This window comes from Paenibacillus contaminans, from assembly GCF_003285015.1.
GTDB classification, from domain to species: domain Bacteria; phylum Bacillota; class Bacilli; order Paenibacillales; family NBRC-103111; genus Paenibacillus_V; species Paenibacillus_V contaminans.
The window spans coordinates 1-230,686 of sequence record NZ_QMFB01000001.1 but is presented as its reverse complement, the minus strand read 5'-3'; the positions used below and the strand labels follow the sequence as shown (position 1 = coordinate 230,686).

Sequence of the window (230,686 nt, the reverse complement as noted above, 5' to 3'; positions counted from 1 at the left end):
ACGGTTATGGCTGCGCAGAGCCCATTCGTCCTGCTCTTCCCTGCTGACGCCGTATTCCCGCGCGGAACGGCCTGCATGCACGATCATATGCACATTGGCAAAAGCGCACTGCAAGCCGTCGTGAATCATCAGATCGGTCAGCACCGCTTCGCCGAAGCGCAATCCCCATCTTGCGGCAGGAATGGCGTAAGGGACGCCGCTCATGCTTTCCATCCCGCCGGTCATTACCGCTTCCGCATCGCCGGAGCGAATCATTTGATCCGCAGTCGTAAGTGCCCGCATGCCGGAGGCGCATACTTTGTTGATCGTATCCGCAGGTATGCCCCAATCGATTCCGGCGACTCTTGCGGCTTGTCGCGTTGGATTTTGTCCGGCCCCTGCCTGCAGCACCATGCCCATCAAGACCCCGTCCAGCTTATCGGCCGGCATTCCGGCTCCGTTCAATGCTCCTTTAATTGCGGCAGCCCCGAGCTCGCAGGCTTTCACTTGCTTAAAGCCGCTTCCGAATTTGCCGAAGGCCGTTCTGGCTCCGCCGATTATGACCGTTTCGCCCACTCGGACACCCCCTTAGTTATCCGCCAGCAATTGCTCGATCGTCTCCCCGCGCATCCGTTCTTCCCCTGCATTCGCCTGCAAGCATTTGGCATCCCGCAAAAAACGTTCCACCCGATACTCGCGCATATACCCGTATCCGCCGAACACTTGAACCGCTTCGATCGCTGAAGCGACTGCCGCTTGAACGGAAAAAGCGCCGGCAGCGGCAGCCTCCTTGCCGCAGGACAACCCCTCGTCCAGCCGCCATGCGGCTTGATACGTCAGCAGACGCGAGGCGTCAAGCTTCGCGGCCATGTCGGCCAGCTTAAACGAAATGCCTTGCCTTCTGCCGATCCGTTCCCCGAATTGCTTCCTTTCCTTGGCGTAAGCGACCGCCGCTTCAAGCGCTCCCTGCATAATGCCTACAGCTTGCGCAGCATCGCTTATATGCCGGAAATCGTGCGACGACAATACGATTTCCCTGCTCAGCTCCGATTCGCCGATGATATGTTCTCTTGATAGCCGTTTGTTTTGAAACGTGATTTCGCCCGTCGGCCAGGCGCGCAGTCCAAGCTTTCGTTTCTTCGCTCCGGCGGTTATACCCCGCGTTTCTTTCCACGTCACGAAAGTCAAATCACGTGCCGATCGTTCGCGGTTATCGCGGCAGCCTGCCGCATGAAAAACAAACAAATCCGCCTCTTCCGCGCCGTTTACGTACGGAAACGTTCCGTTCAGCAAAAAATCGCCGTCATCCTCACAAAAGCTCACTTCTAACCCTGATGGGGCCTTCTTGATCGCTTCCTCTGCAGCTCCCTCTACAACTCCCTGCGCACGAACTGGCGCTTTATGACGCCGGTCGGCCGAACTCTTGCGGGCGATGTCATGCGGAAAGCCACATGACCCGAGCAGATTGCCGCTCGCTAACGGATGAAGGCAATCCCGCTTCAACGTTTCGCCGCCATATCGGCCGATGAGCCACCCGGCATGCGTATGTGCGCCGAGCGCTGCTCCGGTCGAAGCGCAAACCCGGGAAAGCTCCTCCACGACGACGGCAAAAGCCAGAACATCGCTCCCCGCTCCGCCATACCGCTCCGGCCACGGGATACCCGTTAAGCCCAAAGCGGCCATTTGCGTCCAAAGCCCGCGGTCGAACCGCTCCTCCTCATCACGCCTCCCGGCGGAGGGCGCCACTTCCTTCTCGGCAAACTCGCGTATGACCGAACGTGTCATCTCGTGCTCTTCCGATAATCGAAACCGCATTCCTCCTCCCTCCTTCAAAGGCGTTCAGCTTACGCTGAACGAAGCTTGCTTCTCCTTATATAGAAGTGGACAAAGTTCGACGGTATTTGCGCGTATCGTAGTATATGAGCGCAACGAAGGCTGCATGATAGCATTGTTGGAAGACGAGCAGGCGGTACGTCTAAGGCTAACGTTTTTTTGACCACTCCCTGTCACTGTGAGCCGATTCCATTTCTGCCGAACACAAGGATAAACGGTTTCGCCTTCCTTAAGGACTTAAGGGCTGGCGCGTTTACCGCGGTTTAGAGCTGCTTCTACGATATATTTTTTGTTAAACAAAAAAAGAGCGCCGAATCGGCGCCCCTCCAAACTATCTTTTTCTTTTGAATACGGAAATGATATCCCTCGATTCGCCCTGCGACTTGCTCGTGTCGAAGCATGAAACGAGCTCCCAACCTTCGCGTCCGTAAGCGTTCAATTGATCTTCGAACTCCTTCTCATCGATTTTGCCTCCGAGAAAACCGCCCGTTTTAACCTTCAACGTTTTATATTCCCAATGCTCCATTTTGTAAACTTCCTTTCTTTAGCAGGCTCAATCTGTTGCATACAGCTTGTCCGCCAAAACGTCGTAATGATAATTTTGTACGGCTCCGCACGCCTTCACATGGTATACGAAAAAGTCGTACATTTTTTTGCCGGTTGCAAAATGGGTTTGATGGCTGCTCGAAACGATGCTTACATCCTCGCAAGCCAGCTCTCGGTAATGCGCCTTGATCAGCCGAACGCCTTCCCGCTTGTTTAATGGGTCATGCAAAGGGCCGTAATAAAAAACAATGCCGATCACGATAGACAACGCGCCGGCAATCATGATAAACCGCGTTTTGCTTGCACGCTTCCCCGCCGCTATTGCGCTTTGATAAAACGCCAGACATGCAACCGCAACGATCAGGATCATCAAAATACCGACTGAGACGATGAAGATCATAGCCGCTTCGCCCGCTTTCCCGGATATTGCCATGCATTCCCACATTAATGATTCGATTCATGATCGAATATTCCTCTTGCCCGCCGGAAAAGTCCCCACTATTCAAACAGCTGCAGCCCGCTAGTCGGCTTTATGGCGATATCGTCTCCCCTGGTCAACGTTCTATAAAAAGACATATATCGGCTGCCATATCCCTTGAATAAAAAGGAAAGGCGCCTATAATAATGACTATAGTCATTTTATGACCGAGGTCATTATTTTGAAAAGGAGCGGTGCCTCAACATGCTCAGAGCAGCCAGAAAGCAAGAATTGAAAGAGCAAATTTTCATACAAGCCTTGAAGCTGTTCGGCGAACGAGGGTTCGAAAACGTTACGGTGGAGCAAATCACGTTAGCTTGCGGTATTGCAAAAGGAACGTTCTATAATTACTTTCCGAAGAAGGAATCCGTCCTTCTACATCTGGGCAAAACTCAGCTCGAAGCGGTGAACGACAGCATTCGGCGTAACGCAGGCGTACCCGATCTGAAAGACCAATTGATGCTTCTATTCGAAAGCCTGTTTCAGCGATATGACGAACGCCCCGAAATGATTCGTTTGATGATATCGGAAATAGTCCGCTCCGGTCTGTTTTTCCTAGACGAGATGAGCCTCATTCAATTGTTCAGAAACGCCCTGGTCACGCTGCTCGAGGAAGCGAAACGAAACGGTTTGCTTCCGGAGCAAGCGGCGAGCGAAGATATTGCGGCCGTTCTGACAGGCGTTTACTTCAACGCTTTGTTGATTTGGCTCTCGGCCGATCCCGCATCCGAACGGGTCGAATCGATATTCCGGCGCCACTTTGACATCGTATGGTCGGGGATACGGCCGGAAGGAGCCGGGGACCGATGACTGTTCTTTTCGGCATTTCCGTACTGATTCTGGCCGGAATCGGCGGCCTTCATATGTACTGGGCGTTTGGCGGAAGGTGGGGGTCTCGCGTCGTTATTCCGGAAACCGTTTTGCGGCAGCCCTCCTTTATTCCAGGCCAGACGGCGACGCTCGCCGTCGCTTTTTTGCTTTTTGCCGCAGCGGCGCTGCTTTTTCTTGAAGCTGACCTCGTAAAGGCATTCACAGGCTCCTTCGTCGTCCGGTGGGGGTCTTGGGTTTGCGCCGTCGTATTCGGACTGAGAGCAATCGGCGATTTCCGGTATTTCGGTCTTTTGAAGCGGATTCGAGGGTCACGGTTCGCAGCCTTCGACAGCTATTTGTTTACGCCTTTATGCTTGTGGCTTTGCTTTATATTTCTCATGGCAATTCGAACGGAGGGTTAGGCGGAAATGGCTAACGAAACGTTTCTGATCGTCGGCGGAGGCGTCGCCGGTTTAACGGCGGCTATTGCGCTGCAACAACTGGGTTAAGCGGCGCATGCCGTCACGCCGAATCTCGGTCAAGGCGCCTGGCAGGGGATTGAAGATGCTCTTTTCCTTGCGCAAAGCGTCAATAGGGGTCCGACTTTCGAATCGGCTTTCCGGGATTTTGAACGGGTGCGGAGCGGCAGGACTTCCATGATTGCGAATCGTTCATGGACGATAAGAAACCTCTCTCAAATGGAAAGCCGGCTGCTGTGCGGCATCCGCAACGGGCTGATGCGTATGATTCCCGCTTCCGTCCAAGCGAAGCAGATGAATGCATTGTACGCTACGAATTTCCTTGAATAAACGTCCCCAAAAAATAAACAAAGCTTCCAAAACCACTGCGAAAGGCGAAAGTGGGGTTGGAAGCTTATTTGTTCACTCATCTAGTTCTTTAACAATACCGCGTGATCTCTATTTCTTCGTATCGAACAACCGGCCGGCGCGTTCCTCCAGCCCGTCCCAAAATTCGGAAACGTTCGACTTCGGAGAACCGAGTATGCTTTCGCCTTTCACGCCGGGATTGTACACGACATCATTGTTCTGATTCAAAATATCCAGGTACGCTTTGACGACTTGCGCCGTTTTCGTCTCCGGGTGCTGCCCGATGAAATTCGTGTATTGCTGTTTCACGGCAGGCAGCAGCTTCATCGTTTTCTCGTCGATGGCGTCATAACGATAGCCGTGAATGTATGCAGCCAGATAAGAATCGTACAGCGATTTGATCTCGGCCCGCTTCAGCCCGTCAGGATAATCCGCGAGATAGCCCTCCGAGCCGACGAGCCGTTCCGCCAATTCATTCCGGTCGATACGCAAGCCGCCGTCCGACGCAAATTTCCGTTTGGATTCCTCTGCGCGTATGGCGAGATAATCGCGAAGATCCGCCGACAAATAAGCCGCATACGTCCGATTTAAAGCATCATAATCAATCGATCAGAAAGGATCTCCCTCATGTTCGTCCAGCATAAACTTTGCCGCAAACTGATTGGCGAACCACTCCTTGAGCGGATCGTCATTAGGGATTTTGCTCAAGTCCGGCGGATAACCGAGTCCGCGGAATGTTTCGGCGTTGCCGGGTTTTGCAAGCATAGCGGAGAAGCTCGCGTTCAGCCCTGGCAGAAAGCTTTCTACGAACGATTCCATCGCCATAAACATCCGGTCGGCCGTCGCTTTATCGGCCTCGCTTATATTCGAATCCAAATATGCGGTCACTTCTTTCGCGTTCTTCGCCTGCGAAGCGATGACTTGAAGCTTCTGCAGCAATTCTTCGTTATTGTCGGCTGCAGGCGTCTCCGAAGCCGGCTGAGAAGCCCCCGTGGCCGCCGGCTCTTTTACGGTAAGCCCCTCTCCGTTGCCGCACCCCGCAGAAATCGCGGCTGCCAGTAGCGAAACGGCCAAAGCGATGCTAGCTTTGCTTTTATTCATAACCAATCCCCTTCTCTCCCGTTTAGAACGGTTTGATGTCTCATTGCAGCCGGTATATGGTCGTAAACGGTTTCCCCTCCAAAGCTTCGTCAAGCGATTCTCCAACCATAAGTGCACTACCATTAGGATTCCAAACGATCAAACTGTTCACGTTGTGCCGCACCGAGACGGATACGGCTTCGCCGGTGCCGACATTCATTACGTAGATGCCGTTCATTCCACGTTCCATGCCGAATGCCGTAAAAGCCAGCTTATCGCCCTGAGGCGACCACGACAGTCTGCGCAGCAGCATGCCATTGGCCGCTTCTTTCCCTTCCGGAATGCCGGCGGAATCGGCTATGATCAGCGCCTCCTCATTCGGAGCCGTTTCGGCAACATACGCCATCCGCTTACCGTTCGGGGAAAGGACGAAATCGGCAATCCCCGTTCCGATTCGCTCAACATTTTGCATATCGGGCGATATGCGAAATAATTGTTTGTCCCCCGCGAGCACATATAAGCGTTCGTCTTTCATGTCCGCCTTGACGATGTGCCTCGGTACATTCCCGCTTCCGGGACCGACCGGGTCGATTCGGCCGTCCGTACCGACCAGCGCCAGCCCGATCCCGTCCGCTTCCACGATGGTCGTCAAATAATGGTTGTCATCCGTCCAAGCCCCGTCTCCTCCGCCATAGTCCAGCGAAAGCGGAACCGAGCGCTTGCCGTCGCCGCTAACCATAACGGCTTCGCCGCGCAAAGCGCCGAATACGATCATAAACCTGCGGTCGGGCGACATTTTTGCGATTGCGCCCGCTCCGGCATCCATACGTTTAAGATCTCCGTTCTGCAAATGACGAACGCTCAGCTTATCGTCCTGCTGCGCATTTACCGTCCGACCGATCATTTCAACGTCCGATAACCAGTCCAAGCCGAGAAAACCGTCAATCCGATCGACCTGCTTAAGCGATATCGAATCCGTCCTCCCGGCCGGCGGCTCGAGTATCGTCAGCTTCTCGCCCGTTTCCCCGCTGCAAGCGGACAACAGCATGCCGAACAGTACGATTATGGCGGTTCCTGCTTTCGCGGTCAGCCTTCTGTTCCGAACGAGCTTCAGATCGGCACCTCCTTTCAAGCTCCTAAACGCAGTATAAAACGCAATCATTTCGGCAAAACGTCCGAATGTTTCAAACTTGTAAATGTTTGCGCCGATCGTACAGCTCGAATGCGATGACGAACCGGGTGCCTTTCCCCTCTGCGCTATCGACTTGAATATGGCCGTTTTGTTTCTCCGTCAGCTGCTTTACGAGCGCCAATCCTAAGCCTGATCCGCCCGATTGCCTTGCCCGGTCGCGGTTTGCCGTATAAAACGGCTCGAAAATGCGCGCACGCAGCTCTTCCGGAATGCCGATCCCCGTATCGCGTACTTCCGTTTCCGCCAGACCGGAGTCGCCGGCTTTCAGCGTCAAAGTAACGGAGCCGCCCTGCACGTTATATTTGATCGCATTGTCCAGCATATTCATAAAAATATGCGTCAAGCTTTCCTTGTCCGCCCATACTTCGGCGCTGTGCAAGTGTTTGTTGATCGCGATACCGTAACGGTCCGCTTTCCCCTTCAGCCTCATACAAAGCTCCTCCAGCAGTTCCTTCAGCTCGACCTTCTCCGGCCGCTGCTCGAACTCGTACCTTTCCAGCGAGGACAGGCGGAGCGCATTCTCGACCAATTCGAATAAACGGCCCGACTCTTGGGCGATCGCCTCTCTGGCTTCTTCAAGAAGCTTGGGGTCGTCTTTATACATGTCAAGCAAATCCGCATACGCGCGTATCGAGGTAAGCGGCGTTTTCAGTTCATGGCTGATATTATTGAAAAACTGCTTCTGTGAGCGAATATTGGTTTGAATCGCTTCACTCATAGCCGCAATGCCGTCGCTTAAATCGCCAAGCTCATCACGCCTTGCCAGCTTGGGCGTCCGATCGTAAAACCCGTTTCGAATCCTTTCTGCAGCTTCGTTCAAACGGCGTATATCCTTCGCTTGACGATTCATATAAACGAAGCCGAAAAGGAGGCTTACGGCAAGCACGCCAACGCCGGCGGCAATAAACATCCGCTGAACGTTCCGATAAAAAACGTGCTGGGCGGCAAGCGAAGCTTGCAAGTGGAAGACACCTAACTGTCCTTCCGGTCCCGCAATCGGCGCCAAGTAATCGATGATATCGCCTTTGACGATATAAGCGATTTTATTTTGCTTCGCGTAAGCCAGCGCTTCTCCGACATCCCGCGAATCGGCCATCGGAAGCGAATCGCCTACCGTTTCGCCGGCTCCGTCGTACAGCAGCACGCGGTTCCCGCCGCTTGACGCCCCAAGCTCGACCGCCAGCTTCCTGCCCTGCAGCTTCATGAACGTAACCGCGTCCAAGCGCGCTCCGGTTACGTACTCCTGCCGAATCCGGGCTCCCGCCGCTTCCGACTGCTTCGCCATCGCGCTTTCGGTTTGTTCCCGCTGATACTGCGAAATCCCTTTGAGAACCGCGAAGCTCATCATTATAACGACAAAAAGCAGCAGTGCGGCGATAAAAGCCGAAAATTTCCACTTTAAGTTTATTCGCACGTTATTCTCCCGCCGCCCGGTAGCCGATGCCGTAGACGGTTTGCAGCAGATTTTGTCCGCTGTCGTCAAGCTTGGTCCGCAATCGCTGAATGTGAATGTCTACCGTGCGGGTTCCGCCAGCATATGACATTCCCCACACCTGCTCGAGCAGCTGCTCCCGGGTAAACACCCGTTTGCGGTTTGTCAGCAAAAGGGAGAGCAAATCGAATTCCTTCGGCGTCAGCCCTACCTGCTCTCCTCGCAGGAAAACGGCACGCTGCTCCATATGCACCGCGAGATCGCCGATGACGATTGCTGTCGTATCCGAAACGGAAGCATTTTTGTCCAGCCTTCTGCAAAGCGCTTTGACCCGGGCGATCAGCTCCCGCAAATCGAACGGCTTGGTCATATAATCGTCGGCGCCGAGCTCAAGCCCCAGCACTTTGTCGACGATGTCATCCTTCGCGGTCAGCAGCAAGATGCCCGGCGCTTTCCCGCCTTCCAGCTTTCGGCAAACATCGAAGCCGCTCAATTTGGGCATCATGACGTCGAGCACAACCACATGCGGCTCGAACGATTTCACCAAAACAAGCGCCGCTTCCCCATCCGAAGCCGTTTCAACCGCAAACCCTTCGCGCTTTAAGCCGTAGGCGATCGCTTTAACGATCGTTTGCTCATCGTCAGCTACCAATATTTTGTAATTCATCCTTATCCCCCTGATCGTTTCGTTCCCTCGGCAACATGGAAAAATGGCCGATAATGCTGCCGTTTCATCATAGCTCTTCATTCCCAACCCGTTCAACAGCCGGAGAGTCGGAAAATACGTTCGTTTTTTCATAGTATCCCGCTTTGTCCGCTGTCAATTATTCGACTATTATAAATTTAATATGTCATACTAAAATGGTTTCGTGTTATGATAATCATAATTGGGCAATTTGCTTTTTATTTATTTGTTGCAGCAAAGCGATAAAGACTAAAACGAACGATCATCGGAGGAACGAGTATCTTATGAGTAATGTAAGGAAGATCAGAACGTTCAAAAAAATTCTGGTAGCCAATCGCGGAGAAATTGCCATTCGGGTGTTCCGGGCATGTACCGAACTAAACATCCAAACGGTCGCGATCTACTCCGAGCAGGATAACCTTGCGCTTCACCGCTTTAAAGCAGACGAGGCATACTTGATCGGCAAAGGTAAAGGACCTATTGAAGCTTATCTCGACATTGAGGAAATTTTGGAAGTGGCCAAACGCCATGATGTCGATGCCATTCATCCGGGTTATGGCTTTCTGGCCGAGAACGAGCAGTTTGCCAAACGCTGCGAAGAAGAAAACATCGTGTTCATCGGACCGAAGTCGGAGCATATCCGCATGTTCGGCGACAAGGTCATCGCGCGTCAGATGGCGATTCAAGCCGAAATTCCAGTCATTCCGGGCACCAGCGAGCCGATCGCTTCTTTGCAAGAGGCGATGCTGTTTACCAAAGAGCACGGTTACCCGGTCATTATTAAAGCGGCTTCAGGCGGCGGCGGAAGAGGCATGCGGATCGTCCGCAATGCGGATGAACTGCAGCCGGCCCTTGAAAGAGCGCGCTCCGAAGCCAAATCCGCGTTCGGTAATGAAGCCGTTTACGTAGAAAAATATCTTGAAAATCCGAAACATATCGAAGTGCAGGTCCTCGCCGACAGCTACGGGCATGCCGTTCATTTATACGAGCGTGACTGCTCCATTCAACGCCGCTACCAGAAGGTCGTCGAAGTCGCTCCAAGCTTGACTTTATCGGACGAACAGCGGAACAGCATTTGCGAATCCGCCCTTCAGCTTGCGGTTAAGTCCGGTTATATCAACGCAGGAACCGTAGAATTTCTCGTAACGGGCGACGGCAGCTTTTATTTCATCGAAGTAAACCCGCGCATTCAGGTTGAGCATACGATTACCGAGCTCATTACGGATATCGACATCGTTCAATCGCAAATCCGAATTGCCCAAGGCTACGCTTTATCGGACGAGCAAATCGGCATTCCTTCGCAATCGGCTATCCGGATTAACGGCTTCGCCATTCAAAGCCGGGTTACGACGGAAGATCCGGATCGCGGCTTCGTGCCGGATACGGGACGTATTGTCGCTTACCGTTCGGGCGGCGGCTTCGGCGTCCGCCTGGACACCGGCAACAGCGGCGTGGGGGCGAACATTACGCCTCACTATGATTCCCTGCTCGTTAAAGTTTCGACGTATGCGAACACATTCGAGCAAGCCGCACGCAAAATGCTGCGTACGCTGAAAGAGTTCCGAATCCGCGGCGTTAAAACTAACATTCCATTCCTGGAAAATGTTGTTCAGCACCCCGATTTTCTTGTCGGAAACTACAATACTTCGTTCATCGATACGAAGCCGGAATTGTTCGAATTCGTCCAGAAGCAAGACCGCGGCACGAAGCTGCTGAAATATATCGGCCTTACGACCGTCAACGGTCATCCGGGCATTCCTAAGCTCAACAAAAAGCCTGCTTTTGATGAGGTCCGCATTCCAAAAGTTCCATTGAAGCAGGCTTACATTCCGGGTACGAAGCAAATTTTGGATGAGAAAGGCGCTGACGGTCTCGTTCAGTGGATCAGCGAGCAAAAACGCGTTCTTGTGACCGACACGACGTTCCGCGACGCTCACCAATCGCTCCTTGCGACCCGCGTCCGTACGTACGATCTGCTCAATATTGCGGAAGAAACGGGCAAACTTGCGAATGATTTGTTCTCTCTTGAAATGTGGGGCGGCGCTACGTTCGATACTTGCATGCGCTTCTCGAATGAGGATCCGTGGGAACGCCTGATCAAGCTGCGCAAAAAAATTCCTAACGTCTTGTTCCAAATGCTGTTCCGCGGAGCGAATGCGGTCGGTTATGCGAATTATCCGGACAATGTCATCAAAAAGTTTATTCATGCCTCCGCTACTGCAGGCATCGACGTTTTCCGTATTTTCGACAGCTTGAACAGCATCGACAACATGCGTTTGGCTATCGATACGGTGAACGAAACAGGGAAAGTCGCCGAAGCCGCGATGTGTTATACCGGCGATATTCTCGATCCGAACCGTTCGAAATACAATCTCAAATATTACATCAACATGGCGAAGGAGCTTGAGAAAGCGGGCGCTCATATTCTTGCGATCAAGGACATGGCCTCTCTCCTTAAGCCGTACGCAGGCTACCAGCTGATCAAAGCGCTGAAGGAAGAGGTTGGCATTCCGATCCACCTTCATACGCACGATACGAGCGGAAACGGCGGCGCGCTTCTGCTGAAAGCCGTAGAAGCAGGCGTCGATATCGTGGATACGGCGCTCGGATCCATGTCGGGCATGACGTCCCAGCCGAACTTGAATTCGCTCATTTTTGCCCTGGAGCACGAAGATCGCGCTACTGGTCTCGATGACCGCGCATTCCAGAAGCTGTCCGATTATTGGGAGGACGTTCGTAACTTCTACGTTCCTTTCGAATCGGGCATGAAGGCAAGCAGCGCGGAAATTTACCGTCACGAAATGCCGGGCGGCCAGTACAGCAACCTGCAGCAGCAAAGCAACTCCGTCGGACTTGGCGGACGCTGGGAAGAAGTGAAAGAAGCGTACAGCACCGTTAACCAAATGTTCGGCGACATCGTCAAGGTAACGCCTTCGTCCAAGGTCGTCGGCGATATGGCCCTGTTCATGGTGCAAAACAACTTAACGCCGAAAGATGTCGAGGAAAGAGGGGAAACGCTCGACTTCCCTGAATCCGTCGTACAAATGTTCCAAGGATATCTGGGTCAGCCGCAAGGCGGATTCCCGGAGGAGCTGCGCAAGATTATCGTGAAAGGCCGCGATTATTTCACCCGTCGTCCGGGCGAGCTGCTGCCTCCTGTCGATCTTGACGAGCTTCGCGTCAAGCTGGAGAAGGAGCATAACCGCGAAATTACCGATTACGACCTGATGTCCTACATCATGTATCCGAAAGTGTACCAGGACATGCTGAAGAAAGCGGAAGATTTCGGCGATCTATCCGTGCTCGATACCGCTACCTTCTTTTATGGCCTTGCCGTAGGAGAGGAAGTCGCCATCAGCATCGAGCAAGGGAAAACGCTGATCGTCAAGCTCGTTATGGTCGGAGACATTCAGCCTGACGGACACCGTATCATTTATTTCGAAATGAACGGCCAGCCGCGTGAAATTCCGGTCCGCGACGCCTCCGCCAAAGTAACCGTCCTTCACAAAGAGAAAGCCAATGCCGGCAATCCGGGACATATCGGGGCAAGCATGCCGGGCAAGGTTCTGAACGTAAAAGTCAAAGTCGGGGACGAAGTGAAAAAAGGCGATCCTCTTCTCGTCAGCGAAGCGATGAAAATGGAAATGGTTATTCAAGCGCCGCTGGCCGGAACGGTCAAGGAAGTGCTCGTGAAGGCCGACGAGTTTATCGAATCCGGCGATCTGTTGATCGTACTGGAACCGAAAAACTAAAGGCACCGGCTGTCGGCGTTTTGAACGCTGACCGTTTACAATCGCTTTTCATCCTTTTAAGAAATATCCTTTTGAAAAAACAAAACGTGCTACCGATGCGGATCGGCAGCACGTTTTTCATTTTATAAGAGCGTATATCGTAGAAGCAGCTCTAAATCCCAGTGAACGTCGTCATGATGACTTCCCGCTCTTACGGCAAGACGCTACGAAAGCCTCAAACAAGCTTCGCGAAACATCATCCGCTGCCGCCGTATCCTCCGGATGCCACTGTACTCCGAGCGTAAACGAATGGCTCTCCCCTTCAAGCGCTTCTACTATGCCGTCCGCGGACTTCGCCGTTATACGCAGGCCCGGAGCCGGCCGTTTAATGGACTGATGGTGAAAGCTGTTAACCTTGAATTCGCCCGTACCGGCGATTCGGTGCAGCAAGCTGCCTTCCTCCACCGCGACGGTATGGGATAGATGGCTTCTCGACGCCTTTTGGGTATGCTGATGCGAGCCGGGACATTGCGAAGCGATATCTTGATACAGGCTGCCGCCTAGCGCGGCGTTTAACACTTGTATACCGCGGCAAATCGCGAAAATCGGTTTGTCGCGCTTGACGAATTCCCGGGTCAGTCCGAATTCGACCCGGTCTCTCTCCGGCGTCACCCGCCCCAGCTCGCGGTGGGGCGACTCGCCGAAGCTGCTTGGATCGACGTCGGCACCGCCCGAAAGCAGAAGCCCGTCCGCAAGTCCGGCCAGCTGTGCTATATCGTTTTCGCTTATACCGAAAGGGATCATAACGGGAATTCCTCCGGCTTTTACGACGCAATCGGCATACGCGTGCTTAAGCGTCGCAAGCTCCTCATCTAAGTTAGGCGTAATCGCAATGATCGGCTTCATCGTTTATCCCCCGTTTCATTTTATGGCAGCGAACCGCCGCCTTTAAAGGCTCAACCGATCCCGAGCACATCCGCGGCAAGCGCGGCGGCAAGAAATACAGACATGGCTGCGATTGCGGCCAAACGCAGGGGCTTCCCTCTTACCGTGTTATCGGCCGAAAATGCGACCGAGCGTTTATACATGATGATTCCTGCCGTTATGAGCACTGCTTCCATAGCGATCGTCATATAAGGATATTTCCACATCCCTAATCCAAGAACCGGAAAATTCCCCGCGTTACCCGGCAATAGAGGCAAATCGGCGCGATGTACGACGAGGTCTAGCAGCCAGTGGCTGAAAACGATCGAGCCGAAAACAAGCCCGCCTTTTTTGCCCCAACGCTTTGCAGCCAGCAATCCGGCGATAATCGTTACTAGCAGCGCACAGAGCAAGGAATGCGTATAATCGGCATGAATCAAATGCGCTCCGTATCCTCCGCCCTCAACCGGTTCGATCGTTTCGATTCCGGCTATAAAAAGCGGGACAAATGCGACGTCAAGCAGCTGGGTGCCAAGCATAAGCGCCCAAAGCGGAACCTCGGGCGTTTTTGCTTTCACGGCAGCGGCTAAGCCGAAATGGCCGGCGAACATACTCCCCTCATCCCCTTCCAGCAGATTTGCGCAATTTAGCATCCAGCCAGCCGCAGCCTACTGTAAACAACAGCATGAATACAATAAAGCTCATAAGATCGCCTCCCACAATCCTTACGAATGCTTGCCGCCTTCTGCATTCAACGCCCGCATTCCTGCCAAAAACGTATCGATCAGCAGCTCAAGCGTTATATCCAAGCTCAGCGGCAATCCGAAACCGCCCTTCTGCTCAAGCGAGGCGAAGCCGTGCAGCACGCTGCGCAGCCCCCTTACGGCATGCAGAGCGGCTTCATCCTTCAGCCCGTATTCCCGAAGCACGCTCAACACGAGCTCGACGGATTGTTCGCCCACACGGACATACTCCGCGTCAGAGCTGTCCGGCGGCAGCAGCGTAGATTCATATAATCCCGGATGAGCACGCGCAAACGCGATATAGGCTTTGCCGAAGGCGCGAACCGCATCGTCTCCGGAGCGCCCTACGGCGGCTTTCGTCAGTTCCCCATTCAGCATCGTAAGGCCGTATATGGCCAGTTTATTGCGGAGCCCGGGAAGTCCGTTTATATGGTTATACAACGAAGGAGAACGGACATTCAGCTTTTGCGCGAGCGATGCCAGCGTTACTTCGGCAATTCCTTTCGTATCGGCGATTTCCGCAGCCGCCATAACGATGGTCGGCAGGTCAAGTCTTACTCTGTTCGACATAGCTTACTGCTCCTTTGCTATCATGGATTTGGCAAGATTCCGCTCCGCATCGGCTATTGCGCGGCCGATCGCTTCTTCAGGCCGATTCAGCATGCGCCCGTGACCGGCGGCAAGAAGAGTCGGACGGTTTTGCTGCAGCTTTCGCGCACTCTCCAATGCAAGCTCCTTGCTCCAAGTAGCCATGGCGGGAAACGGGAACAATGGGCGCAGCTGTCCGGAAACAGCCATACCGCCTCTTACTTGGAACGCGTCTCCCGCAATCAAAGCGCCGCAGCGGGTATCCAGAAAAGCCATCGAGCCCGGCGTATGCCCGGGTGCCGCCAATGCGAGCAGCGAGCCGATGCGGTCTCCGTCCTGAAGTAAGCGGTCTGCTCTTGTTTGCACGTTTTTGGGCACGTCGCCGCGAATCGGCCGATTGGGCTCGCCCGGATCGAGCGTCGCGTCACCGGTAAGCAGCCGTGCGTCGCGAGCCGAAATATGAACCGCGGCGTTCGGCAGCTCACGCTTGAGTGCATCCAGCGCCCCTACATGGTCGCCGTGCGCATGAGTGAGGACAATACGCGTAATCGGCTTTCCGATAGCGGCCGCCGCTCTTAAAATCCCCTTCACACTGTAAGGCAAGGCGGCATCGATCAAGGTCAGTCCGTCCTCCTCCTCGACAATATAACAATTTACAGGAAACAACCTGGGCATAAACGTCAATTGGGTAACCGTCATTTCTTTTATCACTCTCATATGAACATCCTCCGTTCGTTATCATCGTTAGCTGATTAAAGGAATTTGTCGTTTAACTCGACTTCACTTTTTATTATTGATATTAGTCATTAAACTAATATCGTTAGTTTTATTATAACTAATACCATTAGTTTTGCAACATTTTTTTCGGTTCGCGATGAATTCCTTTATCCAGCGCCTGATTTGCGGGCGTATACCATCATAAAAAAGACCGGGAAACAGCTCCCGGCCTTTATTGCGCTGCGTTTCGTTCGGCCCGAAGTCTTTTCCCCGCACCGCCGAACTGCATATAGTAGAAAGTCGTAACAAGCACAACCAAAATCGCGAGCGCGAGAAAAATGTTGCTGTAAACGAATGCCTCGTTATTGTGCGCAAGCGGATTCCAATGAGTCACGGCTCCGAAATCGAGCGTTTTGCCGATCAAGGCGGTCGCGGTAGCCCCGGAAATGAAATTCAGCATCGACAGCATGCCCATACCGACACCGACCTCCTCTTTGGAGAGCGTGCGCGAAACCGTGTTCGACATCGCGATTTGCATAAACGTTTGCCCGACATTGCCGAATATGAGACATATAGCGATAATAACCGGCGACATGCCGACGATGGATGATAAACTGATAAATCCGGCAAAAATAAGGGAAGCCGCAGAAAAAACAAGAAACGGGTTGCCTTTTTGATCAGCCAGCTTGCCGCCCTTGCGTCCCATTAAAGCGGACATGATCGCTCCCGGAAACATGACGAAGCCGATGAAAGCAGGCGACATGTGGTTAACGCTCGACAACAGCTGCGGCGTCATGAACGGAATTCCGAAGCTTAGCCCGGTCATCACGAATGCGACGATCAAGCCAAGTGTATACTGCTTATTTCGAAAAATAGAAGGCTTTACGAACGGCTCTTTGGCATAACGAATTCTCGCCAGGAACAACGCCAGTAGTGCCGCCCCCGAGAGGAAAAGCCAAAGGCTCATTTGCGTAATCGCCAGAAGCATGGCGGCTACCGTTCCGGCAAGCAAGATGCCGCCGATGAAATCGATTTTGCCGACCGCCCCGCGGGTATCGTCCAAATATTTGCGGTAATACGGAAGCGTCAGCAGCGAAAAGATCGAAATGGCGAATAAAAAACGCCAGCTTGCCACGCTTGTAACGAAGCCGGAAACGATCGGACCGATCGCCGTACCGAGAGCCAGACCGACTGCGACGGTCCCAAGCGCGCTTCCCCGCTTCTCGGGCGCAAAATAACGTACGGGCACGATCATCGCAGTCGCCGGAATCACCGAGGCGCCAGTCGCCTGCAAAATTCGTCCGGCAATGATCATCCAATATTCGGTGGCCGCCATCCCGACGACAGAACCTGCCGCGAAGAACAGAAGGCCGAACGTCAGCAAGTCCTTCAATCGGTATTTATCGGCCAGCTTCCCGAACGTGACGGAACCGATCGCATACACGATCATGTAGCTTGTAACGATCCAGCTCACCTGAGACGGCGTTAAATCAAACTGCTTGCTTATAACCGGCAGGACGACATTAAACATCGATGCATTCATGACGGAGATGACAAGTGTAAACATGAGAACGCGAAGCAATTTATCTCCGGCGTTCGAGTTGACTGTTTGCTGCATCGGCATTCCTCTTCTCATGGGCATGCTAACACGCCTGTTTTTGATACATTTTATACATATTTGTTTACCAATTATGATAAGGCGAAGCCGTTTTGTCAATGTATTCATCAAATAAAAATAAGAGGTAAGGATAAGTCTGATAGCATTAGCGTCCGAATAATACGTCCATAACAGTCCCCAGTTTCCCCGTTTTTTTGCCGTACCATATATCCGGATCATACACTTCCACATATCCACAATTCATGCAGGATACGAAAATATAGTGATTGTGCTCGATATCGAATATTTTGCTGATTCCGGTGCCGCTCATCGCAACTTCTTTTATTTTGCATTCGTTTTGCCTGCACTTGGAGCACGTAAACCGGTTCGTTATCATTTCTTCAAGGCTCATATCTTGATCCTGCTCTTCCCATTCCGCACTCTCTGGATCAGCCTCTTTCAAGGCTGCGTCCAAATGCTCGGGCAGCACCTCGTGCTTGCATGCGGGGCAAATATGCTCTTGAAGCCGGACTTGTTTACTGCACCACGGACATTCTATCATATCGTTACTCCCTTCCGGTCACAATAAATGTCGATAACGTTCCATTGTATTGTACGGGATAAAAATGCATGGTTGCGAATCTTTGAGTATACCCTGATTTTACCAGCCGGTACGGTCAAGAACAATCTTGACATTATTTTGCTTCGCGAATATTCATATAAAGCATTTCTTGCTCCGGATCTTTGAAAGTGGCGTCGATTATTTACGCAAACGATGTTATGATGGAATAATCAAATTGTTAATTGTGCCCTAGTAGGAGGAATTACGAATGGAGTTTATCAGTACAAGAGGAAATGTAAGCAATATTGGCTTTATCGACGCTTTTATGATGGGCCTCGGCGATGACGGCGGATTGCTGGTGCCTAATGAAATTCCGGCCGTTTCTCCGGAGACGCTGCAAAAATGGCAGGAGCTGAGCTATCAGGAGCTGGTGCTGGAAATATTCGCGCTTTTTACGAACGGGGAAATTCCGGAGCAGGATCTGAAGGCGCTTGTGAACGCAAGTTATGCAACTTTCCGTCATCCGGAAGTGACGCCGGTCCGCAAATTGAAAGATGATTTGTATTTGCTGGAGCTGTTCCACGGCCCTACATTCGCTTTTAAAGATATCGCCCTGCAATTTATGGGTCAACTATATACGTATGTCGCTGCGAAGCAAAATAAGAAGATTCACATTTTGGGCGCAACCTCGGGCGATACCGGAGCTTCCGCCATCGAGGGCGTCAAGGGCAAAAAAGGCATTAAGATTTGCATCCTTCATCCGCACGGCAAAGTAAGCAAAGTGCAGGAGCTGCAAATGACGACCGTTCAGGACGACAATGTGCTGAATTTATCGGTAGACGGCAATTTCGACGATTGCCAGCGGATGATCAAGGATTTGTTCGCCGATTTGGACTTCAAAGCAAGCAACCACCTTGCCGCCATCAACTCGATTAACTTCGTGCGCATTATGGCGCAAACCGTTTATTATTTCTACGCCTACTTCCAGGTGACGAAGGAAACCGAGGTGAAGCAGGTCAGCTTCAGCGTGCCGACAGGCAACTTCGGAGATATTTTCGCCGGTTATTTGGCCAAGCGGATGGGGCTGCCGGTCGACAAGCTGATTCTCGCCACGAACGAAAATAATATTTTGGAGCGTTTTGTTCTTGAGGGTGTTTATAAGCCTGGCGATTTCCGCACGACTTACAGCCCTTCGATGGACATCCAGGTAGCCAGCAACTTTGAGCGTTACCTCTACTATGTACTAGGCGAGGACGCAGCCCAAATTCGCTTCTTGATGGAGACATTCAAGAGCGAAGGCGAAATCGTCATTACCGGCGAAGCGCTTGCCAAAGTACAAGCGGAGTTCGGCGCACACGGCGTGTTAGGACAGGAATGTCTCGATACGATCAAAAAGTACGAGGCGGCTTCGGGCTATTTGCTTGACCCGCATTCCGCTTGCGGCGTAGCGGCAGCCGACAAGTATGAAACGGAAGGCGGCTTGACGATATCCCTCGCAACCGCACATCCTGCGAAATTTAACGAAGCGATCGAGCTTTGCGGTATCGAGCAGCAGTTTCCGGAGCAAATTTCCGCACTGTTCGAGAAACCGCAGCGCCAAACGCGGGTTGACGGCTCGCTTGAGTCGGTCGTTCGCGAGCTGAAGGCTTTTTATAACGGCAACTAATTAGGTTGACCGATTGGCTCCCGCCATTCATCGCTTCCACAAGGAGATTCCTTATATTTAAAATAAAAGGTCTGCGGCAGGAATACTATTCACCTGCTGCGGACCTTTTTTGCCTTAAGGGCTTATTTTCGCTTCATGCCGCGGATCATTTTCTTGGCTTCCGGATCGACGCGGTATGACTCCGTAATTTTTTGAAGCGCCTTGTTAAACGTGAAATCGTCCAAAGTATTGCTCTGCAAATAAGCCAAGGTTGGCTCGGGCAACTTCACATAACAGATGGACAGCGCCCAAGCGACCGCCATTTTGACATAATAGCCCTCATGCTTCGCCTCATCCAGCAATTGAAAAACCCGTTTCATATATTCGGCATCAATATAAAAGTCCAGCAGCATAACAACGCCGAAACGAATTTCATATTCTTGACTGGAGCGCAGATAAGGCTGCAAGAATGCCCATACCCGTTCCCGATGCGGGATCGTGAACTTCAGCCCCGCACAAAAACTGTCGCATACCGACCAATTATCGATTTTCGGAATAAAATCCGCCGTATAGCGCAAAATTTCTTCAATATCCGATTTTGCATAACCGATGACCATGCCTTGCAGCATGATTTCCTCGAAATAATCGCTATCGGCTTGCGCCAGATAGTTCCGCCAATCGCCGGCGGCTATTTTTCGCGCGATTTTACGCAGCTCCGGCAGCCGGACGCCCAACACATTGTTTATGTTCGGGATCAGCGACGCGGAAAATTTCCGATAGTTCTCGTCGGCCAGATCGAGCAGCTGCTCTTTCATCTTTGGATTCATCAAACCGCCCCTTGTCGATCCGTTATTCGAACGATAGTTCCCATAAGTAGATGGAAGCTACGGAACCGTACGGCGAGTACGAATGCCGATACTTTTCAAACTGCTCTTTCGTTATGGTTGGCAAACCGTACAGCTTCATCATGCCCCGGCGAATGGCGATATCGCCCCAGCTGACGACGTCGCGGCGCTCCAAGGCGTGGATGAGCAGCATTTCGGCCGTCCAACGTCCGACGCCGTCCAGCGCCGTCAGTTTTTTGATAACCTCCGCATCCGGCAGCTCCTTCAGCTCGTCCAGCAGAAAAACGCCTGACGCAACGGTTTGGGCGATACGCTGAATGCACAGCGCCTTTTTCATCGTGATTCCGCAGCTTTGGATCGAATCGGCCGTCTGGGCGGCCAAATGCAACGGTGAGATTTCCCCGAACCTGTTTAACATCCGATCCCAAATCGTGCGAACCGCTTTGGCCGAAATAAGCTGGGCTACGATCGCATGGACGAGCGCGGTGAACAAATCCGGAATCACGACTCGTTCGACCTTTCCCATTCGCTTGATCGCAGCGCCGAGCGCTTCGTCCGCGTTTGTTAAATAATCCGTTTCTTCACGCCCGTAGTCGAAAAATTTCGTCGTTAAACTTGCCATCCTTTTTCCCTTTCCCGCCCGCTCTATGATCTACCCGGTGCATGCGCGATCGTTTCCCGCTCCGTTAGCGGAGCGAGCTTACTTCTACTATACCTCATAAAACACCGTCTGTTCCGATTACCGAATATATTCGCAAGATATCGAATCCGCATCGCCGGATGCAAAAGGATTGGAATCCTGCCCGCTCTTTCCTATAATAGAGGAAATACATATACGAGGAGAAGCCGATGAACGTAATTAAAATCAAAGACCGGCAAGAGCTTGAGAAAAAACTGCCATCGATGCCCTGGTATATCGATAAATTTATTCACTATAAGCTGCCCGACCTGTCGCCTTCCTCCCTGCTCGAATATTTGCGGGATTATGAAACGTTTTTAGGCTGGCTGATAGCGGAAGGGCTAACGGAAGGACCCGCCATTCGCGATGTGCCGATCGAGGTTTTGGAGAAGCTGCATATGGAAACGATCGATCATTTCCGGATGTTTCTGCTTACCAAGCCCGAGCATGCCAATACGAAAACGACAATTTCGCGGAAGCTGTCCTCGCTTCGGTCCTTGTTCCACTACTTAAGCCAAATCGCCGAGGACGAAAATTTTTACCCGCTGCTCAAGCGGAACGTTATGGCCAAGGTGGAAATCAAGCGCACGCATAAGCCCAAGGACACCGCTGTGAAGCTGGAAGGCAAGCTGCTTCAGGAGCATGAGATCAGCGAATTTATCGGTTACGTGCATGAAGGCTACGGCGTTGACGCCGCGACGAACAAGCAGGCGATCTACTCCTATGAGCTTAACAAAACAAGGGACGCCTGCATCATCACGCTTATCCTCAATTCGGGACTGCGCGTTTCCGAAGTGGTCAACCTGAATGTCGACGACATCGATCTCAAAAAAAAGCTCGCTTACGTTTATCGAAAGGGTAAAAACGACGACACGTTCAAAACCCCCGTCTACTTCCGGCAGGAAGCTATCGACGATCTGACTGCGTATTTGGAGCAGCGCCAGTTCCGTTACAAGCCGGCCAAACGGGAAAAAGCGTTGTTCGTAGCGATCGCAAACGGCAAAACCGAAGGACAACGCATGACCAAGCGGGCGATTCAGGAGATGGTGATCAAATACGCCAAAAGGTTCGGCAAGCCTTATTTGAGCGTGCATAAGCTCCGCCATTCGTTTGCGACCGATTATTACCTCAGCAACGACTTGTACAAAACGCAGGAGCAGCTCGGACACGCCTCGCCCGAAACGACGCAAATTTACGCTCATCTGACGGATAAAACGATGGCCGAGGCGATCGATAACAGGAAAGATTAGCGGCATCTCAGGTTTTGTTCTCCATTTTGCCGGCTGTAAAGCACCTGCTTCATAGCCGACAATTGCGCTCGGACGCAAAGCAACGCACAATGAAGAAGCCTACTCGCCGTTTGGCGAATAGGCTTCTTTCGTACGTTCAGCAGCGCTACTCAAATATATTCCGGCATCGTATCGGCCTCTTCCGGCACGACCGGTAGGCGAACGCACGGTTCCCCTTATCGAACGTTTACTTCCGCACCGCCGTTACGTCGAGACTTTAGCAGTGCTTCCGCTACAACCATCGGATAGATGCCATCCTCGATGGAGCTGATCGGAGCGGCGCCGTCTCGAAGTACTTCGACAATATGCGCCGCCGCATTCTGAATATTGCTGGACTTGCTGAGCAAGCCGGTCTCCGCCTTTTCCATAACCAGATTCCGGAATCCGTTAAGCATGGCATGCCGTTCAGTCGTATAAAATCTTATCTCGTCTCCGGTATTCAACATTTCGATTTTGCCGTGCTCCAAATACAGATCCATCTCGAAAATAAGAAAATCCCGGTCGTCGAAAGCTTCCGCATAACCGGTTGCCCCGCCTTGCATACGAAAAGTAAACGAGTACGTCCAATCCTCCCGGTCGTCCAAATTCGTCGGTACCTGCTCGAGCACCCGCACTTGCTCCATCGCCCCTGCCGTAAAACGGACCAGATCGAACAAGTGCGAGCCGTAATTGTAGATGCCGCGCGTATAGCGCAAATGAACTTTTTTCAGCTTGCCGTAACGCCCGGATCGTACAGCCTCCCGAATTTGAGCGGCGCCTTCGCTCCACCTCCTCGACAAATTGACGAGTACGGTTCGATTGCGATGCCTATCAAGCATAGCCGCGATTTGCTCCGCCTCCCGCAGGCTGACGGCGACCGGCTTCTCCAGAAAAATCACTTTGGCCTCCGAGTTCTCCAGCACGGCCTTCAGCACCTCCGATCGGACATGCGACGGCGTACAGATGCTCACGATATCGAGCTTATGATTTTGCAGCATGGCTGGCAAAGCCGTATAAAACTTCGCATTCGGCGCGATTTGCGCCAATTTGTCTCCTTGCTCCTGTCGGACGCCTACACCGGCAGCCAATTCGATGTCAGGATTAAGCATATAGGCTAATGCGTGACTTTGCGGCATCGCTTTCCGTGGAATGTCGAATTGTAAGCCGATATTTCCGAGGCCGATTATCGCTGCTTGATACATAACTTCCCCCTCGTTCTCTTGACAAAATGGCCGGAATACCCGCCATTTTCTTGGATCGATCGTATTCATCAATATCATACATGGAAGTGATGCCCATTGTATAGGCTCCAAACGGCGTCATTAACATCCTCAATCGCCTATCCGCAGCGCATAAACGTCGGCATCCTTAAGCTCGAACTTGAGCCTTACGGTTTTCCCGGCAAATCTCGACAGATCGGAGCTTCCGCGCCATGTTACTCTCCCTTCCAGCTCGTCGCCGAACATAACGTCGCAATCCTCCGGGCTGAAATAAGAAGCGGGCCAGCCCGTTTCGTCGATAACGCCTACGCGGATAGAGCCCGGCGCCGAGGTTGCATAGTTAAGGTACAGCGAGTTTCCTTCAAGCAGAATCGGCTTCGTGGTGAACACGCCGCCGCGATAGCCGCCGTGAACGGACGCGAAACGATGGCGAGGCACGGTAACCCTGCGAATATAACAATCGTCCCATTGCTGATGCTCGTTAACGTACATCGAAAATTCCTCCGGCGAAGTTTCGAGAATGCCCCATGCCGGCATCAAGCTTCGCTGCGTCCAATTTCGGCGGTCAAGCCCCGGCCTCATCCATGCTTCAAGAAACGGGCGCTTCCATCTCACGCCGTCCCGGCTCGACATGATGACGTTATCCGATACTCCCACCTTTACATGCTCGGGTACCTTATGCCGCTCGGGCATAAACCGCATAGGGAAGGAAAGATAAATATGCTCGGTTCCCGGGCAAGGAATGGATGCGTTCGTATAGAAATGCTCCAGCGGTACGTCCCTGTCGTAAACGTTCGGCTGCGGCTCCGTCCAATTTTCGAAGTCGGGGGAGGTGCAATTTTGAACGGCTCTGACTCCCAAAAATATCGCCGAATCCTCGGGCGCGTCGATGTTTGCCGATTGCGTCGAGGCGAAATATCTCGAGTAGCACACATAACAATCCTTGTTCGGGTCCCAGAACACGAGATTATGCGAGTCGAAGGCCCCTTTCTTAATGATCGGCTCTTCCCGGTACGGTTTGAAATGCAAGCCGTCCTCCGAAACGAAAGCGAACAGCCCCTCTGGCGCATATCCCGCCACAGCCTTGTACTTTTCCTCGGGCGGACAGCCCGGGCGCTCGTCGATAAACGGGCTGAAGTTATGAGCGATCGAGCCTAGCATGACGATATTGTTTCGCGTCGAGCCGTGCAGCTCGTAAATGCCGAGATCCGGGCGTTCCCAATGAATGCCGTCCGTGCTTTCCGCATAACAGCAAGATTGCCCCTGCGATTTATCGGAGCTGATATCGAACGTGCCGCGATAGTACATTTTAAACTTGTCTCCGTCTTTAAACACGCAGGAATAAACGCCGCTTCCCAGTCCCTCCCAAGGACGTTCCATGCTCAGCACGATTTCCTTCCGTTCCGGCGGATTCAGCTTTAAATACGTTTTCTCCATGCGGTCGATCAAATAATCGTCAACGAACATTTCGACGCGATTGCCGATTTTCAGCGGTTCCTTGCTTCGGCTGCTCATTTTCATTCCTCCTCAATTTCAGATTTAATCGCAAATCAAATGTCTTCCGTATCGGCCAGATGACAGGCGACAAAGTGATCCTCCTTTCCCTTCGCCTTCCGAAACGGCGGGGCTTCGACACGGCAAATATCTATGCACTTGGCGCATCGCGGATGAAAGCGGCAGCCCTTCGGCGGGTCGACCGGGCTTGGAACGTCGCCCTTCAGCACGATCCGCTCCTTTTTACGGTCAAGCTCGGGTGTCGGGACGGCCGAGAGCAGCGCTTCGGTATACGGATGCTTAGGCGCAGCGTAAAGCTCCTCCGAGCTCGCCAGCTCGACCACTTGTCCGAGATACATGACCGCGATCCGATCGCTCATATATTCGACGACGCTGAGATCATGCGCGATGAAAATGTAGGTCAGCCGCATCTGCTGCTGCAAATCCTTCATGAGATTCAAAACCTGCGCCTGAATCGAAACGTCGAGCGCCGACACCGGCTCGTCGCAAACGATCAGCTCCGGCTTGATGCAAAGCGCTCTGGCGATACAGATGCGCTGCCGCTGGCCGCCCGAAAATTCATGCGGATACCGGAACATATAATCCGCACGCAAGTTGACCGACTCGAGCAGTCTCGCGATCATTTCCTTCCGCTCCGCTTTCGTTCCCATCCGGTGCAAGCGAAGCGGCTCGTCGAACGATTCATAAATCGTCTTGACCGGATTCAAGGACGAATACGGATCCTGAAACACGATTTGAATTTTCCTCCGGGCCTCGAAGCTCTCCCTGCCGTCAAGCTTGAGAATATCCCGCATTTCGCCTTCGCCAAGCCGATATCGCATTTCCCCCGACGTAGGCTTCTGCAAGCGGACGATGCATTTGCCGAGCGTCGTTTTGCCGCAGCCGCTTTCTCCGACGAGACCTAACGTTTCGCCTTTACGCACATACAAGCTCACGTCGTCCACCGCTTTGACTTGACCGACGACCTTCTTGAACAGCCCTTTGTAGACCGGATAATACTTCTTCATATTCCGTATATCGAGAATAATCTCTTCCCGCTTGTTCATGTCACGTGCCTCCCATGCAGTTCCAGCATCTTACGCGGTGTCCGCCGCCCAGGTCCGTTTCGTCAGGTACGGACTTGCATCGCTCGGTCGCCATATCGCAGCGCGGTGCGAATTCGCAGCCCTCGGGCATATCGGACGGATCGGGCGTACTGCCGCGGATGGTTTGCAGCCGCTCCCCTTTGCCGATTCCGAGAACGGGAACGGAGTTCAGCAGCGCTTTCGTATACGGATGTCTCGGGGATCCGAGCACCTGCCGAACCGTCCCGAATTCCACGATACGGCCCATGTACATAACGGCGATCTCGTCCGCCATCTCGGCGACAATTCCCATGTTGTGGGTGATCAAAATAATGGAGGTCCCGTACTTTACCTGCACCTCCTTCATCAGCTCGAGAATTTGCGCTTGAATCGTAACGTCAAGCGCCGTCGTCGGCTCGTCGGCGATAAGCAGCTTTGGACGGCATACCATCGCCATCGCGATCATCACCCTCTGCTTCATGCCCCCGCTGAACTGGTGGGGGTAATCCTTGAGGCGGGCCGCCGCCTTCGGAATGCCGAGAAGCGTCAGCATTTCTACCGCGCGGGCCGCCGCTTCTTTTTTGGACACGTTTTCGTGCTGGAGTATATTTTCGCAAATTTGATTGCCGATCGAATAAACCGGGTTTAGAGAAGCCATGGGGTCCTGAAAAATCATGCCGATCTCCTTGCCGCGTATGGCGCGTATGGCGCCGCCGTTCTTCCGCAGCTTGTTCAGCACGATCGGTCCGTTATCCGAATGGTACGTGATATTGCCATCCGTAATGCTGCCGAGCTTGGGCAAAAGCTGCAGAATCGAATGCGCCGTAACGCTTTTCCCGCAGCCGCTCTCGCCGACGACGCCAAGCGTCCTGCCCCTTTCGACGCGAAACGAAACGCCGTTCACCGCTTTGACGATGCGCCTTCCTACCTGAAATTGAGTCTGCAGCTTCTCCACCTGCAAGATGACATCGCGATCCGCGCTCAAATGAATGTCTCCCCTTCCGTTCGAAGTTATTGGTTGGGATCCAGAACATCCCTCAGACCGTCGCCCAAGAAATTGACGCCCATGACGAAAAGTGAAATGGCAAGCCCCGGCGGCAGCCATAACCAAGGATTGTTGCGGATGACGTCGACCGCTTTGGCGGCATTGATAATGTTGCCCCAGGTAGGAATGCCGGATGGAACGCCAAGACCCAGAAAGCTGAGTCCCGATTCCGCCAAAATGTATCCCGCCGTAGTCAGCGTAACCGTTACGATGACAGGACTGAGCGTATTGGGGAGAATATGCCGGAACATGATGGAAAGCTCGCCGATCCCGAACGCGCGGCATGCGTCCACATAATTTTCTTCTCGCAGCGAAAGGAATCTGCCCCGAACGAGCCGGTACGTGCCGGTCCACCCCGTAATGGAAAAAATCAGGATCAGATTAAACAAGCCTTGCCCTATGTACACAACCAGAATGAGAACGAGAATAAGCTGCGGGAAGGTCATGAATATTTCCGAAATACGCAGCGTAATTTTATCGAACCAGCCTCCGAGATAACCGCTGAAGCAGCCGATCACCGTACCGATCAACGCCCCGCCGAGCGCGCCGCTTAAGCCGATCAAAATGGATACCCGCGCCCCGTACAATAATCTTGCGAACACGTCTCGTCCGAGCTTATCCGTTCCGAGCAAATGCTCGCCGGACGGCGGCATGAGCCGGTTGCTTAAATCGATCTCGTCCGGTTTGTAGGAGGACAGGACAGGCGCCAGTATCGCGCACAGGATCATGACCGAGATGATTGCAAAACCGACCATCGCCAGTTTGTTTATGCTGAGCTTCTCCCAGTTGCGAAGCGCCAGGCTGGATTTTGCGGCCGTCGTCCCCATGCTTTTCCCCTCCTTGCCAAATGGATTGATTGCGGAATATAGCTACAAAGCGTTTGCTCGGGTAAAAGCTCCTGCCTGCTACTCGAACCTAACCCTCGGGTCAAGCAGTGCGGTCAGCAAGTCGACGAGAAAGCTGGCCAGCAGCACCATGCAAGCCGTCATCATCGTTGTGATCATGACGACCGGATAATCTTTAGCCGATACGGCGTTCAGAATCATCCCGCCCATCCCCGGCCAACCGAAGACGCTTTCGATAATGACCGTGCCGCCGATCAGCAGAGGAAGACGAAAGCATAGGAGCAGCACGACGGGCATAAGCGCGTTCCGGAAAGCATGCTTCACATTCACCTTCCACTCGGGCAATCCTTTGCTGCGCGCGGTTTTGACATAGTCCTTCCCTAGCACGTCGAGCATCGTTCCGCGCGTATAACGCATAAGCGCAGCCGTTAACGAAAATCCGAGAACGAGCGAAGGCATAATCAAATGACTAAGCCGGTCGACAAAGCCGGAATCCGCATATTCGAATCGCCCGCCGACAGGTAGCCAGCCTAACTTGATCGCAAAAATTTGAATCGCAATGATGCCGATGAAAAATTCCGGTATCGATATGCCGATAATGCCGATGACCGTATTGCCGTAGTCGGCCGCGGAATTTTGTCTGATCGATGAGATCAGGCCGAGCAAAATCCCGAGTATCGACGATACGATCAGCGCTGCAGCCGCTAATTCAAGCGTAGCCGGAAGCCGGTTCGAAATCATTTTGGCAATGCTACTTCCGTCCACTAGACTATAGCCGAGCTTGCCCTGCAGCAAATCGGTCAGCCAGCGGAAAAACTGGATATATACGGGGGCGTCAAGCCCCATCGCTTTCTTGTACCCCTCCAAATCGAAATTGGCCGAGGCTAATAGTTCCGGAGGAATCAAATAAGTAAGCGGATCGCCCGGCGTCAGCTGCAGGCCGATGAATATGATGACGGTTACGAGAAAGAGCATCGGAATGATGGATAAAAACCGGAACGTAAAATAATTGAGCATGTGACCATCTCCTCAGGAATGCCGTCAAGCAAGGATAAACGTTCATGACCCTTCGGGTTGTTACAGGCTAAGAGGAAAACGCGGCGCAGAATCGCCCATATCATAATAAACTGCTTAGCCTTCTACATACGGCGCGTTTACGGGATATCGAACATACGTTCGATTTGTCTAGATAGACAAGGATAAACGCCTCCGTCGTCCTTTAAGGACAGGCGCGTTTACCGAGGTTTAGAGCCACTCCCACGATTTACTTTCCGATAAACCAAAGAAAACGGCAAGGCGCCTGGCTCGGTTGGCGCCTTACCGTGCGAACATGTTTACTTGACCTTCAGCTCCCAATCCTGCTGCTTTCTGTCGTAGTTGGTCCACTCGTTGCCGAAGATGCCTGCTGTTTTCAGCCTGGCCTCATTGACGAGAACATACTGCTTGATGGAGAAGAGCGGCATATGCCAGAGGAACTGGCTTTCCATTTCCTGCAGCTTGCCTACGGCTTCCTTGCGCTTCTGCGGGTCGGACGCCCTCCGCAATTCATCGATAAGCGGATCCCATTTATCTTTGGCGCCGCCCAATACCTGCATGCCGAGCGGGCTGTCGGTGTGGAACAAGCCGTAGGCTTCCTCAAGCGCCATCGCGGAAAGACCCGCATAGAGGAAATCGTATTCCCGCTTCGTATAGATCAGCTCCAGCAGATTGCCTTTCATCAGCGAGGTTTCCACCTTCACCCCGACCTGCTCCCAATAAAATTTTATCGTATCGATCAGATCGACGGATTGCTGGTCGGTATAGTAATACTGCAGCTTGATCGTCTGATTGAAGTCGAAGTTCGCTTCCTTCAGAAGCTTCTTCGCTTTTTCGGCATCGAATTCGTACTTGACGACCTTGTCGTTGAATTCAGGCATTCTCGTCGGAATTTTCGTTTCGAGCAGCTCGGCTTGACCCTTGAATAGCTTTTCGGCCAGCGCCTTGCGGTCGATCGCATAAAGCAATGCCTGCCTGATGCGCAAATCGGCGATTTTCTTATTGCCTTTGCCGTCCGCACCCGTCATATTGGCCTGCAAATAGCGGTCGAAGAAAATATCGACGGGATATGCGTTGTACGCCGGATTTTTGAGCGCTTCATTCACAAGATCCAAGCTCATCACCTGCATATAGTCCAATTGATTCGCTTGCGACTTCGTGACGATTTTGTCTTCGGTCATCGTTTGCAGCTTGATCTTCTCGATCTTCGGTTTCGCGCCGTAATAATCTTTGAAAACCTCCAGCATAGCGTAGTTGTTAGGCTGTACCTCCGTAATACGATAAGGTCCGTTGCCGATCGGCTTCTCCCAGAAAGCGGATAAATGCAGTTTTGCCGGATCCTCTTTTTCGAGCAGATGCTTCGGATAAGGCGGCCACTGCGCCATGACGAGCTGGAATACGCCGACCGGCTCGCTCAGTTTAATCGTGATTTTGCTGCCGTCGACCGTTACGCCCTTCAAATCGGCTGCTTTGCCCGTTTTCCAATCGTCGGCACCCTCGATCTTGCTGAAAGCTCCGGAAAATACGGCATTAATGGATGCCGACTTGAGCGCCATCCCAAGGCTCCATTTGACGTCCTCCGCCGAAAACTTCACGCCGTCATGCCATTTGACATCGTCCCTGAGCGTAAAGGTGTAAGTCAATCCGTCTGAAGAAACCGTAAATTCCTTTGCAAGATCCTTTCCTACCGGCTCTACCTTTTCATTGAGCATCAGCAATCTTCGAAAAAGATTCGTTTTGAGAAAGCCGCCGTAGTCGGCCCATGAAGCGCCGAATTTATCGTCGGGCCCGCCTGCTACCAGCAAAACCTTCTCGCCCATCGGATCCGGAACGGCTGCCGTCGATTTTACGATCCCTCCGCCGGTCTCGCCTTTCGAATCCGATTTCGTGCACGAAATCAGGATGCTTGCAAATAACATGATGGATAACATCGCGACAAACGCTTTTTTCATAGCTAACCTCCCTGTATATGTTTTGGCTAAGTTTTTGGTACTGACCCGATCTCCTATGGTACCGCTTACGATTGAACCGGGCGGGAGCTTCGCACACCGTTTTTGGTACCCGCCTACACTGTATCTATACGTGAGACCATGTCACATTATGCTTGCGGGATTTACTCTTCGAAACTATCGTTTTATAAGGAAAATCGGATTCTCCGTCCTAAACGCTTTCGAAGAAAGCGACTTCGTAAGCATAAGTAAAGGACTAGTGCGTTTAACGGAAATCGAACGACGAGCGGAGATAAATTTTTACTGGTACCCGACGGCTGTACGCCTTTTGTACAAAACAAATGAACGGCTTTTACTTTGTCCATTGAGAAGCCATTGGCGATTCGTTATGATAATTACGACGATAATGAGAATCATTATCTATAATATTGTGATCAATTGGGGGAAACAAATCATGAACAAGTCAGCAAGAATACCTGCTTTATTAGGCATGACCGCTTTAATGGGAGCTCTATTATTGGCTTGCAGCGGCAATAACGACAAGAACGAAGGGACTTCCAGTCCGGCCGTCTCGCCTTCTGCATCCGCAAGCGCTTCGCCGAAGGTATCGACGGCTCCCGCCGAACGCAAATATAAAGATTACAAAGGGCATGAGGTGACGATTCCTTCCTCCCCGCAGCGGCTTATCTTTTTTGGCGAGACGGTGGGCGATCTGGTAGCGCTGGATTACAAGCCGATCGGCGGCGGACACACGTTTATGAAAGGCGCGATATTCGAGAAACAGCTGCAAATTGAGGATGTCGGTTTCCCTCTCAACTTGGAGAAAGCGCTAGAGCTGAAACCGGATCTTATCATAACGGGGAGTACGGATGATAAAGCGTACGAGTCTCTCGTCAAAATAGCGCCGACCATCATGTTCGATACGTTCGCTCCGCTTGAGGAACGTATGCTTCAGCTCGGAGAGCTTATCGGAAAAAAAGCGAAGGCTGAGGAATGGCTTGCCGCCTACAAGAAGAAGACGGAAGCGATGTGGGCCAAGCTGCAAGCCGAAGGGATGAAACCCGGTGAAACGGCAACCGTCCTGACTTATTATCCCGGAAACAAGCTGTTTGTAATGGCTCGCGCGGGACTTCCGCAATTTATTTACGACAAGAACGGGTTTAAGACGACGCCTAAGGTTCAAGCCGTACTCGATGCCGACAAAGGCTTCGAACAAATCTCGCAGGAGCTGCTGCCGGAGTTTGCCGGAGACAGAATCTTTATTCTGAATCCGGTTGCCGACGAAGCAAAGAAGTCGACCGATGAATTGCTGAAAAGCAAAATCTGGCTTGAGCTCCCTGCCGTGAAGAACGGCAAGGTGTACTTTATGGATATCGAAAAATCGTCCAGCGACGCAGCTACCCGGGATTGGCTCACCGAAGAGCTTCCCCGTATGATGTCGGCTAAATAAGAACTTGTCTTCCTTTGACTCGGCATTCGACCGGATGACGAACCATACCGCCCAAAAGAAGCTTTTCAGCTCCCTGTTGAAAAGCTTCTTCATTTTATATACAATGAATGTGAACGATAATCATTCTCACTTTAAGGAGGGATAAGCAAATGCCTCACAGGCAACCTGCCCCCCTGCGCTCGCTCTTGTTTCATTTATCCGAGATGGAGCTGATCATTCGACCTGTCGGCTGGAAATCTCCGGAGCTTACGGCGGCTCTCCATCAGCTGTTGATTGTCACGGACGGCAAAGGCCGCTTGCATATAGGCAGCCGTACCTTCGATTTATCGCCCGACAAATGTTATTTGCTCGCTCCAGGCGATGTTCTGCAATTCGATAACGGATACGACTGCGCCCTTCGTTTTTATCAAATCACGTTTACGGCCGTTCGTTCCGATCGCGACGGACAATCCTTATATAACGCTCATCTTTTGCAAGAACGTCATGAATTGACGGCTTATCCGTTCTCCCGGCTGGAACGGCTGGCCGAAACGCTTTATGTCGGAAGGCATGACCGCTGCGATATCGAATGGTTTAAACAGCATATGCGCTTCCAGGAGCTGCTCGGGTTTCTGTTCGAGCATAATTATCAGTCCGAGCATTCGACTAATTCCACGCAATCCGTCGAAGGCACGATCCGTTATTTGCAGGATAATTATATGCACAATATAACGGTCAAACAGCTCGCTCATATCGCCAATGTGTCTTATTGGAAGTACACCCCTATCTTTCAAGAGCTGACCGGCAAAAAACCGCTCGACTTTCTCACGGAGCTGCGCATTAATCGTTCCAAGGAGCTGCTGCTGAATGCCAACCTGCCTCTGCGGGAAATTGCGCGCCAGGTCGGCTTTTCCGACGAATACTACTATAACCGCCGCTTCCGCCAAACGACCGGAACGACGCCCAAGCAATACGCCAAGCTCATGCGGCGCAAAAATACCGTTAAGGACTGGACAGGACATGAAATCGAAATACCCGCTCAGCCCAAACGCGTCATTTATCACGGCGAAACGTTCGGCGATTTGCTTGCACTCGGAGTGAAGCCGGTCGGCTGCGCTTTTTCATGGGTTCAAGGAGCCGTTTTTAAAGATCAAATCGAGCTGGTGCATGACGTCGGCTTTCCGATCAGCGCCGAGAGATCGAGCTCGCTCTCGCCGGATTTAATCATCCTTGCGAGTCCCGACGAGACGCAGTATAGACGAATATCGCGTATAGCGCCTACGGTGACGTTTAACTCCTTTGCGCCGTTGGATCAGCGGCTGCAAACGCTCGGTTCTCTGCTCGACAAAAAAGCGGAGGCCGAAACCTGGCTTAAAGGTTACAATGCGAAGGCGGACGCCATGTGGCAGCAGCTGCAATCCACCATCGAACCCGGCGAAACGGCATCCGTCTTTATTTTCGATCACGGAGACCGCTTATTCGTAATGGGCAGCGTCGGACTCTCCAGCGCGCTTTATCACCCGAACGGCTTCCGGCCGGTGGAAAAAATTCAAGAGGTGCTTGACGCAGGCCACGGCTTTACGGAAATATCGCCCGCATCGCTGCCCGCTTATGCGGGAGACCGCGTGTTCATGCTTCTGCACGAAAATCAGGATTCCAGACAAGCTGCGAACGATTTGATGAACAGCCCGCTTTGGCAAGCTCTCCCTGCCGTTCGGCGAGGACATGTTTACTTGATCGAAGCGGCGATGTGGAACCTGAACGATGCGCTTACGAAGGAGAAGCTGCTTGACGTGCTGCCTATGCTGCTGCGGAAAAGCTCATAGTAGCATAACAATAAGGTTTTCTCCACTAATCGCACGGTTCGTGCATAACCACTACGAGTTAAAAAAGGTCCGACTCCTATAGGAATCGGACCTTCATGCCTGTCGATTTTTCGTCACTCCGCTAAGCGCCGAATTGCGCCTGATGCAAGCGGCTGTATGCTCCGCCCGTCGCCAGCAGCTGATCGTGATCGCCTTGTTCGGCAATGCCCTGATCCGCCACGACGACGATCCGGTCGGCATTTTTGATCGTGGCCAGACGGTGCGCGATCACAAGGGTCGTGCGGCCGCGCGACAAATCCGCGAGCGCTTGCTGAATCGCCGCCTCCGTTTCCGTGTCAAGCGCCGAAGTCGCTTCGTCGAGAATAAGAATCGGAGGGTTCTTGAGAAACATACGCGCGATGGAAAGCCGCTGCTTCTGTCCGCCGGACAGCTTCACGCCGCGTTCGCCGATCACCGTATCGAGACCTTCCGGCTGCGATAAAATGAGCTCCTCCAGCTGAGCCTGCCTCGCGGCAGCCCATATTTCCTTCTCGGAAGCCCCAAGCTTGCCGTATGCGATATTTTCGCGGATCGTACCGTCAAAAAGGAATACGTCCTGCTGTACGATGCCGATATGACCTCGCAGCGATTCCAGCTTCATTTGACGAATATCGATGCCGTCTATCGTAATGCTGCCTGCTTCGATCTCGTAAAACCTCGGAAGCAAGCTGCAAATCGTCGTTTTTCCTGCCCCCGAAGGACCGACAAGCGCCACAGTTTCGCCTGCTCGGATGGAAAGCTCGACGTTTTTGAGCACGCTGTCCCTGTTCTCGTAACCGAACTTCACGCCTTTGAAACGAATATCTCCCTTAAGATGATCGACCTTTATTGCGTCTGGCGCATCGGCTACGTCCGGAGCCGTTTCCAGCAGTTCGAGATACCGGCGGAAGCCTGCGATTCCTTTGGGATACGTCTCGATAACCGAGTTGATCTGTTTGATCGGCCCGAGGAAGACGTTCGAGAGCATAACGAAGGCGATAAATTCGCCGTACGTCATATTTTTCTGAATAACGAACCATGTGCCGCAAACGAGCACGAACAGCGAGACGAATTTCATCAATATGTAACTCAGCGACGAGTTCCAAGCCATGATCCGGTAAGCGATAAGCTTCGTCAAGCGGAATCTTTCATTGTTCTCCGTAAAACGGGCGATCTCATGTTTTTCGTTGGAGAAGGCTTGGACGACGCGGATGCCGCTTACGTTATTCTCGACGCGCGCGTTATAATCGGCGATATCGGAAAACATCCGTTTGAATGCGACCGACATTTTGCGGCTGAAATACAGAGACAAATAGATCATGAGCGGAATGATGACAAACGTCAGAACGGCGAGCTGCCAGTTGATACTGAGCATGATGCCGAATGCGCCTGTCAGCGTCATGAGCGCAATGAACAAATCCTCCGGGCCATGGTGGGCGATTTCGCCGATATCCATCAAATCGTTGGTCATGCGGGAAACGAGATGCCCGGTTTTGTTATTGTCGAAGAAACCGAACGAAAGCTTCTGGACATGGACGAACAGCTTTCTGCGCATGTCGCTTTCAATATTGATGCCAAGCATATGTCCCCAGTAGGACACTACATAGTGCAAAGCAGCGCTGACCACATAAATGCCGAGCAAGCCGAGACAGCCCCATAAAATCAAGTTCCAATTCCCTCCGGGCAGCAAATCGTCAACGACCTGGTTCACGGCCAACGGGAAGGCGAGTTCAAGCAATGCCGCTAGAATCGCGCAGGAAAAATCCAATATAAACAGCTTTTTATAAGGACGATAGTAAGCAAAAAAACGGCGCAGCATCGATATACCCTCACTTTCATACGGAACGATAAGTTCATGATGATCTACGATTTGGTTTTTGCGAGCAAGTAAAGGAAATACGGCGCTCCGATAACCGCCACTACGATTCCGGTCGGGATTTCCGACGGCTGCAAAACCCAGCGGCCAAGCGTATCCGCCGTTATGACCAGAAGCGCTCCGGCCAGCGCGGCGGCAGGCAGCAGAAGCTCATGCTTCGGTCCGACCAGACGGCGTGCCAAATGCGGTCCGATCAAGCCGACGAAGCCGATACCGCCGCTCACGGCGACGCAAGAGCCCGCCAAGCCGACCGCTGCTGCAAGCAGCAGGAGCCTTTCTTTATTGACCCTGGCGCCGACGCCCGTTGCAATCTGTTCGCCGAGGTTCAGTACATTCATAACTCTGGCTTTTATAAACACGAATGGCAGAAGGATCACGATCCAAGGCAATATGGCGATAACGAACTTCCAATTTGTGCCCCAAATGCTTCCGGCCAGCCAAGTCGCAACGAACTGGTACTTGTCGGGGCTTAGCTTAAGCGTCAGGACGATCATTGCCGCGCTGATTCCCGCCGCCACCGCGATACCGGTCAGCAGCAGCCTTGTCGGCGATAAGCCTTGATGCCTTTTATAGGATAGCGTAAAAATCAATGTAGCGGTAAGCCCCGCGCCGACTAACGCAAGAACGGGCAAGAGAAACACGGGCGCCGCTGCGGTCGTCGGGTAAAACGAGATGAACAGAGTGACGGCCAAACCCGCCCCCGCATTGATGCCGAGTATGCCGGGATCCGCCAAAGCGTTGCGGGAAATTCCCTGCATAACGCAGCCGGAAACGGCCAGCCCCGCGCCGATCAGCACGGAAATAACGATACGCGGCAAGCGGAAATCGAACAAGATCAAATTTTGCTTCTCAGTCCCCATGCCGAATAACGTGCGTAGAAGTACCGAAGGTGAAAGCCGTATATACCCCGTGTTCATGCTGATCATAAAAGCAAAAACGATCAGTGCGGCAAAAACAATAAGAACGGTAATGCCTCTTTTTCTTTTACGTAGCTCCGCTTGCGTGTAGAAGCCGGTTTCCATCTCTACAGCTCCCTCCTTTCTTTACGCGCCAAATAAAGGAAGAACGGAACGCCCAATAATGCGATAATTGCGCCGATCGGCGTCTCATACGGCGGATTGACCATTCTTGCTCCCAGATCCGCGAATACGACAAGCAAACTCCCGAGTACGGCTGAGCAAGGAATAATCCAGCGATAATCGACGCCGACCAAGTATCTGGTCAAATGCGGGATGATCAATCCGACGAAGCCGACTACGCCGACTACCGATACCGCGGTTCCGGCAAGCACGAGCACGATAATCGTACCCGCCAGCTTGACGAGATTCGTCCGTTGGCCGAGCCCCTTCGCCATATCTTCGCCGAGACTGAGCATCGTAATCGAACGGGACAGCATGATCGCCCCGATAATTGCAGCTGCAACCCAAGGAGCCATGATTTTCAGCTGGAACCATTTGACCCCCGCTACGCCTCCCGCATACCAGAACGCGAGATCCTGTCCGATACGGAAGTACAGAGCGATGCCTTCGCTTAAGGCAGACAGCAATGCGCTGAGCGCTGCGCCTGCCAATACAAGGCGAACCGGCGTCATACCGCCTTTGGCAATCGAGCCGATCCCGTAAACCAAACCCGCCCCGATTCCCGCTCCCAGGAAGGAATATAATATTAAATAATTGAACGAAAGACCCGGAAAAAAGGCGAAGCATACGGCCAACATAAAGCCTGAGCCCGCATTTAGCCCGAGCAGGCCGGAATCCGCGAGCGGATTTCGCGTCATCCCCTGCATGATTGCGCCGGCGACGGCGAAGCAAGCGCCTACCATCGCGCCGGCGAGGACGCGCGGCAATCGAAGCTCCTGAATAATTTGATGCTGCGTCAAATCGGGATTAAAGCGAAAGATCGCTTCCCATACGACGGAAAACTTAATGTCAGCCGCTCCGAACGAAACGGATAACGCAATACCGAACAGCAAAGCGGTTAGCCCGCCTGCCAAGATTAGCGTCGCAGCCCAAGGACGCGACCGGAAGGTGACGGTTGACGATGCCGGCACCTGTTTAACGGAATGTGCGGTCTGATTCACGAGTACCATCCTTTTTATGAACTAGGAAATCGGTGATAACCCACTATATGATATTGATTCTCATTACCACTCAGTAAATTGTAGGCCACTCCTTCCATAGTGACAATGGACAAAAACAACGGTTTTTTTGTACAAATTCGAGAACTGTAGTTTGCGTCGTCTTTTAACGGCTGATGCTTTATCGGGATCGAACAATCAAGAAAGCCTTTCGGCCAAAAACCGAAGGCTTCCATTAATAATCAAGCGGAACGAAGCCGTTCCGCTCCGACGCTCTTCCCGCCACGCACGTATAACACGGAAATGCAGATGAGCAGCAAACAGAAACAATAAGGCAGCACCGAATTCGCCGTATACAATGCCGCTCCGGTTACAGGCCAGGCGAATCCTCCGCCCTGGAATAGATCTGCCTTTGGTCCCCTCTCTTTATTTTCCACCCTCCCAGTCTTTGCTGCTCCTGCCATAGCCTGCTGTACAGCCCGCCGGAAGCAAGCAATTCCTCATGACTGCCCGACTCGGCTATCCGCCCGTGGTCGACGACGAGAATCCGGTCCGCCGTCTTGATCGTTTTCAGCCTGTGGGCAATGACAAGAACCGTTTTTTCTTGAGACAGCTTGGCGATCGCCCTTTGCAGCAGCACTTCATTTTCCGGATCCAGCGAAGCCGTGGCCTCATCCAAAATGACGATCGGCGCGTCCTTAAGAATCGCCCTGGCCAAGCAAATGCGCTGCTTCTCGCCGCCGGAAAGCGCGGCTCCCCCTTCGCCCGCCAGCGTATCGTAACCTTTGGGCAGCTTGGCAATAAATTCATGGCAGTGCGCCGCTTGGGCCGCATCTACGATCTCCTGGATCGATGCGCCCGGTTTCCCCATCCGGATATTGTCTGCGATCGATTCATTGAACAAATACGGCTGCTGCTGCACCGTTCCAACCATTGCGAAAAGATCGTCGCTTCTCATATTTCGGACATCCGTCCCGCCGATTCGAACGCTTCCCGCAGTGACGTCCCAATAACGGGAAACGAGTCCTGCGATCGTCGACTTTCCTGCGCCGGAAGATCCGACCAGAGCGATCATGCTGCGTTCGGGAACGACAAAGCAGACATTGTCCAGCACCTTTTTATCCCCATAGCCGAAATGCACGCCGTCAAAAGCAATATTATTGGAAGCGGGCCGTTCCGGACGTTCAGGCTCGGACAAAGGCGCTTCGGCAAACAATTCGCGTATGCGGTCCCCGGCGCTTGCCATATACCGCATCTGCACGAGCGAGGCTCCGGCGGAACGAAGCGGCTGATAAAACTTCGTGCTGACAATCATAAAAACGAGGAACACGCTCGCCTCCAGCTTGCCTCCCTCTAGCAAATAACAGCCGACAAGCAGCAAAAACACAAAACCGAGCTCAAGCGCAACCGAGAACAACATGACGAGCGGCGACGTCGACGCTTCAATCCGGATACTGTCGTCCCGCAAGCGTGCCATCGCCTCGTCCAGCCGCGTAAACCGTTTGCCCGTTTGATTATGGGCTTTGATCAGCCTGATCGTCTGCACGTATTCCAGCAGTCCGGCATTTACCGATGCGGCAGCTTCCTGACGGATGAGGCTCCTGCGTTTCATCAGCCGCTCCGAAGCGTACAGCAGGGGCAGCGCGAGCGGTACGGACGCCAGCACGGCGAGCGCGAGCCGCCAATCGACGATCAGTAGAAAAACGCTGCTGACTACCGGCAGCACGATCGAGCCGGCGATCTGGTTGAATAGATGCGTCACTATCATCTCGACCTCGTCGACATTGGCAAGCAGCGTTTGGCTTATATCGCCTTGATCGCGGCGGGCGAAAAATCCCATCGGCAGCTTTCGCAAATGCTCGCCCAAGCGAAGCCTCACTTCTTTCATTGCGGAAGAGCCTGTGCTTTGAGCCTCGAGCTGTCCGAGACTTGAGAAAATCGCCTGGAACGCGAACATGACGATTTGCAGCAGCGTCCACCACAGTAGTTGCCGTACCGATACGTTTCCATCGAAAGACGCGGTGATCACGACCGCCAAAAGGCCGATCGGCGCAGCGTTCGCAATCATTTCCAGCACCGTGTATAAGACTGCGCGGTTGAGCAGCATACCGGAATGTCCCGTGACCAGCCGGATCGTCTTAAACATACGGCTCCTCCTTTCTTTTCCTCAGCGACCATTGTTCCGCTTCGCGATACGCACTCCACATTCCGGCGTAAAGCGAATTTCGCTGAAGCAGCTCCTCATGCGTGCCGATTCCGCTCACTTCCCCGTCTTCAAAGACGACGATGCGGTCTGCATCCATAATCGTCGATAGCCGATGCGCGATAACAACGACCGTTTTCCCTTCAAGGAGCCTGCTTAACGCCTCTTGAATATTCGCTTCATTCTCCGCATCCGCGTAAGCGAACGCTTCGTCCAATATAAGCACCGGCGCATTTTTGAGAATGGCTCGCGCGATCGCAAGCCGCTGCCTCTCGCCTCCGCTTAAGCTTACGCCACCGTCGCCGATACGCGTTTCGTACCCGTCCGGCAGTGCCGTAATGAACGAATGCGCCTGAGCGGCTTGGGCGGCCAGCACGAGCTCGCTCTCGTCCGCATCCTCCTTGCCCATCCGCAAATTGGCGCTTATCATATCGCTGACGATCGGCACTTCCTGAAAAACGAACGAGACCATGTCCGTCAGCCGTTCCGGCGGTATGGCGCTGACGTCGATGCCGCCGAGACTTATATGTCCGTACATCGGATCGTAGAATCGGGCGATCAGCTGCGCCGCCGTCGACTTGCCGGCGCCGGAAGGGCCGACGAAAGCCGTCACTTTGCCATGCTCGGCCGTTAACGTAACGCCCTTCAGCACCTCTCGCTCGCCATAGCCGAAACGAACTTCCCGGAACGTGATCTCGAACGTCTGCGGAGTTTGACTGCTGCTGCCGTCATGCGCTGAAGCCGTCTGTTCTTTTTCGTCGAGCACCGCTTGAATGCGAAGGACGCCTTCGATATTGTTTTGCATCATGTGGGCAAGCGTCGATATTTGCCTAAGCGGCGCCGTCAAACCGACGCCAAGCAGCAGGAACAGCAAAAGGACGGGCAGCGTGATTTCATTTTGCGCATGCAGCCATACTCCGAACGGCAGAACAAACAGCATACCGGACTCGAGCAGCAGCATAAACAGCGTATAAAGCGGAACTTTATTCCGGGCGATTCGCGTCCATAATTCCGCATACCTTTCCGCCGAAAAACGGAAACGGGTAAACGTATGAACGGTTTGATTAAACGATTTGATAACCGGCATCGCATGAACGAATTCGACGATCGCGCCGTTCATCGATTCCGATATCGCATGCATCCGTTTCATATCGTCACGGCGCCTGCCTCGCGCTGCCATCCACCCTTGAACGGCAAAAGCCGCCGGAATCGGGAGCAGCGCCGCTATCGCCAGCCGCCAATCGACCGTAAACAGGTAGATGGCGGTAACCAGAGGTGCGACCACCGATGCGGTCAAATCGGGGAGATGGTGCGCGATGAACGACTCGATGCGTTCGACATCGTCGGCGACGACTTTCTTCAACCGTCCGGAATGCTGAGTACCGAAATATCCGAGCGGCAGCTTGCCCAGCTTTTCGATCAAGCGGACTCGCATATCGTAAAGCAAATGAAACGCTGCGCCATGCGCCAGTGCTGTGGAAATCCCCATGAACGCGAATCTGGCTGCAATGGCGATCAGCGCGATCACTATGAGACGCCTGACAGCCGCCATATCGGCTGGCGCCCGAAGCAGTTCGTCCGCGATCCGGTATACGACAATATAAGGAATCATGGCGAACAGGGCGCCGGCAGCGGAACATAAGCAGGACAATGCCAGCCTCACGCGCCGCTTGTCCGCCATTCGCAGCATAAATCGCAGCGCTTGCGTTTGTTGCTGTTGCACGGCAATTTCGCTCCCAACTTCGTAGTGTAAGAATGCGACCTTATTTCCCCATCGCTTTCATGATTTCTTCGATGCCGTCAATTTTGGCAAGCGCCATCGGACCGGGAAGCGAGGGATCTTCCAGGTAGTAGACGCGATCGTTTTTGACAGCGTTCATGCTGTTCCACACCTTACTGTCCTTCAGCGCTTCCTTGACTCCGCCTTGAACCGGGTTTTGCCAGTTGTTGATAACAAACAGATGGTCCGGATTCAGCGCAGCCAAACTTTCCAGCGTCAACTGGCCGCCTTTCTCCGCTCCCTGCACCGTCTTGAGGCCAAGCCCTATATAGAAGGGCTCGAAACGTTCCGTTTCCCAAGTAACGAACTGATCCTTGCCGCTGTACATCGCGAACAAAACAGGTTCCTCGCTGTGCGGCACCAGCTTCGTTTTGTATGCTGCGGATTTCGCGTCAAAGTCGGCCAACACGCTTTTCGCCTTCTCCTCCTTGCCGATCACTGCCGCGATTTGCAGCAATGTTTCCCGCCAATTGCCCGCTTGCGGAAAGATGACGGTCGGCGCAATCGCGCTCAGCTTCTCATATTGCTCGGCCATATCATTCGCCGCAATGATAAGATCGGGTTGTGCCGCCAGCAGCTTCTCCATATCCGACTCCGTACCGAGGTCGACGATTTTCTTGCCTTCCAGCCGTTTGCTCAAATTCGGAAAATTTCTTATGATCGTCGTTACGCCTTGCGCGGCAATCGGGTATTCGTCCAATACCGCCAAATAATCGACGAAGCCGATATACGGCGTAGCAATTTTAACCGGTTTGGCTTTCACAACAGTTTCGCCGTTCATATGCTTGACCGTTCTGGGAAACATAGTCGAATCGGTGCTCCCGTTAGCGACTGCTGCCGGGCTTTCCCCGTTCTTCTTCGCCCCTCCGGCCGAATCCGCTCCTGTACAGCCTGCCGTCATCCCCATTATCACTGCAAGTAGCAGCAACACCCATGTTTTTTTACCCTTCATGCCGTTGTCTCCCCTTATTACGTATAGTGTTTTTCTGATGATCATTCGTTTCATTGATAACGAAACTCATTTTCAATAACTGCATCGTACTATGCGCAGCAAACCGCCTTCCACCGCTGGACGGATTTTGAAGGCGGTTTGCGGGAGCCGGTTTTCCGCAGAAATAGTAAACAAAAAGAACTGCCCGGCGGGCAGTTCAGGTTTTTGCTCCAGGCCGTTAACGGGAAGCGGAAGGACGCCGGACGAGCTCGCCGGGGTTCACACCATACTTCTCTCGGAATACCTCGGCAAAATAACTCGGGTTGTTGTAGCCGACCGCACATGACGCTTCGATGACAGTTATGCTGCCGGCCTGAAGCAAGCGAAGCGCCTGCTCCAGCCGTTTATCGCGCAAGTAGCCGAATACGGTCGTCCCGTACATTTCCTTGAATCCGATCTTCAGCTTATAGTCGTTCATTCCGATCATTCGCGACAGCTCGATCAACGTCGGAGGCTCGGCCATCCGCTCGAGCATGATTCTCCGCGCTATGCGGATTTTATCCATATCATCCTTGCTCAGCCTGGGCGATTCCGGATTTCCGTCAAACAGAAACGAGCGGAAGGCCGAGGACAATAGCTCCATAACGGCGCATTCCATTTCGAAATTTTTGGTTCCGCGCACCCTCGACGCTTGGACGATACGGTTCAGCATGACGGTAGCCGCAGGATCGATCGTATCTTGAAATGCGCGAAACCCCCGACCGTCCAAAATCCGATCGAAATCGACCGCCCGTTCTCCGCTGTCATCCTCCATAAAATGATGAAACGTTGAAATCGGAATGCCGATGCCAAGCAAAAGAAACGGCTTATTAGCGGTAAAGTCGAAACGAATCTCATCCTGCCGGTTCAAAAATTGCAGCGTGCAGGTGCCCTCCGTAAATTCATAACGGCTGCCCGCAAAGCTCACTTCCCTCTCCCCTTGAAAGCAATAACTAAGCTCTACCATGGACGCTTTCGGGGAAAGGGTAAGCGTACGATTCTCATAAAATGTATATTCCGATACGACCACTTCCATATCGAACCGCGGAACTATGCGGCGGATCGATCCCTCTCCGAAGAGTGTGTCGAGCGGCATATGCTCCGTTCGATCCGTACTCTTCCTCGGCAGCTGAAGCCCGTCGAAAAAAAGATTGAAATTTTGGTGAAAGCTCGCTTCGCTCATTGATCCGCACTCCGATATCCGACTTGTCGAAACATCGTCTTGATAATGTTTCTCAATTACATTATAGCGAGGCCTTCATCATTTGACTATCCCCTGCCATCGTTTCATTTTTTGGTCATATCGCCAATCAGCTGTTCCATGAGCGCTTTCTTACCGAGCGCGAAGAAAGCTTCATTGTAATTTTGCCTGCTCGTCATCCGGTACACGTTTCCGTTCTTAACGGCTTTGAGGCCGCTCCATATATTGCTTTGCTCCAGCACGTTTTTGTCATTGTCGGCCAGCAAAACCAAATGATCGGGATCAAGCGTGGAAAGCCCCTCCAAGCTTGTAACCTTCCCGCCCCATGCATCGGGCTCGGGCGTACCCGGCGCCTTAGCCAGCTTTAGATCGTTGAAAATCATATCGGCAACGCCGGTGCGGGAATAAATCCGAATTTCTTTCTGCGTGGCTTCGATAACCGCGAACGTTTCTTCTTTGGTTTTGGCCGTAATTTGCGCATGCCCTTTTTGGGCTCGCTCGTCGTAGGCTTTCAGCCAAGCCTCCATTTCCGCTTTTTTCCCGAGCGCTTCCGCCACGAAGGCGAATCGTTCCCGGAATGCGTTAAACCCGTAAGGCACTCTGACGGTCGGTGCGATTTTCGAAAGCTGCTCGTATATTTTCTCCTGTGTCGGGCCGGCGATAATCAAATCCGGATTGGCCGCCATGATCGCCTCCACGTTTACTTCCGTTTGAAACCAGCCGCCGACGCTTACATCCCCCTTCAGCTCTTTCTTCAAAATCGGCGTTACCTCGGACGGATTCGCTTGATCCGTATTGCCCGTCAGCACCGGATGCAGCCCCAACACGAGCAATTCCTCGGTCGAGCCGGAAATATCGGCGATTCGCTGCGGATTTGCGGGAATGGTCACCTCGCCTTTGGCATCCTTGATCGTACGTGTCGACACAGGCGAAGACGAACCGCTAGGATCTTTCGTTGCGGACGTCCCCTTCTCTTTTGTGCCCGATGCTTCATGCTGAGTGCTGCAGCCAAGCATCGTCACGAATAGTAAAATACTGACGCAAATAAAAGACAACTTCCTAAAACTGGGCATGTTGCAAAGAACCCCTCTCCGATAATTGATAATCGTTCTCATATGAACAAGTCCGATCATACAACGGAAAGAAACGTCTTACTACCCTCCGGCGGATGCGAGTACGGTTCGGCGGATTTTTTATTCTATATGGCGTGCCGCTTCGCAGATTTGACTTGATAGCGTCTGCCGGTCAGCAAACGCCGCGATTGCTGCCGCTTGCAACTTCCCGCAACAAAAAAACGCCGAAGCTTAAGCTTCCGGCGTTACAAATACCTGCGGCTACGGCTCAACTCGGAAGGCTTGATCCCGTACCGCTTGTGGAATTCCTCGGCAAAATGGCTGAAATTTGCGTATCCGACCGCACTTGCCGCCTGGCTGACGCTTATATCCCCGGCTTCCAGCAGCTCCCACGCCCGCTCCATTCTTTTGCCCCGCAAATAGGCAAAAACGCTTTTGCCGTATTCCGCTTTAAAGCCTATCTTCAGCTTATAGTCGTTCAAACCGATCATTCGAGACAGCTCGAGCAAGGACGGCGGATCGTCCATATGCCGAAGCAGCAGCCTCTCCGCTTCTCTTATTTTCATCCGATCGGTTTTCGACAAGCCCGACGCCCCGACGCTCCGGGAATCGTTATCGAACAGAAAACTCCCCAAATAGACGGCCAAAAGCTCCATCGCTTTGCTTTCCGCGTACATTTCCCGCATAGCCGACGTATAAGGGCAAGTTTGCAGCTCATGAAGCAGTCTGGTCGTCTCGGGGCTGATCGGCTGCCGGAACATTCGGAACGAGCCTGAGCCGAGCAAACCGTCGATCGACAGCTTGCTTCCGCCCGGCGTCATTTCTAAATAACGCTCGAATAAAGCGACAGGAACCCCGATAGCGACCGCACGCAGCCATGCATCGCCGTCGTAGTGAAAAGCTGCCGAGAAATCGCGCATAACGTGAAGCGTACAGCTTCCCGGCACGAGCTCGTGAGCCGAGCCGGACACCGACACCTCTCCTTTGCCTTGCAGGCAAAAGCTGAGCTCGATCATCGCCGCGTCCGACTGAACTTGAATCGGTTGTTCCTGCTTGATGCGCAGCACCGAATGGACGATTTCCATGCCGGTGCTCGTTATTCGCCTATCGATATACCCCTCACCCGCCGATTCGTGCACGTTCATCCGCTCCGAAAGGTTCCTGATGCCGGATTGAACCGGCCGGAACGGCATCGCGTCGAAATAGCGGTTATAAATTTGGTGACAGGAAGCCGATGTCATGGATCATCCCCAGCCTTTCGTTGGCACCGGACCTATCGATCGCATGAAGGCGCTGAAGCATGCTATTTTTTGCCGCCCGAAAGCAGCATCTCCGTCTGAAGCTCCAATTGCTTCTCCATGGAGATCAGATCGCCTGCAGCAAATTGATCGATATCCAGTCTATACACCCGGTTATTTTTGACCGCCGGCAGCGTTTGCCACAAGGCGCTCTTCATGATTTCTTCCGCACGCTTGTCGCCGCCATCTGCCGCATAGACGGAAACGAACATGTGGTCGGCAGCGTGTTCCGGCAGTGCTTCTAATGACATGTCGAGACCCGAGCTGCCCCGTTTCATAACGATCTCCTTTAATGAAGCCGAGACTCGTATACAAATTGCGCGTACCGCGGCCGAAGCTTTCGCTGACCGCCCAGAAGCTTTTCGCCCATATTTCGTAAACGCCGACGGTCTCTCCTGGAGCAACAGCGTCTTTGAGCTTTTCCTTCGCTTCGGCAACCTTGCTCTCAAATTTTGCGATCGCCGCTTCCGCTTCCTGCTTCTTGTTCAAAAAATCGCCAAAGTCTCTGAGCTCCTCGTACACATCCTTAGCGCCCCAAGGTATAACGATGGTCGGCGCTATTTTCGAAAATTGCTCGTAATTTTTATCCGACGGCCGAATAATCAGATCGGGATTGAGCGAAGCGATTTTTTCAAGGGCAACGGAGTCGTCGCCGATATCGGTAATCCCCTCTGTCATATCTTTAAGAAAATATTGCTTCATGCTTGCAGAGCCGGCGCCGACAGGTTTTACGCCCAATGTCAGCAGGTGACCGAGATACTGCGTGGCGACTACCCGCTTCGGCATCGTCGGGATTTCGATTTCACCCATGACAGACTTGTATGTTCTAGTGGCCGGTGCCTCTGGGCTTTGGCTTGCCGCTGCGCTCCCCTTTTCCTCGTTCGTACCTTGCTTAGCTCCGCAGCCGCTCGCTACGATCAGCAGGGTGACAAGAAGTACGTTTACCGCCCATTTTTGCCATTTCAATGAAATCCCCTCCAAATGTGATTGATAATCATTATCATCAAAAATGATAACAATACTCGGAAGGGTCGTCTATTTCCTATTGTGCGACGTTCCATGGACTTTTGTAAGAAGCTTTACTTGAATGTCCAGCTGCTGCTCCAATGCGATCGGGTCATTGTACTTAAACAATTCCAAATCGATCGGATAAACGTTCCCGTTCTTTACGGCCGGCAGCGCAGCCCACTCCTCGCTTGTCATTAAGCTTCGCGCCCGCTTGTCTCCTCCCCGCTCGTTCCAGACCGTAATAAACATATGATCGGCCGCATACCCGGCAAGCGAATCGATAGACAGCTCCAGACCGATACCGGGATTCATAACGTGAGGAGCTAACGGCTCCGGCGGGATAAAGCCGAATGTCCGATACAAATTGCGGGTTCCTCTTCCGTAGCCGGCGTTTACCGCCCAAATCCGATCCGCCCACACCTCGTAAACAGCCGCGGTTTCCGCCGAACCGACTGCTCCAGATACCTGACGCGCGGCAAGCTCCTCCTTCCTGACGAAAGAGTCGATCCATGCCTCCGCCTCTTTTTCCCTGTCCAGCAATCCACCCAAGTAGCGAAGCTGCTCCAAAATATCCTCTTGTCCCCACGGAATGGAGATAGTGGTTGCGATTTCGGACAACTGCTCGTAGTTGGGCCGCGACGTTACGATCAAATCCGGCTCGAGTGCGGCAATTTGGCTTAGCGATTTGGAAGTGCCTACATCCTTTACGCCTGCGAGCCTGTCCTTATAAGGGAGCGCATGCAGCAGCTTGGTTGTCGTTCCGGCCGGCTTTAAGCCCAGTGCAAGCAGATGCCCCAGGTAATTTAGAGCTATAATTCTTTTGGGACGGCTTGTATAAATACGCGGCGAAACGCCGACAACTTGCTTGAATTTACGGCTTAAGTACATCCCGTCCTTATAACCGACCTCATGCGCGATTTGATCGAGACTTCGTCCGGGCAGTAGGAGCTTCTCCTTGGCCTTATCGATCCTCACTTTGGTGAGGTAGTCGGAGAAGCTCGTTCCGGTCACCTTCTTGAAGGCGGCCGAAAAATATTCCGGCGTAAACCCGATTTTGCCGGCAAGCTCCGGCCTCGTCACTTGATTCCAATAGTGCTGCTCCACATACTCGATCGAGTATTGAATCCGGCTTGCAAGCTCATGGTCGGGCAATTCCGCAATCGGCTTTTTCGCGATGTAATGAAGCAGCTGCTTAAACTTGGCATCGATTAGAAACCATTCCTTGGAGTCGCTGCAATCCCATAGCCGTTCTAGCTCCTTGGCTTGCGTCATAACGACATCGGGTGCGGCCAGCGGCACAATGCCGCATGGCAACGCCCTTTCCCGGTTTATGACGTAAACGGCTTTGTCGGCAGCTTTCATTTCCCGATCCCAGATGTCGAAGCTTACTTCGAGAACTTGAAGCTTGTCGCCCGATTCGGCGCGAACATCAATAATGGAGCCCGGCTGGCCGTAAACCATCGTTTTGGCCTTCAATTTGCTTTTTATGCCATCGCAATAAAACAAGCCGCTTCCTTCCGGAACGAAAAAGCATGTATGGGTCTCCAAATATTCGCCATGGGTATGCCGTTCGTCATCCAGTTCAACCCATGTTACGTTTTGGAGCGTGTAAAGTTTACAATCCGATAGCTGCATAGGCCCCCCCTTCTTCATAGCTGTCCGAAAACAAACGAGAATCATTCTCATTGATTTTCTTATTCTAAAGGAAGAGGAATTTCCCCGTCAAGCCGCTCCGGTCAATAAAGCCCGTTAAGGGCTAAAGATCCTGCTGCAGTCGAATCATATCCCTGCATTGTATACCGTTCTCGTATATAGGCTCCTTGTAGTGCCGCACGAAAAAATCCATATCCACGCCCGTTATGCGAAACCCGCATTTCTGGTACAGATGCAGCTGCATCACGCTGGAGTTTCCCGTTCCGACCTCAATCGTTTTGTATCCCATGGATTTGGCCGTTTCGATGGCATGCCTCGTCAATTTGCCGCCCAATCCTTTGCCTTGATTGGATTCCGCAATCGCGATATTCACAAGCTCGACCGTATGCGGCCGGGTCGGCAAGAGCAGGTAAGCTCCAATACATTGTTCGTCCTGTTCCATAATGAAGCATTGGCATCTCGATACATAACTTTGAACGACTTGCTCGTCTGGATCGGCCAGAAGAAAAAGCTCCATAGGCAAACGTTCGCCCTGATTCAACGGTCTAATATTCATAAAGGTTATCCTTTCATATGCAGCATTATGCCGAAAATTTGGTATTCCCATTCGACGGCAGGATGAATGAATCTTACATTATACTTGCATTCCCGTTCGCACGCAAAAAAACAAGCCGGAGGCATATAACGCCTCCAGCCGTTTCGACTATCGAAAAATCGCTTCATCCATCAAACGCAGCTCGGAGCTGATGAGCGGGCGGAAGCTCATATGCGCAAGCACATCCGTTTCCAAATCGATGCCCGGAGCGATTTCGATCAGCTCCAGCCCGTCCAGCACGATCCGGAAAACAGCCCTTTCCGTAACATAGAGGATCGTAATGCCTTTGCTACCCGCATAAGCAGCGTTAAACGTCAAGTGTCCGATCCGGTCCACAAATTTGCGGTGACGGCCTTCATTCACGACGCGCAGCTTGCCGTCTTCTGCTTGTACGCGAAGTCCTCCTGCAGTAAAGGTAGAACAAAACACGACCTTTTTCGCCGTATGGCTGATGTTGATAAAGCCGCCGCAGCCTGTAATCGATCCGCCGTATTTGCTTACATTCACATTGCCTTGCGGATCCGCCTCGGCCATGCCGAGGAATGCGACGTCGATTCCGCCCCCGTCGATAAAATCGAATACGGACGGCATATCCAGCACGGCATAAGGATTCGTGGACGCCCCGAAGCTGAAGCCTTTGGCCGGTATGCCGCCGATCGGACCCGAATCGAGGAGGAGCGTAAAATCAGTTCTTCCTTCCTCGCTGGCTACATACCCGATTCCTTCGGGGATTCCGATTCCGAGGTTGACGACATCCCCTGAAGCAAGCTCACGTATTGCGCGTCTTGCGATCATTTTGCGTTCGTCTAGCGGCAGCGGCCCCATCCGGTCCCTAACCTCGCGGATTTGCCCGGTGTAGGAAGGGTTGAACCTTTCGGTGAAAGACTGCGGGTGATGCTCGGACTCCGCGACGACAACCGCATCGACCATCACGTTCGGCAATACGACTTGTTTCGGATCGAGCGAGCCTCCGGCGGCAAGCCTTTCCACTTGAACGACTACGATTCCGCCGCTGTTGCGGGCCGCTTGCGCCGCGGCGAACGTCTCCAGCGTGATCGCTTCCTTCTCCATCGAAATATTTCCATATTCATCCGCCGTCGTTCCGCGCAGGAACGCCACATGGACCGGAAACGACTTGTAAAGCAAATACTCGTCGCCGGCCAGCTCGACGCGCTCGACCAAATGCTCGGTCGTAACGTCGTTCAGCTTCCCGCCACCCTGTCGTGGATCGACGAACGTATGCAGGCCGACCTGTGTCAGCGTGCCCGGCTTGCCGGCGGCTATGTCGCGGAACAAGTGGGCGATGACGCCCTGCGGAAAATTGTATGCTTCGATCTTTCCTTCGACCGCCAGTTTGGTAACGGCTGGCATCGTGACGAAATGACCGCTGACGACTCTTTTCAGCAGCGATTCGTGTGCCAAATGATCGAGCCCGCGTCCGGCTCCGTCTCCTTGTCCCGTTGCGCAAAACAAGGATAAGCCGCGAGGCTCTTTTTCGCGCAAGAAACGCTTTTCCAGTGCGGAAGTTAGCGCTTCGGGATGACCGGTACCGACAAAGCCGGCTACCGCTATCGTGTCGTCGGATCGTACTAGTGCTGCTGCTTCATCTGCTGTTATGATGCGGACCTTTTTCCCGTACATGATGTATGGATGACCTCCGTAATTTCGAGAACGCTCCGTTCGCTTTATTTGACCCATGGTCGGAATGTTTGCTTCCTAGACAAGTATACCTCTTGCCGCCGCCCTGTGTAAAATAAATATTGACTCCCCCGGATTGACGATCCTCCATGCAAAACGGAAGCGGCCTCCCCTATCGGGAAAGCCGCTTTTCTCGAATATTCAGTAATAAGGCCCCTGACCGTGGCCGTGACTATGTCCGCCGCTTTGCTGACATGGCGGAAACGGATGAATGTCCTGAATGCCCGATACGGGGTAATGAAACGTTGCGAACTGTTTTTGATATAAGTATTGCAGAACGTATATCTCGTTATGCCGGACTCCGCAAATTACCCCCGAAACGCCTTGCCCGTTCGTGAACGAAATGCCGACATTTCGGCCGATCAAGCTTTGCGCCTTATGAACGATTCCGGGATTTCCCGGATGATGTGCCGGATTTTGCCCGTACATGCGCCGTCACCCTTTACGATTTGCTGGACGTTCATCACAGCATATGCGAATGGCTGCTTTTTGCCCCGGTATTTCCCAAAAAACAGTCCGAGCGAGCGCCGATGAACGGACGCAAAGGACTTCCCTTGCATGCTGCCTTATCCTCCAAGAACGCCGCCGCGGACAGGAACGATAATCGGACATATAAACGCCGCCTCCGGCATATGTATGGTACTACCAGGCCGGCGACGCTGGCGATGCCGGGAGGGATGCTTATGTCAAATCCGAACGAACAGGACGTATATCAAGCTAATCCCGAAACGCTGCAGGTGCTGCAGCAGGCAAGGGATCAAGCATACGTCACTTGCAAAGGGCAATTGAACCGGACGGTTCGCGTGCAGTTGTTAAACGGCATGTCGTACGAGGGCGTCATCGTTAACGTCGATCCGTACAACCTGTATTTGCGCGTCAATCCGTATACGCCTAACGCCCGATTTTTTTATGGCCCGAACGACCTCATTCTGACGCTGTCCTTATATGTGCTTCTTGTTATTACGCTTATGGTTGTTTGATGCATCAAACAAACGAAAGGGATACCCTGCTGCAGCGGGGTATCCCTTTCGTTAATTTATCAGAAAGTAAATCGTGGAAGCGGCTCTAAATCTCGGTAAACGCGCTTTTCCTTCGGAAAGGACGGCGTAGCCGTTTATCCTTGTTCCGGCTTGGATGCAGTATGCTCCTGCCGGTAGCTTTCCATGAATCGCATGGCCAGCCGGTTGTGATACCCGATATTCGTGTGCCCCATGAACGGGTACGGATGGATTTCTTTCCTGCTGTTGATCCGGTTATATGCGGCGTAGACGGTTTCCGGCATGCACACCGTGTCCTTCAGCCCAACCGAAATCAAAACCGGTATACGAATTTTCTCAGCCAAATTCATGACGTCGAAGTAACTGACCGTATCCATAATCGCCTCCAGCTTGTCGGGAAAAACGGTCGATAATTTGGAAAGCTCCGTAAGCGAGCCCGTCGAATTCAGCATTCCGAAATCGATATGGCACATGTTCGGAACGTTGGCAACCGCCAGCGCCGGCTTGTCGCTTAATGCGGCCGTCAAGAGCACAAGACCTCCGCCTTGGCTGGAGCCTTCGAGATAAATATGCGCAGGATCGATTTCATCCCGCCCGCCGATCCAGTCAACCGCCTTCAGGCAATCGATCACAATGGCCAAATAGTAGCTGCTGCGTTTATCCAAAACCCCCTGGCTGATCCAGCCGCTTGCCATGCCGAACTCGCTAACAAGCCTGTTGCCCGTTTCCCCGCCTTGCCCTCTTATATCGATGGCGAATACGCCGTAACCCATTAACAGCCATTGCGAATACTGCTCCGGAAAACCTTTGCCTCCGTGATAGCCGTGAAAGGTAATGACGCAAGGCACTCTCGTGCCGGCAGCCGGTTTAGGGAGCATATACCAGCCGTGAATCGGCGTATCGTCATATCCCTCGTACGTGACCTTATATACGTCTGCAAGCGCCAGCGGCGTATGCTCGCGAACCGTCGTCGCATGCAGCGGCTTATCGGCAAATTCGCGAAGCGTTTCTTCCCAGAAAAGCTCCAGATCGCCCTTTGCCGTGAGCGGCGGATAATAGGTTTCCAATGCGGCGATTCTTTGTTTGATTGCGTCCATTCCATTCTCCTCCTGCCGGTTTTTGGCCAACACTAATTCTACCATGCGTCAATACCCTCTCGAAAGTTAAACTTTACCCCCGGCTTACGCCGTGCCGAAGTCATTTGGCAGGGGCATATAGTAAACTTATCGGAGAGTAATGGGGGAAGCCATCATGAAGGCCAGCGGAAAATCGTCGCTATTTCCGGTACAAGAATGCTGCAGCACTTTGAAGAAACTATGCAGGCCGAAACGGCCGGGCAAGAAAAATTCCTGCAAAAAAAAAGACAAAAAAAATCGCCGGCAAACCGGCTCGTGCGGGCGTTTCGTGGAGCAGATTTTCCCTTCCGTCATTGCGGACGGGAATTGGCACTGCTTGCCCATGCAGAACACTTCCAACATGTCCGTTTACACTTATGCGGTTATCAACAAAAGCGGAGCTCCCGTCGAAGCGAAGGTAGAAGTGAGTCCGAACGCCGTCGATTTTGCCAAGGATGTGCAGGATGTCGTGGCGGGCGGCGGCAAAAACGTAATCGTTCCGCTCCGTTTTTTGAAATATACGCGTTTATGCGTGAAAGCCAAAAACCCTTCAGATACCGCGAAGGTTCAGGTCTATTATCAGGGGCAACTCCGGTAAAGCGAGCGCCCCGGGCCGTCCCGCTCACAAGCGGGACGCCGGCACACGGCATATACCTTCTGCGACAAACCGGATATTCCCCGATCAGAACGTCGCGGTTACTCGTTTAAAACCAGCCTGAACAACGCCGCATTCGATTGGCATAACACAGCATGCATGCCGATCCTAGGCTCCAAGCGATCCGGATTTCGGGAGGACAATATGGTGAACAAACGCAGCGCTTCCACCTTCTGACCGGACAAGCCGTAAAGCGCGGCAACGGCGATTTGCTCGCTGAAGGCGAGAGCGTCATACCGGCATGCCGCGGATTGGCATACAAGCTTTTGAATCGAGTGCGGCGCGCGCATCAAAGCCGGAATCCATTCTTTGGGAATCAGCCGAGCGAACCGCCCGCTTATCTTTTCAAACACATAACCGAATGCGCTCCATGCTCCGGTAAGCAATAAGGCGAACGCCGTTCGCTCATATAATCGTTCGTCAACCGCACGATGCTCTTGACCCAGCAGCGATCGGACAAGCGGCTCAAGCTCGGGATATCGGCTTCCGTGCTCGTTAAGCCGGTCGAGAACGACAGTCCCCCCCGCTCCGTTTCTCTCATAATCGGCATGAAGCGCCGCCCAGCCGGTAATCACGACCTGGAGCCCGCCCCATTTCCCGGAAAGCTCGTTCAGCATCCGGACAGCTGCTTTCGTTTCGCCTTGTTGGGCATGACAAACGGCTTTAAGATAAAGGAGCTCGGGCTGCGCCTCCGTATCTCTCATAGCCGACATGACTTGAAGGGAGTAACCGCCGAGTCCCCATTTCAGCGCGTGCAAAAAAAACGATCGCCACTTGTCCTCACCGTTCATCGCATGATGAAGCTCGACAAGGTCGCGAACGATGTTCAGCATGGCCTTATTCACGCTATCGTGCACGATTTCCTCCCGTATTTGCGATGTCGTACAATCAAACTCGTCACTGGCCGCGTCGTTAATCAAGCACAAAGCAAGCCGGATATCCAGCAAACGGGAATAAGCGTGCTTCAGACGTGGATCCGCCAGTAAGGCGCGGGTATAAAAGTCCGCCGCTTCCGCAAAATTGAACAGCTTCTCGGCAATGATTCCATGAACGTAATCGATTCTCGAAGCTTCCGCTTCCGTCTCCCGCTTTATCCCCGACACGCAAAGGTAAGCCGCTTCCAGTCGACCGCATTCAATCAAGAGTACAGCTTTCAGCTCAAGCAGATCCGCATATTCGCCGCTTCGTTCCAAGCCGAGTTCAACAAGCGTCAGAGCGCGTTCACGATTTCCCGATCGATAATGAGCAAAAGCATGCTTATACATGCAGTCGGCTGCGTAACCCGCATTTTCCGGCAGCCGTCCGTCGATTCCATCGAATGCTGCCGCCGCATCCGCATACTGCGCCCGTATAAAATATTCGGTTCCAAGCGCATAAACATAATACGGCTCTTCCGGCTCCTCTTCGATTGCCAGCCGCAAAAGCCGCAGGTTTCGCTCGTGCTTCAGTCCGGCGGCTTCAGCATCCCAAGCATACCCATAGTGGGCAATCCCGACTGAAGCGCTGCCCAGCTTCGCTTGCGGATACAGCTCGGTTAACGGCTTGCTTATATCCTCGTGGATGCGCCCCCGGTAAGCGGCTCCCGGGAGCGGGCGAAACAAACGAACCGCCGCGTCTTGTTCGTAACGTCCCCCAGGCGGCGGCTCCGAGTAGTTTCGGATACTCACATAAAGACCGGCTGTTTCCGGATCGGCAAGCGCCGACGACATCTGCCTCTCGTCCCATGAAACGATCTCCTCATCGGCATCGAGCATAAGAATCCACGGAGTTCGTACATGAGGAAAAGCGGCGTTCCGCGCCTCCCCGAAATGACCGCTCCACGGAAACGTGACGACGAGCGCTCCGAATTCGCGGGCAATCTCGGCCGTTCGATCGTCCGAGCCCGTATCGACAACGACGATCGCCGAAACGAAAGGCTTGGCGGAGAGCAGACAGCGGCCGATTGTTTCTTCCTCGTTCTTCACGATCATGCAGAGCGTTATGCCGATTTCGGCAGCTTCGTCCTTCCTACCGTTCATACCGTTTCCCCCAAAAACAGATCATCAATTAACGGCATTAAATAATCACTCGTTTCATTCCACATTTCCGCACTCACACTTGATTGGGGTGCCGAGAGAATCAGTTGATGAATGCGCACATGAAGCGTCCGGACCCACGCAAACTGTCCTTCGATTTTCTTCGCCGGATCCGGCGCGAAAGCGATCGCAGCTTGCCAGAACGTTTGAATGCGTGCGGCAAGCATCGGAAGCCCGTGCTTCCTGGACATATGATGCAAAAAAGCCAGCTCGCTCCACAGCTGCTGCGAAATATGCGTCATCAAGACAGGATCGACGGCGAGCTGATTGTCATCTGCCAACAGATGCCGATACAATGCCCTCGTAAGCGGGTCCTCCCCTGCGTTTTCCAGCAGCGGCAAGGAAGCCCGCGCCGCCGAAGCATCGTTTGACAGCAGCGAGGCATAAAAAACGCATTTAACCGGCGATCCTTTGGCCGCCGTCCATTGAGCGGCAAATTCGCTTTTTTCCCCCTCATCGACGAGCAGAAACAGGCAGCGTATCGTCAGCCAGTCGCTTTCCGCCTTTTTCTCCTCCGGCATGGCGCGTTCCCCAAGCACCTTCAGCGTTTCTTCGTAAAGCCCGAGCTGATAAAAAGCAAGCGCGACGCTCCACCAAGTTCGGGCGGAATCGATTGTAAAAAGCTCCTCTACTTTGGCTAGCCATTGCGATCGTTCGGCTAATCTCACCAGTAAACGGATAATCCGTAAAAAAGGCGGAAGCGAATCCGGCTTCATCCGCAAAGTGAACAAGTACCAGCGGATCGCGTCGTCGTATCTTTTGGTCCGCTCACACAGCTTTCCCATATAAAAAGTGGCCTGATAGGAGCCGGTTCCCCGATTGGAGCTATATTGCGGAGGCGCTTCGCCGATTTCAAGCGCTCTTGTCAAAGCCGTCTCCGCTTCTTCCCAGCGGCCTAGACGGTAGCTGCATATTCCCTTGCTTAGAAAGATGTCCGGAAAATCCGCGAAAGCACGCGCCGCCTCATCGCAAACGACGAGCGCTTCCTCGTACCGCCCCATGTAATCAAGCGTATCGATTTCCCGCTTCATTACGATATGCGCATAGCTTCTTAGCAAAAACCGGTCAGCCAGCTTGCACAGCCGGAGCTGCTTTAGCGCCCGCTCGTACTCTCCGGCCCGAATGTATTCAACCGCGATATTGTATCGTTGAAAGGGATCCCCGTGCTCCTCCACTTCCCTTTCGAGAAGCTCGATATTGCGCCGCGATTTGCCTTTGTCCCGTACGACTTCCGTCAAATAGCCGTCGTGCTCGATTTCAAGGTCCGTAAACAATAACGCCGCCTTAGGATTCGCCTGGAGGATCGGTTCGACGATCTGCTCGTGAATTTTCCCTTTGTAGCGATATTGCGGGTTATTGCGAAATAGACGCATCGACGAACTGACGGAGGCGCCCAGTACTTTATGTCCGTAACCATAATAATTAATGACCTTAACAAAATACCCTTCCGCTTGCGTTTCCGCATTCAACAAATTGCGGAGCTTGGCTCCCTGCGGCTCCAGTATCGACTCATCCGCGTCCAGAACGAGCACCCATTGCCCCGTCGCCAAATCGATAGCCGTGTTTCGCGCCTTGGCGAAATCATGCTCCCATTCCGCGTGATGCACAATGGCGCCATTCTCAAGGCAAATTTGAACGGTAGCGTCTGTCGAGCCCGTGTCGACGACAATAACCTCGTCAGCGACTCCCTTCAGGCTGCTCAAGCAGCGTTTCATTACCCGCTGCTCGTTCTTGACGATTAAACACGCGGATAGCAGCGGCCGTTCATGCATGAAATCGCATCCTTTCGAAGCCGAACCAGCGTGGAAACGGCTCAGACGCTTCGAGCCGGCCGATCGCTTCCTCGACCTTCCGCCGTTCTTCGCGCAAGAAGGACGAACTCGGAAACAAAACCATCGAGTCATCGAGCAGCTTCCCGCTCCGGCGCAGGTTCGCGAGCATCAGCTGCGTCCGCAGCTTGTCGTCATCCGGTTTCAAGCTCCATACGTACTCGAAGAAAGAAGCAGCCTCCCCATAAACGCCCCGCCAGTACAAAATTTCACCTAACGATCGGTAACCTTCCGGATCGATCTTCCCGTTCTCGACCAAGGCGATCCATATCGGTGCGCTTCGCATGACAAATCCGTTTCTGTACAGCGATTTGGCGTACGGAAGCAAATCGGTCGAGCGGGCGAGCAGCGGTTCGGCTATCGGGAATATATCAAGCTGAACGGCTCGTTCGAACAGCTTTACCGCGAACGAGGAGGAAAGCCGGCCGATCAGCGATTGCGCTTTTTCCGGAGCCAACAACAGTCGGCAGAGCCATTCATCCGTCTCCAGCCGGCCGACTTCGGATTTCCCGGCATCTTCCTCCGTCGCATCGGCTTTACGGCTCCACAACCACTCATTCGCTTCGGCAATACGCCCGAGGCGGATCAAGCAATCGAACTTCCTGTCTGCAATACCGGTCGATTCGATTCGATCGAATGCGGCAAGGAACAAGCCGGCACGGTACAACAGCTCGATGAGTGCTACGGCTCGTGCGTGCTCCGGCGCTTCCTCCGTAAGCTTTTCCATCTCGGCCTCCGCTTTCGCCTCGCTTTCGCCGGCTTGCAGCATTTCATCCGCACGCCGCAGCCATGACGCGAAGGGAACCGCAGCTTGATCATCGAGCCACTCCATGCCGATTGCTCCTCCCTATCCGTTTATTCCGTTACTAACCGCTATACCTGTGCATCCAGATAAACGTTGATCGTGGCCGCCGTAGCCGGCAGCGTCGTGGCATAAGCCAAACGCGTATACTTCAAAAATCTTTTTGGCACCAGCACGGCCGTACCGGCCGTTAAAGTTGTCGACGTCTGGTCGATAAACCAGTTCGTTCCGTCCGAGCTGATTTCCACGCGCAAATTGACGGCATCGCTGCCCGTCGCATTAACGATAAAATACGAATACGTACGATATGGAAACGTGCTCTGCGTTATCGATGCGGATGCTATTCCCGTATAGGTCGTCGAGTTGACGACGATACCGGATGTGCTGAATTGCGTAAAGTTCGCCTGCGAAATAGTCGTAATCGTACCGGCTGTTATCGTCGCGCCTAGTACCGCATCGACCGTCTGCACCGTTTGCACCGCATTCAGCGTTCCGCCGGTGATTGTCGCCGACACCGTACCGGCCGTGATCGTCGCGCCGAGTATCGCATCGACCGTCTGCACCGTCTGCACTGCGTTCAGTGTCCCGCCGGTGATCGTCGCCGACACCGTTCCGGCCGTGATCGTCGCGCCGAGTACCGCATCGACCGTCTGCACCGTCTGCACCGCGTTCAGCGTCCCGCCGGTGATTGTCGCCGACACCGTTCCGGCCGTGATTGTCGCGCCGAGTATCGCATCGACTGTCTGCACCGTCTGCACCGTCTGCACCGCGTTCAGCGTCCCGCCGGTGATTGTCGCCGACACCGTTCCGGCCGTGATTGTCGCGCCGAGTATCGCATCGACTGTCTGCACCGTCTGCACCGTCTGCACCGCGTTCAGCGTCCCGCCGGTGATTGTCGCCGACACCGTTCCGGCCGTGATTGTCGCGCCGAGTATCGCATCGACTGTCTGCACCGTCTGCACCGTCTGCACCGCGTTCAGCGTCCCGCCGGTGATTGTCGCCGACACCGTTCCGGCCGTGATTGTCGCGCCGAGTATCGCATCGACTGTCTGCACCGTCTGCACCGTCTGCACCGCGTTCAGCGTCCCGCCGGTGATTGTCGCCGACACCGTTCCGGCCGTGATTGTCGCGCCGAGTATCGCATCGACTGTCTGCACCGTCTGCACCGTCTGCACCGCGTTCAGCGTCCCGCCGGTGATTGTCGCCGACACCGTTCCGGCCGTGATTGTCGCGCCGAGTATCGCATCGACCGTCTGCACCGTCTGCACTGCGTTCAGTGTCCCGCCGGTGATCGTCGCCGACACCGTACCGGCCGTGATCGTCGCGCCGAGTATCGCATCGACCGTCTGTACCGTCTGCACCGTCTGCACTGCGTTCAGCGTCCCGCCGGTGATTGTCGCCGACACCGTACCGGCCGTGATCGTCGCGCCGAGTATGGCGTCGACCGTCTGTACCGTCTGCACCGCGTTCAGCGTTCCGCCGGTGATTGTCGCGCCGAGAACCGCGGTAATCGTTTCGATCGAATTAATCGTTCCGACGTTGACGGTACCACCGGTAATTGTAGCGCCCAAGACGGCCGTTATCGTTTGAACGGCATTTAACGTGCCCCCGGTTATCGTCGCCGACACCGTACCGTTCGTAATCGTGGCTCCCATTACGGCGGTAATCGTCTCTACCCCGGCGACATTCAACCTGCCGCTCGTATCGGTGCTTATCGCTTGCGAATCCGTGCCGTCGAAGCCGAAAATGAGCGATCTCAACTGGTCCGGATCCGGGTTGAATACAGAAAAGTTAGGCACCCTTTCCCCCTCCCCCCTATAAACAATTACTATACGTTATGGGAACGCCATAGATTGCGTATGGGTCAGGTGAAAAATGTGTCAATCGACATAATGACGGGGCTTCGCCGGAACGCCGGTCACCAGTTCCGCCGTTTCCGTATTCCTCGTCACAACCGAGCCTGCCCCGACAATCGCCCCCTGCCCGATTACGACGCCGGGCAGCAGCGTGGCGTTGCTGCCGATTTTCGCTCCGCGCAGCAAACGCGGACCGATCAGCTCAAACGGCTTTGCTCCCATATATTTATCATTGGACATCGAGGCGCACGGCCCGATAAAAACGCCGTCCTCCAATACCGTATCCCCCGTCACATAGGCCAAAGTCTGAATCGTACAGCGATCGCCGATCGACGTATTCAGCTCGATCATGGCACCGCGGCCGACCACCGTTCCGTTTCCGATCGAAACCGCCTCTCGTATGCTCGCATGATCGCCGACAAACGCATCGTCCCCGATGCGGCTTCCCGAATAAATCGTCGCATGGCTTCCGATGCGGGTACGGTCGCCGACGCGCAAGCCGTCGGCGGCTTGCCCGGTTTGCCGCATAAACGCGCTGCCGCGCGGTTGAATGCCAAGCACGGTATGCGAACCGACCTTCACATCGTCTCCTAATACCGTTCCCTTCAAAAGCACGCAAAAATGCCCGAGCTCCACTCGTTCGCCCAGCACGACATCATCTTCGATGACGACGTGCCGGCCGATATGAGCGGATTCGGGCACATGATTGTTCGGCATTGCTGAGCATCCCCTTTATCTCGAAAAGTTCCGATACCGCTGCTCCCGGCAGCCATGCCGCCGGAATCGATTCCGATTCGAACCGATGATGAACAATATATGGATCTTAGCGCGGCAAGGTGAGTGATTCCAACCGGAAGCGATATGCTTCGCATTCATTTGGCTAGCGGCAGCAATATGGTCACGACGGTACCTTCGTTTAAGCGGCTCTCCAAGTGAAGACGTCCTCCATGCTGCTCGACCAGCTCCTTGCTGATCGACAGGCCGAGTCCGTTCCCAGGCCGGCTCGTTCCTCCCTTATAAAACTTGTCGGTAACGAAGGGCAAATCCTCGGGCGAAATCCCGTCTCCGTTGTCGCGAACGCGAATGACAGCAAACTTGTTGTCGCTGCTCGTTTCCAGTCGTACTTCGCCGCTCACGGGCGTAAATTTTAAAGCATTGTCGATTACATTGACAAGCACTTGCTTCAGCCGATTGTAATCGCCGCTTATGATCAAAGCATCCTTGCTCAGCTCGATGCTTAGCACAAGACCTTTACGAGAACCGCTCGCTTGAAACTGATTGCCGAGATCCGCAGCAAGCTTGTTCAAATCGACGCTTTTCCGCTTTATTTTGACGGCCCCGGCCTGCAGCTTCGAGAAATCGAGCAGTTCCTCGACCAATCCGATTAACCGTTCGGTTTCTTTCGTAATGACCTTCAGCCCCAGCTTCGTTTCCTCCCGGTCTTCGAGATCGCCCGACAGCAGCGTCTCGCTCCAGCCTTTTATCGATGTGAGGGGCGTACGCAATTCATGGGATACGGATGAGATGAACTCGTTCTTCAGCCGGGTATTTTTCGTAATTTCATCGGACAAATAGTTGAGCGTATCCGCCAAATGGCCGATTTCATCGTTATGCCGGATGATCGCTTTCTTGCTGAAATTGCCTCCCGCCATCACCTTGGCGACAGAGGTAAGCTCGCGAATCGGCTTCACGATTCTTCTGGCGAGCAGCAAGCTCATCGCAAGCGACAGCAAAATAACGATCGAGCCGGCGGCGAGCGCCAGTCGGGTCACGCCGGCAATCGCATCATCAACAAGCGTTAGCGAAGTCGTAAACCGGATGATGCCGATCGGCCTGTCGTTCTCCCACAGCACATTCGACAGCGCCAATATTTTCTCATGCGAAACCGGATCGCTCCCGACCCACTGACCGGATTCCCCCTGCATGGCCTGCTTGACATCATCGGTCATAATCGTAACGGATGAGGCAAAGCCGTTCGAATCGAGCACCAGCCGGCCGCTCATGTCGATGACTTCGATTTTGGCCAGTTCGTCGGGAGACACATTCTCGAAAATATAGCGGGCTCTTTCCCGAATAAAGCCGGCCGTTACATATTGATTGTAAAAAGCGGTCGTGACGGATGCCCGCTCGCGCATCGCTTCGATCGCGCTGCCGTAATAATACTTTTTAACCGTCCCGATAAACAAACCACCAAGCACGGTAATAATAAACACGATTACGGCGACAAAACTCCAAACGACCCTGCTTCGGACGCTTTTTATCCTGGATCTTTTCTCCATAAGTACCCATATCCCCAAACCGTTTCGATAAAAGCCGGACAAGAAGAATCGTCTTCGATTTTTTTGCGGATTCGCCTGATGTTGACGTCGACGATTTTCAAATCGCCCATATAGTGGCGCCCCCACACATTATTAAGAATGTCGTCCCGGCTGACGCTTTTGCCGGCATGCTCAAGGAGAAGCTTGATCAAGGCGAACTCGGTCGGCGTCAAGTCGAGCTCCCGGTCGTTCTTGAACAGCTTCCGTTCGTCCAGCTTGAGGACAAAAGGACCCGAGACCAGCCCGCTTGCGTCCTGCTCGGCTTGCTCGGGCTGCAAACGGCGATACAGCGCTTTGACGCGCGCGACGAGCTCGATCGGACTAAAGGGCTTGGTCACATAATCGTCCGCGCCCAGCTCCAGCCCTTCCACTTTGTCCGTATCCTGCGCTTTGGCCGTCAGCATAATGATGCCCATTCGCGGATATGTTCGCCGAAGCTCCCGGCACACGTCAAATCCGCTTATCGTCGGCAGCATGACATCCAGCAGCGCAATATCGATATCCGTTTCCCGTTCCGCAAGCTGCAGCGCCTCTTCGCCCGTTTCCGCCTCGACGACTTCCATGCCGCTCCTTTTCAGATTGATGCGAACGAACCCGCGTATCGATTCTTCATCTTCAAGCAGCAAGACCTTCAATGGAATACCTCCTTTCGCATTCACTGGGCATATTCCATATAATACAATTGCAGCAGCTTCGCCAGTTCATCCTTCTCCAACCTGAGGTCAGCGAACGTCTTCTTCTCGGCGGCCGTTCCCGAAGGCTCGCCATCGGGCAGCACCGAATAAATCACAAAACCGTTATTGGCTCCGAGCATCTCATACTTCGCAGAGGCTTGCTCCAATTGCTTGCGCCGCTCATTCCATGCATTCGCTTTGATTCCGACGATGGAGAGCAGCTCGAACTGCTTGCTTCCGGAATCGTTTACCGTGTAAAACACGCTTGTCGCTTCGGTGTCGCTCGTCTGCTTGGCAACCGTGTAACGCCCACGCCATCTGTCCGGAATGTCGAAACGGAAGCCTACGCCATTATTATAATAATTTTCGTAGACGGGCACGAGTCCGTTCCGGCCGTCCCACTGGTTCCACTCGTGAATCCAAGGCATATTTGCCATCGCGTACTCTTCCGAGCCGGACGGCTCCCGCAAAATATCGATTTCCGTGATGCCGTCCCCGTTAATATCCTCGCTTAAGGTAGTATATGCCTTAAATGTAATCATTTCGCCGTCCGTGCCGGATGCGAAAACATCCCGCAGCAAGCCCTTCTCCTTCACGATCAGAGAGGTTATGCTGGAATGCGCGCCTACGCCCATTTCCACGAAAATACCTTTTTGCGTTGCGCTGGCCATACCCGTTTTCGCTTGGGCGAAGCCGTTGATTGCCGGCTCCAGCGGCAAAGTCTGCAAGAGCGAAAGCTCCCCGTTCTGGATCGCATAGAGCTGGGCGGAAGATAACAGCTTGACCCGATCGACCTGAAAAAGCACGAGATCCGTCTTTCCGTCTCCGTCAAGATCGTCTCCGGCCAATTCGTCGTATTTCAACGACTGCATCTTCTTCATCGCACCCTGCTGCATCATATAGACGGAAAGCTCTTTCGTCAATCCGTTACCGCCCGACCAGCCGATGACCATCTCCGGAATGCCGTCGCCGTTCAAATCGGGAAAGTCCACGTAATGCAGTTCTCTTCCGACCCCTTTCAAATCGCCAAGCTTCACCCAGCCGTCATCTTTCTTTTGCAAAATGAGAATGCCGAGCTCATATTCGTTTTTTTCATTTTTATAAAATGCGACTGTTTCCGGCGTCCCGTCACCGTCCAAATCGGCCTCGACGATCGCGCTCGCCTGCTTGGAACGAATGGGAACGGTAAGCTTCGCCGTCGCCGGCATGAATTGCATGACAGCTTGCTTGCGCTCCTGCTGACTGCTGGATATTTGCGGCGACCGCAGCAGATCGACGGGAGACGAAACGAGCTGGCATCCCGATAATGCAAGCGACAGCGCCGTCAGCGCGCACCAACCTTTCCATCTGCTTAACATGTAAAACTCCTTTGCCATTCAAGTTCAAATAACAACGCCTGCCTGCTCTGGCGGAACAGTCAGGCGCTGCTTCAACGCTTCGTTCTGGCAGGCTCAAGCTCGGGCACCGTTACGATCGAATACCCGTCATCCTGCAGCTCGCGGATCAGCTTCGGCAGCAGCTCCACGGTATTGTCCAGCTTCCCGTTCTTGCCGCCGAAGCTGTGCATCAATACGATCCCGCCCGGCCCCATCTGCCTGCGTACCGTCTTCATCATGTCTTCCGGCGACTCTCCCGCCCAATCGCGCGTATCGACGGACCAGCCGATCATCTCGCGGCCGGAGGACTTCACTTCATCCTTCAGCGTATCCGAAACCGCGCCATATGGAGCACGAAACAGCTTGGGCGCCGTTCCGAGTATTTTTTGAAGCAATTGGTCCGTTTTGTCCAAATCATGTTTGATGTCTTCCGCCTTGAGCTTGTTCAACTGCTGATGTCCCCACGAATGATTGCCGATGACATGACCCTCGTCGACAATTCTTTTCACAATATCCGGATACAGATCGATTTGCCTTCCGACGAGAAAAAATGTCGCCTTAACTTTATGCTGTTTTAGAATATCCAAAATTTTCGGCGTATATTTCGTATCGGGTCCGTCATCGAAGGTTAGCGCGATTTGCTTGGATGGTTTGCCGGACTCCGAGCCGGGTTTAGCGGACTCCTTCTCCGTCTGTTTGCCCGTTGCTTGAGGCGTCGGGGTCGCCTCTATCGCTTTGTCTTTATTTTCCCCCGGCTTGACCGCCTCGGAATCGCTATGCACGACCGCCGGCGCATCATCCTTCTTGATGACGGCCGCTTCGGCCGGAATCGGTTCGATCTCCTTATGTTCAGGCTTGCCGGAAGCCTGCGGCAGTAGACTTTCCTCCTGATCGGCCGCGTTAATCGTCATGAAGAGAGAGGAATAAATCACTTTTCCTCCCGCGCAGCCGCCGATAATAAATAATGCCAACATCCATACGGCCCATAGCTTGCGCCGTTTCTTCGCTCGTTTCTCTCTCATCCGGATTCGCTGCCTATCTATCTGTATTTTTTATTAAACGGTAAACGCGCCTGTCCTTTAAAGGACGGAAAAGCCGTTTATCCTTGTGGTATTAAGCCTTCTATCATCCTGAGCTTGTCGATATTTCGGATTCGCAGTCGAATGGTTTCACTTTACTAGTTTACTAGCTTACCGCCGTTTCGACCAATGCTGCATCTCGATGAATGGCGGCGCTATGTTCCAAATAAGAGCTGATGCAAGGCGGCAAGTTTATGTCTATTACTCTTATGCCGGTAGGATGAATATGCCACTCCCCTTCGAGCGTTATTGCAGATTGCAATGACTGAATCCTTTACTGTCATTTTACGCTGAACCTATGTCAAAGTAGTTACGAATCTATGACAAAATAATCGCTTTTTCGCTACAATCGGCATCCGGCAAGACGGCGCGATTTTTGATCGGGAAAACCTTTCCCGAAACGTAAAAAAACCGTCCGAAAATCACAGACGGTCCTTTGGTGCATGGCTGCTATACGTTTGTGTGTGTGCGAGCCTCGATTTCTTGCTCCTAGTGGGTTATTTCGGACTACAGAATATCGAGGAGCCTTAATAGTAGCGTAGAGATGAACGGCTTTGACATCCTTTAATGGACTGGCGCGTTTACCGGGAAATTGAACTATCAGCGGAGATACACTTCTGAGATTGCAAAAAAGAAGAGCGGCTTCCGTCGAAGCGGCTCTTCTTTTGGCCTTGCGTATAAGCGGCTGCCGAACGGAAACGGCATTCCTTTGTCTGAGGCCTGGCACCTAAACGCTTTCCTCCGAAGCTTCTCCGTTTTCCTCGTAGATATAACCGACGCCTCGCACCGTCTTGATCGCGCAATACGGCGAATCTATCTTCTTGCGGACCCGGTATACGAGCGCATTCAACTCTTCGATTCCGACATCCGGAACGTCGTCATCAGGAGACACCCTCTCCGGCCAAACATTCTTCTTTAATGCCGGTATCGGGACAAGCTCACCGGCGTGCTCATACAGGAGCTCGAACAGCAGCCACTCTTTCTCCGACATCGCGATTCGCTTCCCGCTCATATAGCATTCCCGCTTCTCCTTTTCAAGCATAACCGGGGTTTGCGCCAGCTGCAGCCGCGTCAGCAAGCTCCGCGTCTCCAGCTCCAGCGTATAATCCGTAAAGGCATAGGCAAAATGCATGACGACCGTTCCTTTGGCGAGGCTGATCAAGTCCGATTCTTGGAGACGGTACGGTTTATACGGTTCAAGCGGTTTTCCGGCGATTTCGGTTCCGTGCTTGCTGCCGAGGTCGTAGAGAACCGCCGTCCCTTCTTCTTGGCGCACCATAAAATGACGGCGCGAAATAAAAGCGTTGGCAATCGGAATATCCGGTATGTAATCGTTGCTTGGCCTGCCGACTACGGTTTCTTCGGATGCGAGGTCGAGACGTACGCCGGCCTGATCCGGATCGCCTCTCATAACATACAGGCTTGCAAATGGTTCCATGGCGAAGCACCTTCTTTTTTGCGCGAACGAATCGGGAAATAACCCCGTACTGAAAATATTGAACGATTTCTTGGCAAAAATCAACACACAAACATATACAGCCTCGTTCTCAGCGCAAATATTGCTTGAAAACGGTCCGGACTTTAGGAGATAAATAATGGCTCCCTCCGCGTCCCTCCACATTCTCGACCATCAGCGCCAGCAACAAGCGAGGGTCATTCGTATTATAAGCCACAAACCAACCGACTTCCTTGCCTGCCGCTCCTTTGCTCTGCTTGAGCTCCGCCGTTCCCGTTTTTGCAGCCAGCGTCACGCCTTCAATTTTGGCATCGCGGCCGGTACCGGCGGGGCTCTCGACGACCTGGATCAAATCGCGTGTGATCAAGTCGGCCGTCTCCGGTCGAATGACCTCGGATTTCCAAACCTTGCGTTCGGCAGCTTGCCCTTCCTCCCGCACCAGAACAGGCGAAACGATATTTCCGGCATTCACAAAAGCGGTATACGCCGTCGATATATGCAGCGGATTCATGAGCACCTCTCCTTGTCCGTAGCCGGAATCGGCGAGCTGGATTTCATTTTTCATCGATTCGTTCATTAACGTCGAAACGTCCAGAGGATAAGGAACCGGCAGCTTCTCGCCAAAGCCGAACTTACCCGCTTCCGCGACAAAACGCTGCTCGCCCATTTCAAGCGCGGTCTGCGCAAAATAAATATTGTCGGAATACATAAGTCCCTTCAGCAGGTTTACCTTAGCAGCCGCGTCGGATACCCGGGTTACGTAGTAATTCCCCCACGAACCGTCCTTCCTCCACTGCTTGCCGGTTATATTCCGCTCCTGCTCCGGATCGATCGTATGCGTATCGAGCGCAATGGCTGCAGTAATCGGTTTGAACGCGGAACCCGGTGAGAAGGTTCGGGCAAATCGGTTCAGCAAAGGCTTATCGGGATCTTCATTCCATTTCTTCCACAACGATTCGGGTACGCCTGTAACGAACGCGTTCGGATTGTAGGCAGGCGAGCTGACCAGAGCCAGCACTTCACCCGTCAACGGATGAATGGCCGCTGCGGCTCCTGCGTCGTTTTCCAGCTGTTTATAAATGCTCGTTTGCAAATTTGCGTCGACGGTAAGCGTGATATCCCGTCCGTTGACGGCGTCGCGGCTGGCGATCGTTCCTTTCTCTTTTCCGTTCGCATCTACGATATAAATTCGGCCGCCGTCCGTACCTCGAAGCTGCTCCTCGAACACCTGCTCCAAGCCGGCTTTGCCCACATAATCGTCCTCCATGTAGCCTTTATCCTTGAGTCTTGCCCACTCATCCGCGTTCTGCTTGCCGATATAACCGACAAGATGCGCGGCAGCCTCCTTCAAAGGATACGAACGCACTTTTTTGTTTCGTATCGCCGTTCCCTTCAAAGCTTGCACGGCTTTCACCTTCGGATCGTCTTTGGACAATACGGCGATCGGAACGAAATAGTCCGGCTTTACCCAGGAAGCGGTTCTTTTTTGCTCGATTTCCTCCTCGCTCGACTGCAATATCCCGGCTAGCCGCTTAAGCGTATCGCCGGCGGGCTCCGGCAAATCCTTCGGGACGATTCCGATTTCCAGCTTCTCTTCATTGAAGGCAAGGCTCTGTCCGCTGCGGTCGACAATGGCGCCCCGCTCCGCTTTAAGCGACTGAACCCGCACTTTGTCGCTCTCCTGCAGCTGCGGAAAAATAAAACCGGGCGTCCACTCTACACGCCACGCTTTATTTTCGAGCACCATCGTAACGGTTTGGTCAAATTCGACATCGCCGGCAATCGTCGTCATTTTCACATGGATCCCGAATGTATCCCGCGATTTATCCCCGTTCTCGTCATGCGATGCGAAAACGAGCTGTATATCAAGCTCCGATGCAGAAATCCCCTCGTATATGGAGCTATGTCTAGTAACAAAAACATCCTTGGATACGGCCGCCTTCGCTTCCCCGGATAACTGCTCGTACATGTCTTCGTATTCGCCCTTCGACCAAGCCGTCAAATAAGCCTTCATCCCGTCCTCGGAAGAAGGAAGCTTTTCCTTGCAGCCATATACGATGATCATCAATACGAATACCGACAGCCACACCAAGAGCCTTTTATCTACGCGCATTTTTTATCGCCCCTTCTATCTTTCCGTACAGTTTACGGGAAAAATAAGGCTCGCAACATGGCTGTTTAATAATAAGTGGCTAATAAGTATCTAATAATCGCCAAAACAATGACCGAAGATTGTCGGCTAGTTGAGAATAATAATTTTTCTCATTTACTATTGTGCACGAAATTGTTTCGTGTTAATGTAATGCATTAGGTGATATTGATTATCAGTATCAAATATAATGACGGGGTGTTTTGAAAAATGAATGCTACATATCGTAAATTGGCGCTTTGCGTAAGCGTCTCTCTGTTAGCGGCTTCCGTAGCTGCCTGCAGCGACAATCAACCTGAGGCAAAAACGTCTCCGTCCGCAAGCGCTTCGCCAGGAACTGCGGCATCCGTCAAGCCTTCCGCTTCACCGTCCGCAGCCCCTTCCTTTACCGTGGACGAATCGAAAGCGACCGAGCTCATCGCTCAATTCGGCCAGCAAGCGCCGGCGAAAGTCGTTAGCGCATCCGTAGCGATAGCGGAAATTCTCAATACGCTCGGCGTCAAGCCGGTCGGCGTGCCTACCTCGACGATCGCGCTGGCTGATGAGCTTCAGGGCGTGCAAAAAATCGGCTCCGCGCTCAAGCCCGACGTCGAGCAGGTGACGAAGCTGCAGCCTGACGTCGTGCTTGGCCCCACTTCCATTAAAGACAGCCTGGAGAAGCAGTTTAAGCCGGCAAACTTAAAAACCGCCTATATCCCGACTGACTCGCTGGAGGAATTAAAGCTTTCCATGGTTGTGCTCAGCCGCGTATTCAAGCAGGAACAAAAAGCCGCCGATTTTTTCGCCAAGCTGGATAAGCAGGAGCAGGAAGCGCTGTCCGTCGCAAAAGGTAAAACGGCGCCGAAGGTAATGTTCCTGTTCGGCTCCGCGGAATCGTTCATGCTGATGAATGAGAATACGTTCCCGGGAAGCCTTGCCAAAAAGCTCGGCGCCTCCAATATCGTATCGGATGTATTGAAATCCAAGGAAACCTACGTCGCGCTCAACATCGAGAATGTCGTTGCCGCAAATCCCGACGTCATTTTGCTCGTCGCACACGGCGATCCGGATGCCGCAATCAAGAAGTTCGAGGAAGACGTCAAGAAAAACGGCGCTTGGGAGAAGCTGAACGCGTTCAAGAACGGCAAAGTCAAAGCGCTCGACTATAATACATTCGGCGTAGCTTCACTCGTGAAAGCGCCGAACGCCTATAAAGAACTAGCCGAGAAATTATTTTAGTTATTTCATCTCGCCGTTCGCCGAATTGGAGGAAATCAAGTGCTGGTGCCCCATAAAACGAAAGGAGTCGCGATCGGCTTCACGTTCATCCTGCTTGGGATTGCAATTATTTTATCGATCGGATTGGGAAGCGTAAGAATCTCTCCTGCCGAAATCGTGACGGCGATAGCCGGCAAAGGCGGAGAGGTGTCGGACACGATATTGTGGGATATCCGCGTTCCGAGAGTCGCACTTGCCGTTATCATCGGGATCAACCTGGCGATTTCGGGCGCCCTGCTGCAGGCCGTCATGCATAACCCTCTGGCTGATCCTGGCTTGACCGGGGTATCCAGCGGAGCGGCTGTTTCCGTATTGTTCATCCTGCTCGTCGTCCCCTCCTACTCTTCCTGGATTCCTCTCTTCGCGATAGTTGGAGGTTCGGCGGCAGCCATTATGGTTTATGCGCTTGCCTGGAAAAAGCGGGGGATTACACCGATTCGAGTCATACTTTCGGGGGTAGCCGTCAATTCCATATTCGGCGGCATCATCGCTTTGCTTTCCATTCTGTACAGCGACAAGCTGCCCGCAGCCCTGCAATGGCTAAACGGAAGCATGTCCGGCAAAGGCATCGGCGACGTCACCGTCATGCTGCCCTATTCCGTTGCCGGCTGGATCGCGGCGCTTTTCTGCATCAGGCAAGCGAACATTTTGCGGTTGGGCGAGCAAGCGGCTCTCAATCTGGGCGAGAATATTAACCGGATCCGGCTCATACTCTCGTTTATCGCCGTATATTTGGCTGCGGTTTCGGTGTCCACCGTCGGTATGGTCGGGTTTGTCGGTCTCGTGGTCCCGCATATGGCGCGCATGCTGGTCGGCTCGGATTATCGGAATATGATTCCAATGAGCATCGGCCTGGGAGCGCTCGTGCTGCTGGTCGCGGATACGGCGGGCAGAACGCTGTTCGCTCCTCTCGACATTCCGGCAGGCATCGTCATGGCTGTCGCCGGAGGCCCATACTTCCTATACTTAATGAGAAAAGGTGATGTTTGACATGCTCGAAGCTCAAGCCTTGACAATAAGCTATGACGGCAACAAAATTGTGAACGAGTTCACGCTTCAAGTTAATGAAGGGGAAATCGTTTCGATTATCGGACCGAACGGCTCCGGCAAGTCAACCTTATTGAAGGGCATGTCCAGGCTCATTCCCTGCGAGAGCGGCCGCGTATGCATTGCCGGGCAGGAGCTTCGCACCTTGAACAGCAAAAAAATCTCGCAGATGATGTGCATTCTGTGTCAATCCAATCAAACGCCGGCCGACATGACGGTCGAAGAGCTTGTTTCCTACGGGCGGATGCCTCACAAGAAATGGTATGAGCGGCTAACCGGGGAAGATTATGAAATCGTCGACTGGGCGATCGAGAAAACCGGCATGTCCCCTTTGCGCAAGCGGCTTGTCGTCTCGCTGTCAGGAGGCGAAGCCCAGCGCGCCTGGATCGCCATGGCTTTGGCGCAGAGACCCAAGGTGCTGCTGCTCGATGAGCCAACCACCTATTTGGATATCGCGCATCAGCTGGAAGTGCTGGAATTGGTGAAGACCGTCAACCGCGAGCTCGGAATCACGATCGTTATGGTGCTGCACGACCTGAATCAGGCTAGCGCCTACAGCGATAACATTTATGTCATTCAAAAAGGATTGTTAGCCTTCAAAGGCAAACCATCGGATGTTTTGACGACCGATATGATCCGCGACGTCTATGGCGTGGAGGCCGAAGTACAGTTCCCCGCCGGCTCCTTATACCCGCGCATACATCCGCTTAGGAGAGCGCAGGCCGCAGCATTATAAATTTTAGGAGGAATCGACAATGAAGCAAATCGATATGGAAGCGACCAAGCAGCGCTACCTGGATTTCGTAGAAAGCCGCAAAACGCTCGTCATCAGCAGCTTGGACGAAAACGCCATTCCGTTCATCAGCTACGCGCCTTATGTCAAAAAAGACGGGAAATTTTACATATACATCAGTAAAATTTCCGACCATTACCGCTACGTCGAAGCGAACGACCGCATTCATGTCATGCTGATCGCCGACGAATCGGAGTCGCAAAACGTATTTGCCCGCGAACGCGCGCGGTGGTCCTGCTCGACGAAAAACCTCGGCAATGAGGGTCACGAGGACATATTTGCCTTGTTTAACGAAACGTTCAACGCCAAGCTGATGGATATGCTTCGCGGGCTTGATTTCTCCCTGTTCGAGCTGACGCCGCTGAGCGGCCGTTATGTCGTAGGCTTCGGCCAAGCTTTTGACGTAGATTTGCCCGGCGATGTGTTCAATCATGTCGTAGTGGACCGCAAAGATAAATAACGGTGGAGAGGAGCGTTTGCGCATGTCGTTTGAAGCAGTTTATCCGGTGTGGAGAACGGTCAGGGATCGTTTTCAAAAATCGATGCAAAACATAAAGACGGAAGAATTAAACCTGAAGCTGTCGGCCGACACTTCCTCGATCGGACATATGCTGCGGCACAATGCCGAAGTGGAATATATGTTCGCGGATTGGTTTTTCAAGTGTGCCGTACCGGAGGGGATAACGTTCGTGACCAGCGGTCCCGGAAGCGGAGACGTCGTCTTCTCCGATCTTCAAAAGCTGCTCGAATTCTCGGAAGCTTCGGACCGCCATTTGTCGGCTGCAATGAGAGCGCTGCCCGAGGAGGCATGGGATCAGCCCGTCGCTTCCCCTCTCGGCACTTCCACCCCGCGCGAAGCATTGGGGAGAGCGCTATACCATACAGGACTCCATGCCGGACAAATATCGCTGATCCGCAAATGCGCGCAGTCTCCGACCACGACATAACTTCCCGCCCCCAAACCTTTCCAGGTTTCGGGGGTTTTCGTTCTTTTGTTTGGGATTCCGAATATCCGGATTGACTTTCATTTTTAATGTGAGTATGGTAAAAATGAAAAGCGGCATGCAATACGTCAAATTTAATCTGCCGCACCGGAAGGGAGAACCATGAACAACGAAACGTTAGAAATGTTCCGTACCTTAACGGAGCTTCCGGGAGCTCCGGGCTTTGAACACGAAGTACGGCGCTTCGTCCGTGCGGAATTGAGCAAAGTGACTGAGGAAATCGTTCAGGACCGTCTCGGCAGCATATTCGGCGTGCTCCGGGGCGATGCGCAAGGCCCTAAGGTGCTCGTAAACGGGCATATGGATGAAGTCGGATTTATGGTTACCGCGATAAACGAGCAAGGCATGATCCGGTTCAAAACGCTCGGCGGCTGGTGGAGCCAAGTGCTGCCTGCGCAGCGTATGCAAGTCATTACCAAGAACGGCCCCGTGATCGGGGTTATCGGCTCGACGCCGCCGCATTTGCTCGACGAATCCCAGCGCAGCAAGCCGATCGACATCAACACGATGTTTCTGGATATCGGTGCGGACAATAAAGAAGACGCCTTGGCGATCGGCATTACGCCTGGACAGCAAATCGTACCGATCTGCCCGTTCACGCCGCTTGCGAATCCCAAAAAGATAATGGCCAAAGCTTGGGACAATCGCTTCGGCGTCGGCCTCGCGCTCGAGCTTTTGAAGGAAATGAAAGGGAAAGCACACCCGAATATTTTGTACAGCGGCGCAACCGTTCAGGAGGAAGTCGGCCTTCGCGGAGCGCAAACCGCTGCAACGCTCGTCAACCCGGATATTTGCTTTACCGTAGACTGCGGTCCGGCCAACGATGCGACTGGCGATAAAAATGCGTTCGGCCATCTAGGCAAAGGTACGGTCATGCGTCTGATGGACGCCTCCATCGTACCAAACCGAACGCTTATCGAATTTATGCTCGATACGGCGGAGAGCAACAAAATCCCGTACCAGTTTTTCGTCTCAAACGGCGGTACCGATGCCGGACGGATCCATCAACACGGCATAGGCGTCCCGACAGCGGCGCTTGGTCTCTGCGGACGTTATATTCACACGTCGGCTTCGATCATTCACGTCGACGATTACGCCGCTTCCAAGGAGCTGCTTGTCAAGCTTGTGGAAAAGATGGACTGGACGACGCTCCATACGATTACCGAAAACGTTTAATGAATACTTGATAAGTGAAACATATAAATGCTTATCATTTCAAAAAGGCTGCAGTCGCCCCTCGAGGGATCGGCTGCAGCCTTTTCGTTTATTTAACACTCGAAAGTTCAAAAATCGGCGCCTTACATTTCCTGTGCGATTTCCGTTACTTCCATCGCTTTGTGGCGCAAGCGCGATTGCTCTGCCGCTTCAGCCAGCAGATCGGCTACTTTAATCGAACCTCGAATATTGCGGATGACGAACTGCGGATTGTTTGCATCCGTAGAAAACAGCGTAATATCGCCGATCCCCAGCATTCGTTCCCATAGGTTACGTTTCGTCGAAACGTCGCGTATACGGTAAAGCCTGATTTCATCCCGCTTTTTCGTCAATACGCCTCTCTCGATAATGATTCTCGAAGCGGTCAGCGTATATTTTGTAAAGCTCGGCAGCCCGAATTGAAACGGCTTGCCTTCCCACAGTACATCCTCCATGCTCCGCCCCCCTCTCCCTAACGCAATATGCTATAATTCATCCTTAAAAGCCTTCATTCAATAACTCCCAGGTTGCCGCAGCCAGGACGATGATAGCAAAAACGGCCGTGACGATTCTCGGGTTTCGCAATGCGGAACGCAGCCTGACCGAGAAACGGCGGCTCGTATTCGTTCCCCAGCCGTCGTAGTTCCCTCCATGCGCTTGCGCAAGCTCGAACAGCTCGCGTACCGTTCCGTTTAATACGCTCATATCCAGCAAAACGCGCTTGCTGACCACAAGCTTATGCTTCTCGTTTCCCGCTTCAGTCCGCTCGATCTTAAAACCGTGCGCTATTGCTTTTTGCTTGCAAACGTCCAAACTTTCCCGCCCTTCAAAATAAAGCACATGATGTACGGGGCGCACTACGTCCAGCTTATAGCCGTTTTGCCGCAAGCCGTAGAACAGCCTGGCATTTCGCATGTACAGCTGCTCCAGCGGAGTAGGAAACAAGTAATCCATGTAAAAGCTCCAATTGGTATCCGGCCGCTCTGCATAAGTGAAATTGAATTGATCGAACGATTGTATAACGGAATCCAGTCCGCGCTTATACTCGATTCCTTCTTTCACGTAAAAGAAGAGCTCTACCTTCGTGCCGGTCATGATGCGGCCTGCATATATGCCTTTTCTATCGTCGTTTTGATCGGATTGACGGCTCATCAATGACTCCAGCCGGTCTTCCAGCCGGTATACCTGTTCATACACCGCCGGGATCGCCTGATTCCCCATCGCCCGATATAAATTGACGGTAATCGAAAGCAATCTCCCGAAGTCCTTAGCGGGGCCGTCCTGCTTTAGACCCGTATTGAGAAAAAGGGACATCCGCTCACGTTCCGTTATGCGCTCAAACACATTCCAATTCTCCGTCATAAAGCACCTCGCTATCGTAAAGAAGCATACGTATCCGCATCGGCTTAACGCATTAGATTATACCAAGCGTTCGCATCTCCCTGCTGCTTAGTATAAATGTCTTTCCTTATTGTTGTAAATAACGAAGCTGCGTCCAAAAAAGTTGCATGTCTCTTATTTCCTGCCCTTGCAAAAGAAAAATAGCGCCCAAATAGGGCGCAATCCGAATACCCGACCGGTTACGGAGGAAGAAATTCGCAGAGCAGTGCGGTTCGATTACCGGTTTTCCGCCAGCCATTCCGATGCCAAAATGCCGTACATGATATGATCGACATATCGGTCCTGCAGCCATTCCCTTTGACGGCGCCTGCCTTCGTTCATAAAGCCCAGCCGCTCCGGGATGGCGCGGCTTTTGACGTTCTCGACCGCGCATTCGATTTCAACGCGATTCATGCCGAGGGTGGCAAAAGCGAAATGCACGAGTGTCCGGCAAGCATTCGTCATGATGCCTAATCCTTGATAAGGCTCCCCGAGCCAATAACCGATACTCGTCGTCCGGTTCATCCAGTCGAATCTGTGAAAGCCGATGACCCCCGCAATTTGATTATCGTACCAGATCCCCGCCTGAAAGCCGTCGTTAGCCGCAAATTGAGCGAGCGAGGCACGTATGAATGCTTGCGTCGAGTCCACGCTGTGCTGGCTGTACGCCCATGGCAGCCATTGCTGCAAATAAGGCTTGCAGCCGGAAATGAGCATATGCAGAGACTCCGCATCGCGAATTTCCAGCAGCCGCAGCGATACATGATCGTTTATCGTATACGAGAACATAACCGATCCCTCCAATCGCGATTTGATTCGAGCAACGATGCCGGAAACGTAATAAACCGGGAACAGAAGCTCCATCAACAATCATCGTACGAATCGCTTCGCGGATCAATTGTTACTTACACTATCATATTCTTATGCGGAAGTGAACCCTCGAACGAAGCGACCTCACTTGCCTCTCCTAAAAAAATGGTTTACCTGCCGCAGATGCTATGGTAAATTGTTCGATAACCATTCGAGGAGGGACCACTTTGAAAGCTAGCAAGCTAATCTTGTTCGATCTGGACGATACGCTCGTATTTTTTGACGATTATTGGGCGGAGTGCTCAAAAGCGGCGCTAATGGTTCATCCCCTTTCACGGGAATTGGACACGGAATTGCTTTTTGCCGAATTCAAGAAGCTGGACGGCAAGCTAGAGCCGCTTTATCTGGCTGAGCGGATCACGCTGAACGAATTCAGGCAGCAGCGCTTCATCGGCGCGCTTGCGGCTTTTCAGGTCGCCGCGACGATCGAAGACGCAAGCCGTTACGATGATTTGTTTCGTCCGACTATCAAACGGTTTCTGAAGCCGGATATTGAACAGGTGACGTTCCTTGATAATCTGAGCCGAACATACCGGCTGGGCATCGTGTCCAACGGCACCCTCCGGCTGCAAATGGATAAAGTCGAAGGGGCCGGACTCGCGCATTTGTTTCCGGTGGATTCGTTGTTTTGCTCGGATACGGTCGGACATTCGAAGCCGTATGCGCAAATTTATGAAGCTGCGCTGCGGCATTTTGACGCTGTCCCCGAAGAAACATTATTCGTCGGCGACTCTTGGGAGAACGATGTCGTCGGACCTTCCCGTCTCGGCATGCAGACGGTATGGCTCAACCGGGGCGGGCCGGCGCCGGCGTCGTCTTCCGTTCAGCCGGCTCTTATCATCCGCCAAGTTACGGAGCTTCAGCCTTATTTGTTATAACTATTTATTCGTCCTAATTCGGCGATATACCGTATCCAATACGGCTTCTTTATTCACGTAAGCTTCATTCCTCAGCCGGGTCGTTTCCGCCCGGATATCCGTTTCAAGCTGTCCGCCGCCTAAAGCCGGGATGTTGATTTCTATCGTCAGCAATGCGGATTCGAGAGCGGCTTCCAGCAAAAGTACGCCGATGCCGAGATCCGAAATCGCCGTTTTATTGCCGGTTTGCGCAATGGCGCCGCTGGTTCGGATCGCATCCGTACACAGCCTAGCGAGCCGAAGCGGCACGTCTGCCGCATGGCTTGCCGCCTGACGCAGCGAATCGCTGCGGAATTGTCCCTTCGGCAGCTTCCAAGCGGCCATGTATGCATCGAAAGCTTGCATATCTTCGACAAGCAGCGCTTCAGAGCGGGCGATCGCCGCTGCCATCTCCGCAGCGACGGAAACCGCCGTGGCCTCCGTCTGCTCGAATCTCGGACCGGTAGACAGCTTCGCCACCATCGAAGACATGGAGGCGCCAAGCGCTGCAGCCGCCGCCGCAACGCTGCCTCCCCCGGGTGTTGAGGACGACGAGGCTGCGGCTGCCAAAAACGAACGGATTGAAGCGTCGTAGGGCAATTCCTCTATTTCCTGCAATTCCATCGCTTCCGGCGCTGCCGGGCGATCGCTTTCTTCCTTTTGCCACTCCATGGCACGCAGCACGTTTTCGAACAGGATCATAGTCGTTACCGTGCCGATTCCTCCAGGCACCGGCGTCATAGCTGCCACGGCGGACAACACGCCCGGGTCGACATCGCCCGCTATCGTGCCGTCCTCCGTCTCGTTAATGCCGGCATCCACAACAACCAGCTCCGCATGAGCCGCTTCGATGCCGACCAGACCGCGCCGTCCCGCAGCGGCGAATACGATATCGGCGCTGCGTACGTGCTTCTCCAAATCGGCTGTTCGGGAATGACAAACCGTTACGGTCGCTTGCTCCCTCTGCAGCATATGGTAAAGCGGCTGTCCTACCGTCTCTCCCCTGCCGATCACGACAGCGTGTTTGCCGGCTAACGTTATTCCATAATGGTTCAATAGCCGAATACAAGCTTGAGGTGTCGCCGGTTTCAGGCAGGCGCCGCCTGCCAGCAACGCATAGCGGTTCGCAGGGGTCACTCCGTCAACATCCTTCTTTGGGCTAATCGCTGCCATAATCCTTTTGGCATCCATCGTTTTCGGCAGGGGGAGCTCCAGCATAATCCCATGCGTCCTTATGTCCCGGTTGAGCGACATGATCAACCCGATAATTTCCCCTTCATCCGCCTCGGCACCGAAAGGATGAACGTCCAAAACGATACCGAGTTTTTCCGCCGCCTTCCTCTTGGCATTGACATACCATTCCGTCGCCGGGTCGCCTTCCACCCAAACGACGGATACGCGTACTTCGACGCCTTGCTTCCGGCAGCTTCCAACTTTGTCCTTAATTGCCGCAGCAATTTCCTCGGCCACTGGCTTTCCTAACAGCTTTCTACCCTTCAATCCTTCATTCACCGTCATCGCCTCCAGCTTGTTCTTAAATGAAAACAAAAAAAGCATTCGACATTATCGTCGAATACTTTCGCCCAGGCGTACGGCTATTATGTCCAGCGCGCTCCCCCGTGGTCGTCCACGTTCCGCCAGTTACGCGCAGTTTACCTACTTCCAATAGCTTACCAGAAGATTTTGAAAGGCACAACCATTAATCGTTACTGATTAGTCGCTGCAGTTTGCGGGCTCCGTTTCAGCCGACGCTTCTTCCACTTGAATTTTTTCCGAAACCTTATCGCGAACGACCGACATGACGAGCTGGAGCAAATAATTGATATCGCTCTGCGACTGCTGGAATTCCGTAACGATCGGAATGGAATCGAGCTCGTCTTGCAAAGCCGTAATTTCCCCTTCGATTTTCTCGACCATTTGCGGGTTTTTAAACGTGTTTTGAAAAGCGACGACTTCTTTTTGCTTTTTCTTAATTTTTTTGATCAAGCTCTGTACGTGTTCATTGTCGGCAATTTGCTTCTCTGCGCGTTTGTAAAAATCAACCTCTGTCGAAGTCGAAATCAAAGCGGCCAGTTCCTTTGCCTTATTCAAAATATCTTCGCGGACAATTAGCTCCGTGGAGTTGTAATGCGGGATATCGCATGATTCAACCTCATGATTGTGATGATGTTCGGACATATCGACGCCTGCCTTTTATCAAATTAGTTTCCTCTTCCCATACCTTCCGGTCTAAATCGCTTGCTGAACGGAGGCAGGGATCAACTCCCCATAAAGGACCCATGTTTGCGGTTCCGTAATTTTCACCTTTGCAATCGTTCCGATCAAATGCTTCGGCGCTACGACATGGACGAGCTTATTCGTACGCGTACGGGCGGACAAAACTTCAGGATTGTTCTTGCTTTCGCCCTCGATCAGCACTTCAACGACCTCGCCGCGCAAGCTTTCATTGCTTTGTCTGCCAAGCTCGCCCATAAGATCGTTCAGACGCTTCAGGCGCTCCCTCTTGACTTGCTCCGGAACGTTATCCTCCATCGCGGCTGCCGGAGTCCCTTCGCGAGGCGAATAAATGAACGTATAGGCGGAGTCATATTTCACTTCGCGCACGAGCGACAGCGTATCCTCGAACTGCTCCTCCGTTTCCCCCGGAAAACCGACGATAATATCGGTCGTCAGCACGGCATCGGGAATAGCTTTGCGGATTTTGCCCACAAGGTCCAAATAATGCTCGCGGGAATACTTCCGGCTCATTCGCTTCAAGATTTCCGTATTGCCCGACTGAACAGGTAAATGAATATGCTCCATCAAATTGCCTTTATGACTGAGCACCTCGATCAGACGGTCGTCGAAATCGCGAGGATGCGAGGTTGTAAATCGCACGCGCGGAATATCGATTTTCGAAATGTCGTCCATCAAATCGCCGAACGTATAGTCGATATCTTCAAAATCTTTGCCGTACGCATTTACGTTCTGACCAAGCAGCATGATCTCCTTAAAGCCGCGGCGCGCCAAGTCCCGCACTTCGGCAATGACGTCATCCGGCCTTCTGCTGCGTTCTTTGCCCCGGGTATAAGGAACGATGCAATACGTGCAGAACTTGTCGCAGCCGTACATGATATTGACCCATGCCTTGATCCCTTCGCGCTTCTTCGGCAAGTTTTCGATGATGTCGCCTTCCTTGGACCATACCTCGACGACCATTTCCTTGCTCATATAAGCTTCTTTAAGCAGACCAGGCAGACGATGGATGTTATGCGTACCGAAAATCATATCGACGAACGCATGCTTCTGCATGATCCGTTTGACGACCGCTTCCTCTTGAGACATGCAGCCGCAAACGCCCAGAACGAGGGAAGGCCGCTCGGCTTTCAGCGCTTTCAAATGTCCGAGCTCGCCGAACACTTTGTCCTCCGCATTCTCCCGAATAGCGCATGTATTCAGCAGGATGACGTCAGCCGCCGTCTTATCGTCCGTTGGCTGATAGCCCATCTGCTCGAGCAATCCCATCATCGTCTCGGTGTCGTGCTCGTTCATTTGGCAGCCGTACGTATTGATCAAATAAAACTTATCCTTGCCGAACTCTTTCATCTCTTCAGGGATCGTGAAGTCGTAATGCACCTGAATATCCTCTTTGCCCCTGCTTTTCTCGTCCTTATGGCTAGGTGCGGCATTCACCGTAATATTCCGGCCGCTAATGCGGTACGTCGTTTTTCCGTCCTCTTGCTTGACGACCTTCGCGCTGGAAAAGTCGAAATATTTGGAGTAGTCTTTGTCGCCCTTGACGGATTTTAAGTCCGCTGAGTGATTGCTCTCCTTAGACATGCCAGATTCCCTTCCCTCTATGTTGAATTGTATGGTTTGCACAAGAATAAACGCCTGCCGGCGTTTTTGACGCTGGCGTTTACCGTAGGTTTAGAGCCGCTTCCACGATTATACGTCCTGATAAACTATAAAATAGCAGCTCAATTAAGTATTATAACATTTTACCATTCGTATATCCATGTAGGGTTTCTGACAAATTTGAAAGAGCAATCAGCTTCGCTTTTGTCGCATCCTCCCCAAGCCGTTCAAGCCCTTATAATAACCGCCGTGTCTCCCGTTCTGACGCCTGCCGCGTTTGCTTCATCCGTATCGATATGCATGGCGAGCGCATACGTATCGGATACTCTTGCGATGACCTGCTCCATGACCAGAGGGCGTTCGCCGTTAAGTCTGACTGTGAGCATTTGCTTGTCCGTCACACCGAAAGCGATCGCATCGCTTGTATGAAAATGAATGTGACGGGCGGCTACGATGACACCCTGCTCCAGCTTCACCTCGCCTTTCGGACCGACAATGGTGACGCCCGGCGTACCGTAAATATCTCCGGATTCGCGTACCGGAGGATTCACGCCGATCGAGAACGCATCGGTTCGCGATATTTCCACTTGCGTGCGGCCCCGTACAGGCCCCAGTATTCTAACTTTATCGAATCTCCCTTTCGGTCCTACGATCGCTACGGTTTCTTCCACGGCGTATTGCCCGGGCTGCGATAACGGCTTTATGACCGTGAACTGATACTTATCGCCGAATAACCGTTCGGCATGTATGGGAGATAAATGAATATGTCTTGCGGAAACGCCTACCGGTATATGAACCACTTCAACCCCTCCTTCTCACTTTTAGAGGTTGTTTAAAAAGCCACTTTTCATAACGAAGCGGAACTGGTGTTTATTCGAAATCGAATCTTGGATTCATCCGGCAAAGCGTATGCTCACGAAGCAGCTTTCCTCCGGAAAGCGCTTAGGTACTCGTAATCGGATTCATCCAACCTTCTCAATTCTGAATAAGGGGCCTTTTTAAACTCGAACGAATAGGGAAGCGACATGATGATCCAATTCTATAAATGGCATACTCATTTCTAGTATACTGCCAAAAAAGACAAAGACATACAGCTGACGCCGTATGTCTTTGATTTGTTCATACAATTATTTGAATTCTGCCACAAGCTTGTCAAATTCCTCTGAAGTAATCTTGATATCTTGAGTCGCCAGCGGTTGTTCTTTAAAGCCGTGTACGAGATTCTCATAGCTTCTTCTGGATTTATCTTGATAGATCAGACCGGTCAGCATGCTGTTTGTTTCCATAATTTTCGTCATCGCCGCTACGCGGTTCGACGGATCGTATTCCGGCGTTTCTTCCAGATCGATGATATTCTCTTTAAACCAGTCATACGTATTGATTTTGTTGAACGTTACGCAAGGGCTGAACACGTTGATCAGCGAGAAGCCTTCATGCTTCATGCCTTCCTCAATCAGCGTCGTCAGCTGCTTCAGGTTGCTCGAGAACGATTGAGCGACGAACGTTGCGCCGGCTGCAAGCGCCATCTCCAGCGGAGAAAGAGCCGATTCGATCGAGCCTTGAGGCGTACTTTTCGTTTTGAAGCCCTCTGCGCTGCGCGGGGACGTTTGCCCTTTCGTCAGACCGTAGATTTGGTTGTCCATTACGATGTATGTGATGTTGATGTTACGGCGAATCGCGTGAACCGTGTGGCCCATACCGATTGCAAAGCCGTCGCCGTCGCCGCCGGAAGCGATAACGGCCAGATCGCGGTTAGCCATTTTCAAGCCTTGCGCGATTGGAAGCGAACGGCCATGAATGCTGTGGAAGCCGTAAGCGTTGATGTATCCGGAAATACGTCCGGAACAGCCGATACCGGAAACGATAGCAAGCTGTTCAGGCTCCAGCCCAATGTTTGCAGACGCTCTTTGAATCGCCGCTTGAACGGAGAAGTCGCCGCAGCCCGGGCACCAGTTCGGTTTCACATTGTTGCGAAAATCTTTTAATGTTGCCATGCGATCAGCCCCTTACATTCTTTGTGAATTTCTGCCGGCAAGAACGGGTTCCCGTCATATTTCAACAGGTTGTGGATTTTGTCGCCGCATCCGAGGTGCAGCTTGATCAACTGAGCCAGTTGTCCGGTTGCATTATTCTCGACCACAACGATTTTCTTCGCTTTGTCCGTATGCGGCTTCAGCAAGTCAGTAGGGAACGGGTGCATCAGACGAACGGTTACGTGATTCGTTGTAATGCCTTCCGCTGCCAGACGAGCTCTTGCTTCGTCGATTGTGCCTCCGGTCGAGCCCATTCCGATAATCAGCATATCCGGTTCCGCATGAGGAGCATCGGCGTGGATCGCATTCGTCACTTTAACATGCTTCAGCTTCTCCATACGCTTATCCATCATTTTCTTACGGTTGATCGGGCTTTCGGACGGACGTCCTTCCTGGTCGTGCTCAACGCCCGTAACGTGGTGAATACCGTGCTTCACGCCAGGGATGATACGCGGCGATACGCCGTCTTCCGAGAACTCGTAACGTTTGAACAGCTTGTTCGGCTCTTGTTCCGGCGCTTCGGTAACGAGCTTCCCGCGGTCGATCGTGATTTTATTGTAATCGAGCATTTCTGCCGATTGTTTACCCAAGCTAAGCTGCAGGTCGGTTACGATAATAACCGGGCATTGGAACTGTTCCGCAAGGTTGAACGCTTCGATTGTATCGTAGAAGCACTCTTCAACCGAGCTTGGCGAGATGACGATCTTCGGAATTTCACCGTGCGTACCGTGAATCATTGCCAAAATATCCGATTGCTCTTGCTTCGTCGGCAGACCTGTCGACGGGCCGCCGCGCTGCGTATCAACAATAACGATTGGCGTTTCCGTCATACCTGCAAGACCGATCGCTTCCATTTTCAAGGAGAGACCTGGACCGGCGGATGCCGTAATCGCACGAGCGCCGCCATAGTTGGCTCCGATCGCCATTGTAACCGCAGCGATTTCATCCTCGGTTTGAATAACCGTGCCGCCGAATTTCGGAAGAACTTTAATCAAGTATTCCATAATTTCGGATGCAGGCGTAATCGGATAAGCAGCCATGAAGCGGCATCCTGCCGCTACAGCGCCGAGCGCGATCGCGTCGTTACCGATCATGAACAGCTTCTGCTTGCCGTCCGCCGGTTCAAGCTGTAGCTCGTGAATCGGGCCGCCCGCAAGATCCAGAACGAATTTCGCGCCGCGCGCAACCGCTTCGATGTTCTTCTCGACGACTGCCGGACCTTTACGTCCGAATTCTTCTTCTACCGCTTTATTAAATACTTCCATCGGCAAACCGAGCAATGCCCAAGATGCGCCGGAAGCAACCATGTTCTTCATCAGGGACGTTCCGAGTTCCTCGGCGATTGCCGTAATCGGCACCGGGAACAAGCGTCCTTTAACGCCTTCCGGAAGCGTTGGATTGAATTTCGCATCGGCTACGATTACGCCGTAGTCGCGAAGCTCATGTGCATTTAAATCGATCGTTTCTTGGTCGAAAGCTACTAAAATGTCCAGATCATCCGAGATTGACCGAATCGGCTTCGTGCTGATCCGGATTTTGTTATTCGTATGCCCACCTTTAATACGCGAGGAAAAGTGGCGGTAGCCGTACAAATAATAGCCGAGACGGTTTAATGCCGTAGAAAAGATCCGGTCGGTACTTTCAACGCCTTCCCCTTGTTGTCCCCCGATCTTCCAAGACAATTGACTAATCACAACGTCCACTCCTTTAGTTGTTCGCTGCTGTTATTTTTCGGCATGATATCCGATACGAAAGGCAGCATGTCAAGCGGAATTAAACAAAAACTTAACATCAATCAAATTCTATGTCTTTACATTATAAAAAGCAAGCCGTTTCGACATATTTGAAACATAGTAATTTTCGATCAAAACCATATCGCAAATAGATTGATAAACCGATTTCATATCTTACTTTGGAATGTTACAATTTGATGAACGAGTCTACGGGCAAATTTGCCTTCAGAAATTGGAGCCAATTTCCATGCATGAAGCCTTCGACCTCGGCAGCGCGGTAATGCTTTAACAGTTCCTCGGTCAGCGCGTTATAGCAGCCTGTATGCTCAAGCCCCTGCACCTTCGTGTCTATGCCGTCGAAATCCGAACCGAAGCCGACATGTCCGGCTCCGCCCAACGAGCAAATCCGCTCGAGGTGCTTCAGTACGTCCGATATCGCTGCATTTTTTTCCTTGCTTAAGAACGGAGGAACGAATGTAATGCCGATGCGGCCTCCTCGTTTGACGATCGCTTTGATTTGCTCGTCCGTCAAATTGCGCAAATGCGGACACAGGGTGTAAGAGTTGGAATGCGAAGCGATAAAAGGTTTGTCCGACAGCTCAAGAAGCTCCCAGAAGCCGGGCTCCGCCAGGTGGGATATATCCAGAATAACGCCCAGCTTTCCGCATTCTTTTACGAACTGCTTTCCTTTTACGGAAAATCCCGCCTTGCGCGATTCGCCTACGCCGTCAGCCGCCCAATTCGCCTCGTTCCACGTAATGCCCATAAGCCGCACGCCCAAATAAAATAACGTATGCAGGTAAGTCAAATTCCCTTCCAGCCCGTCCACGCCTTCAAGCGAAAGGAGAGCGCCTAGCTTTCGTTCCTTCAAGCTTCGCTCCAGCTCTTCCTTCGTTCGGATGAACATCACGTCCGGATGCGAAGCGATATGCTCCATAAACAAGCGCACCTGCTCCAGAACTTGATCGAACGTAAGCCTGTTTCGGTCAGGCAAAAATATCGCATATATTTGCGCAGCCATTTCCGCCTGCTTCAGCCGTTTCAGCGAAACGTCCGCATCACGGCCGTCGTGATCGAAGCCAAGCCTGCGGTTCTCCACCATTTTCATCAATAAATCGCAATGAGCGTCAACTACTCTCATCTACATCATCTCCAATCCGTGTCTTATTAAAACCGGTCGGCGGGCTTCCGGCCGCCGAAACCGGCGAAATATTTTCACTTCGAAACGGCAACCCTGTCCCAAACGCTCCCGACGAAAGAGGCATTGCAAGTATAAATATAGGGCAGGCGTGTTTACCGAAAAAAGAAAATCATGGAAAAACACTTTCCGACACTGCAAAAAAACCTGTCTACTCCGTAAACAGGCGTTCCTTGCGAGCAGGTCATGACTTACTATCCGAGTCATTCGCTAGGGTTCGATCGTAAACTCGACAATCGAACCGTTATCCTAAATCAAAAGCTGCGATAATCCCGGTTTGCGTTACGACGCTGCATGGCGGCCTGTTTGACCGCTTTCGTTCATCGCGGCTCTACGATAAGCTTGATTGCGGTTCGGTCTTCTCCATCAATCACAATATCCGTAAATGCGGGAATACAGATGAGATCAACACCGCTGGGCGCTACGAATCCTCTGGCGATCGCTACGGCTTTCACAGCCTGATTTAACGCACCGGCCCCTATAGCTTGGAGCTCGGCTGCTCCCCGCTCGCGGAGAACGCCGGCCAATGCGCCTGCAACGGAGTTAGGATTGGATTTTGCTGAAACTTTTAATACTTCCATGGAAAAGTACCTCCTCAGGAAAGATGGATTGGTTCCAGTACCCATCATATTCGTGAGAATCGGCAATCATTCCATCTACCTGCCGGCCGCTTCATTCCTCGCTCATGATTCGAGTTTATTTCAGCAAGGATAAACGGCACGCGGCCCTTAAGGGCTGACGCGATTACCGGGAAATCGAACAAACACCGGAGATATGCTTTCTGAGATTTTGAAAAAGGCTCGTAAATGAGCTCGGCACCGTACCGCATCAATCGAAAATAACGTCATCCTCGTAAATGCGGATTAACCGAATAGCCCCGGCAGTCCCGGTCTGTTCGTTCATTTCAATCAATACGGCATGGAAATGCCATTTCCCTTCGTCCACCACAAAACGTACCGGCAGCTGCGTTTTAAACTTTTGCAGCACGGCGTTCCGTTCCATGCCGAGCACGCCGTCGCGCGGTCCGACCATGCCGACGTCCGTTATGTATGCGGTGCCTCCCGGCAAAATCCGCTCATCGTGACTTTGCACATGGGTGTGTGTTCCGACAACAGCCGACACTCGTCCGTCCAAATGCCAGCCCATGGCGATTTTCTCGGAGGTAGCCTCCGCGTGAAAATCAACCAAAACACAAACGGGCTTTTTATCCGTACGCAGCAGCTCGTCAACCTTCGCGAACGGACAATCGATCGGCGGAAGGAAGGTTCGCCCTTGCAAATTGACGATCATCAGCTCTTTGCCGTTCGCTTTAATGATTGCGCTGCCTCTGCCCGGCGTCCCCTCCGGAAAATTTGCAGGACGAATCAGCTTCGGCTCATCATCGATAAAATCGAAAATATCTTTCTGATCCCAAGTGTGATTTCCCATCGTAATGCCGTGAACGCCAGCCTCGAACAGCTCTGTGGCGATCGCTCTGGTTATGCCCCTGCCTGCGGCCGCATTTTCGCCGTTTGCGATAATGATCGAAGGCCGGTATTTGGATTTCAGCTTCGGCAGGATCGATTTCACCGCTTTTCTCCCAACCGAACCGACAATGTCTCCGATAAATAAAACGTTAATGGTTGCTGCCTCCCTGCTGTAACATGCAATGATAGGTTTTCCCGCAATTGCCTTGAACATGCCGAAGGACCGGCGTTGGCCGATCCTTCTCGGTGTGTTTATTTCGCGTATTCGACGGCGCGCGTCTCCCGGATGACCGTCACTTTGATGTGACCCGGATAATCCAGCTCGTTCTCGATCTTTTTCGTAATGTCGCGAGCGAGGCGGAACGCTTCGGTATCGTCGATTTTATCCGGTTGAACCATCACGCGGATTTCCCGGCCCGCTTGAATTGCGTACGATTTCTCGACGCCTTCGAACGATTCCGAAATATCTTCGAGCTTCTCCAGACGCTTAATATACGTTTCGAGCGTTTCTCTTCTTGCGCCCGGTCTTGCAGCCGACAACGCATCCGCTGCCCCAACCAGCATCGCGATGACGGATGTCGCCTCGCAATCGCCGTGATGGGAAGCGATACTGTTGATGACGACAGGGTGTTCTTTGTATTTTTTACCAATTTCTACGCCAATTTCAACATGGGAGCCTTCGACTTCATGATCCAGCGCTTTACCGATATCGTGAAGCAGTCCGGCACGTTTCGCGAGCGTAACGTCTTCTCCCAACTCTCCTGCCATGAGACCGGACAAGTATGCCACTTCCATGGAATGCTTCAGCACGTTCTGTCCATAGCTGGTACGGAACTTCAGTCTTCCTAATATTTTGATCAAATCAGGATGCAAACCATGAACGCCGATTTCGAAAGTAGCTTGCTCGCCGTATTCGCGGATACGCTCGTCCACTTCTTTACGCGACTTTTCCACCATTTCTTCGATTCTTGCCGGGTGAATGCGCCCGTCCGCCACAAGCTTCTCAAGCGACGTCCTGGCAATTTCCCGGCGGATCGGATCGAAACCGGATAGAATGACCGCTTCCGGCGTATCGTCGATGATCAGGTCGATTCCTGTCAGCGTCTCAAGCGCACGGATATTGCGTCCTTCGCGGCCGATAATGCGGCCTTTCATTTCTTCGTTCGGCAGGCTGACTACGGAAACCGTCGTTTCTGCAACGTGGTCGGCTGCACAACGCTGAATCGCGAGGGTAATAATTTCGCGTGCCTTCTTGTCGCCTTCTTCCTTCGCCTGCTGCTCGATTTCTTTAATCAGCTGAGCGGTTTCATGACGCACTTCCTGTTCGACGCCGGTCAAAATAATGCTTTTGGCTTCTTCCGTCGTAAGTCCCGAAATACGTTCCAACTCGGCTAGCTGGCTTTTGTAAAGCTGATCGATTTGCGCTTGCGTTTCATCAATACGCTTCTCTTTGTTGGACATCTGCTCTTCTTTACGTTCCAGCGATTCCAATTTTTTATCCAGCGTTTCCTCTTTTTGCAACAATCGTCTTTCCAGTCGTTGAATTTCATTCCGACGTTCACGAATGTCTTTTTCAGCTTCGGACCGCAGCTTATGGACTTCGTCCTTCGCTTCAAGTACCGTTTCTTTCTTCAGTGCTTCTGCATTTTTCCTAGCGTCCTCAACAATCTGGGCGGCAGCGTGTTCAGCACTCGAAATTTTCGCTTCTGCAAGAGATTTCCGGATAAAATACCCAATCCCAGCGCCTAGAAGAGATCCAACAACGAGTGAGACCACGCTCCAGATGATCGTCTGAGCCATCGTGTACACCTCCTCGATGTTCCTCCAAGGGGTTAGCTTGGGATAAATTCGGTTTTTATTCGTTTCTTCGCGTGCTGTGTTACATTTCCATTGTCATGTGGTAAAGAAAGTAAAATTGGCGTTTTTACTTCTTCAGGATAAAAAATATACATGATCATTTTAGCTTTTGGTAAAGAAGCTTGTCAAGCGCAGACCGATCCCATATCCGCAAACCCCGGTGTTCGTTCGCTTTTCATTAATGCTATTAACTACCTACATTTCCCATTCTTCAAGCGATTCGTTCGTCACTTCCTTGACCGCTTGGCTTACCGTGGAGCTCGTATAACCTCTGCGAAGCAGAAAAGCCGCGAGCTTACGCTTTCTTTCGTAAGGCTCGCCTTTGAGGGACGGCAGCTTCTTGGCCGCCAATTTGCATGCATACGCCAGCTCGGTCTCCTCGTCCAAAGCGGCGATCGCTTCCTGGATGTTCTCGCTTGCCACACCCTTTTGTTGAAGCTCTTGCTTCACCCAGTTTCTCCCTTTGCTCTGATACATGATACGATGCTCCGTCCACTGCATGGCGAACATCCCGTCATCGATATATTTCTCGTTCTTAAGCCGCTCGATCGTTAGGTCGACAAGCGATTGCTCATACCCCTTCTGCTTCAGCTTTTGCCGCACTTCCTTTACGGAACGCGGACTCCTGCCGATATACCGAATGGCATGCGCGTAAACCTCCTGCCGTTCTTCAGCATGAATGACTTCCTGCAGCCGTTCGTTATCAATCGATTCGCCCTTGAACAATCTATATTTGACCAGAACATCCTCATGAACCGAAAATGCGAACGATTCGTTCACGTATATATTGTATCGGCGCTTATTCCGTTTTTGCTGCTCTACCGACGTGATGACGGACTCCGTTCCCTGCTCCATATGCGTGCCCCGCCCTCTCTATTTTGCTTTCTAAGGCCTCAATCCATTTATATCGATGTAAATCTTCTAATGTAATGTCCTTGCCGCTGTCGTTCGTTTAGCAGCCGCTTCTACGATACCCTTTGCTATAAAACTAAAAAGAAAGACGCCCTTTGTCAACCAAAGGCGCGTCTTCCGTTTCCTTATTCGAACAGCGCTGCTTCTTCCTCTTCGTCATCCTCGGAGACAGCTACATTAGTACCTGGTACCGTTACGCTGGCATCGCGAATTTTCCTCTCGATCGAATCGGCAATGTGCTTGTTGTCCTTCAAATATTGCTTCGCATTTTCGCGGCCTTGGCCGAGACGCTCGCCTTCGTACGAATACCACGCGCCGCTCTTATCGATAATATCGAGTTCCGTCCCCATATCGACGATGCTACCCTCTCTGGAAATGCCTTCTCCGTACATAATATCGACCTCGGCTTGCTTGAAGGGAGGAGCCACTTTGTTCTTCACGACTTTAATCCGCGTGCGATTACCGATCATGTCGTTGCCTTGCTTGATCGTCTCGATGCGGCGTACATCCAAACGAACCGAGGAATAAAACTTCAATGCGCGTCCGCCCGGCGTCGTCTCCGGATTGCCGAACATAACGCCTACTTTCTCGCGCAGCTGGTTGATGAAAATGGCGATAACCTTCGATTTATTGATTGCGCCGGACAGCTTGCGCAGCGCCTGAGACATAAGCCGCGCCTGCAAACCGACGTGAGAGTCGCCCATGTCGCCTTCGATTTCGGCTTTCGGCACGAGTGCGGCTACCGAGTCGATGACGATGATGTCCACCGCACCGCTGCGAACGAGCGCTTCCGCGATTTCGAGCGCTTGCTCGCCGGTATCCGGCTGCGAAAGCAGCAGCTCGTCGATATTGATGCCCAATTTGCTTGCATATAAAGGATCAAGCGCATGCTCCGCATCGATAAATGCAGCCTGACCGCCCGCCTTCTGCACTTCCGCGATCGCGTGCAACGCGACGGTCGTTTTACCGGATGATTCCGGTCCGTATACTTCTATAATTCTGCCGCGAGGAAATCCGCCTACGCCAAGCGCGATATCAAGCGCGAGCGAGCCGCTTGGGATCGTCTCCACCTGCATGTGAGTCGATTCCCCGAGCTTCATGATCGATCCTTTTCCGAACTGTTTCTCGATATTACGCAATGCCGCTTCCAATGCCGCACGACGATCCGCCAACTTGTCCACTTCCTCTACATAATTGATGTTATAACTCTATCATAACTTTTTTTTTGCCGGTTGCCAAGTATTTTTTCGAACATATATTCGCATTGTTCCCCTCAGTGCAACGAAAGCCCTTCGCATCCCGTGCCGAAGCTCATCGGCATCTTCTATTTGTCTTGCAGAGCGAATCGAACCCTTCGACGCGGATTCCTGCAGACATACCCGGAGCCTCGGCAAAAGCCGAAGGAACGCAGCATTCATATGCTCGAAAAACACAAAAACACCGCAACAAAGAAAAATCTTTGTTACGGTGCTTCCGTTAACATTTCATCAATTATAGTTGAAAACGCCAAAAATATCAAGAGCGCTCAGCCGCTTCATCATGCTTGTGAAGCTGTTTCCACAGCAAGTATAGAGCGGCTTTGGACGCTTTAAGCTTGATCAGCTCGCGGTTTCCGGTTTGCTTCGTCTCGATCGCGACCGTTTCGCCGCCGCGTCTTGCAAAGCCGATATACACAAGTCCGACCGGTTTCCCTTCAGAAGGAGACGGCCCCGCTACGCCGGTCACGGACAAGGCAAAATCCGTCCCTGTTCGCTCCAGCAGCCTTTCCGCCATTTCGCGCGCCGTACGCTCGCTGATCGCTCCGGGCGCCCCGTCGCCTTCGAGAAGCTCCATCGGTATGCCGAGCAAAGCATGCTTCAGCCTGTTCGTATAGGTGATCAGCCCGCCATGGTACGCCTCAGAGCTGCCGGGAACGGACGTTATCATGTCGCTGAGCATCCCCCCGGTGCAGCTTTCCGCCGCCGACAGCGACAGCCCCAGCTCGATCAGCCGATCGACGATGACTTGCTCGATCGGCACATCCCGATCCGCATACAAATATTCGCCTAATCGTTCGCGAATCTCGCGCTCCGTATCCGCCATTTTGGCATCAGCTTCAGACAGAGAACCCGCTCTAGTCGTAAGCCGCAGCGTCACCTCGCCTTCCTTCGCGTAAGGCGCTATGGTCGGATCGGTCTGTTTATCGATCAAGTCGATAAGCTTATGCTCCAAAAGCGACTCCCCGATACCGGCGAATTTGAGCATTTTCGAATAAAGCGGCTGCTCCCCGCCCATCAGACCGAGCAACCAGCCGGTTCCGTAGCGCTCGAACATCGGTTTCATTTCTTTAGGAGGCCCCGGAAGCAGAATATAGTGCGTGTCATCCTGCGTAAGGGCTACGCCCACCGCAAGACCGGTATCGTTAGGCAGCGGATCGCTTCCCTTCAGCATGAGAGCCTGTTTGGCGTTGCTTTCCACCATTGCGATCCCCCTGCCGCGGAAGAACTCCGTCATATAGTCCATCGAAGGCTGATGAACGATCAGACTGCGGTTTAAAAAAGCGGCGAGCACATCCTTCGTCAGATCGTCCTGCGTCGGCCCGAGCCCTCCCGTACAAATGATGACATCGGCCCTTTGACGGGCTGTCTCGAGCGCCTGACGAAGCCTCGATTCGTTATCGCCTACGACGGTTTGGTAATAGACGCCTACCCCTATCGCCGTGCACTGCTGAGACAAAAATTGCGCGTTCGTGTTGACGATTTGCCCCATCAGCAGCTCCGTGCCTACCGCAATGATTTCCGCTTTCATCGGAGACCTCCCTAAAATAGGTATATTTTCCTATCGAACGTCCAAGCAATGTCGAAACGCCTGCTTCTTACCTTTGGGATTTAGCACTTAAATTTAAATATTCAAAAAAGACGCCTGTCTTCACATCGGTATGCGAAGGCTAGCGGCGTCAAATTTGGGTACCCGGCCGTTACATCGGCGTTTTGTTAATCACATGCTTGTTCTGCATAAAATAGTCGAAGCCCGAATAAAGCGTAATGACAGCCGCAACCCAGCTTGCAAGTAAGTCAAAGCGGAAGTTGAGAAACGCAAACGGAAAATTGTTGATTAACAGCGCTATAATCGCGGTAATTTGTACGCCCGTTTTCCATTTGCCCCACTTGCTGGCGGCCATTACGATGCCTTCCAGGAGAGCGATTTGCCGCAATCCCGTAACGGCGAACTCCCGGCTTATGATGACGATCGCGATCCACGCGTCAAGCTTGTCCATCTCGACCAGCGATACGAGTACTGCAGACACGAGGAGCTTGTCGGCAAGAGGGTCGAGCAGCTTGCCGAGATTCGTGACGAGCTTGCGTTTTCGCGCTATGTAGCCGTCCAGACTATCGGTGCTGGCGGCGATAATAAAAATCAGAGCGGCAATAATCTGATTGTAGGTAATGCTGAACTGCTCGATAGATATTTGCGGCAAACTGACGTTTACAAGCAGAAAAAACATAATGATCGGCACTAGGAAAATTCTCGCTAGCGTAATCCGATTGGCCAGGTTCATGCAATTCCCTCCCCGGACAAATCGAACTCGAACGAATGGGTAACTCTAACTCTGGCCATTTCCCCAATATTCGTTTTGCAATTTGTGACGAATACTTCACCGTCAATTTCCGGGGCATCGTACTGCGAACGTCCGACATAAACGTCGTTGCGTCCGTCATACCGTTCGATCAAAACATCGATCTCTTTACCGATCCGCAGACCGTTGCGCTCGTTCGAAATTTGGCGCTGGATCTCCATCAAGGTGTTCGCGCGGAATTCCTTCACGTCGTTCGCCACCTGATCGGGCAAACGGGCGGCAGGCGTGTCAAGCTCTTTGGAATAAGCAAAAACGCCGAGTCTGTCAAACTGCATTTCTGTAATAAAATCCTTCAAATTATCGAAGTCCTGCTCCGTTTCGCCAGGGAAACCGACAATTATCGAGGTGCGCAGGGCAACCTCCGGCATCCGGGCGCGAATTTTGCGGATCAGCTCGCGCGTATCGCGCTGTCTGCCAGGTCTCCGCATACGCTTCAGAATCGAATCTTCGCTGTGCTGCAGCGGCATATCGATATATTTGCAAACCTTAGGATTCGTGGCGATCGTCTCAATCAGCTCGTCCGTAAAAAAGCCGGGATAAGCGTAATGAAGACGCACCCATTCGATCCCGGGCACTTCGCTTACTTTATTCATCAGTTCAGGAAGCATAAACTTGTCGTATAAATCCGAGCCGTAATTCGTCGAATCCTGCGCGATCAGGCTAATTTCTTTGACGCCTTGGTCGGCAAGCTGCTTCACTTCGCCCAGAATCGATTCGATGCTCCGGCTGCGGAACTTGCCGCGCATAATCGGAATGCTGCAGAACGTACAGGCGTTGTCGCAGCCCTCGGCAATCTTGACGTACGCGGTGTAACGCGGCGTTGTCAGACGTCTTGGCAGCACTCTATCGTAGTTGAACGCAGGATTCCCCACCAGCATCGGCTTCCGCCCGGCAAGTGCCTGATCGATAATATCGTTGATCTTATCAAAATCCCCTGTACCGACAATGCCGTCGATCTCCGGCATTTCGCGCATCAGCTCGGCCTTATACCGCTGAGTCAAACATCCGGAAACGATAAGAGCCTTCAAATTCGCGGTTTGCTTCAAATCCGCCATATCGAGAATCGTATTGACCGACTCTTCCTTCGCTGCATCGATGAAACCGCATGTGTTTACGATAATGACCGTCGCTTCTTCTTTATCGTCTACAATCGAAAATCCGCGTTGATGAACCAACCCGGACATGATCTCGGAATCGACTAAATTTTTCTCGCAGCCCAAGGTCACGACCTTGATTTTCTCTGACATCGTCGTACATCCCCCAACCTATTCCTTTCATTTCTTAACAAGTATAGTATAACGTCAATAACGTGTCAAAACAAACGAAAACCTGTGGAAACTCGCCCATTGGCGAGAAACCGCAGGTTTTCGCTTCATATTAAGTAGAACGGAAATTCGTGAACTGCAGATCGATGGCCAAATCGGCCGAGCGCAGAAGCTGCATGATCTTCTGCAAATCATCCCTGCTTTTGCCTGTAACGCGGATTTGATCGCCCTGAATTTGGCTCGTTACTTTCAGCTTCGAATCGCGGATCAGAACGTTGATTTTCTTCGCGATATCCTGTCCGATCCCCTGTTTGAGCGTAACCCGCTGACGGACGGTCGTGCTGGCCGCCGGCTCCACTTTGCCGTATTCGAGGTTTTTCAGCGCGATGCCTCGTTTGGCCATTTTGGAGTGAAGAATGTCGATGACGTTTTTCAGCTTCATATCGTCGTCCGAAATGATGACCAGCGTATCTTTTTCGAGCGTTATGCTGCTCTTGCTGTTCTTGAAGTCAAACCGGGTAGATATTTCTTTCTCGGCTTGGTTGATTGCGTTGGTCAATTCCTGCATATCTATTTTGGAGGTAATGTCGAATGCGTTATCCGATGCCATATCCAACTTCCTTTCCATGATTTGTTTGCAAACACAGTATAGCAATATTCACGGAGCAAGAAAACCCCTGCGGCGCCTAATAGCCCCCTAGAGGCAGGATTAACGCTTCATTACAAGCCCGAAAGTTAACCGGACGTAGAGCAGCCGGTTTGTTCCGGACGCCAACCCCCTGCATAGCAAAAAAGCATCCCAGTCCGGCGGATGCCTTCGTCACGGATACTTATCATGCTGCTTGTTTAAACGATTAATACCTTCTTCGGACCGGTTCGCGGAACATATCTAGAACGCCGACCACAATAAGCGCCAAGCCGAAGCCGAACATGCCGTAGCCCCATGCATTAGGCGTTAAATACCACCCGATCAGACTCGCAACAACGCCCAAGCCTGCCGTAATCCAGCTAGCAGTCATCCTACCTAACCTCGCTTTTGGATAAAAAGTGGAGTTACACGGTTAGGATCTGCTGCTGAACGTATCATTATTCATTTAAGACAGGTCGAACTGATAACGCTTGACGGATTCCTTCTCGCCGATCGGAATGACCGTCCCGTTTATTTTCAATTCGACGGCGCTTGCAGCGCCAAGCGTAAGCGCTATGGTAGGATCGAGTTCCCACTTCTGGGTTTGGCCCGAAGCCAAGCTCTCGGAAAATACGGTTTTCTTTTGCGCCTCTTCTCCCGTTTTGTCGATGCCGACCCAGCACTTGTCTCTTAGAACGGTCACTTCCACGATAATTTTGCTGGCCTTTGATACGAGATAATAATCCCTGCCGCCTTCGCTCTTGGTGAGCTTGACGTCGGGCTTGTCCGTTTCGACCGGCGCCTTGCTCGGCTCCGGCTCTTGTTTCTGCACGTCAGGCGAAGCGGAAGGCGTAGGCGCCGCGCTTACCTCGGACATTTTGCGATCCGTTAGATGCTCGTTGGATTGGCTCTGGGTAACGTTCTTATCGTCATCCGACTTCGCACTCGCACTGATGAAATAATACAGGATACCGACAATAAGCAGAACAAACGACCATAACATGATGCCGGTCAACCGTTTGCTCCACTTCTCCGAATTTTTCGAATCGCTCCGCTTACGTCTGACTGGCTCCGCTTTTTGCTCGGGCTCGGCAGCGGGAATAACATTGCGATACAGACGCAGCACTTCGTTCGGATCGAGGCCTACCGCCTCCGCGTAACTTTTGATAAAGGCGCGGATATAAAATGTGCCGGGTAATACTTTGAAGTTGCCTTCTTCAATCGCTTCCAAATAACGCTTGCGAATTTTTGTGACTTCCTGCAAATCTTCAAGAGAAATGCCTTTCTCCAAGCGTGCTTTGCGCAGAAGCTGACCCAGTTCGAACACGTGCTCACCCCCGTATTAGCAAAAATATAGTTCAATTTTACCACTTAGAAGCCGTCGTAATTGGCCGTAAAGCTCTCATACGAAATCTCTTCGTCCGGCGTGTTGCGAAGCTCTACGATGTAATTGAAATCGTTATAGTCATATTCCGAATCCCGTACGAAAATGTCCGGATGCTCCACCACCTTGGTCGAAGGCATCGCCATGATTTCCTGCAGGAGCGAGTAATGCTTCTCATTGGAGCGTATCGTCGAAACGATACCGTCAATAATAAAAACATTGTTCGGATTCATTTCGTCTTCCGACAGTTGACTGCGAACGGTTTGCCTCAGAAGCGTCGACGATACGAACGTCCACCGTTTGTTCGAGCACACGCTGCCGGCTATGATCGATTCGGTCTTTCCGACCCGCGGCATCCCGCGCAAACCGATCAGCTGATTGCCTTCCTTCTTGAAGATTTCGCCGAGGAAATCGACCAAAAGTCCAAGCTCGTCGCGGGTAAAACGAAACGTTTTACGGTCGTCGGAGTCTCTTTCAATGTAACGGCCGTGCCTTACGGCCAAAATGTCCACAAGCTTGGGCTCGCGAAATTTCGTTACTGTAATATTATCCACTTTTTTCAATAGTTTACCCAATATTTCAATTTTTTCTTCATCGCTTGTTTGCAAAAGCATGCCGCGGGTTTTATCTTCAACCCCGTTGATCGTCATAATGTTGATTTCCAGCATCCCCATAAGGGAGGCGATATCGCCAAGCAAACCGGGACGGTTTTTATGAATCCGGTATTCCATGTACCATTGCTTCATTTCCATTCTGAGCCACATCCTATTCTTCTTGCTCGCGTCTGTTGTTTCATTCAGAAGTAAATTCTACAATTTTCGCGCTTTTCCTTCATCGCCTTTAAAATTATTTCATTTGGGCGGTTGCCTCATTCTCGGAATAGGTATATAGTCCCTGCTTCCAAGAATCGGTTTTGACGTTTTCGCGAATCCCGTTTAAAATCGGATCCCAATTCAGACTATAGTTGACCGATGCGGTCATATCGAGAAAAGGAATGCGCAGCGAGCGGATTTTCGTAAGCTCGGCAGAAGCCTCCGGCGTGTACAGCACGATCCATTTGGCATTGATTTGCTTAGCCTGGAAAGTAAGCTGCTGAAACCATTGCTCCGGATTTTCCGGATCGTACATGACGATTTGCTCCGCTTCCTCCGACGGCGCCCACGTTGCCGGCACCTGATTGCCTGTTGTCGTGATCCAAATGATCGGAGCGCCCGCAAGCTTTTGCTGTTTGACCCAATCGTTCCATAATATAGTATAAGTTCCGGCATCGGCTTGCCACACCGCCGTATTGTCGAGCGGCTGAATAGGAGCAGGGCTCCTTTCCGGCGATTGCTGGTACAGCGACCACTTGACATTCGGGAATTCCGCGGCGGCTTTCATCGCATCGGCAAACAAAGCGCTCCCGATCACGATCACTTGATCGTATGCCGTTTCGCGAATCGAATTCAAAGCTTCATCATCCAGCGCGGTTTTCTGCGGCAGCCACTTCCAAGCGAGCTTATCCGCCGACCGCCATTCGTTAAGCGCCGCACCGAGCTTCTGGTCCAGACCCGCAGGCAAATCGGGGGACGTAACGACTAGCACCGATTTTTTTTGTTTGAGCAGCTCTTCCGAAGCGACAGGCAGCTGATGCCCGCAGCCCGACATAACCAATGCAACCATCATAACCGAAAACAAACGCAATATCCAAATCTTCATCCGACTATCCAATCTCCTTTATGTCAGAACGTGCAATCACTCCTACCAGTATAAGAAATTTTGAGAGCAAAAACAAAAGCCTCCTGCCAAAGGAGGCTTTGTCCGAAACACAGGAAGACCGTTATTCGCGGAGTGCCGGGTTCTCGACAGTCGCCGGACTCCTCGCATGGGTTCCTTCGTACGCGTGCAAAGGAGTTTATTTCCAGTTAGGCTTCCTTCGCGACCATTTTGACCATTAAGCGGGCGAGCACTTTTTGCTCTTGATCGTCTCCGGCATCCCACAAATCCTTCAAGATGCGTTCTTCTTTGTTTTCCGGGTCGATTTTATCGGCAAGAAATTCACCGATCTGATAAGCAAGCTTCGCAACCGTCTCTTCGCTCATGCCGGCATGCTCGGCCATATTGACGCGTTCGCCCAAAAATTGTTTCCATTTGTCAAACGATTTAAGAACGGTAACCACGTTAATTCCTCCCTTGAGATGGATTTCGGATGAACAGTTGTACTATGCGCAAAATGAGGGCGGTCTATGCATCCGTCCGAATCGCTCAAGGTGTAAGGGAACGCTGATTCCGTCTAAGTATGCCATCCCCCGTTGGGGCTTATAATTTGTCCGGTTATGTAGCTCGATTCCGGAAGCGCGAGAAAATAAACGAGCGATGCGATTTCCTCCGGAACGGCGAAGCGGCCGACAGGGATGCCTTCTTCGATCGCTTTTTTCTCCTCGGCGTTGAAGCCGCTCATCATTTCCGTATCGACGGCGCCGGGAGCTACCGCATTAACGGTAACGCCCGACGGCGCCAGCTCCTTGGCCAGCGCTTTGGTGAAGGCGTTGATTCCGCCCTTCGCGGTCGAATAAACAACCTCGCAGGAGGCGCCTGTCAATCCCCAGATGGACGAAACATTGATGATTCGTCCGAACTTGCGTTCGATCATCGCCGGCATGAACGTCTGCGTGCACAAGAACGTGCCCTTCACGTTTACGCTCATGATTTCGTCCCAATCCGTCTCCGAAACGTCCGAGAGCAAGCCGTAATGCGAAATGCCGGCATTGTTGACCAGGACGTCGGGCTGCAGCCCGTGAAGATCGAGCTTCTCTTTCATTCGCTCGATCTGCTCCTTCGATCGGAGGTCTGCGGATACCGTCAGCACCCTCGCGCCTTTTTCCAGGCAGCGGCGGGCAACCTCATTCACCGCTTCATGCGCTTGTCGGTAATGCAGGATGATGTTCATCCCTACGCCGACGGAGGCAAACCGTTCGGCAACTGCGGCTCCTATGCCGCGGCTCGCCCCGGTGACTAAAACGGTATATTCGTTGATCGCCCGATTCATGACGCTTCCTTCGGATCAGCGACGATCGAAACGGCGAGCTGCTCCCAGTTAAAGTGTTCATGAAGCCTCGTGTTCACTTCTTCCAGCGACATATTCCGGTATATGGTCAGCATGTCGAACGCATCGGCTCCTTTAAAGCGATAATCGGTATATAACCTTGCGATCGATTCCGGCGAGTTCAGCATGCGCAGAAACCCGCCTATTTTTTTATTGCGGCTCCGCTCGAAATCTTTCTCGCCGATGCCGCGTTCCAGCTCATCGTTTACAAGCTGCTTGATGCGCTCCAGCAACAGCTCGGGGTCGCGCGTATCGCCTCCGATTACCGAGAACGTATACCCCGGCGTACAATTGAAATCGGCGCCGAAATTGTCCGAAATAAGCTTCTCGTCATACAAAGTCTGGTAGATCGCCGACGTAGGGCTGAACAAAATATCCATCATCAGCTTCGAAGCGCATTCCTTCTCCAGAAGCGCCTGTCCTTCTATCGGGTCATGCGCTTCCTTGAAGCCGAACAAGCATTTGGGCTGGGATACCGGCAGCCTGGTAACTTTTTGGGGATTGTGGACGGAGTCCGGCTCGGGCTGAAAAATCCGTTTGATTTCGCCTTGCGGCTCGAACGTCTTGGCCGCCTGATTCCGGCGAACGCGGTCGATCACTTCCTCCGCATCCACCCCGCCGACTACGAAAACGCTCATATTGGTCGGATGATAGAACGTATGGTAGCACTCGTACAGCATTTCTTTCGTTATTTGGGAAATCGATTCGATCGTTCCCGCAATGTCGATCCGTACGGGATGCGCGCTGTACATCGCTTCGATCAGTCCGAAATAGGAACGCCAATCGGGATGATCCTTGTACATGTTGATTTCTTGCCCGATGATGCCTTTCTCCTTCTCGACGTTCTCGTCCGTAAAGTACGGATTCTGCACGAAATTCAGGAGCGTTTCCAAGCTTTCCATCACATGATCCGTAGCCGAGAACAAATATACGGTGCGGTCGAAGCTTGTAAACGCATTGGCGGAAGCGCCGTAAGAGGCGAATGTTGCGAAAATATCGCCGGTCGGCTCCTCAAACATTTTATGCTCCAGGAAGTGCGCGATGCCGTCAGGCACTTGCACTTCTTGCTTGCCTTCGACCTGAAAATGATTGTCGATCGAGCCGTATTTCGTAGAAAACGTCGCGAACGTTTTGTGGAAGCCTTTTTTTGGCAGCACGTAAACATCGAGTCCGTTGTCCAGCTTCTCGTGGTAAACCGTTTCGTTCACATGCTCATAGCGGATGACGTTCATCGGCTGCTACTCCCCTTTCAAGTCCCGCAGGAAATAGATCGTATCGAGCTTTACTTGATCCGCGATGCGGCGAATATCCGACGTGCCGATACGCTGCACATCGTCGATCAGCCCTTGTACGGAACGCTGCCGACCGGATAACACGCTGTTGAAATCGAAAGCGATCGTTTCGTAAGCGGAATCTTGAATTTGCCTTAGCTGGTTGGCGATCATCGCCTTCGTTTGCGTCATCTCCGTATCGGTAATTTCGCCTTCCTCCATCGCGGAAAGCTGTTTGCGAATGATGTCTACGGCCTTCTCGTAATTGGCGATCTCGATGCCGGATTGAATCGTCAGTATTCCCTTATGTCCGTCCAAACGGGATGAAGCATAATAAGCAAGGCTTTCTTTCTCCCGAACGTTAATGAAAAGCTTAGAATGCGGATATCCGCCCAAAACGCCGTTATACATAAGTGCGGCCGCATAATCGTCTCCGGCATAAGTGGCCTTGGTGCGCAACCCCATATTCAGCTTGCCTTGATTGACGTCGAGTTTTTCCACAACCGTTTTGACCTTCTCGACGGTCGGCTGTTTGGTTTCCATCAAATACCCCGACGCTTGACCGCCTGCGCCGCGGAATTGCGACCTGACGATGCCCTCGACTTCGGCCAGCGTCGTATTGCCGACTACATATAAGTCGATCGGCGAGGTTTGAAGCCAGTTCCGATAAGATTCGTAAAGCGATTTTGGCGTGATCGCTTCAAGCGATTCGATTTGTCCGAGCGGATGAAGCCGATAAGGCTCGCTTTTGCACATTTCCTGAATACAGCGTTCTGCCGCATAAGAAGCTTTGTCGTTCACGATCGCTTCCAGCTTCTTCTGAACCGTATTTTTCTCGGCTTCCACATATTTGGCGCTGAACGCGCCGTCCTCCAGCAGCGGATTCGTAATCGCTTCCCCGATAAATGACAATGCTTGGGCCAGCAGCGTACGCTCCTCTTGCACGTACCGGTCTTCGACGATATCCATGCGGAATTGGACGATTTGGTAATCGCCGCGTTTATAAATATCAAAGCCGAATCCCGCTCCGTACAAATCGTCCAGCCGTTCGCGGAACTGCTTCGTTTCCGGCAGCGACGCCGTTCCCCTCCGCAGCACGAACGGAGCAAGCGCTACGGGCGTTACCGTTTGTTCCGACAAAGGCGTTCCTATGTATACGGAGACGGCATACGTTTTAAACTGCTCCGACGGCAGCACATGCAGCCGGATGTTTCCAATCGTCGTACGTTCGAATGACGCATTCATCAATTGCATCGAACTCCCTTCCGCCTCGATTCATTTGGCAAAAACAGCTTTCGTGTCGACTATTGCAAGCTGTGAATGCCGCTTATCCCATTATATTCCTACGTCATGCGAAGAAGCAACCGGACGGACGGCCTGACGAAAATGATCGTAAAGCGTTTCGCCGGTCGTTCGAACGTTGCTTCTTCTGCCATTACTTTTATACTATTGTCCCCAAGGCTTTGCCGATGCTTCTATTTGCAAAATATATGTTTGCCGATCGTTTTTATTTGCGTTCTTGTCCAAATCCATTTGGACGTCGCGGTTTCCGGGTTAAAGTAATAAATACATCCGTTTGTCGGATCGTTTCCGTTTATCGCTTCGCGCACGGCTTTTTTGGCCGTCTCGTTCGGCGTCAGCCAAATTTGCCCGTCCGCTACCGCGGTAAAGGCTCCAGGCTGAAAAATGACGCCCGAAATTGTATGCGGGAAGCTGGGCGATTCCAGCCTGTTCAAAATAACGGCGGCTACGGCGACTTGACCGATATAAGGCTCGCCGCGCGATTCGCCGTAAACCGCATTCGCCATAAGATTCAAGTCATTCTCGGAGAGCCCTTGCAGGGATGGCGGCTTTATTACCGCACCACTGCTTGTACCGCCGCCTCCGCCTCCGCCACCGGTATTGCCAGCATTGCCTCCGCCGCCCGCCGGCGCCGAAGGCTTCCAACTGCGAGTCGCTTCCCACAGCTTAAGCTTTGTTTTCGGCCCGACGATCCCATCGACCTTCATGCCGAATTCCGACTGAAACCACTTGACTGATTTAAGCGTGTTGTACCCGAAATCGCCGTCGATATTTCCATAATAAAAACCGAGATGCTTAAGCCGGCCTTGCAGCTCGTAAACGTCCGAGCCTTCAGCCCCGTATTTGATTGTCGCTTCGCTGAACGTTTCTTGCGCCGGCTTGTGATTCTTGAACTGAATGCCGACAAGAAGGACCGCCACGAGACCGACTGTAATGACGAGAAGCCGTTTGTTCATCGCATACTCAACCTTTCCTCATCTTGGTGTACTTGGTGCAATGATTCATGGAAGTTATTATTTGATAGGCCGCCCGGTTCTATTCCAATCTTTTGCGAACATGTTAAACCGCCACAAAGTGGCGCAAATCTCGAATCCTGCAATGCCTCCGATTGCATAGCGGGGAGGCTGAAGTTCACTTAAAGATATTGAAGGTTTCCGTGAACGGACCGCCCCAATCAATACCCGCTCAAAATGAAGCGAAGTCATCGACGCAAATCTCGGCTGCTTTTCAGGCACCAAAATAAAAAGCGCATTAGATACAGGCCCGCTTGTCGGCAGACTTGTATCCAATGCGCTTATGCAGCAAATTTATTTCTCAGGCCTAAGAGCTTGCTTTCATGGCGTGAAATTGCTCGATCGTCATCAGCACCTCACGAGGCTTGCTGCCCTCGTAAGGCCCGACAACCCCCTTGGCTTCCATCGTATCGATTAAGCGGGCCGCACGCGTGTAACCGACGCGCATGCGCCGCTGCAGGAGCGATACGGATGCCTGCTTCCCTTCCAGTACGATTTGAACCGCCTGGTCGTAAAGCTCGTCCTCGAACAGGTTCTCCTGTTCCGTCTGCTCTTCGAGCTGCGGCACCATTTCCTCTTGATAATTAGCCTGCTCCTGGTTGCGGACAAAAGTGACGACTGATTCGACTTCCTGATCGGATAAAAACGCCCCTTGAACGCGAACCGGCTTCGAAGCGCCCACCGGAAGGTAGAGCATGTCTCCGCGTCCCAGCAGCTTTTCGGCTCCGACCATATCCAGAATCGTACGGGAGTCGACCTGTGAAGACACGCCGAACGCGATACGCGAAGGAATATTCGCCTTGATAACGCCAGTGATGACATCGACCGAAGGACGCTGCGTAGCAATGATCAAATGGATCCCCGCCGCCCTCGCCATTTGCGCCAGCCGGCATATCGCATCTTCGACGTCTCCTGCCGCTACCATCATCAGATCGGCAAGCTCGTCCACGATGACGACGATGAACGGCAGCGGATCGCCAGGATTCGGGTTGCCCGGATCCGTAAGCATGGCGTTATAGCCTTCAATGTTGCGCGTGCCGCTTTTGGAAAACAGCTCGTATCTTTTTTCCATCTCGACGACAACCTTCTTAAGCGCTAGCGAGGCTCTTCGCGGATCGGTAACGACAGGCGCCAATAAATGCGGAATCCCGTTATATACGTTAAGCTCGACCATCTTCGGATCGATCATCAAAAATTTCACTTCATCCGGCTTGGCTTTGTACAGAATGCTCGTTATGATGCCGTTGATGCACACCGATTTCCCCGAGCCGGTCGCGCCGGCGACAAGCATGTGAGGCATCCTCGCAAGGTTGCCGACAATCGGCTGCCCCGCAATGTCGCGGCCAAGCGTCACGGACAGCTTCGAAGCGGCGTCGTGAAAAGCGCTGGACTCCATAACCTCGCGTAAGGTAACGACGGAAACCTCCGAATTCGGCACCTCGATGCCGATTGCGGATTTACCGGGAATCGGCGCCTCCATCCGGATGTCTTTGGCAGCCAAAGCAAGTGCGATGTCATCGGTCAAACTGACGATTCTGCTGACCTTCACGCCGACATCGGGCTGCACTTCATAACGAGTAACGGAGGGTCCGTGTACGACCTCCAGCACCTTCGCGCGAACGCCGAAGCTTTCGAGGGTCGCCTCCAGCTTCCGCGCATTCGCCTTATGATCGAGATCTCCCGATCTTCCGGAGCCCGAAGGCTTCGATAAAAGCTGGTAGGAAGGCAATTGATACGGCTTTTTGCTGCTTGCAAGCGCAAGCGGCTTATCCGTATCCGCGACCTCATCGGCTTTGTCGTCCGAACTGCTTGCGCTGCCGGATGTTGCTTGAGCGGGGCCGGACAGCATAGGCGTATCTTCCCGCTGCTCCTGAAAATCGCGAATATACGGGCGCTGATCGTCATCCGTCTCTTCATCCCCGCCGTTCGGAAACTGCTGCTCGTTTACGGCAGCCGGAATAACGGTAATCGGCTTCGCGCCTTTTTGGACAGCCGGCTGATGAACCGTCTGCCCTTGAATCTCGTCAAGCTCCTCTTCCTCGTCGTCGCGCCGATCAAGTCCTACGAGATTCTCTCGCTGCTTGCGCAAGGAAGGCAGCAAATGAAAGATGGGCGACTTCTTATCCGCCTTCTTCTCGTTCTTTTTGACCGGTTTTGCCGAGGCATACGTCTCCTCTTCGAAATCGTCGTCGAGAGGCGGCACGTACGCTTTCCGCTTGGACGGCTTACCCGATTCTTCCTGCGGAGCGCTAATAGGCACCAAGCTGCGGGAACGATTCGAGAACAGCTCCGAATATTTGCTTCTCAATGCCGCAGCCATTTCGCCTATCGGCCGTCCTATTCTGCCGCCGATGTCGACAACGGATAGTCCGGTGATAAGAAGGAAGGAAACGACAAATAAAGCATAAACCAGGAAACGCGATCCCCAGCCTCCGAACAGGAAGTACAGGCAGGCGTACAGTATCGCGCCGATCATGCCCCCGCCGACATCCGTTTGCAAAATATTGCTTTTGCCGCCGGACGCCTGAAGCCCGTCCATCATACTCTGCCATGTCGAACTGACGATGTAGGAAGGAGCGGTAAAATCCGCGTTCGGGTCGAGCAAATGGATCATCGACATATGATTGTACAGCACGAGTCCGCCCAGCAGCAGGACCAAACCCGTTTTGCGTACGCTCCATCCGCCCGGCCATGCCCGTTTGATAAACACGTAAAGCCCTATGTAAATAAAAACGACCGGTATGACCCAGTCCATCGCACCGATAAGAAATCGGAACAAATATGTAAGGGACCTTGCCACCCTGCCTTCTCGCGACAATGCGATAACGGACAACACCAGAATGATGATCCCGTATAGCTCGTACTTAATGGAGAGCTTAAGTTTCCTTTTTTTCTTCCGGCCTTTTGCCAAAACGGTTCACCCCCGATAACTAATTATACCATATTGTCGGGGCGCTAGATACAATCCGTTGCACGCATAACCAATGGCCTATTGACTTTTCAGGAACATTTGTTCTCGTTCGTGTTTTACGGGTGAAATTCGATTACCGTTCCCGGCATATAAGCCGGATTCAAGTAGTCGTTCGGATTTGGGCTATACAGGCGCACGATTTTGGCTTGCTGCATATTGAGCATTTCCACCTGCATATTCATTCCGTTAATGTTCACATCGACATATTGCGGTTCCTTCCCCAAGCCTTCCCAAAGCGTTTCAGGCGCCACGGCCGAATAAATGACGGTCATTGCACGACACCCCCGTTCTGCAGTTGCTGCCTTCTTTGCTCGATGCGCTGGTTCAGCTCGCGGATCGCTTCGCCGACCCCTCCGATTTGATCGATCAGCCCGTATTTCACGGCATCCGCACCGATTACAGTCGTACCGATATCGCGCGTCAATTCGCCGGTCTTAAACATGAGCTCCTTAAATTTTTCTTCGCTTACGCGGGAATGGCGGGTCACAAAACGAATGACGCGCTCCTGCATTTTGTCCAAATATTCGAAGGTTTGAGGCACGCCGATTACAAGTCCGTTCAATCGAATCGGATGGATGGTCATCGTCGCGGTTTCGGCAATCATCGAAAGATGCGAAGAAACGGCAATCGGCACCCCGATGCTGTGACCTCCGCCGAGCACCAAAGTAACCGTCGGTTTCGAAACGGATGCGATCATTTCCGCAATCGCGAGTCCCGCCTCCACATCTCCGCCTACCGTATTCAAAATGATCAGAATCCCTTCGATCTTCTGATTTTGCTCGGCCGCCACAAGCTGCGGAATAAGGTGCTCGTACTTGGTCGTTTTATTTTGAGGAGGCAGTACGATGTGTCCCTCTATTTGTCCGATGATCGTCAGGCAAAAAATATTCGACTCATTGCTCGCCACATTTGTTTGCCCGAATTGCTGCAAGCTTTCGATCGAAGCCTGCTTTTTTTGTTCCTCTGCGGCCGGCTCCACCGGAGCCTCGTTTGATTTATCAGCCATATAAAATGCCTCCTTTTCCATTGCCCCCTTAGTATGGATATGGAAGGCGTTTTTATACGCCGCCGCCGCGAGAAACAGCCTCTTCAAAGCAAGCAAAAGCATCAAATAAAAAAGCTTCCTCGGCCGGGTTGCCGGGAAGCCTATTCATTAATTTCAAGTGACTTAGAAGGTGAGGATCAAACTTCCATTATGATTGGGAGGATCATCGGTCTTCTTCTTGTTTGCTCATATAAAAATCTTCCTAATACGTCTTTAACATGCGTCTTCAACGAGGCCCACTCATTTACGTTCTCGTTCATCAGCTTATTCAATGTACCGGTCACGATACGATTCGCTTCTTCGAGCAATCCTTCGGATTCGCGCACATAAACGAAACCGCGAGAGATGATGTCGGGACCGGACAAGATCGCCCCATCCTGCTTGCTAAGCGTTACGACAACAACCAGTATGCCGTCCTGTGACAGCAGCTTGCGGTCGCGAAGCACGATATTGCCTACATCGCCTACGCCAAGCCCGTCGATCAGGATGTTGCCGGTAGTCACTTTACCGCCCTTGCGTGCGGATCCGTTCTGAATCTCGACCGTTTCTCCATTGTCCACGATAAAAATATTTTCCCGATCGATACCTACAGTCTCCGCCAATTGTCCATGGAGACGCAGCATCCGATATTCGCCGTGAATCGGAATAAAATATTTCGGCCGCATCAAATTAAGCATCAGCTTCAGTTCTTCCTGACTGCCGTGCCCGGAAACGTGCACGCCGGAAACGGAGCCTGGACCGTAAATGACGTGCGCTCCCAAACGGAACAGCTCGTCGACAGTTCGTCCGACATATTTTTCATTGCCCGGAATCGGCGTTGCCGCAATGATTACGGTGTCGCCAGGCAAAATATCCACTTTGCGATGCGAAGAACGGGCCATCCGCGTGAGCGCCGACATCGGCTCGCCTTGACTGCCTGTCGATAAAATGACGACGCGGTCAGCCGCAAGCTTATTCACTTCTTCAGGCTCGATCAGCATGCCGTCCGGAATGCGCAAGTAGCCAAGCTCCGATGCGATTCCTACGACATTTACCATACTCCGTCCGATTACCGTCACTTTGCGTCTAGTCGCATAAGCCGCATCCATCACTTGCTGAATACGATGAATATTAGATGCGAATGTTGCTACGACGACGCGCTGCTTCGCTTTGCGGAACACTTCTTCCAGCTCGACCCCAACGCTCCGTTCGGAGCCCGTATAACCCGGGCGTTCGGCATTCGTACTGTCCGATAGAAGCGCTAACACGCCCTTCTGGCCGATTTCCGCCATCCGGTGCAAGTCGGCATATTGCTCGTTCACAGGCGTTTGATCGAACTTAAAGTCCCCCGTATGAACGACTACGCCTTCCGGTGTTTCGAGCGCCACGCCGACCGAGTCGGGTATACTGTGGTTCGTCTTGAAGAAGGAAGCCTTGATCGTGCCGAGCTGAAGCTCGGAATCCGCCGTGATCGTAATTCGTTTCGTTTCGCCGAGAAGACCGACTTCCTTCAATTTCGCTTCGATCAGGCCGAGCGTTAATCTCGTTGCATAGATCGGAACGTTTAATTGCTTCAATACGTATGGAAGCCCGCCGATATGATCCTCATGACCGTGAGTGATCAGAATGCCTCTCACCTTGTCGCGATTCTCAAGCAAATATGTGATGTCGGGAATGACGATATCGATCCCCAACATATCTTCATCAGGAAATTTCAATCCGGAATCTACAACCACAATATCATTCGCATACTGGATTACATACATGTTCTTTCCGATCTCGCCCACGCCGCCCAGAGCGAAGATCACCAATTTATCGTTATTTTTTTTTGACAAGAAAATAAACCTCCTTATTTAAATTGACGACGATCCGTATTTCCCTTACATAAGAACCCGCACCAGTCACTTGGAATCATTATACATGATTAAAAACCCTAAATACAAGTAAAGCCATTACGAAATAGATTGCCCAAAAAAAGAAAACCGATGCTGTGAGCACCGATTTAGACTTTCCTCAACCTAAGAGCGATTGAATGAACTGTCCTTCTTGTTCGGTAACATCGATCAGCGGAAGTCTTACGCTTCCTACTTGAAGACCGCGAAGACGAAGCGCATGCTTGACCGGAACCGGATTCGGCACGCGATGCGGGCAATTGAACAAGCCTTCAAAAATCGGCAGCAGCTCTTGATGCAGCTTGGCCGCCTCCCTGACTTGTCCGTTCGAATAGACCTCGATCATCCGCTTCATTTGTTTGCCTGCGACATGGCTGGCGACGCTGACGATTCCATGACCGCCGACGGCAAGAAGCGGCAGCGTCAAATTATCGTCCCCGCTATACACATAGAAATCGGATGGCGCGCCGGCGATGATACGCGTCATCTGATTCAAATCGCCGCTCGATTCCTTCATTGCGACGATGTTTGGAATTTGGGCAAGCCGCAGCGTCAGCTCGGCAGACATATTAACGTTCGTCCGGCTCGGAATATTGTAAAGCATAATCGGCAGATCGACCGCTTCGGCAATCGCCTTGAAATGCTGGTAGATGCCTTCCGTCGACGGCCTGTTGTAATAAGGCGTAACAAGAAGCAGACCGTCCACACCGGTCTGCTTTGCCAGCTTGGAAAGGTGGATGGAATGCGCCGTATCGTAGCTTCCCGTGCCGGCAATGATTTTGGCACGCCCTCCGGCATGGCGAACGGCTGTCTCGAACAAACGCAGCTTTTCTTCTTCCGTCAGCGTTGGCGATTCGCCGGTAGTTCCGCAAATGACCAAGCTGTCGGTTTGCTGCTCTTCGATCAAATAATCAATCAAGCGCTCCGCTTCGGACCAATTCACCTGCATCTGTTCGTCGAACGGGGTAACCATCGCTGTAACAATTTTTCCGAAATCCATTGCGAATCCTCCTAAATATGCAGTTGAAACTTATTGTGCAGGATGCGGACCGATTTCACGAGATCCTCACCGCGAACCAGAATCCATATCGTCGTATTTGAATCGGCCGATTGCAAAATACCGATATCCTCTTCAGTAAGCGCTTCAACAATATTTGCCATTATTCCCGGAACGCCGTTAATGCCGCCTCCGATTACTGAAACTTTGGCGCAGCCCGTCACGGCATGCGGTTCATAGCCCATTGCTCTTAACGTCTCTAACGCCCTTTGCGATTCGTGATCGAAAACCGTATAAACGACTCCCGACGGATTCACGTTGATGAAATCTACGCTGATCTGCTCCTGTGCCATCGCTTTAAATACGTTTAATTGCAAATCGTACTGTCTTTCGTAATTGACAACCTGGATCTGCGTAACATTGGCAACATGAGCGATGCCTGTCACGTATCGGTCGTTCAACGGCTTCGGATCGCCCTTATGCATTGGCGGTGCGGATACCCATGTGCCCGGATCGTCGGAGAAAGTCGACCTCACCCGAACCGGCATGTTCGCATGCATGGCGATTTCAATGGCGCGCGGATGAATGACTTTGGCACCGTTGTTCGCCATGTTGCAAATTTCGGCGTATGTTACGCGCTGCAGCGGTTTTGCATCGTCCACAATGCGCGGATCCGCAGTTAATATCCCGTTTACGTCGGTAAAAATATCGACAAGCTCCGCCTTCAGCGCGGCGCCTAACGCGGTTGCCGACGTATCGCTTCCGCCACGTCCGAGCGTTGTGAAATCATCCTCGGCCGTTTTGCCTTGAAAGCCGGTTACGATGACGACCCGATTCTGTTCCAGCAGCTCAAGGATTCTGCTCGGCCGAATGGACAATATTTGCGCGTTGCCGTATTGGCCGTTGGTCAAGATACCGGCCTGCGCACCGTTAAGAACCGTTGAGGGAATGCCGTCGGCGTTCAATAAACTGCAGAGCAGAGCGGCGGAAATGATTTCGCCGCAGCAAAGCAGCATATCTTTCTCCCTCGCCGGGAGTCGGTCGCCATTATCCTTAACCAGCTGAAGCAGCGTGTCTGTAGCGTAAGGCTCCCCTTTTCTTCCCATCGCGGATACGACGACTACTACGTTCAATTGCTCCTGCAGCGCATGGCGGATATGATTGATTACATGTTCTCTGGCTTGTGCGGTGGAAAGGGAAGTGCCTCCGAATTTTTGAACCAAAATTCGCATGAGGGTCCTCTCCTTTTTCCCCACAAAATGAAGTGAAGCTTCGAAGCTTATTCCGGGTACTTAACGGAGACCCCGAAAATCCGAAAGCATCCCCGTAAAGCCCGGCTACCAAGGAAACGCCGACTGGCATCAGCTACCATAGCAGGGCTGCGCATGCGACCCTTCGGCTTTCTGCTTCATCGGCGAGACGTTAAGTAGCATCTATTGTTCGATCGCGATATATTCGCCGATCTGAACCGCATTCCATGCGGCTCCTTTCAGCAAATTATCGGATACGATCCACATATTCAGTGCACGCGGGTTAGAAAGATCGCGGCGTACGCGCCCTACGAACGTATCGGTTTTGCCGGCGGCCTCGGTAGCAAGCGGATATTGCTGTTCCGCAGGATTGTCTACCAGCACGATCCCGGGTGCATCGGCGAGAAGCCGTTTTATCTCATCGATATCGAAATCTTGCTTCAATTCGACATAAACCGACTCCGAATGCCCGTAGACGACAGGTATGCGTACGCAAGTCGCCGTCACCTCAAGCGATTCGTCATCCATGATTTTTTTCGTTTCTTTAATCATTTTCATTTCCTCGTTCGTAAAACCGTTATCGAGGAATTTATCGATTTGCGGTATTGCGTTGAAAGCAATTTGATGCTTAACCGGCAGTGAAGAGACTGGCAAAACATCCGGCGCAACCTCATTGCCGTCCAAAACCTGCTTCGACTGACGGAGCATTTCGTCGATGGCGCGGGAGCCCGCGCCCGAAACGGCTTGATACGTCGAAACGATGATACGGGAAATGCCGTAACGGTCATACAGCGGTTTAAGCGCCGCGACCATTTGGATCGTCGAGCAGTTCGGATTAGCGATTACACCTTGGTGCCCGTTGATTTTATCGATGTTGACTTCAGGCACGACCAGCGGAGTTTCCGGATCCATGCGAAATGCGTTCGTATTGTCGATACATATGGCTCCGGCGGTTACCGCATGCGGAACAAGCGCTTTGCTCACATCGCCGCCCGCGCTGAAGAACGCAATTTCAACGCCTTGAAAGCTTTCCGGCGTCGCTTCTTGTACAGTAATGTCGCGGTCCTTGAAACGAATCGTTTTGCCTGCGGAACGCGCGGAGGCAAGCAGCTTCAGCTCTTGAACGGGGAAATTGCGCTCAGCCAGCAATCGGATGATTTGTTCGCCGACGGCTCCGGTTATTCCGACTACAGCTACGTTAAACAGCTTCTGATTCGACATGGGTAGCTCTCTCCCCTTTGAGATCGTGCTTGATACCAAAACGATCTAATAATTAAACCTTTCGATTACCATCGGCTGCAGCTGTTTGCCTTGAAGGGCCGCCTCGCAGGTTTCCATCACAAGATCCATCCTCGCCACCAGCGAATTAGGTTTTGCTTGCGGGGCATCCTGGCCGAAAGGCACGAAGTAGATGTTTTTAGTAATAAGCAGCTTGGCGATATTGGTGGCGTTAAGCCCCAAACCGTCATTCGTGGAGATGGCGAGCACAAGCGGGCGCTGATTGCGCATTTGCGCTTTGGCGGCCATAAGAACCGCGCTTTCCGTCATCGCGTTGGCAAGCTTGCTCGTCGTATTCCCTGTACAAGGAGCAATTACCATAACGTCCAACAGCTTCGAAGGGCCTAACGGCTCCGCATCTACAATTGTAGAAATAATATCATTCCCGGTTATATCTTTCAACTGTTTTTGCCAGTTTTCCGATGTTCCGAAGCGGGTATCGGTCGTCATGATCGTATTCGTCACGATCGGAACGACCTTCGCGCCGGCATCCACGAAACGTTTAATATGCGGCATCACTTCCGGCAAGGTGCAGTGCGACCCGGCCAAAGCGAAACCAACGGTCAATCCATGCCAATCCATCACGCATTCCTCCTGTTTCTTTCCTCTTCCATCAGTTGACTAAGCGTTTGGGCGATTATACGACCCGCCGTCTTCGGAGCAACGATTCCAGGAAGTCCAGGAGCAAGCATCGCTTTGATTCCGCGCTTCTCGGCAAAACGGAAATCCGTTCCGCCGGGCTTGGAAGCAAGGTCGATGATTAGCGCGCGATGCGGTATATTGGCAATGATTTGTGCTGTGATTATCATAGTCGGAATCGTATTAAAAAGCAAGTCGATGCCCGCGACCTTTTCGAACAAATCCTTGATATAGAAGGGCTCGAAGCCCATCTCCCAAGCCCTTGCATACTGCTCCGGCTTGCGTACGCCGACCTTCACTTGCGAGCCGAGTCCCTGGAGCGTTCTGGCCATCGTAAGCCCCGTCCGCCCCATTCCCAACACCATGCTTTTGGACCCGTGAATCGTAAAATCGGTATTCTGGATCGCCATCATGATGGCGCCCTCCGCCGTCGGAATCGAGTTGTAAATTGCGACATCGTCCCGGTCGAACAGCTCGACAAGGCCGATGCCGCTGTCGTCGCACAGCTTTTTCAAATAATCCTTGGCCATCCCCGTATAGATGACGGCATGCTTCGGCAGCGCACCTATATGCTCGATCGTAAGCTTCAATTCGTCCGAGCTGAATATCGTATGAACTATCCCCTGATCGTCAGTGCCGACAGCCGGCAGCACGACGGCATCAATATCCCGAAATAAAGCTGTGTCAAGCTGGGATTTGGTAATGCCGCTGAACGCGTGCTGCAAGTTATCAAAGCCGACCAGCTGGATCGTCGCATCAAGTTCGGACAATATTTGAATCACTTCGAGCTGCCTGGCATCGCCACCGATAAAAAGCACATTTATGCCGGTGAGCATATTGCTTGAGCACCCCTCTCTCGCCGTTTTCGATAACATATATTATGCCATCGCCCAATAATGGGTTCCTGACGAGAAATCCGAAAACCTGTGCGACCCGATATCCTTCGCTCCAAGCCTCGATTAATGCAATAAAGGCTCCGACCGTTTGTAACGATCGAAGCCTTTCCTGTTTTATGCTTTATTTGGTTCCCGTATGGCCGAAGCCGCCCGCACCCCTTGCGGTTTCCGTCAATTCTTCTACTTCCGTAAGCGAAATTTGCGGAACGAGCTGAAACACCATCTGCGCGATTCGTTCGTTGCGCGTAATCGTGAACGCTTCCTGACCGTGGTTGATCAACAATACTTTAACTTCCCCCCGGTAATCGGCATCAACCGTGCCAGGCGAGTTTAATGCCGTAATGCCATGCTTGAACGCAAGACCGCTGCGCGGCCGGATTTGCGCTTCCAGCTCGCCGGGCATGCTCAAGGCAAAGCCGGTAGGAACAAGCGTCCGCTCCCCAGGATTTAGCACAAGCGGTTCGCTGACGGCTGCATATAAATCGAAGCCGCTGGCAAGCTCGGACATTTTACGCGGAAGCGATATATCTTCATTGCCCGGAAGGCGTTTGATCTGTACCGTATGAAGCAAGCTGATCCCTCCTGAATTGTTGAATCGCACCGTCGTTCTGGCCGACCATAGCCAGCGAGAACGGTTGAGAGAACAGATTTTTGGTCAACGACCGAATATGCTCCATCTCGACCGCCTCGATGCGTGCGATCGTTTCGTCAAGCGTATAGTGTTTACCGATCATAAGCTCGTTTTTGCCCAGCCGGTTCATGCGGGCGCTCGTGCTCTCGAGGCTCAGGATCAAGCTGCCCTTCAGCTGTTCCTTTCCTTTGCGAAGCTCTGCATCGGTCATTCCGTGCACGATGATTTCCTCGATGACATCCATCGATACCTTAAGCACTTCTTCCGTTTGCTTCGGGGCCGTACCGGTATACAGCGTAAAGAGACCGCTGTCCAGATGTGCGGAATGGTAGGAATAAACCGAATAAGCGAGTCCGCGCTTCTCGCGGATTTCCTGGAACAACCGGGAGCTCATGCCTCCGCCGATCGTATTGTTCAGCAGGATCATCGCATATAATTGCTCGTCCTTGAGGGAGCAGCCCGGCAGCGATAAGCAAATATGATTTTGTTCCGTTTTTTTGGCGTGAAAAATCGAATCGCCGATGAATGACGGCTCGCTATATGCAAATGGCGCGCCTGTTGCGGCAAAATGACCGAAATGCTTTTCGAGCAGCTCGGTAATGCTGTCGTCAATATTGCCGGCAACTGCAATAACCGTATTTTCGATCGTATAATGATCAGCCATATAGGCTTTCAGACGCTCGGAGGTCATGCTTTGCAGATTGGCCTCCGTACCGAGTATCGTCATGCCGAGCGGATGATTCCCGTAAGCGGCTTTCGCCAGCAGGTCATGAACCAAATCGTCCGGCGTATCCTCGTACATCGCAATTTCTTCGAGAATGACGTTCCGCTCTTTATCGAGCTCTTGCTTATCCATCTGCGAGTTAAAAAACATATCGGACAAAACGTCGACAGCGATAGGCAGATGTTCATCCAATACTTTGGCATAATAGCAAGTATATTCCTTCGTCGTGAACGCATTGACGTTGCCGCCGATCCCGTCGAACACTTCCGCGATATCCTTTGCGCTGTAGCGGTCTGTCCCCTTGAACAGCATGTGCTCGATAAAATGCGTAATCCCGTTCTGATCGGGGGCTTCGTTGCGCGAGCCCGCTTTCACCCAAATGCCGAACGATACGGAGCGGCAGGTCGGAATTTTCTCCATCACTACGCGTAAACCATTAGTTAATTCATGCTTAATCAAAGAAGTACCCCCCAAGTGAACCCCACAAACATGCCACATAAGTAAGCGAGCTTCGTTTTCTTGTATGATCGTAAGTTTGGCTTTGAACCGTTATGCTATGCCGGAGAATGGTCGTTTATCAAGCTGCGGGGCGCCACAATAATTTTGGCCGATTCCATGCTTACTGAAGCAAAGTCGTCTGCACATCGGGAACGCGGTTCGGGGAAAGCAATTCGCTTACAGTCCCCAATACAAAGCCTTTTCGCTTGATTTCTTTGATCATAGCCTCCAGCGCCTCACTCGACGATTTCGTCGGATGCATCAAAATCATGGCGCCAGGCTCGATCCTTTTGGCTATTTTGCTTACAATGGCTTCCGGCTGAGGCCCTTTCCAATCCACCGTATCAATCGTCCAGAGCACCGTTCTCAGCTTCAGCTCGTGCGCAATCTGCACGGTTTGCATGTTGAAATCTCCCGAAGGCGGCGCAAACAGTTTGTTCTTGACTCCCAGCTCCTTCTCAAGCAAAGCTTCCGTCTTCGTTATTTCCTCGATTGCGGCTTGCCTGCCGAGACGGCTCATATTTTTGTGGGAGTAGGCATGATTGGACAGCTCGTGGCCGCTTGCTCCGATCTCTTTAGCAACAGGAATATTTTTCTTGAGCCATGATCCATCAAAGAAAAATGTAGCATGAACGTTCTCTTTATTCAATATGTCAATCATGGAAGGGATAAATTCGTTCCCCCAAGCGACATTGATCATCAGGGAAACCATCGGTTTTTTCGGATTACCTTTGTATACCGGCTGAGCGCCTAAATCGTCGAGATTAACCTTCGGCTCCAGCTCCCTATATACGAATGGAACCTCCTGGATCGGAGTCAAAGGCTTCGTAATTTGCAAGGTGCGCTCCAAGTCGACTTCCCGACCGTTGTATCCGGGAATCGCCTTCCAGACCGAATCGACTCTCGCATCGATCGGCTCGATTCTCCGTTTGGCCGCTTCTTCTTTCACCTGAAGCAGCCACTGTTCGCGCTGTCCTTCGTCGCTTGCTCTGCCGGCCTGTTTGCCGGCTGCAAATACGGGCATGGCCGCTTCACCGTATACCGTACTAGGCTTCTTTAGGTTACGGATATAATCGTCGGCACCCGTTAGGGCCCCAATTTGCGCAATTAAAATGGCGGCACCTAGCGCGCCGAGTGCACGCAGCAATCGATTCATGGCGTTGTCAGCTCTCCATTCCATTTCGAGGATACGATCGGCATGTATGATTCGCCCGAAGCCTGCAAGCTTCCAGCCGCAATGAAGCCGGCGATTCAACCGGCCGTCATTACATTAAGATGCTTCGTTGTCCCATACATATGCGCTTGTCTACTTGCATAGACCAGTTGTCCGTATCGATCCTTCAAAAATGGAAGCCATTCTACCCTGCCGGCCTCAAAACAAAAAAGAGACAGACTGCTCTGACTCTTTATGTGAAATATTGAAATTGTGCTTACTTATTGCTGTTTCTGCGGCTGCTGCTGGCTCTGCTGCGGAAGCGTGGCTTTACGGGACAAATTGACACGGCCTTGATTGTCTATTTCCGTTACTTTTACCGTAATTTGATCGCCGATGCTTAACACGTCTTCGACTTTGGCAACGCGCTCCGTAGAAATTTGCGAAATATGAACGAGCCCTTCTTTGCCGGGGAGCACTTCGACGAAAGCGCCGAATTTCTCAATGCGTTTAACCGTCCCCAAATAAGTCTCGCCGACGACAACCTCGCGTACGATGCCTTCGATAATTTGCTTCGCACGTTCGTTTGCATCCGCGTTCGAAGACGCGATATACACTTTCCCGTCCTGCTCGATATCGATTTTTACGCCGGTTTCTTCGATAATCTTGTTGATGATCTTACCGCCTGCGCCGATGACCTCGCGAATTTTATCCGGATGGATCTGCATGACCGTAATTTTCGGAGCATATGGAGACAGCGATTTTTTCGGCTCGGAAATATGCGCCAGCATTTTATCGAGAATGAACATGCGTCCTTCGCGGGCTTGCGTGAGCGCTTCGGATAAAATGCTTCTGTCGATGCCGTTGATTTTGATGTCCATCTGAATCGCCGTTACGCCCTTCGCGCTGCCGGCAACCTTGAAGTCCATATCGCCGAGATGGTCTTCCATGCCTTGGATGTCCGTCAGGATGGATACATGCTCGCCGTCCTTGATGAGGCCCATCGCCACGCCCGCTACAGGCGCTTTGATCGGTACGCCGGCATCCATCATCGCCATCGTGCTTGCGCAAATGCTCGCTTGCGAAGTCGAACCGTTCGATTCGAGCACTTCGGATACAAGGCGGATCGTATACGGGAATTCCGTTTCGGAAGGCAGAACCATCTGAAGCGCCCGCTCGCCCAATGCGCCGTGACCGATTTCCCGACGACCCGGAGCGCGCAGCGGTCTGGCTTCGCCTACGCTGAACGGCGGGAAGTTGTAATGGTGCATAAACCGTTTCGTTTCCTCGAGATCAAGGCCGTCCAGCATTTGAACGTCGCCAAGCGCACCGAGCGTACATACGCTGAGCGCTTGCGTTTGTCCGCGCGTGAACAAGCCTGTACCGTGCGTTCTTGCAAGAATACCGGTATCGCATTCGATAGGCCGAATTTCCGACAGCGTTCTTCCGTCCGGACGCACTTTATCATGCGTGATCAAACGGCGAACTTCTTCTTTGACGATATCGTAAAGCACTTCTTTGACGTCGTCGATTTTATCGAGGTCGTCCGCATATTGCTCCGTGAAATGAGCCACAGTTTCCGCATTGACCGCATCGATCGCGTCTTGACGAGCATGCTTCTCAGGAATGCGTACCGCTTCGACAAGGCGTGATGCCGCGTAGCCGCGAACTTCGGCGTTAACCGTTTCATCTACGCTATGTAGCTTCACTTCCATTTTCGGCTTGCCGTTCTCCGCCGTAAATTGGTCGATCGCGCCGACGATTTTCTTGATTTCCTCATGCCCGAACATAATCGCTTCAAGCATAACTTCCTCAGGCAGCTCGCGCGCTTCCGCTTCAACCATCATGATGGCATCCTTGGTTCCCGCTACGACGAGGTACAGATCACCCTTCTCGGACTGTTCGACGGTAGGATTGATGACGAATTGACCGTCAACTCTTCCTACGATAACGCCGCCGATCGGACCGTTGAACGGAACGTCCGACAATGCCAGCGCCGCCGATGTGCCGATCATAGCTACGATTTCAGGCGAGTTATCCTGCTCGACGCTCATAACGATGTTGACGATTTGAACGTCGTTGCGGAAACCTTCCGGAAACAGCGGACGAATCGGCCGGTCTGTCAGACGGCTGGCCAAAATCGCTTTTTGCGTGGGACGCCCTTCGCGTTTTACATAACCGCCTGGAATTTTGCCGACGGCGTAAAGTCTTTCCTCATAGTTAACCGTTAGAGGAAAAAAATCAAGGTCCTTCGGCTCTGTCGAAGCTGTTACCGTACATAGTACGGCCGTATCGCCATATCTTGCCATAACGGCTGCATTCGCTTGCTTGGCCAGCCTACCCGTCTCTAAGGTGAGCGTTCTACCGGCCAATTCGATTTGAATCTTTTTCTCCAAAGCTTTCCCTCCTCCACGTGTGCTTTAAATGTCTGTTGTCCGGCTGGCTGCCCGTCCATCCGCCGTGCGGAAGCCGGTCCGGCATTCTCCGGTGAAACGAGTCGGTTACAAACCTTATTTTACTTCTGCACACTGTTCATTATTTCCTTCTTTTTGAACAAATAAAAGATCGTAAATGTCCCCCTTACCAATAACTTTTGTCATTCGTGCCTATCATCCGCGAAAGTCGGTTCAGGCACGAAAAAGGGGGTATCGGACACTCGGCAGAGCACAAACTTCTGAGATATATGGAAAAACGCCTGCAGGCGTCTTGGACGCTGGCGTTTACCATGGTGTAAGCATACTTTCTTATAACGAAGAAAAAGCAACCTGTCGACCGCACAGGCGAGCCCATACGGCAGAACAAAGGTTGCTTCTCCGAACGTTTACTATCTGCGCAATCCGAGTTTTTCGATAAGTGCGCTGTAACGTTTAACGTCCTTGTTTTTCAAGTACGCGAGCAATTTGCGGCGCTGACCGACCATTTTAAGCAGACCGCGACGGGAATGATGATCCTTCTTGTGCGTCCGCAAGTGGTTGGTAAGGTTCACAATGTTTTCCGTAAGGATAGCGATTTGTACTTCCGGGGAGCCTGTATCGGTTTCATGAACCTTATGCTCCGAGATCAATTGCTGCTTACGACCTTCTGCTAATGCCATCCTGTTCACCTCCTTAAATCAATGGAATCGCCGTCAGCCCAGTAATCGTCGGTGATACGAGCAACCAAGCTGCGGTTCTCGGCGCGATACGACGTTCGTCGTCCGCGACCGTAAATCAGTATATCATATATGAATAGCGAAAGTAAAATTGAAATCTTATAAAATACGAAAATCCGAAAGTTCGCCAATTTCCGCCGCCGTTATTTCGGATGCGCAGCCAAACGTTCGCGTGCCGTTAGCGAATCGCGTTCGATTTGGCGCACGAGCTCGTCGACCGAGCCGAACTTGCGCTCCTCGCGCAAATAATCGAGCACTTCCACCGTCAGCTCTTGGCCGTATATCGTTTCGTCGAAATCGAACAGATGAACCTCGATCGATTGCTTCATTTCACCCGTGGCAAAAGTCGGCTTCAAACCGATGTTCATGACGCCATCAAGCTTCCGCGAGCCTAAACGGGCCCGTACGGCGTAAACGCCGCGTTTCGGAATGACGTAAGCGTCTCCCGTATCGATGTTGGCTGTCGGAAAGCCGATCGTACGTCCCCGCTTATCCCCTTCAACGACCGTCCCGCTGATCGTATACAGTCTGCCCATCAATTGCTCCGTTCGAAGACTGTCGCCTTCCTGCAAGCATTCCCGAATCAGCGTGCTGCTTACCTTATCGCCGTCCATATGAAACGGGCGCACGACTTCAACCGCAAAACTGCCTTTTCCGAACAGACCGAGCGTATCCGCAGTCCCTTCGCCCTGATAGCCGAAACGGAAATCGAAGCCGACGACAACCGTTTGCACCGCAAGGCGGCGAAGCACTTGGTCGACGAACGTTTCAGGGGACAGCCTCGAGAAGGCCGTGTCGAAACGGACGATATAAACGGAGGCGACGCCCAGCTTCTCGAGCAAGTCCAGCTTGTCCGCCGACGGCGTGAGCGTTTGCTCGTATTTGCTGTGACCGAGAATGACCCGCGGGTGCGGATCAAACGTCATGATCGAAGCGGGAATATTCAGCTTATGAGCCGTGCCGAGCGCGCGGCGGATGACTTCCTGATGACCGAGATGTACGCCGTCGAAATCGCCGATGGCCAGCACCTGCGACTCCGGCACCGCACCTTCCGGCAGATCAAACGGGTATGATAACGGATAAACATTCATGCGAATCTCACCTGTCCTATCCAAATCAGTTGCCGATTCATCGATGCCAGAGCAACCGATGAGGACGCTCCGAACGGGAGCGATGCGGCAGGGCGCCTCCCTAAGGGCAGCGTATGCCGCTACATCCGATTCATCAACGTCCTGTTCTGACATTTACCTAGCTTCGGAAAACACTTTCTCCGGACGCAATACCGCTGCATCGGGTTCAAAGCGAAAAATACCGAGGAACGTCCCGTCCGGCGCAAACAGACGGAATAACCGGTCGTCCGGCACTTCTGCAGGAGGCGCCGCCGGCCGAATCTTCTTGCCTTGAAGCGCGTCTGCGGCTTCCTTATCGGTTACGGATAACGCCGGAACATGCGGAATGGCGGCAGCGGTATCGATCAGCTTCGACTGAAGCTGTCCTTCCTTTACCAGTCGGCCGATATCCTCCAAGGTCAAGCAATTCTCTTTCGTCATCGAGCCGGTGGCCGTTCGCACCAAATCGGACATGACGGCCGGGTAACCGAGCGCTTGTCCGATATCCGCACACAAAGTGCGAATGTACGTTCCCTTCGAGCAATCGACGCGAAACCGTATTTCCGGATGCCTCCTGTCCAAGTCCATGGACAGCAAGTTTATGCCGTATATTTCGACATTACGCGCTTTGCGTTCTACTTCTTTGCCGAGTCTCGCAAGCTCGTAGAGCCGTTTGCCATCCACCTTGACGGCGGAATACATCGGCGGAACCTGGCTGATGACGCCGACAAAAGAGCGTATAACGCGCTCCGCCTGTTCAGCGGTAATTTCTACGCGTTCCGCTTCTGCGATCACTTGTCCGGTCGCATCCTCCGTATCCGTAGCATAGCCGACGGTCAATGTCGCTTCATACTGCTTCGGCAGATCTTGTATGTATTCGACGACGCGCGTCGCCCTGCCGATGCAGAGCGGCAGCACGCCGGTCACTTTCGGATCTAACGTACCCGTATGCCCGATGCGCTTTACGCCCAGTATGCCGCGAACCTTTGCCACTACATCATGCGATGTGAAATCAACCGGTTTCCAAACCGGCAAAACACCTTCAAAACTCATCCGAGTACCTGACCTACTTCCTTAACCACGCGTTCGACTACCTGTTCGATCGTACCCTCGACCGTGCATCCGGAAGCCCGAACATGCCCGCCTCCGCCGAAAACCTGAGCGATTGCCGAAACATCGACGCGGCTCGCCGACCGCAAACTGACTTTCACGGTATGCTCATTGGCCTCGCGGAACAATATGCCCACTTCAACACCTTCGATATTGCGGGGATAATTGACCAGCCCCTCGGAATCCTCTTTGGTTGCTCGGGCTTCCGTCATATCGTCCCGCGTCACCGAAATCCAAGCGATTTGGCGGTCGTTTGCGAATGCCAGGCTTTCAAGCGCCTTGCGAAGCAAGATTACTTGTGCAAGCGTAAGATTTTCCAAGAGTCTTTCGGCCAGTTCATGGCCTTTGACGCCGTGCTGGATCATTTCCGCTGCAATCCGCATGACGTTCGGAGTCGTATTCGAATAACGGAATCCTCCCGTATCGGTCAACATCCCCGTATATATGCATCTGCATAACGCCTCGTCCCACTTCATCCCGAGACTTACGGCCAAATCGTATAAGATCTCCGCCGTTGCCGCAGCGTCCGGCTTAATAAGCTGAACGGAACCGAAGCCGTCATTCGTAGGATGATGATCGATATTCAGCAAGACCGCGTCCTCCGCAAAAAGCTGGCTTACATCGCCGATTCTTGCGAAGTCCGCGCAGTCTACGCTGATAATATGACGAAACGTCCTTTCGGGCTTGGCTTCGGAATTATCGACGATTCGCCCGTGCCCCCACAAGCAATCGAATTTAGGCGGAACCGGTCCTTCATTAATCATGATGAATGTTTTGTTCAACCGTTCCAGCATCCACCCGACTGCGAGCGTCGAGCTGGCGGCATCTCCATCAGGGTTCAAATGGGATACCACCAAGAAATCGTCATGCTCGCGAATAAAATCGGCCGCCATCGACAATTGCCGCTGATAGGAGGTCGACGGTATCGTCATGCTTCCGGCTTCTCCTCGTTCAGCTTGCCGAGCAGCGATTCGATCCGGCTGCCATACTCGATCGACGTGTCGAATTTAAAAATCAATTCCGGTACGACGCGCAGACGAATTCTTTTGCCGAGCTCCTTGCGGATGAATCCCGTCCCGCTTGCAAGCGCCTTTAACGTGTTCTCCTTCTGCTCGTCGGTACCGAATACGCTCAGATATACTTTCGCTTGCGACAGATCATTCGTAGCTTCGACGCCCGTTATCGTCAGAAAACCGACGCGGGGATCCTTAAACTCCGTCTGAAGTATAGTCGTAAGTTCTTTCTTGATTTGTTCGCCGACTCTGCCAGTTCGAACCTTTGCCATCTAACATCACCTCTCGACGGTTTCCATTACGAACGCCTCAATAATATCCCCTTCTTTAAGGTCGTTGAAACGTTCGAGCGTTATCCCGCATTCGTACCCTTGCGCAACTTCTTTCGCATCGTCCTTGAAGCGTTTGAGGGAATCCAGCTTACCTTCGTATACGACGATTCCGCCGCGGATAAGACGCGCTTCGGCGTTGCGCTGCATTTTACCGTCTATAACCATACAACCGGCAATGACGCCGACTTTCGTCACTTTAAACGTGTTGCGGATTTCGGCATGGCCGATAACACTTTCTTTGTAGACCGGATCAAGCATGCCTTTCATAGCTGCTTCGATCTCTTCGATCACGCTGTAAATAACGCGATGCAGGCGAATGTCCACTTTCTCCTGTTCGGCAAGCTCCGTTACGCGAGGCTCTGGACGAACGTTGAAGCCGATGATGATCGCATTCGACGCCGATGCCAGAATGATATCGGATTCCGTAATCGCGCCTGCACCCATATGGATGATTTTGACGCGCGCGCCTTCGACTTCGATCTTGGCGAGGGAGCCCTTGAGCGCCTCTACGGAGCCTTGTACGTCGGCTTTGATGATCACGTTCAGGTCTTTGATTTCGCCTTCTTTGATGTTCTTGTACAGATCCTCAAGCGTTACGCGGGAATTCGCGCCCATCTCCGACTGACGGAGCGTCGTCGAACGCATCTGAGCGACTTCTCTTGCTTTGCGCTCATCCTCGTACACCATGAACGGATCGCCGGCTTGCGGCACTTCCGTGAGGCCTGTAATTTCGACAGGCGTTGAAGGCGGAGCCTCTTTGAGTCTTTTGCCTCTGTCATTGACCATCGCACGCACCCGGCCGAAGTTGACGCCCGCTACGAAGCTGTCGCCGACGCGCAGCGTTCCGTGTTGGATCAGGACGCGAGCGACTGGGCCTTTGCCTTTGTCAAGCTCCGCTTCGATAACCGTACCGCGGGCGCGTTTGTCCGGATTCGCTTTAAGCTCCTGCACTTCGGAAACGAGCAGGATCATCTCAAGCAGCTGCTCCAGATTGGTACGCTGCTTCGCAGACAGGTTGACGAAAATCGTATCGCCGCCCCACTCTTCCGGCACAAGCTCGTATTCGGTCAGCTCTTGCTTGATACGATCCGGGTTGGCGTCCGGTTTATCGATTTTGTTGACCGCAATAATGATCGGCACGTTCGCAGCTTTTGCATGGTTGATCGCTTCCACAGTCTGCGGCATGACACCGTCATCTGCAGCTACGACGATAATCGTAATGTCCGTAACTTGAGCGCCCCGCGCACGCATGGACGTAAACGCTTCGTGACCCGGCGTATCGAGGAACGTAATTTTTTTGCCGTTAATTTCGACTTGGTATGCGCCGATGTGCTGCGTAATGCCGCCCGCTTCTCCCTCGGAGACGTTCGTAGAGCGGATGGCGTCAAGCAGAGTCGTTTTACCGTGGTCGACGTGACCCATGATCGTAACGACCGGAGGACGTTCCTGAAGATCGGTTTCTTCATCCTTCTCTTCGAACAATTCGAAGTTTTCTTCGTCGACCGGAATTTTCACTTCCACTTCCTCAACGCCGAACTCCGTCGCGATCAATTGGATCGTATCGATGTCGACCTCTTGGTTGATTGTCGCCATGACGCCCATAAGGAGAAGCTTCTTGATCACTTCCGAAACGTCTTTATGAAGCAGCTTCGCCACTTCGCCGACGGTCATCGTTTTTTCGCGGACGATTACTTTTTTCGGCGTATTGTCGACTTTCTCTTTCCTTACTTGCTGCTGCTGTTGCTGACGGCCTTTGGCGCCGAAACGGCCGCCCTTGCCTTGGCCGCCCTTCGATTTATTATCGTCGAAGCGGGTTTGTGTAGGCTTCGTTTTTCTTTGTGTCTTACCGATGGTCACATCATCGTGATCCCCCACCTGCGCGCTCGGCACGAAGGTCGGACGCGTGGAACGGTTCGGTCCGCGGTTCTCGGGACGATTGTTATCGAAACGCTGGCGCTGCGGCTGCGAAGATTGCGCAGGAGCTCCGCTTGCTGCAGGACGCGCTCCGCCCGGTCCGCTTGATGGACGGTTCTGGTCGGGACGACGCTGAAAACCGCCTTGACCGCCTCCTTGACCGCCTTGGCCACCCTGGCCTCCGCCGAAACGTTGGCCTTGACCTTGACCGCCTTGGCCTCCGCCGTAGCGTTGTCCTTGACCTTGGCCGCCCTGACCGCCTTGGCCTCCGCCGTAGCGCTGCCCTTGACCGCCTTGACCGCCCTGGCCTCCGCCATAACGTTGTCCTTGGCCGCCTTGACCGCCTTGGCCACCCTGGCCTCCGCCGTAGCGCTGTCCTTGGCCACCTTGACCGCCTTGGCCACCCTGGCCTCCGCCGTAACGCTGCCCTTGGCCGCCTTGACCGCCCTGGCCCCCGCCATAGCGTTGACCTTGGCCGCCTTGACCGCCCTGGCCTCCGCCGTAGCGCTGCCCTTGGCCGCCCTGGCCTCCGCCGCTATACTCGCGACGTTGTCCTTGGCCGCCCTGGCCGCGATTGCCTTGCTGACGATCGTATCCGCCGCCTTGCGGACGCTGTCCTTGCGGCTGTGCGGATTGGCTTTGCGTTTGCTGCGCTTGCTGCGTTTGCGGTTGAGCTTGCTCGCTTTGCGGCTGCTGCTGTTGGGATTGACCCGCTGCATGCACTTGCGCCGTTTGCTGAGGCTGGCGCTGCTCTTGCTGGCCGCCTTGCGGACGATCTTGACCGCCGCCGGTATTTCCTGCAGGACGCTGGCTTTGCGCTTGCGGACGCTCTTGCGATTGAGCCGGCTGTTGAGGCTTGGCTTGCGAAGGCGCCGATTGGCCGGCAGGTGCTCCCGTGCGGTCGTTCGCCGCCCGTTTGGCTGCCGCGTTCGCTTTTACATCGCGGAAAAACTTCTCTACCGATTCCACTGCCGAATTTTCCATAACGCTCATATGGTTGTTGACTTCAATTCCTGTACGTTTCAATATCGTGATGATCTCCTTGCTGCTCATATTCAGTGATTTGGCATATTCGTACACGCGTAGTTTATCTTTATTATCTTTATTGTCTTGTTTACTCAAATTGTTCCACCTCCGAAGATTTTCCAGACCCTACATACCTTTCACCGCTCTCGTACGCGGCTTCGTCCGTTCCCAAAAGGCGCAACGGCTCCACCCTCCAGCATCCGCTCTTATTGCCGGTTCCGCCCCCCGCATCATTCGGCCGAAGGGTGAAGCCGATCGCCGATCAGCTTCGCAAATCCAGCGTCGGTTACCGCCATGACGACCCGCTCGGGTTTGCCGATGCTCCCCCCAAGCTCGTTTCGGCTGCCGTATACGAATAGCGGAACCTCGTAAAACGAGCATTTATCCGCGATTTTCTTTCGGGTGTTATCCGATGCATCCTCCGCCACTACGACCAGTTTCGCCTCGCCGGACCTGACCGCTTCCAGCACGCTTTCGTCGCCGGTTACGAGCTTGCCAGCTCTCATAGCCAAACCGAGGTTTGAGAACACTTTATTCTTCATCGTCATTCTCCGATTCTTTGGCCAATAAAAACTCATCTTCCACTTTAACAAAATCGCTTGCCAGCTGATCGTAAAGTTCTAGGCTGACCGTATGCTTTAAAGCCCGGTCCAGCGCTTTGCTCTTTTTGGCCAGCTTGAAGCAGGACAGCTTCCCGCACAAATATGCGCCTCGGCCCGATTTTTTGCCGCTTAAATCGATCAATACTTGTTCGTCCGGCGTTCGAACGACTCTGATCAATTCTTTTTTGGGCATCATTTCCTGGCAGGCTACGCATTTGCGCAGCGGTATTTTTTTCGTTCTCATCGTTCTATCACCAACCCTGTTACGGCCGAAAGCATTGCTCTTTGCTTAACGGCCAACGGCATTTTTCACAGCATCCGGGCCCAAACGGCTACAATGCGAACCGGAGTCAGACAAAAATCAGTCGATGCTGACCGAGTCCTGATGCATTTCTTCCGATGCGTCTTTCGGTCTTCCGAATTCTTGCTCGGCCTGCGTCTCGCTTTTGATGTCGATCTTCCAGCCGGTCAGCTTAGCGGCAAGACGGGCATTTTGCCCCTTGATGCCGATCGCAAGCGACAACTGATAATCGGGAACGATCACGCGGCACATTTTCTCCGATTCGAAAACGTTCACTTCCAGCACCTTGGACGGACTTAGCGCATTCGCCACGTATTCCTCGACGCTTTCGGACCATCTGACGATATCGATCTTCTCGCCCTTCAGTTCGCCGACGATCGTTTGAACGCGAAGCCCTTTTTGCCCTACGCAGGATCCTACCGGATCCACTTCGGCGTTACGGGAATGAACCGCGATTTTGGAGCGGAAGCCGGCTTCGCGCGCTACGGAACGAATTTCCACGACGCCGTCGAAAATTTCCGGAACTTCCAGCTCGAAAAGCCGCTTCAGCAAGCCGGGATGAGTACGCGACAAAATAATTTGCGGCCCTTTAGGCGTGTTGTCAACCTTAGTAATGTATGCTTTGATCCGGTCGCCGTGCTTGAACTTCTCCGTCGGCATCAGCTCGGTCAGCGGCAGCACCGCCTCCACCTTGCCTAGATCGACATAAACGTTGCGCGTATCCTGACGCTGCACGATACCGGTGACGATGTCTTCCTCTTTCTCGATAAAAGCGTTATAGATCAGCCCGCGCTCCGCTTCGCGAATGCGCTGTGTGACGACTTGCTTAGCCGTCTGGGCCGCAATGCGTCCGAAGTCGCGAGGCGTCACTTCGATTTCGACGATATCGTCATGCTGATAATTCAGATTGATTTCACGCGCCGCATCAAGCGAGATTTCCAAACGGGGATCAAGCACTTCGTCGACGACATTTTTGCGGGCATATACCCGAATTACCCCTGTGTGACGATTGATATCGACGCGCACGTTTTGCGCCGTATTGAAATTGCGTTTGTAGCTGGAAATGAGTGCCGCCTCGATCGCCTCAATCAAAATATCCTTGCTTATCCCTTTGGTTGATTCAATCTCATGCAACGCATCTATAAAATCAGTGTTCATTTGCCTGAAGCTCCCCCTTTCAATTAGTAAACATCGATTCTCTTGAAATTATGCGAACGGTTCCGCTTGTCGATGCAAACGAAACCGCCCTGTTCTGCCTGGTGTTTGTTGTGCGCCAAGGATAACGCTTGCGGCGCTTACCGCAGCATTAGAGCGCTTCTACAATTGCTAGAAAACGACTGCGAGCCTTGCGCTGGCCACTTTCGCCGCCGGCAGGTCGTGCTGCTTCTTGCCGATTTGAATCGACAGCTTCTCTTCGTCGTAAGCGAGTAGTTTGCCTTCGAATTCCTTCAAACCGTCAATCGGTTCGTATGTAGTAACGAACACGTGTTTATCGATCGCCTTGCGGTAATCTTCCGGTTTGCGAAGCGGCCTTTCGGCCCCCGGCGAGGACACCTCGAGAAAATAAGCGCTCGGTATCGGATCTTCTTCGTCGAGCTTTGCGCTCAGGAATTCGCTGATACGCCCGCAATCGTCAATGTCGATTCCGCCTTCTTTATCTACATATACGCGAAGAAACCAGTTGCTGCCTTCCTTTACATATTCAATGTCAACGAGCTCGAACCCACCTTCCTCCAAATACGGCACAAGCATCGGCTCAACGATCGTTTTCACTTGCGAACTCATGGTCTTGCCCCCTTTCTTGCTATAAGCTAGCTGTCCATAACCGCAAACAGCCCAATACAAAATGTAAAGAGTGGGTTTCCCCACTCTCGGATACGCATACCTATCAAGATGATTACCAAAAATATTATAGCATAGTCATTTATCCAAACACAATAGGCCATGAAAACAAAATGAAAGCGGAATTTCGCTATCATTAGGCATGTTTCCCTGTGCCCGACATCGATAAACGTCATGCATGCGAATGCAAAAGCGCACGGATTCGATCGGTCAATATCCGCTTCTCTTCTGCAGGCACCCCTTCGTCCAGTCGGGCGGCAGCAACCGGCAATTCCCATTCTTCGATGCTTTCTTTATCCGTCTCTGTCAGCTTCAAGTAACCCTCCAGATAGGCCTTGCACAGCTTCATCCTGATCGCTTCCAGGCGACGGCTCCAGTCCCCAGCCGTTTCGGGCGGCAGTACGGCATGTTCAAGCATCATCCTGGTGCGCATCGCATCGGCCGACGCATTGCCCGCAACCCCTGTGCTCCAATCGATGACGATCGGCCCGCTTTTGCCCAGCAAAACGTTCCCAGGATGAAAATCGCCATGACATAGGGATTTGCCTTCAGGCAGCTTATGCAGTCGGGCAACGATCTCGTCCTTTTCCTTATCCTGCAAAAGATCGGCATGAAGGATTGCTTTTTCAAGGGCGTTCTTCTGGCTCGTCATTCTCCGCACATCTATCCGACTATGCATAGCTGCGTGTAACACCGCCATGCGACAGCCCATTTCTTCGGCAAGCGCGGGATTTTCGAGCAGCCGCTCCAGCATGCTGGAAGCACCGATGCGCTCATAAATAATTCCGGTTTTGCCGTCGACCTCTTCCAAACCGAACACGCGGGGAACAGGCAGCCCGGCGCTCAATATCGCTTGGCTGACGCTCCATTCCTGTTCGATAGTCGACCGAGGCATAAATTCCCGAAACAGCTTGATAACCTTCCCGTCTCCCCAGGCAAAAATCTCCGCCGTATTTCCTTCGCCGATTTTGATCCCGAGTGACATGAGAGTCCTCCTTCGGGTCCGTCTGTATAAGCTAAATCATGACTTGAAGTCTACATTGCAAGCAGAAAGGATAGCCATGCAGCTTCAGCTTCAGATTTAGTCTCTTATCCAAATACAAAAAGACGATTGGTTGCTCATTGTATAATTTCCCCGCCAAAGGTCACTCCCTCGTCCTTTGACTTGGGAGGCTGAGGGCGAGGCCCTCAGTGTTCGGGAGTCCGAGGGCAGGGCCCTTGGCGGGAGTCCAGAGGGCGGCGCCCTTTGGGGTCCTCACCTTGGCGCTTCGATTCAATAAACACTTTGAAGTCGAAGCGCTGTGGAAGGGGAGGATTTAGGAGGGGTCGAAGTCTTTTTGAAAAGATTTAGAATAGCGACAGCTGGTTCGACTCCGGCAATCCCCGGAAGCATCCCATCCCGTTTAATATTTCGACAATCGTTTTCGAAGCTTTGGAGCGCTGCTGGAAATCCTCGATAGAAAGGAAATCGCCATCGTCCTTGGCGGCCGCAATCTGCTTCGCGGCATTATCGCCGATGCCTTGGATGGCCGAGAACGGCGGAAGCAGCGAATCGCCCTCCAGCAAAAACTTGCTGGCATGCGAGGTGTACAAGTTGATCGGCTTGAACGTAAACCCGCGCGCCGTCATTTCGAGCGCCATTTCCAGGATGGAAATCATCCCTTTCTCCTTCGTCGTCGCCTGAAACCCTTTTTCTTCGATTTCGATCAGCTTGCGAAGGATCGCATCGTAGCCTTGGCAAAACAGCTCGACGTCAAAGTCGGACGCGCGAACCGAGAAATACGTCGCATAATATTGAAGCGGATAATAGACCTTGAAGTAAGCCGTGCGGACGGCGGAAATAACATAAGCCGAAGCATGCGCGCGCGGGAACATATATTCGATACGTTCGCAGGACTCGATGTACCATGCGGGCACATTATGCTTTTTCATATCTTCCTTCCACTCCGGCGTCAGCCCTTTACCCTTACGCACGCTCTCCGTAATTTTGAATGCGAGGCCGGCATCCATTCCCGCTTTATAAATCAAGAAAAGCATAATGTCGTCCCGGCAGCCGATAACGGTCTTGATCGTGCATGTCCCTTTGCGGATCAGCTCTTGGGCATTGCCGAGCCAAACGCCCGTACCGTGCGACAAGCCGGAAATTTGCAGCAAGTCCGCGAACGTTTGCGGCCTCGTTTCCTCAAGCATTTGCCGAACGAACTTCGTTCCCATCTCCGGTACGCCATACGTGGCGACAGGCGTCCGAATTTGTTCGGGGCTGACGTCAAGCGCGTCAGTCGAGCTGAAAATGCTCATCGCCTTTGCATCGTTCATCGGGATCGTCGTCGGATCGACGCCGGTCAAATCCTGCAGCATCCGCATCATCGTCGGATCGTCGTGTCCGAGTATATCGAGCTTAAGCAGGTTCTCGTCAAAGGCGTGATAATCGAAATGCGTCGTTTTCCATTCCGAGCTTTGATCGTCCGCCGGAAATTGCACGGGCGTGATGTCTTCGACATCGATATAGTCCGGTACGACTACAATGCCGCCCGGATGCTGCCCCGTACTCCGCTTCACGCCGGTACATCCGAGCGCAAGCCGGTTAACCTCGGCCAATCGCCAGCTTTTCCCTTTATCCTCCTCGAACTTCTTGACGAAGCCGAAAGCCGTCTTCTCTGCGACCGTTCCGATCGTACCGGCGCGGAATACGCTTTTGGGGCCGAACAGCACCTTCGTATAGTTATGCGCTTCAGGCTGGTATTCGCCCGAGAAGTTCAAGTCGATATCGGGAACCTTATCGCCTTTAAAGCCCAAGAAAGTCTCAAACGGAATATCCTGGCCTTCCCCTTTCAACTTCTCGCCGCAATTCGGGCACAGCTTATCAGGAAGGTCGAAGCCGGAGCCGATGCTTCCGTCCGTAAAAAACTCGCTGTGTTTACATGAGCGACATATATAGTGGGGCGGAAGCGGATTAACCTCGGATATACCGAGCATTGTCGCAACGAACGACGAGCCTACCGATCCCCGCGAGCCGACGAGATAACCGTCCGCATTCGATTTTTTAACCAGCTTTTCCGAGATGAGATAGTTGGCGGAGAAGCCGTACTGGATAATCGGCTTCAGCTCTTTCTCCAACCGGGCCACGATCAGCTCGGAAAGCGGTTCGCCGTACATGTCTACCGCCGTTTTGTAGCATGTATCGCGAATTTCTTCATCTGCACCTTCGAAGATTGGCGAGAACAGGCCGTTGTCTGTCGGGCCGCCTTTTTTCGGAAAGAGCTGAATTTCTTCAAATTGATCCGCCAGATCGTTCGTGTTTTTGACGACGACTTCGAAAGCTTTCGTTTCGCCAAGGAATTGGAACTCGCGCAGCATTTCGTCCGTCGTGCGGAAATGCACGTCCGGCTTGCGAATATCCTTCAACGGACTGAAGCCCGTGATCCCGTGGATCGTGATGTCCCGGTTCAATTTTTCATGAGGATGCAAGTAATGCACGTTGCCTGTGGCGATGACCATCTTGTTCTGCTTGTACGCAATATCGCAGACGCGGCGAAGAGCTTGCTCAATCTCTTCCTTGCTGCCCACGAGCCCTTTCTCGACCAAGTGCATGTACAGATCGACCGGCTGAATTTCAAGCACGTCATAAAAATCCGCGACCTGCTCGGCCTCCTCCATCGTTTTGTTCAGCACGGTTTCGAAAAACTCGCCTTTCTCACAGCCGGAAATGACCAGAAGTCCTTCACGCATCGCGGCAAGCTTGCTTTTGGGGATGCAGGGCACGCGATGATAATGCTCGGTATGAGACATCGAAATAAGCTGGTATAAGTTCTTTTTGCCCTCTTGCGTTCGCGCATAAATGCAGCAATGAAAAGGCCTTGTGTTGCTCAAATCCTTACCTACATAATCGTTAAGCCGCTGCAGCTCCGTAATGCCGCGGTCTGCCGCCTCTTTGATCAGATTGAACAGCACATGTCCAAGTGCGATCGAGTCGTCTATGGCGCGGTGATGGTTTTCCAGGCTTACCTTGAACTTATCCGATAAGGTGTTCAGCCTATGATTTTTCATCGATGGGAACAACAGTCTTGCGAGCTCCAGCGTATCGAGCGCAGGATTCGGACATTCCGGAAGCCCCAGCCGTTTCAAGTTCGCTTGAAGAAAGCCCATATCGAACTTCGCGTTATGCGCGACAAGCACGGCATCGCCGATAAACTCGATAAACTCGGGCAGTTTTTCCGCAATGTCGGGAGCCCCTCGCACCATTTCATCGGTAATATTCGTCAATTGGCTGATATGGTACGGAATCTTTTCGTGCGGGTCGATGAAGGTCGCGAATCGGTCGATTTCTTTGCCGTCCTTCATTTTTACGCCGGCAAGCTCGATGATTTTGTTGTTGATGACGGACAAACCCGTTGTCTCCACGTCGAAAACGACATAGGTCGCATCCGCCAAAGCCTGCTCCCGTTCCTGCAGCACGATCGGCACCGCATCGTTCACAACGTTCGCTTCCACGCCGTACAGCATTTTGATGCCGTGCTTTTTGGCCGCTTTGCCGGCCTCCGGAAACGATTGTACGCCGCTATGATCCGTAATGGCGATCGCTTTATGTCCCCACTTGGCGGCCGTCTTAATATATTGATCGATCGGCGTGACCGCATCCATCGTGCTCATCGTCGAATGGAGGTGAAACTCCACCCGTTTCACTTCCGCATTGTCGGTTCTTTCCTTCGGGGGCATCACCTCGACGACGTCGGAAGGAATCATCATCAGCTCGGGCGGCTGCATAAAACGGTCATATTCCACCTTGCCGCGCAGCTTGAGCCATTTGCCGTTGCTGATCAAGCTGTAAATCTTGACGTCATCTTTCGTGCGCGCGAACGCTTTGATCATGATGGAGTCCGTATAATCCGTCACGCTGAATTGAAACAGCGTCGAGCCGTTCCGCAGCTCCTTCATCTCGAAGCCGAAAACCATCCCTTGAATCGTCGTTTTCTTCTCTTCTTCTCTAATCGTCTGGATCGGTACCGGAGGCTCTTTAATCTCGTATCCGATCATAAGCTTCAGCTCCGCATCCGATACGAGCTCGGATTCCGCTTCTTTCTCGATCGATGTGACGATCTCTTGGGTAACCGTCCGCTCTTCCTCAACGATTTTTTGAGCGAATTTCTCATATTCCTCGTAACTGGACTCGTTAATCGTAAGCTTAACATCGAAGTCGCGGGCAAAATGCTCCGTATAAAAACGCCGTATCCACTGATCCATCTGCTTTTTGCGCGCCAGCTCCAGTCCTACTGCGTCGAGGAGCTTTAATGTCAATATCGAGCCCTGCGCATCGACCTTCGCCTTGGACAGCCAGCCGTTGAAGGAGCCTGCATTTCGCTGCATCCACTCGATCAGCATCCCCCAGTACTGCTCGGCAATTTCCGGGCTCCCTATCGAATCGTCATATCGCATCAAAAAACGAATACCGGCGATATGAGCAAGCTTGTCCCGGATCAAACCCGTGAAGGAACGGTAAATATCATGAGGCACGAGTACCCCGTTCTGCAGATGAAACAGCCATTCGCGATTGGAGCGGCTAACCTCAACCTGCTCGATCGTACAAGCGGCAAAATAGGTGTTTATGATTTCAGCAGGAACGCCGGCTTGACTGACAAGCATCTCAAAGCGGCTCCGTTTGTCGTTTCCGTTACCCATCGCTTCCTCCTAAAACTTTTCGTCTGAAAAGTTGCTGTGCAGCGGCAGCCACAAATAAGCCGCTTAAGCTTTCCGTTAGAAAAGGTACTGCTGCCAAACAAAAACAACAACTCATTTGCAACTCTTTACCTGCTCTTCGAACAACTCTGCAACATTAGCTATCCTACTATTGTATAAGAGACATCCGTTTATCTCAATCTTTTTGCCGTTAATCCAAAAGAAAAGCTGCGGAGAGCTCTCCGCAGCTTGCTGCAATCACATTTCTTCTAGTAAGCCCGTCCGAATACCACCGTATGTTTTGCCGCTTCGCCGCATACGAGACATTTCGTCTTACGCTCGGCAGGCTCGAACGGGATATTGCGGCTTGTCGCCCCCGTCTCTTCCTTGACATGCGCTTCGCAGGCATTGGAGCCGCACCAGCCGGCAAGCACGAAGCCGCGCTGCTGATCAAGAAATTGCTTCATCTCGTCCAGCGTTTCGACGGAAGTAAAATATTCGTCGCGGAACTGCTTCGCCTTCTCGAACATATCATTGTGAATTTCGGTCAGCATTTGCTGAACTTCCTCAACGAAACGATCCTGTGCGACAATCCGTTTCTCGCCGGATACGCGGGAAACGAGAACGACTTGCCCGTTCTCCATATCGCGAGGTCCGAGCTCCACGCGAACCGGAATACCGCGCATCTCATACTCGTTAAACTTCCAGCCTGGACTTTGGTCGGGACGGTCGTCCACTTTGGCCCTAACGCCGGCCTGCTTCAATAAAGCGTGCAGCTCGTTCGTCCGCGCCACAACCTGCTCGCGCGTCTTAGGCGGTCCGATCGGAATAATGACGGCTTGAGTCGGCGCCACTTTAGGCGGAAGAACCAATCCGCGGTCATCCCCGTGCACCATGATCATCGCACCGATCAGCCGGGTGCTAACGCCCCAAGAGGTCGTATGTGCGAACGTATGCTGATTTTCCCTGTCCAAATATTTAATGTCGAACGCTACTGCGAAGTTCGTTCCCAAGTAATGCGAAGTACCCGCCTGAACCGCTTTCCCGTCCTTCATCATCGCTTCGATCGAATAGGTGTCGACTGCGCCCGCAAACTTCTCGGAAGGCGTTTTTTGCCCTACGATTACAGGGATAGCCAAGAAATTTTCGACGAAATCACGGTAAATTTCCAGCATCTGCATCGTTTCGCGGCGCGCATCCGCCTCGTCTTCGTGGGCCGTATGTCCTTCCTGCCATAGAAACTCGCTCGTCCGCAAAAACGGCTGCGTCCGCTTCTCCCATCTGACAACGTTCGCCCATTGATTAATAAGCAGCGGCAAATCGCGATAAGAATTAATCCATTCGGCGTACATATGACCGATCATCGTTTCCGATGTAGGGCGAATAGCCAGACGTTCCTCCAGCTTCTCGCCGCCGGCCTCGGTTACCCAAGGCAGCTCCGGATTAAAGCCTTCGACATGCTCCTTTTCCTTTTGGAAGAAGCTCTCGGGTATAAAAATCGGAAAATAGGCGTTGCGGTGGCCGGTTTCCTTGAAGCGGGCGTCCAGCTCACGTTGGCATAGCTCCCAAATCTCATAGCTGTCAGGCTTGAAAACGATACAGCCGCGAACAGGCGAATAACTCATGAGATCGGCTTTTTTGATAACGTCTAAATACCATTTGGAAAAATCTTCGCTCTGCGGCGTAATTTCTTTGACAAATTGTTTGTCGTTTGCCATATGTATTCTCCTGCCCCACTTTTCGAATGAACCGGGACGAGAACGCCCGCCCCGGCGATAATAACATTATCTTCGTAATCCCGTACCTTACCCCTTCATCAAACGTAAAATGTCGTTGTACGTTACGGCAATCATCAACAGCATCAACATGGCGAAGCCGATAAAATGAACCATGCTTTCGCGATTCGGATCGATCGGTCTTCCGCGAACCGCTTCAATGCCGAGAAAGACTAGACGGCTTCCGTCAAGCGCAGGGATCGGCAGCAGATTAAAAATACCGAGGTACAAGCTAAGCAGCGCCGACCAGAAAATCATCGGAGCGGGACCTGCCTCCGCATACTTGCCAGACTCCTCGACAATCCGGATCGGACCGCCCAAATCGTCCATTTTGAATTGGCCGAATACGAGCGTTTTGAACCCGAGCAAAATTTGCTTCGTCGCGAACGTCATATTGTCCCATGCGCCTGTAACCGCTTCGCCGGCTTTCACGCCGCGGTTATCCCATTCGAGCCCGATTCCGACGAGCGTCGCGCCGTCTTTCTCTTTGGGCGTCACTTCTTTCTGCAGCTGCTCGCCGCCGCGCTCGATAATCCAATTCATCGGTTTATCCTGCGACCCTTTAATCAACTCGGTCAGCTTGACGCGATCCGTTCCGATCGCTTCATGATTGACCTCGCGGATAATATCGCCCGCCTGCAAGCCCGCTTTCTCGGCCGGAGATCCCGACTCGATTTTGCCGAGCTTGACAGCCTCGGGCACGCCGTTAACGATCATAAATACGAGAAAGAGGACGAATGCCAGCAAAAAGTTCATTACCGGTCCGGCAAAAATCGCAAGCGCCCTTTGTCCGACTGTTTTGCTTCCGAATTGACGGTCAAGCGGCGCGATCTGATGCTCCTTGCCTCCCGTTACCATCATCGCCTGAGGATGGATCGGGAAACGGATTTGCTCGTCTTCCACCTGGAGATGGACATACAGCTCTTTCTCCAAATCGATGTGCTCGACAACGCCCAGCACCGCATCGACTCTGTAATCCACCTTATCAAGATACAACTCGGTCACTTTGCCGTTTACGACCTTACAAGCAATCGTCTGACCGGGATTGATCTGCACGATTTCCGGATCTTCTCCGGCCATCCTCACAAATCCGCCGATCGGAAGGAGACGAAGCGTATACCGCGTTTCGCCTTTCCTATAAGAAAATAGCTTCGGGCCAAAACCGATCGCAAATTCCCTGACTAAAATTCCCGCGCGCTTGGCGAAATAAAAATGTCCCCATTCATGCAGCGTAACAAGCACAAAAAACATCAGGACAATCTGCAAACCGTTCTGGACATATGACAATGGAGTCCCTCCCTATAGGCCTATCGGCAACATAAAACGAGCCGCATCGTTTACCGTTTTTCATGCGTATGTTCTAAGATTACCATTATTAAGGCTGCGAATACAAGCCAACCGCCTTCAGGGAGCATATCGTGACATTTCTTCTTCGGGGCTAAACGGCTGAGACGTCCTAAACGCTTTCTAAGAAAGCGACTTCGTAAGCATATGCTTAGAGGACCGGCATGTTTACCGGGAAATCGAACCCTCAGCGGAGATACGTTCTGAGATTTCGAGGATAACCGGCAGCGCCGAAAATGACAAGCAGAAACGTCAACCTAAGGCTCTGCTTTTCAAAAAAACCGGGCAACGCGAGCGCTGTCCGGAATTATTGGCATGCGATGCCGCCCGCGGTAATCCGCGCCCAGCCGTCCGCATGAATGATTTGCTCGAGATCAGGGGAAGAAATGAGCTCATGACGCTCAAGCACCTGTTCTATGATGTCCTCAATCTGCAGAAAACGTATTTCCCCTTGCAAAAATCTAGAAACCGCCACTTCGTTCGCAGCGTTGAATACCGTCGTTGCCGTGCCTCCCGCCCTGCCGCAAGCAAAAGCCATCTTGAGACACGGAAAACGCTCTTCATCCATTTTTCTGAAATCGAGCGATCCGATCCTGCTTAGATCAAGAGGCTCGGAAGGTGTCTTAAACCGTGCCGGGTATGTAAGCGCGTATTGAATCGGCACCCGCATATCCGGATTCCCCAGCTGCGCAATCACGCTGTTATCGACGAATTCGACCATCGAATGGATGACGCTTTGCGGATGGAGCATCACTTCGATTCGATCGTACGGCATATGGAACAACCAGTGAGCCTCAATCACTTCAAGCCCCTTGTTGACCATCGTGGCGGAATCGATCGTAATTTTGGCGCCCATCGACCAGTTCGGATGGCTAAGCGCCTGTTCCACGGTCACATCGCCTAGCTCTTCGCGAGTCCGGTCGCGGAAGGATCCTCCGGATGCCGTTAAAATAAGCTTCGAAATTTCTTCTTGGCGTTCCCCGTTCAGACACTGAAAAATGGCCGAGTGCTCGCTGTCGATCGGCAGCAGCTTCACGCCTCGTTTGGCTGCAAGCGCCGTAACGAGATGCCCGGCAGTTACAAGCGTCTCCTTGTTGGCAAGTCCGATCTGCTTGCCCGCTTCGATCGCCGCAAGCGTCGGCTCCAAACCTACGCTTCCGACCATCGCGGTCACGACAAGGTCCGCATCCGTCCCGGCAGCCGTTTCGAGCAGTCCGTCATGTCCCCAATAAAGTTGTACGGCATCGCCAAATTCATGCTTCAATTGCTCTGCGTGATCTTTATTCGAAACGGAAACTTTCTTAGGGCGAAATCGGCGAATTTGTTCGGCCAACAGCTTTATGTTGCCCCCCGCTGCGAGCGCTTCGACGGAATATCGTTCCGGGTCATGCGCGATTACGTCGAGCGTTTGCGTCCCGATGGAGCCTGTTGAACCGAGTATCGATATTTTTTTCATCCAGCACCTCTTTGTAAGGCTTGACTCCTAGTCAGCGTCCTACATGGACGGCAGCACCGAAAGCAGATTGACGAAAGGAAAAACGATCAGCCAGCTGTCGACGCGGTCAAGAACGCCGCCATGCCCGGGCAATAGATTCCCCGTATCTTTGATACCCTTCACCCGCTTATAAGCGGATTGAATCAAGTCGCCCATCTGACCGACTATGGCGATTACGATACCTAGCGAAACGGCTCGTCCGACGCTAAGCAGCTCTGGCTTTGCTAGAGCGAACAGTATGGCGGCGATAACGGACAAAACTACACCTCCGAGTGCGCCCTCTACCGTTTTCTTCGGACTTATCGCAGGCCATAGCGGTGTTTTGCCGATCGCCCGACCCGTAAAATACGCGCCGGAATCCGTTATCCAAATGCAGATGAATACAAGACATGTCCAAAACAAGCCTTGCTCCGGCATTCGGGTGGCGATCATGTAATGAAAGCCGTAGCCTATGTAAACGACAGCCAAAAAGAGCAAGGCGACTTGATCGACCGTCACCTTGTTTTTGGTCGTTACGGTCAATACGAAAAACAACAGCATGATGACCCAGATGATCGCTTGAACCGGCAGGTTGTCCGCGATCCATTGCAGCTGCCACGGATCGACAAGCACGAATATGCCCGCCAAGCCGATTATTCGCAGCGGCATATTTTTGGCGATTCCGCACATCCGCATGAACTCGTCATAGCCGATGCAGGCTAGTACAAAAAGCAAGGTAGCGTACCAATATCCGCCGAAATACAAAAAGGCCAAAAATGGGACCCCTGCTAAAACCCCGGTAATGATTCGCTGCTTCAAAACATCATTCCTCCAACCAGACGGCGTGACAGCGTCTGCGATTTATTTCAAACCGCCGTACCGCCTGACACGCCGCTGATATTCACGAATCGATTCATAAAATATTTCTTCCGTAAAATCCGGCCAATATTTCTGCGTAAACCAAAACTCCGAATAGGCAAGCTGCCAAAGCATAAAGTTGCTGAGACGCAATTCGCCGCTGGTGCGAATCAATAGATCCGGATCCGGCAAATCGGACGTCAAGAGATGTTTGCTCACATGCTCTTCGGAAAGTTCCTTCGGCGTTAGCTTGCCCTCGTTCATCTCCTGAAACAGCTGCCTCATCGCTTCCAGCATTTCTCTGCGGCTGCCGTAATTAAACGCAAAGTTCAAAATAAGCCCGTCATTGTGCTGCGTCTTCGCTATCGCTTCTTCTACGACCCTAAGCGTATGCGGCGGAATGTCTTCCTTCCACCCCGTCATTCGGATTTGGACGTTTTTTTCGATAAGCTCCTCGATCTCAAGCGGAAAAAACTCCTGCGGCAGCTTCATCAAAAAGTCGACCTCGTCGCGCGGACGCTTCCAGTTTTCCGTCGAGAACGCGTACAACGTCAGCACTTTAACGCCGATATCGTTTGCAGCTACGGTTATTTTCTTAACGTTTTTCATTCCGGCATGATGTCCCGCTACTCTCGGCAATCCACGCTGCTGCGCCCATCTACCGTTTCCATCCATAATAACGGCAACGTGATGTGGAACATTGGTGGCCGTAATGTCGGATTTCTCCTCAGCGTTGTTCGCACCGACTAGCTTTTTAAAGAAACGCTTCATTCCAAGTTTCCCCCATACGGATTCGAACGCATTCAGAAAATTACGAAAAAGCGAAAAGCCCCCACCTAACTGGGGGTCCAAACGTTTTCTTACACTTCCATGATTTCTTTCTCTTTAGCCGCCAGCGTCTTGTCGATTTCGGCGATAAATTTGTCTGTCGCTTTTTGCACGTCATCCTGATGACGGCGAGATTCGTCTTCCGGCAATCCGGCCGATTTCTCAAGCTTCTTAATGTCGTCATTCGCGTCGCGTCGAATGTTGCGGATGGCAACCTTCGCTTCTTCGCCGGATTTGCGAGTCATTTTGACAAGCTCGGTACGGCGTTCTTCCGTTAGTGCGGGAATGACGATTCGGATCGACGATCCGTCGTTCGAAGGCGTCAGCCCGAGATCGGATTTCATGATCGCTTTCTCGATCGCGCCGATCGAGCTTTTGTCCCATGGCTGAATCATCAGCGTGCGGGAATCCGGCGTATTGATGTTCGCCAATTGGTTGACAGGTGTCATAGCACCGTAATATTCGACTTGGATTCTGTCGAGAAGCGCGGGAGTAGCACGGCCTGCGCGCAGCGAGGCAAGTTCTTTTTTCAAAGAAGCGATCGCTTTCTCCATACGTTCATCGGCATTTTTTTTGACCGATTGCGGCATTATTTTACACTCCCTTTAACGATGGTACCGATTTTTTCACCAAGAACGACACGTCTGATATTGCCTTCCTCCGTAATGGAGAACACGATCAGAGGAATGTTGTTATCCATGCACAGCGAAGAAGCCGTAGCATCCATAACGCCTAAGTTTTGGTTCAGTACGTCTAAATAAGTAAGCGTCTCGTACTTGACAGCCGACGGATCCTTGAAAGGATCGGCCGAATAAACGCCGTCTACTTTGTTTTTGGCCATTAGAATGACTTCCGCCTCGATCTCTGCCGCCCGGAGCGCTGCCGTCGTATCGGTGGAGAAGTACGGATTGCCGGTGCCTGCCGCAAAAATGACGACACGCCCCTTCTCCAGATGGCGAATCGCTCTCCGCCGGATATACGGCTCGGCTACTTGCTGCATCGTAATCGATGTTTGCACGCGCGTCGGCACGCTGACGTTCTCAAGTGCGTCCTGCAGCGCAAGCGAGTTCATCACAGTCGCAAGCATTCCCATATAATCCGCTGTAGCACGATCGATGCCTTTCGCGCTTCCCGCAATGCCGCGCCAAATGTTGCCGCCTCCGACTACGATCGCCACTTCGACATTCAACTCGTGCACTTTCTTCACTTGCTCCGCAATCGAAGCAATCGTAAGCGAATCGATGCCATAACCTTGCTGCCCGGAGAGCGCTTCACCGCTCAGCTTCAGTACTACGCGTTTGTATTTGGGCTGTTCCAATTGTAAACCTCCAATGCTAATAGCAAAAAATCTCATTTCGTTCACAGATTAGTCGCATACTTGCCTATCTTTGAAAAAAGAAGGAACACGATAAGGTGTTCCATCTTCGTTTAGCCGACTATTACATTTTAGCTTGAGCCATTACTTCTTCAACGAAATTATCCACTTTTTTCTCAAGGCCTTCTCCAAGCTCGAAGCGGACGAAACGACGGATCGAGATGTTTTCGCCGATTGTAGCGATTTTCTCTTTAACGAGCGTTTCGATCGTTTTGTCAGGGTCTTTAATGAACGATTGTTCCAGCAAACAGAACTCTTCGTAGTATTTGGAAAGACGTCCTTCGACCATTTTATCGACGATATGCGCTGGCTTGCCTTCGTTCAATGCTTGAGCTTTCAAAATTTCGCGTTCTTTCTCGAGCTCTTCTAGCGGAACTTCGTCGCGGCTGATGAATTTCGGGTTGGATGCCGAAATGTGCATCGCGATATCTTTAACGAAGTCTTTGAATTGGTCGGTTTTCGCTACGAAATCCGTTTCGCAGTTGATTTCGACGAGAACGCCGATCCGTCCGCCTGCGTGGATGTAGGAGCCTACGGCGCCTTCCGTTGCAATACGTCCCGCTTTATTAGCAGCCGCTGCAAGGCCTTTCTCGCGCAATACTTCGATTGCTTTCGTCATATCGCCGTTTGCCGCTTCTAAAGCTTTTTTACAATCGAGCATCCCTGCTCCTGTTTTTTCACGCAATTCTTTAACCATTGCTGCACTAACTGCTGACATTCGTATATCCTCCTTTAGTAATCCCGCAAAGCGACGAAGAGCTATGACAGCTTTTCCAAGGTTCGCTGCGGGGGTGGAAATTCCAAAATCTTCAATTCGTTTTCCTTCAAAAAAAGGGCGGGTGATAGGTTATTCACCTTCAACCCACCCTTTCTTGTTGCGTTCACATTTGGGTTTAAGCAGTTGTTTGCTCGCCTTGATGAGCTTCGATAACCGCATCGGCAATTTTCGCCGTCAACAGCTTGACCGCGCGAATCGCGTCGTCGTTACCCGGGATGACATAGTCGATCTCATCCGGATCGCAGTTGGTGTCGACGATACCGACAATTGGGATACCAAGCTTGCGCGCTTCAGCGACCGCGATGCGCTCTTTGCGCGGGTCGATGATGAACAATGCGCTTGGCAGGCCTTTCATGCCTTTGATGCCGCCCAGGAATTTCTCCAGACGTTCCATTTCTTTACGAAGAATGATAACTTCTTTCTTCGGAAGAACTTCGAACGTACCGTCTTGTTCCCATTTCTCCAGCTGGTGGAGGCGGTCGATCCGTTTTTGGATCGTTTGGAAGTTGGTCAGCGTTCCGCCGAGCCAACGTTGGTTGATGTAGAACATACCGCAACGTTCCGCTTCTTCTTTAACGGAATCTTGCGCTTGTTTCTTTGTTCCTACGAACAGGAACGTTCCATTCTCAGCGGCAACAGACTTAACGAAGTTGTAAGCCTCCTCGACCTTTTTAACCGTTTTTTGCAGGTCGATAATGTAAATGCCGTTTCTTTCGGTGAAGATGTATTTATCCATTTTCGGGTTCCAGCGACGAGTTTGGTGTCCGAAATGTACACCAGCCTCAAGCAGCTGTTTCATCGAAATGACTGCCATCTTCACTCACCTCCTCAAGTTTGGTTTTTGTGGCCTCCGCCGATCGCATCTTCATCGCAAAACTTTTCGAAAAAAGCACCTTTGCGCGAATTGATCGACGTGTGTTTTTCAACGCCGACAATAACTATACCATAACTGACAGAATCGTTGCAACACTTCCCTTAACAACATGAAACTTCTTCAAAGATAAACGGCTACGCTGCCATTTAAGGGCAGGCGCGTTTACCGGGAAATCGATCGATCGGCAGAGATATATTTTCTGAAATTTCGAGGGTAAATGCCTCCTGGCGACCTAAACGCCGGCGTTTAGCGCAAGTTTAGAGCCGCATCCATGAACGACTTTCCTAACAAGAATACGCGGCTGCGGCGTCTTTCACGCGCCCGCCCCGCATCCTTATTGAAACTTCGGAACCTTCGTTAATTCATCGATGATGTTCTGCGGGTCTTCGCCAGGAGAAAACGTATACGTGCCGCTGCGAATCTTCGTGAACGCCTGAGCTTGACGAAGCGCCTGGTCGAATGCGGACTTGTCGACAATGCCTGCATCAGCCAAGATTTCCCCGACCTGCGTCGAACTGACGCCTCCCGGTATGGTGACGCTCTTAGGCTCGACAGGCGTTACGGGAGGGGATATCTCCGGCGTTTGGAGCGAAGTCGGCGATGGTGTCGGCGATGGCGAGACGGCGGCATCGCGCGCTGCCGATGGACTTGCCGCAGGGCTTGACGTAGGGCTTGACGCAGGACTCGCCGTAGGACTTGCTGCAGGAGCGGCCGATGGGCTTGCTGCAGGACTCGCTGCAGGGTTCAATGCCGAAGCCGCTTTCGCTTCTTTTTTAACCAATTGATAGCCGTTTTCTTCCGCCCACTTCTTCACATTGCTTTCGTCGAGCTGCGTGGAGCCGGATGAAGACTGCGAAGTCTCATTAGGTCCGCCGGAGGACGAAGTCAGCTGCAGCGTGATGGAAGCGACGATGAGACCGGCGCCGAATCCGGCTAAAACATTTCGCAGCTTATTCACGATTCTCTTCCTCCTGTTTGGCGAGCTGCAGGATCAAGTTGATTTCGCCTTTCGTAAGTCCCAGCTTCTTGGCGATATGCTCGATCGATTTCCCTTCGTCATACAGGTCGAATATATGTGCAAATCGATCACGCAAACCGATCGATACCGTTTGCTGCTGTTCGTCCTCGCGCTGCTCGACGGCGGAGGAGGGAATTAGCGGAGTCTTGTCTTCCTGCTTCTCGCTAATCGTTTCACTTGCAGATGCCGCAGCCGGATAAGCGTTTCCATTTTCAATTGCTTGCAATTTGCTGAAAATCAGCTGCTTTAATTCGCTCGAAAGCTCGTGACTTTGCTTTTCGAGCGTTTCGATTTTGTGCGTCAGCTTGTTGACCTGTTGCTCGTGCGTCTGTTTCATTTGCGATACCGAGTCAAGCAATTGCTTGTTCTCTTCCTCGATTTCCGACGCGAAATGCTCCATCGTTTCCTCGAGCTCCCTTACCATATTGGCGGCAGGAGCCGACGCTTTGTCCGGTATGAAGCGCGAGGCGACGATGCACCCGACTCCGAGCAAAGAGAGCATGACCCAATCTTCCATGATAGACCTCTTTTCTTCAGTTCAGCACGACAAGAAAGCTATAGCGACAAATCGATCCGATGCCCCTTGTACGGATGCTCGCAGCTTGGCGCAGCGCTATCCGTATCTTTGTTCGGCCCGTTCGTATCTCCCGCATTCCTGTTCTGCTTCGCCCGTTTGCGCTCATCGCGAACGCTCGCTTTGGCGGACGCTTCGCTTTTCTCGCTTCGCGTACGATTCACTTCCGCGTTTTTGTGCATGGCGCTCGCCGCTGCGGCTTGATCGAGCATCGGTTTTTGCTGCAATTGATTTTGCAGCTGTCCGGCATCGCCGTTTCGATGAACAGCAAGCTGCAGATCTACCGGTTTGAAGTTCATGGGCTCACCTCGTTTCCTGCCGAAGCAGATCTTTATAAGTAAGGAACCAACGAAACATCCCCGTCCGCTATTCGGAAAACGACGCGCTGCAGCGGATCTTTAATAAATTTCGTATACCTGCCGAGAACGATTTTTGCGCCGCCGTAAATGATGGCATGCACTTCGATCTTGGCCTTTTCCGTGTCGGACAACGATTTTTCGATTTCAAGTATGCGCTCCCGGATTTGGGACAATTCTTCGTTCGTTTGTTTTTTGGTAAGCTGGAGCTTGAGACGAATGCTGAGTCTATCCGGCGTCAGTTGCCCGGCTGCAGCCATCTGATCGAGAATGACAAGCGCTTTATCCGTTTTATCGAGGCTATCCTGTCCTGTTTTCAGCTGGCTTCTCAAGTTGATAAGCTCGTTTCTCAGCTCCGGAAGCACACCTACCTCAACAATCGTGTTCGTCGACATCGAATTGCCGATCGTCCGGGCCGTCACCTTCTCGCCGGCTTGAATAATGCCGCCGACGATCAGGCCCTTCGCCCCGAGACAAACCACGCTGTTTCCCGCACGAACGTTCGAATGCATAATGCTCTGCGTAACGATTACGTCCCCCGCAGCTTCCACATTACCGTCCTGAATAAACGAGCTTTTGACATTCAGTCCGGCTTTAATCAAGCCCTTATTTTGTCCGAGAATGCCCGCGCTGATCTCAATCGAGCCGCCCGCTTCCAATTCGGCCGCCTCGACGCCGCCGGTAACGCGTATATCTCCCGAAGCTTTCACCTTAAAGCCGGGCAGCACGCTGCCGCGGATCACTACGGTTCCGACGAAATCGATATTGCCGATATTGTAGTCGACGTCTCCGTTGACCTCGAAAACAGGAAAAACGTTGATTTTGTCGCGGTCCGTCTTGACGATCATCCCGTCGATTGCGGCATACATATGGAGCCCTTCCCTATCGACGACGACATTTTTGCCGTTCTTGAAGTGGGCCGCCTTTCCCTCTCTGGGCAGCAGAACCTCGCCCGTGACCGCTCTGCCGGGAGCCCCTTGCTTCGGAGGGACTCTCCTGGCAATCAGCTCTCCCTTGCGAACGTTGCTCAAGACGGTCACTTCCTTGTAGTTCACCTTGCCGTCTTCCATCTCGAGCGGTTTTTTGCCGTCCTGATCCAAGTTATGTAATAAAGTTACATATCCGTCCTCGCCGTTAACCGCCAGTTCCCCTTCGGCCACGACCGCTTTCTCATCGTAAAATGCCGACGGATTGCTCGCAAGCTCCTGGAGAACATCCCGCTTCACCCCTACAGTTACCTGTCGGGCCTGCAGAATGCTTTCCAATTGAAGGACCGAAAATCGGATCGATTCATCGAGGTTCGTCAGTTGCATAAAAGCTTTCAGTTTGTCGCCCGAAACGGTCACTTTAATGAAATGTTCCGAAGGATGAGCGGAATCGCTCACAATAACCCCCCCTTGCTTCCGAATTTATTGATCAACAAAAAGCTGTACTTTAAACCGGTTCAACGATCCGCGAAGCCGTAAAATCGCTTTGGAATGCAGCTGCGAGATGCGCGAAGGCGACAGCGACATCACTTCCGCGATTTCGCTAAGCGACAAGTCGTCGAAATAGAACAAGGAAACGACCGTACGCTCTTTCTCCGTCAATCTTTCGATCGCTTTGGCAAGCGTCTCCTTCAAGAAAAACTTGTTCACTTTATACTCGGGATTTTTGGCTTTATCGTCGATCAGCAAGGAGAGCCTCGTTTCCGACTCCTCTTCGCGAATCGGGTCGTCGATGGAGCAAACGGACGTGACGGCGATATCCTGAATCATCTGGTTGAATTCCGTCTCGGACACTTCCAAATACTCGCTCATTTCCTTATCGGTAACGGAGCGCATATATTTCTGCTCCAGCTTCTGGTAGGCATCCTCGATCCGCTTCGCTTTCTCCCGAATGGAACGAGGCACCCAGTCGCCTTGACGAAGTCCGTCGATAATAGATCCGCGAATGCGCCAAGACGCGTAGGTTTCAAACTGCAAGCCGCGACGATAATCGAACTTTTCGATAGCGTCGATGAGCCCCATGATGCCGTGGCTGTAGAGATCGTCTTTGCTTACGTTTTTCGGCAACCCGATCGCCAGACGGTTCGTCACGAATTCGACGAGCGGCAAATACTGCTCGATCAAGTTTTTTTTCGCTTGCAGAATTCCGTCTTCTTTCCATTGCCTCCAAAGCTCCATATTGGACAAATGCGGCTGCTTATGCTCGATCATGACGGACGTACACCTTCCTTACTCTTCTGACATATGTCGAAGCGCTTTTGCCATATCTTCGGGTTCCATGTTGCTCTTGGTGACCAGCTTCGGTGGATTCAGAGGCGAAAATGACGAATCGTCCTGCCCAGCATTCATATTGCCCTTCAGCATCTCATGAATCTGGGCGTCGTCATCGGGCGTGCTCATATCGTACCAGCTTCCTTTTTGCGCATCGTTAGCCGTTTCCTCGCGGAATGCTTTCCCGCTCAGCGCATCATTCGATATACCGGCAAACGTACCTAACAGAAAGCGGAATGCATATACGGCGAGAAACAAAAGAATAAAGCTGTAAAGACAGCGCATGAAGGTCGTCGACAGCGAGTTATGCCCCATAGACATCATGAAGGTGAGCACAACGCCCAATAAAGCGACAACCGAATTCCAACGGTAATTTCCAATCATCGTTTACAATTCCTTAACGCCGAAATTAACGCTTCGAATGACGAGAATACCGGTTTCACTATCAAATTCAATCGTTCTTCCATAATTACCACCCGTATCTTCAGCTTTAATCGGAATCGAAAACTTCTTCAGCATTTCCTTGCACGCATCAACGTTTCTCGGGCCGATTCGCATCGTATCGCTGCCTGTAGCGAATGCGAACATTTGTGCGCCGCCAGCCAGCTTCGCCTCCATCCGATCCATCGATGCGCCCAGCTCCTTCATCCTGCGTATCATTTCGGGAAGCGCCGTATCTGCATATTTCGCTACATTGAGGCTTCCTTCCTTAGCTATTTCCGAGGACGGAAGCATAACATGGGCCATACCTGCTATTTTCTGTCTTGCATCGAAAAGCGTTACGCCAACGCAGGAGCCCAGCCCTGTCGTTTTGAGCACGCCGGTTAAACGGGCAACGTTCAAGTCTGCCATGCCTACCTTGATCAGGTTCGTTTGCGTCATTTGGGCGGTACTCCTAATGCGGAGAAGATAGTGTCAAACGATTGCGGATCAGGGATGAAATAAAACTGCCCTTCAATCGTATCTTGTCCGTTCAAAAATTTCGTATCGATCAGCATCGCCCGGTCGCCCATCTGCCCGTATTCCAGCAATCCGTAGCTGACGATTGCGCCGGCCATATCGATCGCGAGAGCAGGAACCGTCGGACTCATCGACAGCTTCGTGAAATCTGCGAGCGATGTCAAGAACGATCCGGCTAAAATATTGCCGATTTCGTTTAGAGCGGAAAGTTCCATTTCCGAAAAATGCTCCGAATCCTCCACTTCAATGCCGGCTATGCTTTGAAGCATCCTTTTCGCGGATTCGAGCGACAGGAGAAAAAACATATTGCCCGACGTTTCCCCTTCCACCCGCAAAAAGATAGCCAAAATGATCTTCTCGTTCCCGCCGACGGTGTCCGCTACTTCCTCGAACGGGACGAGGCGGACTTTCGGAACAAGCATATCGACCGGTTTATCTAGGAGCGTGGACAATGCCGTCGCGGCATGACCCGCGCCAATATTGCCCACTTCCTTCAACACGTCCATCTGGAACTCGGCAAACGCTGTAAAATCGCTCACGGCTCTACTCCTCAATATGTTCCAGCTGGATAATTTCGCTCTTGTTCAACACTTCTTCCAGGTTCAGCAGCACCAATAGCCGATCGTCGCCGATTCTAGCCACGCCGCGCAAGTATTTCGCCTTGACGCCTCCGACGATTTCCGGAGGATCCTCCACGGTTTCCGATTCCAAGTCGATCACATCGCTCGCCGAATCGACAACCATGCCTACTTCGATATCATTAATATTGATAATGATGATTCGAGTTTGGTCCGTAGGCTCCGTTTCCTCCAGCCCGAAACGCCCGCGCAAATCGATGATCGGCGTGACGACGCCGCGCAGGTTGATGACTCCTTTGACGAAATGGAACGTTTTCGGAACGCGTGTCATCGGCATCATGCGCTCGATTGTTTTCACTTTCTCCACTTCTACCCCGTACTCTTCGCTGCCGAGCGTAAACACGATCACTTTCATTTCTTCGTTCACGATAAGCCCTCCCCGATTCGGATATGATCGTTATTTAATCAATGCGTTAGGATCGATAATAAGCGCGACTTGACCGTCGCCAAGAATGGTAGCCCCGGAAATCGCAAAGATGTTCGTCAAATATTTTCCGAGCGATTTCAATACGATTTCTTGCTGGCCGATAAAATCGTCCACCTGCAAAGCCGCTATTTTATCGCCTTTGCGGACGACGACCAAATGCAGCTCTTTGCTATCCGAATCGCATCCCGGCACTTGAAACACGCTGCTCAACGAAACGATCGGAATGACGCTCTTGCGGTAATCGATCAGACGGTTGCCATGCACGAGCCGCACCTTCTCCGCCGGCATCGCCATCGTTTCCACGATCGAGGAAAGCGGCAGCGCGTATTTCTCGTTTCCGATCCGGATCAGCATCGCCGCGATGATCGAGAGCGTAAGCGGCAGCTGTACGGAAAACTTCGTACCCGAGCCGAGCTTCGAATCGACATGCACATGACCGCCGAGCGTTTGGATTTTGGTCTTGACGACATCAAGCCCGACGCCGCGGCCGGAAATGTCGGAAATTTTGTCGGCGGTGCTGAAACCGGAAGCGAACAGCAGCTGGTAAACTTCCTGATCGCTCATTTTCGCCGCCTGCTCTTGCGTAACGACGCCGTTTTTGAGCGCAGTCTTCAGCACCTTCTCGCGATGAATGCCTTTGCCGTCATCTTCGATTTCAATAAAAACATGATTGCCGCTATGGAACGCCTTGAGCTGAATCGTGCCGGTATCGTTCTTGCCGGTATCGAGACGCTCTTGAACCGATTCGACGCCATGATCGATCGCGTTGCGCAGCAAATGGACAAGCGGATCTCCGATTTCGTCGATAACGGTCCGGTCCAGCTCTGTTTCCGCGCCGGTTATGACTAGATCCACTTTCTTGTCGAGCGACTTGGCAATATCGCGAATCATGCGGGGAAACCGGTTGAATACCGTCTCTACCGGAACCATTCTCAGCTTGAGAACGATATTTTGCAGATCGCTGCTTACTCTTGCCATATGCTCGACGGTTTCGATCAGATCGTTGCGGCGGACTTCTCCGGCCAGCTGCTCGAGCCGCACGCGGTCGATCAGCAGCTCGCTGAACAGGTTCATGAGCGTATCCAGCCGTTCGATATCGACGCGGATCGTTCTGCTCGCCTGGCCCCCTCCGCCTTGTACGGGAGCGGGAGCTTTCTCGCCTGCAGGCTTGTCCGCCGCCGCTTGCTTGTTCTCCATTGGCAGGTTGTCGGCTTGCGCCGTTTTCTGCTGTCCGCCTCTGGCGATTTGCCGTAAATTATCCAAGGTGATCGGCACAACGTTAACCGACTCGATTTCCGAAACGTCGCCGATCAGCTTCTCCAGCTGCGCTTGTTCAATGCCGGATACGTAATACACCGCGAACATCTTATCGAATTTTTCTTGCTCGATATCTTCGACGCCCGGTATCGCCTTGATCACTTCGCCGTTCTGCTCGAGCTGAGTGAACACCATATAAGCGCGTGCGGCTTTTAATACGCAATCCTCGCGGACGGTAACCTCGATATAAAATACGCTCATGCCTGCTTCGATCGACTGCTCCATGATCGAATATTGAAACTCGTCGACATCGGATTGGCCGCCGCTTGCGGCTCCCGCCGCTTTGCTTTGCGCCTGTCCCCCGTAATCGCCCGATTCGATCGATTTCAGCATCGTGACGATATGCGAAACGTCAAGCCTTCCCGTGCCTCCGTCGATAATGTCGTTAACCATCGATTCCAGCGCATCCAAGCTTTTGAACAGGACGTCGAATATGTATGCATTCATGCCAAGCTTCAGGTTGCGGACCAGGTCCAGCACATTTTCCATTTGGTGCGTCAGCGAGGCCAGGTCTTCGTACCCCATCGTCGCCGACATCCCCTTGAGCGTATGCGCCGAACGAAAAATGTTATGAACGATGCTTATTTCATTCGGCTGCTGCTCGAGGGCGAGCAGGTTTTCATTCATCGCCTGCAGGTGATCTTTGGATTCATCGATAAACATTGATAAATATTGATTCAATTCCACTCCCAACACCTCCACGAAGATCGATCGATTACGGTACGGACCAAACGTCTTTTTCGTTAATGCATGACGGTCTGAATCAATTTAGCCGGAATATCCTGCTGCGGCAAAATATGCATGACGGCATTTTTCTCGACAGCCGCTCTCGGCATACCGTACACGACGCACGTTTCTTCAGCTTCGGCGATGGTCGTCTCGGCTCCGGATTGCTTGAGCGCCGCCATTCCGGCTGCGCCGTCGCTGCCCATGCCGGTCATCAATACGATATGCCTGCGAAGCTCCGTAAACGAGACCAGCGATTCGAACAGCTTATCTACGGAAGGCCGATGTCCGGAGCGCAGCTCGTCTTTCGTAATCCGCACCTTATACCCTTTGCTCCCGTCGCGCACAAGCGTCATATGAAAGCCTCCAGGCGCAATATAAGCGGTGCCGTTCCGCAGCGGCATCCCGTCGGCCGCTTCAACGACTCTTATGCCGCAAACCGAATCCAGCCGTTGAGCCAACGATTTGGTGAAGTTCGGAGGCATATGCTGGACGATCATAATCGGCGCCTTAAATGAAGCCGGAAGACGAACGAGCACCTGCTGCAGCGCTCGCGGACCGCCGGTCGACGTCCCGATTGCGACGAGATGCTCCAGCTTCTCCGCCGGCAAATTCGCCGTCGGATCGGAAGGCGCCGGTTCCGGCGGCTTCATGACGACGGGTCTCGCTTGCGGTATCGCGAAGCCCAGCCTTCTAACCTTCGATGCCGCGGCCGCCAGCAGCTTTTCGTGAATCAAAGCCTTAACCTTATGTATATCCAATGAGATGGACCCCGACGGTTTTCTGACGAAATCGACCGCCCCCCACTCCAATGCCAAGATCGTTTCATTCGCGCCTTCCTGCGTCAAACTGCTGAGCATGACAACCGGCGTCGGATGTTCCTTCATAATAATACGGAGCGCATCAAGCCCGTTCATCTCCGGCATTTCTACATCCATCGTGATGACATCCGGCTTGTACTGCTTCGTAAACTCCACAGCCTCGTTGCCGTTTTTTGCAGCAGCGACTACCGTAAATTGGGGGTGTTCCGCGATCATATCGGAAATCATTTTTCGCATGAACACGGAATCGTCAACAACTAATACGCGGTATGGCATGGCGATCCCCCTTTCGTCGGTGATTGAATTGATGAAAGTATAGAGGCGGCTATCTCAACAGCCGAATCATACGGCTCAAAAAGCTTTTTACTCCACTCGATTCCGAAGAGCCCGTAAACGTTTGGCCGTGGAGAAAACGATTCGTTAAATCACGGATGCTTCTGGCTGCCTCGCTGTTCGGAAACGCCACTGTAAAAGGCACTTGCTTGCGTACCGCCTTGGACACATGCGCATCATCGGCGACAAAACCGAGCGTCGGAATGTCGAGCTGCAGAAACTGGCGGGCCACCATACTGATCTTGGCGGCCGTGTCCCTGCCTTCCTTCTCGTCCGCAATGCGGTTGACGACGAGCCGAAACGGCACCTGATGATTTAAATTCGTTACCATTTTGATTATGGCGTAAGCATCCGTGATCGCGGTAGGCTCCGGAGTCGTAACGACGATCGTTTCTTCCGCGGCAAGAATAAATTTCAGCGTTTCCTTCGACAAGCCCGCGCCAGTATCGAAAATTATATAATCCACATACCCGTTCAACTGGCCGACTTGCTCCGAAAAGTAGTCCAGCTCCTGATCCGTCAGACGCATTAAATCCGTAAAGCCCGAACCGCCTGCAATAAATTCGATGCCGTGATGCCCTCTCTCGATGATCTCCCAAATCGTCTTCTCTTTCTTCAGCAGATGATAGAGGCTGTATTTGGATGAAACGCCCATAAGCACATCGATATTCGCAAGCCCGATATCGGCGTCGAAGATAAGCACTTTGTAGCCTTGGGACTGCAGCGTCAGCGCAAAGTTAAGCGAAAAATTGGATTTCCCCACGCCGCCCTTGCCGCTGGTGACGGTAATGACTTTCGTGTTCCGCTGCTTAGCCGCATTCGATTGAATAAGGTTGCGCAAGCCTTGCGCCTGGTCATTCATACTCGTCGTCCCCCAAGATGAGGTCGGCGATTTTGCCTCCGTCGGCCGCAGCGATATCTTCCGGAACGTTCTGGCCGTTCGTCAGATAGGAAAGCTTGAGCGGAAAATCGCGCACAAGATTGATCACCGGGCCGTATGCATCGGTTTCGTCCGCTTTGGTAAACAAAACCTTGTCGATGCCGTATTTCGTAAAATTGTTAGCGATCATCTGCATGTCCCGGTACTTGGATGTAAGCCCGAGCACCAGGAACGTTTCGGTTTGACCGGACTGCTGAAGCAGCGCGTTCAGCTCCGATACGTAAAGCTCGTTTCGGTAGTTCCGGCCTGCCGTATCCATTAAAATAAGCTCGCAGTCCTCCAACCGCTCGTAAGCTTTCCGCAAATCCAGCGGCGACGAAACGACTTCAAGCGGAATGTTCAAAATGGTAGCGTACGTTTTCAACTGCTCGACGGCAGCGATTCGATAGGTATCCGATGTAATGAAGCCGACTTTGCGCTTATGCTTGATGACCTGTTCCGCAGCCATTTTGGCGATCGTCGTCGTTTTGCCTACGCCGGTCGGACCGACAAAATGGGCGAGCTTCGTCTGTGCGGAAAGCCTGCTTGCTTCGGAATCGGGTATGAAGGACAGCAGCGCTTCCTTGGCCGAGCGTTTCACGACGGAGGAAGATAAGGACTGCCCGTCCGATTCCGCCTGCTCCTTTACGTAATCAAGTACCGCTTTGACGATATCTTCGGCAAGCTCCTGTTCGCGCAGCCGGTTCTCCAGCTTTTCCAGCACAGGGTCGGCCTGCAGATCAGCGACTGCGCCGCCTGCTGCAGCCAGCTTCGACATCATCGCTTTCATCGAGCGAATTTCCTGCATCAGCTCGTCGTTATCCGCGCGTTGCGTAGTTCCAGGCTGCTCCCGCGGCGGAATCCGTTCCTTGGCCGGAGCTTGAATTTCCGGAGCCTGCGTCCCTGAAGGCGCAGCAGCTGCCATCGAACGGGCGCCATGCGTAGGGGGCTGCATCGCCGGCCTTGGGACGCGCTGCAGCGGAGGCGGCACGAACGGCTGCTCATTATCAATCTGCTTCATAACATCGGGCACATAAGGCATAGGCTGTTCGAGCACGGCGACCGACTGCTTCCGGTTCATGGCCGCCGCAACTTCGCTCACTTGCTTAAGAGCCGAATTCAGGTCCTTCTTGGACGATTCGGCCGCAGCGGCATTCGCGTCGATCGCTGCGATCACTTCAATTTTTTTCTTGCCGAACATGCCCAGAAATCCGCCGGAACGAACTTCCTTCGTATTCAAAATGACGGCGTCTTTCCCCAGGTCGACTCGAATACGCTGCAATGCATCCGGCATCGAATCGACAACGTAACGTTTCACCCTCATAGATTGACAACCCCCAAACTCTGAATTTCAACATTCGGCTCAAGCTCGCTATAAGACAAGACCGGAATATCCTGCAGCGTTCTTTCGAGCAGCTGCCGCAAATACATCCGAATGGTCGGCGATGTCAGCAAAATCGGCGACGTGCCGGATTGAACGGCTTTGGTCACTTGCTCCGTTACACGATGATGAATAAGCTGCGACGTCGACGGGTCGAGGGCCAAATAAGAACCGTGCTCCGTCTGCTGGACCGCCTCGGCAATTTTCTTCTCGAGCATCGGTCCGACCGTAATGACTTTCATCGCATCGTCGGAAGCCGCATATTGCAGCGTAATTTGCCTCGAGAGCGCTTGTCTTACATATTCCGCGAGCACGTCGGGATCCTTGGAATACGTGCCGTAATCGGCCAGCGTCTCCAAGATCGTGACGAGATCCCGGACGGATACTTTCTCGCGCAACAGCTTGGACAAAACCTTTTGAACGTCGCCAATCGATAAAACGCTCGGAATCAATTCTTCGACAAGCGCCGGATATGCATCCTTTACATTGTCGATAAGCGCACGCGTTTCTTGACGGCCAAGCAGCTCGTGTGAATGCTTCTTGATAACCTCCGTCAAATGGGTCGCGACGACGGAAGGAGGGTCGACAACCGTATAACCGGACAATTCCGCCCTTTCCTTCGTAGGCTCGTCGATCCACATCGCCGGCAGACCGAAGGCGGGCTCCCTTGTTTCGATTCCCGAAATCGAATCGTCATCGTAACCGGCGCTCATCGCCAAATAGTGATTCAGCAGCAGTTCCCCTCTGGCTACCGTATTTCCTTTAATCTTGATGACATATTCATTCGGTTTAAGCTGAATATTGTCGCGAATCCGGATCACGGGAACAACGATGCCGAGCTCCAGCGCGCATTGCCGTCGGATCAGAATGATACGGTCAAGCAAATCGCCCCCTTGCTGCGCATCCGCCAGCGGAATGAGGCCATAGCCGAACTCGAATTCAATCGGATCGACCTGGAGCAAGCTGATGACACTTTCGGGACTGCGCACCTCTTCGATCTGCTGTTCCTCTTCTTTCTTCTCGTCCTCGACCTGCTGACGATTCAAATTTTTCTGCATGGCAAGCGCCGCATAAACGAGAACGCCTGCGATCGGCAGCGCAATATACCAATGAATCGGCGTAAAGATGCCAAGCGCGGCAATCGTGCCTGCAACGATATAAAGCAGCTTCGGCTGAGAAAGCATTTGCGTGGATAGATCCGTAGCAAGATTGCCTTCGGAAGCGGCGCGTGTAACGATAATGCCGGCAGCCGTCGAAATAAGCAAAGCCGGTATTTGGCTGACCAAGCCGTCGCCGATGGTCAATGTGGAGAACAGCTTCGCCGCTTCGGAGAATGATTTGTCGAGAAAAAGCATCCCGATGATCAATCCGCCGATCAGGTTGATGACGAGAATGATAATGCCGGCGATTGCGTCTCCTTTGACGAATTTGCTGGCACCGTCCATCGCTCCGTAAAAGTCCGCTTCCCGTTCGATTTTTTGTCTGCGTTCGCGGGCTTGCTGCTCATTGATGAGTCCGGCGTTCAAATCGGCGTCGATACTCATCTGCTTGCCGGGCATCGCGTCGAGCGTAAACCTTGCCGCGACCTCTGCGACGCGTTCGGAGCCCTTGGTAATCACGATAAATTGAACGATTACAAGAATGAGGAAGACGACAAAACCCACGACAATATTGCCTTGGGCGACAAAGCTGCCGAACGTCGCGACTACGTTGCCGGCTTCCCCGTGCGATAAAATATTACGGGTCGTCGATACGTTCAGAGCAAGCCTGAACAAGGTAGTCACAAGCAGCAAAGTGGGAAAGATGGAAAACTGCAGCGCGTCCTGGGTATTCATGGCGACAAGCAAAATGAGCAGCGCCACGGAAATATTGATAATTAACAAAACGTCCAGCAATGCAATCGGTATCGGAACTACCATCATGAGCACGATCCCGATAATCCCGACAAGTACAGATAAATCTCTTGCTCTCATTATCGATGCCCCCTTTATGCGCTATTTGGTTCGGTTCTTTAATTTATACACATAGGCGAGAACCTCGGCGACCGCTTGGAACAAATCGGGTGGGATCGTCTGCCCGATTTCTACCTGATCGTGAAGCGCGCGCGCAAGCGGGCGGTTCTCCATCGTCACAATCCGGTTCGCCTTGGCGATTTCCTTAATTTTCAAAGCAATATAATCCGTTCCTTTGGCCAGCACCAGCGGGGCTTCCATTTTCCCCGTTTCGTATTTGATCGCTACCGCATAGTGGGTCGGGTTCGTGATGACGACGTCCGCTTTCGGAACCTCCTGCATCATGCGCTGCATAGCCATCTTGCGCTGTCTCTCTTTGATCTTTCCTTTAATATGAGGATCGCCCTCGGTCGATTTATACTCATCCTTGATATCCTGTTTGGACATCTTCAAATTTTTCTCATGCTCGTACTTTTGGTATAAATAATCGAAAACTGCAAGAACGATAAGCGTACCTCCGATTTTCAAGCCGAGCTGAAGCGTTAATCCTGCGACATAAGCGAAGATCGATTCGAGCGGTACATGCGCCAAACCCATAATGCTTTCTTTCTCGCCCCACAGCGTCAAGTAGACGATAAAACCTATTATCGTTAACTTCAGCATTGATTTGAGAAAGTCGACTACGGCCCGCATACCGAAAATTCGCTTCGCCCCTTCAATCGGGTTAATTTTGTTGAATTTCATTTTGAGCGGCTCGCCGGTAAACAAAAAACCGATTTGGATGTAATTGGCAGCGAAGGCGATCACGAAAGTGATCAAAAAAATCGGGCCCAACAAAATAAGCATTTCCATCGTGAACTGCGCGGCCATTGCCGTAACGTTCGGAATCGACAGCTCCATCAGCATATAGTCGTGAAACGTGTCGACAAACAGCCTATAAATGCGTTCCTTATAAAAACCGCCGAGCATCATGAAGGATGCAAAGCTGAAAAGCAAAATAAAAGCGGAGGGCAGCTCCATGCTTTTGGCCACTTGCCCCTTTTTCCGCGCGTCCTGCCTTTTTTTCGGTGTGGCCGATTCCGTCTTTTCTCCGGCAAATAACTGCAAATTCATCTGAAACCGGAACGATGACACGAAAGGACCTCCAGCCTCGTAATTTCGTATTGGGACTTTACTGCAGCAGGCCGGTCAATTGCTGAACCGCCTTAATCATCCGGTCGAATAATTCGGAAAATAAATTATAAAACCCGGGTATCAACAACATCAGCATCATAAAACCGATTAATATTTTTAAAGGAATCCCGATGACGAAAACGTTGAATTGCGGCGCAACTTTCGTTAATATGCCGAGCCCGACGTCAACCAGAAACATCGCGGCGACGAAAGGCGCAGCCATTTGAAAAGCAAGGGCGAACGCTTGGGAGAACGACGTGACTAAAAACTCGTTCACGCTGCCGTCGTACAGCTTCGCGAACAAATCGCTCGATAACGGAACCCACTCGTAGCTGTCAAGAATTGCAGCGATCAAGTAATGATGGCCGTTCAGCGCCAAAAAAAGCAGCGTCGCGATAAAAAACTTCAAATTCCCAAGCAGCGGAGCTTGCGCCCCGGTCATCGGGTCGATAATGTTCGCCATGCCGAGGCCCATCTGCAAGTCGATAAACGAGCCTGCGGTTTGAACGACGGTGAAAAACATATAAGCGATAAAGCCAAGCAATAATCCGATCACGATTTCCTTCATGATCGACAAGGCATACAGAGCGTCGATCACGACAGTCTGCTCGCCAACCTCGGATGCTACTATAATGAAGGAAAGAAAGGCCGAAAGCCCGATCTTGTAATGCGTCGGAATCGTTCGGGCGGAAAAGATCGGCGTTACGACAAAAAAGGAGGTAATTCGACAAAAAATAAGCAAAAAGGGCGGTAATAATTGCAATATCAATTCCATGTCCGATGTCCAACCTAGCTAATATATTTATGCAAGTTATTGAGCAGCCGAGATGTAAACTCGACAAGCGTGGTTAATATCCACGGCCCAAAAATAAGAATGGACAGCAGGACTGCTATGATTTTCGGAACAAAAGCAAGCGTCTGCTCCTGAATTTGCGTTGTGGCTTGAAATACGCTTATAACCAAGCCGATGACCAATGCGATGATCAGCATCGGCGCACTCGCCTTTAGAACCGTATAAACGGCCTCACCTGCCAACTTGATGACAAACTCCGCACTCAAACGATATTCCTCCCATACGACGTCAGGTAGTGAAGCTCAATAGAAGCGACTTGACGACCAGATACCAACCGTCGACCAAAATAAACAGCAATATTTTGAACGGGAGCGAAATCATTACCGGTGGAAGCATCATCATCCCCATTGCCATCAGCGTACTGGAAATGATCATATCGATAATCAGAAACGGGATAAATATCATAAATCCCATGGAAAACGCCGTCTTCAGCTCGCTGATCGCATAAGCGGGCACGAGCGCGGTCATCGGCGTATCCTCTATGCTGGTTGGCCGCTCCGCTTTGGAATAATCCAAAAACAGCTGCAGGTCCTTCTCCCTCGTATACTTGCCCATAAATTGCTTCATCGGTATCGCCGCTTTATTCAGAGCTTCCGTCTGATTCAGCTCTCCCTTGAGGTACGGCTGCAGGGCAACCTCGTTAATTTGTCCAAGCGTAGGCGCCATAACGAACAAGCTCATGAACAAAGCTAAACCGATCAAAACCTGGTTGGGCGGCATCTGGTTCGTAGCGAGCGAAGTCCGGACGAATCCGAGAACGACGACGATCCTCGTGAAACAGGTCATCATCACCAATATCGCAGGCGCCAGGCTCAGAACCGTAATCAGCAAAACGATCGCAATCGTGTTCGACGATCCCGCAGCTCCCGATTCGCCGCCGTCGATGCCGATCTTAATTTCCGGAATCGGGTTCGTTACCGGATCGGCGGCAAATACGTTTGCCCCGAACGCTCCAAGCAGCAGCTGTGCAAGCACAAAAACGAACAAGACTTTTTTGAAGTGCTTCATTTGTTATCATTCAACCGATCTGCGCGATTTTCATATTGTGTCAATTCGTCGATCCGTTCTTTGCGGTCCGATACCTGTTTCATTTTATCCGCAAACATCTCGTGAAAAGAAGCAGGCAGCTCTTCTTCCGTCTGTTCTTTCTTGCGGAGGGATTGAAACCAACTGGTCAAGCTTCCCACGCTCGGAAAATCAACCGAAGGCCTGTGCGCAATAGTGTCCCTTATTTGCTGAATCTCGTCAGGATCGTTAATTTGGGAAATCAATTGAACGTCATCGCCTACGCCAAGCACGTATAAGCTGTTTCCGATTTCGACGACCTGTACCGATTTGTTTTGTCCCAGGGCGACGCCACCTAAATTTTTGACGGCACGCCCGGAGGAAAACTGTCTATTCTTTTTGGAAAGAAACCGGATGATGACGAAAAACAAGCCGATGATCAGCAGCAAAAAAAACGAAACCTGCAGCAGCATGCCGTAAACGCTGAAGTCGTCCCCGACCGGGGGCGTATCTTCTGCCGCTGCCAGGGAAGCTCGTGCCGATCCCAAAAAAATGACGGAGCCGGATAACGCCAGCATCCCGAAACGGCGACTTCTCGAACGCAAGGATAAGCGGCTTGCGTTAGCTGCGACGCATTCGTTTAGCACGCCGCTCCCATGATTTTCTTTCTGATACAAAGCTTCCATTCCTTTCCGTTCCTGCTGGTACGGACCATTGCTTAGCCGAGCGTCTTTTTGATCGCTTCGATAACGCGGTCATGCTGGAACGGCTTGACGATGAAATCTTTAGCGCCCGCTTGGATCGCGTCGATTACCATCGCTTGTTGTCCCATTGCGGAACACATGATGACTCTAGCGTTCGGATCTATTTTTTTAATCTCTTTCAATGCGGCGATACCGTCCATTTCAGGCATCGTAATGTCCATCGTTACAAGATCGGGGCGTACTTCCTTGTATTTTTCGACCGCTTGCAGGCCGTCATTCGCTTCTCCGCATACCTCGTATCCGTTCTTCGATACGATATCGCGAATCATCATTCTCATAAAAGCTGCGTCGTCTACGATTAAAATTCTTTGTGCCATGTCTGTTCAGTCCTCCTGAAATGGTTATTGTAACTTTTGAATGCGATCCCACTGATTGATTATGTCGGTAACGCGAACACCGAAGTTTTCGTCGATGACGACAACTTCCCCCTTGGCGATCAGCTTGTTGTTGACCAATATGTCAACAGGCTCGCCCGCCAGCTTGTCCAGCTCGATGATCGAGCCCTGGGACAAATCCAAAATATCTTTGATAACCTTCTTGGTTCTGCCCAGCTCCACCGTTACTTTAAGCGGAATGTCGAGCAGAAGGTTCAAGTTGGTATCGTCCCCGAGAACGGAGCCGTTCGGCGTGAAGTTGGCAAATTGCGCCGGCTGCACGTTCACGTTCCTGCTGTTCATCGTTCCGTAGGCTGCCGGCGAGTGCGGCGGCTGAACCATAGGAGGCTGTTGGTACATCGGCTGCTGGTATACCGGCTGCTGATAGGCGGGCTGCTGCATCGGCGGCTCCATATACGGCATCGGGTCGGCCGGTCTGGCCGGCGGCGTCGGCGCCGAAGGAGGCGGAGCCGGTATGCTCGCTTCCTCGACTCTAGGCGGCTCTTCCATCGAAGCTCCTCCCATCAAGGTTGCGACCATTTCCTTGGCAAACGGAACCGGCAGCAGCTGCATGATGTTCGAATCTATCAGATCTCCTATCGTCAAGCGGAACGATATTTTGATATACAGCTCGTCGGGCGGCAAGTTTTGCTCGGTTTCCGCCTGCGCGAAGTTCAAAATATCGATCCCGGGAGGCGAGATATTGACGAACCGATTGAATATCGTCGACATCGAGGTTGCCGAAGACCCCATCATTTGATTCATCGCTTCCTGAACGGCACTTATATGTATTTCGCTAAGCTCCTCGTCCCCCGGATGACCGTCGCCGCCCATCATCAGGTCGGCAATGACTTGCGCGTCCCTTGTTTTGATGACCAGCAAATTGATGCCGTGAAAACCGTCTACATAATTAACATGTACGGCCACATGCGGTTTGGGAAACTCGTATTGAAGCTCTTGCTTGCTGATTGTAGAAACCTTCGGCGTTGTAATATCCACCTTTTTGCCAAGCAAGGTAGACAATGCGGTTGCGGCGCTTCCGAACGTAATATTGCCGATTTCGCCCAGCGCGTCCTTCTCTAAAGATGAAAGCAATTCATCCAGACTCGGAGCTTCGGAAGATTCTTTCTGATTACCCGCCGTTTGGTTAAGCAAAGCGTCTATTTCCTCTTGTGACAAATAATCTTTGCTATTCGTCATGCTCTTCTTCGACTCCTTCGCTCACGATTTCGGTTACTTGGACGGCTACTTTTCCCTTCACCGTGCCGGGACTGCCGATAAACTTGAGCTTGTCCCCGACTCTAATATGAAGCCCCTGATCCACCGGCTTATCCAGCGAGATGACATCCCCGACGGCCAGGTTTAAAAATTCATGGACGCTTATTTCCGAATGCCCCAGCTCGGCGACCATCGTCAGCTTCGCTTTATTCACTCTTTCCTGCAGCGCATCGGACTCTTCGACCGTCTTCGTCTTCTTATGCGTCACGAACATGTGATGCACGGAAAGCCTCGGCATGATCGGTTCGATTACGACATGCGGGATACAAAGATTGACCATCCCGGTCGTATCGCCGATTTTCGTGCTGAGTGAAATGAGCGCAATCGTATCGTTCGGAGAGGCGATCTGCATAAATTGCGGATTCGTCTCCAGCGCCTCCAGCCGCGGATAAATTTCCACTACGGTTCGCCACGCTTCGGTTAACGATTCGAGTGCGCGGCTGAACATTTTTTCCATAATGATGGTGTCGATTTCGGTCAACGCATTGATTTTTGCCGGAGCGGCTCCGGCCCCGCCAAGCAGACGATCCAGCATGGCATAAGCCACGTTCGGATGAATCTCCAGCACCATTCTGCCTTCCAGAGGCTCCGCTTCGAATATATTCAATATCGTCATCTTCGGTATCGACCTAATAAATTCATCATAAGGGAGTTGTTCGACACCGACAACATTTATTTGAACGAACGTGCGTAATTGCGTCGAAAAATAGGTCGTCAAATATCGCGCGAAATTTTCATGGATACGCGTCAGGCTCCGGAGATGATCCTTTGAAAAGCGGGTTGCGCGTTTAAAGTCGTACACCCTTACTTTTTTCTGGGATTCATCCTTCTTTAACTCTTCCGCTTCCATTTCTCCGGAAGACAGCGCTGCAAGCAAAGCGTCTATCTCGTTTTGTGAAAGAACGTCAACCAACGGGCTCACCTCCTTCATGACGTCTCAAAATATCGATTATTGTACGATGAATTCCGTTACGGAAATTTCCTTCAATTTCCCTTCCGTGAGGATAGGGTTTATTTTATTCATCAGCGTCGCGGTCAGCGTATCCTGTCCCTTGCTGCCGGACACCTGCTCGCGCGTCATATCGGCCAGCGTCAGCATAATAATCGATTTGACCTTAAAATCGATCTTCTCCATCTCTTCCCTTGCTTTTTTGGAATCCAGCTGGAAGGCGAAGCTTACCTTAATAATCTTGTCTTTCTCGGATAAATTCGTCACCACGTCTTTTACGATGAACGTGTTGTCTTTGATTTGCGTAGCCGAAAGCTTCTTGCCTTGAACCGATTCGACGGTGCTTTTCGGATCGCTCTCATCCGCTCCCTGCTGTTTGTCCATATAGTTCCATAGAACGAAAAATGCGGTCAAAATCAAGGTGATGACGATAAGCATCGCAAGGACGATCTGCAACAACTTGCTCTTGAACAACTAAGACCCCTCCAAATCCTTACTCATTATCGTACCTCTCACCGCTCCGACTCGCTGCACATAACTTGTGATCAGCTCCACGACGTCGGCCGCCTTCTCAAGCACGACGATTTTTTTTCCCGTTGTCAAGATAAGCATGGTCTCGGGAATTTCATCGATCGTCTCGATCAGCAAGGCATTTACGGTTATCGGCTTCCCATTTAAACGGGTGACGGTAATCATCAATTCCCTCCGTTTCGAAAAAAGAGGGGTTGGGTCGCAACCCCCTTACCTATTCCTGATTATCGTTTCAGGTTAACAACTTCCTGCAGGATTTCATCGGAAGTAGTAATAATCCGCGAATTTGCTTGGAAACCTCTTTGCGATACGATCATTTCGGTAAACTCGGACGTCAAATCGACATTCGACATTTCAATTTGCCCGGAAATGATAGCCCCCGTCCCCAGATCCGGATCGTTGGCTTCAATGATCTCAAGTACGCCGTCAGGGTTGGCGTTCGGCGTCATGCGGTACAAATTGCCGCCGATTTTCTCCAGGCCGCCCGGATTGGCAACTTTCACGATGCCGATTCGCATCGTATCGTCGATCGTACCGTCGTTAAGCTTCTTGATGATCGTCCCGTCTTGGCCGATACTGAACTCGACGACGGTAGTGAAATCGATCGTGATGATATCTCCGCCGGGTTGCGTAACCAGCAAGCCGTCGCCGTTTACGAGATTGCCGGATGCGTCGACTTTAAAGCCGCCGTCACGGGTTAAGAAAGCTTCCTCTTGCCCTTGGCCGGCATTCATTTTGACTGCGAAGAAGCCGTCCCCGTCAATCCGTAGATCGGTAGGCACATTCGTCGTCATTGCGCTGCCCGGCGTATGTATCGTATCGATAGCGCCGATCGTGACGCCGAGACCGATTTGCTTGGCGTTTACCCCGCCGGTTTCGTTCCCGTTCGGTGCCGTCATACCCGCGGTCGTTTGGCTTAATATATCCTTGAACATGACGCGACCGGCTTTAAAACCCGCCGTGTTGACATTAGCGATGTTATTGCCGATGACATCAAGCTTCGTTTGAAAGCCGCGCATTCCGGAAACGCCAGAATATAACGAACGCAACATAAATCAATTTCCTCCCCGTCTGGCTAGCAATTTTTTGGTGAATATGTCATGCAACCTCTCGCAGCCGCTTCCTTCGATCAGCGGCTATTCGGGCCTCCGTATAGGGCCAGCCCTTAAGATAAAATAACGGCGCTATCGATTTGCGTAAATACGTTCTCCTTCATCGAATCGCGATCCATCGCGGTTACGATGGTTCTGCTTTTGACGTTAATAATGAATGCCATATTGTCGCAAACGACGAGCGATTCCTTGGAGCCTTTCATTGCGGCTTTATCGATCGCGCCCTGAAGCTTTGCCATTTGCTCGGGCTTTAGCTCGATTCCGCGCTGCTGCAGCCGCATCTCGGCATGATGGCTAAGCTTCACCATACTGGATTGCAGCATGTTGTCGAACTTCGATGCCTGGTTGGTCATTGACGGCGGCTGCGCTTGCGTCCTGCGTACTGGCGCTTTGCCTGCTTCCGGATACAGCTGACCGATCGTTATTCGATTCATTCGTCCGTATTCTCGGGATCCCAGATTTTCACCAGTTTATCCAGAGAAATTTCCTCCCCTTTTACACTGGCGTATTGTACGCCTTTTTTGAATAACAGCGCATCTACGACTCCCTCTTTCGTTACGGAAGCACCTGTGGCGTCGGTCGTCTCCCAACTGACCGTTTTTCCGATCAAGCCCGGCGACAAACCAAGCGATTGGCGTAAAAGCTTCATTTCGCTCGCCATATTCGACAACTGCTCAACCGAAGTGAACTGGGCCATTTGCGCGATAAATTCCTTGTCCTGAAGCGGCTGCATCGGATCCTGGTTTTTAAGCTGCGCAATAAGAATTTTTAGAAATTCGTCCTTGCCCAAGTTGTTTTCGGCAGCTTTATTCGGCGTGCTTTTTTTGTCGATATTCGTTTTGGCATAATTGGGCCACACGTTGCCTGTAGAAAAAACCGGATCTGCCATCGTTTCACCCCCCGCATGCCTTGTTCATAAAAATCGGCTTCTCGCATTAAGCCGTAACGTCAAAACCGTTCACCGTCATCGGTGCTTGGACATCCTCGCTCGATTCCCCATCTAGCGAAAACTCTTCATTTCCTTGCTCGTAGCGTTCAGGCTGTCTGTTGGATTGCTGCATGAACTGCTGGGAAGTTTGCTGCCGCCCATCGTGGAACATCCCGGATTGAAAAGCAGAGCTTTGACTGACTTCAATCTTCTCGACATGCAGACCTTGACCCGTCAGCGTCGAACGCAAGTGCGACAGCTGGCTCTCGATCATCTCTCTTCCCATTTGGGTTTGTGCCGTAAATTGCGCCACAAGCTGCCCGTTCTGCAGGGAAATCTTCACGTCGACCTGGCCCAGATGCTCCGGCGTTAACGTCAGCTTGGCCTCGGAGAAGCCGTTTAATGCGTTGACCTTAATCGTTTTCAGCACAAACTGGCTCATATCCTGGACAAAGCTTTGCGCGGAAACCGGTTTTGGCATCGCATGAACGTTATCGGCCGCTTTCGCGGTTACGCCGTTATGAACGTTGAAAACCAAGCCGGTCGTCTCAGGCTGATCGTTTGCGCCTGCCGGCTGAACATCCGTCTTCGTTTCCGCAGACCTGGTAAGCTGCTCGAACATGACGCCCTGCTTCGCCGCAATGACCTGCAGCTTGCTTAACGCTTCAGATGCGGTTACCCGCGAAGCGGTTTGCTTGACTGCGATTACTTGCTCTGGCGCTGCCGGTTCGTTCTTGACGTTATTCGTTTCGGCTGCACGCTCTTGGCGGGTTGCCGTTCCTTTCGGCTGCTCCGTCGCTTTCACTTCAGCAGGAGGCGCATCCGTTACCGGCCTCGCTTCCGCAATCAGCTTCTGCAAGTCCTCGGACAATTGCTGAACCAGAGGATTCGAGCCTTCGGTTTGCAGCAAATGAAGAAACTTTTGTACGGCTTGCGAAGTTTGTACCGCTTGCGTGCCTTGCTCGGGCTTTAGCTGTGCGGTGGCCGCTGCCGGAGCTTCCGGATTCGCGACTGCCGCTGCTTGCATCGGCTGCTCTCCGAGCGCGACCGGCGCTTGCTCCCCGGTTACTGCCGCGAACAATTCATCGACTTTAGCCGACCATTGCGCAAATCCTTGAGCGGACAGCAGCTCGGCAAAAAGCTCTGGATGCTGCTCCAAAAGAAGCTCAAGCTGCTTCGCCGCCTGTTCGCCGTCGACGGATTCCGCCTGCGGAAGAAGCGCAAGCAGCAGCAGCGGCGAGAAGCCTGCAGGCAGCGTTTCAATAGACTGCTGAGCGCCGTCATTCCCTTCGCCTTGCGTCAAACCAAGCAATTGGCCGAGCATGCCGGCAAAAGCATCGCCGCCACCCGTTACAACGGAATCGGCGCCAACCGCACCGGACTTCCATACCGGAGTTGCCGGCATATTTTGAGCGATTGCATTCATTTATTTTCACCTCCTTTCTGAATCGGTTTTATTGTGCGAGACGGGCGGTTATGGATGCCGCCACTTCTTTGTTCAAGTCCGCCAAGGCGGTCATAATTTTGGAACGCGCTTGAACATCCGTCGCATTCAAAATTTCGATCACTTTCGCCTGATTGACCGCATTCATCTCTTGCAATACTAGCGCCGCACTCTTAGGCGTCATATTCGCGAACGTTTGCCCGAGATCGCTTTTGGTCATTTTGGCTACCGCATTTGCCGAGCTTTCCTCGTTCAGCTTCAGCCGCTCTTGAAGTGCGGCGAGTTCGCGGTCGCGCGCAGGCACCGAATCCTTTAAGCTTATCGAGGTTTCAGCCGCTTTTTTCGGGTCCATCTTTTCCAAAATTCTCACGCGCTCCTCAGGCTTCATCTCAGCCATAATAAGAGCCCGTTCCGAGAGCGTTAAGTTTTCGAAAATCGGACCGGCTTTGGACGGGTTCATTCTGGCGAACATGTCGGACGTTTGCTTGATTTGAAGCGAGTATTCCTCGTCGCTTTTCACTTTCGTCTTTAATTGTTCTTCCAATGCCGTATTTTTGGCCTGCAGCTCCTTGAACGCCTTGTCGCTTTGCTCAAGCGCCGTTTCCGCGCTCTTCAGCTGCTCCGTAACGGATGAAAGGGAATTATTCAATTCGCCGATCTTCTGTTCGTCAGTTTCCGCCGCATTTTCGACCGCAGCGCCTTGATTCGTTTCCGTCTTTTTCTCCGACTTCGGATCCGGAAGGACGCTGCCGACAAACGGGACTTTATTCGCCGCTTTGAGGACATTATCCATCACGTCGTAATCGAAAAGCTTCAGAAGAACGACAAGCAACACGCTGGTAAACACGATCGGAATAAAAAACCAATATAAAAATCTTTCGAATGCGCTCAATTCCGATTTTTCCAACTCCGTGTCCATTTCCGCTCACCTCTTCCCGCATTCATCGGTCAGGACATCTTGTACCGGGTAATCGCGATATCGTCGAGCTCTTCCTGCTCTTTCTTCAGCTCCAATGCCGTAAAAGCTTGTTTGGCTTTGTCACGGGCTTGAAACCAAATTTTCTCTTCGATCGTTTTATGTACGAGCTGCTCTTGTTTGACCGATACGTTATGCTTAGCTGACTGCACATCTTTCGTTTTGCGGCGAATCTGCCGGTCGATATGTTGGATATAGGTCTGATGAACCAATAATTCGGATACCGAAGTCCGGCTCACAGCTTCGTTAACCATGTCGTCGTGAAGCCGTTTCTTCTCTTCCTGAAGCATGGACAAGCTTTGCTCTTCAAGCCTCAGCGCACCGATCGCACTCGAAAAAAACCATTCCGCCTGCGTTTTTTCATTGGATTTCAAATCGACGATTTTTTGGAAGCCGTATTTGAATGTCAACGTTCATCATCCTCCGCCGAATTCGGCAATCAGTCTTTCCTGCGATTCCGCAAAAGTAACCTTTTCGGTCGTCGTTTGCCTCGTATAGTCCCATATGGCTGGAATCAACTGCATGGCTCTATCGATTTCCGGATTGGAACCTTGCTGGTACGCCCCTATATTAATTAAGTCTTCCGAATCTTTATAAGTAGAAAGCATTCGTTTCATATAATTGGCTGCCTGCTGCTGTTCGTCGGGCACGATTTCCTTCATAACCCGGCTGACGCTTGCAAGAACGTCGATTGCCGGAAAATGCCCGCGGTTCGCAAGATTTCGGTGGAGCACGATATGTCCGTCCAAAATCCCCCGTACCGCATCGGCGATCGGCTCGTTCATATCGTCGCCGTCAACGAGCACTGTGTAAAACGCGGTAATCGAGCCTTTAGGACCGGTTCCCGAACGTTCCAGAAGCTTGGGCAGACCGGCGAATACGGATGGCGTATATCCGCGCGTTGCCGGCGGTTCGCCTACCGCGAGGCCAACCTCCCGCTGCGCCATAGCGTAACGGGTAACGGAGTCCATCATTAACATGACGTTCAAGCCGCGATCGCGAAAGTATTCGGCGATGCTCGTTGCGATAAGCGCGCCTTTGATCCGGATAAGCGCCGGCTGGTCGGAGGTCGCGACGATGACGACGGAACGCGCAAGGCCTTCGGGACCGAGATCCCGTTCGATAAAATCAAGCACCTCGCGTCCGCGTTCGCCGATTAAGGCGATCACATTGACGTCAGCCGACGTATTTCGGGCAATCATACCGAGAAGCGTGCTCTTACCTACGCCCGAGCCTGCAAAAATCCCGACGCGTTGGCCTTTGCCGATCGACAGCAGACCGTCAATGCAGCGGACGCCGACGCTGATCGGTTCCAGCACCCGAGGACGGCTAAGCGGATTGCTCGGCATATTGAAGGTAGAATATTGCGACATGCGCGAAGGCAGGAACGTGCCGTCCAGAGGCTCGCCCAAGCCGTTCAGCACCTTGCCGAGAAGCTCGCGGCCAACCTGAACGGTTAACGGCTTGCCGGTGCTCACAACATCGCATCCCGGGCCAATCGAATGCAGTTCGCCAAGCGGCATCAGCAATACGCGGTTATCGCGAAAGCCGACGACCTCCGCCTTCAGCGGCACATTCGACTTGAAGGGATAAATATGACAGACGTCGCCGACGCTGGCGTCAGGGCCTTCCGATTCGACAGTCAGGCCGATAACCTGCGTCACCTTGCCATTGACTCGAACGGGGTCCAACTGCTGTAAATGCTCTACGTACTTGGCGGCAAACGGGCGATTATTATTCATGGCTAGCGTTCTCCTCGCTAGTCAGAGCCAATTGCCGCAGCGCCGCTTTAATTTCTTTCAATTGCGTGTCGATCTTGGCATCGATGCTGCCGAAAGCAGTTCGTACCACGCAGCCATGGTCGTCAATCGTAGCGTCCGGCAAAATTTGCAATTCGGCTTGCGAATCGATCGACAATAACAGCTCGTCTCTCGCATCCTGAATATAAGCGAACTGCTTCGGCGAAACGCAAAGCGTTACGACGCCTTTCTCTCGCCGCCGCGCAAGCACGGTCTGCGTCATCTCGATAACCCATTCCGGGTTTACCGTAAGCTGGCGTCCGATAATTTTCTCGGCGATCGCACAGCTAAGCTCGATAAGAAACGGCTCCGCTTCCTGAATGATTCTCGTCTTTAGCTGGTAGGACTGCTCAAGTACCGAACGGGATTCGTTCAGCATGTCGGCATACTGCTCATGAACGGCAGCTTCCGCTTCTTTGAGCCCATGGCCGTATCCTTGCTGAAAGCCGCTTTCCCTGGCTGTAGCCGCGAGTTGTTCGTCTTCTTGACGCTTACTTTGCCACCAGGCTTCGATTTCAAGCTGCGCTTGCTCCTTCATCGCTTCGATTTCGAGCTGCGATTGGTGCAGCTGCTGCTCCGCGAATTGCTCCGCGTCGTGAATAATCTGATCCTTGGCTTCGAGAATTTGCTCCATTTCCCTTATTCTCTCGTCAAGCAGATCGGGATTTTCCACATACGGGGAAACGGCGGGCTGATTTCGCGATAACGGCGAAACGACCTCGATCTTGATCGATTCGTTTAACGCTATGTAATGATTCGGCTTAATGACATTAGACAACAATATCATCTCCTCCGCCGCGCGCAATGATGATTTCACCTGCATCTTCTAAGCGGCGAATGGTGGATACGATTCGGGTTTGCGCCTCTTCGACATCGCGAAGCCGCACGGGACCCATATACTCCATTTCTTCTCTGAACGTTTCGGACATCCGCTTTGACATATTGCGAAAGATCGCTTCGCGTACTTCTTCGCTGGCGACTTTAAGCGCAAGCTGCAAGTCGGCGTTTTCGATATCGCGAATGATCCGTTGAATCGAGCGGTTGTCGATGCTGACGATATCTTCGAAGACGAACATCCGTTTCTTGATTTCTTCCGCAAGCTCGGGATCCTGAATTTCGAGCGCATCCAGTATCGTCCGTTCCGTACCGCGGTCGACGCCGTTCAAAATATGTACGATAGCCTCGATACCGCCGGCGGAAGTATAGTCTTGCGTAACCGTTGCCGACAGCTTTTGTTCGAGTACGCGCTCCACCTGACTGACCACGTCGGGCGACGTGCTGTCCATGAGCGCTATCCGCTTGGCTACTTCGGCCTGCTTCTCTTGAGGAAGAGAAGACAAGATGATCGAAGCCTGCTCGGATTGCAAATACGAAAGCACTAGAGCGATCGTTTGCGTATTTTCGTTCTGGATAAAGTTTAAGATTTGTGCCGGGTCCGCTTTCCGCGCAAAATCGAAAGGCCTTACCTGAAGCGTCGCCGTCAGACGGTTGATGATATCGATCGCTTTCTGATGACCGAGCGCCTTCTCCAAAATATCTTTGGCGTAAGCAATACCGCCTTGCGATATGTATTCTTGTGCCATGCATATTTGATGGAATTCGGATAGGATCGATTCTTTCTCCGACGCATCTACCTTTCTGACATTGGCAATTTCCAGAGTCAGCTGTTCGATTTCCTCATCCCGTAAATGCTTGAAAATTTGTGCGGACACTTCAGGACCCAAGCTGATCAATAAAATAGCCGCCTTCTGCCGTCCGGACAATCCCTGTTGAACTCCCTTTGCCAACCAACCACACCTCTATTCATCAACCAGCCATGTCCGCAGCAGGTTAACAAACTCTTCCGGCTTCTTCTTAGCCAGCGATTCCAACTGCTTGCGAACCTGACTTTCGTTTGATACGTTCTCCATATCGATTGTAGGGAACTCCACTTTCGCCGGAATCGCGGAATCCGCCAGCATAGCCTCGGCCGCATTCTTTCTTCTTCTCGACACGGCATAACCGCCGACTGCCGCGAGCGCAAGAGCTGCCGCTCCAATGCCTCCATACAGCCACCAGTTGATCGTATTTGCGTTCGTGCCTCCTACCGGAGATGCGAAGTTATGCTCGAACACCGTTACCCGAGCGGCAAAATCCTCATCCGTATACTGTTTGTCGCTATTGGCAAGCGATGCTTTGACAATGTTGACGAGAATACGCTGCACGGCATCCTTGGTTTGCTGCGTCAGCGAATTGGGGTCATTCCTGTCAGGCGGCTCTATGCCTACGCTTATCGACAAATCCGACAAAATGAACGGACTCGACTGCACTTCCGTTTTGATCCGGTTCACTTCGTAATTGACGGTTTTCTGCATTTCCTCCGAGTTCGCTTTCCCCGAACCCGCGCTTGCCGGATAATTCGGTACGTCCGTCGTGCCTGTGCCGGGAATGCCGCCTTCGGTATTTCCATCGCTCGAATACGACTTTTGAATTTCTTGAACGCTGATTTCGATCCCTTTCGTATCGACAACAGGCTCGACGCCGCTGCGTTGCGTCGTTTTCTTATCGAAATTGATGCTGGCAACCGCCATCGGAACAACTTTGCCTTGTCCGAGAACAGGTCCGAGCAAGCTCATGACGCTTTTGGTGACATCCTGCTCAAGCTGCTTTTTGATTTGGAATTGCTGCAGGGCGATATCGCCTGACTCCATTCCGGTCGTGCTTGTCTTCGAATAAGGAAGCAGATCGCCGTATTGATTCGTGATGACGATATTTTCCGGCGCCAAATTTTTGACACCTTTCGACACCAGATTGTACATCGTGTCGATTTGCTTCTGATCGAGCTGGAAGCCGGGCTTCAAGTTCACGACTACGGATGCGGACGACTCTTCCTTGTCTCCCGATCTGACGAAAACCGTTTTCTCCGGAAGCGTAATAAGAACCTTCGAGCTGCTGACAGCCGTATTCGAATTGATAAGCTGTTGCAATTCGCCTTGAATCGCGTCAAGATGCTTGACTTCGAATTCCCGGTCGCTCATGCCGAAAGGCTTGTCCTCTCTGAACGCCCCATACCCGAGCGAGCCGTTCCGCATTAAACCCTGCGATGCTACATCGACGGTTAATTCCGCCGCCTTGTTAGCCGGAACTTCAATATTTTTGCCGTCCGGACTCAAATGGTAAGAAACGTTCGAACTCTCTAGATATTGCTTGATCGCAGCTGCGTCCGCCGGCTGCAAATCGCGAAACGCGACGACATATTCCGTCCTTGAGAAAGAGTAAGCGACAATTCCGATCGTTAAGGCAATAAGAACCAGTGTAGTCGTTAAAGTTATCTTTTGCGTCTTAGTAAATTTATCCCAATATTGTTTGCTGCGCGTCCAATATTGGCGCATCGTTTCATTCACTGTTTCACCTCATCCAAGTACGTTAGCGTAGAAGACGCAAGCATATAGCACCAGAAGCCGTTAAATTTGCATCCGCATAATGTCTTGGTAAGCTTCGATCGCTTTGTTTCGCACCTGAACAGTAAACTCCAAACCTAGCGAGGCTTTCTCGGCAGCGATAGTTAACGTATGTACATCGGAAATCTCACCTGTAATAAATTTTTCGTTCAGAGTTTCTACAACGGCCTGTTGATTCGCAAGCTTCGTCATGGCATCACTAAGATAGCCGCCGAACTGTCCTGCCAAATCGGTAGCACCTTCGCCCGCTTTCACCTTCGGTTGTACTGTCCCGGTAGCAACCGAAAGACCGTTTAGTGCTTGAATCATCAATAATCCCCCCGTTTACGCATGTAATGTTATCTTCCGATTTCGAGCGCTTTCGTTATCATCGATTTAGAGGCGTTCAAAGCGGTGACGTTCGCCTCGTACGACCTTGTGGCGGAAATCATATCGACCATTTCCTTCAAGATGTCGACATTGGGCATATCCACGTAGCCGTTAACGTCCGCATCGGGATGAGTCGGATTGTATACCCGCTTGAACGGCGATTGGTCGTTCGTTATTTGGGTTACTTTGACCCCTTCTCCGGTCGCGGTGTTGCCCATTGCGGATTGCAGCATTTGACTGAATGGCGTTTGGGACTTTGGCTCCATCGTTACGACCTTACGAGAGTACGGGACCCATTTTCCGTCGACCATTTGCGTGCGGGTCGTATCCGCATTGGCGATATTCGAGGAGATGACGTCCATTCGCAATCGCTGAGCGGTAAGCGCAGATGAACTGATATCAAAGCCGTTCGTCAATTTCATTCATTATCTTCTCCCCTCTAAGGCCGTTCTGAATTGCTTCAGCTCGTGATTGGCTTGCTGGATCATTACATTGTAACGCAGTTGGTTTTTGGCCAGCAGTGACATTTCGGTGTCGATATCGACGTTGTTCAAGCTGTTGTTCATAACCGACTGTCGATCGGTAATGATTTCGGCGTTCACCCCCGGCGACTTTCCGATATAAAAGTGCCTTGGATCCGACCGGTACCCTTCTACCGAAAGGCCGTCCAGCTCACTGTGCAGCATTTCCTCGAATTTGACATCCGATCGTTTGAACTGCGGCGTATCGACGTTCGCGATATTGTTTGAGATCACCTGCTGGCGCAAAGTCGAGGCAGAGAGCGAGCGTTCAAGCAAATTCAAGCTCGGCTGGTTGAGTAAAAACATTCACTTCACCACCTTCGATTAGGATTTCTTTCCTAGAAGAGATACGATTCTAGGACATATTCAACAACGATCCGACAAACTCCTTCTTGCATTCGACAAAAAAAAGACAAGATGTCGATGTCTTTTTTGTCATAAAATGTTGATACGAAACGTATTAAATATGGCATACTCTTACAGATCAAAACAATAAGAAAAAAGCCCTATCTTTAGAAGACAGCGCTTTCTATGGGTACTTTTTACCGACTCTTAACATTGCATTACTGGTTCAAACCGTGCGCGAGCTGCTCGTTCAATATTTTTATATACGTGCCTTTCATGCCGAGAGACCTCGTCTCGATAACGCCCGCGCTCTCCAGCTTGCGCAGCGCATTCACGATGACGGAACGGGTAATCCCTACGCGATCGGCTATTTTGCTGGCGACAAGCAGCCCCTCCTTGCCCTTCAGCTCTTCGAAAATATGCTCGACGGCTTCGAGCTCGCTGAATGAAAGTGAGCCTACAGCTACTTGTACGACCGCTTTGCTTCGCATTTCTTCTTCGTTCTCTTCCGCCCGCTCCCGCAAAATTTCCATGCCGACGACCGTCGCTCCGTATTCAGCCAAAATCAGATCATCATCCACGAACGTTTGTTCGGATCTTGTCAAAACAAGCGTCCCCAGCCTGTCTCCTCCGCCCGTAATCGGGATAATCGTTATTTGAGCCTGCTCGAACAGCCGGTGAATTTGATCGGTGATTGCGCCGTAATTGCTGTCATGATCAACATTAGACGAGGTTTCCTCGATTCTCATCAGCAAAGCGTTCGTTTCCGCGGGAAAACGTCTCTCTTCCATTACCATTCGATGCAGCTCCTCGGACCGATAAGGACCGACGCTGGCAAATCCGAGTATTTTCCCCCTGCGGCTGACGACAAATACATCAGCGCCGATAATGTCGCGCAGCACCTCGGACATTTCCATAAAGCTGACGGTTTTCCCTGCTGCTTGCTGCAGTAATCGGTTCAGTTTTCTCGTCTTCGTTAGTAAAGTCATTGCTATTGCCTCCCGACAAATTCGTAACGATGAATCAGGAACTACCGAGGTCGTCTAGGATAAATGCCTACAAGCGTACTGACGCAGGCGTTTACCTAAACCTAAAAAGCCGGCATGCGGCCGCAGAGCACCGTAGCGCTCGACTTGCGAGCATCGGATCCGTTGCCGTCAAGCCGGCTTTTCGAACGCTCGTTTACAGAATATACTGGCTTAAATCGCGGTTCTGGGCGATGTCGGCCAGCTTCTCGCGGACATACTCCGGCGTGATCGTAAATTTCTCGAGCATCAGATCGGATGCCTCGTACGACAAGTCTTCAAGCAGCTTCTCCAAAATCGTATGCAGCCTGCGCGCGCCGATGTTTTCGGTATGCTGGTTCACTTGAACGGCGATCCTCGCCATTTCGTCAATGGCCGTATCGGCAAACTCGACCTGAATCCCTTCCGTTTCAAGCAAGGCCGTATACTGCTTGGTAAGCGCATTTTTGGGCTCTTTCAAAATTCGGACGAAGTCTTCATGCGTTAAATTGGTGAGCTCGACCCGAATCGGAAACCGTCCTTGCAATTCCGGAATCAAATCCGACGGCTTCGCGATATGGAACGCCCCAGCGGCAATGAACAAAATATAGTCCGTTTTTACCAGCCCATATTTGGTCATGACTGTAGAACCTTCCACAATAGGCAAAATGTCCCTTTGAACCCCTTCTCTAGACACATCCGGGCCGCTTCCTCTGCCGCTGCTCGCCACTTTGTCGATTTCGTCGATGAAAATGATGCCGGACTGCTCGGCGCGCCGAATCGATTCCTGCATCACCTCATCCATGTCCATCAGCTTTTGCGCTTCCTCCTGAACGAGCACCTTCCTTGCTTCCTTCACGGGCAGCTTGCGTTTCTTGGTGCGCTTCGGCATCAAATTGCCGAACATTTCCTGCATATTGATGCCCATTTGCTCGTTTCCTTGCCCTGCGAGCATATCGAGCATATTCGGAGCGTTATCCTCGACCTCGATCTCGATGATGTCCTGGTCGAGCTCGCCCTTCGCCAGCCGTTCCTTAATAGAGGTGCGCTGGGCGGCAACCGCCGGATCGTTGTCCGGTTCATCGTTATTGGAGGATTGGTTCTGATTGCCGAACAGCATCTCGAGCGGATTGCGCTGCGTTTTCGCGCGGCTCGGCCCCGGCACCATGATCATCGCGATCCGTTCGTTCGCAAGCATTTCCGCCTTATCCTTGAGTTTCTCCGTTTTTTCGGCTTTTACCATCCGGATCGCCGTTTCGACAAGATCGCGAACCATCGACTCCACATCGCGGCCGACATAACCGACCTCCGTAAATTTCGTCGCCTCCACCTTAACGAAAGGCGCTTGGACCAGCTTTGCAAGCCTTCTGGCGATTTCCGTTTTCCCGACTCCGGTCGGTCCGATCATCAAAATATTTTTCGGGATAATCTCATCGCGAAGCGATTCGTCAAGCAAACTGCGGCGGTAACGGTTGCGAAGCGCTACGGCAACGGACTTCTTCGCTTTGTTCTGTCCGATAATATATTTGTCAAGCTCCGAAACGACCTCTTTAGGCGTCAGTGCGCTATTATTCATGACAGTCCCTCCCAAGGATAACGCCTGGCGGCGTCAATAGATGTTATTGCCCGGACGCAAATCTAACCGGCGAAAGCCGAATCGGTTATTAAATAAATCCCGCCATTCCGGCTATTCGATTTCTTCCACTATAATATTATGATTCGTAAATACGCAAATTTCCGCTGCCATTTCTAACGCAGCTTTAGCGATTTCCTTGGCTTGCATTTCCGGCGCATATCTGTGCAAGGCACGGCCTGCCGCAAGCGCGAAGCTTCCGCCGGAACCGATCGCCAATATTCCGTCGTCAGGCTCGATGATTTCCCCGTTACCGGAAATAAGCAGCAAACCGCTGTTGTCCATCACGATCATCATCGCTTCAAGCCTGCGCAGAACGCGGTCCTGACGCCAATCTTTGGCGAGCTCTACGGCAGCTCTCTGCAAATTGCCGTGATGCTCCTCCAGCTTGCCTTCGAATTTCTCGAACAGCGTAATGGCATCCGCTACGGAGCCGGCAAAACCGGCGATCACTTTGCCGCGGTATAGGCGGCGCACTTTTTTGGCATGACCCTTCATAACCATGCTGTTGCCGAACGTTACCTGTCCGTCTCCGGCAATCGCACCTTTTCCTTTATGGCGGATAGCAAAAATCGTAGTGGCATGAAACTGGCTCATGGTTTCGTCTCCTCCTTAGCACCCGTAACAGCGAACTTGCATTTACGCGGGAAACAGCAGCGAGACCTTTATCTCTGCTGCTGCTTCAAATCGAATCCGTTGTTATAAACACGAACTAATGGTAACATACGCATGCTTTGCCTTACAAGCGAACTGACGCTAAATTGTGTGTAAAATTCTGAATTGTTTGAATTGCGCGTTCCGCAAGCTTTTCATTTTTCAGCTTTTTGTTGCGAATCTTCTCTTCAAGCGCCGGAAGCAGCCCGAAATTCGCATTCATCGGTTGGAAATGTTTCGGATCCGCCGACGTAATATAAGCCGCCATACTGCCGATCGCCGTTTCGTTCGGGAAGACGAGACACGCCTCTCCCTTGGCCAAACGACCTGCATTAATACCCGCGATAAGACCCGCTGCGGCGGATTCTACATAACCTTCCACACCGGTCATTTGGCCTGCAAAAAACAAATTGTCCCGCCCCTTAAACTGATAGGTCGGCTGAAGCCATTTCGGCGAGTTGATAAACGTATTCCGATGCATGACCCCGTAGCGGACGAATTCCGCATTCTCCAAACCGGGGATCATCGAAAACACCCGCTTCTGCTCCCCCCACTTCAAATGGGTTTGAAATCCTACCAGGTTATACAGTGTCCCAGCAGCGTTATCCTGCCTCAGCTGCACGACGGCATAGGGAAGCTTGCCCGTATGCGGATTAACAAGCCCTACGGGCTTCATAGGGCCGTACAGCGCCGTTTGTTTGCCGCGTGCGGCCATAATCTCGATCGGCATGCAGCCTTCGAAATATATTTCTTTCTCGAACTCTTTGACAGGAGCCACTTCCGCCGACACGAGCGCATCGTGAAATGCGTTGAATTCTTCCTCCGTCATCGGACAGTTGATATAAGCCGCTTCCCCTTTGTCGTAACGCGAAGCGATGTATACCTTGTTCATGTCGATCGAGTCTTTCTCGACGATCGGCGCAGCCGCATCGTAAAAATACAAATATTCCTCACCCATAAGCTGCTTCAAATTTTCGGAAAGCTCAGGCGATGTGAGCGGCCCCGATGCCACAACGACGATACCCTCCGGAAGGCTCGTAATCTCCTCATTGCGCACCTCGATTAATGGGTGTTCCCGCAAGGAAGACGTGACCATGCCGGAAAAACCGTCGCGGTCGACAGCCAGCGCCCCTCCCGCCGGAACCGCATGCCGGTCCGCGCTTGATAAAATAAGCGAATCCAAATGCCGCATCTCTTCCTTAAGCACGCCTACCGCGTTGGTAAGACCGTTGGCGCGCAGCGAATTGCTGCACACCAGCTCGGCAAATTTGTCGGTAATATGAGCAGGCGTTTTGCGTACCGGACGCATTTCGTATAACGTAACCGGGACGCCCTGCTTTGCGATTTGCCATGCCGCCTCGCTGCCTGCAAGTCCCGCACCGATGACTGTAACACGTTTCATATCTGACATTCGTTATGACAACCCCTATCCGTATATTCATCCTTATCCCGCAGCCGCTTCGCTGCGAACGGCTCCACCGAATCGCATGAAGTTCCGCAAACAAGTGAAAACTAAGCCCCTTGCATTCGTCTGCGAAGTCGGAAGAAACCGCAAACTCGCATTGCCCGGGAACTTAGTTTCCTAACGAACACCGATTTAATCGGCCACTTCCTCTTTAAAGTCACATTGTACGCATTGGATATGCGAACCGCTTTTGGAGTTCTTGACGATGAGCATCCCTTGGCATTGCGGGCACTTCTTCTCGACCGGACGATCCCACGAAACGAATTCGCAGCCCGGATATTTATCGCAGCCGAAGAAAACTCTCCCTTTCTTGCTGCGCCGTTCGATAATTTTGCCTTCGCCGCATTTGGGGCATGTCACGCCGATATCCTTAACGATCGGCTTCGTGTTGCGGCAATCCGGGAATCCCGAGCATGCGAGAAACTTGCCGAAACGGCCCATCTTGTAAACAAGATGCTTGCCGCATTTTTCGCAAATCTCGTCGGACACTTCATCCTGGATTTCGATTTCCTTCATTTCTTCTTCCGCAACGTCGAGACGTTTCTTGAAAGAAGAGTAAAACTGGTCGAGCACTTTGACCCAATCCTCTTTGCCGTCCTCGACATGGTCGAGCTCTTCTTCCATATGGGCCGTAAATTCGACGTCCAATATTTCCGGAAAAAACTCTTCCATTAACTGTACGACAAGCTCCCCCAGCTCGGTCGGGATAAATTTCTTCTCCTCAAGCGCCACGTAGCCCCGCTTCTGAATCGTTTCGAGCGTCGGCGCGTAGGTACTCGGCCGGCCGATCCCCATCTCCTCGAGCGCCCTAACGAGTCTGGCTTCCGTATATCGGGGCGGCGGCTGCGTAAAATGCTGCTTAGGATCGATATTTTCGGTTTGCACGCGGTCGCCCGATTGCAGCGGAGGGAGGAATTTATCCTCTTCCGTAACCCCGTCGTCGTTCCCTTCCACGTACACCTTCATAAAGCCCGGGAACTTCACCTTCGATCCCGCAGCGCGGAAAATCGCATTGTTTGCCTGAAGGTCCACGCTCATCGTATCCAAAACGGCCGATGCCATCTGACTTGCGACAAAACGTTCCCAAACGAGCTTATACAGCCTTAGCTGGTCGCGGCTCAGAAATTCTTTGACGGATTCGGGATCCCGCAGAACGGAGCTTGGCCGAATCGCTTCATGGGCGTCCTGTGCGTTCGCCGCTTTTTTCGAGTAATTGCGCGGCGCTTCCGGCACGTAATTGGCGCCGTATTTTTCCGTGATGTATTCCTTCGCTTCCTCCTGCGCAACAGGCGAAATACGTGTGGAATCGGTACGCATATACGTGATAAGACCGACCGTACCTTCCTTGCCTAGATCGATCCCTTCGTACAATTGCTGCGCGACGGACATCGTCTTGGATGCGCGAAAATTAAGCTTTCTTGCGGCTTCCTGCTGCAAGGTACTCGTGATGAACGGAGCGGACGGATTCCGCAGCCGTTCTTTCTCCTTCACGTCGCTTACGACGAAAGACGCTTCGGCAATAGCTTGCAAAATAAGCTGAACGTCGGCCTCGCTCGAAAGCTCGCGCTTCTCGCCGTCGATGCCGTAAAACTTGGCTTCAAACGTAGCGTTTCCCGTCTTTAGCTGAGCCGTGATCGTCCAGTACTCTTCCGGAACGAAATCCTTGATTTCATTCTCGCGATCGTTGATCAGCTTGACGGCGACCGATTGTACGCGGCCTGCCGACAATCCTTTTTTTACTTTCTTCCATAAAAGAGGGCTGATCTTGTAGCCGACAAGTCGATCGAGAATACGTCTGGCTTGCTGCGCGTTCACCAGATCGATATTGATCGGTCGCGGCGTCTTGAACGCGTCCTTAACCGCTTGCTTCGTAATCTCGTTGAAAACGACGCGGCATGGCTCGGCTTCGTTAAGCTCGAGATAATGCGCCAAATGCCAGGCGATCGCTTCTCCTTCACGGTCGGGGTCAGCCGCCAGATAGACGGTTTTCACTTTTTTTCTCGCGTCTTTCAGTTCTTTCAGAATGGAACCTTTACCGCGGATCGTTATATATTTCGGTTCAAAGTTGTCTTCGATCTCAACGCCGATTTGGCTTTTGGGAAGATCGCGTATATGCCCCATAGAAGCTTTCACGATAAATTTGCTGCCCAAATATTTACCGATCGTTTTGGCTTTTGCGGGTGATTCCACAATGACTAACGATTCTGCCATCGTGCGCCTTCCCCCCTTCAAAAATAAGAATTGCGATTAGGTAATGACATAAGCAGGTCCGGGGAGCTGCTCGATCATTTTTCTCATTTGTAAAGATAACAGAATTGCATGCAAATGTCCAAAATTTGTTTGCGTATGCTCCAATATATGATCAAAGGAGGTCGGCGACGGAGAGAGCAGCCCGTAAACATGACGTTCTTCTTCCGTCAAGGCCGACAGGCGTTTGTCGAGCAGCGGCGGGCTTGCCGGTATGTTCTTCCCTTTAGTTAGTAATAGACCATACTCTTCAATAATATCCGAAGCGCCGGTCACGGTTTTGGCTCCTTGTTTGATCAACGACAGCGCGCCCATGCTTTTGGGGGAGGTGATCGGCCCCGGGACGGCGAATACGTCGCGCGAGCATTCGAGCGCTTGATCCGCAGTTATAAGCGATCCGCTTCGCTCCGCCGCCTCGACGACCAGCGTCCCTCTCGAGATGCCTGCAATAATGCGGTTGCGCAGCGGGAATAATCCCGGCTTTGCAGCCATGCCAGCCGGCTGCTCCGCGACGATCAGCCCGCGCTCCGCGATTTCGCGGTAAAGGCCCGCGTTCTCCGGCGGATATACCACGTCGATCCCGCAACCCAGTACGGCGATCGTGCTCCCTTCCGCCTTCATAGCGCCGCGATGGGCTGCGCTGTCGATCCCGCGCGCCAGCCCGCTGATGATGCACAACCCTGCCGCGGACAAATCCTCCGACAGCGTTTCCGCAACTCGTTTGCCGTAAACGGTCGGCGTTCGCGTTCCGACTACGGCAACCGAAACCGCCTCAAGCAGCGAAAGATTGCCTATCGCATACAATACCCAAGGCGGCTGAGCCGTTTCGCGGAGCAACTGGGGATACTCGCGGTCGAATATCGTGACGAAGCGAATGCCCGCCTTCTCGTATTTCGCAATGCGCTCTTCGATGAAGGAAACGGAAAGCTTGCCCGTTATTTGCTCGGCACGCTGTTTGGCGATGCCGAAGCGGGCCAGCTCGGCGCCGTCTCGATTGAGAAGACGAGACGGCTCCTCCAGCAACTCAAGCAGCTGCAGTATCGACTTCCACCCGATCCCGGGAAGCTCGTGAAGCCCTAACAATAATGAACGTTTATCCATTAGTATATAGCACTCCTTTCTTCTAATGCAAAACTCTTCCCCGCAATTTGGCGAGATGCGTTCAAAGCGCATTCCCTTCTAACAAAAAAACCTCCCACCTCCCGTTACTGAAACGGGAAATGGAAGGTTGCTTACCTTCACGGCATAACATGTTCGGTTATACGATTGCGAATGTCAGATTACTTCTTTGTGATGCATTTGTCAAGCAAACCTTTTTCTTCAAGCACGCTGACGAGCGTAGATCCCATTTCGGACGGCGTGGCCGCAACTTTGATGCCGCAAGCTTCCATTGTCGCGATTTTTTCCGTAGCCGTGCCTTTGCCGCCGGAAATAATGGCGCCCGCATGGCCCATACGCTTACCCGGAGGCGCCGTTTTGCCGCCGATAAAGCCGACAACCGGCTTCGTCATGTTCGCTTTGATCCATTCAGCCGCTTCTTCCTCGGCCGTTCCGCCGATTTCGCCGATCATGATCACCGCGTACGTATCCGGATCTTCGTTGAACAGCTTCAGAATGTCGATAAATTCCGAGCCTTTCACTGGGTCGCCGCCGATACCTACTGCGGACGATTGGCCGATGCCGCGGGTAGACAGCTGGTGAACCGCTTCATACGTCAATGTTCCGGAGCGGGAAACGACGCCGACATGGCCCGGCTCATGAATGTAACCCGGCATGATGCCGATTTTGATCTGGCCCGGCGTAATGACGCCCGGACAGTTCGGTCCGATCAGGCGGGTGCGCTTGCCTTCCATGTAACGCTTCACTTTGACCATATCGAGTACCGGAATGCCTTCCGTAATACAGATGACAAGATCAAGATCCGCTTCTACCGCTTCGATGATCGAATCGGCTGCGAAAGCGGCCGGCACGTAAATGACGGAAACCGTCGCGCCTGTCGCATCCTTCGCTTCTTTAACCGTATTAAAGATAGGAAGCTTCACGATGCTGTCGTTTTCCAGCATGATTTTTACTTCCGTGCCGCCTTTGCCCGGCGTTACGCCGCCGACCATTTGCGTGCCATATTCAAGTCCGCCTTTGGTATGGAACAAACCGGTTGCGCCGGTGATCCCTTGCGTAATGACTTTTGTATGTTTATCGATCAAAATACTCATCGCTTATTCACTCCTTTTCTTCTTGGGCGCGGAAGCCTTATTTCACTTGTGCGACGATTTTTTGCGCGCCGTCCGCCATCGAGTCGGCCGCAATGATGTTAAGACCGGATTCGTTCAAAATTTTCTTGCCGATGTCGACGTTCGTGCCTTCGAGGCGAACGACCAGCGGACGATCCAGACCTACTTGCTTCGCCGCTCCGACAACCCCGTTCGCAATGACGTCGCAGCGCATAATGCCGCCGAAAATATTGACGAAAATCCCTTTTACTTTCTCGTCGGAAAGAATGATTTTAAACGCTTCGGTAACTTTCTCTTCCGTCGCGCCGCCCCCTACGTCAAGGAAGTTCGCAGGTTCGCCGCCGTAATGCTTGATAATGTCCATCGTCGCCATCGCAAGTCCCGCGCCGTTAACCATGCAGCCGATGTTGCCGTCGAGCGCGATGTAGCTAAGGTCGTATTTGGACGCTTCGATTTCCTTCGTATCTTCTTCTTCCAGGTCGCGCAGCGCGACGATATCCGGATGACGGAACAAAGCGTTGGAGTCGAAGTTCAGTTTGGCGTCCAGCGCCATAATGTTACCGTCTCCCGTAACGATGAGCGGATTGATCTCGGCGATCGAGCAATCCTTGTCCACGAAAGCCGTATACAGAGCCGTCATGAACTTCGTCGCCTTGCCCACAAGCTCTTTCGGGATGTTGATGTTGAAAGCGAGTCTCCGCGCTTGGAAACCTTGCAGGCCGATGGCCGGATCGATAACTTCTTTGAAAATTTTCTCAGGCGAATGAGCGGCGACCTCTTCGATTTCCGTACCGCCCTCTTCCGAGCCCATCAATACGACGCAGCCTGTCCCGCGATCGACGACAAGACCAATATAGTACTCTTTCTTTATATCGACGCCTTGTTCGATGAGCAGGCGCTTGACTTGTTTGCCTTCCGGTCCCGTTTGATGCGTGACGAGCACCTTGCCCAAAATATCCTGGGCGTAGCTGCGCACCTCGTCCAAGTTTTTCGCAACCTTCACGCCGCCGGCCTTACCGCGACCGCCCGCGTGGATTTGCGCCTTGACTACGGCCACTTGCGTTCCGAGCGATCTCGCCGCTTCTACAGCTTCCTCAACGGTAAAAGCCACTTTTCCTTGAGGAACGGAAACTCCATATTGTCGCAGGACTTCCTTCCCTTGATACTCATGGATATTCATTTTTACTTCCTCCCATCAGCTTCATGCTTGTCTTTAACACACGGTGACGGCACCAAAAGCCCGCAAAAAAATAAGCCCAAGAACCTCCTCAAGTCCGCTTCAAACCGACCCCGCCACACCCAAGAGAGCGCGAGTTGTTTGATACGGCATCGGGGGTCCGAAGAACTTCTTCTAAAGGCAAGTCTTCAAGTACCACTCTGCAACCTAACCTATTGTAACACCTTTTCATCTTTTTTCACAATGTTATTTGCAACTTGAAAATGAAAGCGAATCCATTGTCAAATATACTTATATATATTGAAAAAATGTTAGTTATCGATATTTTTTACTTCGTTTACAAGGATAGCGTTACAAGACTATCGAACAGCCGAAAATGATAAGCGAATTTGAAAAAACGGCACACTTTCGAATTCGAAAATGCGCCGTCTTGAAGCTGCATCGGTGTGAGCGGTTCGCTTACGTATAGGAAGGAGTCGTCGGCGTCATAATCCGCGGCTCGCGCTCCGCTTGTTTGACGAATCTCAGTTCATTGCCTACAAATTGGCAAACCATACATTGAATATTCGGTTCCTCCTCGGGAACCTGGGTCATTTCGAACGATTCGGTGATGGTTCCGTCAGCCGCATTTTTCATAAAACGCTGCGAGTACGTCGTCACGACGCTGAATTTTACCCGGTTGGAGCGGCAGTTTGGACAAAAATAAGGAACTTCTTTCATGGTTGTCATCGTATGCTCACCTCCTTACCAGTATTTCCAGCGAGCTCCGGAATCAAACAATTTTTCTCAGTTTATTATTGACCAAAGAGGATTCAGCCGATATATGAAGAATAGGTAAACTAAGGATAAACGCTTTCGAAGAAAGCGACTTCGTAAGCATTAGCTTGAACTCGCGCGTTTACCGTTAAAATATAAGCACTTGTTATGTGAAGCATATTAAGTCTTATATTTTGAAACCTGCCGTCTTCCCGACTTTGGCTTCGGAACCGGCGATTCGGAGATAAGGAAGCACCTTTTTCCAGTTTAGAGGAAGCCGTTTTCACTTATCGGCTTGCGATTATGGGGGGAGCGTGTTTTTTGTTATGTTCGGCAAAGTATACAGCGCATGCATTCACGGTATCGAAGGGCAAATGATCGAGGTGGAGGTGGATATTAGCAACGGATTGCCTCAAACCGCCATTGTCGGCTTGCCGGACAGCGCAGTGCGGGAATCGATGGAGCGTGTCAGGGCCGCTATCAAAAATTGCGGGCTGACCTTTCCGCTCGCCCGGGTTACCGTCAATCTGGCGCCCGCAGACGTCAGGAAGGAAGGCGCGTCTTTCGATCTGGCGATCGCAGCGGGCATACTGGCCGCTAGCGGTCAATTGTCCGACATTGTGACTCCCTTTACGCTGCTGGTCGGCGAGCTTTCGCTTGAAGGCAAGCTGCGGCCGGTTCCGGGCATTTTGTCGATGGTTCACGGAGCTAAGCTTAAAGGGTTCGAGAAGGTGATCGTCGCAGCGGAGAACGTCAAAGAAGCCGAGCTGATTAACGGCATAACCGTAATCGCCGTCTCTCATCTCAGCGACCTGGCGCAGGCGCAACCGAAGTCGGATACGATCGGCACCGTCCGGGATACGCCTGTCGTTAAGCCGATTCATGCGGAAGATAGGACCGTCCATGCCGCTGAGGAAGACAATGCGGTCGATTACGCCGACGTAAGCGGCCAGCTCCACGTCAAACGCGCTTTGATGATAGCGGCTGCAGGCATGCACAATATGATCATGATCGGACCGCCGGGTACGGGCAAAACGATGCTGGCGCGCCGCCTGCCGACGATTATGCCGGATATGAGCGATACCGAAGCGCTGGAGGTGACCAAAATATACAGCGTCGCCGGAAAGCTTTCCGACCGCGGCAGCTTTATCCGGAAACGGCCGTTTCGCTCGCCTCACCATACGGTTTCCGCAGGCGGCTTGATCGGCGGAGGATCGATTCCGAAGCCCGGCGAAGCCAGCCTTGCCCACTGCGGCGTACTTTTTCTCGACGAGCTTCCCGAATTTACGCGCACCGTGCTCGAAGTATTGAGGCAGCCCCTGGAGGACCGGCATGTCACGATCGGGCGAGCGCGTGCGGTATACGGCTTTCCGTCCCGTTTCATGCTTGTCGCATCGATGAACCCTTGCGAATTCACACATGTATATACGACAAACGGGTATGATAATTGATTTGATGGACAACACAGCGGACTTCATATCCTTAAAATTAATACTTCCATTAAAAAGGTAAAAAGAAAAGCGGGCATAAGCACCCGCTTTCTTCTATTATAAGCCGAAATATTCAGAACGAATACGTGCCCGCGTCACTTCACCGACTTCTTCGAAGATATCAAGAAGTTCGTCAAATGTGTTGTTGTCCTCACCGATGCGATTCCAGAGGTCGGAACCAATGAGAACGAAGTCGGTATCGTCCATGTCGAAATACTTATACGGGATTTTGTGCGATTGGGTGTTGTACGAATTGCCTTCCCCTGCCGGGTTATGCGGAAGTGCGAAGTACGCATCGCAATCCGGGTTCGCAACCTTCAGGTATAGCAGGCTCTTCTTTGCGATGGCCGACTGATCTTTATTCGGCTTAACCGTCTTGAAACTGTAGAACTCTTCATGCCCGTCTGGGCGACGTACATACAGGTCGCTGATGACGGATACTCTCACCGTTGAATCAATAGACAAACTCATCAGTTGGTTGATTTCGCGGTGAATGTCAGGCACGGAGTCCGCTCTTACTGCACCTTGCCGCTCAACCATTTGTTCGATTGTCTGCGTCTGAAACGTGTTAAGAGTGAGCACGCTTGTATGCTGATTTTCAGCATGAGCACCGCTGCCGACAGCAATTATCTTACCTAACTGTTCGAAAATCCCCTGCCCTAAGGTCGTGACGAAGGAACGCTCGAATTTGCTGCCCAACCAAACCTCGTTCGGGACGATCCTGGCTCCAAACGGGTTGTTCCGTAGCACTGCATCTTCATCGAACGGGTTTTCCAACGTCATGCTGCGGATCTTGCGTTCCATTGCGAATTGAATGTGATCTTTAACTAGTTGCCGCGTTGCTTGGTTCATTTATTATGACCTCCAGTCATTAACATCTGAACCCAGTATATTCGAAATGGAATCCGTTGTCTAGGACCTAAATTGGAAATCATATAACAAATTAGGTCCTAAAAATAAGATCCTACCCAAAACAGGTAGGATCTTCACGACTTACACTTCAATAAATTCCTTCGTCACGGCTACTTCCTTGGCTGTAGCGGCGACTTCTTGCATTGCCTTATGCACCGATGTACCGCGTGTCCGTTTAGTCTTAATTTGTGCATCTTCCTTTGCTACCGCTATTAATGCTTGTCCAATTGCTTTTCCTAAGCCCAGCGGAACTGCATTCCCGATTTGCCTGTACAGGTCATCAACCGCACCTTCTATCTTCCACTTGTCCGGGAACTGTTGTATCCGCGCATATTCACGAACACTCAAAGGTCTGTCTTGTGTTGGATGGCAAAGAAGGGTTGCTTTTTGAACCGGACTTGTAACCAGCGTAGGTGAAGGTTGGTTGTAATCCAATCTTCTATAAAATCCTGTCTTGCCTCCACCACTTTCGAACGCTCCACCCATTGCAGCCTTTTGGAGTTCCTTTGGCAAGTCTCTCCAATTACCGCCCATTGGAACTTGCTTTAAAAATTCGATCCTGTCCGGAGAGAAAGAACCGCAAAGACCCGGAGTATTTTCTAATTTTTTAATGGCTCCACCTAGTGTTTGCCATCTGTATTTTGGATCTTGGTGTTTTTGGAAATGGGTTGGGTAAGGAAGGAAGATATCTTCCCCGTCCCGCGAACCCACAATGATAAGTCTTTCCCTGAACTGTGGAACACCGAAATGAGCCGCATCCAGTACATCAAAAACTAATTTATAACCTATGTCTTCAAATGTCTTTTTAATTATCGCGAATGCCGATCCGGGCATTTCTTCAGGAGTATAGTCTTTTGGGTTCTTCCCTTTTTCAGGCTTCTTAATGGATACGGACACTAATCCCTTCACATTTTCCATTACGAAGAAACGAGGTTTTATAGTCCGAATAACATGGGCAAACTCCATAAACAAACTGCCACGCGGGTCATCAATGGATTCCCTCTTACCGGCAGTACTGAAGGCTTGACACGGTGGTCCACCAACGACTGCGAAAACATCCTTCTTTTTTAATTTTGCTTTTTCTAAAAGAAAGTTACACTCTGGATCTTCCTCAATTAACTTCTTAATATCACCCAAAATAAAATTCTTCTTGTTTGCTTTTGCTGTTTCAAAACAAGCAGGATCAACGTCCTGTGCTACTTTTATTTTTAGACCGGCCGCTTCAAGTCCTAAATCCAAACCCATTGCTCCGCTAAATAAGGAGATTACATTATACGCCAAATTTCTCACTCCACTTCCTATATAGCCTTCTATCTTACCACTTGTGGAGTTATTATACCATGTTAAACTTCGTAGGTCCATACCCCAAATGTAACAAAAAAAAGAAGCGGTTTAGTCCGCTTCCTTTATCAAATAGCACCTCTGTTTCGTTGGTGACGGAGGCATAATGCTGCTCCGAGGTTTTTCATACTCCAATTGTAAATTTTATCTGTAAGTTCAGTTGCACACTCCGCACAGCAATGCTTCGCAGGAAGTGGAAGTTGAGGATTTGGTTCTCTCTCCTCTTGCCGCGGCTGTTCTTGTTGAGGTTTAACATGGAAGATGCATGGGCAGTTAAACATTGAGGCTGCCTTAACTAAACTGAGTGCAGCAGAGGACTTTAGGCAAGAACCTACATCTTTGTTTTCGTCCCTCAAAGCACTCCCGTATGCTTCCCTGACAACTCCCATGATATTTAGACTTCCTAACACAACAACTTCATTCCCTATTTCCTTTTCATTTTTAATAATGAAACTCCAATTATTGATTCCCAATTCGTTCAAGCGAAGAACGACCCTATCCGCTGGTACATAGTCAAATATCATGTTCTTGCGGCCTTTTCTCTGCTTTATTTCGTTCTGGTGAAAGTTCCGAGTGAGTACCTGTGTTGCTTGTTCCCAATTCATTAGAACCACCTCACAAAAAGTTCTTTGATTAACATTCCAATAATCAGTAACACACCGCACATAAATAAAATTGTTATTATATACTGTCCAACAAGCCAAAGTTTGCTCTCTAAGGGTTCATGCTTCCAATTGGTTTTTATCTTATCCCATTTAGCAATATGTCTCTGTTCATGCTTCACATACGATGGTAACGTAGCGGAGACAATAAGCACAACAAGCAGAACAACTGCAATATACCCCATGCAATCCCTCCAAATAGAAAGTTAGGCCGGGAATCTCCGGCCTTTGTCTTAGTTTGTATTTGCTACGATCCATATTGCCAAAACAATTAACCCTGCAGTAAATGCTTTGACAAAGAACATGCAAATACTAGCGAACCTTTTTGCTGTCATAGTAAAACCTCCTTGTAAATTCTTTTTCCGATTTTGGAGACTGGCCAGTCCTCAAAAATTGCTTACTTAATGTTCATTACTACAACTGCCAAAATCATTACCACCACAAAGTACAAAAATGCTACTTTCCCAAATGGATTTTCTTTCATGCAATCCCTCCTGAACTGAGTAGTGAAACTAACTGTCAAAACAAAAAGAGACCTACCAAAAACAAAGGGTAGTGAATCCCTTAATGTCTTTGGTAAGCCTCTTTTGTCTGCAGTAAATCCGTTTCCTACCCTACACTTCCACAATGCAGGACCAAACCCTTTTTTATTTATCCAATTATTTTCTCCCATCTTGATACGGGTCGATTTAGGCTTAAAAACAGGCAGATATCCTTGTTTAAAATAAAAGACAAATGGATATCTATTTTAGGGAGCGGATTTTCTATTAAAAGATTTTTCTTTTGTAAGTATGTTCTACTGTAGCATTTTTTATTTTTATAATTTAAGTGTTATAAAACGAAAAAAAATCCCCTCCTGTTTTGGAGGGGAAATGCTTACTTATCCTTGTTTTCACCTTTAGCAAACCCTAATGCCTTCACATAAAACTGAATTAATAAGTCAATTTGGTCATCTGTAATCTTATCCTGCAGGTTGAATTCCTTAATAACCGTGCGGATTACGTCTTTTGCGAAGGAATGACGGTTAATTCCGTACTTATCATGGACAAAACCCATGAATTTTTCCTCTGCTTGGTGTATACCGGCTACTACGGCTTGCTCAATTTCACCGTAAATTCCGATTCCAACCTTCTGTTTTACAGCATCTTTGATGGTATTCATCTGATTTTGGATTGTTGGAGCATACTTTTTACTGAAATACACCCATCCGAATGCCAAAAGAACAGCCACAACACAACCTACTACAACATAAATATTAATATCCATTATTATCAGCCCCTTTCTATTGAGAATGGATAATAACCGTTATTAAAAGTATTGAAGTACCTACAAAATGATTTTGAACTACTTATAAAATCAAATGTGAAGAACTTATCATTCTGTTAACAATGGTTATGAATAGATTTATTTAATAATATTAAGTATTAGCCGTTGATAAGTTTGTCCCATGTTTTGGGACCGACAACACCATCAACAACCAAGCCGTTCTTCTTTTGGAATGCACGAACAGCGGTATCCGTCAAAGGACCGAAACTTCCGTCAATAGAAAGACCCCCCAATTTAGTCTGGAGGGTCTTCACATATTCACCGGTTGAATTTTTCTTTAACACTGGATACTTGCTCACATCTACTTTATGAACAGGAACAGGTGCTTTACCATATACGGTTTTTCCTGAATTGTAGTCTTTAATAAATGAACCGTTGATTTCCTTGCAGTGGGCAACAGCCTGATAATAGTCATTAAAACCTTTTACATATACATTGTTCTTGTATACTCCGTAAGCATAAACCTCTGATTTTGAGGGGACTGTCTCAGTTTGCTTCGCTTTATATGTAATCTTGAAGCCTTCACATAATGCTTTTGCTAACTCAACGGCACATTCCTGTCTGTATGCTTCAGAGCGGAGTAATTCTGCTTCGTACTTATTGTCCATAAATGCACATTCAACTAGTACCGCTGGCATCTTGGTGTTCTTGACTACATATAACCAACCTCCATCTTTTACTCCACGATCACGGAGTTTAGTTCCTTGAAGAAGGTACTTATGAATAATGCGGCCAATCCTTTCTCCTTCCCCACCTTTGAGAATTGCATATGTTTCTATACCTCCATGTGTTCCCCATGTTCCGTTTAAAGCATTTGCATGAATACTTAAGTAAAAATCTGCTCCTGCATTATTAGCAATCTTTACCCGTTCAGCAAGTGAAGTTTCCTTCTTATCCGGGTTGCAATCTATAATTCTGAATCCACAACGGATCAGTTCTTCTTTTAAGATTTCTTTCACCCTGTTGTTGAACTCCCATTCATGCATAAAAGAACCATTCTCAAATTTTGGAGTTCTCTTTCCTGGGGTATTGTATTCATGTCCATCATCTAATGCAATTAAATAACTCATAGTTATTTTCCTCCCTTCATCGCCTTCATAATTGCTGAAGGTAAACTATCGATCATTTCTTTTAATCTCTTTGCTCCGGGAAGACCAAGTTCTTCACCGTTCTCCACCATACTATATAATTCGTTACTAATAGCACAGGATACATATGTCCAAGTAACAACCTTAAAAAACAGAAAGTACCCTGAATTAAAGTTGTATGACAGAACCATAGAGATAGCGAAAATGAAGAAAACTAAAAACATTATTAGCATCTTCGGATGCGTTCTTCTGTTTTTATCGCTTCTGTATTCCTTCTTATAAGAAGCCTTTATTGCACCAGATGCCCAATCACCGAGAGTAGCAATTATCAATAAAGAAAACATGAATGATAAATCTGAAATAATACCCTCATCTAATGCTACATTGAATGATGTTGTTAAAAGACCTATAAAGTATGTGAGTGGACTTGATAATGCCGAAAATATACTCTTAAAAAACGAAACGACATACGAAAAAATGACATTCATATATTATCCCTCCTTCCACGACAAAAAGAGAGCAGTCATTATGACTACTCCCTAAATATGAATATCTGAAGGAAAAGTGGACATTTCCTATAATTAATATATAGGATTTGTCCGAAATTCCTTCAGAAATTGGGGTTAAGACACACCTTCCCCTTTTTGCAGTTCATCTTTTAACTGCTTAATTTCTTCCCGCAACAGTTCGTTCACTTCAAGGACTAAATCTATTTTTTGACTTAGTTCCTGAAATTGTGCTTCTTTTTCTTGCTTATTTTTTAGAGTTTCAACTTGAACAAATGCCATGTGATATCACCTCGCTATTCCATGCCACCGAAACCGTACCAAATAATCTCATAATCATGTTTAGCCACTATTTTTAACCTTAAATTCTGCCCGTTTGGTTGGTTGGAAATACTCACTAACTGCTCAACCTGTCCAGCAGAACTCCAAGTTGTCCCGTTATCTCTGCTATAGTAAATACCTACTAATTGCCCGTACTTGTTTTGATAAGAGGCTAACATGTTGTATCCCCAATTAAGTACTTTTGTAGTTAGTAGAGGTTCTGTAATGAAAGTCCATGCTGCTTGATTTTCAGGATCACTGGGATTATATTCTCCATTACCTTTGTATTTATAGCGCCAAGCGCTTATACTGTTGTCTACCTCAAACTTTGCTTCATCTACCATGTTTATCACAAGAATACTGCGGATCGGATTTTCTAACATATTGTTGTTTTCATCTTTAATTATTTCCACATAACCAAGCCACGAAGAATAGTCAGCAACTTTTCTCCCTTCAAATCTAAAATCTGTGTTTGACATGAAACTTTTGCTATCTATGTTTATTTTATAAACGTTTTCGTTATATCCCCCTGGATACATGATAATAAGTTCGTTGTCTTTTACAAAACACTTTGCATTGTATATTTGAGGAACTACACCCTGAATAAAGTCATCACTCATAATAATATCTGTTCCGTTAGATACAAAATACTGGTATAGTTGCCGTTGATCCGGGATGAAGTGTATAAACTTATTTGTTTGAGGGTTATATGCTTTCTGAGTGCTACTTTCATCCAATTGCCACATTCCCCAATACGATCTCGTCATGCTGTTGTTTGAAGGATTGTAAATGAAGAAGTCTCCATCATTGTTGTAACCACCATTGAATGCTAGAACATTAAAGGTAGCGTCCCACCACATAATATTTCCGTCTATCGCCATCATTGGCAAGTCTCCTACAGCAGAAATTTCCTCTAGATGGTATGTATTTAAGTCTAGTGCAAACAATTTGAACTCAGCAAATAATGTAGTTGTAAAGAAATATTTGTTTAGTGCAGGTGCAAATGCTCCTGTGATTTCCCCATAGGCATCTGAAAGTAGTTCTTTGTTAATTATCTCTATTTCATTAGGTTCTGCCGCTCCGTGACTAAACTCACCAAAATGAATAAGTCGAAAATCTCTTGTTAGTAAGTAAACAGCAGCATACCACTCATTCCAAAAGGTTTTTCTAGGCACATAAAAAATTGCCCCTCCTTCGGACAATATAGAACTTTTTTTATCTGTCGTAAAAATAGGTCTCTTATTTACTGCTGTAGTACTCTTTATCGTTTTTGATCTTCCATCCCAAAAACAATTCATACTTAACTCTGTGTCTATATTCGGAGCAGAGTCCAAAGAGTCTACAACAAAGTTATTCATCTGGGATAGTGGTTTCGTTACATCTTCTTTCTCTTTCCGTATTCTGTCATCCATTGTGTTCTTCATTAAATTAATACTTATATCTAGTAAGTTATTATTAATTCTCGTTATTTCTGCAATAACATTCGCTCCAACATTTTGCTGAAGTGCATTTATACTCGTTTTCATGTTGTTGATATCCGTTGTCATGCTACTAATCGAAGTCTCCAATGTAGGGATTTTGTCTACATTAGATTGATTTTTTTTCATCTGAAATTCTGTGTAAGCCTGGCTTTGTCCAGAACCCACCGAGACAGCAGAACTGCGGCCTCGTCGTTCCTTCTTAACCATAGCCCGAACAACTTCCTTTTGTTGCTCGGTTATTTTTTTAATTAAATCATCCAAAAGAAGCACCTCCTTTACGTGTCCATCATGTTAATGGAAAAATCGTACCCTAAGTTATCACTGTGGAAGCCTATCCATGCTTTCATGTCCTGCATAAAGAAGTATCCGTTTGTGTAGGGTCTGGTAATACTTAGTCCCACCACATCGAACACGTCAAGCCAATAATAGCCTTTAATGCTCCCTGACACCGTTGTAGTTGTTCTGCATACTTTTGATAGATAATACTGCCCTATTTGTCTCGCCTTTGCTTCTGTTATATTTCCACTTTGGATCATTGGGGTAATGTCGATCTCCATTGTCGCAATTCGACGCATCTGTTGTTGAGCCGCTTTATCTTCTACAGTGATAAACTTAATTTCGTCGTCTTCATCTTCAATTTGACTGTCTGTGAGGATATTTACACGATTTTTAGTTTGTTCGGTACTTGGTCCAAAACGGGTAATATCTCCAAAGAAATCATTATCCGTCAAGGTCATAACAGGTTTAGTTGTTGGCACAATATCTACCGTTCTGACAACTCCAAAGCGGTCGCAGTACATCTTTGCTCCACTTACATTCAATATTTCTAGAATGTTATCCAGTACGGTGCTTCGTCTGTCCAATTCCAAGTTATCGACCTCGATAGCGAACGGAGAAATCTCATACATTGGAACCCCCGCCATGTCCAGTAGTTGACCTACAAGGTAAGTAGCACTAAATCCTTCCCACTTCTTTTCGTCCACGTTCGCTTGTCTTGCAAGATAAAGCATGTCCTCACAATCTAAGTGAAGGCTGTTCCCTGAGAACGAATGATTTACTAAAACACCTGTAAAGACGGTCTCGTACCTATAAGCAGGATCAGTAATTTGATTGTCACCGATTTTCAGAACAATCATCTTGTTCACTAGGTTGTATTTGCTTGGAAAAGAAAAAATCGCGCTGTACGGGACTTGGGTAGTTGAATCTATTCCATTCTTACTGAAATATTCTCCTGTGTTGGATAATTCAATCCTTGAGACTCTGCTAACCCCATCCCCTACAAGATAGTCCCATTCCACATAGCGAATCCGTTCTTCCGGGATATCCGCAATCTTTACTGTATTTCGGTTGTCCTGATAAGTAACTTTTGTATCTCTCTTGTAGCAGAAATAATTTAGCGAAGATGAAATGTAATAAACCATCACCTTGCCGTTCTCAACTACCATCCTGTGATCGTTCACCCGTATCATCGTTTCTTTACCTTCTAGTCCAAATACTTCGTACCCACTCCAATATTTGCATTCCGTTATGCTCGTAATAATGACATAGCCGGGGGTACTCCTGAACTTGATAAGAGCATAGAACTTGTCTCCTGTCGGATTGTATTGAAGGTGACTTACATGGAAATTCGTGCTTCCCTGAAAAGTCCATGTGGTAGCATTCGTTGCAGCATAGAAATATGTTCTTCCCTTGCTATCATTTTTTGTTTCATTTATCGACGCGGCAAGAAATACTTTATTAGCCTTGTTTACTGTAGTTATATTGCATAGGCCGGGATGGTCTTTTAGAACAGTAGCAATCTCTGTTAATGTGTTGGTTGTCGTATTAAACTGCTGTACAATTACATTCATATCTCGTTGGTATGCAACATATAAAGCATTATTTAATACAAAAGCATGAAATACATATTCTCCTTGCATAAGTCTGATATCTGCTTCTTGTGTGAGAACACCGTTGATTTCATCGTAAGACAAAACTTTACAACGAATTTCTGCTATCCTCGCTCCTTCGCTTGGAATACTTCCTGAGTTTGGGTCTCCATATCCGAAATCATTTAGATTTGTTTTTCCTCCCCATGAGTAGAAGAAGTATATCTTTCCACCAAAGTACACAGGGCAATATTTGTGAGGTGTATTTCCCTTATAAGAAGATGGTGGGACTACTAAATTCGGCAATTTTAACGGAGCACTCCACGAACCACCCTCATCTGCACTTATCATGTATGCTAACCCAGAACCGGGTGAGTAATCGCTATAAACTATATGTGTATCAAAGGGTGATGTCACATCACTTAATGTCTGAAAATTGATGATTTTGTTGTTGATCCATACAGGACATAACTGATTAAAAGATATGTTTTGGATCGGATCGTAGAAAATCCTCTTAAACTCCCCTGAAATGACTGGAACTCTTATCTCAGGCTCAAGTGTTCTCTCAATCCCACCTGTCATATCGTACATTTCGACTTTTGCAGTAAAACTATGCTTATTCCCTTCCAGTTTTGCTTTTAATTGCGGGTTAAAATTTTGCATTACACCACCACCTTTTGAAGTTGAATGGTAAGACGGTGATGGTTTTCATATGAGTCCTGAATGTGAGGCATTTCTATTGGAGCCGATACCCTATAAGTTCCAAGTAAACTGCTATTTTTGAAAACTTGGATATCATCGCCTTTCTGTGCTGCTCTTATTAGACCTGCAACCAGTTCCGGTTCATACACATCGATCACATATTTTAATTCTTCTTGATTTTCTGTCGTTGTAAATACGGTGTCCGTTTTATTCCCTGCGGTAAATCGTGTTTGAGAATTTATTGGGTAAGTAGGTGAGTATTCTTCTACTTCATCTGTTCTATATTCACCTCCGGGGTACTTGAAATTAAAGAACATGCTCATTCAACTCCTTTCTTAAAAAAAAACAAAAGGAGCAGGAAATCCTGCCCCAATTAAACTCTTGAACTGGAATTTAGAGTAGAACCTCCTCGTCCAGTGTTTTTGCTTAAATCCGTAAGTACCTTGGTCATTGCTGTTTCAATCATTTTTCTTACTTCATTTAAATTGTCCGTTTGGGGAATGTTAAAAGTAATTCCACCAAGATTGTTGGTGATCGTTTGCTTACTTCGTTCCACAGAAGAAGTAGCCGCTGATTTTGCAGACTGACCACCTGTAATGTCCATCATTTTTCTCAAAGTGGGCATTTCAACGAAATTCACACGATCAGGAGTGTTGTAGTGCCATTCAAACCCCGAATCCTTTTTCTTTTTATCTCTATCTAACAGGTCTTTTCCGTAATAAGGACTTTGTGTATTATCGTTTGGAGATTCAGTCCACGGATCGTTATCTTCAATTTTGATAAGTTGTCCGGTTACTTCGTCCACCTCATAACCTTTCTTCTTTATCTCATCTAGTTTTTTTTCATTGAGTTCTGCTCCAATATCCGAACGACCCCAGTTCATACCGAATCCACCTAAACCCATGAGTTCAAAAGTCGTGTCTAATCCTTTGATTGCTCCATTCCAAGGAAGCAGGTGTTGAAAACCCCACTTACTGTCGCTTACTTTCATGAAGTAATCATTTACCTTGTTTAGTATATAGCCATCGTTAGCATTCATTACTGCGCTTGTAGTAGCATATGCTCCCACACCAGTCCCTACGGCTGTTGCTCCTCCGACTAACTTGGAAGTAAGACTTAAATTTTTAAAGTTTTGAGTTAGTCTCCCTAATGCACCATCAAGCACAGGAAATCTCCCAACAACCGCTCCAAGGTTTTGGGAAAGTCTTCCCATTCGAGTTGTTGTGCTTCCTACACGATTGCTAAGACGGTTAAAATCCGAACTCAAACGAGTGCTTTCATGACCGGCAACTCTGTTTCTCATGTTTCCGAACCAAGAACCTAATCCTGTCGCTGCAAGAGTTCCCCAAAGTCCGGATGAACTTGCTGCGGCCGTTGCTGCAGTAGAACCTGCTGCTGTCGCTGTAGCAGCGCCTCTGGCTGCGGCTGTCCCACCTTTGCCAAATAGACGACCAACACCACCAATCGTTTTCATCGGAATTCCAACTGCTTTGGCAAGACCGCCACCAATAATGGACATTGCACCGCCCCAAACTACAATAGTAGTGATGAGTTTCTTTACCCAGTCTGGTAATGAATTTACTGCTCCAAGAACTCCATTTAGAGCCTCAACAAGATCAGCCATCACAGGTGTAATCTCACGTCCTAACTCGATAAGTTCAGCATCTAGTCGTTCTTTAGCAGCCATATATTTACCTTCGTCCGTTTCCTTGATTTTATTGTATGCTTCGTCTAACATTCCATTTTTATTTGCCATATTATTTATACTTTCATTTAAGGCACGAAAGTTGTTATTTCCTAGAGTCTCCAAGAATTTTTTTGTATTTGATTGTCCAAAAAACGAACCTGCTTGAACATGTTCTGCAACCTCTGGATCGCCTTCCATGCTTTTAAGTGCTTTATAAACTTTTTCAGCCTGTAGTGCTGTTTGAATTGAGCCATGTTTTCTCATATATCCAGTATCAAGGTAATCAAACTTTTCACCTTGCCAGTTACTTTCTTCATTTAGCCATTGAATCGCTTTGTTTAATTCTAAGTTTTTGGTTAAATTCTGAAAGTCCTGCATAAATCTTTGGGTCATTGTGGCCGACTGTGCTGGACGATGGGTTTTAGATACTGCTCCGTAAAGGGTGAACATTTCTTCGTATGCACGTTCCTTGTTTGGATCACCGTTTGCAAACCAAGGCGCGATTTCCGAAACATAAGGTGCAAGTTCAGACATTTCTGCCTTGGAGGTCTTAACCATTGCATACATAGAATCGTAGAAGTTTCTCATTTTTTCATCATTATCTAAGTTAAAATTTATGAAGCCTGTCGACATGACACTAGAAGAAACCGTAGGGTCAACTAAGAACCCCATACTACTCTTAGCCAAAAGTTCCATGTTGGGTTCAAAATTTTTGTAAGAGTCCATGACGGAGATAGCATCGTACATGCCTCTTGAAAACGAATCAGGATCTACACCATATTTCTTGGCTGTCTTCAAAGATTTATTCTGCATTTCACGGTATTCTTTCTCACCCATACCGTCTTCCAACACATAGATCCTCAATTGGTTCTTTGCAAATGACTCATACTTGTCGGCAAGCCCTTTTGATCCGTAAACAGCAGTTGCACCACCAGCAATCATCTGATTGCCTAAACTATCCAAAGCACTACCTGCAACATATAAACCATTATTTGTAGAACCACTATTTATGGAAGACGTAGCAGAAGCCGTTGCCTGGGCGGTTTGCTGTGCCGTTCTAGCCGCTGTTTGTGAATTACGGGTATATGTGGTCAATTGTGTATTTAAGCGGGATATAGCCTGTGCTTGGCGGGTGTAGTTCGATGTTTGTCTCTGTGCAATGCTTACATTCCTATTCATGTGTGTATTCATCGTATTTATGGAGTTCCCCAACTTCTGATTACCAGTTGCCACCTTTGAAATGCTTTTTTCCAGTTTTGAAATCGCTGCTTCCATTTTCTTCATAGAATTCAATGGTTTTTGAAGGGACTTATCTAAACCCGTTCCCATCTTGTTAGTCATTTGATTAAGTTTATTTAACTGCTTTTCAATTCGGGCAAGGGCTTGCAGGAACGGTTTATCGTCCAATTCAGCCCTCATCCCTAATCGCTCCTGAGTATTAGCCATGAAATGCACCTCCTTTCTTACTTAAAGGAATACCTTATTTGGTGTTGATTTTTATTTTCTTTTTCTTCCTGCTCCTTTTGATACTCCATGTCGTCTTCATAGATTGCATTTTTTAAATGCATTAAAAAGACTTCTTGTAAGTCATTAAGAACCTGAATTCCGTAACGGTGACGAAAGACATTGCTATGCTCATCCTCTGCCATTCGTTGATAGTTCTTCAAAAACGGAAGTTTATCTATTAGTTCTCTGACTTTTTTTTATCCGTTTCTTTTTGCAATTCATTGTATTCTTCAAGAGCAACTTCAAGCAGTTTATTATCGTCTTGTGCTTCATCTGCGGTTGCCCAAACTGGCTCTTCTGTGTCAGCAAGTAGCACGATTTTGGAAAGTAAAAGAGCATTTTCATCAATCCCTGCTAATACCTCTGCAGTATCTTGATACTGTAGTTGTTCGGACTTACTAGGAAATGCAAGTAGTTCTTGTTTTTCTGGATTGTATTTCAAAGTTTTAAGAATATCTTTTTCCTTTGCTTTCTGCTTAATCATTTTTTCGATAACTGCATTTTCTTCAAGTGAAACCTTATCTGAAACATACAAAGTCTGTTCCTTCCCGTTCTCGTCCTTTTCTATTTTTTTTGTTTGAATAAAATATTGAAAAGGGAACTTCGCTCTATTTTTTTCGATATACAACTCAATTTCGCTATAAGACGGTTGCCCTTGATCCATCCAGTAACGAACACGGGCATTTCTATATCTATTTACTTCACTTTCAATCTGACGATTAGGCAATTTGATTAGATACCAATTATCTTTATATTTGAATTGGCTACCACCCTCAACAAAAATTCTCTCGAACTTGGATTTAGCCTCTTTTTCTTCAACAATATTTTGAACCTCAATATTTTCAGTCATAATGACATACCTCCTTTTAAAAGAAAAACGGAGAACAGTAAGACTGCTCTCCGTAAAATGTTACTCTACTGGCACTGCTGTTAATTTTGTAATATAAACGACTTTTGCCTTCTTGCCTGTCGTAGAAAACAAAGATGAAATTTGAATTTCGGAAGTTCCACCAGTTGATCCTGCGGTAACAGAGAATAAGTCTTCGGATAGGATATTCTCTCCAATACGAAGAAGCATTACATCCGATTTATCAGTAAGTTGATATTTTAGAGTAATTTTGCCACCTGTGATTGTTGCAACTTCTTCAGTGTGAACATATTTACCATAAATGCGCTCATAACCCCAACCGACGAAATTGAATTCGTATTGTTGATATTGTGCCGCATTTTCCTTCTTGGGAACACCAGTATCCTTGAGGACAGCGGCAGGAACTACTTCTGTATAGACTATTGCTCCTTCCTCATCCGTGTTGACAACCTTAATATCAGATTCCTGTGCATACTTAACACGTTTTCCGTCAGAGGTTAGTTTTCCTCTGATTATGTCAAATTCCTTAATATCCGTTTCATCAATAACAATGTCCCCATTCACGGACTCGTTAATAGCACGCGCATTTTTAGGAACAAGAGATCCCATTTTCTTACGAACATCTTCGCTTGAATTTGGTGTCATTCCAAAGTCTGGGACCATATGTGTAATGGGTTTACCATTTAAATAGATTGATTGATTATTAATCATTATTTTTCCTCCTTTCAAGCCTAAATATAGGCAAATAAAACAGCCGTGATATTCACGTTTTTGTTAGCATCGGGTTTTGATTTGTTTCTATGTCTGATAGCATGAACTCGAAACCCCTGACGAAATAAAACACGATTTTGAACAGTTAATGCATTTACAAGTTGATTGAAAACATCTTCTAAAAACAAATCATTTTCAACATGAGCGAATACATCCAAGTCAATACGAAGTTCGTATTCAACTGTTTGAATATCCTTTGTCTCCATCTTCCTGCTTTCTTCCTTAACAGGATCAGTGTTAGAACTTAAGCAGATAACCACCCTGTCGCCTAGTGGAAGGTCTTCAAAACCTATATAAGACTTCTTTACCTTCACGGTCTCAAAGCCTTCTAGGGAGGCAAAATGACCGTCTAGGAACGAATGGAGCAGAGACAGAGATTGATTTACCATTCTTGTTTTATCAATCATTTGCGACCACCTCCCTTTAAGGATTGAAAATAACTTTGCTTCGCTAAACGATGGATTAGGCTTCGGATCTCCTCAAGCGTACCTTCTATGAACTTCAAGCCCTTCTGATACGGATGATGAACCTTCTTGGCTATGTAGAACTTCTTCCCGCCTATATCAATTTGAGGCAGGTTGTAAGGTCCGTATCCCTCTTTTTCAGGGAAGATAAGTGTTTGAGCATTCTTTGCACTTATAATCCAACCATTCGGGTTATTAGTTGAGCCGTAATTTAAAGTCGCTAAATGGGTAATAAACTCTTCATCTGTCCAACCAACAAAAAAGCCGCTATCCTCAATGATGTGGATAATGGCTCTGGCCGAGCGGCCGGTGTCCTTTGGTGTTCTCTTAAATAGTTCCTGTTCTGCTTCCTTTGCTAATCTCTTTAGGAACTGCTCTTTTGCATGGGGAGCATTTTTCCTCATTGTCTTGAAAATTTCTGGTCTATGAGTGATGGTAAATTTACTTGCCATGAGCATCACCCCGTTTCAGGTGAACGATCCAACGAAGGCGAACATTCCCATAGATATCCTCTTTTACTGCTTCTATTTTATAACTCTTACCTTGGAACTGAACAATTTCGTATTCACGAATGTTTAACTGCTCCTTGAAGGTAGCGATAATATCTCCAACCTCTACATTCCCGAAAGTATACAGGATTTTATCCGAAACAACAGTAACGAAGTCCATAATGGCTTTTTCCGTTGCTGTAGCCTCTGCAATAATATGTCCCATTGAACAGACAGGAGCAGCGGGATTGTTCTTGTGATAAATGGAGTCTTGAAGTTTATCAAATGCATCCATATTCCATGCGCCATCGCATTTTGTTTTGTTTTGGCTGATAAGAATAGTGTCATTTCCAAACTTATCAATTTGTTTATTTACATTATTTCTAATTCGAGAATTCATACCTACACCCCCCATTAAACCCAAAGTTCAAGGTGTTCATAAATCATTTCATACACTTCAGGGTAAAGCAGTATTCGGGAGGTTCTTGTGTAAGAAGTAGAGATTTTATCTATATCCGTAGATTGTGATATCAGACCGTTCCTTTTTTCCTTTTCTAAATCCAACCGATCTTCATCGATAAGGAGATATAGTGCTTGCAAGCAAAAAGCCTGTTTGACCTTTTCTTCTTGGTCTGCACCATCTTGCAAAGGATAGTTAGAAAATTGCCTTTTAGCAGTTCCTAATGATCTTTGTTTGTCTCCATCTGAAAATCTATCCCACTCTTTCCCTTCAAGCATGTACTGGAATATACCGTTTGCTTCTTCTAAAGTAATCAGCATTATTTATCACCCTGCTTTTGAGAACGAGTAGCCTTCTTTTCAGATTTCTTTTCCTCATTAATCTCTTCAACGGTAAAACCTAGAGTTTCCTCAAAATATGTGGCTCTCTGTTTGTCTTCAATGACGGCTTCACCTTTGATGAAAGACACACCGCGAATTGTACCTTTATACTGACGGTTAGGAGTTAAAATCTTATACATGGGCAACACTCCTTTCTAAAAAAAATAAGAACAGGGAAATAAATCCCTGTCCTATTACTTAAGTTTAAGACCTTCGAATACAGAAATGGAAGAACCATTCTTGTCGACAACACCACGCATATCTTCCAATTCAATTTTTGGGTGTTCACCTGCATCGATGTTGTTTAGATTACGAAGTAAAACAATAGGGTCTTTGGAACCTTTCAAACCATGAACATTGTTACGGCCGATAGTCATGTAGATAATGCTATGAGTTCCTACTTCACCATTGAAAGTAAATGTAGGCATGTAATCAATGCGCTGCTTAGATCCGTCTGGAAGTTCCACAGTAGAACCAGTTACACCAATCAACTTGCTGCCGTTAAAAGTTTTGTATTGCTTACCGAAATCGTCAGTAGCAATAATCATTTCTTGGCTGCTTTCACGAAGTGCTTTTTGCACGACGGAAAGAGTATCTCTACGCATCAAGAAAACACCATTTTCTTCGCTTCCGTCTGTATTTACCTGAAGAGCAGACAGAATATCGTAAATATTGTCAGAAGTAATCTTTGTAGCAGTATTGTCAAAGTTTTGAACCATTCCTGCTTCTTGTGCTAATGCAAAGAAACCGTTAAATTCTTCACCATTGGCAATGGACGCATTGAACAAATCGTTAATACGATTGATTTGGAAGGAAGTAGCGAGGTCATCGAACTGATCCCAGAACATACCTTGTTCTAAAAGATTTCCGTAGTATTGAACCAATTTACGGTCAATGTTTCGGCTATCTTGGTAGATACGAAGGTCAACACGTCTTTTCTCATGGCTTGCACCTTCACTAGAGTTTAATGCACCGTTAATTTTACGAGTTCCAGTTTTACCTACACCGATTTTTACAAGGTGAGTGTATGTATCACTATCGACATCAAGGTATGGGAAAATGTTTGCTAATGGGTCCATACCGATCCCCAACTTAACAACCTTAGCCTCTAATGGCTTTTCGGTTACTTCTAATGCTTTTGTATAAGTTAAAAATTTATCCATTTAGAATTCCTCCTTTTTTTAACTGTATAAAGCCGCTGCTTGGGCTTTAATTTCTTCATCGCTCATTTGAGCAAAGTTTGTTTTGACATTCCCTGCAGGGTTTGAACCCCCGCCAATGGAAATAGGGTGATGCTTAAACCAAGTATCAGCCACACTGTTGACGTTCTCATTGATGGCATTATCTAGTGCTTCACCTTCAAGATTACGGTCTATTGAGTTATTGATTTTCTCTAAGTAAATAGGATCTAACTCATTGCCCTTCATCCTTTCGACAATTTTCACTTTGATTTTGCTGTCAATATCCTGATTTCGCGCGTTTGCTTTGAACGTGGTCAATTCATTTGAAATAGAACTATGTTGAGACTCTAACTCTGTATATTTTTTTGTTATTTCATCAAGTTCGGTCTGCTTGCCGTTTACTTGCTCTTTTAGGTTGTCATAGTCTTCATACTTCTTGTTCAGACGATCAACACGATCCTTAATCTTCTTTTCGCTTAATTCCTTTGCTTGATTAAACTCCTCATCAGAAATCTTGCCTTGCTCCTTAAGGGAGTTTAAAAATTCTAAAAAGTCCATTATCTCTACCTCCTGTCCCTCTTATTTGAATTGGCAGGTTCACCAATGAAGTTAGTCTGTATGGACACCGATACTTATTTAACGACGCTACCGTTACGTCAAAAGAAAAGAGACCTCTATACAGAAGTCCCCTCTTGACTAACTTGTTTATTTGCTTTTTCTTCTTGAATTCTCTTCCGCTCAATTTCCAACTGTCTTGAATTCCAATTGTTAATTCGTTGAGCAGTTTCTTCCCAACTCTGAAGGCCTTCTTTATATTTTTCCATTTCGAGTTTTATTTCATCGGTGCTAATTGAAGATGTGTGGTCGAATGTTACCGTTACAAACTCAGGCTCCTGCTTCAACTTACCATCCATTTTATCCAACTGCTGACACTGATATAATGCCTTTTCTACGGTCTGTTTGAATGCAGTAGCAATTTCCTTCGCCCGATTGTATGAAGGGGTCTTAGAAAGCAACATGGCCGTTCCTGAAAGGTTTCCGTAGCCTTCTTGGGTTCTAAGAACCTCCACAGGAACATCACCTAATTTACTTAGGTTATCGAGCAATAGGTTGTACAACTTAAAGCCAGAGTCTAATTTAGCATCCCAAACCACATATTCTGGTTTTGCAGCATTATCCATGTTCGGATCGTAGCGATAAATCTCAAGTTGTCCAACCTCAATGTATTGTTCGCCTATTAGGTTTTGTTTTAATAATTTCTTGTTTTTATTTACAAGTGCATCGAACATACTGGAAGGCATAACCAACTTAGGGTTCGCATGTTTCCGTAATACATTAACCATTTGAGAAACAAGGTTATTAATTTCCCTTAGATTGTCTTCTAAGTCATAAAAAATAGGACGTCCCCAGAACCTACCGGGCATAACGTCCAGACGAACCACGTGTATAAGAAATCCGAAATCATGAATGAGTGGAGCGGGTTTATTTTGGCTAACCCATTCTCCATTACCGTCCTTCATTTCGTCTACTTGTGTCCAAAAGAATTTTTTCTTGTCATTGTCAAACCATTCTTCTTCTTTTCTTCGATAAAACCGATTATCAATCTGTCTCTCAAATATAAGAGATTGTTTCTTGGGAACTGTTGCATCCCATTCGTCAAATTCAACATCGTATTTATTGGGGTGTACAAATTCGATAACACTATGGTTAAGGTGATCGACCTTTTTAACCCGAATAATGATATGACTTAATACTTGTGACAATTTTACAGCACCGTTTAAGTTGTCGAAAAACTTGGACTCAAAAAGAACCTTATCTACATACTCTTGAAGACTTTCATTCGCAACAACCACATTAGGCCGTTCAGCACAAACAATGTGAGTGATATGCTCAACAATTTTTCGGAAGAAGTTGTTGCGAACATAATGCTTGCGGTCTTCTGGAGATAGTCGTTCATTCTTGATCCATTCATCAACCATATTGTTAAATACATTCTCTAACTTTTCGTATTCGGTTCTTCGACCTTCAAATGTTTCCCATTTTAGATTTTCAATTTTTAATTCCATCGTGTTACCACCCCCTTGTCTCCTTTGAACGTGGAATTGCAATATCTCTCAAGAGATTATTTGATTTACAGAAGTTATAAATGGCATATCTTAAAGCATCCAAAGTATGGTCATTCCCGTCTTCCGGTTCTTCTAACTTGCGACCATCCTTTGTTTCTGCCCATTTGTAGGCTTCAACTTCCTTAATCATTGGAGTTAAATCCTCCGAAATATATAACCGTGCTTTTCCTGTCTCCTCACTAACATGAAAGAGTGTAGAGATTAACTGCACGCCATCTTTTCTTGTCTTATCAACCGGCTTTATAGGGAAACCATACTTTCGATAAGCAGCGATATACTCTGCTCTCGCAGTATCGCAATACATGGCTTCAATTTGGTATTTGTTGAACAGTTTAATGTCTTCTTTGACCCAAGTTCTTACACTATCATCACTTGAATCTACATACATTTCTTCTTCATAAAGCAAATCAACTACATAAAATGAAAAATCCTCTGTTACACCAATCACAACAGAGGTTCCAGCATCTACATATCCCCAGTCTTTCCCCATGATAAAGCCTAAGAATTTTCTCCCCTTAATCATTTTGTTGATTTCTTGCCTTGGGACTAAATGAACATCACGGTTGAAATCGTCATAAATTTGACCCTCGAATGAATCGAATGAAGCCATGTAGTCTCGTTTCCAATATTTGAACGGCATGGTCTTCTTTCGTCTTTGCACTTCTTCTGCAAGTCCGGGCACAGCCGTATTATCAGCAGTGTAGAACACAAAGTTTTCAAAATCAGGGTCATGTCTCTCATTGCCTGGTTCTCCAACCAAATAAACCTGTTCGTAGTACCAATTCCGGCCGAGCGGTGTAGTACTCAACAGAACCCAACCAATGCTGTCTGAAATCCGTTGCTGTATCATGGACCAAGCCTCTTCCTTCATACGGGAAGCCTCGTCCAACCAAGCACCGTCAACACTTTCACCGACAAGAGCGGAAGGGTCTTTTGCTGTTTTGAAATTGATTTTTACTTTCTTTTTGAATTTCTTATTTCCACTTTTCCATCTAAAAACAAGTGTCAGTTCCTTATCGTTAGCATTCCAACTTTTAACCAGTGGAGATTTTTTTATATTGTCCGGGTCAAGTCCATAGGGTTCGGTTAAGACTTTGAAGAACTCTTTTCTCTGAACCAGACCGATTACGTGGGTTGGAGCAACCAGCCAATAAACAAGATACTTTTTCTTTTTATGTTTCACATCGTATTCAATTTTCTGATATGTCTCACGAGCAGCGGAGAATGTTTTGCCGGCACGAACTCCGGCACACAAGTTCTTAAAACGAGCCTTACTTTTATGGAAGAGTTTTTGTTTTGGATGTGGCTTGTATCTTTCAAGGACATTGACTGACATTACTCATCAACACCCTCAATAGAGGACTCAACCTCAAAATCCTCATAATCGTCTTCTTCCGTATTGGTTGCTCGTTTTAGGTCTGCTTCCTCCTTCAAACTCTTAGAAGTCCTTGCGAAAAGATTTAGGAAATTATCTTCACTCTCACTCATTAAAGTAAGCAAAGTAGTATTGATATAATTTAATCGCTCTTCAGCAGACATATTTTCAAATTCAGCCTTACTCTTATTAAGGTTTTGAAATCGACCTTCATAAGCAGTATTTAACTTCAAATCGTTGTTCAGTAAGGTCTGCATAGCCCCGCTTATACGGTCTAAATCCTCCAATGAAGGGTCTTGGTGTATCTTGTACATATAACTCATTAGAAGGTGTTTCTGGACCATTAGAAGACGGTTACTGCGCAACAGTGGGTCATGTTCTTCCGCTGGTATATAACCATATAACTCCTGATACATGTTGCTCTGTGTCTTGGTGGCGGTTATGCCGGTCTTTATGGCATTTGTATTACTCTTTTGGTCAGCCGGTCCGGTGCTTTTGCCACCATGCAGTTTGCAGCGGCCGTTTTCCAACGGTGTTTTGGCACACGGTTCGCCGCGGCGGTTCTTAGCACCGCATATTGCCCTTTCTTTTTCATTTTCTAATATCTTGATCTTTTGAACATGTTCTTCACTCCAATCGTTATGAAATTTTGTGCCTCTTTCTGTTTTTCTCATTTCCCTCCCCTCCTTGCAAATAAAAAAGACGACCCACATTAGCAGGCCGCCTTGGAAGTATTCATTAAGTGGCAACTTATACGTCCCACTCCACTTGTATAAATAAAACAATCATTTTAGTGGCACCTAACATGAGCCCACTCCAGCCTATATAGATAAAACAATCAATGAGTAGCGGCTAACACACCCTACCCCCACCTGTATCTAACAATAGATACGCTTTTTAATTCCCGAATTCCGTTAATACTATGTAATCTCCACAGCCACGGCAATCGATCCGAAGTTCTTCCAATTTGCCTTCTGTGTCAATGTTGTATTCGATGTTATCTTCTAATATTTCTTTTGTTTCTTCGTCAGAAGTCGATTGTGTCAACTTGTCAACGAAGTCCATGTAAAGATTAGGGCTAATCTCCAAACCCATATTCGTTTCAAATACGTACATGTCCTTTTCAATCAGTTCCCGATGCACATATGCGTGCTGGCCTACTGTTTGAGGTGTTAGTTCAACTTTCGTACCACAACGTTCGCACTCAACTGTAATCTTCATTCTATCATCCCCCAAAATTTTACAAGATAATAGAATCATACCATGCTGAATGATAAGAGGGAAGCGGGATAGGTAGTTAAACGGACTAAAACCGGTGTTCTATTAAAAACGATGAAATCTATCCCTGCACAACCCTATATATGTCTAGGAGGACAATACAATATATAATAACCCACGACCTTCTAAAAACTTTCCTTAAAACAAGCAGTAATCTACAATTTTTTTAAATGCTTTATTTTTTATTTTGGAAACATACCCTTCAGTATGACCTAGTTCATTTGCAATTTCGTTTATATTGTAACCGGCTTTATAATAATAGCAGATGACAAACCTTTCCTTTGGCTCCAAAAGTGAAATAGCCATATCAATATCCGCTTTATTCACGACAATTTCAACATCCCTTAAAAACGGAGCGGTTTCGTAGCAGTCATAATAATTTTCAAGTATCTGCTTTACCAAATGTTCCTGATACAGTCTAATATCCTGTATTTGCTCCAATTGTTCTTTCTTCATGCAATAACACCCTCTTTCGTCAGAACCTCACGATAAGAGACCTTGCGAAGTTTAGCAGCATAATAAGCAACAGATTGTTCTAAAATCTTATTCTTATAGGCATCGCCATGTCGTTCAATTAATCTTTGTGCCCGTATGACTGCAGACTGATAAACATCGTCCCACTCATGTTTTTTTATATCCGGGTGTTTCTTTATAAAGTAGTAAATCAACCTTGTATTTTTAATTACTAAGTCCCATGCCTCCTTTTGTGTCATAATATCGTCCTCCTTTTGACAAAGTTCGCTACAGCGAACAAAAATTTGCAGCGTTTACACACGCACACTTTTTATCAAGTCATTTTTCATCCTTTCTTTCATCTGAAATTGGAATCTCAATAAACTTGCCGTATATTCAACTTGAACCTATGGGTTAAGTCACTATCCCCCTATATTTTCATCTTTTTTATCATCTAAATTAGGAATCTGTATTCTGATACGGTACGGATCTGCATTACAACCTGCAAAAAACACAAAAACAGACCAGATCAACCCGATAGAAAGGGGGAAGGTTGAAGTGGTCTGTTCTTACTATTATCCGTCTTTAGTTTCTTTACTGAAGCCCGCATAGCCCGTAAAAGGATTGTCACCAAACACTTGTTCGGTGTTATATATATTATTCTATTTTACTAAGGGAAACCCTTTATTTCTCTATAAAAATTTATCTAAAACCTAAATCTTTAACATCCCGCTCCTGTGCGAAGTTCCGTACAACACGATAGGACATAATAGCAAGCACGATCATAACCGCTACGACAAGAAAGATGAATAGAGGAGTGGCTGCGGAGATCCAGCCCATGTACCAGAAGCCAAAGTAAAATATCCCGGTTATAAGAGGTAAGGTAATAACGTAATGAACAAGCAAGAAAAAGAAGAAAGAAAGATAGTCTGTTCTATATCTAAACATAATAGCATCGCCTCCAATTGATAGTTTAGACAGATGTTAGCGCATTTATCCAATTACGGTCAACTTATGCGGATATCCATAATATCAGTGAATTTCACCCATACGAAGTGGTCTATGTCCCGCTCCAACTTTAAACGACCTTGAAGCGGGTCTACAGCGCTTATCCAACCCGCTTCAACCGTATCAGCATATTCCCCGTAGATCGTCAGGAAGACCCGTTCCCGCTCCTCTAAAGCAGTGCTAATGGTGTCCTGCAATTCCTGTAGCCGCTGTTCGTCCAGAGCCGGCTTAGACTTCTTATTACTTTCTTTATTGTATCTATTTATGGCTTCCTTATGTTCTGGCAACATCATGCGGCTACTCTCCCAGAAGACATTGTAACCGGGAGTCAGTTTATTTATTTGTTGTTTCATTTTTGTATTTCTCCTTTCTAACAAGAACTTATGTTCGTATTATACACCAAAAAAGACAGGAAGTTAATCCTGTCCTTCGTTTAATTTCTCAACAATACAATCAATTCGACCATTAATTCCATCCTCTTCCCAAGGCAATTCCCAACCAGCACTGTCAAAGGAGGACTTCGTATAGTCCTTTTTATTGAACACCCATATGTCGTATGAATTCCAATCACTGCATTCAATAGCAACAACCCATTCTTCATCTTCATACTTGATTTCCAAGTATTCTTTTTTTATTAAGTTCCTTTCTAACTGTTCTTCAAGTGTAAGTGAAAGTGGCTGCTCTTTTTGTTTAGTATTGGAGCGGGATTCAAACTCTAATCCAGCATGGGTTAAAAGTCGCTTCATTATATGACTTGCTGCTTCCTGTTTAACTCCATATTGAAGAGAGTGAATATCAAAACCAAAATAATTAATGGGTGGCCTAAACTTATACTCTAAGTACATTGGTTCTAGGCATTTCATTTCATATTCATACATGGGGAAACATCTTTCAAGCCATTCTAACTCCCGCTTCGCTTCTTTTAGCCTTAATTGCCAAGAAACAATCTTTCTGGTAGTGGCTTTATGATCTAGGAGATTAACTTGAAGGTTAGCAATTCGATTTTTCAGGAAATCAATATCAAATCTTGCTTTCTTAGCCTTCTTTTCGGAAAGTTCATAAAAGGCAATAATTTGTTCTTTGGATATGAGTATTGGGGTCGGTTTATATCCAATTAATTCTGACTTCAACAGATTATTAAGTTCTTGATATATTATGTTTTCTTTATTTAATTCCAAGATTATCGTCCTCCTTTTCTTGCTCATCGGAGCGGGACGGAAAGTGCATTCTTTCCAGTTCAAGAAGTTCTTCCTCTGACAAATCTTCATATTCATCTTCCATAGTAAAATTCCTCATTTCCTCTGTCACACTGTTCAAAGTCTTGGTTAACTCAATCATAACAGGTAGGAGTGCATTCCCTAGTTCCATATATGCCTTTTCCCATTGTTTTTTTAATTTATTCCGTCTTCTTTTAATTATCAAATCTTGAACCCAACCCAATATATCAACAAAAAATACTCCGATCATAAACACACTTGTAGAAATAATAACGAATAATAAAGTCTCTAATTCGTTCATAAAAATCACTCCTTTCGTAAAATAAGAGAATATAGAGTCAATACCAACAAAAACACAATTTCATTAAGCCTGTGGTCTATGACAAGACAAACACACATATACAAAACAAAAATGCTTATAACAATGGTTAATATGTATTCCCAAGTAAATACTTTTTCGAGACCTAACCTTTTAATAAACTGAAAAAAAGAAATGAGGAAATTCATAAGATTAACTCCTTCAACCTATAAATTCGATACATGTCATCTAATGAGGATAGAAACATATACCCAAATGGCAGGTGAGACCAATACGAACATCTTATCTCAACACCCAAAAGTTTTAATGGTCCTTCTTCTATTGGAAGAAACCCTGAACCTATAATTTTATCCTTTATAAACGTGTATGTTTCTGGATTCACATAAACACAATCGTCCCTCTTCACAAGTTTGTAAAATTTATCAAAGTCTAAATCGATATATTCAAACAATTCTTCACGAAACATTTACACCACTCCTTCCCGATCCCGCTCCTGCAGGAACATAAAAAGGGGCTTGTCCAGCCCCCTAAACTGCACTTACTTATATTCATTTTTGATTTTATTGATGGCCGCTACGAACTGCTTTAAATTGTCCTTGTTAGCGTCCTCACGAACGATTTTGTTCAACTCTTCACGACATTGTTGTGCTAAGGATTTCATCGTAAATCCCTCCTTTTGTTGTTCATATTGTCAACCCATTTTTTAAGTGCTTCTTCAACCTTTTTATTGACCCGCTCCGCTTCTTCAGGTGTAATATCAATGTGAATTGGCCTTGTAATAGTTGTTTTACTTTTAAGGTATTTGTCAGCAATCTTCTTCGCTTGTTCCTCCGTAGGAAGTTCATCTTCCTTTTCAAAAGAGGAATATGTTCTACCGATATACATACTTTGAATGTCCTGCAGAATGTAGATTACTTCATGTAGTTCTAATTCGAACTCTGCAATAAGTTTGCAAAGGTAAAGACCTAATTCACTTTTTGCTTCCTGTACTTCAAAACTTCTTTTTGAATATTTCATTATTTAATCTCCTCCTTCACAAAGTAACAATGCGCTACACCAATAGCATCGATCACATTGTTATTGGTTTTTATTTTTCCATATAGGTTTGTAATGGCTACCTTCATATCAGCCTTTGTGGCCTTCCCAGAGCCTGTTACAGCCTTCTTAATTGAAGCGGGAGCAAATGTCTTGATCGGTATGCCCCGCTCCACTGAAATGCGATAAATGTTGCCTAGTACCCAATTCACTTCCTTACTACCACCTGTAAAATTACTCTCCATCAAAATTAGAGTGATTTGATATTCCTCTATTATTTTTTCTATGGTTTCGGTTATGTAAGATAGCCGTTTACCGATTGAAGCGGGATCTTCAACCTTCTGAACCGATTTATCTACTTCCCTTTTTGTTTTTATTGTTGTTATGTATTGGATTTCTCTGTCGTAGGAGATAACCGCTATACCGCTGCTTGCATATGAAGCGTCTATTGCAAGTATCACGGTATTACAGTGCTTTCTCTTCCTGTTCTTCCCGCACAAGTATTCCAACAACTTCGAATTCTGCATCTTCATACAATGCTTCCAAAATGTCCAAACTCTTTGTATAAGCCAAGAATGAAGCATTGTCCTTAATGGACGGGAAGTAGGTAGTTTGAGCAATAATCTCAAAACGGCCCCGCTCCTTGTACAACAAGCAAGAAAAGTAATATTTTCTTCCTGTCTTCTTTTGTTCTTTCTTGCTATGTGGAAGTAATTCAACTTCCAACACGAACCCCTCATGTGATACTTTTACTTTTTTATTTTTCATAATGTATCGCCTCCTCTTTGCTTTATGAAAAACGAAAACACACCGATCTACCCGCTGCTGGAGCGGGTTAATGGGTGTGTTGGTTGAGTTCATTGTTTTTTTATTATTTACTTATTATTTACACAAACCTATTCGATCTCCTTTATTTTCTTACTCTTTTTTTATCTTATTTTTATCTCCAATATATGGACAAAAAAAAGAAGCAGGGGAAGGTTTCCCGCTGCTTATGATATGAGGGTATTTATTTCGAGCATCATTGATTCGATAAACTGATCGTCAGGTTCAGGAACGAAATTAACATGACTTGCTAGTACATAGCACCAAACGTCATCTGGAATTACAGTGTAATGGAAATCAATCAGTTCCTCAAACAGTTGTCCTTCAACCGTTTGAATAGTATTGGTTAAGAAGTACATATAGTTCGTTTCAACTGGTCGCAGGATATTTTCGCTCTTAACTATGTATACCTTATATTGTTGCATTACGAGTTCCAGCACTTTGGTTCTGTTAAAATTCCCAAACCGGTTCACATCCATATTCATCTTTCCAGGCCTCCCCGATTTCTTGGATTACTTCTTTTAACAATCCAAGTTCGTATTTTTTGTTGTACTCTTTATAGATTTTTAGTTGCACAAACATATGAGGAAGAACTTGCCAACTACGGATATTAAGCAGTTCTTGTCCGGACGGACAAACAACCCTGCTTAGAAAAATAGAATGCGTCGTAAAGTGCTTTACGGTTATATAAAGCGTGTGTCCCGCTTCTGTGAGTTGTTCAGTTTCATGATTTTCTAACACGAGTTTAGCCATGCCGGTTAGCCACCTTTCGTAGATAAATGATTTACCTCTTACTTGGCGGTTAACCGGCCATATCCTTGTTTTTTCTCCCATGTGAAGCGGGACTCACACTTCCAAAAAATTAAAATAATCATCTAGATAAGCAACGATTTCCTCGGCCGAACTCATGTACCATACGACAGCCGGGATTTCCGCTGCTATCCATGTTTCGCTACCTTCGTCAAACCACTCCACGTGTCCTGGGTAGAGGTTATAACCCTTCTGGGCTACTTGGTGCTGTATAATTCCGTTTATGCGGAGCGGGTTCGTTATGGTGGACTGCTCCATTCGCTTTGTTGCTTTGTAGACGGCCATCGGATAGATAGGGGTTCTTTCGCTTGCACATTCGAGACACATACTGCGATCACTCCTCGTCATTGGGAAATATTGTTGATGTATGATAGCGTGCATCTGTTTTTATTGCAACCTCCAGATACTCAGATAAGAAATGCAGCGCGGATAGTGACTAAAGTCCCTATTTTTTAGTAGTGATCTCATTCTAGGACAGGTTTTACCATCCATTCTTTCATCGAGAATCAGGTCCAGTTTGGAATCTCAATCAGAACAACAAAAAAACAGGGGGGTTAGCCCTGCTTTTTGAATGAGTTCTGCTTTCTTATGTAATTATTTTTGATTTTTATAATATCGTTCTTGTTGAGGTTAATAAACTCTGCACCGGGAACAGGTAGATTACTCAACACAAGAACAGTCGCTTCCTTAATCAAGGCTCTTGCACGGCCTACGGCTTGAATTAGTTCACTTTCCACTAAGTAAAACTGAATTTCTTGCAACTTATCGTTTAGGCCGAATGTTTGATAGTAAAAACGAAATCCGTTTCGTACTACCGGCTTGTACTCCATCTTATTATCATCATGTCCAATTGTGTAATTCAATGCACTAGCAAAGAGTATATAGGAAATTGGGTTAAGATTTGGTGTACCTACGATTGTGATATTCTCCCCGTTCAGCACGTCGCTTCCTGCGGTGCTTCCAAAAGCGGGGATATTAAGAGCAGCCATATCGTTAAACTGCTTGTATGAGATTTCCCAACTATAAGGATTGTAGGTATCAATCAAGGCTTCTTTCAAGAAACTCATTTCAGCCTTATTTTTATTAAAACTGTAACGGCTAAAACTCTTATATGGTATTTGGATTATTGTCCCTTTGTTCTCAACTGCACCAATATCATAAAACTTCATGTTCACATTGAAGACTTTATCGAACACCATTTTTGAAATTTCTTCGTTTATTGTTGCACTTAGGATAATGACCTTTTTACTTGGCAACTCTTTACGACCAATAAAGTTAATAAATTCAACATTGCCATACTGAGATTTTGTCTTAACAAAGTTAATGCAATTCAAGAAGCCAAGGATATCCCCGTTTATCTCCAAATCTTTACTTATTGCCTTTTCAATTGCACCTGGACTCTTAAAGAAGCAACTTTCCATCTTCTGAACGATATTATGGTCAGCATCTAATACTTTCTTCTGCAATGCTTCCAAAAGGGAAATAGTCTCATTGTCTTCAAGAGAATTTATTATTTTAGAAATAGCAAGAACAAATTCAGAAAGTGAAATACTTGATTGAGGGAATAGAGTTGGAATAATGTCCTCGTCTACGATAAGAACATCATTTTGGTCTCTATGATAGATTGCCCGTTGGTGTGTTGTTAGGATGGTTGTATTGCGGAGTTTTCGTGCTCTCTCCAAAAGGTATAAATAATCCTCTATAACATCAGCATCTTCATGCCCTTTCTCCACAAGGTCTCTAAGGTACATATTAGCCGTTCTCTGTGCTCCAATGCGGTACAGTCTATTCAATCGTTCGGAAACATCTTCGCTTAATTTAGGGAGTTCAGGAGTGACAAACAACTTCTTAACTCCACTATCAAGCATACGGTTCATGATTTCGTTTTTTAATTTATGTGTTGGAAGAGCAACCGTTATGTGTTTTCTCTTGGCTGCACGAATGAACAGTTCAGACTTCCCGATCCCCGTTGGTGCTTTAACGATGAAAAAACCTTTTTCGTCAGACTTGAGAATTTCATTAAATACTTTTTTCAATTCTTCTTTTGCTTCATCTAAAGACTTTTCTTCTTGGGTCTCAACAGTTTGTACACCGCCGCGGAACATTTTACCTTGCTCAATCATGTTACGGCCATGCATACAGTCGTCTGCAAAAGGACAGAAGTTGTCGCATTGCTTAGGAGCATATGCAGATTTTTGGATTTGATTAACCATTGTGTTCCAACTATCCATTTTAGCGGAGTACTCTTTGCGAGCATTGAGTATCTTTGCGATTTCTGCAGATCCGCCTTTAATAGCCAAGAGGTTAGTCATAAGTCCGAACATATCACCATGTTCAAGCCAGTACTCACCACTTTTTCCTTCCCTAAAAAGTTGGCATGTATCTTCAAGTTCTTGGAAATCGAAGTTTCTTATTAAGTCTCTTGTCTCCTTGGACTTGTTAATATCGAACTTCTTAATATCACCATAGTAAGCATTTTGATTATTAGAGAAACGGATAAGGTAGTTAGAACTGAAGGAATATTGGACATTTCCTATAATATATACTATAGGATTTGTCCGGTTTTCCTTCAGATTAACATAGTCAAGTTCACCGATTTGTAGGCCTGCAATATCATGCTTGCTGTTGAAAGTCTCCAAATGAGGGATACCATTTCTTAAGTGAACACCCGCTTTTTGAGCAAAGATAGCCAAGTCCCTACTATCGTTTTTGCCCTTCGTTTCTTTTATGTAACGAACAGCAGCCCTATGAACCTCCGGGACAGAAATAACATTGTTGAAGTCGCAATACTCAAGTTTTTTGCCACCGAAGAACAAACGAGCAAGGTCTTTCGTACTTTGGTCTGTTTCCGGGAATACAACAGCCAACCCAAGTTGAACGAAATTACGAACACGGATATCTGACAGTTCTTCGTCCAACAAAAATACCATGCGGAATTTGTGGTGTTCTTCTGAATGACTGAAAGAAGAATAAATGAATACAGGTTTTATTTTGAATTCCTCACAACGTGCAACAGCATCTTGAATAGTTAATCCATTGTCGACATCTAATGCAAAGATTTGTTGGCTAATCCAAAACTCATTCTTTCGTTGTCCATTGCTGAACACTGCAGGAGAGAATGTTCTTCCGTTCGGAGAAACTAACTGCTTAGATAACTCCTCAATCGTCAACTCCTCAATACGGTTTGCTAGTCTGCTGCTTATTGCACCAACCATTGATCCTGTTGGTTTACTACTAAATTTTTGCTTATCCAATGATAAGCGAACCTTCACCTCTTTATACATTATGATCTACCTCCTTTTACAAGGGGAGGTAGTGTGTTCTGTGCTTTATTGAATGTTTATATTTATATTTTTGTTGTACTCCCATGGGAACGATCAATTCCCTTTACTTGGTGGCTATGCGGGACCACCCGTTCTGTCTTTTGTGATTGAAGCGGGACTGTCTATCTAATGTCTTACTGCATTAAATCTGCATAATATCTACAAACCAGTTGAGTTGCCTCTTTGCTTCGTTTATTTCGGTGTAAACCCTGCTTTTGTTTTCAATTTTCTTATCTTGATATTCTTTCCAAAGGTTCTTCAACTTTCCGTAGATGAAGATACTTCTAAAATCATCTAAATCAAAGAAAGTGTCTCTTTGGCATTGCATAGTAAGCGGGTTAATTGTAGTTAGCGAAATAAACTGGATTTCCTCTTTTTCATCTGTGTGAACTTTTATATAGTAGTTCAGGTCAAGCAAAGTAAGTGTTAAAATGTTTTGCATGAAAATCTCCTCCTTTTTTATAAGTTCTTCTGTGCATACTTTACATGCGATGCAATTAACTTAATGTAACTAACAAGCATGATGGAAAGAAGCACTATGAGAACAGACTGACGTACTATGTTTTCTTGGTTAGCAGTAAACTTTGCAAAGTCCAGAAACAATCTCGAAACTGCAAGAACATTTACTGTAAGAATTATTGAAAACAAGAACTTAAACATGTAGATCACCTCAAACATCAGTATTGCCAGCGGTGGCTATGCGGAACCATCCGTTTTGTCTTTAGTTGTAAAACTCTGTCTTTTGTGCCAACCTCTTACCTTGGGGTTGGTTTTATGAATTTCGGGTTATATTGATTATTTCTGCTAAAACGGAGACCTTGCTATCAGAAATCCTTTCATACTGTTCTTTTGTAATTACTCCTCTTTCATAAAGTTCATTGAGAAATTGGTAGTAGAACTCAACAAAACCCATTTTTCTTGTAATTAATTGTGGGTGTTCAACAATTAGCATTTTTTCTTCAGGAATATAAAAAAGTGAAAGATAACCATTGTCAATTGTGGTGGAGTAAATATGTCCTTTTCTCATATCTTTACACCTCAACAAACTCTTCTTCTAACAAGTAAACATATTCTGAGTCCGTAAGAGTTGCTATCATAAATGTCTTACTATCTAGCCATGCAATGACTGTCCATTTACCTTCGTAGCACATTGCATCCACACTAATAGCATTCTCATAATCTTTCTTAAATGCACCTAATCTCATTGAACCTTTACCACCATTAATAACTACTTCAATTTTTTGCAATCTCATTGTAAACATATAAATCTTCCCCTTTCGCTATGCGGTCGCTTTTTGTATGTGGGATAAAGACATAACCCATAACAGGAACATTTGTTCTTATTACATCTTTATATTTAAACTTTTCTGAATAACCTCCTGCAAAATTCTCCGATAAAATAAAAATAATTTTTTGGATATTGCTTGGTGACAATATCCAAATTAATTGATAAACAATTTAGCGTATTTCTTTACAAACTTTTCTGTCTCTTCGGAAACCTTGGGTTTTAAGGTTTTGTCCGTGTCTTCTTGTTTTGGAGTTTCCGGTATTACCTTAACTTCATTGAGAATACTTTCTAAATCTAGTTGATCCACAAAGTTTATAAAGTTTGCATGAGGTGCTATAGGCTTCCCAACTTCCTTAATTAACTCCCAGTCCTGAAACTTCATATTGCGCAATGTCTTTCTTCCGCTCTTACTTACATATTTGAACTCCCAATCATCGAGTTCTGCAATATATCTTCGGTAAACATTGTATCCCTCAATTTTCAACGGCTTACCGTTACGAGACTTAACCTTTACCAAGCCATATTCTTGTGCCATTACTTCTTCACTAAGAGAATGAAAATCCTTAGCCTGGGCAAGCAATCCTTTTTTACTGAATGTGTATCCTACCATCGTAATCACTCCTTTCCGAAAACTAAAAACACACCTTTAGGAGCCGCATGTAACTAAATTCAGGAGGTTGCGGCTCCGGTGGGTGTGTTGGTGTTGTGTATTTAAGTATTCAATTTTGGTTTACACTCTATATTTAAACATCCGATAGAAATATCCTTGTTTCTTATATAATAATTTTATTTTATTTATTATCCCCTGTCCAATCCCGTATTTGTTATATTTTCGACGCGGATCGCTATGGACCGAAAGCACGTTCTCGTCTTATAATATGAGTAGGAGGTGCTGCTGTGATTAAGGCCGTTGGGTTCTATCCCCTTTTTAACATGCGTAAGAGTGAAATCCTTGAAGTGAAGGAACAGTTCGCTGCCAGAGGTTTCAGATATGTTGGAACAGCAAGAAGCGTCGATGAACTTAAGGATATATTGAAAGAGCAAGATATAAAAATAGTAGCCATAAAAGACTTCAATGCACACTGGAACAACGTGGAGAAACTGCGGTTAGTAATGGCCGTGGGACAGCGCAAATGGTTCCATGTCCATGCAGAGGACTTCAATCTATTAAACAATTTGAAGGAGGATATAGAGTGGGAGTAAAACGAGCAGATGAAGTAGTTTTCTTTATACCGACTGTACCTCAAGAACAACTGGATAACATCCGTATGTTAACCGGGCATTTGGGATATAAAATCGTTGCCTTTGCTCACTCCGTTTCAGATTTAAAGAAGGAGTTGCTAGAAAAAAGCCCCATGATTTTGCTGTTATGGGACGATCATTCTTTAAAAGAGTGCAAGGACGAGTTTTACGAACTAATCATACAGTTCCAACAGCAGTTCTATATGTTTGCTCTTGGACAAATGCACTACCCTTCGGGAAGTGTGTTTACTGTAAAGGACCATGCGGGAGCCATGATTAACGAAGAACGGCCACCATACACATACACGATTTCGTAGGCGAAAAGCCTACTTTTTTTATTTTTTTAATTTCCTCGCAACTTTTTAAAATCTCCTGCGTTTAATATAATACAAAAGTGACTAGTCATTTTCGAAAGTCATTTATGCAAGTCAAATGTTTGTCGAGTTAATTATTCTGACGAAACTAAAAAGCGAGGTGAGAAAATGAGCAATACAAATAAATCTGTTCAAGTAAGTGTTCGTGTCCCGAAACATATGCACGATTATTACAAAAACTTCAAAGAAAAAGGATTTATCACTGAAAGCCTGTCGGAGATCTTGCTTTCCGGACTGGATAAGAAGATCCAAGAAATCTTGGACACCCGATACATCGCCCTGGATGAAATGTCGGTGGAAGAAGCAAAGAAAATGGCAGAAGAGAAAAATAAAAATACGGAAGGATGATTCAAATGGAAAATGTTTATATCTATAATCGTTTTATCGGTAACCATATAGAAGGCTTTGAAGAAAGGGCATTCTTCTTAGGGCAAGAAGTCAGTAATATCAAGGAGCATTTGCCGTTATTTGGCTTTAAGGCCGTCCGTGCATTTTCTGATCTTGGATATTATGACAATGAGTTGTTTAACCAAATGTTTGAAATAATTCCCTATGGTTTTACTATAGCCATGTCCCAGTTATTGCAAGTCGGTGACCCTACTTGTTTAGAAAAACTTAGTCAAAAAGATATCAAAATCTTAGTAATAGATTTAACACTAAACAACTGGCCTATGGTGTACTCGTCAAAGGAGATTTACGAATCCTACATGAATACAGCGGTCTGATTATCTTGGGAGGGGATACTTATGCAGGTACTAGCACTTTTACGAACTAAAGAAGAGGAACAACTTAATAGACAAAGGGAAGTCATTGCTCAATATTGCGAACTACACGGTTATACACCTAATTTCCAAACCATTATAAATATCGAAGAAGTTGACCTTACTTCGATAAATGAAGAAATGATTTTGATTTATGACTGTACAAGGATCACAAGGGATTTCTTCAAGTTTTTTAACTTCTTAAAGAGTGCTGAAGGACTCTCAATACCAGTTGTTACTGTTTTAGAAGGCGGGGCAATAAATATCAATGCTTTTATGAATGAGAACAGTCATTTCTTTAAAGCAGCATTTTTACTGCAAGAACGAAACAATCAACGAGAATATGCCAAAGCCTGGTGGACACCTGAACGACGTGCTGAACACAGCCTAAGAATGAAAGAAATATATAGAAAGAAGAAAGCACAAACCCCTTGAAGCCGAGGGGTTCTCTTTTCCCCTCTTTGGCTGCCCTAATGAACTAAAAAATATAAGGATGTGCTTACTAAAAAAATCGAAAGGAATGATGCATAAATGGTGAAGGAACTAACAGCGGGGTACGTTCGTATTTCAGTCGACCGCAACCACGACAAGGTGTCTGACGACCAGCAAAAAAATGCAATTCAGCGGTTCATTGAAGAGAAACAATTGACTTTCTTCCGCTTCTACGAGGACTTAGATGTTAGCGGTGGAGATATGGTTAACCGTCTAGGTTTTGACCAACTTCTTGAAGAAATCGAAAAATACAATATTAAAAATGTAGTGTTTTACGATCTGAGCAGATATACCCGGAACATAGTCGATTACTTTAACATGACGATTGAACTTCAGAAAAAAGGGGTTAAATTATTTTCAACTGAGGAACGGGAAGCCATCGACCTGGTTAATTGGAACGACAGTAGTACGAACTACACATTCAAAGCCCTTATAAATCACATGAATTTGGCTAAGGTAAAAAAAGATGTTTCTAATGCGATGAAACTCATTGCTCAATCTGGTTTAAGCGTAGGAGGCCCACCCCCCTTTGCAATGACTAAGGTTGAAGTCCAAACAAGCAAAGGAATGAAGAAAAAGTTCGCTCCGGGTGATCCTGAAAAAGTTGAATTGGTTAAGTTGATTTACAAAATGTATGTCGAAGATAAAATGACGACACTAGAAATAGTGAAACATCTTAATGACAAATATCCGCATCTAGTTAGTCAGAAAATTGCTATAAAATTCAGAAAAGATCCTTATTACACGGAAGAAGGAGTTCAAAGCATGTGGAACCATTCGACCGTTCGTAGGGTCCTTTGTAACCCCCTTTACACAGGCTACATGGTCAGTCGACGCCGTGTACGAGAAAATAAGAAAAAACATATAGCAAATGCTGAAGAAAATTGGGTCTGGAGTTACAATTTCCAGAATGGACTCGAACCTGATTTTGAAACCATAATCCCTTATGATTATTGGAAAAAAGCACAGGAAATAAGATTAGGGAGGAATAAGAAAAAAGGAAAGATTTACGAAAAGAAACGCGACTCCTCCCTCTACTTATTGAGCGGTTTACTGCATTGCGGTTGCTGTAAGCGCAAAATGGTCGGAAAGCCCGATAGGAAGAAAAACGGAAAACAGTACTTCTTTTATGCTTGTAAAACTCCGTGGAGCGCACCGGATGTCTGTGATAACAAGTCTCTTATCCAAACAAAAGATGTTGATAAGGAAGTCATGAAGATATTTGGCAACACAATGAACATCTTCAACCTTCTGAAATACATCCGGTCGACAATTGAAGAAGAGGCTAAATCTCAAGGGGATTACTTAAAACAGGTTACGCAAATTGACAGTAGGATATCTGTTTTAAGTGAACAGCAGGAAACCTTGATAGGTAGACTGTCTGATCCCGAACTAAAGGTAAAAGCCTTGATTGATAAGTTCTATATGCAGATAAACAAAATGGAAGAGGATATCCAGACCTTAAAGGACGAAAAGGAGGAACTCCTCAATTCAAAGGGAGTATCAAAAAAAATTGACTTCAAAGAACTTGTTGGTTTGCTTCTTAAAAGTCCAGACTACTTGGATAGAGAAAATGCGCCTATAATTCGCAGACACTTAGAACAGGTTGTTGAGCGAGTTATTTTGGACAAAGAGCAAATCACAATTCGTCTGAAGATTGCGAAAAAGGTTGAGGTCACAGTGCTTCAAAAAGAACTTTATAACCAAAAACTGAGGGAACTAAGCAGTCCCACCGGCCGCGTTAGCAAACAAAAAATTGAAACAGCAAAAGATGCCTATCTAATTAGGTTGCTTGCTACAATGTGGGACAAGTATGAATTCGAAGGTCAGGAAGCAAAAATGTTGGACTTGGTAATCCGAACATTGGAAATGCGGTTCAACAACAACGACCCTGACGATGACCCTAATGGCGGTCTCCCCTTACACCTCAATATAAACCCCGAAAGCGATTTTGAGAGTCCTCATGAGCAAGAAGCCTTGCTACAAGGGGATTCTCTCCCCGTTTCGTCGTACCTACCTGAGTGTATTCGTGTCCGTGCGGCTTTTACGGAGCGGAGTCGGCATCGGGCGTTTGTTCCTGTTCGCCGCTAAAAGTCGCCGCATACAGAGCTCGCATTTCCGGACCGCTGCTGGACCGCATCGACCTGCACATCGACGTGCCGCGCATCGATTACGGTACGATGAACGCACGAACGGCCTCATTGTCGAGCGGGGAGATGAAAGCCGCCGTTATGCGCGTTCACGAGCTCCAGCGCGAGCGCTTCGGGCGGACGGGGATACGCTTTAACGGCGAGCTGAGCGGACGTTTGCTCCGAAAGCACTGCGTGCTTCGTCCGGATGCCGAGCAGCTGCTCAAGCAAACGTTCGATGCGCTGGGGCTTAGCGCCCGGGCGCATGACCGCATTCTTAAAATCGCCCGCTCGATCGCGGATTTGGAGGAACGATCGGACATCGACGTCACCCATATCGCAGAGGCGATTCAATACCGGCAGCTCGACAGACAGGTACAGGATGCGGCTGTTTATTGATCGCCGTCAAAGATAAACGTTCATGACAGTTCGGGTCTAAGGTGATGATGAAAACTCGGCGCACTATCGCGCATTTCCGTAAAAAAAAGACCCTCTCCTTCGCCAACCGCATTGGTTGAAGGAGAGGGTTCGTTGTGTAAAAGCAACCGGGCTTCTCAGAACGCGTTCGCCACATGCTTGATCTCGGCCGCTTCGCTTCCGGCTTTCATGAAGACGCCGATGACGTCGAATCGGAAGCTGCCGACCGGCAAGCGATGCTGATGAAGGTAAACCTGTGCGGTTTCCCTGATTTGCTTGCGCTTTCGGAAATCGACCGATTCGATCGGCGTTCCGAACGCTCCGCTCGTACTTCGCGTTCGAACCTCCGCGAAAACAAGCGTATCCCCGTCCATCGCCACCAAGTCGATTTCCCCGGACCGGCACCGCCAATTGGCTTCGACAATCCTGTATCCCAGCCTCAGCAAATAGAGGGCGGCCTGCTTCTCGCCGTATGCCCCTAGCGCTTTGCGGCCGTCCTTCGCCTTTGCTGCGGCCGTTATGTCCACGCCCGCAGCCGTTTCCGGTTGACGCTTCATCCCCGCTTCACCTGGCCTTCCTTCCCATCCGCCCGTCCGGCTCAAGCTTTGCCTCGATTTTCCGCGCGCTGGTCGGAGCGGTATATGAAGCTTAATATTTCCGCGACCAGCTGGTATAGCTCCGGCGGTATTTCCTGATCGAGATCCAGCTTGGACAGCACCTCGACGAGCGATGCATCCTCCTGCACGGGTACGCGATGCTCTTGCGCCTTTTGCAGAATTTGCTCCGCCACCTTGCCCTTGCCCTTCGCTACGACGGTCGGCAGCTGCCCGGCTTCAGGCGAATAACGGAGCGCAACGGCCTGCTTCGTAGACAGTTTCTGATTCTGCTTCATACGCGGATATCCACACCTTTATACGGCTTTGCATTGTATAACGAGCCGAGTACGGACCGCCCGTCCTCAGCCGTACGTTTGGTCTCCTGCGCTTCCGCCGACAACCGCTCCGGATAAGGGCTGCAGCGCAGCGACAGAAACTGGTAGCCGATTCGTTCGAGACCGGCCGCGATATCGTCGCGATTCGACTCCAGCAGCTCCGCTATGAACGGCTGATCGTTATGTACATTCAAGCTGACGATTTTATCGAATACTTGTACGTCCAACATCGTATTGCCGATCGATTTCATATGCAAGTCGAAAATAAGCCTGCAATTATTCGCGTCGATTTCCCCGTTCCGGCCTTTGCGGGACTGGATGTGAACCGTTGCGTTATGCTCCCCGTTCTCGCTGCGCAGAGGCACCATCATCGTCACGTGGGCGAACATCGAGCTGCGGTCCGAGGTCAATAAAAGCTGTTGTCCCGTAATTTGCTGGACAAGCTGCTGAGCCGCTTCTTTCACGGACGGCGGCGCTTCATCGAGCGAGGAGAGCTGGAGCAGCGCCCCCTTAAGCGTTTCGGCCAATGGCTTGGCGCCTTCGTCTCCGTTCGCCCTGCCGCTCAGCGCGGCTGAAAGCTCGCTCTGCGAAGGCGGCTCCAAGCCGCCGCTCGCAAGCTGCTTGGCGAACCGGCTTTCGTGCTCGACTCCGAACGCCTTCAGCAGCTTGCCGAGCCACGGCTCCCCCGCCGCCTCGGGCGCAGGCGCCTCCGCGCCGGCCGGCGCGGCTCCCGCGGGCTGCGCTGCCTGCTGCGCCGGCTTCGCCGCAGGCACCGGCGC

226 protein-coding genes, 2 pseudogenes and 1 riboswitch (1 of these 229 cut by a window edge) are annotated in these 230,686 nt (G+C 50.1%); of the genes and pseudogenes, 25 read left to right on the top strand and 203 right to left on the bottom strand.

The features are described from left to right. From DQG23_RS01135 to DQG23_RS01120, 4 genes are all read right to left on the bottom strand, one after another. A protein-coding gene (locus tag DQG23_RS01135; RefSeq protein WP_113028950.1) for an acetyl-CoA C-acetyltransferase crosses the window boundary here: on the bottom strand, nt 1–555 show its 5' end (the start). It extends 627 nt beyond the left edge of the window; the window shows 555 of its 1,182 coding nt (coding positions 1–555); it begins with the start codon at nt 553–555; its stop codon lies off the left edge, out of view. Nucleotides 556–567: 12 nt separating this feature from the next. Beyond that, nucleotides 568–1,794 (bottom strand): acyl-CoA dehydrogenase family protein, encoded by a 1,227-nt coding sequence (locus DQG23_RS01130; RefSeq protein WP_113028949.1) that lies wholly within the window; start codon nt 1,792–1,794, stop codon nt 568–570. 349 nt (nt 1,795–2,143) lie between these two features. After that, the gene (locus tag DQG23_RS01125; protein ID WP_113028948.1) at nt 2,144–2,338 is read right to left on the bottom strand and encodes a DUF4177 domain-containing protein; all 195 of its coding nucleotides are present in this window, start codon (nt 2,336–2,338) and stop codon (nt 2,144–2,146) included. A 27-nt stretch (nt 2,339–2,365) separates the two neighbouring features. Next, nucleotides 2,366–2,791: a hypothetical protein gene (locus tag DQG23_RS01120; RefSeq protein WP_146762228.1), complete on the bottom strand. Its 426-nt coding sequence runs from the start codon at nt 2,789–2,791 to the stop codon at nt 2,366–2,368. A gap of 249 nt (nt 2,792–3,040) precedes the next feature. Here DQG23_RS01120 and DQG23_RS01115 point away from each other — a divergent pair, with 249 nt between their 5' ends. The 3 genes from DQG23_RS01115 (at nt 3,041) to DQG23_RS42025 (ending at nt 4,455) form a co-directional block, all read left to right on the top strand. Then, nucleotides 3,041–3,646 carry a TetR/AcrR family transcriptional regulator gene (locus tag DQG23_RS01115; RefSeq protein WP_113028946.1) on the top strand — a complete coding sequence of 202 codons (606 nt, stop codon included), beginning with the start codon at nt 3,041–3,043 and terminating at the stop codon, nt 3,644–3,646. Next, nucleotides 3,643–4,068 carry a DUF3995 domain-containing protein gene (locus tag DQG23_RS01110; RefSeq protein ID WP_113028945.1) on the top strand — a complete coding sequence of 142 codons (426 nt, stop codon included), beginning with the start codon at nt 3,643–3,645 and terminating at the stop codon, nt 4,066–4,068. Before DQG23_RS01115 ends, DQG23_RS01110 begins: the two co-directional genes overlap by 4 nt. 234 nt (nt 4,069–4,302) lie before the next feature. Beyond that, the gene (locus tag DQG23_RS42025) at nt 4,303–4,455 is read left to right on the top strand and encodes a hypothetical protein (RefSeq protein WP_158560236.1); all 153 of its coding nucleotides are present in this window, start codon (nt 4,303–4,305) and stop codon (nt 4,453–4,455) included. 108 nt (nt 4,456–4,563) lie between these two features. On the opposite strand, the gene DQG23_RS42800 is transcribed toward DQG23_RS42025, so the two are convergent. Genes DQG23_RS42800 through DQG23_RS01090 form a run of 5 tightly spaced genes read right to left on the bottom strand, consistent with a single transcriptional unit; the run spans nt 4,564 to nt 8,844 of the window. Further along, nucleotides 4,564–5,040, bottom strand: a complete 477-nt coding sequence (locus DQG23_RS42800) for a hypothetical protein (protein WP_238177704.1) — start codon at nt 5,038–5,040, stop codon at nt 4,564–4,566. Nucleotides 5,041–5,082: 42 nt separating this feature from the next. Next, a complete protein-coding gene (locus DQG23_RS42795; protein ID WP_238177703.1) occupies nt 5,083–5,574 on the bottom strand; it encodes a hypothetical protein in 492 nt (163 codons plus the stop codon). 40 nt (nt 5,575–5,614) lie between these two features. Continuing rightward, on the bottom strand, nt 5,615–6,685 hold the full coding sequence (locus DQG23_RS01100; RefSeq protein ID WP_146762227.1) for a TolB family protein: 1,071 nt from the start codon (nt 6,683–6,685) through the stop codon (nt 5,615–5,617). Between the two features lie 52 nt (nt 6,686–6,737). Beyond that, a complete protein-coding gene (locus DQG23_RS01095; protein ID WP_113028943.1) occupies nt 6,738–8,159 on the bottom strand; it encodes a sensor histidine kinase in 1,422 nt (473 codons plus the stop codon). A 1-nt stretch (nt 8,160) separates the two neighbouring features. Beyond that, complete coding sequence (locus DQG23_RS01090) at nt 8,161–8,844, bottom strand: response regulator transcription factor (RefSeq protein ID WP_113029545.1); 684 nt, start codon at nt 8,842–8,844, stop codon at nt 8,161–8,163. Nucleotides 8,845–9,146: 302 nt separating this feature from the next. Here DQG23_RS01090 and pyc point away from each other — a divergent pair, with 302 nt between their 5' ends. Then, on the top strand, nt 9,147–12,614 hold the full coding sequence (gene pyc / locus DQG23_RS01085) for a pyruvate carboxylase (RefSeq protein WP_113028942.1): 3,468 nt from the start codon (nt 9,147–9,149) through the stop codon (nt 12,612–12,614). Nucleotides 12,615–12,785: 171 nt separating this feature from the next. Here the strand turns inward: pyc and DQG23_RS01080 are convergent, their stop codons facing one another. From DQG23_RS01080 to DQG23_RS43650, 6 genes are all read right to left on the bottom strand, one after another. Next, the gene (locus DQG23_RS01080) at nt 12,786–13,499 is read right to left on the bottom strand and encodes a gamma-glutamyl-gamma-aminobutyrate hydrolase family protein (protein WP_113028941.1); all 714 of its coding nucleotides are present in this window, start codon (nt 13,497–13,499) and stop codon (nt 12,786–12,788) included. Between the two features lie 50 nt (nt 13,500–13,549). After that, nucleotides 13,550–14,170, bottom strand: coding sequence for a permease (locus DQG23_RS01075; protein ID WP_420330189.1), 621 nt, complete (start codon nt 14,168–14,170; stop codon nt 13,550–13,552). 72 nt (nt 14,171–14,242) lie between these two features. After that, entirely contained in the window at nt 14,243–14,830 is a 588-nt protein-coding gene (locus DQG23_RS01070) for a TetR/AcrR family transcriptional regulator (RefSeq protein WP_113028939.1), read from the bottom strand. 3 nt (nt 14,831–14,833) lie between these two features. Beyond that, on the bottom strand, nt 14,834–15,565 hold the full coding sequence (locus DQG23_RS01065; protein WP_113028938.1) for an MBL fold metallo-hydrolase: 732 nt from the start codon (nt 15,563–15,565) through the stop codon (nt 14,834–14,836). Nucleotides 15,566–15,797: 232 nt separating this feature from the next. Further along, nucleotides 15,798–17,183, bottom strand: coding sequence for an MFS transporter (locus DQG23_RS01060; protein WP_420330188.1), 1,386 nt, complete (start codon nt 17,181–17,183; stop codon nt 15,798–15,800). Nucleotides 17,184–17,328: 145 nt separating this feature from the next. Continuing rightward, nucleotides 17,329–17,724 (bottom strand): zinc ribbon domain-containing protein, encoded by a 396-nt coding sequence (locus DQG23_RS43650; protein WP_420330186.1) that lies wholly within the window; start codon nt 17,722–17,724, stop codon nt 17,329–17,331. Nucleotides 17,725–17,992: 268 nt separating this feature from the next. Between DQG23_RS43650 and thrC the strand changes: the two genes are divergently transcribed. Next, complete coding sequence (gene thrC / locus DQG23_RS01050; protein WP_113028936.1) at nt 17,993–19,390, top strand: threonine synthase; 1,398 nt, start codon at nt 17,993–17,995, stop codon at nt 19,388–19,390. A gap of 122 nt (nt 19,391–19,512) precedes the next feature. Here thrC and DQG23_RS01045 read toward each other — a convergent pair whose 3' ends face one another. Continuing rightward, a complete protein-coding gene (locus DQG23_RS01045) occupies nt 19,513–20,196 on the bottom strand; it encodes a DNA alkylation repair protein (RefSeq protein ID WP_113028935.1) in 684 nt (227 codons plus the stop codon). Between the two features lie 22 nt (nt 20,197–20,218). Beyond that, nucleotides 20,219–20,836 (bottom strand): DNA-3-methyladenine glycosylase family protein, encoded by a 618-nt coding sequence (locus DQG23_RS01040; protein ID WP_113028934.1) that lies wholly within the window; start codon nt 20,834–20,836, stop codon nt 20,219–20,221. 227 nt (nt 20,837–21,063) lie between these two features. On the opposite strand from DQG23_RS01040, the gene xerS reads away from it, so the two are divergent. Then, the gene (gene xerS, locus DQG23_RS01035; protein WP_113028933.1) at nt 21,064–22,143 is read left to right on the top strand and encodes a tyrosine recombinase XerS; all 1,080 of its coding nucleotides are present in this window, start codon (nt 21,064–21,066) and stop codon (nt 22,141–22,143) included. 215 nt (nt 22,144–22,358) lie between these two features. Here xerS and DQG23_RS01030 read toward each other — a convergent pair whose 3' ends face one another. From DQG23_RS01030 to DQG23_RS01000, 7 genes are all read right to left on the bottom strand, one after another. Then, entirely contained in the window at nt 22,359–23,363 is a 1,005-nt protein-coding gene (locus DQG23_RS01030) for a Gfo/Idh/MocA family protein (protein WP_158560235.1), read from the bottom strand. 129 nt (nt 23,364–23,492) lie between these two features. After that, nucleotides 23,493–24,896, bottom strand: coding sequence for a hypothetical protein (locus DQG23_RS01025; protein WP_113028931.1), 1,404 nt, complete (start codon nt 24,894–24,896; stop codon nt 23,493–23,495). A 35-nt stretch (nt 24,897–24,931) separates the two neighbouring features. Further along, the gene (locus tag DQG23_RS01020; protein WP_113028930.1) at nt 24,932–25,942 is read right to left on the bottom strand and encodes an ABC transporter ATP-binding protein; all 1,011 of its coding nucleotides are present in this window, start codon (nt 25,940–25,942) and stop codon (nt 24,932–24,934) included. 1 nt (nt 25,943) lies between these two features. Further along, complete coding sequence (locus DQG23_RS01015; RefSeq protein ID WP_238177702.1) at nt 25,944–26,945, bottom strand: ABC transporter ATP-binding protein; 1,002 nt, start codon at nt 26,943–26,945, stop codon at nt 25,944–25,946. Between the two features lie 26 nt (nt 26,946–26,971). Beyond that, nucleotides 26,972–27,832, bottom strand: a complete 861-nt coding sequence (locus tag DQG23_RS01010; RefSeq protein WP_113028929.1) for an ABC transporter permease — start codon at nt 27,830–27,832, stop codon at nt 26,972–26,974. 78 nt (nt 27,833–27,910) lie between these two features. Then, nucleotides 27,911–28,867 carry an ABC transporter permease gene (locus DQG23_RS01005; RefSeq protein ID WP_113028928.1) on the bottom strand — a complete coding sequence of 319 codons (957 nt, stop codon included), beginning with the start codon at nt 28,865–28,867 and terminating at the stop codon, nt 27,911–27,913. A gap of 317 nt (nt 28,868–29,184) precedes the next feature. Next, nucleotides 29,185–30,837: an ABC transporter substrate-binding protein gene (locus DQG23_RS01000; RefSeq protein ID WP_113028927.1), complete on the bottom strand. Its 1,653-nt coding sequence runs from the start codon at nt 30,835–30,837 to the stop codon at nt 29,185–29,187. A 451-nt stretch (nt 30,838–31,288) separates the two neighbouring features. On the opposite strand from DQG23_RS01000, the gene DQG23_RS00995 reads away from it, so the two are divergent. Together DQG23_RS00995 and DQG23_RS00990 are read left to right on the top strand one after the other, a co-directional pair. Next, complete coding sequence (locus DQG23_RS00995; protein WP_113029542.1) at nt 31,289–32,284, top strand: ABC transporter substrate-binding protein; 996 nt, start codon at nt 31,289–31,291, stop codon at nt 32,282–32,284. 149 nt (nt 32,285–32,433) lie between these two features. Then, entirely contained in the window at nt 32,434–34,089 is a 1,656-nt protein-coding gene (locus DQG23_RS00990) for an AraC family transcriptional regulator (protein ID WP_113028926.1), read from the top strand. Between the two features lie 121 nt (nt 34,090–34,210). Here the strand turns inward: DQG23_RS00990 and DQG23_RS00985 are convergent, their stop codons facing one another. From DQG23_RS00985 to DQG23_RS00920, 14 genes and pseudogenes are all read right to left on the bottom strand, one after another. Further along, nucleotides 34,211–35,926 (bottom strand): ABC transporter ATP-binding protein, encoded by a 1,716-nt coding sequence (locus DQG23_RS00985; protein ID WP_113028925.1) that lies wholly within the window; start codon nt 35,924–35,926, stop codon nt 34,211–34,213. Nucleotides 35,927–35,970: 44 nt separating this feature from the next. Continuing rightward, complete coding sequence (locus DQG23_RS00980) at nt 35,971–37,005, bottom strand: FecCD family ABC transporter permease (RefSeq protein WP_113028924.1); 1,035 nt, start codon at nt 37,003–37,005, stop codon at nt 35,971–35,973. Between the two features lie 2 nt (nt 37,006–37,007). After that, nucleotides 37,008–38,063, bottom strand: coding sequence for a FecCD family ABC transporter permease (locus DQG23_RS00975; protein WP_113028923.1), 1,056 nt, complete (start codon nt 38,061–38,063; stop codon nt 37,008–37,010). 367 nt (nt 38,064–38,430) lie between these two features. Next, nucleotides 38,431–40,206, bottom strand: coding sequence for an ABC transporter ATP-binding protein (locus DQG23_RS00970; RefSeq protein WP_113028922.1), 1,776 nt, complete (start codon nt 40,204–40,206; stop codon nt 38,431–38,433). Continuing rightward, nucleotides 40,199–41,986, bottom strand: a complete 1,788-nt coding sequence (locus DQG23_RS00965; protein WP_238177701.1) for an ABC transporter ATP-binding protein — start codon at nt 41,984–41,986, stop codon at nt 40,199–40,201. Before DQG23_RS00965 ends, DQG23_RS00970 begins: the two co-directional genes overlap by 8 nt. Before the next feature lie 40 nt (nt 41,987–42,026). Then, entirely contained in the window at nt 42,027–42,995 is a 969-nt protein-coding gene (locus DQG23_RS00960) for an ABC transporter substrate-binding protein (RefSeq protein ID WP_113028921.1), read from the bottom strand. A gap of 217 nt (nt 42,996–43,212) precedes the next feature. After that, a complete protein-coding gene (locus DQG23_RS00955) occupies nt 43,213–44,196 on the bottom strand; it encodes a helix-turn-helix transcriptional regulator (protein WP_113028920.1) in 984 nt (327 codons plus the stop codon). A 104-nt stretch (nt 44,197–44,300) separates the two neighbouring features. Further along, on the bottom strand, nt 44,301–45,287 hold the full coding sequence (locus DQG23_RS00950) for an ABC transporter substrate-binding protein (RefSeq protein ID WP_238177700.1): 987 nt from the start codon (nt 45,285–45,287) through the stop codon (nt 44,301–44,303). Between the two features lie 245 nt (nt 45,288–45,532). Further along, nucleotides 45,533–46,528 carry a helix-turn-helix transcriptional regulator gene (locus DQG23_RS00945; protein ID WP_113028919.1) on the bottom strand — a complete coding sequence of 332 codons (996 nt, stop codon included), beginning with the start codon at nt 46,526–46,528 and terminating at the stop codon, nt 45,533–45,535. A gap of 62 nt (nt 46,529–46,590) precedes the next feature. Beyond that, nucleotides 46,591–47,287: pseudogene (locus DQG23_RS00940) on the bottom strand (ABC transporter substrate-binding protein). Nucleotides 47,288–47,620: 333 nt separating this feature from the next. After that, the gene (locus tag DQG23_RS00935) at nt 47,621–49,228 is read right to left on the bottom strand and encodes an AraC family transcriptional regulator (RefSeq protein WP_158560234.1); all 1,608 of its coding nucleotides are present in this window, start codon (nt 49,226–49,228) and stop codon (nt 47,621–47,623) included. Nucleotides 49,229–49,349: 121 nt separating this feature from the next. Next, nucleotides 49,350–49,802, bottom strand: a complete 453-nt coding sequence (locus DQG23_RS00930) for a GNAT family N-acetyltransferase (protein ID WP_113028917.1) — start codon at nt 49,800–49,802, stop codon at nt 49,350–49,352. A gap of 147 nt (nt 49,803–49,949) precedes the next feature. Continuing rightward, the gene (locus tag DQG23_RS00925; protein WP_113028916.1) at nt 49,950–51,482 is read right to left on the bottom strand and encodes an acyl CoA:acetate/3-ketoacid CoA transferase; all 1,533 of its coding nucleotides are present in this window, start codon (nt 51,480–51,482) and stop codon (nt 49,950–49,952) included. A 198-nt stretch (nt 51,483–51,680) separates the two neighbouring features. Beyond that, on the bottom strand, nt 51,681–51,968 hold the full coding sequence (locus DQG23_RS00920; RefSeq protein ID WP_113028915.1) for a hypothetical protein: 288 nt from the start codon (nt 51,966–51,968) through the stop codon (nt 51,681–51,683). 254 nt (nt 51,969–52,222) lie between these two features. Between DQG23_RS00920 and DQG23_RS00915 the strand changes: the two genes are divergently transcribed. Beyond that, nucleotides 52,223–52,519: an LSm family protein gene (locus tag DQG23_RS00915; RefSeq protein WP_238177699.1), complete on the top strand. Its 297-nt coding sequence runs from the start codon at nt 52,223–52,225 to the stop codon at nt 52,517–52,519. Nucleotides 52,520–52,653: 134 nt separating this feature from the next. On the opposite strand, the gene DQG23_RS00910 is transcribed toward DQG23_RS00915, so the two are convergent. Further along, complete coding sequence (locus DQG23_RS00910) at nt 52,654–53,634, bottom strand: acetylxylan esterase (protein ID WP_113028914.1); 981 nt, start codon at nt 53,632–53,634, stop codon at nt 52,654–52,656. A 154-nt stretch (nt 53,635–53,788) separates the two neighbouring features. Between DQG23_RS00910 and DQG23_RS00905 the strand changes: the two genes are divergently transcribed. Continuing rightward, the gene (locus tag DQG23_RS00905; RefSeq protein WP_113028913.1) at nt 53,789–54,250 is read left to right on the top strand and encodes a DUF6385 domain-containing protein; all 462 of its coding nucleotides are present in this window, start codon (nt 53,789–53,791) and stop codon (nt 54,248–54,250) included. A 98-nt stretch (nt 54,251–54,348) separates the two neighbouring features. Here DQG23_RS00905 and DQG23_RS00900 read toward each other — a convergent pair whose 3' ends face one another. The 11 genes from DQG23_RS00900 to DQG23_RS00850 form a co-directional block, all read right to left on the bottom strand. Next, a complete protein-coding gene (locus DQG23_RS00900; RefSeq protein WP_113028912.1) occupies nt 54,349–56,325 on the bottom strand; it encodes a glycosyltransferase family 2 protein in 1,977 nt (658 codons plus the stop codon). Further along, complete coding sequence (locus tag DQG23_RS00895; RefSeq protein WP_158560233.1) at nt 56,322–58,154, bottom strand: glycosyltransferase; 1,833 nt, start codon at nt 58,152–58,154, stop codon at nt 56,322–56,324. The genes DQG23_RS00900 and DQG23_RS00895 overlap by 4 nt, the downstream gene beginning before the upstream one ends. After that, a complete protein-coding gene (locus tag DQG23_RS42020; protein ID WP_158560232.1) occupies nt 58,147–59,043 on the bottom strand; it encodes a hypothetical protein in 897 nt (298 codons plus the stop codon). Before DQG23_RS42020 ends, DQG23_RS00895 begins: the two co-directional genes overlap by 8 nt. A gap of 41 nt (nt 59,044–59,084) precedes the next feature. After that, complete coding sequence (locus tag DQG23_RS42790; RefSeq protein ID WP_238177698.1) at nt 59,085–60,812, bottom strand: DUF6385 domain-containing protein; 1,728 nt, start codon at nt 60,810–60,812, stop codon at nt 59,085–59,087. 81 nt (nt 60,813–60,893) lie between these two features. Further along, the gene (locus DQG23_RS00880) at nt 60,894–61,586 is read right to left on the bottom strand and encodes an N-acetyltransferase (protein WP_113028910.1); all 693 of its coding nucleotides are present in this window, start codon (nt 61,584–61,586) and stop codon (nt 60,894–60,896) included. 155 nt (nt 61,587–61,741) lie between these two features. Continuing rightward, nucleotides 61,742–63,148 (bottom strand): sensor histidine kinase, encoded by a 1,407-nt coding sequence (locus DQG23_RS00875; RefSeq protein ID WP_238177697.1) that lies wholly within the window; start codon nt 63,146–63,148, stop codon nt 61,742–61,744. Beyond that, nucleotides 63,127–63,822: a response regulator transcription factor gene (locus tag DQG23_RS00870; protein ID WP_113028909.1), complete on the bottom strand. Its 696-nt coding sequence runs from the start codon at nt 63,820–63,822 to the stop codon at nt 63,127–63,129. The genes DQG23_RS00875 and DQG23_RS00870 overlap by 22 nt, the downstream gene beginning before the upstream one ends. 20 nt (nt 63,823–63,842) lie before the next feature. Continuing rightward, the gene (locus DQG23_RS00865; RefSeq protein ID WP_113028908.1) at nt 63,843–65,219 is read right to left on the bottom strand and encodes an FG-GAP repeat domain-containing protein; all 1,377 of its coding nucleotides are present in this window, start codon (nt 65,217–65,219) and stop codon (nt 63,843–63,845) included. A gap of 71 nt (nt 65,220–65,290) precedes the next feature. Further along, entirely contained in the window at nt 65,291–66,259 is a 969-nt protein-coding gene (locus tag DQG23_RS00860) for a polysaccharide deacetylase family protein (protein WP_238177696.1), read from the bottom strand. 784 nt (nt 66,260–67,043) lie between these two features. Beyond that, a complete protein-coding gene (locus DQG23_RS00855; protein ID WP_113029535.1) occupies nt 67,044–67,754 on the bottom strand; it encodes an FHA domain-containing protein in 711 nt (236 codons plus the stop codon). A gap of 109 nt (nt 67,755–67,863) precedes the next feature. Continuing rightward, nucleotides 67,864–69,885 (bottom strand): penicillin-binding transpeptidase domain-containing protein, encoded by a 2,022-nt coding sequence (locus DQG23_RS00850; RefSeq protein WP_113028907.1) that lies wholly within the window; start codon nt 69,883–69,885, stop codon nt 67,864–67,866. A gap of 246 nt (nt 69,886–70,131) precedes the next feature. On the opposite strand from DQG23_RS00850, the gene DQG23_RS00845 reads away from it, so the two are divergent. From DQG23_RS00845 to DQG23_RS00820, 6 genes are all read left to right on the top strand, one after another. Next, the gene (locus DQG23_RS00845; RefSeq protein WP_113028906.1) at nt 70,132–71,139 is read left to right on the top strand and encodes a helical backbone metal receptor; all 1,008 of its coding nucleotides are present in this window, start codon (nt 70,132–70,134) and stop codon (nt 71,137–71,139) included. A gap of 42 nt (nt 71,140–71,181) precedes the next feature. Next, nucleotides 71,182–72,168 carry a FecCD family ABC transporter permease gene (locus DQG23_RS00840; protein WP_420330195.1) on the top strand — a complete coding sequence of 329 codons (987 nt, stop codon included), beginning with the start codon at nt 71,182–71,184 and terminating at the stop codon, nt 72,166–72,168. Between the two features lies 1 nt (nt 72,169). Then, on the top strand, nt 72,170–72,961 hold the full coding sequence (locus tag DQG23_RS00835) for an ABC transporter ATP-binding protein (RefSeq protein WP_113029534.1): 792 nt from the start codon (nt 72,170–72,172) through the stop codon (nt 72,959–72,961). 19 nt (nt 72,962–72,980) lie between these two features. Next, nucleotides 72,981–73,478 (top strand): HugZ family pyridoxamine 5'-phosphate oxidase, encoded by a 498-nt coding sequence (locus DQG23_RS00830; protein ID WP_113028904.1) that lies wholly within the window; start codon nt 72,981–72,983, stop codon nt 73,476–73,478. Nucleotides 73,479–73,500: 22 nt separating this feature from the next. Beyond that, a complete protein-coding gene (locus tag DQG23_RS00825; protein WP_113028903.1) occupies nt 73,501–73,965 on the top strand; it encodes a DinB family protein in 465 nt (154 codons plus the stop codon). Nucleotides 73,966–74,124: 159 nt separating this feature from the next. Continuing rightward, on the top strand, nt 74,125–75,198 hold the full coding sequence (locus DQG23_RS00820) for a M42 family metallopeptidase (RefSeq protein ID WP_113028902.1): 1,074 nt from the start codon (nt 74,125–74,127) through the stop codon (nt 75,196–75,198). A gap of 122 nt (nt 75,199–75,320) precedes the next feature. Here DQG23_RS00820 and DQG23_RS00815 read toward each other — a convergent pair whose 3' ends face one another. From DQG23_RS00815 to DQG23_RS00805, 3 genes are all read right to left on the bottom strand, one after another. Beyond that, nucleotides 75,321–75,671: a PH domain-containing protein gene (locus DQG23_RS00815; RefSeq protein WP_113028901.1), complete on the bottom strand. Its 351-nt coding sequence runs from the start codon at nt 75,669–75,671 to the stop codon at nt 75,321–75,323. Between the two features lie 43 nt (nt 75,672–75,714). Continuing rightward, on the bottom strand, nt 75,715–76,578 hold the full coding sequence (locus tag DQG23_RS00810; protein WP_113028900.1) for a DUF695 domain-containing protein: 864 nt from the start codon (nt 76,576–76,578) through the stop codon (nt 75,715–75,717). A 255-nt stretch (nt 76,579–76,833) separates the two neighbouring features. After that, nucleotides 76,834–77,385: a GNAT family N-acetyltransferase gene (locus tag DQG23_RS00805; protein WP_113029533.1), complete on the bottom strand. Its 552-nt coding sequence runs from the start codon at nt 77,383–77,385 to the stop codon at nt 76,834–76,836. Between the two features lie 248 nt (nt 77,386–77,633). On the opposite strand from DQG23_RS00805, the gene DQG23_RS00800 reads away from it, so the two are divergent. Continuing rightward, nucleotides 77,634–78,344 (top strand): HAD family hydrolase, encoded by a 711-nt coding sequence (locus DQG23_RS00800; protein WP_158560231.1) that lies wholly within the window; start codon nt 77,634–77,636, stop codon nt 78,342–78,344. Here the strand turns inward: DQG23_RS00800 and DQG23_RS42015 are convergent, their stop codons facing one another. The 105 genes from DQG23_RS42015 to DQG23_RS00280 form a co-directional block, all read right to left on the bottom strand. After that, entirely contained in the window at nt 78,345–79,874 is a 1,530-nt protein-coding gene (locus DQG23_RS42015) for a cyclodeaminase/cyclohydrolase family protein (protein ID WP_238177695.1), read from the bottom strand. A 62-nt stretch (nt 79,875–79,936) separates the two neighbouring features. Beyond that, nucleotides 79,937–80,017: riboswitch (ZMP/ZTP riboswitch) on the bottom strand. A gap of 58 nt (nt 80,018–80,075) precedes the next feature. Beyond that, nucleotides 80,076–80,540: a YlbF/YmcA family competence regulator gene (locus DQG23_RS00790; RefSeq protein WP_113028898.1), complete on the bottom strand. Its 465-nt coding sequence runs from the start codon at nt 80,538–80,540 to the stop codon at nt 80,076–80,078. Nucleotides 80,541–80,591: 51 nt separating this feature from the next. After that, the gene (gene miaB / locus DQG23_RS00785) at nt 80,592–82,181 is read right to left on the bottom strand and encodes a tRNA (N6-isopentenyl adenosine(37)-C2)-methylthiotransferase MiaB (protein WP_113028897.1); all 1,590 of its coding nucleotides are present in this window, start codon (nt 82,179–82,181) and stop codon (nt 80,592–80,594) included. Between the two features lie 245 nt (nt 82,182–82,426). Further along, entirely contained in the window at nt 82,427–82,999 is a 573-nt protein-coding gene (pduL, locus tag DQG23_RS00780) for a phosphate propanoyltransferase (RefSeq protein WP_113028896.1), read from the bottom strand. A gap of 327 nt (nt 83,000–83,326) precedes the next feature. Continuing rightward, entirely contained in the window at nt 83,327–84,193 is an 867-nt protein-coding gene (locus DQG23_RS00775) for a 2-oxoacid:ferredoxin oxidoreductase subunit beta (RefSeq protein WP_113028895.1), read from the bottom strand. Then, nucleotides 84,181–85,926, bottom strand: coding sequence for a 2-oxoacid:acceptor oxidoreductase subunit alpha (locus tag DQG23_RS00770; RefSeq protein WP_113028894.1), 1,746 nt, complete (start codon nt 85,924–85,926; stop codon nt 84,181–84,183). The genes DQG23_RS00775 and DQG23_RS00770 overlap by 13 nt, the downstream gene beginning before the upstream one ends. Nucleotides 85,927–86,152: 226 nt before the next feature. After that, complete coding sequence (locus tag DQG23_RS00765; RefSeq protein WP_113028893.1) at nt 86,153–87,106, bottom strand: dipeptidase; 954 nt, start codon at nt 87,104–87,106, stop codon at nt 86,153–86,155. Between the two features lie 377 nt (nt 87,107–87,483). Further along, complete coding sequence (spoVS, locus tag DQG23_RS00760; RefSeq protein WP_027084382.1) at nt 87,484–87,744, bottom strand: stage V sporulation protein SpoVS; 261 nt, start codon at nt 87,742–87,744, stop codon at nt 87,484–87,486. Between the two features lie 247 nt (nt 87,745–87,991). Then, nucleotides 87,992–88,783, bottom strand: a complete 792-nt coding sequence (locus DQG23_RS00755; protein ID WP_113029532.1) for a TIGR00282 family metallophosphoesterase — start codon at nt 88,781–88,783, stop codon at nt 87,992–87,994. A 98-nt stretch (nt 88,784–88,881) separates the two neighbouring features. Continuing rightward, entirely contained in the window at nt 88,882–90,429 is a 1,548-nt protein-coding gene (rny, locus tag DQG23_RS00750) for a ribonuclease Y (protein ID WP_113028892.1), read from the bottom strand. Between the two features lie 252 nt (nt 90,430–90,681). After that, the gene (locus tag DQG23_RS00745) at nt 90,682–91,341 is read right to left on the bottom strand and encodes a RecX family transcriptional regulator (protein WP_113028891.1); all 660 of its coding nucleotides are present in this window, start codon (nt 91,339–91,341) and stop codon (nt 90,682–90,684) included. A gap of 182 nt (nt 91,342–91,523) precedes the next feature. Further along, the gene (gene recA / locus DQG23_RS00740; protein WP_113028890.1) at nt 91,524–92,570 is read right to left on the bottom strand and encodes a recombinase RecA; all 1,047 of its coding nucleotides are present in this window, start codon (nt 92,568–92,570) and stop codon (nt 91,524–91,526) included. 343 nt (nt 92,571–92,913) lie between these two features. After that, entirely contained in the window at nt 92,914–94,185 is a 1,272-nt protein-coding gene (locus DQG23_RS00735; protein ID WP_113028889.1) for a competence/damage-inducible protein A, read from the bottom strand. Nucleotides 94,186–94,354: 169 nt separating this feature from the next. After that, the gene (pgsA, locus tag DQG23_RS00730; RefSeq protein WP_113028888.1) at nt 94,355–94,936 is read right to left on the bottom strand and encodes a CDP-diacylglycerol--glycerol-3-phosphate 3-phosphatidyltransferase; all 582 of its coding nucleotides are present in this window, start codon (nt 94,934–94,936) and stop codon (nt 94,355–94,357) included. Continuing rightward, complete coding sequence (gene rimO, locus DQG23_RS00725; RefSeq protein ID WP_113028887.1) at nt 94,933–96,261, bottom strand: 30S ribosomal protein S12 methylthiotransferase RimO; 1,329 nt, start codon at nt 96,259–96,261, stop codon at nt 94,933–94,935. The genes pgsA and rimO overlap by 4 nt, the downstream gene beginning before the upstream one ends. 130 nt (nt 96,262–96,391) lie before the next feature. After that, entirely contained in the window at nt 96,392–96,889 is a 498-nt protein-coding gene (locus DQG23_RS00720; protein WP_113028886.1) for a YajQ family cyclic di-GMP-binding protein, read from the bottom strand. Nucleotides 96,890–97,133: 244 nt separating this feature from the next. Further along, nucleotides 97,134–97,298, bottom strand: coding sequence for a hypothetical protein (locus DQG23_RS42510; protein ID WP_192894533.1), 165 nt, complete (start codon nt 97,296–97,298; stop codon nt 97,134–97,136). 75 nt (nt 97,299–97,373) lie between these two features. Next, on the bottom strand, nt 97,374–98,234 hold the full coding sequence (locus DQG23_RS00715; protein ID WP_113028885.1) for a helix-turn-helix domain-containing protein: 861 nt from the start codon (nt 98,232–98,234) through the stop codon (nt 97,374–97,376). Nucleotides 98,235–98,278: 44 nt separating this feature from the next. After that, the gene (locus DQG23_RS00710) at nt 98,279–99,043 is read right to left on the bottom strand and encodes a DUF3388 domain-containing protein (RefSeq protein ID WP_113028884.1); all 765 of its coding nucleotides are present in this window, start codon (nt 99,041–99,043) and stop codon (nt 98,279–98,281) included. Between the two features lie 94 nt (nt 99,044–99,137). Next, complete coding sequence (locus DQG23_RS00705) at nt 99,138–99,989, bottom strand: hypothetical protein (protein ID WP_113028883.1); 852 nt, start codon at nt 99,987–99,989, stop codon at nt 99,138–99,140. Between the two features lie 206 nt (nt 99,990–100,195). Beyond that, nucleotides 100,196–100,450: a DUF3243 domain-containing protein gene (locus DQG23_RS00700; protein ID WP_113028882.1), complete on the bottom strand. Its 255-nt coding sequence runs from the start codon at nt 100,448–100,450 to the stop codon at nt 100,196–100,198. 113 nt (nt 100,451–100,563) lie between these two features. Continuing rightward, nucleotides 100,564–101,319, bottom strand: coding sequence for an elongation factor P 5-aminopentanone reductase (gene ymfI / locus DQG23_RS00695; RefSeq protein ID WP_113028881.1), 756 nt, complete (start codon nt 101,317–101,319; stop codon nt 100,564–100,566). After that, the gene (gene yfmH / locus DQG23_RS00690) at nt 101,316–102,608 is read right to left on the bottom strand and encodes an EF-P 5-aminopentanol modification-associated protein YfmH (protein WP_113028880.1); all 1,293 of its coding nucleotides are present in this window, start codon (nt 102,606–102,608) and stop codon (nt 101,316–101,318) included. Before yfmH ends, ymfI begins: the two co-directional genes overlap by 4 nt. Before the next feature lie 6 nt (nt 102,609–102,614). Continuing rightward, on the bottom strand, nt 102,615–103,895 hold the full coding sequence (gene yfmF, locus DQG23_RS00685) for an EF-P 5-aminopentanol modification-associated protein YfmF (RefSeq protein ID WP_420330194.1): 1,281 nt from the start codon (nt 103,893–103,895) through the stop codon (nt 102,615–102,617). A gap of 227 nt (nt 103,896–104,122) precedes the next feature. Next, on the bottom strand, nt 104,123–104,905 hold the full coding sequence (sleB, locus tag DQG23_RS00680) for a spore cortex-lytic enzyme (protein WP_113028879.1): 783 nt from the start codon (nt 104,903–104,905) through the stop codon (nt 104,123–104,125). A 364-nt stretch (nt 104,906–105,269) separates the two neighbouring features. After that, entirely contained in the window at nt 105,270–107,873 is a 2,604-nt protein-coding gene (locus DQG23_RS00675) for an FtsK/SpoIIIE family DNA translocase (protein ID WP_113028878.1), read from the bottom strand. Between the two features lie 116 nt (nt 107,874–107,989). After that, on the bottom strand, nt 107,990–108,205 hold the full coding sequence (locus DQG23_RS00670; RefSeq protein WP_113028877.1) for a YlzJ-like family protein: 216 nt from the start codon (nt 108,203–108,205) through the stop codon (nt 107,990–107,992). Next, the gene (locus DQG23_RS00665) at nt 108,202–108,939 is read right to left on the bottom strand and encodes a ClpP family protease (RefSeq protein WP_113029530.1); all 738 of its coding nucleotides are present in this window, start codon (nt 108,937–108,939) and stop codon (nt 108,202–108,204) included. The genes DQG23_RS00670 and DQG23_RS00665 overlap by 4 nt, the downstream gene beginning before the upstream one ends. A gap of 176 nt (nt 108,940–109,115) precedes the next feature. Then, nucleotides 109,116–110,792, bottom strand: a complete 1,677-nt coding sequence (locus tag DQG23_RS00660; RefSeq protein ID WP_113028876.1) for a ribonuclease J — start codon at nt 110,790–110,792, stop codon at nt 109,116–109,118. 178 nt (nt 110,793–110,970) lie between these two features. Then, nucleotides 110,971–111,849: a 4-hydroxy-tetrahydrodipicolinate synthase gene (gene dapA / locus DQG23_RS00655; protein WP_113028875.1), complete on the bottom strand. Its 879-nt coding sequence runs from the start codon at nt 111,847–111,849 to the stop codon at nt 110,971–110,973. An 11-nt stretch (nt 111,850–111,860) separates the two neighbouring features. After that, entirely contained in the window at nt 111,861–113,078 is a 1,218-nt protein-coding gene (gene dapG, locus DQG23_RS00650) for an aspartate kinase (protein WP_113028874.1), read from the bottom strand. 201 nt (nt 113,079–113,279) lie between these two features. Continuing rightward, nucleotides 113,280–114,317: an aspartate-semialdehyde dehydrogenase gene (locus DQG23_RS00645; RefSeq protein WP_113028873.1), complete on the bottom strand. Its 1,038-nt coding sequence runs from the start codon at nt 114,315–114,317 to the stop codon at nt 113,280–113,282. A 45-nt stretch (nt 114,318–114,362) separates the two neighbouring features. Next, nucleotides 114,363–114,956, bottom strand: coding sequence for a dipicolinate synthase subunit B (locus DQG23_RS00640; protein WP_113028872.1), 594 nt, complete (start codon nt 114,954–114,956; stop codon nt 114,363–114,365). Then, a complete protein-coding gene (gene dpsA, locus DQG23_RS00635; protein WP_113028871.1) occupies nt 114,956–115,849 on the bottom strand; it encodes a dipicolinate synthase subunit DpsA in 894 nt (297 codons plus the stop codon). Before dpsA ends, DQG23_RS00640 begins: the two co-directional genes overlap by 1 nt. Before the next feature lie 181 nt (nt 115,850–116,030). Beyond that, nucleotides 116,031–116,480 carry a dUTP diphosphatase gene (gene dut / locus DQG23_RS00630; protein WP_113028870.1) on the bottom strand — a complete coding sequence of 150 codons (450 nt, stop codon included), beginning with the start codon at nt 116,478–116,480 and terminating at the stop codon, nt 116,031–116,033. Further along, the gene (locus DQG23_RS00625; protein ID WP_113028869.1) at nt 116,440–117,723 is read right to left on the bottom strand and encodes a M16 family metallopeptidase; all 1,284 of its coding nucleotides are present in this window, start codon (nt 117,721–117,723) and stop codon (nt 116,440–116,442) included. The genes dut and DQG23_RS00625 overlap by 41 nt, the downstream gene beginning before the upstream one ends. 160 nt (nt 117,724–117,883) lie before the next feature. Then, nucleotides 117,884–118,918, bottom strand: a complete 1,035-nt coding sequence (locus DQG23_RS00620) for a polysaccharide deacetylase family protein (protein WP_113028868.1) — start codon at nt 118,916–118,918, stop codon at nt 117,884–117,886. A gap of 278 nt (nt 118,919–119,196) precedes the next feature. Next, nucleotides 119,197–121,311, bottom strand: a complete 2,115-nt coding sequence (gene pnp / locus DQG23_RS00615; RefSeq protein ID WP_113028867.1) for a polyribonucleotide nucleotidyltransferase — start codon at nt 121,309–121,311, stop codon at nt 119,197–119,199. 428 nt (nt 121,312–121,739) lie between these two features. After that, nucleotides 121,740–122,009: a 30S ribosomal protein S15 gene (gene rpsO, locus DQG23_RS00610; protein ID WP_113028866.1), complete on the bottom strand. Its 270-nt coding sequence runs from the start codon at nt 122,007–122,009 to the stop codon at nt 121,740–121,742. Nucleotides 122,010–122,209: 200 nt separating this feature from the next. After that, nucleotides 122,210–123,157: a bifunctional riboflavin kinase/FAD synthetase gene (locus tag DQG23_RS00605; protein WP_113028865.1), complete on the bottom strand. Its 948-nt coding sequence runs from the start codon at nt 123,155–123,157 to the stop codon at nt 122,210–122,212. A gap of 153 nt (nt 123,158–123,310) precedes the next feature. After that, nucleotides 123,311–124,228 (bottom strand): tRNA pseudouridine(55) synthase TruB, encoded by a 918-nt coding sequence (gene truB, locus DQG23_RS00600; RefSeq protein WP_113028864.1) that lies wholly within the window; start codon nt 124,226–124,228, stop codon nt 123,311–123,313. Next, nucleotides 124,225–125,217: a DHH family phosphoesterase gene (locus tag DQG23_RS00595; RefSeq protein WP_113028863.1), complete on the bottom strand. Its 993-nt coding sequence runs from the start codon at nt 125,215–125,217 to the stop codon at nt 124,225–124,227. Before DQG23_RS00595 ends, truB begins: the two co-directional genes overlap by 4 nt. After that, on the bottom strand, nt 125,214–125,570 hold the full coding sequence (gene rbfA / locus DQG23_RS00590) for a 30S ribosome-binding factor RbfA (RefSeq protein ID WP_113028862.1): 357 nt from the start codon (nt 125,568–125,570) through the stop codon (nt 125,214–125,216). The genes DQG23_RS00595 and rbfA overlap by 4 nt, the downstream gene beginning before the upstream one ends. Nucleotides 125,571–125,576: 6 nt before the next feature. Then, entirely contained in the window at nt 125,577–128,666 is a 3,090-nt protein-coding gene (gene infB / locus DQG23_RS00585) for a translation initiation factor IF-2 (RefSeq protein WP_113028861.1), read from the bottom strand. A gap of 134 nt (nt 128,667–128,800) precedes the next feature. Further along, nucleotides 128,801–129,118 carry a YlxQ family RNA-binding protein gene (locus tag DQG23_RS00580; protein ID WP_113028860.1) on the bottom strand — a complete coding sequence of 106 codons (318 nt, stop codon included), beginning with the start codon at nt 129,116–129,118 and terminating at the stop codon, nt 128,801–128,803. Continuing rightward, the gene (gene rnpM / locus DQG23_RS00575) at nt 129,102–129,416 is read right to left on the bottom strand and encodes an RNase P modulator RnpM (RefSeq protein WP_113028859.1); all 315 of its coding nucleotides are present in this window, start codon (nt 129,414–129,416) and stop codon (nt 129,102–129,104) included. Before rnpM ends, DQG23_RS00580 begins: the two co-directional genes overlap by 17 nt. A 117-nt stretch (nt 129,417–129,533) precedes the next feature. Then, nucleotides 129,534–130,631, bottom strand: a complete 1,098-nt coding sequence (gene nusA, locus DQG23_RS00570) for a transcription termination factor NusA (RefSeq protein WP_113028858.1) — start codon at nt 130,629–130,631, stop codon at nt 129,534–129,536. 168 nt (nt 130,632–130,799) lie between these two features. Next, nucleotides 130,800–131,258 (bottom strand): ribosome maturation factor RimP, encoded by a 459-nt coding sequence (gene rimP / locus DQG23_RS00565; protein WP_113028857.1) that lies wholly within the window; start codon nt 131,256–131,258, stop codon nt 130,800–130,802. A gap of 229 nt (nt 131,259–131,487) precedes the next feature. Further along, on the bottom strand, nt 131,488–132,300 hold the full coding sequence (locus DQG23_RS00560) for a phosphotransferase family protein (RefSeq protein WP_113028856.1): 813 nt from the start codon (nt 132,298–132,300) through the stop codon (nt 131,488–131,490). Nucleotides 132,301–132,662: 362 nt separating this feature from the next. After that, the gene (locus DQG23_RS00555) at nt 132,663–136,991 is read right to left on the bottom strand and encodes a PolC-type DNA polymerase III (RefSeq protein WP_113028855.1); all 4,329 of its coding nucleotides are present in this window, start codon (nt 136,989–136,991) and stop codon (nt 132,663–132,665) included. A gap of 266 nt (nt 136,992–137,257) precedes the next feature. Further along, complete coding sequence (gene proS / locus DQG23_RS00550; RefSeq protein WP_113028854.1) at nt 137,258–138,706, bottom strand: proline--tRNA ligase; 1,449 nt, start codon at nt 138,704–138,706, stop codon at nt 137,258–137,260. An 87-nt stretch (nt 138,707–138,793) separates the two neighbouring features. Beyond that, a complete protein-coding gene (rseP, locus tag DQG23_RS00545; protein WP_113028853.1) occupies nt 138,794–140,050 on the bottom strand; it encodes an RIP metalloprotease RseP in 1,257 nt (418 codons plus the stop codon). 364 nt (nt 140,051–140,414) lie between these two features. Continuing rightward, nucleotides 140,415–141,563 (bottom strand): 1-deoxy-D-xylulose-5-phosphate reductoisomerase, encoded by a 1,149-nt coding sequence (locus DQG23_RS00540; protein WP_113028852.1) that lies wholly within the window; start codon nt 141,561–141,563, stop codon nt 140,415–140,417. A 39-nt stretch (nt 141,564–141,602) separates the two neighbouring features. Continuing rightward, nucleotides 141,603–142,400 (bottom strand): phosphatidate cytidylyltransferase, encoded by a 798-nt coding sequence (locus tag DQG23_RS00535; RefSeq protein ID WP_113028851.1) that lies wholly within the window; start codon nt 142,398–142,400, stop codon nt 141,603–141,605. Nucleotides 142,401–142,442: 42 nt separating this feature from the next. Next, nucleotides 142,443–143,210 (bottom strand): isoprenyl transferase, encoded by a 768-nt coding sequence (locus DQG23_RS00530; RefSeq protein ID WP_113028850.1) that lies wholly within the window; start codon nt 143,208–143,210, stop codon nt 142,443–142,445. Nucleotides 143,211–143,299: 89 nt separating this feature from the next. Continuing rightward, the gene (gene frr, locus DQG23_RS00525; RefSeq protein ID WP_113028849.1) at nt 143,300–143,857 is read right to left on the bottom strand and encodes a ribosome recycling factor; all 558 of its coding nucleotides are present in this window, start codon (nt 143,855–143,857) and stop codon (nt 143,300–143,302) included. After that, nucleotides 143,857–144,585 (bottom strand): UMP kinase, encoded by a 729-nt coding sequence (gene pyrH / locus DQG23_RS00520; protein WP_113028848.1) that lies wholly within the window; start codon nt 144,583–144,585, stop codon nt 143,857–143,859. The genes frr and pyrH overlap by 1 nt, the downstream gene beginning before the upstream one ends. A 121-nt stretch (nt 144,586–144,706) precedes the next feature. Further along, entirely contained in the window at nt 144,707–145,360 is a 654-nt protein-coding gene (gene tsf, locus DQG23_RS00515; RefSeq protein ID WP_113028847.1) for a translation elongation factor Ts, read from the bottom strand. Nucleotides 145,361–145,535: 175 nt separating this feature from the next. Then, nucleotides 145,536–146,234, bottom strand: a complete 699-nt coding sequence (rpsB, locus tag DQG23_RS00510) for a 30S ribosomal protein S2 (protein WP_113028846.1) — start codon at nt 146,232–146,234, stop codon at nt 145,536–145,538. Nucleotides 146,235–146,628: 394 nt separating this feature from the next. Beyond that, nucleotides 146,629–147,252, bottom strand: a complete 624-nt coding sequence (locus DQG23_RS00505; RefSeq protein ID WP_113028845.1) for an MltG/YceG/YrrL family protein — start codon at nt 147,250–147,252, stop codon at nt 146,629–146,631. Beyond that, complete coding sequence (locus tag DQG23_RS00500) at nt 147,245–147,829, bottom strand: DUF6115 domain-containing protein (protein WP_113028844.1); 585 nt, start codon at nt 147,827–147,829, stop codon at nt 147,245–147,247. The genes DQG23_RS00505 and DQG23_RS00500 overlap by 8 nt, the downstream gene beginning before the upstream one ends. A gap of 38 nt (nt 147,830–147,867) precedes the next feature. Continuing rightward, a complete protein-coding gene (locus DQG23_RS00495; protein WP_113028843.1) occupies nt 147,868–148,185 on the bottom strand; it encodes a hypothetical protein in 318 nt (105 codons plus the stop codon). A gap of 32 nt (nt 148,186–148,217) precedes the next feature. Continuing rightward, a complete protein-coding gene (locus DQG23_RS00490; RefSeq protein ID WP_420330185.1) occupies nt 148,218–149,627 on the bottom strand; it encodes a DUF342 domain-containing protein in 1,410 nt (469 codons plus the stop codon). 24 nt (nt 149,628–149,651) lie between these two features. Further along, entirely contained in the window at nt 149,652–150,440 is a 789-nt protein-coding gene (locus DQG23_RS00485; RefSeq protein WP_113028841.1) for a FliA/WhiG family RNA polymerase sigma factor, read from the bottom strand. 18 nt (nt 150,441–150,458) lie between these two features. Beyond that, the gene (locus DQG23_RS00480) at nt 150,459–150,884 is read right to left on the bottom strand and encodes a hypothetical protein (protein WP_113028840.1); all 426 of its coding nucleotides are present in this window, start codon (nt 150,882–150,884) and stop codon (nt 150,459–150,461) included. Nucleotides 150,885–150,887: 3 nt separating this feature from the next. Further along, nucleotides 150,888–151,382 (bottom strand): chemotaxis protein CheD, encoded by a 495-nt coding sequence (locus tag DQG23_RS00475; RefSeq protein ID WP_113028839.1) that lies wholly within the window; start codon nt 151,380–151,382, stop codon nt 150,888–150,890. Beyond that, nucleotides 151,379–151,966 (bottom strand): chemotaxis protein CheC, encoded by a 588-nt coding sequence (locus tag DQG23_RS00470; RefSeq protein ID WP_113029529.1) that lies wholly within the window; start codon nt 151,964–151,966, stop codon nt 151,379–151,381. The genes DQG23_RS00475 and DQG23_RS00470 overlap by 4 nt, the downstream gene beginning before the upstream one ends. Nucleotides 151,967–152,003: 37 nt before the next feature. After that, entirely contained in the window at nt 152,004–152,465 is a 462-nt protein-coding gene (locus tag DQG23_RS00465) for a chemotaxis protein CheW (RefSeq protein WP_113028838.1), read from the bottom strand. Between the two features lie 30 nt (nt 152,466–152,495). Next, nucleotides 152,496–154,529, bottom strand: a complete 2,034-nt coding sequence (locus tag DQG23_RS00460) for a chemotaxis protein CheA (protein ID WP_113028837.1) — start codon at nt 154,527–154,529, stop codon at nt 152,496–152,498. Between the two features lie 56 nt (nt 154,530–154,585). After that, nucleotides 154,586–155,665 (bottom strand): protein-glutamate methylesterase/protein-glutamine glutaminase, encoded by a 1,080-nt coding sequence (locus DQG23_RS00455; RefSeq protein ID WP_113028836.1) that lies wholly within the window; start codon nt 155,663–155,665, stop codon nt 154,586–154,588. A 49-nt stretch (nt 155,666–155,714) separates the two neighbouring features. After that, nucleotides 155,715–156,584 (bottom strand): MinD/ParA family protein, encoded by an 870-nt coding sequence (locus tag DQG23_RS00450; protein ID WP_113028835.1) that lies wholly within the window; start codon nt 156,582–156,584, stop codon nt 155,715–155,717. Then, entirely contained in the window at nt 156,577–157,965 is a 1,389-nt protein-coding gene (gene flhF, locus DQG23_RS00445) for a flagellar biosynthesis GTPase FlhF (protein WP_113028834.1), read from the bottom strand. The genes DQG23_RS00450 and flhF overlap by 8 nt, the downstream gene beginning before the upstream one ends. Next, entirely contained in the window at nt 157,962–159,995 is a 2,034-nt protein-coding gene (gene flhA / locus DQG23_RS00440) for a flagellar biosynthesis protein FlhA (protein ID WP_113028833.1), read from the bottom strand. The genes flhF and flhA overlap by 4 nt, the downstream gene beginning before the upstream one ends. 21 nt (nt 159,996–160,016) lie before the next feature. Beyond that, entirely contained in the window at nt 160,017–161,087 is a 1,071-nt protein-coding gene (gene flhB, locus DQG23_RS00435) for a flagellar biosynthesis protein FlhB (protein ID WP_113029528.1), read from the bottom strand. A 58-nt stretch (nt 161,088–161,145) separates the two neighbouring features. Further along, complete coding sequence (gene fliR / locus DQG23_RS00430; protein ID WP_113028832.1) at nt 161,146–161,922, bottom strand: flagellar biosynthetic protein FliR; 777 nt, start codon at nt 161,920–161,922, stop codon at nt 161,146–161,148. Nucleotides 161,923–161,936: 14 nt separating this feature from the next. Continuing rightward, the gene (fliQ, locus tag DQG23_RS00425) at nt 161,937–162,206 is read right to left on the bottom strand and encodes a flagellar biosynthesis protein FliQ (protein WP_113028831.1); all 270 of its coding nucleotides are present in this window, start codon (nt 162,204–162,206) and stop codon (nt 161,937–161,939) included. Between the two features lie 22 nt (nt 162,207–162,228). Next, nucleotides 162,229–163,008 carry a flagellar type III secretion system pore protein FliP gene (gene fliP / locus DQG23_RS00420; protein ID WP_113028830.1) on the bottom strand — a complete coding sequence of 260 codons (780 nt, stop codon included), beginning with the start codon at nt 163,006–163,008 and terminating at the stop codon, nt 162,229–162,231. Then, entirely contained in the window at nt 163,005–163,691 is a 687-nt protein-coding gene (locus tag DQG23_RS00415; protein ID WP_113028829.1) for a flagellar biosynthetic protein FliO, read from the bottom strand. The genes fliP and DQG23_RS00415 overlap by 4 nt, the downstream gene beginning before the upstream one ends. 32 nt (nt 163,692–163,723) lie before the next feature. After that, entirely contained in the window at nt 163,724–164,086 is a 363-nt protein-coding gene (locus DQG23_RS00410; protein WP_113028828.1) for a response regulator, read from the bottom strand. A 24-nt stretch (nt 164,087–164,110) separates the two neighbouring features. After that, nucleotides 164,111–165,343: a flagellar motor switch phosphatase FliY gene (fliY, locus tag DQG23_RS00405; protein WP_113028827.1), complete on the bottom strand. Its 1,233-nt coding sequence runs from the start codon at nt 165,341–165,343 to the stop codon at nt 164,111–164,113. After that, nucleotides 165,333–166,334: a flagellar motor switch protein FliM gene (fliM, locus tag DQG23_RS00400; RefSeq protein WP_113028826.1), complete on the bottom strand. Its 1,002-nt coding sequence runs from the start codon at nt 166,332–166,334 to the stop codon at nt 165,333–165,335. Before fliM ends, fliY begins: the two co-directional genes overlap by 11 nt. 36 nt (nt 166,335–166,370) lie before the next feature. Continuing rightward, nucleotides 166,371–166,844 (bottom strand): flagellar basal body-associated FliL family protein, encoded by a 474-nt coding sequence (locus tag DQG23_RS00395; RefSeq protein ID WP_113028825.1) that lies wholly within the window; start codon nt 166,842–166,844, stop codon nt 166,371–166,373. Beyond that, the gene (locus tag DQG23_RS00390; protein WP_113028824.1) at nt 166,845–167,066 is read right to left on the bottom strand and encodes a flagellar FlbD family protein; all 222 of its coding nucleotides are present in this window, start codon (nt 167,064–167,066) and stop codon (nt 166,845–166,847) included. Between the two features lie 59 nt (nt 167,067–167,125). Beyond that, complete coding sequence (locus DQG23_RS00385) at nt 167,126–167,953, bottom strand: flagellar hook-basal body complex protein (protein ID WP_113028823.1); 828 nt, start codon at nt 167,951–167,953, stop codon at nt 167,126–167,128. A gap of 113 nt (nt 167,954–168,066) precedes the next feature. Continuing rightward, nucleotides 168,067–168,447, bottom strand: a complete 381-nt coding sequence (locus tag DQG23_RS00380) for a TIGR02530 family flagellar biosynthesis protein (RefSeq protein WP_113028822.1) — start codon at nt 168,445–168,447, stop codon at nt 168,067–168,069. Continuing rightward, nucleotides 168,444–168,902 (bottom strand): flagellar hook capping FlgD N-terminal domain-containing protein, encoded by a 459-nt coding sequence (locus tag DQG23_RS00375; protein WP_113028821.1) that lies wholly within the window; start codon nt 168,900–168,902, stop codon nt 168,444–168,446. The genes DQG23_RS00380 and DQG23_RS00375 overlap by 4 nt, the downstream gene beginning before the upstream one ends. Nucleotides 168,903–168,948: 46 nt before the next feature. After that, nucleotides 168,949–170,367 (bottom strand): flagellar hook-length control protein FliK, encoded by a 1,419-nt coding sequence (locus DQG23_RS00370; protein ID WP_113028820.1) that lies wholly within the window; start codon nt 170,365–170,367, stop codon nt 168,949–168,951. Nucleotides 170,368–170,395: 28 nt separating this feature from the next. Then, the gene (locus DQG23_RS00365; RefSeq protein WP_113028819.1) at nt 170,396–171,304 is read right to left on the bottom strand and encodes a MotE family protein; all 909 of its coding nucleotides are present in this window, start codon (nt 171,302–171,304) and stop codon (nt 170,396–170,398) included. 29 nt (nt 171,305–171,333) lie between these two features. Further along, a complete protein-coding gene (gene fliJ, locus DQG23_RS00360; protein WP_113028818.1) occupies nt 171,334–171,771 on the bottom strand; it encodes a flagellar export protein FliJ in 438 nt (145 codons plus the stop codon). Between the two features lie 6 nt (nt 171,772–171,777). Then, nucleotides 171,778–173,103 carry a flagellar protein export ATPase FliI gene (gene fliI / locus DQG23_RS00355; protein ID WP_113028817.1) on the bottom strand — a complete coding sequence of 442 codons (1,326 nt, stop codon included), beginning with the start codon at nt 173,101–173,103 and terminating at the stop codon, nt 171,778–171,780. Beyond that, nucleotides 173,096–173,938, bottom strand: a complete 843-nt coding sequence (locus DQG23_RS00350) for a FliH/SctL family protein (RefSeq protein WP_113028816.1) — start codon at nt 173,936–173,938, stop codon at nt 173,096–173,098. The genes fliI and DQG23_RS00350 overlap by 8 nt, the downstream gene beginning before the upstream one ends. Further along, complete coding sequence (fliG, locus tag DQG23_RS00345; protein ID WP_113028815.1) at nt 173,931–174,947, bottom strand: flagellar motor switch protein FliG; 1,017 nt, start codon at nt 174,945–174,947, stop codon at nt 173,931–173,933. Before fliG ends, DQG23_RS00350 begins: the two co-directional genes overlap by 8 nt. A gap of 12 nt (nt 174,948–174,959) precedes the next feature. After that, entirely contained in the window at nt 174,960–176,543 is a 1,584-nt protein-coding gene (gene fliF / locus DQG23_RS00340) for a flagellar basal-body MS-ring/collar protein FliF (RefSeq protein WP_192894532.1), read from the bottom strand. Between the two features lie 60 nt (nt 176,544–176,603). Continuing rightward, nucleotides 176,604–176,909, bottom strand: a complete 306-nt coding sequence (gene fliE, locus DQG23_RS00335) for a flagellar hook-basal body complex protein FliE (RefSeq protein ID WP_113028814.1) — start codon at nt 176,907–176,909, stop codon at nt 176,604–176,606. 29 nt (nt 176,910–176,938) lie between these two features. Next, complete coding sequence (gene flgC, locus DQG23_RS00330; protein WP_113028813.1) at nt 176,939–177,391, bottom strand: flagellar basal body rod protein FlgC; 453 nt, start codon at nt 177,389–177,391, stop codon at nt 176,939–176,941. A 3-nt stretch (nt 177,392–177,394) separates the two neighbouring features. Then, nucleotides 177,395–177,796 carry a flagellar basal body rod protein FlgB gene (gene flgB, locus DQG23_RS00325; RefSeq protein WP_113028812.1) on the bottom strand — a complete coding sequence of 134 codons (402 nt, stop codon included), beginning with the start codon at nt 177,794–177,796 and terminating at the stop codon, nt 177,395–177,397. A 257-nt stretch (nt 177,797–178,053) separates the two neighbouring features. Next, the gene (codY, locus tag DQG23_RS00320; protein WP_113028811.1) at nt 178,054–178,824 is read right to left on the bottom strand and encodes a GTP-sensing pleiotropic transcriptional regulator CodY; all 771 of its coding nucleotides are present in this window, start codon (nt 178,822–178,824) and stop codon (nt 178,054–178,056) included. A gap of 193 nt (nt 178,825–179,017) precedes the next feature. After that, nucleotides 179,018–180,415 (bottom strand): ATP-dependent protease ATPase subunit HslU, encoded by a 1,398-nt coding sequence (hslU, locus tag DQG23_RS00315; protein WP_113028810.1) that lies wholly within the window; start codon nt 180,413–180,415, stop codon nt 179,018–179,020. Between the two features lie 111 nt (nt 180,416–180,526). Further along, nucleotides 180,527–181,069, bottom strand: a complete 543-nt coding sequence (gene hslV, locus DQG23_RS00310) for an ATP-dependent protease subunit HslV (RefSeq protein ID WP_113028809.1) — start codon at nt 181,067–181,069, stop codon at nt 180,527–180,529. Between the two features lie 142 nt (nt 181,070–181,211). Then, nucleotides 181,212–182,537 (bottom strand): FADH(2)-oxidizing methylenetetrahydrofolate--tRNA-(uracil(54)-C(5))-methyltransferase TrmFO, encoded by a 1,326-nt coding sequence (gene trmFO, locus DQG23_RS00305; RefSeq protein WP_113028808.1) that lies wholly within the window; start codon nt 182,535–182,537, stop codon nt 181,212–181,214. Between the two features lie 186 nt (nt 182,538–182,723). After that, a complete protein-coding gene (topA, locus tag DQG23_RS00300; protein WP_113028807.1) occupies nt 182,724–184,802 on the bottom strand; it encodes a type I DNA topoisomerase in 2,079 nt (692 codons plus the stop codon). A gap of 36 nt (nt 184,803–184,838) precedes the next feature. Continuing rightward, nucleotides 184,839–185,939 carry a DNA-processing protein DprA gene (gene dprA, locus DQG23_RS00295; protein ID WP_113028806.1) on the bottom strand — a complete coding sequence of 367 codons (1,101 nt, stop codon included), beginning with the start codon at nt 185,937–185,939 and terminating at the stop codon, nt 184,839–184,841. A 179-nt stretch (nt 185,940–186,118) separates the two neighbouring features. Beyond that, the gene (sucD, locus tag DQG23_RS00290; protein ID WP_113028805.1) at nt 186,119–187,051 is read right to left on the bottom strand and encodes a succinate--CoA ligase subunit alpha; all 933 of its coding nucleotides are present in this window, start codon (nt 187,049–187,051) and stop codon (nt 186,119–186,121) included. A 37-nt stretch (nt 187,052–187,088) separates the two neighbouring features. Continuing rightward, a complete protein-coding gene (gene sucC / locus DQG23_RS00285) occupies nt 187,089–188,249 on the bottom strand; it encodes an ADP-forming succinate--CoA ligase subunit beta (RefSeq protein WP_113028804.1) in 1,161 nt (386 codons plus the stop codon). Between the two features lie 456 nt (nt 188,250–188,705). After that, complete coding sequence (locus tag DQG23_RS00280; protein ID WP_238177693.1) at nt 188,706–188,975, bottom strand: hypothetical protein; 270 nt, start codon at nt 188,973–188,975, stop codon at nt 188,706–188,708. 353 nt (nt 188,976–189,328) lie between these two features. Here DQG23_RS00280 and DQG23_RS00275 point away from each other — a divergent pair, with 353 nt between their 5' ends. Beyond that, complete coding sequence (locus DQG23_RS00275; RefSeq protein ID WP_113028803.1) at nt 189,329–190,453, top strand: YifB family Mg chelatase-like AAA ATPase; 1,125 nt, start codon at nt 189,329–189,331, stop codon at nt 190,451–190,453. Between the two features lie 96 nt (nt 190,454–190,549). On the opposite strand, the gene DQG23_RS00270 is transcribed toward DQG23_RS00275, so the two are convergent. The 42 genes from DQG23_RS00270 to DQG23_RS00055 form a co-directional block, all read right to left on the bottom strand. Next, entirely contained in the window at nt 190,550–191,344 is a 795-nt protein-coding gene (locus DQG23_RS00270) for a TdeIII family type II restriction endonuclease (RefSeq protein ID WP_113028802.1), read from the bottom strand. Nucleotides 191,345–191,485: 141 nt separating this feature from the next. Further along, nucleotides 191,486–192,685, bottom strand: coding sequence for a DNA cytosine methyltransferase (locus DQG23_RS00265; protein ID WP_238177692.1), 1,200 nt, complete (start codon nt 192,683–192,685; stop codon nt 191,486–191,488). A 128-nt stretch (nt 192,686–192,813) separates the two neighbouring features. Further along, entirely contained in the window at nt 192,814–193,350 is a 537-nt protein-coding gene (locus tag DQG23_RS00260; protein ID WP_113028800.1) for a Rad52/Rad22 family DNA repair protein, read from the bottom strand. Nucleotides 193,351–194,283: 933 nt separating this feature from the next. Next, the gene (locus DQG23_RS00250; protein ID WP_113028798.1) at nt 194,284–194,673 is read right to left on the bottom strand and encodes a hypothetical protein; all 390 of its coding nucleotides are present in this window, start codon (nt 194,671–194,673) and stop codon (nt 194,284–194,286) included. A gap of 158 nt (nt 194,674–194,831) precedes the next feature. Next, the gene (locus DQG23_RS42785) at nt 194,832–195,803 is read right to left on the bottom strand and encodes an N-acetylmuramoyl-L-alanine amidase (protein WP_113028797.1); all 972 of its coding nucleotides are present in this window, start codon (nt 195,801–195,803) and stop codon (nt 194,832–194,834) included. Nucleotides 195,804–195,805: 2 nt separating this feature from the next. Further along, the gene (locus DQG23_RS00240) at nt 195,806–196,309 is read right to left on the bottom strand and encodes a phage holin family protein (RefSeq protein WP_113028796.1); all 504 of its coding nucleotides are present in this window, start codon (nt 196,307–196,309) and stop codon (nt 195,806–195,808) included. A gap of 135 nt (nt 196,310–196,444) precedes the next feature. After that, a complete protein-coding gene (locus DQG23_RS42005; protein ID WP_158560229.1) occupies nt 196,445–196,609 on the bottom strand; it encodes a hypothetical protein in 165 nt (54 codons plus the stop codon). 14 nt (nt 196,610–196,623) lie between these two features. After that, complete coding sequence (locus DQG23_RS00235; RefSeq protein ID WP_113028795.1) at nt 196,624–198,390, bottom strand: hypothetical protein; 1,767 nt, start codon at nt 198,388–198,390, stop codon at nt 196,624–196,626. Nucleotides 198,391–198,404: 14 nt separating this feature from the next. After that, entirely contained in the window at nt 198,405–200,660 is a 2,256-nt protein-coding gene (locus DQG23_RS00230; protein ID WP_113028794.1) for a hypothetical protein, read from the bottom strand. Next, entirely contained in the window at nt 200,660–201,016 is a 357-nt protein-coding gene (locus DQG23_RS00225) for a hypothetical protein (RefSeq protein WP_113028793.1), read from the bottom strand. The genes DQG23_RS00230 and DQG23_RS00225 overlap by 1 nt, the downstream gene beginning before the upstream one ends. Before the next feature lie 56 nt (nt 201,017–201,072). Continuing rightward, a complete protein-coding gene (locus tag DQG23_RS00220) occupies nt 201,073–203,832 on the bottom strand; it encodes a phage tail tape measure protein (RefSeq protein WP_113028792.1) in 2,760 nt (919 codons plus the stop codon). Between the two features lie 17 nt (nt 203,833–203,849). Beyond that, nucleotides 203,850–204,035 carry a hypothetical protein gene (locus DQG23_RS00215; RefSeq protein ID WP_113028791.1) on the bottom strand — a complete coding sequence of 62 codons (186 nt, stop codon included), beginning with the start codon at nt 204,033–204,035 and terminating at the stop codon, nt 203,850–203,852. A gap of 35 nt (nt 204,036–204,070) precedes the next feature. Next, entirely contained in the window at nt 204,071–204,742 is a 672-nt protein-coding gene (locus tag DQG23_RS00210; protein ID WP_113028790.1) for a hypothetical protein, read from the bottom strand. Nucleotides 204,743–204,802: 60 nt separating this feature from the next. Beyond that, the gene (locus tag DQG23_RS00205) at nt 204,803–205,471 is read right to left on the bottom strand and encodes a hypothetical protein (protein WP_113028789.1); all 669 of its coding nucleotides are present in this window, start codon (nt 205,469–205,471) and stop codon (nt 204,803–204,805) included. A gap of 20 nt (nt 205,472–205,491) precedes the next feature. Next, a complete protein-coding gene (locus DQG23_RS00200) occupies nt 205,492–205,938 on the bottom strand; it encodes a hypothetical protein (protein ID WP_113028788.1) in 447 nt (148 codons plus the stop codon). Further along, nucleotides 205,935–206,447, bottom strand: a complete 513-nt coding sequence (locus tag DQG23_RS00195; RefSeq protein ID WP_113028787.1) for an HK97 gp10 family phage protein — start codon at nt 206,445–206,447, stop codon at nt 205,935–205,937. The genes DQG23_RS00200 and DQG23_RS00195 overlap by 4 nt, the downstream gene beginning before the upstream one ends. Beyond that, nucleotides 206,437–206,883: a hypothetical protein gene (locus DQG23_RS00190; RefSeq protein WP_113028786.1), complete on the bottom strand. Its 447-nt coding sequence runs from the start codon at nt 206,881–206,883 to the stop codon at nt 206,437–206,439. Before DQG23_RS00190 ends, DQG23_RS00195 begins: the two co-directional genes overlap by 11 nt. Before the next feature lie 14 nt (nt 206,884–206,897). Next, a complete protein-coding gene (locus DQG23_RS00185; protein ID WP_113028785.1) occupies nt 206,898–207,263 on the bottom strand; it encodes a hypothetical protein in 366 nt (121 codons plus the stop codon). Beyond that, on the bottom strand, nt 207,263–207,463 hold the full coding sequence (locus DQG23_RS00180) for a hypothetical protein (protein ID WP_113028784.1): 201 nt from the start codon (nt 207,461–207,463) through the stop codon (nt 207,263–207,265). Before DQG23_RS00180 ends, DQG23_RS00185 begins: the two co-directional genes overlap by 1 nt. A 54-nt stretch (nt 207,464–207,517) precedes the next feature. Beyond that, entirely contained in the window at nt 207,518–208,486 is a 969-nt protein-coding gene (locus DQG23_RS00175) for a hypothetical protein (RefSeq protein ID WP_113028783.1), read from the bottom strand. 18 nt (nt 208,487–208,504) lie between these two features. Beyond that, nucleotides 208,505–209,062, bottom strand: coding sequence for a hypothetical protein (locus DQG23_RS00170; protein WP_113028782.1), 558 nt, complete (start codon nt 209,060–209,062; stop codon nt 208,505–208,507). 116 nt (nt 209,063–209,178) lie between these two features. Further along, the gene (locus DQG23_RS00165) at nt 209,179–210,570 is read right to left on the bottom strand and encodes a phage portal protein (protein WP_113028781.1); all 1,392 of its coding nucleotides are present in this window, start codon (nt 210,568–210,570) and stop codon (nt 209,179–209,181) included. A 4-nt stretch (nt 210,571–210,574) separates the two neighbouring features. Beyond that, the gene (locus tag DQG23_RS00160; protein WP_113028780.1) at nt 210,575–211,966 is read right to left on the bottom strand and encodes a terminase large subunit; all 1,392 of its coding nucleotides are present in this window, start codon (nt 211,964–211,966) and stop codon (nt 210,575–210,577) included. Further along, the gene (locus tag DQG23_RS00155) at nt 211,966–212,679 is read right to left on the bottom strand and encodes an HGGxSTG domain-containing protein (RefSeq protein WP_113028779.1); all 714 of its coding nucleotides are present in this window, start codon (nt 212,677–212,679) and stop codon (nt 211,966–211,968) included. The genes DQG23_RS00160 and DQG23_RS00155 overlap by 1 nt, the downstream gene beginning before the upstream one ends. A gap of 223 nt (nt 212,680–212,902) precedes the next feature. After that, nucleotides 212,903–213,226 carry a hypothetical protein gene (locus DQG23_RS00150; protein ID WP_113028778.1) on the bottom strand — a complete coding sequence of 108 codons (324 nt, stop codon included), beginning with the start codon at nt 213,224–213,226 and terminating at the stop codon, nt 212,903–212,905. A gap of 195 nt (nt 213,227–213,421) precedes the next feature. Then, on the bottom strand, nt 213,422–213,739 hold the full coding sequence (locus DQG23_RS00145) for a sigma factor-like helix-turn-helix DNA-binding protein (RefSeq protein WP_113028777.1): 318 nt from the start codon (nt 213,737–213,739) through the stop codon (nt 213,422–213,424). Then, the gene (locus tag DQG23_RS00140; protein WP_113028776.1) at nt 213,736–213,996 is read right to left on the bottom strand and encodes a hypothetical protein; all 261 of its coding nucleotides are present in this window, start codon (nt 213,994–213,996) and stop codon (nt 213,736–213,738) included. The genes DQG23_RS00145 and DQG23_RS00140 overlap by 4 nt, the downstream gene beginning before the upstream one ends. A 747-nt stretch (nt 213,997–214,743) precedes the next feature. Further along, nucleotides 214,744–215,097: a YolD-like family protein gene (locus DQG23_RS00130; RefSeq protein WP_113028774.1), complete on the bottom strand. Its 354-nt coding sequence runs from the start codon at nt 215,095–215,097 to the stop codon at nt 214,744–214,746. A 63-nt stretch (nt 215,098–215,160) separates the two neighbouring features. Then, a complete protein-coding gene (locus DQG23_RS00125; protein WP_113028773.1) occupies nt 215,161–215,922 on the bottom strand; it encodes a hypothetical protein in 762 nt (253 codons plus the stop codon). Further along, nucleotides 215,909–216,262, bottom strand: a complete 354-nt coding sequence (locus tag DQG23_RS00120; protein WP_113028772.1) for a hypothetical protein — start codon at nt 216,260–216,262, stop codon at nt 215,909–215,911. Before DQG23_RS00120 ends, DQG23_RS00125 begins: the two co-directional genes overlap by 14 nt. 202 nt (nt 216,263–216,464) lie before the next feature. Beyond that, entirely contained in the window at nt 216,465–216,746 is a 282-nt protein-coding gene (locus tag DQG23_RS00110; RefSeq protein WP_113028770.1) for a hypothetical protein, read from the bottom strand. 72 nt (nt 216,747–216,818) lie between these two features. Beyond that, a complete protein-coding gene (locus DQG23_RS43355) occupies nt 216,819–216,941 on the bottom strand; it encodes a hypothetical protein (protein ID WP_272949020.1) in 123 nt (40 codons plus the stop codon). Then, nucleotides 216,938–217,297: a hypothetical protein gene (locus tag DQG23_RS00105; protein ID WP_113028769.1), complete on the bottom strand. Its 360-nt coding sequence runs from the start codon at nt 217,295–217,297 to the stop codon at nt 216,938–216,940. The genes DQG23_RS43355 and DQG23_RS00105 overlap by 4 nt, the downstream gene beginning before the upstream one ends. Beyond that, the gene (locus tag DQG23_RS00100) at nt 217,297–217,848 is read right to left on the bottom strand and encodes a crossover junction endodeoxyribonuclease RuvC (protein ID WP_158560228.1); all 552 of its coding nucleotides are present in this window, start codon (nt 217,846–217,848) and stop codon (nt 217,297–217,299) included. The genes DQG23_RS00105 and DQG23_RS00100 overlap by 1 nt, the downstream gene beginning before the upstream one ends. Next, a complete protein-coding gene (locus tag DQG23_RS42000) occupies nt 217,781–218,083 on the bottom strand; it encodes a hypothetical protein (RefSeq protein WP_158560227.1) in 303 nt (100 codons plus the stop codon). Before DQG23_RS42000 ends, DQG23_RS00100 begins: the two co-directional genes overlap by 68 nt. A 224-nt stretch (nt 218,084–218,307) precedes the next feature. Continuing rightward, the gene (locus DQG23_RS00095) at nt 218,308–218,625 is read right to left on the bottom strand and encodes a hypothetical protein (protein ID WP_113028767.1); all 318 of its coding nucleotides are present in this window, start codon (nt 218,623–218,625) and stop codon (nt 218,308–218,310) included. Further along, entirely contained in the window at nt 218,591–218,893 is a 303-nt protein-coding gene (locus tag DQG23_RS00090) for a hypothetical protein (protein ID WP_113028766.1), read from the bottom strand. The genes DQG23_RS00095 and DQG23_RS00090 overlap by 35 nt, the downstream gene beginning before the upstream one ends. Nucleotides 218,894–219,504: 611 nt before the next feature. After that, on the bottom strand, nt 219,505–222,234 hold the full coding sequence (locus DQG23_RS00080) for a DEAD/DEAH box helicase family protein (protein ID WP_113028764.1): 2,730 nt from the start codon (nt 222,232–222,234) through the stop codon (nt 219,505–219,507). Nucleotides 222,235–222,415: 181 nt separating this feature from the next. Continuing rightward, nucleotides 222,416–222,715 carry a hypothetical protein gene (locus DQG23_RS00075; RefSeq protein WP_113028763.1) on the bottom strand — a complete coding sequence of 100 codons (300 nt, stop codon included), beginning with the start codon at nt 222,713–222,715 and terminating at the stop codon, nt 222,416–222,418. A gap of 330 nt (nt 222,716–223,045) precedes the next feature. Next, entirely contained in the window at nt 223,046–223,300 is a 255-nt protein-coding gene (locus tag DQG23_RS00065) for an SHOCT domain-containing protein (RefSeq protein ID WP_113028761.1), read from the bottom strand. A 4-nt stretch (nt 223,301–223,304) separates the two neighbouring features. Next, nucleotides 223,305–223,535, bottom strand: coding sequence for a hypothetical protein (locus DQG23_RS00060; protein WP_113028760.1), 231 nt, complete (start codon nt 223,533–223,535; stop codon nt 223,305–223,307). A 180-nt stretch (nt 223,536–223,715) separates the two neighbouring features. Beyond that, entirely contained in the window at nt 223,716–224,171 is a 456-nt protein-coding gene (locus tag DQG23_RS00055; protein ID WP_113028759.1) for a hypothetical protein, read from the bottom strand. Between the two features lie 287 nt (nt 224,172–224,458). Here DQG23_RS00055 and DQG23_RS00050 point away from each other — a divergent pair, with 287 nt between their 5' ends. The 7 genes from DQG23_RS00050 to DQG23_RS00020 all read left to right on the top strand — a co-directional run bounded on the left by DQG23_RS00050 (nt 224,459) and on the right by DQG23_RS00020 (nt 228,958). Continuing rightward, nucleotides 224,459–224,764, top strand: coding sequence for a hypothetical protein (locus tag DQG23_RS00050; RefSeq protein ID WP_113028758.1), 306 nt, complete (start codon nt 224,459–224,461; stop codon nt 224,762–224,764). Further along, nucleotides 224,755–225,120 (top strand): hypothetical protein, encoded by a 366-nt coding sequence (locus DQG23_RS00045; RefSeq protein WP_113028757.1) that lies wholly within the window; start codon nt 224,755–224,757, stop codon nt 225,118–225,120. Before DQG23_RS00050 ends, DQG23_RS00045 begins: the two co-directional genes overlap by 10 nt. A 165-nt stretch (nt 225,121–225,285) precedes the next feature. Continuing rightward, nucleotides 225,286–225,525, top strand: a complete 240-nt coding sequence (locus tag DQG23_RS00040) for a hypothetical protein (RefSeq protein WP_113028756.1) — start codon at nt 225,286–225,288, stop codon at nt 225,523–225,525. Nucleotides 225,526–225,530: 5 nt separating this feature from the next. Continuing rightward, nucleotides 225,531–225,902, top strand: coding sequence for a hypothetical protein (locus DQG23_RS00035; protein WP_113028755.1), 372 nt, complete (start codon nt 225,531–225,533; stop codon nt 225,900–225,902). A 21-nt stretch (nt 225,903–225,923) separates the two neighbouring features. Then, a complete protein-coding gene (locus tag DQG23_RS00030; protein ID WP_113028754.1) occupies nt 225,924–226,373 on the top strand; it encodes a recombinase family protein in 450 nt (149 codons plus the stop codon). A gap of 96 nt (nt 226,374–226,469) precedes the next feature. Further along, the gene (locus DQG23_RS00025; RefSeq protein ID WP_113028753.1) at nt 226,470–228,521 is read left to right on the top strand and encodes a recombinase family protein; all 2,052 of its coding nucleotides are present in this window, start codon (nt 226,470–226,472) and stop codon (nt 228,519–228,521) included. Then, complete coding sequence (locus DQG23_RS00020; RefSeq protein WP_113028752.1) at nt 228,452–228,958, top strand: magnesium chelatase subunit ChlI family protein; 507 nt, start codon at nt 228,452–228,454, stop codon at nt 228,956–228,958. The genes DQG23_RS00025 and DQG23_RS00020 overlap by 70 nt, the downstream gene beginning before the upstream one ends. A gap of 155 nt (nt 228,959–229,113) precedes the next feature. On the opposite strand, the gene DQG23_RS00015 is transcribed toward DQG23_RS00020, so the two are convergent. The 3 genes and pseudogenes from DQG23_RS00015 to DQG23_RS41995 form a co-directional block, all read right to left on the bottom strand. Beyond that, entirely contained in the window at nt 229,114–229,533 is a 420-nt protein-coding gene (locus DQG23_RS00015) for a YraN family protein (RefSeq protein WP_192894531.1), read from the bottom strand. 41 nt (nt 229,534–229,574) lie between these two features. Then, nucleotides 229,575–229,868 carry an EscU/YscU/HrcU family type III secretion system export apparatus switch protein gene (locus DQG23_RS00010; RefSeq protein ID WP_113028751.1) on the bottom strand — a complete coding sequence of 98 codons (294 nt, stop codon included), beginning with the start codon at nt 229,866–229,868 and terminating at the stop codon, nt 229,575–229,577. Continuing rightward, nucleotides 229,865–230,686, bottom strand: a pseudogene (locus DQG23_RS41995) (hypothetical protein); the annotation flags it as partial. The pseudogene DQG23_RS41995 and the gene DQG23_RS00010, both read right to left, overlap by 4 nt.

Excerpts from the sequence above, each read along its gene's own strand:
- DQG23_RS01130 (WP_113028949.1), bottom strand. The coding sequence starts at position 1,794 with ATGCGGTTTCGATTATCGGAAGAGCACGAGATGACACGTTCGGTCATA.
- DQG23_RS01125 (WP_113028948.1), bottom strand. The coding sequence starts at position 2,338 with ATGGAGCATTGGGAATATAAAACGTTGAAGGTTAAAACGGGCGGTTTT.
- DQG23_RS01120 (WP_146762228.1), bottom strand. The coding sequence starts at position 2,791 with ATGGCAATATCCGGGAAAGCGGGCGAAGCGGCTATGATCTTCATCGTC.
- DQG23_RS01115 (WP_113028946.1), top strand. The coding sequence starts at position 3,041 with ATGCTCAGAGCAGCCAGAAAGCAAGAATTGAAAGAGCAAATTTTCATA.
- DQG23_RS01110 (WP_113028945.1), top strand. The coding sequence starts at position 3,643 with ATGACTGTTCTTTTCGGCATTTCCGTACTGATTCTGGCCGGAATCGGC.
- DQG23_RS42025 (WP_158560236.1), top strand. The coding sequence starts at position 4,303 with ATGATTGCGAATCGTTCATGGACGATAAGAAACCTCTCTCAAATGGAA.
- DQG23_RS42795 (WP_238177703.1), bottom strand. The coding sequence starts at position 5,574 with ATGAATAAAAGCAAAGCTAGCATCGCTTTGGCCGTTTCGCTACTGGCA.
- DQG23_RS01090 (WP_113029545.1), bottom strand. The coding sequence starts at position 8,844 with ATGAATTACAAAATATTGGTAGCTGACGATGAGCAAACGATCGTTAAA.
- pyc (WP_113028942.1), top strand. The coding sequence starts at position 9,147 with ATGAGTAATGTAAGGAAGATCAGAACGTTCAAAAAAATTCTGGTAGCC.
- DQG23_RS01080 (WP_113028941.1), bottom strand. The coding sequence starts at position 13,499 with ATGAAGCCGATCATTGCGATTACGCCTAACTTAGATGAGGAGCTTGCG.
- DQG23_RS01075 (WP_420330189.1), bottom strand. The coding sequence starts at position 14,170 with ATGCTAAATTGCGCAAATCTGCTGGAAGGGGATGAGGGGAGTATGTTC.
- DQG23_RS01070 (WP_113028939.1), bottom strand. The coding sequence starts at position 14,830 with ATGTCGAACAGAGTAAGACTTGACCTGCCGACCATCGTTATGGCGGCT.
- DQG23_RS01065 (WP_113028938.1), bottom strand. The coding sequence starts at position 15,565 with ATGAGAGTGATAAAAGAAATGACGGTTACCCAATTGACGTTTATGCCC.
- DQG23_RS01060 (WP_420330188.1), bottom strand. The coding sequence starts at position 17,183 with ATGCAGCAAACAGTCAACTCGAACGCCGGAGATAAATTGCTTCGCGTT.
- DQG23_RS43650 (WP_420330186.1), bottom strand. The coding sequence starts at position 17,724 with ATGATAGAATGTCCGTGGTGCAGTAAACAAGTCCGGCTTCAAGAGCAT.
- thrC (WP_113028936.1), top strand. The coding sequence starts at position 17,993 with ATGGAGTTTATCAGTACAAGAGGAAATGTAAGCAATATTGGCTTTATC.
- DQG23_RS01045 (WP_113028935.1), bottom strand. The coding sequence starts at position 20,196 with ATGAATCCAAAGATGAAAGAGCAGCTGCTCGATCTGGCCGACGAGAAC.
- DQG23_RS01040 (WP_113028934.1), bottom strand. The coding sequence starts at position 20,836 with ATGGCAAGTTTAACGACGAAATTTTTCGACTACGGGCGTGAAGAAACG.
- xerS (WP_113028933.1), top strand. The coding sequence starts at position 21,064 with ATGAACGTAATTAAAATCAAAGACCGGCAAGAGCTTGAGAAAAAACTG.
- DQG23_RS01030 (WP_158560235.1), bottom strand. The coding sequence starts at position 23,363 with ATGTATCAAGCAGCGATAATCGGCCTCGGAAATATCGGCTTACAATTC.
- DQG23_RS01025 (WP_113028931.1), bottom strand. The coding sequence starts at position 24,896 with ATGAGCAGCCGAAGCAAGGAACCGCTGAAAATCGGCAATCGCGTCGAA.
- DQG23_RS01020 (WP_113028930.1), bottom strand. The coding sequence starts at position 25,942 with ATGAACAAGCGGGAAGAGATTATTCTCGATATACGGAATATGAAGAAG.
- DQG23_RS01010 (WP_113028929.1), bottom strand. The coding sequence starts at position 27,832 with ATGGGGACGACGGCCGCAAAATCCAGCCTGGCGCTTCGCAACTGGGAG.
- DQG23_RS01005 (WP_113028928.1), bottom strand. The coding sequence starts at position 28,867 with ATGCTCAATTATTTTACGTTCCGGTTTTTATCCATCATTCCGATGCTC.
- DQG23_RS01000 (WP_113028927.1), bottom strand. The coding sequence starts at position 30,837 with ATGAAAAAAGCGTTTGTCGCGATGTTATCCATCATGTTATTTGCAAGC.
- DQG23_RS00995 (WP_113029542.1), top strand. The coding sequence starts at position 31,289 with ATGAACAAGTCAGCAAGAATACCTGCTTTATTAGGCATGACCGCTTTA.
- DQG23_RS00990 (WP_113028926.1), top strand. The coding sequence starts at position 32,434 with ATGCCTCACAGGCAACCTGCCCCCCTGCGCTCGCTCTTGTTTCATTTA.
- DQG23_RS00985 (WP_113028925.1), bottom strand. The coding sequence starts at position 35,926 with ATGCTGCGCCGTTTTTTTGCTTACTATCGTCCTTATAAAAAGCTGTTT.
- DQG23_RS00980 (WP_113028924.1), bottom strand. The coding sequence starts at position 37,005 with ATGGAAACCGGCTTCTACACGCAAGCGGAGCTACGTAAAAGAAAAAGA.
- DQG23_RS00970 (WP_113028922.1), bottom strand. The coding sequence starts at position 40,206 with ATGTTTAAGACGATCCGGCTGGTCACGGGACATTCCGGTATGCTGCTC.
- DQG23_RS00960 (WP_113028921.1), bottom strand. The coding sequence starts at position 42,995 with ATGAAGGGTAAAAAAACATGGGTGTTGCTGCTACTTGCAGTGATAATG.
- DQG23_RS00955 (WP_113028920.1), bottom strand. The coding sequence starts at position 44,196 with ATGAGCGAAGCGAGCTTTCACCAAAATTTCAATCTTTTTTTCGACGGG.
- DQG23_RS00950 (WP_238177700.1), bottom strand. The coding sequence starts at position 45,287 with ATGCCCAGTTTTAGGAAGTTGTCTTTTATTTGCGTCAGTATTTTACTA.
- DQG23_RS00945 (WP_113028919.1), bottom strand. The coding sequence starts at position 46,528 with ATGACATCGGCTTCCTGTCACCAAATTTATAACCGCTATTTCGACGCG.
- DQG23_RS00935 (WP_158560234.1), bottom strand. The coding sequence starts at position 49,228 with ATGCAGCTATCGGATTGTAAACTTTACACGCTCCAAAACGTAACATGG.
- DQG23_RS00930 (WP_113028917.1), bottom strand. The coding sequence starts at position 49,802 with ATGAATATTAGACCGTTGAATCAGGGCGAACGTTTGCCTATGGAGCTT.
- DQG23_RS00925 (WP_113028916.1), bottom strand. The coding sequence starts at position 51,482 with ATGTACGGGAAAAAGGTCCGCATCATAACAGCAGATGAAGCAGCAGCA.
- DQG23_RS00920 (WP_113028915.1), bottom strand. The coding sequence starts at position 51,968 with ATGTACGGGCAAAATCCGGCACATCATCCGGGAAATCCCGGAATCGTT.
- DQG23_RS00915 (WP_238177699.1), top strand. The coding sequence starts at position 52,223 with ATGTCAAATCCGAACGAACAGGACGTATATCAAGCTAATCCCGAAACG.
- DQG23_RS00910 (WP_113028914.1), bottom strand. The coding sequence starts at position 53,634 with ATGGACGCAATCAAACAAAGAATCGCCGCATTGGAAACCTATTATCCG.
- DQG23_RS00905 (WP_113028913.1), top strand. The coding sequence starts at position 53,789 with ATGAAGGCCAGCGGAAAATCGTCGCTATTTCCGGTACAAGAATGCTGC.
- DQG23_RS00900 (WP_113028912.1), bottom strand. The coding sequence starts at position 56,325 with ATGAACGGTAGGAAGGACGAAGCTGCCGAAATCGGCATAACGCTCTGC.
- DQG23_RS00895 (WP_158560233.1), bottom strand. The coding sequence starts at position 58,154 with ATGCATGAACGGCCGCTGCTATCCGCGTGTTTAATCGTCAAGAACGAG.
- DQG23_RS42020 (WP_158560232.1), bottom strand. The coding sequence starts at position 59,043 with ATGGAGTGGCTCGATGATCAAGCTGCGGTTCCCTTCGCGTCATGGCTG.
- DQG23_RS00880 (WP_113028910.1), bottom strand. The coding sequence starts at position 61,586 with ATGCCGAACAATCATGTGCCCGAATCCGCTCATATCGGCCGGCACGTC.
- DQG23_RS00875 (WP_238177697.1), bottom strand. The coding sequence starts at position 63,148 with ATGGAGAAAAGATCCAGGATAAAAAGCGTCCGAAGCAGGGTCGTTTGG.
- DQG23_RS00865 (WP_113028908.1), bottom strand. The coding sequence starts at position 65,219 with ATGTTAAGCAGATGGAAAGGTTGGTGCGCGCTGACGGCGCTGTCGCTT.
- DQG23_RS00860 (WP_238177696.1), bottom strand. The coding sequence starts at position 66,259 with ATGAGAGAGAAACGAGCGAAGAAACGGCGCAAGCTATGGGCCGTATGG.
- DQG23_RS00855 (WP_113029535.1), bottom strand. The coding sequence starts at position 67,754 with ATGGAACCATTTGCAAGCCTGTATGTTATGAGAGGCGATCCGGATCAG.
- DQG23_RS00850 (WP_113028907.1), bottom strand. The coding sequence starts at position 69,885 with ATGCGCGTAGATAAAAGGCTCTTGGTGTGGCTGTCGGTATTCGTATTG.
- DQG23_RS00845 (WP_113028906.1), top strand. The coding sequence starts at position 70,132 with ATGAATGCTACATATCGTAAATTGGCGCTTTGCGTAAGCGTCTCTCTG.
- DQG23_RS00835 (WP_113029534.1), top strand. The coding sequence starts at position 72,170 with ATGCTCGAAGCTCAAGCCTTGACAATAAGCTATGACGGCAACAAAATT.
- DQG23_RS00830 (WP_113028904.1), top strand. The coding sequence starts at position 72,981 with ATGAAGCAAATCGATATGGAAGCGACCAAGCAGCGCTACCTGGATTTC.
- DQG23_RS00825 (WP_113028903.1), top strand. The coding sequence starts at position 73,501 with ATGTCGTTTGAAGCAGTTTATCCGGTGTGGAGAACGGTCAGGGATCGT.
- DQG23_RS00820 (WP_113028902.1), top strand. The coding sequence starts at position 74,125 with ATGAACAACGAAACGTTAGAAATGTTCCGTACCTTAACGGAGCTTCCG.
- DQG23_RS00815 (WP_113028901.1), bottom strand. The coding sequence starts at position 75,671 with ATGGAGGATGTACTGTGGGAAGGCAAGCCGTTTCAATTCGGGCTGCCG.
- DQG23_RS00810 (WP_113028900.1), bottom strand. The coding sequence starts at position 76,578 with ATGACGGAGAATTGGAATGTGTTTGAGCGCATAACGGAACGTGAGCGG.
- DQG23_RS00805 (WP_113029533.1), bottom strand. The coding sequence starts at position 77,385 with ATGTTCTCGTATACGATAAACGATCATGTATCGCTGCGGCTGCTGGAA.
- DQG23_RS00790 (WP_113028898.1), bottom strand. The coding sequence starts at position 80,540 with ATGTCCGAACATCATCACAATCATGAGGTTGAATCATGCGATATCCCG.
- miaB (WP_113028897.1), bottom strand. The coding sequence starts at position 82,181 with ATGTCTAAGGAGAGCAATCACTCAGCGGACTTAAAATCCGTCAAGGGC.
- DQG23_RS00775 (WP_113028895.1), bottom strand. The coding sequence starts at position 84,193 with ATGGCAACATTAAAAGATTTTCGCAACAATGTGAAACCGAACTGGTGC.
- DQG23_RS00765 (WP_113028893.1), bottom strand. The coding sequence starts at position 87,106 with ATGAGAGTAGTTGACGCTCATTGCGATTTATTGATGAAAATGGTGGAG.
- spoVS (WP_027084382.1), bottom strand. The coding sequence starts at position 87,744 with ATGGAAGTATTAAAAGTTTCAGCAAAATCCAATCCTAACTCCGTTGCA.
- rny (WP_113028892.1), bottom strand. The coding sequence starts at position 90,429 with ATGGCTCAGACGATCATCTGGAGCGTGGTCTCACTCGTTGTTGGATCT.
- DQG23_RS00745 (WP_113028891.1), bottom strand. The coding sequence starts at position 91,341 with ATGGAGCAGGGAACGGAGTCCGTCATCACGTCGGTAGAGCAGCAAAAA.
- DQG23_RS00735 (WP_113028889.1), bottom strand. The coding sequence starts at position 94,185 with ATGAAAGCGGAAATCATTGCGGTAGGCACGGAGCTGCTGATGGGGCAA.
- pgsA (WP_113028888.1), bottom strand. The coding sequence starts at position 94,936 with ATGAACCTGGCCAATCGGATTACGCTAGCGAGAATTTTCCTAGTGCCG.
- rimO (WP_113028887.1), bottom strand. The coding sequence starts at position 96,261 with ATGTCAGAGAAAATCAAGGTCGTGACCTTGGGCTGCGAGAAAAATTTA.
- DQG23_RS00720 (WP_113028886.1), bottom strand. The coding sequence starts at position 96,889 with ATGGCATCGGATAACGCATTCGACATTACCTCCAAAATAGATATGCAG.
- DQG23_RS42510 (WP_192894533.1), bottom strand. The coding sequence starts at position 97,298 with ATGACTGCTAGCTGGATTACGGCAGGCTTGGGCGTTGTTGCGAGTCTG.
- DQG23_RS00710 (WP_113028884.1), bottom strand. The coding sequence starts at position 99,043 with ATGGAAATGAAGCAATGGTACATGGAATACCGGATTCATAAAAACCGT.
- DQG23_RS00705 (WP_113028883.1), bottom strand. The coding sequence starts at position 99,989 with ATGAAGATTTGGATATTGCGTTTGTTTTCGGTTATGATGGTTGCATTG.
- ymfI (WP_113028881.1), bottom strand. The coding sequence starts at position 101,319 with ATGAATCGGGCGATCAACGAATATACCGTTTTAGTCACCGGGGCGAGC.
- yfmH (WP_113028880.1), bottom strand. The coding sequence starts at position 102,608 with ATGAACGTCATCCGCTATGAGCATGTGAACGAAACGGTTTACCACGAG.
- sleB (WP_113028879.1), bottom strand. The coding sequence starts at position 104,905 with ATGAACAAACGGCTTCTCGTCATTACAGTCGGTCTCGTGGCGGTCCTT.
- DQG23_RS00670 (WP_113028877.1), bottom strand. The coding sequence starts at position 108,205 with ATGACCGTCATTTATTCGGCCGTGGCGCCTGAAACGCTTTGGGAAGGC.
- DQG23_RS00665 (WP_113029530.1), bottom strand. The coding sequence starts at position 108,939 with ATGGCTGATAAATCAAACGAGGCTCCGGTGGAGCCGGCCGCAGAGGAA.
- dapA (WP_113028875.1), bottom strand. The coding sequence starts at position 111,849 with ATGGATTTCGGAAAAATTGTTACAGCGATGGTTACCCCGTTCGACGAA.
- dapG (WP_113028874.1), bottom strand. The coding sequence starts at position 113,078 with ATGCGAATTTTGGTTCAAAAATTCGGAGGCACTTCCCTTTCCACCGCA.
- DQG23_RS00645 (WP_113028873.1), bottom strand. The coding sequence starts at position 114,317 with ATGTCGAATCAGAAGCTGTTTAACGTAGCTGTAGTCGGAATAACCGGA.
- DQG23_RS00640 (WP_113028872.1), bottom strand. The coding sequence starts at position 114,956 with ATGGATTGGCATGGATTGACCGTTGGTTTCGCTTTGGCCGGGTCGCAC.
- dpsA (WP_113028871.1), bottom strand. The coding sequence starts at position 115,849 with ATGCTCACCGGCATAAATGTGCTTTTTATCGGTGGCGATGCCAGGCAG.
- DQG23_RS00620 (WP_113028868.1), bottom strand. The coding sequence starts at position 118,918 with ATGAATCGATTGCTGCGTGCACTCGGCGCGCTAGGTGCCGCCATTTTA.
- rpsO (WP_113028866.1), bottom strand. The coding sequence starts at position 122,009 with ATGGCATTAGCAGAAGGTCGTAAGCAGCAATTGATCTCGGAGCATAAG.
- DQG23_RS00605 (WP_113028865.1), bottom strand. The coding sequence starts at position 123,157 with ATGAATGTTTATCCGTTATCATACCCGTTTGATCTGCCGGAAGGTGCG.
- truB (WP_113028864.1), bottom strand. The coding sequence starts at position 124,228 with ATGAGTTTTGAAGGTGTTTTGCCGGTTTGGAAACCGGTTGATTTCACA.
- DQG23_RS00595 (WP_113028863.1), bottom strand. The coding sequence starts at position 125,217 with ATGACGATACCGTCGACCTCCTATCAGCGGCAATTGTCGATGGCGGCC.
- rbfA (WP_113028862.1), bottom strand. The coding sequence starts at position 125,570 with ATGGCAAAGGTTCGAACTGGCAGAGTCGGCGAACAAATCAAGAAAGAA.
- DQG23_RS00580 (WP_113028860.1), bottom strand. The coding sequence starts at position 129,118 with ATGACGATGAAGAATAAAGTGTTCTCAAACCTCGGTTTGGCTATGAGA.
- rnpM (WP_113028859.1), bottom strand. The coding sequence starts at position 129,416 with ATGAGAACGAAAAAAATACCGCTGCGCAAATGCGTAGCCTGCCAGGAA.
- nusA (WP_113028858.1), bottom strand. The coding sequence starts at position 130,631 with ATGAACACTGATTTTATAGATGCGTTGCATGAGATTGAATCAACCAAA.
- rimP (WP_113028857.1), bottom strand. The coding sequence starts at position 131,258 with ATGAGTTCGCAAGTGAAAACGATCGTTGAGCCGATGCTTGTGCCGTAT.
- DQG23_RS00560 (WP_113028856.1), bottom strand. The coding sequence starts at position 132,300 with ATGTCACTCGGGATCAAAATCGGCGAAGGAAATACGGCGGAGATTTTT.
- DQG23_RS00555 (WP_113028855.1), bottom strand. The coding sequence starts at position 136,991 with ATGGGTAACGGAAACGACAAACGGAGCCGCTTTGAGATGCTTGTCAGT.
- proS (WP_113028854.1), bottom strand. The coding sequence starts at position 138,706 with ATGGCAAACGACAAACAATTTGTCAAAGAAATTACGCCGCAGAGCGAA.
- DQG23_RS00540 (WP_113028852.1), bottom strand. The coding sequence starts at position 141,563 with ATGAAAAAAATATCGATACTCGGTTCAACAGGCTCCATCGGGACGCAA.
- DQG23_RS00530 (WP_113028850.1), bottom strand. The coding sequence starts at position 143,210 with ATGAAGCGTTTCTTTAAAAAGCTAGTCGGTGCGAACAACGCTGAGGAG.
- frr (WP_113028849.1), bottom strand. The coding sequence starts at position 143,857 with ATGCCGCAATCGGTCAAAAAAAATGCCGATGAACGTATGGAGAAAGCG.
- tsf (WP_113028847.1), bottom strand. The coding sequence starts at position 145,360 with ATGTCAGCAGTTAGTGCAGCAATGGTTAAAGAATTGCGTGAAAAAACA.
- rpsB (WP_113028846.1), bottom strand. The coding sequence starts at position 146,234 with ATGGCAGTCATTTCGATGAAACAGCTGCTTGAGGCTGGTGTACATTTC.
- DQG23_RS00500 (WP_113028844.1), bottom strand. The coding sequence starts at position 147,829 with ATGGAAGATTGGGTCATGCTCTCTTTGCTCGGAGTCGGGTGCATCGTC.
- DQG23_RS00495 (WP_113028843.1), bottom strand. The coding sequence starts at position 148,185 with ATGAACTTCAAACCGGTAGATCTGCAGCTTGCTGTTCATCGAAACGGC.
- DQG23_RS00485 (WP_113028841.1), bottom strand. The coding sequence starts at position 150,440 with ATGATCGAGCATAAGCAGCCGCATTTGTCCAATATGGAGCTTTGGAGG.
- DQG23_RS00480 (WP_113028840.1), bottom strand. The coding sequence starts at position 150,884 with ATGATTGGAAATTACCGTTGGAATTCGGTTGTCGCTTTATTGGGCGTT.
- DQG23_RS00475 (WP_113028839.1), bottom strand. The coding sequence starts at position 151,382 with ATGACGCAAACGAACCTGATCAAGGTAGGCATGGCAGACTTGAACGTT.
- DQG23_RS00470 (WP_113029529.1), bottom strand. The coding sequence starts at position 151,966 with ATGGACGTGTTGAAGGAAGTGGGCAATATTGGCGCGGGTCATGCCGCG.
- DQG23_RS00455 (WP_113028836.1), bottom strand. The coding sequence starts at position 155,665 with ATGCCATACCGCGTATTAGTTGTTGACGATTCCGTGTTCATGCGAAAA.
- DQG23_RS00450 (WP_113028835.1), bottom strand. The coding sequence starts at position 156,584 with ATGAATGACCAGGCGCAAGGCTTGCGCAACCTTATTCAATCGAATGCG.
- flhF (WP_113028834.1), bottom strand. The coding sequence starts at position 157,965 with ATGAGGGTGAAACGTTACGTTGTCGATTCGATGCCGGATGCATTGCAG.
- flhA (WP_113028833.1), bottom strand. The coding sequence starts at position 159,995 with ATGAGAGCAAGAGATTTATCTGTACTTGTCGGGATTATCGGGATCGTG.
- flhB (WP_113029528.1), bottom strand. The coding sequence starts at position 161,087 with ATGAATTTGCAGTTATTTGCCGGAGAAAAGACGGAATCGGCCACACCG.
- fliR (WP_113028832.1), bottom strand. The coding sequence starts at position 161,922 with ATGGAATTGATATTGCAATTATTACCGCCCTTTTTGCTTATTTTTTGT.
- fliP (WP_113028830.1), bottom strand. The coding sequence starts at position 163,008 with ATGAAGCACTTCAAAAAAGTCTTGTTCGTTTTTGTGCTTGCACAGCTG.
- DQG23_RS00415 (WP_113028829.1), bottom strand. The coding sequence starts at position 163,691 with ATGGAAGCTTTGTATCAGAAAGAAAATCATGGGAGCGGCGTGCTAAAC.
- DQG23_RS00410 (WP_113028828.1), bottom strand. The coding sequence starts at position 164,086 with ATGGCACAAAGAATTTTAATCGTAGACGACGCAGCTTTTATGAGAATG.
- fliY (WP_113028827.1), bottom strand. The coding sequence starts at position 165,343 with ATGACGAATAGCAAAGATTATTTGTCACAAGAGGAAATAGACGCTTTG.
- DQG23_RS00390 (WP_113028824.1), bottom strand. The coding sequence starts at position 167,066 with ATGATTACCGTCACCCGTTTAAATGGGAAGCCGATAACCGTAAATGCC.
- DQG23_RS00385 (WP_113028823.1), bottom strand. The coding sequence starts at position 167,953 with ATGTTGCGTTCGTTATATTCTGGCGTTTCCGGAATGCGCGGCTTTCAA.
- DQG23_RS00380 (WP_113028822.1), bottom strand. The coding sequence starts at position 168,447 with ATGAATCGAATAACGATCGGTCAGCTGTATCCGGAAGCAGGCAAAGCG.
- DQG23_RS00375 (WP_113028821.1), bottom strand. The coding sequence starts at position 168,902 with ATGGCAGATCCGGTTTTTTCTACAGGCAACGTGTGGCCCAATTATGCC.
- DQG23_RS00370 (WP_113028820.1), bottom strand. The coding sequence starts at position 170,367 with ATGAATGCAATCGCTCAAAATATGCCGGCAACTCCGGTATGGAAGTCC.
- DQG23_RS00365 (WP_113028819.1), bottom strand. The coding sequence starts at position 171,304 with ATGGACACGGAGTTGGAAAAATCGGAATTGAGCGCATTCGAAAGATTT.
- fliI (WP_113028817.1), bottom strand. The coding sequence starts at position 173,103 with ATGAATAATAATCGCCCGTTTGCCGCCAAGTACGTAGAGCATTTACAG.
- fliE (WP_113028814.1), bottom strand. The coding sequence starts at position 176,909 with ATGATTCAAGCACTAAACGGTCTTTCGGTTGCTACCGGGACAGTACAA.
- flgC (WP_113028813.1), bottom strand. The coding sequence starts at position 177,391 with ATGAAATTGACGAACGGCTTTGATATCAGTTCATCTGCGCTTACCGCT.
- flgB (WP_113028812.1), bottom strand. The coding sequence starts at position 177,796 with ATGTTTTTACTCAACCAGCCGAGCTTGAATTTGCTTGAACGCTCGCTC.
- codY (WP_113028811.1), bottom strand. The coding sequence starts at position 178,824 with ATGACTTTACTAACGAAGACGAGAAAACTGAACCGATTACTGCAGCAA.
- hslU (WP_113028810.1), bottom strand. The coding sequence starts at position 180,415 with ATGAATAATAGCGCACTGACGCCTAAAGAGGTCGTTTCGGAGCTTGAC.
- hslV (WP_113028809.1), bottom strand. The coding sequence starts at position 181,069 with ATGAGCCAGTTTCATGCCACTACGATTTTTGCTATCCGCCATAAAGGA.
- trmFO (WP_113028808.1), bottom strand. The coding sequence starts at position 182,537 with ATGTCAGATATGAAACGTGTTACAGTCATCGGTGCGGGACTTGCAGGC.
- topA (WP_113028807.1), bottom strand. The coding sequence starts at position 184,802 with ATGGCAGAATCGTTAGTCATTGTGGAATCACCCGCAAAAGCCAAAACG.
- dprA (WP_113028806.1), bottom strand. The coding sequence starts at position 185,939 with ATGGATAAACGTTCATTATTGTTAGGGCTTCACGAGCTTCCCGGGATC.
- sucD (WP_113028805.1), bottom strand. The coding sequence starts at position 187,051 with ATGAGTATTTTGATCGATAAACATACAAAAGTCATTACGCAAGGGATC.
- sucC (WP_113028804.1), bottom strand. The coding sequence starts at position 188,249 with ATGAATATCCATGAGTATCAAGGGAAGGAAGTCCTGCGACAATATGGA.
- DQG23_RS00280 (WP_238177693.1), bottom strand. The coding sequence starts at position 188,975 with ATGACAACCATGAAAGAAGTTCCTTATTTTTGTCCAAACTGCCGCTCC.
- DQG23_RS00275 (WP_113028803.1), top strand. The coding sequence starts at position 189,329 with ATGTTCGGCAAAGTATACAGCGCATGCATTCACGGTATCGAAGGGCAA.
- DQG23_RS00270 (WP_113028802.1), bottom strand. The coding sequence starts at position 191,344 with ATGAACCAAGCAACGCGGCAACTAGTTAAAGATCACATTCAATTCGCA.
- DQG23_RS00260 (WP_113028800.1), bottom strand. The coding sequence starts at position 193,350 with ATGAATTGGGAACAAGCAACACAGGTACTCACTCGGAACTTTCACCAG.
- DQG23_RS00250 (WP_113028798.1), bottom strand. The coding sequence starts at position 194,673 with ATGGATATTAATATTTATGTTGTAGTAGGTTGTGTTGTGGCTGTTCTT.
- DQG23_RS42785 (WP_113028797.1), bottom strand. The coding sequence starts at position 195,803 with ATGAGTTATTTAATTGCATTAGATGATGGACATGAATACAATACCCCA.
- DQG23_RS00240 (WP_113028796.1), bottom strand. The coding sequence starts at position 196,309 with ATGAATGTCATTTTTTCGTATGTCGTTTCGTTTTTTAAGAGTATATTT.
- DQG23_RS42005 (WP_158560229.1), bottom strand. The coding sequence starts at position 196,609 with ATGGCATTTGTTCAAGTTGAAACTCTAAAAAATAAGCAAGAAAAAGAA.
- DQG23_RS00230 (WP_113028794.1), bottom strand. The coding sequence starts at position 200,660 with ATGCAAAATTTTAACCCGCAATTAAAAGCAAAACTGGAAGGGAATAAG.
- DQG23_RS00225 (WP_113028793.1), bottom strand. The coding sequence starts at position 201,016 with ATGTTCTTTAATTTCAAGTACCCCGGAGGTGAATATAGAACAGATGAA.
- DQG23_RS00220 (WP_113028792.1), bottom strand. The coding sequence starts at position 203,832 with ATGGCTAATACTCAGGAGCGATTAGGGATGAGGGCTGAATTGGACGAT.
- DQG23_RS00215 (WP_113028791.1), bottom strand. The coding sequence starts at position 204,035 with ATGGCAGAGGATGAGCATAGCAATGTCTTTCGTCACCGTTACGGAATT.
- DQG23_RS00210 (WP_113028790.1), bottom strand. The coding sequence starts at position 204,742 with ATGACTGAAAATATTGAGGTTCAAAATATTGTTGAAGAAAAAGAGGCT.
- DQG23_RS00205 (WP_113028789.1), bottom strand. The coding sequence starts at position 205,471 with ATGATTAATAATCAATCAATCTATTTAAATGGTAAACCCATTACACAT.
- DQG23_RS00200 (WP_113028788.1), bottom strand. The coding sequence starts at position 205,938 with ATGATTGATAAAACAAGAATGGTAAATCAATCTCTGTCTCTGCTCCAT.
- DQG23_RS00195 (WP_113028787.1), bottom strand. The coding sequence starts at position 206,447 with ATGGCAAGTAAATTTACCATCACTCATAGACCAGAAATTTTCAAGACA.
- DQG23_RS00190 (WP_113028786.1), bottom strand. The coding sequence starts at position 206,883 with ATGAATTCTCGAATTAGAAATAATGTAAATAAACAAATTGATAAGTTT.
- DQG23_RS00185 (WP_113028785.1), bottom strand. The coding sequence starts at position 207,263 with ATGCTGATTACTTTAGAAGAAGCAAACGGTATATTCCAGTACATGCTT.
- DQG23_RS00180 (WP_113028784.1), bottom strand. The coding sequence starts at position 207,463 with ATGTATAAGATTTTAACTCCTAACCGTCAGTATAAAGGTACAATTCGC.
- DQG23_RS00175 (WP_113028783.1), bottom strand. The coding sequence starts at position 208,486 with ATGGATAAATTTTTAACTTATACAAAAGCATTAGAAGTAACCGAAAAG.
- DQG23_RS00170 (WP_113028782.1), bottom strand. The coding sequence starts at position 209,062 with ATGGACTTTTTAGAATTTTTAAACTCCCTTAAGGAGCAAGGCAAGATT.
- DQG23_RS00165 (WP_113028781.1), bottom strand. The coding sequence starts at position 210,570 with ATGGAATTAAAAATTGAAAATCTAAAATGGGAAACATTTGAAGGTCGA.
- DQG23_RS00160 (WP_113028780.1), bottom strand. The coding sequence starts at position 211,966 with ATGTCAGTCAATGTCCTTGAAAGATACAAGCCACATCCAAAACAAAAA.
- DQG23_RS00155 (WP_113028779.1), bottom strand. The coding sequence starts at position 212,679 with ATGAGAAAAACAGAAAGAGGCACAAAATTTCATAACGATTGGAGTGAA.
- DQG23_RS00150 (WP_113028778.1), bottom strand. The coding sequence starts at position 213,226 with ATGAAGATTACAGTTGAGTGCGAACGTTGTGGTACGAAAGTTGAACTA.
- DQG23_RS00145 (WP_113028777.1), bottom strand. The coding sequence starts at position 213,739 with ATGAAGAAAGAACAATTGGAGCAAATACAGGATATTAGACTGTATCAG.
- DQG23_RS00140 (WP_113028776.1), bottom strand. The coding sequence starts at position 213,996 with ATGACACAAAAGGAGGCATGGGACTTAGTAATTAAAAATACAAGGTTG.
- DQG23_RS00130 (WP_113028774.1), bottom strand. The coding sequence starts at position 215,097 with ATGAAACAACAAATAAATAAACTGACTCCCGGTTACAATGTCTTCTGG.
- DQG23_RS00120 (WP_113028772.1), bottom strand. The coding sequence starts at position 216,262 with ATGAACGAATTAGAGACTTTATTATTCGTTATTATTTCTACAAGTGTG.
- DQG23_RS00110 (WP_113028770.1), bottom strand. The coding sequence starts at position 216,746 with ATGTTTCGTGAAGAATTGTTTGAATATATCGATTTAGACTTTGATAAA.
- DQG23_RS43355 (WP_272949020.1), bottom strand. The coding sequence starts at position 216,941 with ATGAAATCCTTAGCACAACAATGTCGTGAAGAGTTGAACAAAATCGTT.
- DQG23_RS00105 (WP_113028769.1), bottom strand. The coding sequence starts at position 217,297 with ATGAAATATTCAAAAAGAAGTTTTGAAGTACAGGAAGCAAAAAGTGAA.
- DQG23_RS00100 (WP_158560228.1), bottom strand. The coding sequence starts at position 217,848 with ATGAAGATGCAGAATTCGAAGTTGTTGGAATACTTGTGCGGGAAGAAC.
- DQG23_RS42000 (WP_158560227.1), bottom strand. The coding sequence starts at position 218,083 with ATGAAAAATAAAAAAGTAAAAGTATCACATGAGGGGTTCGTGTTGGAA.
- DQG23_RS00095 (WP_113028767.1), bottom strand. The coding sequence starts at position 218,625 with ATGAATATGGATGTGAACCGGTTTGGGAATTTTAACAGAACCAAAGTG.
- DQG23_RS00090 (WP_113028766.1), bottom strand. The coding sequence starts at position 218,893 with ATGGCTAAACTCGTGTTAGAAAATCATGAAACTGAACAACTCACAGAA.
- DQG23_RS00080 (WP_113028764.1), bottom strand. The coding sequence starts at position 222,234 with ATGTATAAAGAGGTGAAGGTTCGCTTATCATTGGATAAGCAAAAATTT.
- DQG23_RS00075 (WP_113028763.1), bottom strand. The coding sequence starts at position 222,715 with ATGCAAAACATTTTAACACTTACTTTGCTTGACCTGAACTACTATATA.
- DQG23_RS00065 (WP_113028761.1), bottom strand. The coding sequence starts at position 223,300 with ATGAGAAAAGGACATATTTACTCCACCACAATTGACAATGGTTATCTT.
- DQG23_RS00060 (WP_113028760.1), bottom strand. The coding sequence starts at position 223,535 with ATGTTTACAATGAGATTGCAAAAAATTGAAGTAGTTATTAATGGTGGT.
- DQG23_RS00055 (WP_113028759.1), bottom strand. The coding sequence starts at position 224,171 with ATGGTAGGATACACATTCAGTAAAAAAGGATTGCTTGCCCAGGCTAAG.
- DQG23_RS00040 (WP_113028756.1), top strand. The coding sequence starts at position 225,286 with ATGAGCAATACAAATAAATCTGTTCAAGTAAGTGTTCGTGTCCCGAAA.
- DQG23_RS00035 (WP_113028755.1), top strand. The coding sequence starts at position 225,531 with ATGGAAAATGTTTATATCTATAATCGTTTTATCGGTAACCATATAGAA.
- DQG23_RS00030 (WP_113028754.1), top strand. The coding sequence starts at position 225,924 with ATGCAGGTACTAGCACTTTTACGAACTAAAGAAGAGGAACAACTTAAT.
- DQG23_RS00025 (WP_113028753.1), top strand. The coding sequence starts at position 226,470 with ATGGTGAAGGAACTAACAGCGGGGTACGTTCGTATTTCAGTCGACCGC.
- DQG23_RS00015 (WP_192894531.1), bottom strand. The coding sequence starts at position 229,533 with ATGAAGCGTCAACCGGAAACGGCTGCGGGCGTGGACATAACGGCCGCA.
- DQG23_RS00010 (WP_113028751.1), bottom strand. The coding sequence starts at position 229,868 with ATGAAGCAGAATCAGAAACTGTCTACGAAGCAGGCCGTTGCGCTCCGT.